We start from the raw sequence: 173,730 nt of genomic DNA on the forward strand, positions 1-173,730 counted from the left end.
TGTCGAGGAAGGGCGCTTGCGTTTGGTAAGAAACTGGCCTGAAGCCCCCGTCCATCGAGCGTCGGCAGCTATCAAAAAAGTAGTGGAGCAGCAGGACGGATCGGGCTGGCCGCGCGTCGAGATCGTGATGAATTACGCGGGTGCGGGCGCAGGGGGGGTTCAGGCCCTGGTGGCCGGCGGGGTGCAGGGCCTGGTGGTGGCGGCGACCGGCAACGGCACGTTGCACCATGAACTCGAGGCGGCCCTGCTGGAAGCGCAGGCGGCCGGCGTGCGCGTGATTCGCGCCACGCGTTGTCTGGAGGGCCGGGTGTTGCCCAGGCACGGCGACGCCATCGCGGATTCGCAGGGCCTGAGCCCGGTGAAGGCGCGGGTGGAGCTGATGCTTCAATTGATGGCCGGGCCCGGCTGACGCGATGTTTGCAGCCCTGAAATCTCACCTGTGGGCCTACCCGGCGCTGGAGATGGTGCATATCAGCGGAATTGCGCTGCTGCTCGGCAACCTGGTGCTGCTGGAATTGCGCGTGTTCGGGTGGGGCGCGGCCTTGCCTGTCCGTGATCTGGCACGCCTGAGCCTGGGCCTTGCCCTGAGCGGCTTCGCCATCGCTGCGGCGTCGGGGCTGCTGATGTTTGCGTCCCAGCCGGACGAACTGCTGGCCAACCGGGCCTTTACCCTGAAGATGCTGCTGTTATTCACCGCGGGGTGTAATGCAGCCTGGTTCCACGGGCGCGGATCGCTCGACAAACTCGATGTCTGGGCGCGCGTGCAGATGGTGGTGTCCACCCTGATCTGGTTGGCCGTGCTGGCATGTGGCCGCTGGATCGCCTATCGTTAAGCAAACCATTCCTCAAGGAGTTGTCAGATGAAACGTCGTGACGTGATCGGGGCCGTATGTGCCATCTCCAGCGTCGGACTGATGCCTTTTGCGCGGGCGCACCACGGCTGGAGCGGTTTTGACCAGGACAGGCCGATCTACCTCGAAGGCAGGGTGATCAAGTCCCTCTGGCAGAACCCGCATGTCGAACTGGAAATTGAAGTGCCGGCCACGCTGAAGCTGCCGGCCGACCTGGCCCAGCGCGCGCTGCCGGCGCAGAGCGCCCCGGTCGACGGCAAGGCCTTGCTGGCCAGGGCCGTCGTGCCCACGCGCAAGGACAGGCGCTGGGAGATCGAGCTCGCGCCCCTGACACGCGTGCAGGCCTGGAAAGTCGCCGAGATCAAGCCCGGCACGCAGATCTCGGTGTTGGGCTTCACCTTTGCCGGCGAGAAGGGGGATGCGGTGTTGCGCGCCGAATACCTGTTTGTCGACGGCAAGGCCTATGGGCTGAGGTCCGGTCCGGCCTGAGTGACGGTGAGCGGCTCAGCGGTGCCCGGTGGCGCCCAGCAAAAAGGCCGTCTGTGGACGGCCTTTTTAACGTGCGGTGAAGCGCTCAGTTCGACAGCGCTTCAAACGCCCTGGCCGTGATCTCGTCCACCCCGCCCATGCCGCTGATTGCGCGGTATTTGGGCGCGGCGTCGGGTGCTGCCTTGGCCCAGTTCGAGTAGTAGTCCACCAGCGGACGGGTTTGCGCGCTGTAGACCTCGAGGCGCTTGCGCACGGTTTCTTCCTTGTCGTCCTCGCGCTGGATCAACGGTTCGCCGGTCACGTCGTCCTTGCCGTCCACCTTGGGCGGGTTGAACTTGACGTGGTAGGTGCGGCCCGAGGCCGGGTGCGAACGGCGTCCGCTCATGCGTTCGATGATGGCCTCAAACGGCACGTCGATTTCCAGCACATAGTCCAGCTTGACGCCGGCGGATTTCATCGCGTCGGCCTGGGGAATGGTGCGCGGGAAGCCGTCGAACAGAAAACCCTGGGCGCAGTCCGACTGGGCGATACGCTCCTTGACCAGGTTGATGATCAGGTCGTCGCTGACCAGCGCGCCGGCGTCCATGATCTTTTTGGCCTCGATGCCCAGCGGTGTGCCGGCCTTGACCGCGGCACGCAACATGTCGCCGGTGGAAATCTGGGGGATGCCGTATTTCTGGCAGATGAAGGTCGCTTGCGTTCCCTTGCCAGCGCCTGGCGCGCCCAACAAAATCAGTCTCATGGATGTCCTTGGATTTTTATGAATTCGGCAGCGGGCAGGTGGCCTGATGCCGGCCCCGGCCTCACATTATTTTGAGTGGGAGGATAGCATGCGTCCCCCTGCGCGCAGCTTACACAAACAGCCTTCGCACACGCTCCAGGTCCTCCGGGGTGTCGACGCCGGGCCCGGGCGCCTGCGCGGTGACGTGGACGGCAATGCGGTGGCCGTGCCACAGCGCGCGCAGCTGCTCGAGCTGCTCGAGCCGCTCCAGCGGCGCCTGCGGCAAGCTTGGGAACTGCCGCAGGAAACCGACGCGGTAGCCATAGATGCCGACGTGACGCAGGGGCGAGGGCAGACCCTGGGCCGCAGGGCCGGCCTGCCACCAGGCCTGTCCGCCAAAATCGCGCGCGGCCGGGATCGCAGCGCGGCTGAAGTACAGCGCCGTGTCGCGCGCATCGAGCACCACCTTGACGACATTTGGGTTCAATAGCTCTTCGAGGCTGGCGATGGCATGGGCGGCTGTGCTCATGGCGCAGTCGCTGCGGTTGTCGAGCAACTTCGCGACGGCGTCGATCAGCGCCGGGTCAATCAGCGGCTCGTCGCCCTGGACATTGACCACACATTCGCCGTCGGCCAGGCCGAGCAGGTCGCAGGCCTCGGCCAGCCGGTCGCTTCCGCTCGGATGGTCGGGACGGGTCAGCACGGCGGTCACGCCAAAGTCGGCGCAGGCCGCCACGATGTGCTGGCTGTCGGCCGCCACCACCACGCGGGCGGCGCTACTCTGGACGGCGCGCTGCGCAACCCGGACCACCATGGGCACGCCGGCGATGTCGGCCAGCGGTTTGTCGGGCAGGCGGGTGGACGCGAGGCGGGCCGGGATGAGGACGGTGAAACTCATGCGCGACAGGTCACAGCCCGAGTTCCTCGTCTGTGAGGGTGCGCGCCTCGCTCTCTAGCATCACCGGCAGGCCGTCGCGGATGGGGTAGGCCAAACGTGCGCTGCGCGAGATCAGCTCCTGTTTTTCACGGTCGTAGTCGAGCGGGCCCTTGGTCACGGGGCAGACCAGCAATTCAAGCAGTTTGGTGTCCATGGGAGGATGGTAATGGAGAAAGCAGGGGGGACAGCAAGGCATCGAGCGCTGTGAAAAAGGCCGGTTCGGGTGAAAACTCCAGCGGCACGGCCAGCACATCCGCTTGCCGGGGAAACAGCTTGACCGCGTCTTTCTCTGTACAAATCACGGTGTAGCCCTTGTCCTGCGGGCGCGGGTAGCTATCAAAAGCGTAGTGATCGGGAAGTGCCCGGGTTTCGGCCAGCACCAGGCCGCGAGCCCGCAGCATGGCAAAAAAGGCCTCGGGTTTGGCGATGCCGGCCAGTGCCAGCAGCGGCTGACTGGCCAGGGCCTCCAGTGCCACGCGGCTGCCGTCGGCGCGCAGCGCGTGGTCGGCCAGGCGCCGCGTCGAGCCAAAACCCGGGACACCCGAAAAACCTCGCACGGCGACCTCTGCGCCGGTGTGCAGCACCAGGTCGATACCGCGTCCGCCGGCGCGCACGCCGCGGCGCAGGCGGTCCGGCCAAGGTTCGCGCAAGGGGCCGGCCGGCAGCAGCCAGCCGTTGCCGACGCCGCGTTCGTCGAACACCGCAATCTCCACATCGCGCTGCAGCGCGTAATGCTGCAGGCCGTCGTCGCAGACGATCAGCTGAGTCTGGGGATGTGCAACGAGCAGCGCACGCGCGGCTTCGGTGCGCCGGGATGCTACAAAAATAGGAGCGCCTGTCGCCCGCCGGACAAAGGCTGGCTCATCGCCGGACGCCTCGATGGGGGTGTCCGGCAACACCTCCAGACACTGCGTGCTGCTGCGCCCGTAGCCGCGTGAGACCACCCCGACCGACAGGCCGCGGGCCTGCAGGTGCCGTACCAGGGCAATCACGGCCGGGGTCTTGCCGGCGCCGCCGACCACCACGTTGCCCACCACCACCACCGGCACCGGCAGGTTTTCAGATTTGAAGTAGCCGGCCCGGAAGGCCAGCCGGCGCAACTCGACGAGCAGTCCGTAGAGCCGGGACAGCGGCCAGAGCAGGCAGGCCAGCGGGCCGCGCCGCAGCCAGGCCTGCTGCAGCCGGGACGCCACGTCTACCGGGCGCCGGCCTGCGCCGCGCTCTGGGTGGCAAAGGTGATCTGGCTCAGGCCGCTGCGCCGGGCCGCTTCCATCACGGTGATGACAGACTGGTGGGTGGCGCTGGCATCGGCGCTGATGATGATCACGCTGTCCTTGCCGGCCTTGGCCGCCGCGGAGATGGCGGCACTGAGCGCCTCGATGCTGCGGCCGGGAACCGGCACCTTGCTGACCATGTAGCGGCCGTCGCTGCTGACCGCGACGATCACTTCCTTGGGGTAGTCGCGCTGCTGGTCGGCGTCGGCCACCGGCAACTTGATCTGCAGCTCGGTGAACTTGCTGTAGGTGGTCGACAGCATGAGGAAGATCAGCACGACCAGCAGCACGTCGATGAACGGGATCAGGTTGATCTCGGGTTCATCGCGTGATGAGCGGCGGAAATTCATGCTTCGCCTCCGCGGGGCCAGGCGTGGGAACTCATGATTTGCGCAGCGTGTTCAGGTGGCGCACAAAACGCTCGGAGGCAATCTCCATGGTGAGCAGGTAACCGTCCACCCGGGCGCGGAAATAACGCCAGAAAATCAGCGAGGGAATCGCCACAATGAGTCCGAAGGCGGTGTTGTACAGCGCAATCGAGATGCCCTGTGCGAGTTGCGCGGGGTTGCCGCCGGCGGCATTGGCCACGCCGCCGCTGCCGGCCTGCGAGCCGAAAATCTCGATCATGCCGATCACCGTGCCGAGCAGGCCCAGCAGCGGCGCCGCCGAGGCGATGGTGGCCAGCGCCGCCAGGTAACGCTCCAGGGTGTGGGCGGCGCGCCGGCCCGCGCCTTCGAGCGTGGAGCGCAGATCGTCCTCGCTGATGCGCGGGTTGGTGTTGAGTGCGCGAAAACCGCTGGCCAGCACCTGCCCGAGCAGCGAGTTCTGCTCGAGGTGCGACACCACGTCGGGGGCGGGAACGGTGCTGCGGGAGACAGTGATGGCCTCGTCCAGCAGCCGGGGCGGGGCGATTTTTCCGGTTTTGAGGCTGACAAAACGCTCGATGACCAGGGCCAGGGCCAGTATGGAGCAGGCAACCAGGGGCCAGATGGGCCAGCCTGCGGCTTGTATGATCGAAAACAAGTAAACGTCTCCCGGCAAATAGTTGCTGTGGATTATGGCCCAGCCGGGCTCGCGACCCGCATGCGGCGCTGTCACCTCGCCGCCTTTGCGAAAGTTGAAGGCTGTAGGACCTAACCCACAGATCTTGTGGATAACTTTGTTAGCAAGTAGTCAGCGGGGACCCGCCAAGCCGCGCCAATTGGGCTCTGTGACAGAACGATGAAAAAATAAGCAGAATATAGTTCTTATAAATCAATGAGTTACACGAATTTATCAAGGCCTCCCCGGCAAACCACGGGTTTGACCCCGCTCTCATGCGGCTCTGTGGAGTATTACCCCAGTCTTGTCGAGGGGTTTGGCCATGTTTGAGTCTGCGGGGCTGCCCGAGAGAGCTTCGCCAGGGGTGCGGGTCTGGCCCGTGGGTTCCCTGCTGCGTGCGATTGCCGACAGCCTGGAGGCACGTTTCAACCCGGTGGCCGTGCAGGGGGAGGTCAGCGGGTTTTCGCGGGCCGCCAGTGGTCACTGCTACTTTTCCCTGAAGGACGAGCAGGGCCAGATCCGCTGCGCCATGTTCCGGCGGGCTGCCGGTCTGCTTGATTTTTCGCCCCGCGACGGCCAGCTGGTCGAAGTGCGTGGCCGGCTCGGCGTCTACGAGCCGCGCGGCGAGCTGCAGATGGTGGTCGAGTCCATGCGGCAAGCCGGGCAGGGCAACCTGTTCGAACAATTCCTTTTGCTCAAGGCCAGGCTGGAGGCCGAGGGCCTGTTCGATGCCGGCCGCAAGCGACCCTTGCCGCTGTTGCCGCGTGCCATCGGCGTGGTGACCTCACTTGGGGCGGCGGCTCTGCATGACGTGGTGACGGCCTTGCAGCGCCGCGCGCCGCACATTCCGGTGGTGATTTACCCGGCCAGCGTGCAGGGCGCCCAGGCGCCTGAGGAGTTGCGCCAGGCCCTGCGCAAGGCCAGCGAGCGCGCGGAGGTGGACGTGCTGCTGCTGGTGCGCGGCGGCGGGGCCATGGAAGACCTGTGGGCCTTCAACGACGAGCAACTGGCGCGGCTGATCGTGGCGTCGCCGGTGCCCGTGGTGTGCGGCGTCGGCCACGAGACCGATTTCACAATTGCCGATTTTTGTGCCGACCTGCGCGCGCCCACCCCGACTGCGGCGGCCGAAATGTGCGCCCAGCCGCAAAGCGTCTGGCTCGGTGCGCTGGACCTGATGCAGGGTCGCATGCAGGACGGCGTGGAACGGCAGCTGCAGGCCCAGAACCAGCGGCTCGACTGGGCCGCGTCGCGGGTCAGCCGGCCGTCCCATCTGGTGACGCGCCAGCAGGCCCGGCTGGCCGGCCAGACGCAGCGCCTGCGGCATGCGTTGCAGTCGGGGGTGCAGCGGGAAAACAGCCGTCTCCAGAGACTGGCGCTGGCTTTTCCGCAGGCCATCGCTGGCGCGCTGGCGCAGCAGCAACGGCAGCTGGAGCGTGCGCAACTGCGGCTGGAGCCGCTCGACCCCAAGCTCGTGCTGCAGCGCGGTTATGCCTGGCTGGCCGACCTGCAGGGGCAGGCGGTCACCAGCGCCCGCGCCACCCACCCGGGCCAGGCGTTGCGCGCTACCCTTGCCGACGGCGAGGTCGATTTGACTGTTTCTGCGCCGCGGCTGATTTAGTTTTTACAATGGCCGTCGACACCGGCTTTATCAACAACACCTCACGAGGAAAAAAACATGGAACACAAACTCCCCCCACTCCCATACGCCATCGATGCGCTGGCCCCTCACTACAGCCAGGAGACGTTTGAGTACCACCATGGCAAGCACCACAACGCCTATGTGGTCAACCTCAACAACCTGCAAAAAGGCACCGAGTTCGAGGCGATGACGCTCGAAGAGATCATCAAAAAATCCAGCGGCGGCGTGTACAACAACGCAGCCCAGATCTGGAACCACACCTTTTTCTGGGACTGCATGAAGCCTGCCGGCGGCGGCGAGCCCGGTGGCGCACTGGCCGCGGCCATCAATGCCAAGTTCGGTTCCTACGCGGCTTTCAAGGAAGCCTTCGTGAAGTCGGCCGTCGGCAACTTCGGTTCGGGCTGGACCTGGCTCGTGAAAAAGGCCGATGGCTCGGTTGACATCGTCAACACCGGCCCGGCCGGCACACCGCTGACCACCGCCGACAAGGCGCTGCTGACGGTGGACGTGTGGGAACACGCCTATTACATCGACTACCGCAACCAGCGTCCAAAATTTGTCGAGACGTTCCTCGACAAGCTGGTGAACTGGGACTTCGCCGCCAAGAACTTCGCCTGACATCCGTTCGGCAGGTCGCTGTGTTCCTCGGGATACGGGCTTTGCTTACGCCAAGCTGGTTTTGAACCAGGCAGGCCTGCAGGAACCATCCGGCTGGAATAAAAAAGGGCTCGAAGATTTAATCTTCGAGCCCTTTTTTCATGGCCGTCCACGAGTCTTGCGCTCCAGGAGCTGGCGGCCAGCCTTCGCCGGACATGCGCAGTAGGCCGCGGACAGTCCTCCCGCCTGGCGACTTTTTTTAAGGCGAGTGGAAAAAAAGTTGGTTCAAATGCCTCTAATTCCGCATTGTGATATTGCGTTGCATAAAATGCAGCTTGGGTCAGATTCCTCTAAGGAACGTCAGACAACATCCAATCGTGACCTCCGGGCTGTGCCGCAGCCGGTGGCGTTCCCATAACAATTTCTGGAGATAAGCGATGAGCACCGAGCAACCCACCATCATCTACACCCTGACCGACGAAGCCCCGCTGCTCGCGACCAGCGCCTTCCTGCCCATCGTGCGGACCTTCACGGCGCCGGTTGGCATCAAGGTGACGACCAGCGACATCTCGGTGGCTGGCCGGATTCTGGGGCAATTTCCGGAATACCTGACCGAAGAACAACGGGTTGCGGACAACCTGTCAGAGCTGGGCAGGCTCACGTTCAGACCCGAAGCCAACATCATCAAGCTGCCGAACATCAGCGCGTCGGTGGCTCAGCTCAAGGACGCGATCAAGGAGTTGCAGGGCAAGGGCTACAAGATCCCGGACTACCCGGAAGCCCCCAAAACCGACGAGGACAGGGACATCCGCGCGCGCTACAACAAGTGCACCGGCAGCGCCGTGAACCCGGTGCTGCGCGAAGGCAACTCGGACCGCCGCGCACCCAAGGCCGTTAAGGAATACGCGCGCAAGAACCCGCACAGCATGGCCGACTGGAGCCAGGCCTCGCGCTCGCACGTCTCGCACATGCACGCCGGCGACTTCTACCACGGCGAAAAATCGATCACACTGGACCGCGCGCGCGAAGTCAAGATGGAGCTGATCGCCAAAAGCGGCAAGACCATCGTGCTCAAGCCCAAGGTCGCGCTGCTGGACCGCGAGATCATCGACTCAATGTTCATGAGCAAGAAGGCGCTGGTGGAGTTCTACGAGAAGGAGATCGAGGACGCGCACAAGACCGGCGTGATGTTCTCCCTGCACGTGAAGGCGACCATGATGAAGGTGTCGCATCCCATCGTGTTCGGCCACTGCGTGAAAATCTTCTACAAGGAAGCGTTCGAAAAACACGCCAAACTGTTTGAGGAGCTGGGCGTCAACGTCAACAACGGCATGGTCGACCTGTACAACAAGATCGGTACGCTGCCGCAGAGCAAGCAGGACGAGATCAAGCGCGACCTGCACGCCTGCCACGAAGGCCGCCCCGAGCTGGCCATGGTTGATTCGGCCAAGGGCATCACCAACTTCCATTCTCCCAACGACATCATCGTGGACGCTTCCATGCCCGCGGCCATCCGCAACGGCGGCAAGATGTGGGGTGCCGACGGCCGACTGAAGGATGTCAAGGCCGTGATGCCCGAATCGACCTTCGCTCGCATCTACCAGGAGATCATCAACTTCTGCAAGTGGCACGGTGCCTTCGATCCCAAGACCATGGGCACGGTGCCCAACGTCGGACTGATGGCCCAGCAGGCCGAGGAATACGGCTCGCACGACAAGACCTTCGAGATCGCCGAAGACGGCGTGGCGAACATCACCGACCTGGCCACCGGCGAGGTGCTGCTCAGCCAGAATGTGGAAGCCGGCGACATCTGGCGCATGTGCCAGGTCAAGGACGCCGCGATCCGTGACTGGGTCAAGCTGGCTGTGACCCGCGCGCGCAACTCCGGCATGCCGGTGGTGTTCTGGCTCGATTCCTACCGCCCGCACGAAGCGCAGATGATCACCAAGGTCAAGATGTACCTGCACGAGCACGACACGGCGGGTCTGGACATTCAGATCATGAGCCAGGTGCGTGCCATGCGCTACACGCTGGAGCGCGTTGTGCGCGGCCTGGACACCATCAGCGCCACCGGAAACATCCTGCGTGACTACCTGACCGACCTGTTCCCCATCATGGAACTCGGCACCAGCGCCAAGATGCTGTCCATCGTGCCCCTGATGGCCGGCGGCGGCATGTATGAAACCGGCGCCGGCGGCTCCGCACCCAAGCATGTTCAGCAACTGGTTGAGGAAAACCACCTGCGCTGGGACTCACTGGGCGAATTCCTGGCCTTGGCGGTATCGCTGGAAGACCTCGGTATCAAGACCGGCAATGCCCAGGCGAAGATTCTGGCCAAAACGCTGGATGCCGCCACTGGCAAGCTTCTCGACAACAACAAAAATCCGTCGCCGAAGACCGGTCAGCTGGACAACCGCGGCAGCCAGTTCTACCTGGCGATGTACTGGGCGCAGGAACTGGCCGCACAGACCGAAGACGCGGCCCTGGCTGCACGGTTCGCGCCGCTGGCCAAGGAGCTGACGACCAACGAGCAGGCCATCGTCGCCGAACTGCAGTCCGTGCAAGGAAAAGCGGTGGATATTGGCGGCTACTACCAGCCCGACCTGGCCAAGCTCGATGCCGTGATGCGGCCGAGCAAGACACTGAACGCGGCCCTGGCGTCTTTCCAGGCGTAACCCAGCCCAGCGCACAAAAAAGCCGACGTGACGTCGGCTTTTTTCATGGTGCCGCCAATGGCGCGGCGGCTGCCTGCTCAGCGGGGTGGCGCGAACACCGGTCCCGCCAGCTTGCTGCCGGCCTTGATGCCTTTTTTGGCAAACCAGCCGACGTTCATTTCCAGCACGTAACGCACCGGTTTTTCCGAGCAGTGCGAGTCTGTCGTCTGCGGTTTCATGTCAGCGAGGTTCACGATGGTGCCGTCGTCGGCGACAAAGGCGGCGGTCAGCGGCAGCAGGGTGTTTTTCATCCAGAAACACTGCTGGGCCGGCTGCTCGAACACAAACAGCATGCCTTCGGTTTGCGGCATCTCCTGGCGAAACATCAGCCCGATTTGCCGCTGTTCGGGCGTCAGCGCGAGTTGCGCGTCGATCTGGTGCATTCCCGCCGACAGTTTGACCCGAGGCAGGGTGGTTTGCGGCGTTCCCTGCGCCAGCGCGCAGCCGGTGGTCAATACCAGGCAGGAAAGTGCGAGCTTCAGGCCGCGCAGGGACGGTTTCGGGAGATCGGACAGGAAGGGCATAGGGTTTACCGTAAAGAGGTCAGACGGTCAGCATAAACGACCGCCATGAAAAATGCCCGCAAAGCGGGCATTTCAGGCGAGCGTCAGGAATTACTTCTTGGCGGCGGCAGCTTTGTCTTCTTTTGCCTTTTTGGCGGCAGCAGCCTTGTCTTCCTTGGCTTTCTTGGCAGCAGCGGCTTTGTCTTCCTTGGCCTTTTTGGCGGCAGCAGCTTTGTCTTCCTTGGCTTTCTTGGCAGCGGCGGCTTTTTCAGCTTTGGCAGCCTTGGCGGCAGCAGCTTTTTCGGCTTTGGCGGCCTTGGCATCTACCTTGGCAGCAGGTGCGGCTGGCGTTGCAGCAGTCGCTGGTGTCGCTGGTGCAGCAGCCGTTGCAGGCGTTGCGGGGGTGGCAGGGGTTGCGGCCATCGGAGCGCCAGCGTGGGAAGCGGCAAAAACGCCAGCAGCAAACAGGCCGGAAATCAGGGCAGCAAGAATCTTGTTCATTTGGAGTTTTCCTAAATAAGTTTTTGAACCAGGTCCCCCGAAAAAACTCGTGGACCTGTCTGTAACGAGGCCCGTTTACAAACGGTTGACACCCAGGCCCATAAATCTGTTGTGGGAAGTTTTGGGGCTAAAATTTGCGGGTAACCACCTAAACAGCGCCCGGCAGTCATTCACTGCGATGTCAAGCGCGCACCGGAGACCTATTCACATGTACCAGCACATCAAGGTGCCCGCCCAAGGGCAGAAAATCACCGTCAATGCCGACAATTCATTGAATGTCCCGGACGAGCCGATCATTCCGTTCATTGAAGGTGACGGCACGGGTGCGGACATCACGCCGGTCATGCTCAAGGTGGTCGATGCGGCCGTGGCCAAGGCCTATGGCGGCAAGAAAAAAATCCACTGGATGGAAGTCTATGCCGGTGAAAAGTCCACCAAAATCTACGGTCCCGACGTCTGGCTGCCGGAAGAAACCCTGGCTGCGGTCAAGGACTACGTGGTCTCCATCAAGGGCCCGCTGACCACGCCGGTCGGTGGCGGCATCCGCTCGCTCAACGTTGCACTGCGCCAGGAACTGGACCTTTATGTCTGCCTGCGCCCCATCCAGTACTTCAAGGGCGTGCCCTCGCCGGTGAAAGAGCCGCACAAGACCAACATGGTGATCTTCCGCGAGAACTCGGAAGACATTTACGCCGGCATCGAGTTCGAAGCCGAGTCCGACAAGGCCAAAAAACTCATCAAGTTCCTGCAGGACGAGATGGGCGTGAAGAAGATCCGCTTCCCCAACACCTCGGGCATCGGCATCAAGCCTGTGTCCCGGGAGGGCACCGAGCGCCTGGTGCGCAAGGCCCTGCAGTACACCATCGACAACGACAAACCCAGCCTGACGATTGTCCACAAGGGCAATATCATGAAGTTCACCGAAGGGGGCTTCCGCGACTGGGCCTACGCTTTGGCGGCCCGGGAGTTTGGCGCCGAGCTGATCGACGGCGGCCCGTGGATGAAGTTCAAGAACCCGAAAACCGGCAAGGAAATCACCGTCAAGGACTCGATAGCCGACGCCTTCCTGCAGCAGATCCTGCTGCGGCCGGCCGAATACTCGGTCATCGCCACGCTGAACCTGAACGGCGACTATGTCTCCGACGCGCTTGCCGCCCAGGTCGGCGGCATCGGCATTGCCCCTGGCGCCAACCTCAGCGACACCATCGCGATGTTCGAGGCCACCCACGGGACGGCACCGAAATACGCTGGCAAGGACTATGTGAACCCCGGTTCCGAAATCCTCTCGGCCGAAATGATGCTGCGTCACATGGGCTGGACAGAGGCCGCCGACTTGATCATCAGTTCGATGGAAAAGTCGATCGAGTCGAAGAAAGTCACCTACGACTTCGCCCGCCTGATGGATGGCGCAACCCAGGTCAGCTGCTCCGGCTTCGGCCAGGTCATGATCGACCACATGTAGCAAAGCAGGCTGCCGGGCAGACCTTCGTGCCAGCCAGACGCTGCGCGGGCGGGAAACCAGGCAGAATCTGCTGCAAAGCCGTCGCGGCGCAGGTCGGGCGGCTTTTTTCATGGGCTTTTGAACCGCGAGGTCAAAAGTCAATTGCGCGCTTGATTGTCGCGTTCCCGCCACCAATTTCCCTGTCAGGCGCACTGGACAATTCCGGTCGCTAGAATGATTTCCATGGCCAGCAAACCACCCAAAACTCCCCTACCACCCAAGGCACCGGTCTTCAAGCCCGAGGATGCCAACGGCGGGGATTCGGTCGTGCTCGAGCGGCGCCCGCAAAAGACCGAGCCGCCGCAGATGTACCAGGTCGTGCTGCTCAACGACGACTACACCCCGATGGAGTTTGTCGTCGTGGTGATCCAGGAATTCTTCAACAAGGACCGGGAAACGGCCACGCAGATCATGCTGAAGATCCACCTGGACGGCAAAGGCGTGTGTGGCGTGTTTTCCAAGGATGTTGCATCGACCAAGGTCGACCAGGTCACGGAAGCGGCGCGAAAGAACGGCCATCCGCTGCAGTGTGTGTGCGAGCCCATTGAATAATGGAAAAAACAGCCCATATCGGCTTGAAGAGTTACACAATGATCCCATCAGATATCCCAGCAGCAAGCCGAAAGGAAAAGCAATGATTGCCCAGGAACTAGAAGTCAGCTTGCACATGGCCTTTGTCGAGGCCCGCCAGCAGCGCCACGAGTTCATCACCGTGGAGCACCTGCTGCTTGCCTTGCTCGACAACCCCAGCGCCGCCGAGGTGCTGCGCGCATGCTCCGCCAACATCGATGACCTGCGCAAGTCGCTGGCCAATTTCATCAAGGACAACACGCCGCAGGTCGCCGGCAGCGACGACGTGGACACGCAGCCCACGCTGGGTTTCCAGCGTGTGATCCAGCGCGCCATCATGCATGTGCAGTCCACCGGCAACGGCAAGAAGGAAGTCACCGGCGCCAACGTGCTGGTCGCCATCTTCGGCGAGAAAGACTCGCATGCCGTGTATTACCTGCACCAGCAGGGCGTGACACGCCTGGACGTGGTGAACTTCATCGCGCACGGCATCAAGAAAAGCGACCCGCCCGAGCCTACCAAGGCCGGCGAGAGTGCTGCCGAGAACGAAGAGGGTGGCGAGAAGAATGAAAAGGCGTCGCCACTGGAGCAGTACACCCAGAACCTGAACCAGCTCGCCAAGGAAGGCAAGATCGATCCGCTGATCGGCCGCCACTACGAGGTCGAGCGCGTGATCCAGATCCTGTGCCGCCGCCGCAAGAACAACCCGCTGCTGGTCGGTGAAGCCGGCGTGGGCAAGACCGCGATTGCCGAGGGCCTGGCCTGGCGCATCACGCAGAAAGACGTGCCCGAGATCCTGGCCGAGGCGCAGGTCTACTCACTCGACATGGGCGCCTTGCTGGCCGGCACCAAGTACCGCGGCGACTTCGAGCAGCGCCTCAAGGGCGTGCTGAAAGCGCTGAAGGACAAGCCCAACGGCATCCTGTTCATCGACGAGATCCATACCCTGATCGGGGCCGGTGCGGCCTCGGGTGGCACGCTGGACGCGTCCAACCTGCTCAAACCCGCGCTCAGCTCGGGCCAGCTGAAATGCATTGGCGCGACGACGTTCACCGAGTACCGCGGCATCTTCGAGAAAGATGCGGCCCTGTCGCGCCGCTTCCAGAAGGTCGACGTGGTCGAGCCGACGGTGCAGGAAACAGTGGACATTCTCAAAGGGCTGAAGTCGCGTTTTGAAGAGCACCACAGCGTCAAGTACGCCGTGGCCGCCCTGCAGGCCGCCGCTGAACTGAGCGCCAAGTACATCAACGACCGTCATCTGCCCGACAAGGCGATTGACGTGATCGACGAAGCCGGCGCCGCCCAGCGCATCCTGCCGCCGTCCAAGCGCAAGAAAATCATCACCAAGGCCGAGGTCGAGGAGATCGTGGCCAAGATCGCGCGCATTCCGCCCGCCAACGTGTCCAACGACGACCGCGGCAAGCTCAAGACGCTGGAACGCGACCTCAAGAGCGTGGTGTTCGGCCAGGACAAGGCGCTGGATGTGCTCGCGTCCGCCGTCAAGATGGCTCGTTCTGGCCTGGGCAAGGACGACAAGCCGATCGGTTCCTTCCTGTTCTCCGGCCCCACCGGCGTCGGCAAGACCGAAGCGGCCAAGCAGCTGGCCTACATCATGGGCATTGAGCTGATCCGCTTCGACATGTCCGAGTACATGGAGCGCCATGCCGTGAGCCGGCTGATTGGCGCGCCTCCGGGCTATGTCGGTTTTGACCAGGGCGGCCTGCTGACCGAAGCCGTGACCAAGAAGCCGCATTGCGTGCTGCTGCTCGACGAGATCGAAAAGGCGCACCCGGACATCTTCAACGTGTTGCTGCAGGTCATGGACCACGGCACGCTGACGGACAACAACGGGCGCAAGGCCGATTTCCGCAACGTGATCATCGTCATGACGACCAATGCCGGTGCCGAGACGATGAACAAGGCGACGATCGGTTTCACGAACCCGCGCGAAGCGGGCGACGAGATGGCCGACATCAAGCGCCTGTTCACGCCCGAGTTCCGCAACCGCCTGGACGCGGTCGTGAGCTTCAAGGCACTCGACGAAACCGTCATCCTGCGCGTGGTCGACAAGTTCCTGCTGCAGCTCGAAACGCAACTGGCCGAGAAGAAGGTCGACGTGACCTTCACCGACACGCTGCGCAAGTACCTGGCCAAGAAGGGCTTCGATCCGCTGATGGGCGCACGGCCGATGCAGCGCCTGATCCAGGACACGATCCGTCGTGCGCTGGCTGACGAACTGCTGTTCGGCCGCCTGGTCGACGGCGGCCGCCTGACGGTGGACATGAAAGTCACGACCGACGAAAAAGGCGTGGAAAACGGCGAGGTGGTGCTCGACATCCAGCCGCTGCCCAAGAAGGAAGGCAAAGCCAAACCCGAGCCGGAAGAGGCCACCGCCGACTGAGGCAGTAGCGGGCGACCCGCAAATAAAGGCCGGTGGTGCATACCCCCGGCCTTTTTTCATTTGCTCCTGAAAGAGTAGCTGCTGGCGCCCGTGGTTGTTGGGCTGGTGGCCTGTTTCATGACTGAAAACGGGCCGCTCCCGGCACGCGGCGGCAACGCTCCCGGTCGAGCGTCTATTTGACCAGCAGCACCGGCACCGGCGACTGGTGGATCACCCGCTGGGCCACCGAGCCCAGCAGCACGCTGCCAACGGCGCCCATGCCGCGGGTGCCCATGGCAATCTGGTCCACCTTCAGCTCCCTGGCGACGCGCACGATCTCGTTGGCAATCACCCCGTGGGCACGGGCCGGCTTGGCCAGCTTGAGGCCCTGTGCCCGGGCGCGTTCCGCGGCTTTGGCGAGAATCGCGGTTTGCTGGTTCTTCTGATCTTCTTCAATTTTCGCGATGGTTTCCAGGGTGTAGCCGCCATACAGCAGGGGCTCCGGGCTGACGCAAAGCAGCGTGGCCTCCACATCGAGTGATGACCGGACCATGGCGCCGACGGCGTCCATCGCCCGGTCGGCGTGCTCGGAACCATCTACCGCGATCAGGATTTTCAGCATGACCTCCCCCTTTTCTTGTCAAGACAAAGCGCGTTGTTGCTCATTCCAGTTTTTTAATCGGGCAGCTGCAAGGCGTCATCGACCCGTTTTTTCAGTTCGGGGCCCTGGTAACGCGTCAGGTCGCTGGCCACCGATCGCTGCACCACCTTCTGGGTGGCAGTGCTCAAGGCGGGCCGCAGTTCACCGAGCATGGGGCTGGAGGCAATCAGCACCAGCCCGGTGCAGCGTTTGGCGGCCACCGCCTCGTTGAGGTAATCGGCGAGCTGGCGTGCAAAGCTGTCCCGCTCCTTGGCCTGTGCGGGTGTCTGCGGCTCGAACTGCGTACCGGCATGTCCGGTGCGCCCGTGGCCCTTGCCGGCCGCGCCTGTGAGCGCGCCGCCGGCCTGGGCCTCGCCACCGAGGTGGGCCTGCGGATGCACGAAGTCGATCAGTTCGGTGAGGGCATGGCTGGCGGCGTCGCGCTGAAAGCAGCGCGCCCGTTCGGCATTGGCGACCAGAACCCAGGTTGTGTCCATGATGTTTCCTTTGGAAACGCCGGCCGCCGACCCTGCGTTGCGCAGGTTGGCTGGCCGGCACTTGATGGGAACGCCTGCAAATGGTAGGACCGGCCGGCCGTGGCCCGCTTGATGTATCGCAAAGGTTCACGGTGGCGCGCTGGCACCGGGCAAGCGCCTGGCGCTTCGAAAATGGCCCCGGCGCCACTGAAGGGCAAAAACGCCGAAAAGGCCGGTAGCATCGCGCTACCGGCCCTTTTTCCGTGGCCGCATGAGCCGCTCCTGAAATAATAGCTGCTGGCGCCTGTCCTTAAAGGGCTGGAAGCACTTTTGACCCATAACCTTGGCCCTGACCGGCTCCGACCGATGGCGACGCACACCTTTCTCTGGCACGACTACGAAACCTTCGGCCTGAACACACGCCGTGACCGGCCGGCGCAGTTTGCCGGCATCCGCACCGACGCCGAGCTCAACGAGATCGGCGAGCCGCTGATGATTTACTGCCAGCCGGCGCGCGACTACCTGCCCGACCCGTCCTCCTGCCTGATCACCGGCATCACGCCGCAACTGTGCCTGGAACGCGGCCTGCCGGAGCATGAATTTGCCTCCCGCATCGAGGCGGTGCTGGCCGAACCCGGCACCATAGGCGTGGGCTACAACACCATCCGCTTCGACGACGAGGTCACGCGCCACCTGTTCTGGCGCAACCTGATCGACCCCTACGCGCGCGAGTGGCAAAACGGCTGCGGCCGCTGGGACCTGCTCGACGTGGTGCGCATGGCCTACGCGCTGCGCCCGGAAGGCATCGAGTGGCCGATGAAACCCGATGAGCGCCGTCCGGACGATGCTGGCGCGCTGCGTCCCAGCTTCAAACTCGAAGACTTGGCACGCGCCAACGGCCTGATGCATGAAGCGGCGCACGACGCGCTGTCGGACGTGCGCGCCACGATTGCGCTGGCCCGCGTGATCCGCACCGCCCACCCCAAGCTGTTCGACTTCTGCCTGGGACTGCACAAGAAAGACCGCGTGGCCGCCGAGCTGGGCCTGCCCACCAGCCCGCAGACCGCCCAGCCTTTTCTGCATGTATCGGGCATGTTCCCGCCGGAGCGCGGTTGCCTGGCCGTCATGTGGCCGCTGGCCATGCACCCCTCGAACAAAAACGAGCTGCTGGCCTGGGACCTGGCGCAAGACCCCGGCGAGCTGCCGCTGCTCGACGTGGCCACCCTGCGCCAGCGCCTGTTCAGCAAAAGCGCCGACCTGCCCGAAGGCGTGCTGCGCCTGCCGATCAAGTCGGTGCACCTGAACAAGTCGCCCATGGTCGTGCGCAAGCTCGCCACGCTGAGCCCGGAGATGGCGGCCCGCTGGGGCGTCGATATCGAGGCCGCGCTGCGCCACGCCGAAAAAGCCGCCGGCCTGCCCGACATGAGCGCGATCTGGCCCGAGGTTTTTGCGCGCCCCAAAGAGGCAGGCATGCCCGACGTGGACGAAGACCTGTATGGCGGCTTCATCAACAACGACGACCGGCGCCGCCTGAACCAGCTGCGCGCCTTGCCGCCGGCCGAACTCGCGCACAGCCGCACCGGCTTTGACGACGACCGGCTCGAGGAGCTGGTGTTTCGCTACCGCGCGCGCAATTTTCCCGAAACACTCTCGCCGGAAGATGCTGAGCGCTGGGAGGCGCACCGCGCCGCGCGGCTACTCGAAGGCGAGGGCGGTGCGCGCAATGTGGATGCGTTTCTGGCCCAGATTGATGTGCTGTCGGAAACGGCGGACGAACGCGGGGAAACCGTGCTGGGCGCGCTGTACGAGTATGTGGAGATGGTGGCGCCGGAGGTGTGAGCTCGGCCAGCATCGCCCTGAATCGCTATTCATTTCATAGCTGATGGCGCGCGTCAGGCAAGGGTGGAAGGCCAGTTTGGGATCGCAACCGGCTGAAAAGCCTGGCGGCGGTGGGCGATCTGCCTGTGTTGTCTTTGTTGATGGTTTGGTTTACCGTGTCGCCGCACGGCGTATTCGACGCGCCGCCGCAAGCGTGGCATGCTCGGGGGCAACGTAACGACGACGGGCACCTCATGACCCTCCTTCCATGCCATCGCCTCCTGCTCACGTTCATTGCGGTGTCTATCGCGCTGTGGCTACCGGAAGGTGCTTGGGCCGCGAGCGCGCCGTACCCAGGCGATTCCTGGGACGAACCTTCTCCAGCATCAACCGGCTGGTCGGCCGACAAGCTTCAGGCCGCTGACGAGGTCGCGCGCTCAATCGGCACGGACGCCTACCTGGTCGCGCACCGCGGCGTTGTTGTGCACAAGTTCGGGGAGGTCACCAAGCCGATGAATCTTGCGTCTGTACGCAAGAGCGTCCTCAGTGTGCTGTACGGCATCGAGGTGGACCGAAGCAGGATTGACCTCAACAAGACCGTGGCGGAACTGGGTATCGACGACAGGGACGGGTTGTCGGAAGCCGAGAAGACGGCTACCGTGCGCGAGCTGCTGGAGGCCAGGTCGGGCATCTACCACCCTGCGGCGTACGAGACTGCTGGCGCGAAGAAAGACCGACCGTTCCGGGGCAGTCACAAGCCGGGCACCCACTGGTACTACAACAATTGGGACTTCAACGCCCTCGGGACCATTTTTGCGAAGTTCACGGGGAGCGACGTCTTCGCCTCGTTGGACAAAGAGCTTGCCCGGCCACTCGGCTTCCAAGACTTCAGCCTTTCGCGGGACACGGAGTACGTCAGCGAGCTGGCATCGACTCATCCGGCCTATGTGATGCGTCTGTCTGCTCGCGACCTGGCCAGAGTCGGACTGTTGATGGCGCGTGGCGGCCGCTGGCAGGACCGCCAGATTGTCTCGGCGCGGTGGCTCGCCGAAAGCACAACCTCGTACTCTGATGTGTCGCCGGGACTTGGCTATGGCTATCTGTGGTGGGTTGGCCAGGACAACCGGGCATTCGGACAACGGTTCCCAGGAGCGGTCTTTTCCGCACGAGGAAACTTTGGGCAGTTCGTACTGGTAGACCCGAGCCGGGACCTGGTCATCGTGCACCGTGTCGATATGGACAGACTCTTCAAGCGCCAGGTCACCGTGGCTCGTTTTGGGGACTTGCTGGCGAAGATTCTGGCGGCTACCCCAAGCGGGTTCTAGCGTTCGTGCGCTTAGAAGTCCGCCCCGCTGGATGTCAGCTTCAGGGGCTCAATGTCCGCGTTCGGTTCGAGGGACTTCACAAGGTTGACGATAGCCTTATGAAGCGGCGTCTCAGGCGCGAAAAAGTCGCCGCGGCTTGCTCCGGGCGGCTGTTACGAATTTTGGGTCACCAGCGTAGCAGGACTCCATTGATTGGAAGAAGCGCCGTCAGCGCCCCGTCCCGCCAATGCGGCCTGTCAGTTGGCCGTGATCTTGCGTTCACGCACAATCGCGCCCCACTTGGCGTCTTCCTTTTTCATGAAGGTCGTGAGCTCGGCGCGGGTGGTGGGCTGCGGCGTGAGGCCGTGCTTGTTGAGCGCCTCCTTGACGCCGGGGTCGTTGAGCACCTTCACGATCTCGGTGTTCCAGCGATCCAGCAGGGCGGCCGGTGTCTTCGACGATGCGACGAAGGCGTACCAGTTCAGCGCCTCGAAGCCGGGGTAACCCGCTTCGGCCACGGTCGGAATGTTGGGCATGTAGGCGGGCCGGACCAAACCGGTGGTCGCCAGCGGAATGAGCTTGCCGGCTTCCACGTGCGGCAAAGCGGTAGGTGGCGCTGAAAAGTAGGATGCAATCCGCTCGCCCAGCAAGTCCTGCAGGGCAGGGGCGCCGCCCTTGTAGGGCACATGCACCATCTCGATGCCGGCGCGCTGGTTGAACAGCTCACCGGCCAGATGGGATGCAGAACCCGCGCCGGTGGAAGCAAAGTCCACGCTGCCTGGTTTTTTCTTCGACAGTGCCACAAACTCGGCCAGATTTTTGACACCCAGGGCTTTGTGCACGACCAGCACATTGGGGAAGTTGACGCCGCCGGACACCGCAGCCAGATCCTTGAACGGGTCGTAGTTCACCTTCATCACGTGCGGGGCAATGGTGAGCGGGCCAATGGAGCCAAACAGCAACACGGAACCATCGGCAGGCCCGGCGGCCACCTGCTGGTGCGCGATGTTGCCGCCGGCACCACCCCGGTTATCAACGACCACGGTCTGGCCGATGTTTTCACCCAGCTTTTTGGCGATCAGGCGCGCAGCCGCATCGGCGGCTCCGCCTGCTGCAAAACCAACCACCAGGGTGACTGGTTTTTTCGGCGGAAAATCTTGAGCGTGGCCCTGGCTGGCCAGCAGCAAGGGGAGGACGGCCAGCGCCACAGCGCGGCGCAAACGGGGTGTGTTCATCGTGGTTTCCTTGGTGGCTAATGAGTGACTTAGTCGGCGCCCAGGCCAACCGGATTGGGTTTCCGCTTTTCAATCGCATGACGGAGCAGCGACGCGGTGCGGAAAATGCCGTGCGCAAATTTGCCGTAAGGCAGCGTCGCAAACAGGGCCATCACGGCCCCCAAGTGCAGACACAGCAGCACGGCCAGCGCCGGGGTGCCGCGTCCCAGCCAGAGGGCCAGACCGCTCAAACTGGTGAGAAACAGCAGGGCAATGAAGCCCAGGTCCATCGGTTTTTGCGCCAGGTCGCCGTGCAGGGGGTGGCGCTTGCGGTTCAGGCGCCACAGGCCGGCCGTGCCGATCATCAGGCTGATGCCGCCGACCACACCCAGAAGTTTGGGCAGGCTGGGCAACTCGTAGGGCGCGACCCAGCCAAAGACATAGTGGTAAAGCGTGGCCACGCTGGTGGCCGCAAAACACAGCATGAAGCCATAAAACGTCAGGTGGTGGCAGCGCCGGCGCGACAGCGAGTAGGCATCGTCTTCGTTGTTGCAGCCTTCACCGTGTCCGCCGCCGAGGTACTTGAGCCGCAACACCGCATCCGCGGCTTCGGCCGCCGCCGGGGCGCTCAGCGGCGCGCCGCTGGTGGCCGGTGTGACGTCTTGCCAGAAACGCCGCACGCCCATCGCCAGGGCAAATGCAGAAAAAAGGAAAACCGGCGCGAACAGGCTCACCAGCAGGTTATGGGGAAACAGCTTGTAGAAATTGCCGCCAAGCCCGGTATTCCAGAGGCTGCCTTTCATCGCGACGGCCAGGATCAGGAACAGCGCCAGGCCCGCAGCCAGCGCCACCGACAGGGTGAGGCCGTTGCGCTGGTAAAGCCTGCCCAGCGCCGGTGGCCAGGCATAGTCGACATAGGTCTGGCCGCGCACTTCGGCCATGGCCTTGGGCACATTGACCGCAAACTCATGCGGCGGCGCATATTGGCAGGCGTGCAGGCAGGCGCCGCAGTTGTGGCACAGGTTGGCCAGGAAGTGGATGTCGGCCTTGCCGAATTCCAGCCGGCGCGTCATGGCCGGGAACACGGCGCAAAAGCCCTCGCAGTAACGGCAGGAGTTGCAGATCTGCATCTGCCGGCCGACCTCGGCCTCTTTGGCGCTGAGGATGGGAATCACGCGTGAGCCGCCAGCCAGTGACACCGCTTCACGGGTCAGGGATTCAAGTTGTTGCATGGTGGTCCGTTGTCGCTGTTGCTGCCGCCATGGCAGCGCGTGTTCCTGCGATACGGCCGAAAGCCGTGCCGATGCTCATGCCGACGCCTGCGGTGTAGCCCTGGCCGAGCACATTGCCAGCCATCATTTCTCCGGCGACGAACAGGTTGGGGCTGGGCCGTCCGCCAAAACGCACCGCCGCCGTCTCGTCCACCTTGAGCCCGAGGTAGGTGAAGGTGATGCCCGGCTTGACGGGATAACCGTAGAACGGCGCCGTGTCGATGGGGCGTGCCCAGTGGGTTTTGGCAGGCGTCAAGCCTTCGGTGTGGCAATCGTCGAGTGCGGTGTGGTCAAAGCGGCCGACGCGGCAGGCTGCGTTGTAGTCGGCGATGGTCTGTACGAAGGTCTCCACATCCAGCCCCAGCTTTTGCGCGAGTTCCGGCAGCGTGTCCGCAGTGGTCCCGGTGAACACCGGCGGCATGAAGCGACCCACGGCCTTCTGGTCGATGATGGAGTAGCCAATCTGTCCCGGTTGCTGCGCCACCAGCCGTCCCCAGATGGCGTAGCGCTTGGGCCAGAAGTCCTCGCCCTCGTCGTAAAAACGTTTGGCCTCGCGGTTCACCACCACACCCAGCGAGACGCAGTCGATGCGTGTGCAGATGCCGCCGTCGTAAAGCGGGGCACGCGCGTCGATGGCGACCATGTGCCCTTGCGACGGGTCACCGATGGTGTCGGCGCCGGCGGCAATCATGTGTTTGAGCAACACGCCCTGGTTGAAGCGGGTGCCGCGGATCAGGAAGTTGTCCGCCGGCCACTCGCCGCGCTCGTTCTGGCCCCAGGCTTCGCGCAGCCATTCGCGGTTCGACTCGAAGCCGCCGGCGGCCAGCACACAACTCTTCGCTGCTATGCGTTCGCCTTGTTCAGTCGTCGCGGCGACAAAGCGGTCGCCCTCCATTTCCACCGACACCACGGGGGTCTCATAGCGGATGTGCACGCCCAGCTTCTCGGCGCTGCGGAAATAGGCATTGACCAGGGCCTTGCCGCCACCCATGAAAAACGCGTTGGTGCGCGCGACATGCAGCGCGCCCGACAGCGGCGGCTGGAAATGCACGCCGTGGCTGCGCATCCAGTCGCGGCAATTCGACGAGGCGCGAATCACCAGGCGTGCCAGGTGTTCATCGATGCGGCCGCCGGTGACCTTGAGCAGGTCCTGCCAGTATTCCTCTTCCGGGTAGGCCTCGACCAGCACGTCTTGCGGGGCGTCGTGCATGCAGCGCAGATTGCGGGTGTGGCTGGAGTTACCGCCGCGCCAGTCGCGCGGTGCGGCTTCCAGCAGCAGCACGCTGGCGCCAGCCTCGCGCGCCATCAGCGCGGCGCACAGCGCGGCATTTCCGCCGCCGACGACCAGGACATCGATCACATTGTTCTCCTTGGGGGGAGCTGCGACTTTAGCCAGTCCGGCCTTCAGGCGGAAGGCCTGTTTGATCAACAGGTGTTCAGTGATCGAGAAGACTTGCGCCGGCCCAAAGTCCGCCCTGCACCAGCTTGCGCACGGTGTCGGTCATCACCACGCGGGTGGCAAGTGCGGCCGGTGACAGCTCGTCATCGGACAGGCTGACCAGCAGGTTGCGGCGCCCCACGTGGGCATCGGTGATCTGGCTGTGCTGCAAGTCATCGCCGGCATGCCGCGCCATCGCCGCACCGGGCTGGATGGTGGCGCCGTGACCCGCGCGCACCGCGTCCATCAGCAAAGCCAGCCCGTCGATCTCGGCCACCACGAGGGGCTCCACGCTTGTGCGCGCGAACGCGGCGGTCAGCGTGGCCCTCAAACCGTGGTCGGCACTCGGAAGGATCAGCGGCACGCCCGCGAGCTGGGCAAGGCGCACCTTGGCGCCCACCGGCCGCTGGGGGAGCGCTGGCGATGCGATCACGAACAGCTTTTCCTCGAGCAGGGGCGCGACGCTCCAGCGGCGCAGGGTGTTGGTCTGGAATAAAACAGCAAGGTCCAGCTGGCGTGCCTGCAGCATGGTCGCCAGGTGGCCTGACAGCGACTCCACCAGGTGCAAACGGACATCCGGGTAGGACTGGCGCATGGCCTGCAACAGCGGCACCCCCAGGACAGACGCGGTGGTCGGTGCCAGGCCGACACTGACATGGCCCGACAGCCGCGCCTGCTGCGCGGCCAGAACCGCCGCATCGGCATGGCGCAGGGTCAGTTGTGCCTGATGGAGAAAGGCCACGCCGGCGGCGGTGGGCGCAACGCCGGTTGAAAGGCGTTGCAGCAGGCGGGTGGACAACTCGCTCTCCAGCCGGCTGATCTGCTGGCTCAGGGCCGAGGTGCCGACGCCGAGCTCAACCGCCGCACGTCCCATGCTGCGCAGTTCGCAAATCCTCACAAAGTAACGAAGCTGGCGCAGTTCCATCTCTTCAATTCGTATGGTGAACGCGGTTCGATACGCGTCTGAGGATTGTAGGTGTCGCTAGGGAGGGCTTGTGGCCGCCGGCGGGCTTGCACTCCTCATACGCAGGACAGCTGGTCATGATGAAGGTTGAGCATCAACGGCCTGCAGCCCAGACGGGGCGGTCGCAGCAAGCTATGAATTTGATAGTCATGACCGTTTCAGGCCGCGGGCTGCCAGGACGGCTGTTTGTCCATCACGCCGGCATACAGCGCGCTGCCTTCAAAGGCCGCCAGCCAGCCCTGCAGGCGCGCCCACGGTTGCGCGGCGAACCAGTCGGCATCGGTGTGGGCAAACTGGCGCACAAAAGGCAGGATGGCCATGTCGGCCAGGCTGGCCTGGGTGCCCAGCAGCCAGCCGTCGGTGAGCCTTGCGTCGAGCTGCGCCAGCCACTGCGCCGCTTGCGTGCGATGCGCCAGCGCAAAGCCGGCAACATCGGCGCCGGCTTCGTCGGCATATCGGTTCGGGTACTTGTAGCGGTCCAGGTGGCGCTTGAAGTCGCCATCATTTCTGGCGATCAGGGCCTCCATCTCGTCGCTCGAAGCGCCCGGCGGCGCCAGCCACTTCCCCGGGTCGTGGCGGCCCAGCGCCCAGCGCCCAGCGCATGATGTCCAGGCTTTGCTCAATCACTTGTCCGTTCGGCAGCACCAGCACCGGCACCGTGCCCTTGGGGGAAGCGGCCAGCATGTCGGCGGGTTTGTTTCTCAGAACCACTTCGCGCAGATCGTACGGCTGGGCGCTCACAGCCAGCGCCAGCCGTGCACGCATGGCATAGGGGCAACGCCGGAACGAATAAAGGATGGGCAGGGCGCCCATCAGGCGCCTTCGCTGTCCCCGGCGGGCGATGATGACGGTGACGAAGACGGCAGTTTTGCGCCTATGTGCGGCTGGCGCCGGCGGTTGGCGTAGTCGACCTGGCGCTGGCGCTCGATGAAGCCGCGCTTCTGCTCTTCGGTTTTCTTGTCTTGGCAGGCCGGGCAGCTGACGCCGGGCACATACAGCGGCGAGGCCATGTCGGCTTCGCTGATCGGGTCGCGGCAGGCGCGGCACAGGCCGTAGTGGCCGGTGGCCAGGCCGTGCACCACCGAGACGCGTTCGTCGAAAACAAAACATTCGCCTTGCCACAGGCTCTCGGCTTCAGGCACGATCTCCAGGTACTTGAGGATGCCGCCTTCGAGGTGGTAGACCTCGTCAAACCCCTGGGTGCGCATGAAGGCGGTGGATTTTTCACAGCGTATGCCACCGGTGCAGAACATCGCCACCTTGGGCTTCTTGCCGTCCTTGGCGACCAGCAGCCCGCCCGGCGCGGACTGCGCCTCCACCCAGGCGGGCAGTTCCGAAAAGCTCCGGGTTTTGGGATTGAGCGCGCGCTCGAAGGTGCCGATTCCGAACTCGTAGTCGTTGCGCGTGTCCACCACCACCACCTCGGGGTCGGCGATCAGGGCATTCCAGTCCTGCGGCTTCACGTACTCGCCGGCCATCTCGTTCGGGTTGATGCCGGGCACACCGAGGGTGACGATTTCGCGCTTCAGGCGCACCTTCATGCGGTAAAACGGCAATTTTTGCGCCCAGGACTCCTTGTGCGGCAGGTCGGCCAGGCGCGGATCGGCGCGCAAATACGCCAGCACCGCGCGTACGCCGCCTTCGGGCCCGGCAATCGTGCCGTTGATGCCTTCGCGGGCCAGCAGCAGCGTGCCGCGCACGTCCTGAGCCTCGCAAAAGGCCTGTAGCGGCGGCTGCAGGTCGGCGTAGTCGGGAAGATCGACAAATTTATAGAGGGCGGCGGTCAGGAAATCAGGCATGGCAGGGCAGAGATGGGGGCAAACAGAAGGGGGGCAAGCCGTCGAACCCTCCATCGTAACGGCTGGCCTCTTTGCAGGACTGACGCGCATCAAGCGTTCCTCCTACCCGGCAAAGGAAAAAAGGCGCGCGGACGGTTTTGTTGCAATGCAGCAAAATGCTGGTGTACTTACCAATTCACCCAAGGAAGGACCGATGATGCAGCCCCTTCCCCCTGTCGCCCGGGCACGATGGCCAAAAGCCTGAGCAGCCTCTGGCTCAAAAGCATGCGCCGCATGGGCAAGGTCCAGCAGGCGCAGGGCCGCAGGCTGTTCCTCAGCCTGGTGCCCAAGGCTGTTGCCAGCCCAGTGCGCCGCGCCAAACCCGTCAAGCTGCCCAAGCCCAAGGCGGTGAAAGCCCTGCGCAAACCCGCCGCACCGCCGGCGCGCGCCGTGTCAGGCCTGCCCGGAACCTGGCAAAAGGCGTATTTTTCCTTGCCGGCCGGCGGCCAGCTGGCGCCCGCGCGGCGCATGGCGTACTGGCTTTATTTGCCGGCCGCGGCCAGCGCGGCGCCGCGACCGCTGGTGGTCATGCTGCACGGCTGCCAGCAGACCGCCACCGACTTTGCCATTGCCACGCGCATGAACCAGCTCGCTGAACGCAAGGGTTTTGCCGTGCTTTACCCGCACCAGTCGGCCTCGGCCGACGCGCACCGCTGCTGGCACTGGTACCAGCGTGCCACCCAGGAGGGGCAGGGTGACGTCCGGTTGATTGCCGAAATGATGGCCCATGTGCAGGCCAAACACGCGCTGGACCCGACGCGCACCTACGTGGCGGGCCTGTCGGCGGGCGCCGGCCTGGCCAACATCCTGGCCCTGCGTTACCCCGACCGGGTGGCCGCCGTGGGCCTGCACTCGGCGCCGGTGTTCGGCACGACCGACTCGCCCATGAGCGCCTACCGCGCCATGCAGCACGGCGCCGGCGCAGCCCACAGCGAGGCGGCGCGTTCCTTCACCGCGGCCCTGCCGGACTTTCCGGGCATGCCGGCGATCCTCATCCACGGCGCGCGTGATGCCGTGGTGCGCCGCATCAACAGGACGCAGCTGACCGAGCAGTTCAAGATCGTCAATGCCACCGCCATCACCCGCCCGGAACCGGTGCTGCGCCGCTACCCGGCGCGTGCCACCGGGCGCCATCCGCGCCATGCCTACGAAAGCGCCACGTATTACGCCGGGAGAAAGCCGCAGCTGGTGAGCTGCGAGATCGAACACCTGGGCCACGCCTGGAGCGGCGGCGACGCGAGCGTGGATTTCAGCGCGCCGGAAGGCCCTGACGCCACGCTGATGATGTGGACCTTTTTTGCACACCACCGCCGAACGGCAGCGGGCTGAGTCCCTGATCACATGCCAAAAGTTCCTCCAGCCCAACAGGTGCGGGCGCAAGCAGCTATTGATTTGGTAGCGAACTAGGGTCGTGGCGCTTGATCAAAGCGTGTGCGCAGGGCCTCCACGCGGGCACGGTTCACGCCGAAGTCCTTGCGCCCGAGCCGGCTCGCGGAGCGCACCTGGATCACGCCAGCCCCTTCGTCGAGCGAGAACTCCACATCGTCGGTGAACTTCAGCCAGCGGGTGCGGCACTGCGCGTACAGGTAAGCCGGTTCGCGCTTTACCAGCACGCAGCCGGGGGTGGTTTCCAGCAAGGCAGCCAGTCGCCCCACGGCGGCTTTGCCGTCACCGGTGTAGGACAGGGGGGCAATGCTGGCCTCAAGGCGCTGCGGGTGGTTGGCATGGCCGCCGGCCTGGCTGGACACGCTGTTAGGTGTGGGGGACGGCGGCTTGAGACGGTCATCGCGCACGCCCAGATCTTGCGGCGGCTTCCCCGCGAAAAACCCCAGCTGCCCGGCCACCAGCAGCAGCGCGGCCACGGCCAGCAACACGCCCGCAAGCCATCCTGCTATTTTCATGACCTCATCTTTTTTTGTGGGACGCTTGCGCCGCTGCCCGTGATGACCTGCCAGTGGCGCGGCTCCACCGGCGTGATGGACAGGCGGTTGCCCTTTTTGAGCACCAACAGCTCGGCCAACTCGGGTCGGGCGCGCAACGCGGGCAGGGTGATGGTGGGGATTTTCTGGAGCACCTGCACGTCCACCAGCAGCCAGCGCGGTGCGTCGGGTGCGGACTTGGCGTCGTAGTACGGCGAGGCCGGGTCGAACTGCGTCGGGTCGGGGTAGGCGGTGGAGGCTACCCGCGCAATGCCGACAATGCCCGGCTCAGCGCAGCTGGAGTGGTAGAACAACACACCGTCGCAGACCCGCATGGCGTCACGCATGAAATTGCGCGCCTGGTAATTGCGCACGCCCACCCAGGGCACCGTGGCTTTCGGGGCCGCCAGTGCGTCGTCCACCGAGCACTCTCCGGGTTCGGATTTCATCAGCCAGTAGTTCATGGGTTCAGGAATTCATTGGTGTTTCAGAGGCCGGTTTTGGCAATCTGCAGCAGCGCCGGAACCAGCAGCCCGACCCCCGTCAGCAGCAGCAGCGCACAGACCAGTTTGAGCACCGTGGGCCGCGACCAGCCGGGCGGGTGCCGCTCCAGCCACCAGCTTAGCGCGAACACCAGCGGTGCGGCAAGCAGGCACAGCTTGAGCGCGTTGGCGCTGAATTGCCCGGTGCCCAGCACCATCGTCAGCCGCATCAGCGAACTGGCCGCCAGCGTGGCCACCAGCGTGTCGCGCACCGTCCGCAGCGGCATCGGCTGGCGGTACAGGTGGTAGACCAACGGCGGCCCGCCGGTCGAAAAAAGGCCGGTCAGCAGGCCCGAAACCACGCCCCAGGTGCGAAACGAGGCGGCGGACGACCGTTCACGCAGGGCCGCAGCCTGCAGCAGCACCACGATGGCGCAGGCAACCACCGTCAGGCCCAGCAGCACACGCAGAACCAGCGTGACGTTGGCGCTGAGCCAGCCGACCAGCAGCACGCCCGCCAGAATGCCCACGGCACTGCCCATTGCGGTGTCGCGGAAGGCGGGCACATCGAGCGTGCGGCCCGAGCGGCGCAAGGCGACCAGGGCGTTGGCCAGCGCCAGCACGGTGGCCACGTTGGCCAGGTCCGCCAGCGGGGCGAGCTCCAGCAGGCCGGCCAGGCCCAGCAGGATCAGCGCGAACGCGAAACCGCTGAGGTTCTGGGCGCAGGTCGCCAGGGCCACACACAGCAGGAAAAGCGCGATCTGCCACGCCGTCATTGCCCCGCACGCTGCGGGTGGCTCACCCGCCCCTTCGAACATTCAATACTCATGCGGGCAGGATAACCTGCCGGCAGTGCGCGGGCAGGGCATAGGGTCAGCAGGAACGGGCAGGCGGCGGCTGCACCAGCACACTTGCCGAAGTCTTTCTAGAATGCGGCTCCCCATCAAAAACTCACTCATGACAAACAACGCCCACCCTTCCCAGACTCCTTTCAAAGTTGCCGTCATGGGCGCAGGCGCCGTCGGCTGCTACTACGGCGGCATGCTGGCGCGCGCCGGCCACGAGGTGGTGCTGATCGCCCGGCCGCAACACGTCGAAGCCATCACACGTGACGGCCTGCACATGGAAACCCGGAACTTTGACGAGCATGTGCGCCTGGCCGCCAGCAGCGAGCCCGGCGCGGTGCAGGGCGCGAAGCTGGTGCTGTTCTGCGTCAAGTCCACCGACACCGAAGCCACCGGCGCCCTGATACGGCCGCATCTGGCGCCCGACGCCCTGGTGCTGTGCCTGCAAAACGGCGTGGACAACGCCGACCGGTTGCGCAGCGTGCTGCCGCAACACACGGTGGCCGCCGCCGTCGTTTACGTGGCCACCGAAATGGCCGGCCCCGGCCACGTCAGACACCACGGCCGCGGCGAGCTGGTGATCGAACCGTCCCCCGCCAGCGATGCCGTGGCGCAAGCCCTGATCGCCGCCGGTGTGCCGACCGAAGTGTCGGACAACGTGCGCGGCGCCTTGTGGGCCAAGCTGATCCTCAACTGCGCCTACAACGCCGTCTCGGCCATCACCCAGCTGCCTTATGGCCAGACGGTGGCCGGCGAGGGCGTACCTGACCTGATGCGCGATGTCGTCGCCGAATGCCTGGCCGTGGCGCAGGCCGAAGGCGTGCAGGTGGCGGGTGACGTGTATGCGGCGGTGGACAAGCTCGCCGCCAGCATGCCCAGCCAGTTGTCGTCCACTGCACAAGACCTGGCACGCGGCAAGCCCACCGAAATCGATTACCTCAACGGGCTGATCGTCAGGCGCGGCGCCGCGCTGGGCGTGGCCACGCCGGCGAACCGGGTGTTGTGGGCGCTGGTGAAGTTGATGGAAGGAAAGAAGCCTGCTTCCAGCCTGCCGCGCGGCGCATGACGCTGCCTGGCCTCCGGGCTGAGAGGTCCTGGCCAACTGCGCCTCCGGCACTTATGTCCGTGGAGGGAGGGAAAGAGGCTGGCCCCGGGATGGGGTTCAGGCCAGCACACCAACCGACCGCAGAAACACCTGCAGCGCAGCAAAATCCAGGGGCTTTGTCAGATGGGCGTCGAAGCCCGCGGCCGTCGCCCTGCTTTTATCCTCGGCGGTGCCGTATCCGGTCAGTGCGGCCGCGGTCATGCCGTCGCCGCCCGGCATGGCGCGCAGGGCTGCCAGCAGCTCGTAGCCATTCATGTCCGGCATGCCGATGTCCAGCACGATGACCTGGGGCAGCGCCATGCGCGCAGACGCCAGTGCCGTGGGGCCGTCATAGGCCACCGTGACCTGGCAATTCATCAGCCGCAGGATTTCCGCCATGCTGTTGGCCGCGTCGCGGTTGTCGTCGACGATCAGGAACAGCGGTCCGGGTGGGACGCCCGGTGTGTCGTCCGTCCCGCTGCCCGATGTTCCGGCGTGGGGCAGGAAGAAGCTGAAAGTGCTGCCCAGCCCGCAGCCCGGGCTGTCAGCACTCAGCACCCCACCATGCATTTCAACCAGCGAACGTGCCAACGTCAGGCCGATGCCCAGCCCGCTTTCCCTGGCCGATGTCTGCGCATCACCTTGGGAGAACAATTCGAAAATCTGGTGAATCGCCGCGGGCGACAGGCCGGCGCCGTTGTCCCGTACCGAGGTGTGGAGCTGCGTGCCGTCCTGCCAGACCTTCAGCTCGATCAGGCCTCCCTCGGGCGTGTATTTGGCCGCATTCGTGAGCAGGTTTTGCAGCACCTGCGCCAGCCGGGTGGCGTCACCCTGGACCCACAGGCCGTTGTCGGACATGTCTATGCTGAGCTGGTGGCGGCGGGCATCCATCAGTGGTCGGACCGCCTCCACCGAACGCGACACGACCTGGGCATAAGACACCTGCTCGGCCCTGAAGCGGATCTTGCCGGTGGTCAGGCGTCCCACGTCGAGCAAGTCGTCGACCAGCCGCGTCATGTGGGACAGCTGCCTGTCTATCATGTCGCGGCTGCTGCGCACCATCGGGCTGGGGGAGGGCTCCAGCTGCAGGATGGTGACGGCGTTGCGTATGGGCGCCAGCGGGTTGCGCAGTTCGTGCGCCAGCATGGCGAGGAATTCGCTCATGCGCTTGCCTGAGCTTTCCAGCTCGTGCAGGCGTCGTCGTTCCGTCATGTCACGCGTGACCTTGGCAAAACCCCGCAACTGCCGGGATGCGTCATACACCGGCGAGATCACCACGTTGGCCCAGAACACCGAACCGTCGCGCCGCACGCGCCAGCCTTCTCCTTCGGCCCGGCCGACTGCAAGCGCGGTTTCAAGCTGTGTGGCGGGCAGGCCGGTGGCCAGGTCTTCCGGACGGTAGAGCATGCCGAAATACCGGCCCATGACGTCCTCGGCGCTGAAGCCCTTGATGAGTTGGGCGCCACTGTTCCAGCTCTGGATGATGCCCTCGGGGCTGAGCATGAAAATCGCGTAGTCGCGCACGCCTTCAATCAGCAGCCTGAAGCGCTGCTCGCTTTCACGCACGGCCTCCTCGTGCAGCCGGCGCTCGGTCAGGTCGCGCGTCACTTTGCCAAAGCCGGTCAGCGTGCCGTTCTCGTCGCGCAGCGCGGTGATGACCACGCTGGCCCAGAAACGCGTGCCGTCCTTGCGCAGCCGCCAGCCTTCGTCTTCAAAGCGGCCGTCCAGGGCCGCGCGTCGCAATTCTTCGCTTGGCCACTTCGCCGCAACCGCTTCAGGCGGATAAAAGAGCGAAAAGTGCCGGCCTATGATTTCCTCCGGCCGGTACTGCTTCATGCGCTGGGCGCCGCTGTTCCAGGACTCCACGATGCCGTCGGGATCGAGCATGAAGATGCCATAGTCCTGAACGGCATCCACGAGAAGGCGGAAGCGGTCTGCGCTAGCGTGTTTGGTCAGGGCGGGCATCTTGGCGGACATGACGAATGGTATCGAGCTGGCAACGGCGTGAGGGCGGTTTTGGCGCCAATTACGCAAGTTGCAACCTTGTCCTACAGCCACTCGGGCCGTCCGCGGCGGTGTCAAGCGCGGGGCTCTTCCGGCAGGCCCGCCAGGCGGACAACCGGGTGTTGTGGGCGTGGGTGAAGTTGATGGAACGCCAACAAGCTCAGGAGTCTGGGCGAGCGCTTCGCCTACAAGAAGAGCCGACTCCTGGCCGTTCGCCATCGCACAGACCAGTGCGCATCAACACGGTACGCTGACAGGGCGAACCCACCCAGCTGCCACCTCGGCAAACTGCGGACGGGCGCATCACCTGGTTCTGCATTGCCCACACCTTCCCCCCCAAAAAAAAAGCCGCCGCGGGCTTCTTCCCCGCCAGGCGCAGCTCCCAAGGCTGTGCTTGCCAGTTCGAGCGAAATAAAACTCAATCGTCTGCTCGCCGCCTTGCCCGACGCGCAGCTCAAGGCCTGGCTGCCGCATCTTGAACTGTTCGAGATGCCACTTGGCGAGGTGCTGTATGAATCCGGAAAAGTCGAGCACCACGTTTATTTTCCGACTCGTCCATCGTGTCGCTGCTGTATGTCATGAAAAATGGCGACTCGGCCGAAATTGCGGTGGTCGGCAATGAGGGCATTGTCGGCATCTCTCTTTTCATGGGGGGCAACTCCACGCCAAGCCGTGCCGTGGTGCAAAGCGGCGGCAAAGGTTATCGCCTCAAGGCAAAGTTCATGAAGGACGAGTTCGACAAGGCCGGGCCGGTCACACATCTGCTGCTGCGTTACACCCAGGCGCTGATCACGCAGATGTCGCAAACGGCCGTCTGCAACCGCCACCACTCGCTGGACGAACAGCTGTGCCGGTGGTTGTTGCTGAGCCTGGACCGCCTGCCTGGCAATGAACTGGTAATGACCCAGGAATTGATTGCCAACATGCTGGGCGTGCGGCGGGTCGGCGTCACGGAAGCGGCGCTCAAGGTGCAGGAGGCCGGTCTGATCAGCTACGCGCGCGGCCGCATCAAGGTGCTGGACCGCAAGGGCCTGGAAAAGCGTTCCTGCGAGTGTTACCAGGTCGTGAAGGACGAATACGACCGTTTGCTGCCGATGGAGATGGCTGGCTAGCATCCAGCGGCTGGCCGCCACGCGGTTCGCCAGCGCCATTTGCCCTGGCTTGGGGGCGGCCCCGGCTGCCCGCTGATCCGGCCGGCGTGGCGTAATACCTATTTATTCATTTTCTTTCGAATAAGTCCGCTACCGGACCGACCACCGTTCCAGAAACTTCTATAAACGAGCCAAGGCAATGGCGTACCGAGCCTCGGTCGCATTAGCGCCTTACCGTCGCTGCAGCTTTATGCAGCAAATCCCGCAGGTGCCCGCATGAAGCGAACAGCCTCCTTGCCGATCAGACAGGTGCGACACCTAGCGCACAAGGCCCTCAAGGCACTCGGGTTCGTCAACTTCGGGCTGCTGTTTCAGGTGCCTCAGCCTGCGTCCGCCACGCTCGCCCCATCGACCGAGTTGCCGGCGCAAGGGACCGCCCGGGAAGCTGATTCCGTCCAGGATTCTCTGTGCCGGCTGCAGATTCCGTGCGGGGACTGGGACCTTCTTTTCAGGTCGGTCCAGTTGCGGCTCACCACAGCCGCGCAGGAGCGCCCCGCGTCCGATCTGTCGTCCCAGAGCGGCGAGGCTGCCGCTCATTTTCACGCGGTCGTCCTTGACTGCGTGTCTGACATGGATCAATTGCGCACGGCGTTGACGCTGGAACACCGGTAGCAGCGGCAGACCCGGGGCCTCCCGGTCTGGTGGCGGGGGACAAGCATGGCTAAGATGATCCCATCCAAGGAGCGATCATGCGTTGGCCCCCTCAGCAAGTGCAAAGCCCGGACAAGAGCCAGCATCCAGGCACACCGCCCGACACGCCCGCGAACCCGCCGCGCAGCGCCTGGCTGTTCCTGCTCGCCGTGCTGGTGGCGAACTACCTGCTGGCGCGGCTGATTTTCCCGGGTGGGGACATCCCGGTCACCGTGCCTTATACCGAGTTCCGTCAGCAGGTCGCCAAGGGCAATGTGGCGGCTATCTACAGCCGGGGTGTCAGCATCGAAGGCCGCTTCGTGGCGCCCATCACCTGGCCGCCGACGGCCGAAGGAGCGGCGAGCCCGACCGGCCCGGTAGCGGCCAAGCCGCGTTCGGTGACGCACTTCGACACCACGCTGCCGGCGTTTGTCGATCCGGGGCTGGAAAACTTCCTGATTGAGCACAAGGTCGAAATCAGCGCGATCCCGCTGCAGACCGGCGACGGCCTGTCCACCCTGATCTACGGCTTCGGGCCGGCCCTGCTGATCATCGGCTTTTACGTCTGGATGTTTCGGCGCGCCGCCAGGGGCGGCGGGCTGATGGGCGGCGGCCTGTTCGGCCTCGGCAGCAGCAAGGCGCGGCGTTACGACCAGGACAGCGCGAACAAGGTCACCTTCGCTGACGTGGCAGGCATCGACGAAGCCGAAAACGAGCTGGTCGAGGTGGTCGATTTCCTGAAGTCGCCGGCCAAATACACCCGCCTGGGCGGCAGCGCGCCCAAGGGTGTATTGCTGATAGGCGCGCCCGGCACCGGCAAGACGCTGCTGGCCCGGGCGGTGGCCGGGGAGGCCGGCGTGCCCTTCTTCTCGATGAGCGGTTCCGAGTTCGTCGAGATGATCGTGGGTGTCGGCGCCGCGCGCGTGCGCGACCTGTTCAAACAGGCACGCGAGAACGCACCGGCTATCATCTTCATCGACGAGATCGACTCGATCGGCCGGGCCCGCGGCCAGATTGCGATCGGCGGCGCGAGCGAGCAGGAACAGACGCTCAACCAGGTGCTGGCCGAGATGGACGGCTTCTCGGGCCAGGAAGGCGTCATCGTGCTGGCGGCCACCAACCAGCCCGACGTGCTGGACCGCGCGCTGCTGCGGCCCGGGCGTTTCGACCGGCGTGTCGTCGTGAATCTGCCGGACAAGGTCGGCCGTGAAGCCATCCTCAAGGTGCACACGCGCAAGGTGCCGCTGGCGGCCGATGTGGACCTGGCCGATGTCGCGGCCTCCACGCCGGGGCTGGCCGGCGCCGACCTGAAGAACCTGGTCAACGAGGCGGCGTTGCTGGCGGCGCGGCGCGGGCAGGACAGCGTGATGCAGAAAGACATCCTCGACGCGCTGGAGAAAATCGTGCTCGGCCCCGAGCGCCCGCTGCTGCTGAGCGCCGACGACCGCCAGCGCATTGCCTACCATGAGAGCGGGCACGCCATTCTGGGCCTGGTCGTGCCCGGCGCCGATCCGGTGCAGCGCGTCAGCATCGTGCCACGCGGCCAGGCGCTGGGCGTGACCTACCAGCGACCGCAGACCGACCGCTACAACTACCCCGAGGCCTACATGCGCGCACGCATCGTCGGCATGCTGGGCGGGCGTGCCGCCGAAGAGCTGGTCTACGGCACGCGCACCACCGGCGCCGAAAGCGATATCGAACAGGTGAGCCAGATCGCGCGCAACATGGTCACGCGCTGGGGCATGAGCGACGAGCTCGGCATGGTGCAGCTGGCGCCACGCGAGAACCGCTACCTGGGCATCAGCGGCAGCTTCGGCGCCGACAAACCCTTCAGCGAAGCGACGGCACAGCGCATTGACAGCGAGGTGCAGCGCATCATCAGCGAGTGTCAGGCCGAGGCCAGGCGCCTGCTGGCCCTGCACCGCCCGCAACTCGACGCGCTGGTCGCGGCCCTGCTGGCGCACGAGACCCTGGGTCAGGAAGAAATCCTCAAAGTGACCGGTCTGCCGCCGGCCCCTGAACTGGAGAACCGGCCGCTGCCGCCAGTGGCGCCGTCTTCATGAGGCGCACATGGCCGGCCGGGGGTGTAAGTGGGAACGGCTGCAGGCGTCGCGGGCGCTCATGGCGGGTGGCACCGGTGCCGCACGCCCCGGTCACCCCGCACCACCAGCGCTACATAAATCATAGCTGATTGCGCAACAGAGACGGGGGCTGCAGGCCTTTTTTACTTCAATGCGGCGCCGGCCCCCTGGTTGCGCCGCCAGGCGCTCAGCTGTCGGCCCGGATGCCCCGCAGCATGATGATGCCGCCCAGGGAGCGCGTGTCGCTGCGCATGCGGGTGCGCAGGCCTTCCGCAGTGGACGGCGCGGGTTGCCAGCCCACCGTGATCAGCCGCTGGCGCGTCTCGCCGGTTTTGAGAACCTCGATCACCGCGGCGCCGAGTTTGTCGCGCACGGCGGGCGGCAGCGACGCCGGGCCGGCCAGCGCGGTGAACAACTCCATGTCGGCACCCATGATGCCGGCCTCGCGCAGCGTCGGCAGTTCCGGGGCCAGCATGCTGCGCTGTTCGGACGTGACGCCGATCGCCTTCATCTTGCCGGCGCGAACCTGCTGCATGGCCAGGCCGGGCGGCAGCAAGGCGGCCTGCAGATGCCCGCCCAGCATGGCCGTGATGAGTTGCGGGTTGCCGGGGTAGGGCACATGCATCACGCCCAGGCCACCGCTGCGGCTCTTGATCAACTCCATGCCCAGGTGCCCGGGCGTGCCTGTGCCGGGCGAGCCGTAACTGGCCTTGTCGCCCTGGTTGCGCAGCCAGGTCAGCCACTCCTGCGCGTTGTTGCCCTGGGCGAAGTTGCTGACCACCAGCACCAGCGGCGTGGTGCCGATCAGGGCGACCGGCGCCAGATCGACGGCCGGGTCGTAGGCAATCATGGGGTTGAGCAGACGCGCGATGGTCAGCTGGCTGTTGTTCATGACCCCGAAGGTGTGCTGGTCGGTGGACTTGGCGACCTGATCCGCGGCAATCGTGCCCGACGCGCCGGACTTGTTCTCCACGATCACCGGCTGGCCCAGCGACTTCGACAGCGGCTCGGCAATCGCCCGGGCCGACAGGTCCTGCACCGAGCCCGGCGGAAAGCCGATCAGCAGGCGGATGGGCTTGATCGGCCAGTCGGCCACCGGCGGCGCGGGACGCGCCGCCAGCGCCGCTGTTTTGACGGCGGGCGCCGGTGTGGCCTTGGCCGCCGGAACAGGCGTGGGCGCCGCCTTGCCGGTGGGGGTCTGGCTGAAGGCGCCGGGGCCAGCCAGCGTCAGAATAAGCGCTGGCAGGAGGCGCCAGGAAGGATGGAATTGCATCATGTGAAGGCTCCGTCAAGTTGAAGAACTCGAGGCCATTGTTTTGAGCCGAAGGAAAAGCGGTCAATCCTGTCAGAGCTGACAGTGGAGCCCGGCCGTGCATTGCCCAAAGGTGTGCAGCGCAAGGTGAGTTTCCAGAGTTTTTAATAGGAATGAATTAGCCAAGGCGGGCGGCAAGCGGCCGGGCGCCTGCGATATTTGACAGGAAGCCATTCGGCTTACATCGCGCAAAACCGCCTGACGGTCAATAAACGTAGCTGAACGGCAAAAAATAGCTATCAATATGATAGCTGCTTGCGCTCGACTGCTATGGGATTGAAGCCTGTTTCCCTTGCGGTTATGCGGAAAACCCCTTCAGGACGCGCCGGGGACGATTTCCTGATTGGAGATAACATGGGACTTCGAGTACCGTCCTGACATCTTCTCTTGGCTGTGCATTTCGTGATTTCCTGTTTTTGGAATGTATGGCCTCCAGTACCCTCGAAGGTTTCAAGAAGCGTTCATTTTTTCTGCTGGCTTTACCCTGTTCAATGCTTCCCTGGGGTCATCAGGCATGGGCCCAGCAGTGCAATGGCGGCGCCACGGTGACCGGGGCGCTGACCATCAGCGCCAACTGCTCCGGCGGCGGCATCAAGCCACTGAACCTGGACACCGGCGCGAATGTGACGGTCAACACCGGGGTCACGGTGAGCAACAATGCTGGGAGTGGCCGAAACGGCGACCCGATCTCGGTGTTGTCGTCCGCCACCGCATCCACGCTGACCAACCGCGGCACGATTTACACCGCAGAGCAAATCGCGGTCAACGTAAACGGAAGACTGACCACCCTGGTAAACAGCGGCACGATTTCCTCGGGCTTCCGGCGCGGTCTGGTGATTTTCAGTGCTGCCAGCACGCTGGGCACGCTGACCAATACCGGTTCCATCATCGGGCCGTTTTCGGGCATTACCAACAGTGGCACCCTGCAGACGTTCAACAACCTGCAGGGCGCCGGCAACGTCAACGGTGCCGTCACCTATACCGGCTTGGTGCCCACCAACTACAACATCATCATCAACAGTCCGGCCACCTATGGAAAGTTCACCAACAAGGACGGTGTGACGGGCGCCATGATCTTCGGTATCTACGGCACGTCGACCGTGGCGATCGGGTCCTACACCGGCGTGCTGAACAACTTCACGGCGGCCAACCTGACCGGCGCAACCTCGGGCTCGTTCAGCGGCCTCAACTGGGTGCTGAGCCTGGCCTCGGGCAGCACCACCGTCTGGGACCTGATTTTTTCAGCGGGCAGCGTCAATATGGCGGCTGGCAGTTCCTACACGCTGGCCAATGTCGGGGTGTCGATCAACCCGGTCTTCGACGGCGGCACGCTGGTGCTGCCTGCCAATGCCAACTCGGCCCAGGCTTTCACCTTCAACGCCGGCGGCGCCACCATCACCTCGCCAGCCGGCAGCACGGCGCGGCTGTCCGGCGTGCTCTCGGGCGCTGGCGGCCTGACGGTCAACGGCAGCGGCCTGTTGGCGCTGTCGGGCATCAACACCTATGCTGGCGGCACCACCGTCAGCTCGGGCACCTTGTCGGTCAGTGGTGTTTCGCCATTGGGCACGGGTTCGGTGTTTGTGGCAGCGGGCGGCACGCTGATGGGCACCGGCAGCCTGCGTGGCCCGCTGACCGTGGCCGGCACGCTCAAGCCCGGGCATTCGCCGGGCCGCCTGGCGGTCAACGGCACCGTCACCATGAACAGCGGCAGCACCTTCCGCCAGGACATTGCCGGCACCTTACAGGCCAGCGCCAACAGTCCGGCGGGCGCCACGGGTTATTACTCGCTGCTGGCCATCAGCGGCGGGCAGTTCGTGATCCAGCCGAACGCGACGCTTTCGCCGCGCCTGCTGGACCTGTTCACGCCCGGTGAGCCCGGCTTCGGCAGCACACCCTACACCCCGGCGCTGGGCGACAGCTTTCGCATGGTCAGCGCCGACGGCGGCATTGCCGGCCGGTTTAGCACGCTGACGCAGCCGGCCGGGCTGGCGGCGGGCACGCGCTTTGCCCAGTTCTACAACTTGGGTGGCAGCAACAGCCTGGACCTGGCCGTCATCCCAACGTCCTACGCCGGCGCTCTGGCCGCGCAAAACGTCAATGCCCGCTCGGCCGCCGGGGCCCTCGACCGCGTGATGGCAGCCAACGACGCCGGCACCGCCACGGCGGCGCAGGACCTGCTGCTGTATTCGGCCGCCACGCGTGGCGCGACCGGCCTGCCGGCTTTCACGCGCGGCCTGGCCGGCGAGGTTTATGGCGCCACGCTGACGGCTGCGCCGGAGGCCGGCCGGCGCATGCAGCAGGCGGTGCTGTCGCACCTGAACGACGCCAGCCCTGCGGCCAATCAATTCGCGGCGCTGGCGCCCCGTGATGGCCGTGGCAGCCTGCTCGCAAGCGCTGACGGGCGTGCCGTTCCCGGCCTGCAACTGTCCGCGCCTGCCGATGCTGCCGTGCGGCAAGGCGCGCGCGACGACGCGGCGTGGGGCGAGCTGGCCTACCAGCACGGCCGCCGCTCCGGCGACCAGAACGCCAGTGCCTTCAGCAGCGACCTTTACCAGCTGGTGCTGGGGGTCGATGCGTTTGCCGGCGAAGGCAGGAAGGCCGGCGTCGGTCTGGCGCTGTCGAACACCGACGTCGGCGCGGCGCAGGGGCAGGCCGAGTTGCGGCAGGGCGCGCTGTTTGCCTATGCCCGCGTGCCGGCGGCGTCATGGGTGGTGGACGTTCTGGCCAGTTGGGGCGTGCAGTCCACCGTGCATTCGCGCAGCGACGTCACGGGCCTGAGCGCCGGCCTGGGCGGCAAGACCAGCGGTCGCGATGCGCTGCTCAGCGCCGGCGTGAGCCGCCCCATGGAGTGGCAGGGCCATCGCATAGCTCCGTACGCGCGCCTGACCTGGCAGCAGCAGCACCGGTCCGCTGTTACCGAGGGCAGTTCCGCGGCAGCACTGCGTGTGGACAGCTTTGACGCGCAGGGCCTGCGCGGCGTGCTGGGCCTGAGCCTGGCGTCCACGGCCAACCACCCGCTGCGGGACAGCCGCACCTACCGCTTCGATGCCGGTGTGGGCGTGGATTCGCAGAGCCTGCTCAACCCTGCGCTCACTGCCTCGCTGGCGGGCATGCCCATCGGCATCCGGGCGCCGCAAGCCGGCAGAGGCTTTGTGCAGCTCGGGTTGTATGGTACCCAGCGCCTGAGCGCACAGGCCTTCGGCTATCTCGGCGTCAGCACCGAGGCGCGGCGCGGCTCGCTGCTGGGAAGTGCGCAGGCCGGCGTGCGGGTCGCGTTCTGACGCGGCTGCTCGAGGTGCCGCAGGCAGCATCGCTCAGCGGTGCTTGCCGGCTTCCCAGCCCACGCCGCCAATCGCGCGCTCGGCCACTTCCACGGCCAGCGGCTCCAGCGCCGTCGCCATGGTGTCGTTCCAGCGGTTCAGGTAACCGAACAGGGCGATGGCCGCCACGATCTCGACGATCTGCTCGTCGTTGTAGTGCTTCTTCAGTTCGTCAAAGTCGGCGCTGGAAGCTTCGTTGGGCACCTTGCCGGCCTTGAGCGCCAGGCTGATGGCGGCGCGTTCGGCCGGGCTGAAGAGCGCGCTATTTTCGAAATCCCACAGCGCGGCGATCTTGGCGTCCGAGGCCTTGTAGATGCTCGACAGGTTGGTCATGTGCGACTGGCAGTACAGGCAGCCTGCCGCATAACTGCTGGCCAGGCTGACCAGCATCTTGGTTTCTTCCGGCACCGTGCCTTCGTACAGCACTGCCTGGTTCAGCGCCATGAAGGCGCGCACGATGTTGGGCCGCCGCACCATGGTCATGATGCTGTTGGGTGTGAAGCCACGCGTCTTCTTGTAATGCTCGAAGCGCTCGCGGATGTCGTCTTCCTGGATGTCGGCGAGGGGAACAGGGCTCAGGTGGGGCATGCGGGGTCCTTATGGGCGGGGTGTGAACGTGGGGCCAGTTTATAGGCCAGGCCCTGCGCCCCGGTCAGGACGGGCGTTGCTTCATCCACGCGGACATGGTGTCCAGCAGCTCCTCGCGCACCTGGCCGTCGTTGCGGCCCGAACGCACCAGCACATGGAAGGCGTGGTCGGCGCCTTCGACGACATGCAGGCTTGCGCGTGTTCCCAGGCTTGCCGTGGTCTCTCGCATCAGGTCCATCTCAGCCAGCGCATCGCGCGTGCCCTGCAGAAACAGCATGGGCAACTTGACGCCGGCCAGGTGCGCGGCGCGGTCGGTCGAAGGCTTGCCGGCCGGATGCAGCGGAAAACCCACCAGCACGATGCCGCGTACACCTGGCAGCGACTCGGCCGCCTGCGCCTGGGTGGTCATGCGCCCGCCATAGGACTTGCCGCCGGCAAACAGTGGCAGCCCGGGCCACTGCCGCACGGCCTCCGCAACCGCGGCGCGGATCGCCGCCTGCGCCACGGCGGGCGGGTCCGGTCGTTTCGAGCCTTGTTCCATGAACGGAAAGTTGAAGCGCAAGGTGGCGATGCCGCGCTCCGCCAAGCCCTGCGCGATCGCCGTCATGAAGCCATGGTCCATGGCCGCGCCGGCGCCGTGGGCAAACACGTAACCGGCCTCAGCCCTGGCCGGTGCCTGCAACAGCCCGGAGGTGGTGGCGCCGGAGGGCAGGGTGATGGTCAGGGAGGCGGGGCGGGTGGGCATGAATACAAGCCGGGCTGGCCGGGGGTGCGCCCGGGGAGGCGATGCCCCATTAGACCAGCGCGCCGGTGCTCAACCGGCGCTGCGTTTTGGCACCGGCTCGGCGATGCCGGGCGGCAGGCGCTTGAGCAGCCAGCGGATCGCCAGCGGGACCAGCACCAGATCGTCCATCACGCCCACAAAAGGCAGCACATCGGGGATCAGATCGATCGGCGAAAACAGGTACAACGCGATCAGCGCGGTGCCCCACTTCAGCCAGCCGGGCGCGTGCGGGTGGCGCAAGGCCGTCCACAGCCGCCGCGCATCGCCGCGCAGCAGGACCCACAGCAGGGTCAGGCGTTTGAACATGGAATCTCCTCGGTGAACGTGCTGGCCCGGCGGGCCGCTTGGACCCACATGGCGCTGTTGGCCCCGGCTGCAAGGGCTTTCACAGGGTTTTACATTCGCCCGCTCGAGTTTGACGGCCTCAGGCGCGCTCAAAGTCGATGAAGCTTTTTTCGGCATCCACCGCCACCAGCCTGACACGTGCCGTGTCGCCCACGTCCAGCCCTTCAAAACCCCGCACCACCCGGCCCTCAAGCAAGGGGCTGCTGATGCGCACAAACGTGCCCTTGGCCGCTGCGCCCGTCACGAGGGCGTCGAACACGTCACCGATACGCCCGTGCAGCAACCAGGCGCCGGCGGCCTTGAGCACCTGGCGCTCGACCTTGCTGGCGTTGTCTTCCTGCAGCGTGCAGTGGTTGGCAATCTCCGTCAGTTGCCCGGCGGAGTAGGGCGGTGGCTCGCCGGCCAGCGCCGCCTTCAGCAGCCGCTGTGTCACCAGGTCGGGAAAGCGGCGGTTCGGTGCGGTCGAATGGGCGTAGTCGTTGATGGCGAGCCCGAAGTGGCCCTGTCCATTGCCTTCTGCGCTCGCTGCATCCCCGGCAACCGCCGGTGCCGCCACATACTCGCCCGAGCCCAGCATCTTCACCACTGCCAGCGACAGGTCGGCAAAGCCGCCAGGGTCGGCCGCGCGCCGCGCACTCAGGAAGCGATCCAGCGCCAAGGCATCGGGCATAGCAGGCAAGGCCACACCGTGGCTGGCGGCCAGGACCACGATGCGGTCCCAGCGGCGCGGTGCCTGCAAGAACCGGCGAATCGACGGGAAGCCCTGGTCCACCAGAAAACGCGCCGTCGCGCCATTGGTGGCAATCATCAGGTCGGCGATCAGGTCCTTGGCACGGTTTTTCTCGTCAGGCTGCAGGTCGACCAACTGGCCGTCTTTGAAAACCGGCCTCGCGGAGATGGTGTTGACGTTGAGCGCACCGCGCGACTGGCGCCATTGCCGCAGCTTGCCGGCGAGCACGTCATGCAGGCGCACCTGTTCTTCCAGGCCAGGCACGCTGGCCATCTGCGCTGGCGGCGATGCCGCGCCGTCCAGCCAGGCCGAAACAGCGTCGTAGGTGAGCTTCGCGTGGTTAAACACCAAAGCGCGGTAGATGTCCGAGCCGGACACCGTGCCGTCTGCGGCCAACTGCATGTCCACCACCACGGCCAGCCGCTCCTGGCTTTCGTGCAGTGAGGTCAGGTCGGTGGACAGCACCTCGGGCAGCATGGGGAAAATGCCCGCCGCGGTGTACACCGAGGTCGTGTTGGCACCCGCATGGCCATCGACCGCGCCGCCGGGCCGCACCAGACAATCGACATCAGCCACCGCCACCAACAGGCGCGCGGCGCCATTCGCCAGCGGCTCGGCCACGCTGAGCTGGTCCAGGTCACGCGTGTCGTTGTTGTCGATCGAGAACCAGGTCAGGTGTCGAAGGTCGCGGATGTCCCCGTGACGTTCGGGACCGGCATGGCGCGCGGCTTCGGCTTCCTGCAAGGCCTGCGGTGAAAAGACGGGCAACAGGCCGCGGGAACGCATGGCTTCGACGGCGATTTGGTGGAGATGGGTGGGGTCCATGGGGATTGGTTTTGTGAGCTTGGCTCACTGTACCTGCTGGTGAGGTCCAGCTTCCCGGACCTGACTGTTGGTCGGGGTTAGCTGGATAGTAGGCTTGTCGTTGTTAGCAGGCTGGAAGCACAGTGTTGGCACGTTCAACTGGTTCTTGCCAACGGTGATGGGATTCGCAATGTGGCTCTGTCTGTTTATTATTTAACATAATATACATCGTAGAACATTAAAGAGACCGGTCAACTCAGCAAAAAACGCCGCCAAGCCGCGCCAGGTTTGAACATCGCCTGAACCAGCCTGCAGTGTCCAGCCGCTCTTCAGCGCTGGCCCAGCTTCACCATTTGCCGGTGGCTTGCCGCTTGCGCACAGCTGCTGCAATGAGATCGATGGATTCAGTACGGCTGACGCGTCGTGCGAAGTCGATGGCGGTCAGGCCTTGCTGGTTTTTCAGCAAGGGATCGGCGCCGGCGTCCAGCAGCAGCTGAACCGCCGGTCCTGTGCCGTATTGCGCCGCCATCATCAGCGGTGTGGTGCCGTTGGGTGATTCGGCATCGATGTAGGCGTGGTTTTCCAGCAGCAGGTTCATGATGGCCAGGTGCCCCTTGCTGGCGGCGTAATGCAGCGGTGTCCAGCCGGTCTTGTTAACGTCTGCATCCCGCTTGATCAGGGCGGCCACCATGTCCAGTTGGCCCTTGATCGCGGCCAGCATCAGCGGGCTTTCGCCATTGGCATTGAGCGCGTTGACGTTGGTTTTGGGCCAGTCCAGCAGGGCCTGGGTGGCTTTCGGCGATGGCTCCTGGATTGCCAGGGACAGGCCGGGCTGGCCTTTGGGGTCGACGGTGTTGGCATCAAAACCGCGGGTCAGCAACTGCCGGATGGCGCCCGGGTTGTCCTGCTTGATGGCCGCGAAAAAGTCTTCATACGAGCCGGCGTTGACTGAAATAAATCCAGTCATGACAAATAGATAGACGGCTTTTTTAAAGTGATTTATGAGGTGCATATTCATGCCGTGACGTCTGAAAAAAGCCGTTCGAAATTGCGGCTGGTGGCCTCGGCGATGGCTTCCACCGGCATCTGCCGGATCTCGGCAATCTGCCTGGCCACGTAAGGAACGTAGGACGGGTTGTTGGTTTTGCCGCGGTAAGGCATGGGCGCCAGGTAGGGGCTATCGGTTTCGATCAGCGTCCGGTCCAGCGGCACAAAGCGGGCCACTTCGCGCAGATCGGCGGCATTCTTGAAGGTCAGGATGCCGGAAAACGAGATGTAAAACCCGAGGTCCAGCGCGGCGCGGGCCACTTCGGCGGTTTCGGTGAAGCAGTGGAACACCCCGCCGGCCCGCCCTGCTCCGTCGGCGGTTTCGCCCTCCTCTTTCAGGATGGCCAGCGTGTCGTTTGATGCGCTGCGGGTGTGGATCACCAGCGGTTTTTGGGTCTGCCGCGCGGCGCGGATGTGGGTGCGAAAGCGTTCGCGCTGCCAGTGCATGTCGGCCATGCTGCGTTCGCCGAGGCGGTAGTAGTCCAGCCCGGTTTCGCCGATCGCCACCACCTTGGGCAAGGCCGCGCGTCGCACCAGGTCGTCCAGGCTGGGTTCGGTCACGCCCTCGTTGTCGGGGTGGACGCCGACGCTGCACCAGAAGTTGTCATAGCTGGTGGCTAGGGTGTGAACGGTCTCGAACTCTTCGAGCGTGGTGCAGATGCACAGCGCGCGGTCCACCTGGGCTTGCGCCATGGCTTCGCGTATCTGCGGCAACTGGGCCTGGAGCTCGGGAAAACTCAGGTGGCAATGGGAATCGGTGAACATCGGCAGGGTTGTATTAGGTGTCGAAAGTGGCTGAAGTCCATACCAGACGGTCGCAGGCAGCTATCAAAAGTGAAGCGGCCCGGAACAGGCTGGGAAGGGCCTAGAGCCCTAGATCGTCTGGGTCGGACGGTCGGAGGCCAGGTGGGCGCCGAGGATTTCCTCGATCTTGATCTTCAGCAGGCGGGACTTTTCGTCGTTGGGAAAACGCACGCCGACACCCTGGGTCCGGTTGCCGGAGGCCCGCGCCGGGGTGACCCATGCCACCTTGCCGGCCACCGGATAGCGCTGCGTGTCGTCGGGCAAGGTCAGCAGCACATACACGTCGTCGCCCAGCTTGTAGTCGCGCGCCGAGGGGATGAAAACGCCCCCTTCAGTGAACAGCGGAATATAGGCGGCATAGAGCGCGGCTTTTTCGCGGATGGCCAACTGGATGACGCTGGGCCGGGCGGCGCCGGCACTGGTGGCGGTGGCACCGGCAGCACCGGGAGAACCAGCAGGAGGCGTTGTACTCATGCGCCTAGTTTATCGGGTTGACCGCCGGGCTGTCAGCAAGAAGCCGCGCTTATTTTGAATTGAGCGCCAGCTGCGCGCGGCTGACCAGCGCTTCCAGCATCAGGCCCGGGTTGTAGGGGTGCTCCACGGTACGCGCCGTGGCCGCCAGCTCCTTGGCCCAGGCGCCCAGCGCGGCAAAGCCGGGGCCAACACCTGAACCAGCCGCGCCAGCCGCACCGGGTTTGCCGACGGACTGCACCGGCAAGTCGGCGTGGCGAAAAAACCGCGGTTCGGCGCCGGCCCGGGTGGCCAGCATGTCGTGGCAGAGCTTTTGCAGCGCGTCGACGGCCTGAGCCGGCCCGAAATCGCTCAATGCCCCGACCTCGCCCCGGGCCATGGCTTTGGGCAGGGCCTGCCAGTGCTGGGCAATCGCGCTGCTCGGTCCAGCCTGCGCGCGTTGCAGTGCGTCGGCGGGCCGGCCGCCGGCGGCAGCCAACAGGGTGTGCAGGTCGGCGGCGGCGGGCGACTTGCCGGCCTTGCCTTCCGGCCCGGCACGCTCGGCCAGCCAGGCCAGGGCCTGGTCAAAATCCGGCCAGTGCATGGTGTGGCCCTGGCAGCGGCTGCGGATGGTCGGCAGCAACTGGTGCGCGGCCTCGGTCGCGAGGATGAACTGCACGGCGCCGGGCGGTTCTTCCAGCGTCTTGAGCAGGGTGTTGGCGGTGATCGCGTTCATGCGTTCGGCCGGGTAGACCAGCACCACCTTGGTACTGCCGCGCGAACGGGTGAACTGGGTGAAGCTCACCGCCTCGCGTGCCGCATCGACCTTGATTTCCTTGCTGGGCTTGCGTTTCTTGCTGTCCAGGTCGTCCTGGGTTTTTTCGTCCAGCGGCCAGCCGAGGGCCAAGGAAAGGGTTTCGGGCATCAGCATGCAGAGGTCGGCATGGGTGTGGACGTCGACCGCATGGCAGCTGCCGCACACGCCGCAGGCGCCCTGCTCTGTGGCCTGCTCACACAGCCAGGCCCGCGCCAGGGCCAGCGCCAGGTCGAACTGGCCCAGGCCGGAGGGGCCGCTGAGCAGCCAGGCATGGCCGCGCTGGGCCAGCAGGGTTTGCAGCTGGGTCTGCAGCCAGGGGGCCAGAGGCGGGCTGGCTGCGACAGAATCGCTCATCAGAGCCAGCCTTTGCCGATAAACACCTGATGCACCGACTGCCACACGGCCTCGCGTGTCTGGGCGGCGTCGATGCGGGCAAAACGCCCGGGGTCGAGGGCCATGCGGTCGGCATAACCCTGGGCCACACGGCGGAAAAACTCCACCGGCTGGGCTTCGAACCTGTCCGGCACGCGGGCGCCGGTCAGGCGCTGCGCGGCTTCTTCGGGCGGCAGATCGAACCAGACCGTCAGGTCGGGCTGGACAATCGGCACAGCCTCTTGCCTGGGACCGAGTTCAAGAATAAAACCATGCCCCAGCCCCCGTGCATCCTGCGCCCACAGCTCCAGTTTTGATAGCACATCGAGGTCGAAGCCGCGCCCGCCACCCTGGTAGGCAAAGGTCGCGTCAGTGAAGCGGTCGCACAGCACCACGTCGCCGCGCAACAGCGCCGGGACGATCACGGTGGTCAGGTGGTCGCGCCGGGCCGCAAAAATCAGCAGGGCTTCGGTCAGCGCGTCCATGGGATCGTTGAGGATCAGGGCGCGCAGCTTCTCGGCCAGCGGCGTGCCGCCCGGTTCACGGCTCAGGGTCACGGCCCTGCCCTGCGCCTTGAAGGCGTCGGCCAGCGCGCTGATGTGCGTGGATTTGCCCGCGCCGTCTATGCCTTCGAAGCTGATGAAAAGACCAGGAGCGGCATTCACAGGGGCACCTCTTTTTCAGCAGGGGCCGCGGAACCGGCTTTGTCGGGCCGCAGGCGCAGCGCCGCCTCGGGGGGCAGCGACGACACGTCAGTGCGGAGCGTGGGGGCCATATTTACTGACCGCGCTGGTATTTGTTGACGGCGCGGTTGTGCTCGTCGAGGCTGCTGCTGAAGTGGCTGGTGCCGTCGCCACGCGCGACAAAATACAGGGCCTTGGTTTGGGCCGGCTGCACCGCGGCCAGCAGGGCGGCCTTGCCAGGCATGGCAATCGGTGTGGGCGGCAGGCCGGTGCGGGTGTAGGTGTTGTACGGTGTGTCGGCCTGCAGGTCGCGCTTGCGCAGGTTGCCGTCGAACTGTTCGCCCAGCCCGTAAATCACCGTCGGGTCGGTCTGCAGCATCATGCCGATGCGCAGGCGGTTGCTGAACACCCCGCCGATTTCCGGCCGGTCCGAAGGTTTGCCGGTTTCCTTTTCAACAATGCTGGCCAGGATCAGGGCTTCATCGGGCGTTTTCAGGGGCGTGTCCGCGCTGCGCAGCGCCCAGGCCGCTTCGAGGCGTTTGTCCATCGCGCGGGCCGCGCGTTTGAGGACCGCCAGGTCGCTGGAGCCCTTGGCATAGGTGTAGGTGTCGGGGAAAAACCGGCCTTCGGGATGCACGCCGGGCTTGCCCAACTGCGCCATGATGGCTTGAGCGTCCAGCCCCTGGGTGTCGGGTTTGAGGGCTTCGGCTTTTTGCAGGGCGGCGCGTACCTGGCGAAAGTTCCAGCCCTCGACAAAGGTCACGCTCTTGAGGCTTTCCTCGCCGCGGACCAGCATGCTCAGCAGCGTGCGTGGCGTGGTGCCCGGCGTGATTTCGTAACTGCCAGCCTTGATCTGGCGCGCCTGGCCCGATAGGCGAAACCAGGCATACAGCAACACCGGCTGCACGTCGACGCCACTGGCGGCCACGACGCCGGCCACGCGCTGGGCGGGGGTGCCGGGCTCGATCTCCAGGTCCAGCACCAGGCTGCCGGGCTGCGGCTTCAGGGTCAGGGGTTCGTGCAGCCACCAGCCGACGGCACCAAACACCACCAGACCGGCGACAAACGCCAGCACGAGCAAACTCATCAAGAAACGACGCACAACCCTGTTACCTTCCGGAAAACGATGGGTCTATGATAATTCAGCCCATGTTGACCCTTCCTTCAGATTCCCCTCCTGCTTCGCTGCCATTGACCACCTTGCCGTCCGGCGTTGCCGAACTGACGCACCTGGGCGTGATCCGTGTCGCCGGTGAAGAGGCCGCCAAATTCCTCCAGGGCCAGCTGACGCAGGACGTGGCGCTGCTGGGGCTTGCCGAGGCGCGCCTGGCCGCGTTCTGCAACGCCAAGGGCCGCATGCAGGCCAGCTTCATTGTGTTCAAACGCAGCGAGGGCGAGATCCTGCTGGTCTGCAGCCGCGACATCCTGCTTGCCACCCTCAAGCGCCTGTCCATGTTTGTGCTGCGTGCCAAGGCCAAGCTCTCTGGTGCCACGGCGGAGTACACCCTCTGCGGACTGGCTGGTGATGCTATCGAAACCATAGCTGGCAGCCTGCATCCTGCCTGGACCAAGCTCGATTTTGATGCTGCAAACCTGGTGTTCCTGTATCCCGGCGCCGGCCAGCCGCGCGCCCTGTGGTGCGCCCCGGCCGGCACGCCGGCGCCTGCGGGCGCGGCGCTGCCACTGGCGCACTGGCACTGGCTCGACGTGCAGTCGGGCATCGCCATGATCACGCAGCCGATTTTCGAAGCCTTGGTGCCGCAGATGCTCAACTACGAGTCGGTCGGCGGCGTGAGTTTCAAGAAAGGCTGTTACCCCGGCCAGGAAATCGTGGCGCGCAGCCAGTTTCGCGGCACGCTCAAGCGCCGCGCCTACGTGGCGCACACCGACGGCACGCCGCAGGTGGGCCAGGAGGTGTTTCATGCTGCAGACGCGGAACAACCTTGCGGCCTGGTCGCGGCCTGTGCGCCGCACCCGGCGGCAGGTTTTGATGTGATCGTGTCGCTGCAGACTGCTGCCGCGGCCGATGCCGAAGGCGGGCGGCTGACTTTAGGCAGTGCGGCCGGGTCAGCGCTGGTTTTGCTGCCTTTGCCTTACCCGCTGCTGGAAGATATCTAGTGCGCAACGCGCGGCCGCTCCAGGCAAAACCAGCCGCTCCCCTTCCTCTTCATCAGCCGGGGCCGCGGAACCGGCTTTGCCGGGCCGCAGGCGCAGTGCCCCCTCGGGGGGCAGCGCAGTACGCGAAGCGACAAGCGTGGGGGCCTGAGGCGTGTGCCTGATCGCCTTTGCCATTAGTGCCTCGCCGCGCTGGCCCCTGGTGATCGCTGCCAATCGCGATGAATTCCTGAACCGGCCCACGGCGCCACTGGCGCGCTGGACCACCGATGCGGGCAAGGAAGTGATCTCCGGGCGCGACCTGCGCGCAGGCGGCACCTGGCTGGGCCTGAGCCCCGGCGGGCGGATGGCAATGCTGACCAATGTGCGCGAGCCGCATCCGGTCGCCGGTGAACGATCCCGCGGTGAGCTGGTCATGCGCTGGCTCGAAGGCGAAATGGATGCCGGCCAGTTCATGGCGCAGACCGACTGCGCGGCGTATGGCGCCTTCAACCTGGTGCTCGGTGATTTTCAATCCTCCACTTGGCACTGGCTCACCAACCAGTCCGACCCCGATGGCAGGCCGGTTGAGGGCTGGCAGGCGTGCGCGCTCAAGCCCGGTGTGTACGGTCTGTCCAACGGCGCGCTGGACACACCCTGGCCCAAGACCCGCGCACTGAAAAAAGCGCTGTGCCAGGCGCTCGATTCAGACCGTCAGGAGGACCTGCAGGCCGGACTCTGGTCCGCCCTGCAGGACCGGCAGCGCCCCGGCGACGGGCAGTTGCCGCGCACGGGGGTGCCGCTGGCCCTGGAGCGTGCGCTGTCGAGTGTGTTTGTCGAATTTCCCGAGCATGCTTATGGCACGCGCAGCAGCACGCTGCTGGTGGTAAGCCGCAGCGGCAGCAACGATGACTGCCACCGCCATGACGTGCTGATTCAGGAACAGACCCACCTGCGGCCCGATGGTCCGGTCGATGCTCCCGCGCAGTCGGCCGTCCGCCTGCGATGGAGCGCAGCGGCTTAAAGCCGTGTCAGGTAAGCGGCCGGAATTTTCTGACGGGCCGCTTCTTTGTCTGCCTCGGGGCTGGCCGCCAGCGCAGCGCGGTAGGCTTCCAGCGCCAGCGCGTCGTTCTTTTTGTGTTCGGCGTAGATCCGTCCCAGCTCCAGCAACGCCTCCACCCTTCCCTCCGGCCAGCTTTGGTTGCGCAGAGTCAATCCTTCAAGGGCGAGATCGTAGTCCTGCGTGCGCAGGCCCAGGCTCACCGCGGCATTGACGAGGTTGTAGTCGTAGAAGCCCTCGTCCAAGTAGCGACGCGCCAGCTTCGCGGCTTCCGGTTCGCGGCCTGCCCGGGCCAGCACCAGCAACTCCAGCCCACGTACGGCGGGTGACTCTGGTTGCAGTTTCTTGCAACGCTCCAGAAACTCCAGCGCCTTGGCGTGTTGGCCCAGCTGGGAATAACCGCGCACGAGATTGGACAACATCGCCACCACATACGGCCTGGACTCGACTACCGACTCCCAGATCCAGATCGCGTTGTCCCAGTCCCCCCAGCGCGCAAGATGGTCCGCAACCATGGGGGTGATCTTGCGGTAATGCGGGTTGATCCTGGTGCCCTCATCCATCAAAACCAGCATCTCGTTTTTGCTCTTGTTCCATCGCGGGTTCGTGGGATCACCGGACTGCGAGATCATGAGAGCCCGCTTGACAGCGGTGATGATCTTGTATTCGCTCGCGGCTGCCTGCTGGCTGATATAGCCGGCAAGCATCAGGCAAAAAATACTGGCGAAAAAACCTGCCCGGGAAAATGCTGGCCGCCAGGGCAGTTGGCTGCTCCAGTGCCATCGGGACGCATCACGCCGCGAATCGGAAGCGGCAAGCAGGGCCAGGCCGGTGGCAAAAATGGCACCCGTCGACGCCAGCCGCCATGGGAAACCGGCGTTGCTGACCAGCAGTAGCGCCAGCAAACTGGTGAGCAAAATGGCGCGAACCCCCGCCTCGGCGGGGTCCCCGGATTTCCTGTCCTGAAAGGTATGCCAGGCCGAGAGCAGCAAGTAGCCGAACAAGCCCATCAGGGCGATCCAGCCGACCAGACCGTATTCGGCGATCAGTTGAAGGCTTTCGTTGTGGGCGTAGTAGTCGGTTTCCAGCGGCGAGTCTGCGGTCTGGTAAAGGGGGGAGTCGACCTCCCACGCCCCCGCGCCGACTCCGCTGAAAGGCCGGTCAGCAATCATGCGTGCCGTGGCTTTCCACATGATCAGCCGCACTGAAACTGAGCCGTCGGCAAATTCTGCCTTGTCGGTGAGTTCCCTGACCACCGAGGCGCTGCGGTACACGCCGCGCTCCAGCGCGTTGCTCCCGCGCTGCTCACCTGCAATGCTCGGGTTGCCGGTGTCGATCAGGCCGAGGCCGAACACAGTGCCGAGCAGAACCATGAGTGCCATCGCACGCGAGACGGGGGACCAATGCCAGAAATTGAACTGCCGACGGTAGATGAACCCAATCGCTGGCAAGACCATGAATAGCATGAACCAAAAGGTAATGAGCGCCGACCGGGTGCCGGTCATCAGCAGGGCGACCACGATGAAGCCTGTGCTGAAGGCCATCAGGACAATCTGCGCCAGACGCTGCGACTGGGCCAGAAGATAGACCGAAAACGGGATGGCGCATACCGCCATTTCCGCGAAAAAATTACGGTTGGCAAAGGTCGAGGCGGGGTTGGGGCCTTGCGGAAAATAGCTGAAATTCACCCAGAACTGCAATGCTGTCCAAAGCGAGGCCATGACGGCTCCCCAGTGGATACCCCGGGCCAGCAGGGGCAGCGCAGCCGGTGAAAAAGTGTTCAACCCGAGCCAGAGCAGCAGGCTGAAAACAAACCAGCGTATCGCCTCCACCCCGGCCAGATAGGTATGGGACCAAGCCATGCTGCCGAGGGCATAAGCCATCAGGATCAATGGAAACCACATCAGGACATGCCAGCGCAAAGGCTGATGGCGCTTGCGCTGATGCCAGAAAAAGAGCAGCGCTGCGGCCAGGGTCATCAGTGAGACCACCATCGATTTCAGGGTGTCCTGCACCATTTCCTGAAAAGGAACGCCGATGGCCGGCACCAGAAACAGCATGGCCGCCAACACCGCGACTACCGCGCTGCTCCGAACGTCGCTGGCTGCCGGGAAAGTGGGCGCCTGTTCGTACGGCAACGGTGGGTCCACGGAAAGCAGCACATCGGCCCCTACGCTGAGGCCGGCCGTTTTGCCGGGGGAAGCTCTCTTTTTCTTGGCCATGGAACGTCAGTCTCGTGCGTGGGGTGCGAAGTGGAAAGTGCCTTGCCCACTTGGTATTGTCACCGGGCCACGCGTAGGCCTCAGAGTTGACGAAACATCTCGATGTGTGGGATATCCACCTCATCAAACGGCTCGCCGCGCAGAGTGAAACCCAGCCGGCTGTAAAAACCCTCGGCGCTGCGCTGGGCGTGCAGCACGACCTCGGTGTCGCCGCGTTGCCGGGCCTGGGCCATCAGGGCGTGCAGCAGGTCGCGTCCCAGGCGGGTGCCCCGGAGCACCCGGCTCACGGCCATGCGCCCGATCTTTCCGGTGCCGGGGGCGTGCTGCAGCAGCCGGCCCGTGGCCACCGGCTGGCCCAGGCCGTTGTAGGCCACGGCATGCACCGCGCTGTGGTCGGCCTCGTCCCACTCCATCTCCATCGGAATGCCCTGCTCTTCGATGAACACTTCGGAGCGGATGGCGCCCGCATGGGCGCCGAGTTCTGCCCAGGAGCCGAGCTTGAGCGAAACCATGGGCTCGCCGGCTTCGTAGGCGGTCAACATGCGCCGCAGCTCGTCGGGCACCGGCCGGGAGGTTTGCGTGACCGGGTCGGCAAACACATAGATCAGCTCGCTGGTGATCAGCAATTGCTCACCGCGGAAAATGGCGCCGGTGAACACCATGGATGAGGTGCCGATGCGCGAGCATTTCATGGCGACGTCGAGCTGGTCGTCGCAACGCGCCGAGGCGTGGAATTCGATGGTGGCTTTCTTGACATACAACTCGCCGCCCAGCTGCTGCATGGCCTGTTCATACGGCAGGGCCAGCGCACGCCAGTAGTCGGTGACCGCGGTGTCGAAGTACATCAGGTAGTGCGCGTTGAAGACAATTTTCTGCATGTCCACTTCGGCCCAGCGCACGCGCAGGCGGTGAAAAAAACGGAAATCCTGTCGTTTCATGGGTCAGTCTCTTTCAAAAAATGCACGGTGCAAGGCAGCGGCTGCGTCGGCATGGGCTTGCCGCGCCTCGGGAATAATGCGGCCCATCTTGATGAACTCGTGGGTGACGCCGCGGTAAATTTCCAGATCCACCGCCACGCCGGCCGCTCTCAGCTTGTCGGCGTACATCACGCCTTCGTCGACCAGCGGGTCGCATTCTGCCAGCCCCACCCAGGCCGGCGCCACATCGTCCACGTCAGGGGTGTTCAGGGGCGCAAAACGCCAGTCGTCACGGTCGGCCGGGCCGCGCACATATCTGCTGAAAAACCAGTTGATCTCGCGCTCCTCGAGCACAAAACCGCGCGCAAACTGGCGGTGTGAGGGCGTGTCCTGGTGCGCTGAACAGCCGGGGTAAAACAGCAGTTGCAGGGCCAGTGGCAGGCCGGCATCGCGGGCCAGCACCGCGCACACCGCGGCCAGGGTGCCGCCGGCGCTGTCGCCGCCCACCGCCATTCGCTTGCCGTCCAGTCCGAGCGTGTCAGCATGAGTTGCCAGCCACCGCAGCGCATCCTCAGCGTCATGGGCAGCCGTCGGAAACTTGTGCTCGGGGGCGAGCCGGTAGTCCACCGACACCACCGCGCAGCCGGCCAGCAGGCTGAGCTGGCGGCACAGGATGTCATGCGTTGTGATGCTGCCTATGGTGAACCCGCCGCCGTGGAAATACAGCAGCACCGGCAACACCTCGGCCGAAGGCGCGTACAGCCGGGCCGGCAAGGCATGACCGTCGCGTGCCGGAAGGTGAAAGTCTTCTACGCGGGCCAGCGCGGGTTTGGGAATTTCCAGCACGCCGGCGCCGGCTTCGTAAGCCGCGCGAGCCTGGGTGGCCGTCAGCGTGTGAAACGCCGGGTGCCCTGCCCGCCCCATGCGGCTGATCACGTCGCGCATGGCGGGCGTCAGCAGGGCGTGCGCAGCCTGTCCCCGCATTTACCGGGAGGCCGGAAACATCGGCCGGCCGCCCGCTATCGCCAAAGTGACCATCATCCGGGTATGCATGCAAGTCAAGAGAGTCTCCAGCCGGTAAAGTAGGGTGTTCAGGTTGGGCAGGAATACGACAACCGCCCCGCATCGTACAACGCCGAAAGACAGCAAACCATGGCCTTCATTTACTACGTCACCCAGATCCAGTTCGACTACGGCTCGGTCAAGCTCCTCAAGCAGGAATGTGAACGTGTGGGCATCAGCAAGCCGCTGGTCATCACCGACGCCGGGGTCAAGGCGGCAGGTGTCCTGCAAAAAGCGCTCGACGCCCTGCCCGGCATGACCGTGGCGGTGTTCGACCAGACGCCCTCGAACCCGACCGAGGCCGCCGTGCGCGCCGCAGTCGCCATGTACAAGGCCCAGGGCTGCGACGGCCTGATCGCCGTCGGCGGCGGCTCGGCGATCGACTGTGCCAAGGGCGTGGCGATTGCCGCCACCCACGAAGGCCCGCTCAAGACCTACGCCACCATCGAGGGCGGCTCGCTCAAGATCACCGACCGCGCGGTGCCGCTGATTGCCGTGCCCACCACCAGCGGCACCGGCAGCGAGGTGGCGCGCGGCGCCATCATCATCCTCGACGACCACCGCAAGGTCGGCTTCCACTCCTGGCACATCGTTCCCAAAGCGGCGATCTGCGACCCCGAACTGACGCTGGGCCTGCCTGCCAAACTGACGGCGGCCACCGGCATGGACGCGATTGCGCACTGCATGGAAACCTTCATGGCACCCGCCTTCAACCCGCCGGCCGACGGCATCGGCCTGGACGGCCTGCAGCGCGGCTGGGCCCACATCGAACGCGCCACGAAAGACGGCAGCGACCGTGAAGCCCGGCTCAACATGATGAGCGCGTCCATGCAGGGCGCGATGGCCTTCCAGAAAGGCCTGGGCTGCGTGCACAGCCTGAGCCACAGCTTGGGCGGCGTCGATCCGCGCCTGCACCACGGCACGCTGAACGCGATGTTTCTGCCGGCCGTCGTGCGTTTCAACGCGAGCGCCGAGTCGATTCAAAAGGAAAACCGCCTGAACCGCATGGCGCAGGCCATGGGCTTGGCCTCAGGCAGCGACATCCCGGAGGCGATCAAGGACATGAACGCCCGCCTGGGGCTGCCCAAGGGCCTGGCCGAGATGGGTGTGCAGCGCGATCAGTTCGACCAGATCATCGTGGGCGCGATGGCCGACCACTGCCACAAGACGAATCCGCGGATTGCGACGGCCGGGGAGTATGCGCAGATGCTGTCGGATTCACTGTGACCGGAGCCTGGCCCCGCTGCAGACCGGGCCGGCTCAGAAGTTCTTGACGGTTTTCTTGCGCAGCGATTCCGGCAGGCTCAGGCTCGTCGGGTCCCAGCCTTCAATGTCAAGGACCCGGGTCAGGCATTGCTCCATGACTTCATGCGATTGCGCGGCAGCAGCGGCAATGGCCTCATGCACCAGCCGGTCGTTGGCCGTGTCGTTGGCACAGCTCATCTGGTAGTCGTACAACTCGCGCAATTCAAACAGGGCGCGGCAGACCTGGGCCGGACACGCGCACTGGTAAACCAGGGACTGGTCAATCACTTTGCTGAGTTGCGCGGCGCTGTATGTTTCTTGCATGATTCAGGTTCCAGTTGCAGTTGCGGTGATTTCGCGGGCCGGGTTCAGAGCGACACAATCGACACCGGCGTCAAAGCCGCGAATGGACACGCGTCCGATCGACCGGGTGACCGGGTGACTGAAGCGGGCCGCGGCGTAGGCTTGTTGGGTGGTGATGACCTCGCGTGCGCTGGCCATGCTGCAAAGGCGGGCGGCCAGATGCACGCTGGCTCCGATCACGTCGTATTGCTGCTTCTGCCCTGCCCGGCTGGAGTCGCCCACCAGGCCGGCCAGAACCAGGCCGCCGGCCACGCCGATCCCATAGGGAAAAATCTGCTGGCAGCTGTTGCTCGCCAGCTCCACGGCGCAACGCAGCGCCAGATACGATTTCCCCATTCCACGGAAAACGGCCAGCACGCCATCACCGGTGAATTTGATGACCGACCCCTCATAGTCGCGCACCAGCCTGGCCTGAATGCTCAGGGTCTGATTGAGCTGCCTGAAGAACTCGCGCGGCGGCAGCTGGGTGATCATTTCGGAGGAGCGGCGAATGTCGGTAAAGACCACCGTGCCTTCAAAAAGCTCGACCTCGCCGGCGTGATGGCGGTTCATCGCCGACAGTGCATCCTCGGGCAACAGGTTTTCCAGCCGCGCAGCCTTGACTTCCATCGCGAGGCTGGCCCGCTTGCCCTGGGCCACATCGTCCAGCGCGGCCTGGAAACGCAGGTTCAAAAACGGCTTTTCCAGGATGGCGTCCAGCGCACCGGTTTCCCGGTTCCAGCTGCGCAGCCGCTTGATGGCCGGCCCTGCCGAAGCCATGGCCAGGATGGCCGTGTGCGGTGCGATCCGCCTGATCAGGGCGCAGCTTTCCAGACTTTCAGGAAGATCGAAGTGGTAGTTGAAGATCACCAGATCCGGCCTGGTGCTGGCGACAGCCTGGGCCAAGCCGGAAACATCGGCGAAGTGCTCCACCTGGGTGAAGCCCTGCGCCTGGATGTTGGCCACCAACAGGGCGGCCGTGACCGGATCGTGGTCCATCACCAGCAAATGCATGTTTTTTTCGCTCGCCATGGGCCTTGGGTGGACTGGATTCGCTTGCTGGGCGCGGGAGGACTTTTCCTGACCGCACCTGACTGGAACGACCTTAGCACAGGGTTCAAAGCCGTGTTGTCCGGTCGGTTCCGGCTGCGCGCTGGTTCCCGAGCGCAGCCTTCACTCACAGCTTGTGCAACTGTCCCATGTCCGGCTTCGCCAGCCATTGCTGCAACTCGTCCACCAGTTGCGTGCTGGCGGTGACGGCGGTGCGCCAGGCTTTCATGCGGCCGGCCAGATCGGTTCCGTAGCGCAAGAAGTCGTTGCGGTCGGGCAGCTTGCCGTTGGGCAGGGTCTGGACCCAGGCCGGGTCGGGTGCCAGCAGCAGCATGTTGTCGAGGAAGTGCGTCGCGCCGTGGCGCCATTTCAGGCCCTTGTCGAGCCAACCGGGCACCACGGCTTTCTGAAAGTGCGGGTACAGCACCAGACCCGGAAGTTTCGAGTCATTTTGGCCTCCAGCCCCGGTCCCGTCTGCGCCAGCAGCTATCAAATCAGAAGCATAGTTGAGGTGCAGGTGGTAGTCGGTGATGCCGCCATCCCAGTAGGCGCCGGGCGGCGCGCCGGGAATGTTGTGCACGGCCTGGAGCATGAAGGGAATCGAGCAGCTGGCCTGCAGCGCCGGGTTGAAGTTGGCCTCGGTCAGTGCCAGCTGGCGCGTGCGGTAGTCGCTGGTGGCAAAGGGCAAAGGCGCGCCCTGGCTGGAAAAAACCACCCGCTCCAGCCAGGCGCCCATGGCCTTGCGGCGCACGGTGTTGGTGAGGAATGCACCCAGATAGCCCAGCGGCGTGCCCAGGCGGTGTTCCCGCCCCAGCAGGTGGCGTCCGCGCGAGGTGACGATGTGCAGGCGGTAACGCGGGTGCTGCAGCACCTGCAACACGCGGCCGCCGTAAAAGTCCTTCAGGCTCTGGCCGAACTGCTCGCTGACCTGCTGTGCGCTGGGCCGTTTCTGGCCGGGCAACACCTCGAAATGCTGGCGAATGTAGTCGTCTTCCAGGCGCTGGAAAGCCGCCACCGGCTCGTCCAGGCAGGCCGTCGCCATGCGCCAGGCACCTATCGAGGCGCCGACCAGGTGCACCGGCTGGCTGCTGCCCGCCAGCCAGTCGCCGAAGATGAAACGGTCCAGCGGCCCCAGCACCAGGCCCTTGGGCCCGCCCGCCGCACCCGGCACCACACGCACGTCCTGCGGACGCAGGCCGTGTTGCTCGATGTGGCGGTGGGCCTGGGGGCCGGCGTAAAGGCGGAGGGCTTGCATGGAGGGAATCGCGGTTGCTATAGTTCTGGTAGCTGCTTGCGACCGTGCTGATTGGGCTGCAAGCCTATTTGATATCAAACCCGGCGCCCTGGAGCCTGCTCCGGGACAAACGCTATTTCTTGAGTCCGGCCAGCTTGCTGAAGGCCGATTCCATCGCCGTCGATGCAGCCGGCTGCGGCGCCCTGCCCTGCCCGCCACCATAGTTGCCACTTCGGTTCTGCCCCTGGCCCGGCCGCGCGCCTTCAAAGCGGTTGTCGCGCGGGGCGTCACGGCGCGCCGGGGCCGCGTCCAGCTTCATGGTCAGGGCGATGCGTTTGCGCGCCACGTCCACCTCGGTCACGCGCACCTTCACGATGTCGCCGGTCTTGACCACCTCGCGTGCGTCGGTCACGAACTTGTTGGAGAGCTGGCTCACATGCACCAGGCCGTCCTGGTGCACACCGATGTCGATGAAGGCGCCGAAGGCGGCCACGTTGCTGACCGTGCCCTCCAGCGTCATGCCTTCTTTCAGGTCCTTGATGTCTTCCACGCCGTCGTTGAAACGCGCCACCTTGAAGTCGGGGCGCGGGTCGCGGCCCGGTTTTTCGAGTTCGGCAAGGATGTCCTTGACGGTGATGACGCCGAACTGCTCATTGGCAAACAGCTCTGGCTTGAGCGTCTTGAGCATTTCGGCGCGGCCCATGAGTTCGGCCACCGGCTTGCCGGTGTGCGCCATGATTTTTTCAACCACCGGATAGGTTTCGGGGTGCACACCGGTCATGTCCAGCGGGTTGCTGCTGGCGCGCAGGCGCAAGAAACCGGCGCTTTGCTCAAAAGTCTTGGCGCCCAGGCCGGTGACCTTGAGCAAGTCGGCCCGGCTGGCAAACGCACCGTTGGCGTCGCGCCAGCGCACCACGGACTTGGCCACGGTCTGGGACAGGCCCGAGACACGCGCCAGCAGCGGCACACTCGCGGTGTTCAGGTCCACGCCCACGCTGTTCACGCAGTCTTCGACGACCGTGTCCAGGCTGCGCATCAGGTCGCTCTGGTTCACGTCGTGCTGGTACTGGCCGACGCCGATGGACTTGGGGTCGATCTTCACGAGCTCGGCCAGCGGGTCCTGCAGGCGGCGCGCAATGCTGGCGGCACCGCGCAGGCTCACGTCCACATCGGGCATCTCCTGGCTGGCGAATTCACTGGCCGAATACACCGAGGCGCCGGCTTCGCTGACCACGACTTTTTCGATGACCTGTTCAACCTTGGCCAAACCCTTGATCAGGTCAGCGGCGAGCTTGTCGGTTTCGCGGCTTGCCGTGCCGTTGCCAATGGCGATCAGGTTGACGCCGTGTTTCTCGCAGAGTTTGGCCAAGGTGTGCAGCGAGCCTTCCCAGTCCTTGCGCGGCTCGTGCGGAAAAACCGTGGCGGTTTCGACCAGCTTGCCGGTGGCGTCCACCACAGCGACCTTGACGCCGGTGCGTATGCCGGGGTCCAGGCCCATGACCACGCGTGGGCCGGCCGGTGCGGCCAGCAGCAGGTCGCGCAGGTTGTCCGCGAAGACCTTGATCGCAACTTTTTCGGCTTCCTCGCGCAGGCGGCTGAACAGGTCGCGCTCGATCGACAGGCTGAGCTTGACGCGCCAGGTCCACGCCACGCACTTGCGCAGCAGGTCGTCGGCCGCCCTGCCCTTGTGGCTCCAGCCCAGGTGCACGGCAATTTTCCCTTCGGCGATGCTGGGTTTGCCGGGTTCGGGGATTTCGGGCAGCAGCAGCTTGGCGTCCAGGATTTCCAGACCGCGGCCACGAAACACCGCCAGCGCGCGGTGCGAGGGCACGCGGCCGATCGGCTCGTCGTAGTCGAAGTAGTCGCGGAACTTGCTGTTGTCAACGTTGTTTTCATCCTTGCCGGTAACCAGCTTGGACGAGAGCAGGCCTTCGCTCCAGAGCCACTGGCGCAGCGACTGCAGCAGCGCGGCGTCTTCGGCCCAGCGTTCGGACAGGATGTCGCGCACGCCGTCGAGCACGGCCTGCACGGTGGTGAAGTCGTCGCCGTTTTCGTTTTTTTCGGCTTTCACGAAAGCCGCCGCCTCGTCCGCCGGTATGAGCGCCGGATCGGCAAACAGCTTGTCGGCCAGCGGCTCGATGCCGGCCTCGCGCGCGATCTGGCCCTTGGTACGGCGTTTCTGCTTGAAGGGCAGGTACAGGTCTTCGAGCTCCTGCTTGGTCGGTGCCGCGGCAATCGCGGCGGCCAGTTCGGGCGTCAGCTTGCCCTGCTCTTCAATGCTTTTGAGCACGGACTCGCGCCGCTCCTGCAGCTCGCGCAGGTAACCGAGACGAAACTCGAGTTCGCGCAACTGGATGTCGTCGAGACCGCCGGTGACTTCCTTGCGGTAACGCGCGATGAAGGGCACGGTGGCGCCGCCGTCGAGCAGTTCGACGGCGATCCTGACCTGGTGTTCCTGAACCTTGATTTCCGCCGCGATCTGGCGAATGATTTTTTGCATGAAGAGGGGGGATTCGTCGTTGGCTGTGAATGGGGAAAACCGGATTGGCGCCGGGCCTCAAACCACGGCGCCAAGGGTCGGCATTGTCCCACAGCGCTTCTAGACGTCAGCAGGCCCCACCGGTACGGCGCAGAGCTCGGGATCCAGTGGCAAGGTCAGCTGCACGCGGGTGCCGCTGCCGAACTTGCTCGAGATCGTCAGTTCACCGCCCATCAGCCGGGCGCGCTGGCGCATGTTCTCCAGGCCCTTGCCGATCGCCTCCGATGCCATGTTGTGCGCGATACCCATGCCGTTGTCCCGCACCTCGAACTCCATGCAGCCCATGTCCGCCGCGTAGCGGCAGGACACCACAACCCGGGAGGCTTGCGCGTGGCGCATCACATTGGACAGGCACTCCTGCGCGATGCGAAGCACCTGCCGTGCCTCATCGCCGTGGACGGTCTCCAGGGCGCTGCACATCTCGACGTCCCAGACCATCTGGATGCCCAGTTTGTCGAGCGGTCGCTGCACCCTGTAGCGCAGGGAGCCCAGTGCTTCGACGATGTTCTGGTCCTCAGACTCGATGCCGTCCACCGTCAGCTTGATGTCCAGCAGGCATTGTTCGAGCGCCAGGCCCAGGGCCTGCTGTTCGGGTGCACGGTGGTCCAGCGACGACAGGATGCTGACAATCTGGGAGGCAACACCATCATGCAGGTCCCGCGCAATGCGGTGGCGCTCATGGAGAACGGCGGAAGCGGTCTCCCCTGCCTCGTGACGGCTCCCGGCCCAGGGCGCGTCGGCCGCGCCCAGAAGTCTCAGACGTCCGCGTCGCGTCACCAACTGCCAGACCACCAGCAGGAGCAGTACATAAAAGTGCCTGAAAAGGATGGTGCCGTCTTCGGTGGTGCCTGCCAGCGTCACCTGCTGGATGCACATGCCCAGGCCCAGCAGGCTGCCCGCCAGCGCCAGCCAGCCCGGGGCGCTGCGCGGCAGATAAACGCAGGCCGCCATGGCGATGGTCAGCAGCATGGCCGACAGCAGGTTCATCACCATCCAGGGGACGGGGACCTCTGCGCCGTTGGCATCGCCGTTGTAGTACATCGCCGTCGCGCCCGTCAGTGCCTGCACGCCGAGAATCCAGTAAATCCCGGAGCTGGCCATGCGCACGTTGGTGAGCAGGAAACAGGCTGCACTGAGGACCAGGAACTGGGTCCCCAGGTGCGCAACATACGCCGCATTCAGCCCCCCGGCCTTGAAACCCAGCCCGATGCTGACCAGAAAGTGGGTCAGCCACAGCAGCAGTGCCAGCCGCAAGGCCCCGGCGAGAGCGGCGCTGGAAAAACCACGCTGCAAGGGGCCGGAGTCTGAGGGTTCGGGCCGGGCCGGCGACGCGGCCCGGCGCACACGCCTGGCAGGCGGAGGGGCCAGACCATCGGGGAATGCGCGTATGGACATGATGGGCCCCTAAAACAGGCCGCGATGCGCCGCGTAACTGACCGCCTGGGCCCGGCTGCGCACATGCAGCTTGCGGTAGATGTTTTTGATGTGGGAGTTGACCGTCTGGCAACTGACCGCAAGCCGCGCGCCAATTTCGTTGCTGGTGTAGCCCGCAGCCACCATTTTCAGCACTTCCTTCTCGCGATCGGACAGCCTCTTGTTGCTGGCTCCGTTGGAGGACTGCCCGGGGTCCTGGCCATTTTGCAGCTTGTGCAGCAGCCGCCGTGCGAGGTGGGGCGTGATGGAGGCGCCGCCATTGGCCACCTGCAGCACGGCTTCGGGAAAGTTGCCGAACCAGGAGTTCTTGACGAAGTAGCCTGTGGCACCCATGGTGAAGGCGCGCAAGGCGTGATCCTCGTCTTCCAGGGTGGAGATCACCACCGCCTCGGCCATCGGTCTGACGGTCTTCATGTGGTCGATCAGGTCGAACCCGGTGCCGTCGCCGAGATTTAGGTCCACCAGCATCACGTCGAACTCGAGCTGGGAAATCAGGCGCCGGCCCTCGCGCATGCTGCTGGCCTCTCCCACCACGTCGGTGCGCAGGTCACCCAGCAACTCCTGCGAGATCACCTTGCGGATGTGAGGATCGTCATCGATCAGCAGCACCCGCACCGGTTGCCCGGGCTGGCCGTTGAGGAAGTTGGGCCACAGGGAGGGAGGACCCTCGTGTGCTGCCTGCAGGCCTGGTTGAAGTCCACGAATATCGCGGGGCGGGGGCTGCAGCGCAGCCGTGGTCTGAATGATGTTTTGCATAGCTTCCCTGTACTGTTTTTTACCTACTCTTCGACGAAACCGGTGCAAGTGTGGAGAGAGGAAACCTGTTGCGGTATGACCCGCATCAAACAAATCCCGGATGGTGCCGGTGGCATTGACCCGTGGCTTCCCTGAAAAACCTTGCTCTTGTCTGTGTATCCACTCCCAAAATTCTGCTGAAAACCCTCTCGGATTCGTTACATCAAGTCACGGGGTGCACGAGGTAGAAACATGGAGCATCCGTGATTTTTTTGACACAACGAAGTAATTAGGTCCCAAATAGGTGAGCCCTTTGATGTTTATTTCTGCGTGTTTCCTTGGATACAACTTGTTACTAACTATTTCGTTTTGCCCAAGCATCTCACAAATTGATAGCGTTGTCTCCTTATTGGGCCAGCATCACCGCCCGGACTGCTGACCAGGGGTGGGGCTTTCTCTCCCCTGATTGAAGTACTTACGACTGGTTATTGGCGTAACCCTGCGCCGTACCCAAACTCCACCTCGACAACGCCAAAAGACCTGCCGATTCCTACGGAAAAAGCTGTTCTCCACCGCGAAGTCAACGTGGCTGGCCACCGGATTCCCTGGTGACCAGAAGGTCTTAAGTCACTTTTTAAGGAAACTGTCATGAAAAAACTTGTACTCCTCGCTTTGTCCGCTGTTGCTACCGCCGCGATGGCTACCGGCCCGACACCTGCCAGCGAAATCACGATCAGGGGCAACTCGGCCCAGATCGCGGTGCTGTCGAGCTCCGGCGTCGAAAACACCGCCTCCGGTGAAGATGCCGTGGCCCAGCAAAACCTGGCCAGCAATGCCGGTGATGTGACGATCAGCGGCAACTCGCTGCAGATCGTTGGTGCACGCAACAGCTATGTTGGCAATACCGCGAACGCCAACACGGTGGCCCAGCAGAACCTGTCATCCAACATCGGCGACGTCACTGTCAGCGGCAACTCGCTGCAGGCCACGCTGATGGATAACAGCTATGTGCTCAACAGCGCCTATGGCCGCGATGCAACAGCGGTGCAGAACATTGCCTCGAACAATGCCTGCTTCGCCTGCACCACAACCGGCTCCGGTCACGGCGGCGGCCACCACGGCCACTGAGAGCGCCGTCCCAGGGCCTCTTTCGTTGCCGGATCCGCTGTCAGCCTCGGCTGATGCAACGGGTTCTGCGGCTTGAGGCCCTGGCGGGGCGTGCCGGCTCAGGCGGTGTCTGATCCGGCACTTTCCTTCCCTTTAACGTCAGGAGAGTCCGTCATGAAAACGTCATCGCAGGTAGTGGGCGCAGCCACCATGGCCGCCCTGTTTCTGATGGGGTCCGCGTGGGCACAGAATGCGCCCGGCGAGGACCCGGTCATTCTGACCAAACGCATCGCGGTGCAGATGGCCCCGATCGGCGGCGCGCGTCCCAGCTCGCCGATGGAGTCCATGACCAGCCTGCCGGCATGGATGAAGGCCAAGGTCGCGCGTTACGAGGCCAAGGCCAATTCCGATCAGACCAACGGCATCTCGACCGACGCGGACGCGGTCCGCTCGGCCAGTTCTGACGGGTTCAAGAAAACCTGCATCCAGGAAGTTGGCAGCACGACGACGGCGAGTTCTGCGACCGGTGCCCGGCAGAACGGTTTTTCCAGCAACCAGCAGATCGTGGTGCTCAAGGGCGATCTCGTGAACATCTGCAATTAGCCGTGGCCTTTGCCGCGGGGCAGACCAGGCGTGTCTTCAGGCCGTCATCTCAAAAAATTTCCATACCCGTCGTCGTGAGGAGAACAACATGAAACCATCCATCCGGCTTGAGCCTGTCAGGTCCCGCTTCAGTTCACTGGCCGCTGTGCTGAGCCTTGCAGGGGCCGTCCTGCTGGCGGGCTGCGCCACGCCGGCCGACCCGCGCGACGATGCAAAATTCCAGTCCTATGCCAGCGCAACCAACCGGCCCGTGGTGCGGCCGGTGCGATCGGTCTCGAGTTTTTCAGACTCGCTGATGTGCATGGACTATCTGTTCCGCGAGGCGGAGATCTCCACCACGCTGATCACCAGCAAGCAGATTCCCGACTTTTCGACCCGGGTACCGGTGGCCACGAAAGACATGATCATCACGGCGCTCTCGCAGATGTCCCGGCTCAGCAATGCCTTCCGTTACGTGGACTATGAGGTCGACATTGCCCGCCAGGACACGGTGCAGAACCTGACCACCATCCTGCTCAACAACAACCAGATCCAGCTGCAACGCCCTGCCCTGTATTTCTCCGGTGCCATCGCGTTTGTTGATCAGAACGTGATCAACAACCGCTTCGAGGTGGGTACCGCCGCGTCGCGGCTGGACACCGGTTACAGCAAGACCCGCAACGCCACCATCATCGGGCTGGAGTTGCACATCGGCGACTTCCGCTCGCGTACCCTGATCCCCGGACTCGACTCCGCCAATGAAGTCATCATCGCTTCCGGCGGGCAGGGCCTGGACCTGGCCGGCCGGATCGGCAGCTACGGCGTGCAGTTCAATGTGGGCCGGGACTATGCACAGGGCGCCGGCGCGGCCATCCGCACGCTGGTGGAGCTCGCCACCATTGAACTGGTCGGCAAATGGGCGCGTGTGCCTTACTGGCAGTGCCTGACCCTGGAGCAGACCCACCCCGATTTCCAGCGGCAGCTACGCGACTGGTACGACCAGGGTTCGCCGCTGCTGCACAACAAGCTGGTGCAGCGCTCGCTCATCAGCCATGGCTATCTGGGAAACAACGGGACGCAGCTCGATGAGAACAGCCCGGAGTTCCGCGCGGCACTGGGGCGCTTCCAGGCCGATGCCGGCATGGTGGTGTCCGGACGGGTGGATTTCCCCACTTACGAGCGCGCCCTGCGCCATTTCGTCTCGCTGGGCAAGGACGGCAGACTCGTGCAGATCGGCTGGTCCTCCACCAGCGAGGCGCCGACGGCCAACGCGGCAGACTACCAGCGCCCGGGTGGCACGAGCCCCTACGGCCCGGCCGCCTATGGCAGCGCGGCTCCCCCGCGAAGAATCAGCCTGCAGATCGAAAACGTCCTGGTGGGGCGTTCCGCCTTCGAGGTGGGCGAACAGATCTTCCTGTCGGCGAGCCTGTCACGCGCGTCTTACATGTATTGCTTCCTGCATGAGGCGGGCGGCAAGGTGATGCGCCTGTTGCCCAACGCCACGAATCCGAATGCCTTGATAAGCGCCAACCAGGCGATCCGCATCCCGGACTGGATGAGCCCCACGCCCGGCTTCATCATGGATTCAACCAGCGCGGGCACCGAGCGCGCGGGCTGTTTTGCGACAGATACCGACGTGGCCGGAAAACTGCCGCAGTACCTGCAGACTCCGGCGTTGGTGCCGATGCGGCAGACGACCAGCCTCGATGACATCAACAAGGCGTTCGCCACCACCCTGGGAGCCGATGGCTACACCTTTGCCGGTGTCCAGTGGCAGGTCGGGCCCAAGCGCGCCGCTGCGCCGGCAGCCGCCGCCGCGCCGCCTGCAGCCGCGCGTTAGTCTGGTGCAGGAAGCCGGCCATGCTGCGGTTCATCTCGCTTGTTTTCTTCTGCTGTCTGTGGCTGGGGGCGGTTCAGGCTGCCGGCAGCATCCCGCAGGAGCCGGCTTTCGACGGATCGCCGCCGCCTTCGGAACCGCTGCGCGCGGCGGACCCGTCGCCCGAGACGCTCAGCGCCACCCAATTGCCGCCTGCACCGCTGCAGGCCAGGGAGCAGCCGTCTGCGCTGGAGGCGGAGGTTTCGCGTTTGCGCTCACAGGCCCTGTCGGTGAACCCGCAACCAGGCCGCGTCGCGCGGGAGCAGGCCCGCGCCGCCTGGCTGCTCGGGCTGCTGTATCTGCACGGCATCGGCGTGCCGGCCAGCCCGAGCGAGGCTGCCGGGTGGTTTGAGCGCGCGCGTGCGCTGGGTGAGCCGCTGGCCGTCGCGGGCCTGGCCTGGTGTGAGATCGACGGCTGCCGCACGGCACCCAACCCCGCGGCGGCGCAGCGCTGGATCTCGCTGCTGCGCCGGGTGGATCTGCCGCGCGCCCAGTACCTTCAGTGGCTGGTTGACGAGCGGCTGTCTCCTCTGCAACTGGCCACCCCGGGCTTGCGCGGCGAACCCGCCCCGGCGACGCCCGCGCCGGACCGGCAACTGCTGCTGAGCGCGGCGCGGGGCGGCAACGTGCATGCCCGGATAGAACTGGGCTTCGAAAGCATCAGCGCCAACCGCCCGGAGGAAGCGCTGGATCATTTTCGCGCCGCCGCGCCCAGGTCGGAAGCGGCTTCTGCCAACGCGGCACTGCTGTCGGAACGCCTGCGCGTCACGCCGCCCGCCCGCAGTTCCGCCTCTGGCGCAGACACTTTTGCCCGGGCGCAGCGCAACCACCGCGGCGAAGGCCAGCCGGCCAATTTCGTGGAGGCCATCCGCCTTTACCGCCTGGCGCAAAGCCAGGGCAGCGAGCCGGCCAAAAGGATGCTGGAGCTGATCTTTTCCCGGCCCGGCCCCGACGGGCAGGTCGATATCGCCTGGATGCAGCAACTGGCCTATATGAATCTGTCCGGCGGCGCCCCCGCGGTGGACAGCACCACGGTTCGCCGCGCGCTGCGCCGGGAGCCTACACCGCTGTTTGACATGCTGCCCACCTCCCTGCGCAAGTAGGAAAGGAGGCAGGCGTGCACATGCATGCCGGGAACGCGCAAAGTCCGCTACCATCCTGAGCACTTGCCCCCGCAGGGGGCATCCACGGGAATGTCATGGCGGTTGAACAAGGCAGTGAGCTGGTCAAGGTGGTGGTGTTGCTGGCTGCCGGCGTGCTGGCCGTGCCGCTGTTCAAACGGCTGGGTCTGGGCTCGGTGCTCGGTTATCTGGCGGCCGGCCTGGCCATCGGGCCCTTCGGCCTGGGCCTGTTTCGCGAGGCCGGGACCATCCTGCACCTGGCCGAACTCGGCGTGGTGATGTTCCTGTTTGTCATCGGGCTGGAGATGCAGCCGACCCGGCTCTGGACGCTGCGGCGCCAGATCTTCGGCCTGGGCCTGGCGCAGGTGGTGGTTTGCGGCGCCCTGCTCACGGCACTGGGCATGGTCGCCGGGCTGAAGCCGGTGGTGGCGTTCATCGCGGCCATGGGTTTTGTGCTGTCGTCCACCGCCATCGTCATGCAGCTGCTCGAAGAACGCGGCGACACCTCCACACCACGCGGCCAGCGCATGGTGTCCATCCTGCTGCTGGAAGACCTCGCCATCGTCCCCTTGCTGGCGATCGTGGCTTTTCTGGCGCCGGCCGCGAACGACGGCACGGGCGTGTCGCGCTGGGTCAGTATTGGTGTGGCGCTGGCGGCCATCATTGGCCTGGTGGCGGTGAGCCGCTGGCTGCTCAACCCGCTGTTTCGCGTGCTGGCCAAGGCCAGGGCACGCGAGGTGATGACCGCGGCCGCCCTGCTGGTGGTGCTGGGCGCGGCCCTGGCGATGCAGTGGGGCGGCCTGTCGATGGCGCTCGGTGCGTTTGCCGCGGGTGTGATGCTGTCGGAGTCGACTTTCCGCCACCAGCTGGAAGCCGACATCGAACCCTTCCGCGGCATACTGCTCGGCCTGTTTTTCATGGGCGTGGGCATGTCGCTGGACCTCACGCTGGTGCTGGCCGACTGGCCGCTGATTCTTGGCGGCGTGCTGGCCTATATGGCGTTCAAGGGCATGGGCATTTACGCCGTCGCCCGCCTCACCCGGTCCAGCCATGGCGACGCCCTGCAACGCACCGCCATGATGGCCCAGGGCGGTGAATTTGCCTTTGTGCTGTATTCGGCGGCGGCCGCGGCCGGCATCGTGGAGGCCAGTGTCAACGCCGTGCTGACGGCCGCCATCATCATCTCGATGGCGCTGACGCCGCTGGCCGTATTGGCGCTGCGCTGGGTCATGCCGGACAAGCCCGCACAGGACATGAACGGTGTGGACGTCGCCCAGGACCTGCGGGGCAGCGTGCTCATCATCGGTTTCGGCCGTTTCGGGCAGATTGCCAGCCAGTCGCTGCTGGCGCGCGGCATCGACATTGCCATCATCGAAAGCGACACCGACATGATCCGTGCGGCGGCGCAGTTCGGTTTCAAGGTGTATTACGGCGACGGCACGCGGCTGGACGTGCTGCACGCCAGCGGCGCTGGCCATGCTCGCGCCATCCTGGTCTGTGTTGACAAGAAAGAGGCGACCAACCGCATCGTGGAGCTGGCCAAGCATGAGTTCCCCCTGACCCCGGTGCTGGCGCGCGCCTACGACCGCCAGCACGCGATCGAGTTGATCCGCCTGGGCGTGGATTACCAGCTGCGCGAAACGCTGGAGTCGGCCCTGGCCTTCAGCAGTGCGGCGCTACGGCAGCTGGGTGTGCAGGAGTCCGAGGTCGCCGAGGTGGCCGAAGACATACGCCGCCGCGATGCCGAGCGCCTGCAGTTGCAGCTGTGCGGCGACATCAGCAGCGGCATCGACCTGATGCATGGCGGTCGCTGGACACCGGCGCCGCTGACCCGGCCCAGGCAATCCGGCAAGGCGCTCAACGAGCAAGCCGCCGAGGCGCTGGAGCCGGCCGGTGCGGGCGCTCCGGGCGGGGTGAAACCGGCTGGACATACTGCGCAGCCCGACTGAGTACAAGCTGCCCGGCGCGTGCGGACAGGCTTTTTTCCTACAGACAAGCCTGTCAGCGGCCACCATGATCAGGACTTCAATTCCTGGAGCCCGACCATGCGTATCCGAACCATTGTGTTAATCGTCGCCATTGTGCTGATGGCCGGTTTTGCCGCGCTCAATCTCGACGAGTTCAGCCGGCCCTCCGTGCTGAGCCTGGGCTTCACCACCGTGCAGGCGCCGCTGGGCCTGGTCATGCTGGTGCTGCTGGCCGCCGTGCTGCTGGTGTTCCTGGCCACCACGCTGTACATCCAGAGCACCCACCTGCTGGAAATGCGCAATGCCACCCGGGCGCTGACCGCCCAGCGCGAGCTGGCCGACAAGGCCGAAGCTTCGCGTTTCACGGAATTGCGCCAATACCTCGAGGCCCAGGCCGTCGCAGCCCAGCAGCGCGAGGCTGCCCACGGAACGGTGCTGGCGGAACGGCTGGCCCAGACCCAGCAGGTGCTGATCGGCAAAATCGAGCAGTCCGGCAACACGCTGGCCGCCTATATCGGCGAACTGGAAGACCGGCTCGAAACCCGCGACAGCGGGCTGCGTCCGGCACGTGCGGACACACCGCCCCTGCTCTGACCCTGCGGGCCGGTCCGGCCTGAGGGCGTTCCGGCGCTTGCAAGAACCCGGTCGGCCGCACGACCAACGCGGGTCGCCTTTTGCACAAGGAACCCCGCCATGGCTCTCGCAGCACTCTTTTTGCTCCTAAATTCACAGCTACTAGCGCTTGATTGATGTGGACTAGAGCCACATTTGGCTGAAAAACCGGTGCATGACGGGTTCCGGCAACTTGTCACCCCCGTGCCGCACACCTTCCAACGATCCGCAACCCTGCAGGGCTCGGGATCGGTTGTCGCAGCGCCGGATTCAAGGATGTTTCGCCAGGTCCTGTGCCTTGATGGATTCGGCCTCCGCCATCAGCCAACGCACGAAATCCTGGGCGTCGGGGTTGCTGGCGGCGCGCGGCGACATATTGACAAAGTAGCCCATGCGCGAGGCCACGCCACTGAAGGGCGCAACCAACCGTCCGTCACGCAGCAGCTCGGCCAGCAGCGGCAGGCGGCCGATCGCCACGCCCTGCCCCGCCACGGCGGCCGCCACCACATCGGAATACTGCGAAAAGCGCAACGTGTTTTTCATGCGGACCTCGGGCAGCCCCATGACCTTGAACCAGGGCTCCCAGTCGATGGTGAGCGGCTGGCCTTGCGGCATGTCGGTAGCCAGAAGGGTGTGGCCGGCCAGGTCGGCCGGTTTTTTCAGAGGCAGCGCACGATTTTTCAGCAACTGCGGCGCACAGACGGGCAGCACCGTTTCCTCGAACAGCGTGCTGCCCACGCCATGGCTGGTCAGGCTCAGGCGCACCGACACATCAATGCCGCTGCGTTCGAGGTCCAGCAGCTCCAGCGTGGCGGAAATACGTACGTCCACCCCGGGATGACTGGCCGTGAAACGGGTCAGCCGCGGAATCAGCCACAGCGAGGCAAAACCCGGCGTGGTGGTGATGGCCACCTGCCGCGCCGGCGTGGTGGCGCGCACGCTGGCGGTGGCATCGCGCAGCCGCTCCAGGCAGTCGCTGACAGCGCGCTGCATGAGCTTGCCGGCATCGGTCAGCGCCAATGCGCGGTGGCGCCGCTCGAACAGTGCGGTGCCCAGGTCGGCTTCGATCTGCTGGATCTGCCGGCTGACGGCCGATTGGGTGAGAAACAGTTCGGCGGCGGCGCGCGTGAAACTCAGCGTGCGCGCGGCGGCCTCGAAGCTGTGCAGGAGCTCCAGGCGCGGTAGTTCGCTGCGGCGAAAGCCTTGGGCAAGGGCCACCGGGGAAGCAGGTTTCACATTCTTGGGATGCATGCCAAGGATTCCAAATGAGCGTTTGAACACTCTGGGGACGGCCAGTATATTCATTTCCTCAACGAATGTGAACCTGTGAAAGGAGTGCCATGATGACCGACTCAAGCCCCCTGGACCTGACCCTTGCCCACCAGGCGATGTTCAGCGTGTCCGATGCCGCCGGCGTACAGATCACCTGCCACGAAGGCAGTTTGTGGGTCACGCTCGATGACGATCCGCGCGATATCGTGGTGGACGCCGGCGGCAGCTTCCTGACGACGGAGCACCGCCGCGCCCTGATCTACGCGATGAAGCCATCGTCGCTGAGCCTGGTGATGGCCGCTGCTGCCGCCACGCCACGCCGCGCCGGGCGCACGCCGGCAGCGGCCGACGTTAAGGTGACGTTTGCACTGCAGCCAGCCTGAACCCCGCCGGCGGAACAGGCGTCCGCCAACCGGGCGAAACACGACCACGCCTCGCCCTTCCGACGGCCGCTGCGCCGCGTTCGCCGTCCCGTCCATGCTGCTGACCTGACCGGCCGCCAGCCGCCGGCCCGGTGATGCACCGGTCGATCCGGACAGTACCCGGACGCCCGGTCGGCGGGCCCAGCGCCCGCCCATTCCGATACTTCACCTCACTGTTTTTATACGACCGGTTACCGGCTTTACACCTCGCGATGGAGGTGCCGGCCGGCCCTGCGCCGATCGAAAAAATGACGCCTTCCCCAAGCTGCGCCTGATGAATTCGGGCTGTCGCATGCCGCCAATCCCGCGTCAAGTGTGCGGCGGGGATACCTCATAGAAGGGATTGGCAGACCAGCCGCAGGCGATGAAACTGACACCCGATAACGCAGACCATGAAGCCCTGTTTCAAGGACAACTTCATTGCCACGCGGTGTCGAGCAGACGGTTGATGCTGGATTCATCCGACAGCGAAGGGGGAAAAAAAACATGTCTCAGTATCCAGAGAGATGGGCTTGCGCTGGCGTGCTGGCGTTGGGTCAATTTGTCTTTGCCGCGCAGGTGTTTGCCGGGGACGGCTTCCTCGTCATCACCCGGGATGTGCCCTATCAGTCCGCAGCCGGGCCGCGCCATACCGGGCAGGTGAGCGGCGTTCACACCGCGCCGGTTGTCCCGATGCTGGGTGCCGGATCAGCGGTCCGCGCCGGCGCAGTCACCGAGTTGACGGATCAGGAGTCGGCCGCGATCGCGGGTCGCGTGCAGGGCCACATGGGCAGCGTCTCGGCCACCGTGCAGACGGCGACGGCGCACTCGGGACTGGCGTCGGGGAGAGTCACGGGTGCCGGCGGTGATGCCTTCGCGCCAGCAGGCGGGATGGGGTCGCTGGTGGGCGGCTTCGGCATGCAGGCAGGAAGCACTGTCGGCCGCGCCACCGGTGCACTGGGTCAGGCCCTGACCGGCGTGCTCGCCCCCGCCGGAAACCGGTAGGGAGACGGCCATGATGCAGATTCAACGCAAGTCATACACGGTTCTGGCGCTGGCCTGGCTGGCCTCGCTGCCCTGCTGGAGCCAGATCGCGGGACCGGAGTTGCCGGGCTATGTCACACGCAGCGTGATCGACGGCAATGCGCTGAGCAATGTTCGCGGGCGATTCGCGGTGAACATGGCCGCAGGAGATTCAAACGCCCAGACGAATGCGGGCGCCATGGCCATTGGCCTGGACGGCGGCACTGCCGCGGCCCTGGTCGGTGTGCACCAGGCGACAGGATGGATTCGCGCTACCGCGCCGGATCTGTCCATCGCAGTGATCGGGGGCCGTGCCTTTGCGAACAGCTCGGGTGCAGTCTCCGTGAACCAGACCAGCGGCGTGGGGAACACCCAGGCCAACGGCATGGCGGTTGCAGTGGGCTTTGATGTGGAAGCAGCTTCAGAGAGCGTGCTCGCTGCAACTGCTTCCGGTGTTGGGCTGGGTGGTCCGGCCAGGGGCGCAAACATGAAGGCGGTGTCGATTTCCGACTCCGCCTTTCGCGGCTCGCGCGGCCTGGTCCAGATCAACCAGTCTGCGGGGTCGGGCAACAGCACGGCCAACAACTTCGCCTTCCAGCTTCAACTGGGGACGAAACCTTAAGACAGTCCTTAACTTTTTGGAGATCATTCCATGAAAACACGCAAAATGAAGTCCGCTCCCCTGGCTCTTGCGGTGGCCGCATTGTTCGCCGCTCCGCTGGCCTTTTCACAGGAGGGCACCCAGGACAGCAAGACCACCTCGGCAACCAGTGTCAGTACCGACACCAGTTCCACGGTGAACAGCACCAACGTCAACATTGTCAAAGACCTGCGTTACCGGCAGGACGTCAACGTCGGCGGCAATGTGCAGGTCACCGGAGCCATCGCGGTCGACTCGAGTTCCGCAGCCGTGGTGGACGACAAGCAGATCAACTACCTCAACGAGGTCGCCAACGACGAAGTCACGAACTCGTCGGTGGTCAACGGCAATTCGCTGATGAACGCAGCCGGCAACATCGGCCTGAACGTCACGGCCGGGGACAACAACCAGCAGGCGAATTCTGCCGCGCTGGCCGCATCCGATGCCAGCTTCCTGTTCGGTTCGTCCGACGCTGAAATATTTGCCCGCCAGGATGTCCAGGCCAACCGGGCCATCAATTTCGGCAACACCAACACGGCCACACTGGCCGGCAGTGCATTGCAGAATGCGACCGGCAACATCGGGGTCAACATCTCCGCCGGCAACAGCAACCAGCAGAAAAACGACCTGGCGGCGTCTGTCGCGGTCGCACGCATGGCCACGGCGACGGTGGCGGTCAAGCAGATGAACGACCACAATGTCACGTCCAACACGCCCAAGCAGCGGGAAGTTGTGACCATGGTCCCGGTGGACCTGGCCTTCCAGTCCCGGGGCATCTATGCCGGCATCTCCGACCAGAAGGGTAACCAGTACCCCGACACCTGGACCGGTACCAGCCACCCGGGCGGCACCCAGACCGGGCACTTCGACCTCGACACCAACACGCAGGGCGGGCTGGATCGCCAGGCTTCGTCCGGCCTGAACGCCAATGGCACACCCAATGGCGACTCCAGCGCCGGCGGCTCCCTGAGCTTCAATGAACAGGGCGACATTGCCTTGAGCGGCTCGATCACCGGCATGATCCCTGTCGTGACCCGTGTCAGCATTGCCACGACCAACACGTCTTCGCTGGGCGGCAACGCCTTGATGGGCGCGGCAGGCAACATCGGCGTGAACATCGCATCGGGCACCAACAACCAGCAATACAACGGTATGGCGGTATCGGCGACCCAGGCTGGTGGCGCCAACGGTGGTGGCGGCGGCGAGGCACTGCGCCGCTGAAGTTTCGTTGATGGATTGACCTTCGGCCGCCCTCCCCCGGCGGCCGAAGGCTTTCAGCTGGACAAGGATGAACCGCCATGACCCTCGCTAACCACAGATGGATCCCGCCCGCCGCGTGGCTGGTGGGGCATGCGCTGGCCAGCCTGCCGATGGCAGGCCATGCCGGCCCGATGGGCGTCGGCGGCGTGATCCCCGGTGCGGGCGCGATCAACAAGAACATCCTGAGCATGCGGGAAATGCGCTATGTGGACATGGTTCCGCAGAAAACCGACTTCAGCTGCGGCGCGGCAGCACTTGCCACCATCCTCAATTACGCCTATGGGCAGAAGCTGACGGAAGACGAAGTCATCCAGGGACTGCTGCAGGTCAGTGATCCCGCCGTCGTCAGGGAGAAAGGATTTTCCCTGCTCGACCTGAAAAATTATGTGCAGGCCAGAGGCATGCGCGGACGTGGCTACAACATGTCGCCGGAGATGCTGGACCGAGTCAAGGTCCCGACCATCGTGCTGCTCGATATCCGGGGATACAAACATTTTGTGGTGCTCAAGAAGACGACACCGGACAAGGTCTATCTTGCCGACCCGGCGCTGGGCAACCGGGTCGTTGCCAGGCGGGAGTTTGAGAGCGGCTGGAACCGCGTGGTGTTCGCCGTGATCGGCCAGGGCTTTGAGCGTGACACCGTGCTGCTGCGACCCAAAGAGCCGCTGACCGCGCGCAGCACCGTCGACACCTGGCGGCCGCTGACGGATGCCCAGTTGCTGGAGTTCGGGTTCTCCAGCGCAGAGCTTTTCTGAGGCGTGCGCGATGGATCCGCAGCGCCCGATGAATCACCAGATGCGCAAGCTGATGGTCTTCAGTTGACGGACAGCAAGCTGTCCAGAAGTTTGAGGGGAGATGTGATGACGAGAACCATTTACGCATTGGCGCTTGCCGCGGCGCAACAGGAAAAACCGTGGCACTGCAAGCCACCGCACCCTGCGGGCGGCAGCAGGTCCTGGCAACAGCGTGCGCTGGTTGCAGCGCTGGCAGGCACCCTGGCCACCCTGCCATTGGCACGCGCCGCGCTGCCACCCGACCTGAATGTGTTTGACCACGCGTCCGAGATTCCGGACGGTGAGCTCGGACACATGCGCGGCAAATTCGTGGCGGCCGGTCAGGTCATGTATTTCGGCGTCGAAATGGTGACGCGTTGGCTGGCGTCCTCGGGACAGGCCATCACTGCGTCCGGGATGTTGCAGATCAGTCTGGCCGGCAACACGCCGCAGGTCAGCTTTGTGCCGACCATCACCGTCGAGCAAAAGGCCGCCATGGGGAGTACGGCCAGTCAGGGCGCTGCGGTGGCCACCGGCGGCGGCGGGCTGCAGGACGTCACCGGGGTGGTGCAGAACATCCAGGTGGCGGGCGCTTCGAACGGAGTCACCAACACGATAGGCATCAACGTCCAGAACGCGTCGGCGCCACCGGCGCTGCAGTCCCCGTCCCAGGGGGCGCTCTCGGCATCCACCACCACGGCCAGCGGCAGCGTGGCCTCCGTCGGCCTCGGCGGCAATGGCATGAGTGTCGCCGTCGCCGTGCCGGACCAGGGCCGGGCGTTGCAACAGATTCGCCAGGTCGGCATGGGTGGGGGGCAGGTGTTGCAGTCGGTGCAACTGGGCGGCGACGTCAACCAGATTCAGAACAGGATCAACCTCAATGTCCAGATGAATTCCGCGTCCGGTCCGGCCACCCCGGCGGGCAACCAGTTGCTGGGGATGAAGCTCATGCCGCAAGGCGGTACTTTTTAAGTCGTCCGGACGGGCCCGCTGGGCCCGTCCGTCACGTTTCAGGGTCGCACGGGGCGCAAAAAAGGGGAGCGCCGCTCCGTGGAAGCCAGCGAATCTGGTCAATCGAAAAACTGATGAGGGAGATCTTATGCGACGTTTTTTTCAGCTGCGGCCCCTGGTGTTGATGATGGCAGCCGGCCTCCCCCTGGCTTGCCTGGCAGACACCGATGACGAGGTGGCCGACCTGCGCCGGCAGATCCAGGAGTTGACCCAGCGCGTTGACACGCAGCAATCGTCCCTGCGGGTGCTGGCCGCGCGCCTGCAGCAGCTTGAGGCGGCAGGCCCGGGCCAGGCACGCATGGTGAGAACCACCGATGCCGCCCAGCCCGATGGAGCCGCAGGCCGGGAGCCTGTTTCCGCAGAAGGTAGCGGTGGAGAGAAGGTGGTCAGGGAAGCACCGCCTTCGCGCAGTGCCGAGGCGGTGTACCGCGAACAGAGCGCCATGTTCGACCGCAAGTTCACGCTGGAAACCGGCGTGAGTTATTCCCACTCGAACCGGCGTGACCTTTTCCTCAATGGTTTTCTGGCGCTCGATGCAATCTTTCTCGGGCAGATCAATCTGGACCGCATCAAGGCTGACACCCTGACCTTTGACCTGACGGGGCGTTATGCGCCCACGGACCGGCTCCAGTTCGATCTCAACGTGCCCTACCTGTACCGCTATTCCGCCTTTTCCTCGGTTGGTGCGGGGTTCAGCACCTCGGCTGTGGCCGAGAGAAATGTCTCGAACGGCGATGTGGGTGACGTCAGTGCGGGCGTGTTCTACCGCCTGATCCAGGAAAGCGCGGACACCCCCGACACCGTGCTCAACTTCCGCGTCAAGGCGCCGACCGGCACCAGTCCCTATGGCATCAAGTTCGAGGATTCGCCGGACTCGGGCGGTAACCTGAAGATTCCCGCGAAGTTGCCCACCGGCAACGGCGTGTGGGCCGCATCGGCTGGATTGAGCTTCATCAAGACGGTGGATCCGGCCATCCTGTTCGCCAACCTGGGCTACACGCACCACTTTGACCGCAGCTTCAACGACATCAGTTCGGACCCCAACACGCGAACGCCGGGCAGCGTCAGGCTGGGCGACCAGTTTTCGCTGGGTGCGGGTTTTGCCTTTGCCCTCAATGAACGCATGAGCCTGAGCACCTCGTACTCGCACCGCTTTGCCAGAAAAGCGAAAATCCGCCAGGAGGGCCAAGGCTGGCAAACCGTCAATGGCAGCGACTCGAGTGCCGGCGTGCTCAATTTCGGCGTGACCTATGCCTTGTCGGACCGGCGCTCCATGGTGTTCAACCTCGGCATCGGCGTCACCGCCGACGCGCCGGACATCACCATCGGGGTCAAGTTCCCCTTCAGCTTCTGAGCGTGCCCAGGCGCCGTGCCTAGGCTTCGCGAAGGGCTTTTTTCAGCTGCTCGCCGATTTCCGGCTTGTGCGCAAACGGGTTGGTCGGGTTGCGCGCCTGCAGGATGTCCTCGAGCCGCGTCTGCACCGAGCCAATCGCCTTGGGGTGGCTGTAGATATAGAACTGGTTGGCGGCGATCGCGTCAAACACCTTTTGCGCTACGTCGGCCGCCGTGACCTTGCCGGAACCCACGGCCTTGTCGCTCATGGCCTGGCCGATCAGCTGGCTTTTGGTCGGCTTGGCGGCCGGCAGCTCATCGGGCCGGTTGCGCTGGCTCTGGCTGATGCCGGTGGGCACGAAGAAGGGGCACAGCACCGAGGCGCTGATCTGGTCGGTCACCAGGGCCAGGTCCTGGTACAGGGTTTCGCTGAGGCTGACCACCGCATGTTTGCTGACGTTGTAAATGCCCATGTTGGGCGCATTGAGCAGCCCGGCCATGCTCGCCGTGTTGACGATGTGGCCCTGCCAGGCCGGGTCTTTTTTGGCAGCTTCGAGCATCATGGGCGTGAACACACGCACGCCGTGCGCCACCCCCATGAGGTTGACGCCGATGACCCATTCCCAGTCCTTCAGCGTGTTCTCCCAGATCAGTCCCCCTGCCCCGACACCGGCGTTGTTGAAGACAAAATGCGGTGCACCGAAACGTGCCAGCACGGCAGCGCCCAGTGCTTCGACCTCGGCGGCTTTGGACACGTCGAGTCGAACGGCCAGCACCTGCGCGCCGGTGGACGTCATTTCAGCCGCGGCCTTGTCGAGCGCGTCCTGCTGCACATCGGCGAGCACGAGGTTCATGCCGAGCCGTGCGCCTATGCGTGCGCACTCGAGGCCGAAGCCTGAACCGGCGCCGGTCAACACGGCTGTTTTTCCTTGGAAATCACTGATCATGGGGAGCTCCTGAATATCAAACCGGGGGCAGCATCTCGACGTGCGGAATGCCGTCTTCGATGTAGGGCTCGCCTGCTGTGGCGAACCCGTGCTGCACATAAAATTTTTCAAGCCGCGCCTGCGCGCCTATGCGCAGGGGCTGCGCACCCCACTGCGCAACCACGCAGGCGATGGCCTGGCGCATGAGTTCATGGCCCAGGCCGGTTCCGCGCACGCTCTCGCGGGTGATGACGCGCCCTATGCTGGCTTCGGCAAACTTCACGCCGGCCGGGAAGCAACGCGCATAAGCCACGAGCTGGCCATCGGATACCCCAAGTACATGCACGGCCGCGTGGTCGGCGCCGTCCATGTCCTGATAGATGCCGGCTTGCTCCATCACGAAAACTTCCGTGCGAAGCTGCAGGACCACATAAAGCTCGGCGGTGGTCAGCGCCGCAAACGGGACGGCCCGCCAGGTGATCCCGCTCATGCCTGGGCGACAGCCTTCATGGCATAACCGATGCGCGGGAAGTGCACATGCAGCGTGCCGGCGCGTTCGTCGCTGCGGCTCAGCGTGTAGTGCGTGCGTGTCGCGGCGATCAGCTCACCTTCGGTGGGCTCGGGGCCGAAACTTTCAGCCGTGATGCTGACGCGGCTGCCCAGCGGGATGCCGTGTTCGTCCTGGAAGGTGCTGTCCGTCAACAGGCCGTGGCCGACCGGCATCGGGTCGGCAGCGGCCGCGGCGGCGATGGCCTGGGCCGCATCGAATTTTTCCATGCTGCCGTGGCCGATGGCGGCCATGCGGTCCATCCACTCGAGTACGGCCGGCGTGAGCTGCAGGATGTCGGCCACCACGGGCGTGCGCACCCGGGTGAACCACAGCGGGTGGTAGGCTGCAAAGTCGGCGATGCAGGGCACCTGGCCGAGCAGGAAAGGCTGCTCGTCGAGCATGTCCGACAGGCGCCGCAAATACGACTTGTAGGCCGCGGCTGCATCGGCCGGACGCAGCCGCGTCATGTTGAAGCTCATGGCCTTGCGGTCTTCGCCGAAAGCCCTGGCGGCTTCGGGGGGCGCGCCGGCAAACATGTGCGCCGCGCCTTTGGGGCCCAGGTTGTGCGCCATGGCCGCCCAGAACAGCGTGCTGTCGGCCCACTGCGCCAGTGTGCGCGCCAGGCCCTTGCCCGGCTCGGGGTAAAGGGAGGGCTCGGGCTGCAGATGCTCGAGCACATCCGCGATCAGCGCGCTGTCGCAATAAATGTCGGCACCGACCTGCAGGAAGGGCGTCTTGCGGTAGCCGCCGGTCAGCGCCAGCACGTCGGGCTTGGGCATGATGCTGGGGATGACCACCGACTTCCAGGCCAGCTGCTTGTAGCCAAGGATCAGGCGGACCTTCTCGGAAAACGGCGAGGTCGGGTAGTGGTGAAGAATCAGGTCGGCCATGGTGGTTCTTTCAGAAGGTTCAGCGCATCAGCGCGGCATGGCGCGGGTGATCAGGGCGTCGAAGTCCACGTCGGCGCCCAGGGTACCGAAGGCCTGGCCCCAGTCGCCGCCCAGCCGTGAGTCGCAGAAAGCCTCGAACACGGCGGCGGGGGCGCTCTGGTAGAGCAACGCGGCCTGCACGGCCAGCGCCACGTCCTGCGCCAGTCGGCGCGCTTCCATTTCGTTGGCCATCTCCTCGACGCGGGTCGGCAGGGCCGCGGCCAAGCGGTCCAGCGCCGAGTGCGCGCCTTGGGCCGGTGACAGCTCGTGCGCCAGCGCGGCGGCGGCATCGGCCTTGCGCAAGGCGCGCAGCAGGTCCAGCGCCATGATGTTGCCGGCACCTTCCCAGATCGAGTTGAGCGGCATCTCGCGGTAGATACGGGCCATGATGCCCTCGCCGCCCTCCTCCACATAACCATTGCCGCCCAGGCATTCCATGGCTTCCTGCGCAAAGTGGCTGCCGCGTTTGCAGATCCAGAACTTGGCCACCGGCGTGAGCAGGCGCGCCATCGCCTGCTCGTGCGGGTCGGCACTGTTGTCAAAGGCCCGGGCCAGCCGGATGGCCAGCGCGGTGGCGGCTTCGGACTCGAGCGCCAGGTCGGCCAGCACATTGCGCATCAGCGGCTGGGTTATCAGCGGCCTGCCGAAGGCCTCGCGCTGGGCGCAATGGTTGAGCGCAATGCTCAGCGCCTGGCGCATCAGGCCGCTGGTGCCGAGTGCGCAGTCCAGCCGCGTCATGGTGCCCATCTCGAGGATCTGCGGCACGCCGCGGCCTTCCTCGCCGACCAGCCAGGCGGTGGCGCTGTCGAACTCGACTTCGGAGCTCGCATTGGCCTTGTTGCCGAGTTTGTCTTTCAGGCGCTGGATGTGGATCGCGTTGAGGCTCTTGTCGGGAAGAACGCGCGGAATGAAGAAACAGCTCAGGCCCGCGGGCGCCTGGGCCAACACCAGGAAGGCGTCGCACATGGGCGCCGAGAAGAACCACTTGTGGCCGGTCAGGCGAAAGCGCTGGCCCCAACCGTCGCTGCCATCGGGAACCGCCTGCGTCGTGTTGGCGCGCACGTCGGAGCCGCCCTGCTTCTCGGTCATGCCCATGCCCATGGTCACACCGGTTTTTTCCGAGAACAGCTTGAGCGCCGGATCGTAGGCGCGGCTGGTGAGCCGGGGCGCCCAGTCGGCGTGGATGGCGGCGTTGTCGCGCAGCGCCGGTGTGACCGCGTAGGTCATGGAGATCGGGCAGAGGATGGAGGGTTCGAGCTCGGTGAACAGCATGAAACCGGCAGCCCTGCGCACGTGGGGCGATGCGCCTTCTCCGTTCCAGGGCGTGCCGTGCAGTCCGGCTCGGGTGGCGGCATCCATGAGCACGTGGTAACTGGGGTGAAACTCCACCTGGTCCACCCGCCGGCCGAAGCGGTCATGGCTGTGCAACTGCGGCGTGTGGATGTTGGCCAGGCGCGCATGGGTCTGCATGGTGGCACTGCCCAGACTGGCTCCCAGCGCACTGAGTTCCGCCGTGGCCAGCTGCGGCGCATTGAACTTCAGCGCGTCGCGCAGGCCCTGGTTGGTGTCGAACAGGTTGTAGTCGACCAGCGGCGCGGGCTGGTTGAAGACTTCATGAGTCGCGTTCATGGCATCCCTTTCAGCGGCGGAAAAACTGCCGTGTCAGACGAGTTTGACCAGTTGTTTGCCAAAGTTTTTGCCTTTAAGCAAACCCAGGAAAGCTTCCGGGGCAGCGGCGATGCCTTGGGCGATGGTTTCGCGCGGCTTGAGCTTGCCGGTGGCGACCAGGGTGCCAAGTTCTTTCAAGGCCTCGGGCCAGACTTCCATGTGCTCGCTGACGATGAAACCCTGGATTTTCAGGCGATTGGTCAAAATCAGCTGCGGATACGTCATGGGCAGCGGCTGGCCGTCATACCCGGCAATCATGCCGCACAGCGCGATGCGGCCGAAGGCGTTCATGCGCGTCAGCACGGCGTCCAGAATCATGCCGCCGACATTCTCGAAGTAGCCGTCGATGCCGTTGGGGCAGGCTTCCTTGAGCGCTTTCGACAGCGATGCCGCGTCCTTGTACTGCTTGTAGTCGATGCAGGCATCAAAGCCGAGTTCTTCGACGGCGTATTTGCATTTTTCGGCGCCGCCGGCAATGCCGACCACGCGGCAGCCGCGCGCCTTGGCCAGGGCACCAAAAGCGCTGCCCACGGCGCCGGTGGCGGCGCTGACCACCACCGTTTCGCCGGCTTTGGGTTCAATGATTTTCACCAGACCGTACCAGGCGGTGACACCCGGCATGCCGACAGCACCCAGGTAATGCGACAGCGGCACATGGGTGGTGTCCACCTTGCGCAGCGCGCCGGGCTGGGTCGCATCGACCACGCTGTACTCCTGCCAGCCGCCCATGCCGACCACCTTGTCGCCGACGGCGAACTTCGGGTTTTTCGATTCGACCACCTCGCCGGCCGTGCCGCCGCCCATGACCTGGCCCAGCGCCTGTGGCTGGGCATAACTCTTGGCGTCGTTCATGCGGCCGCGCATGTAGGGGTCCAGGCTCAGGTAGTGGTGGCGTACCAGCACCTGGCCGTCCGCCAGCGCGGGCGTGTCGCTGCTGACGAGCTTGAAGTTGCTGGCGACGGCTTCGCCGGTGGGACGGTTGTCGAGAAGAATTTGCTGGTTCTTGGGCATGGGGTGTCTCCTGGGGGAATGTGGTTTGCTATTGATTTGAGAGCTGCTAGCGCACGTGGAGTAAGGGCTTAAGCACGATTTGTCTTATAAAAATACGTCCTGCCCGCTAGTCGGTCGAAATGACGGCCTGGAGCGTGTTCACCCCTTTGGCGCCCACGGCCAGGCGCTTGACGTACTTGAAGGTGCCGGTGGCATGCGAGCAGATGCGGCCCTGGTCGTCGTACACCGAGCCTTCGGTGAAGGCCATGGTGGCGGTGCGGTGGATCAGCCGGCCCTTCGCCGTCAGCTTGCTGCCGTCACCGGGCGCCGGGCGCATGAAGCTGGTTTTCATCTCGATGGTGACCACGCCCATGTCCGGCTGCACGCTGCGCGCCGCGGTCGCCATGACCACGTCCTGCAGCGTCATCAGTGCGCCGCCGTGCGTGACATGAAACGAGTTCAGGTGCTCGGCCCGGGGCGTGTAGTCGATCTGCGAGGCCCCGCCTTCGAACAGCACCAGCTCGAAACCGAGGTGGTTGACAAAGGGAATCTCGACGCCAAAGCTCATAACTCGATCAACCACCTGTTACTGAAGACACGCCGCCGTCCACGGCCATCCACTGCGCGGTGATGTGTTTGCCGGCGTCCGACGCATACAGCACGCACAGGCCCTTGAGGTCTTCGTCGTCGCCCAGGCGCTGCAGCGGCGCGTGGGCGGCCAGTTTTTCCTCGCCCAGGACCTTGAGCGTGCCCATGGTCATCTTGCTCGGGAAAAAGCCCGGGCAGATGGCGTTGACGGTGATGTTGTACTTGCCCCACTCGCAGCCCAGCGCGCGCGTGAAGTTGATCACCGCGCCCTTGGAGGTGTTGTAGGCCACGGTGGTCATCTCGGGCGGGTTGCCGCCCAGGCCGGCGATGGAGGCGATATTGATGATGCGGCCGGAACGGCGCGCGATCATGCTGTGTTTGGCGATGTGCTGGCTCAGGATGAAGTAGCCGCGGATGTTCAGGTTCATGACCTTGTCCCAGGCATCGACCGGGTGGTCTTCTGCCGGCGCGCCCCAGGCTGCGCCCGCGTTGTTGACGAGGATGTCCACATGGCCGAAGCGTTTGATGGTTTCATCCGCCAGCGCGCGGATGTCCGCTTCCTTCGAGCAATCGGCAGCGATCCAGTCGACGTCGATGCCGGCGGCCTTGAGTTCGGCGGCGGACTCCTGCAGGTCTTCAGCCTTGCGCGAGCTCAGCATGATTTTGGCGCCGGCTTCGCCCAGCGCCTGCGCCAGCTGCAGGCCCAGGCCGCGGGAGCCGCCGGTGACGAGGGCGGTCTTGCCGGTGAGGTCGAACAGCTGCTGGATGGTACGGGTCATGAGGGGCTCCTTGTTGTTGGGGGGAAGATGGGGACGAGTGTCGCGCAAAGCGCGCCTGCCGGCTGTCGCAGGGCGGACCGGTCAGTCGCCGCTGGTGAGACGGGAACGCACGTAGATCAGCACAAAACCAATGGCCGCCAGGATGCCGCCAGCGACCACCATAGACCAGCCGAGGGCGGCATCCATGCGCTGCGCCGACAGGCCCAGCACCAGCGTGAGCAGCCCGCCGTAGATCAGGATCCAGATCAGCTGCTGCAACCGGGCAATCGACTTGCTCGACGTGGTGCTCCCTGACTCCTTGAAAAAACCCATCAGAACGCCTCCTCCGGCAAGTCGGCGCAGGTCAGGTCGCGGGTTGCGACCACCTGCAGCCAAGCGTCGATTTTAGGCAATTCATAGTGATAAAAGTAGCGGACGGCGCCCAATTTACCGGCGGTAACCGCTATGAATTTTGTAGCATCGGCCTGCAGCGCGGCCAGCGCCACGTCCAGCCAGATCCAGGCCAGCACGGTATGGCCGAAGCCCTGCATGTAGGGCACGGCATTGGCCAGCGCATCCTGCGGGTTGCCGGTGGCCCATGCGGCCTGGGTCGTCGCCCCGACCTGCTGCAGCGCCTGGCCCAGCGCCTTGGCATAGGCCGCGAGTTCCGGCACCTGGGCGGCGCGCTTGATCGTGGCGTTGATACGCGCGGCCAGCAGCTGCAGGCCTTTGCCGCCTTCCATCAGCACCTTGCGGCCCAGCAGGTCAGTGGCCTGGATGCCGTGCGTGCCCTCGTGGATCATGTTCAGGCGGTTGTCGCGCCAGTACTGCTCGACCGGGAAGTCGCGGGTGTAGCCGTAGCCGCCGTGGATCTGGATCGCCAGCGAGTTGGCCTCCAGGCACCATTCGCTGGGCCAGCTCTTGGCGATCGGCGTCAGCACCTCCAGCAGCAGGCGGGCGTCGTCGGCCGCCTGCGCTTCGGCGGTGTGCTGCTCGTCCACCAGGCGTGCGCAGTACAGCTCCAGCGCCAGCGCACCTTCGCAGTAGGCTTTTTGCGCCAGCAGCATGCGCTTGACGTCGGCGTGTTCGATGATGCGCACCTGCGGTTGCGCCGAATCCTTGCCCGCCGGTCCGACCGGCCTGCCCTGCGGCCGGTTCTTCGCGTAGTCCAGCGAGGCGTAATACCCGGCCATGCCCAGCATGACGGCCGCCGTGCCGACGCCGATGCGGGCCTCGTTCATCATGTGGAACATGCAGCGCAGGCCCTCGTGCGGCTTGCCGACCAGATAGCCTACGGCGCCTGCTTTCCCGCCCACCGGGTATTTGCCCTCGCCGAAGTTGAGCAGCGTGTTGGTGGTGCCGCGCCAGCCCAGCTTGTGGTTCAGCCCGGCCAGCGCCACATCGTTGCGCTCGCCGGTCAGCTGGCCATCGGTGCCCACCATTTTCTTGGGCACGATGAACAGCGAGATGCCGCGCGTACCGGGAATCAGCTTGCCGTCCGGCCCGGGGATCTTGGCGAGTACCAGGTGGATGATGTTGTCGGTCAGCTCATGTTCGCCCGACGAGATCCACATCTTGTTGCCGGTGAGGCGGTAACGTGGGCCCAGCGGCTCGGCTTCGAAGTCGGCGCCGTCCGGCACGGCGCGTGTCGTGATGTCGCTCAGCGACGAACCGGCCTGCGGCTCGGACAGGCACATGGTGCCGGAGAAGCGCCCGGAAAACTCGTTGCGCGCAAACACCTCTTTCTGCGCTTCGGTGCCGTGCACCAGCAGCAGGTTGGCATTGCCCTTGGTCAGCAGGCTGGAGCCTATGCTGACCGAGGCCATGGCAAAAAAGCAGTTGGCCGCGGCCTCGATGGTGTAAGGCAGCTGCATGCCGCCTTCGTCATAGTCCTGCGCGGCGCTGAGCATCCCGGAGCCGGCGTAAGCCTTATGCGCGTCGTGTGTGGCCTGAGGCAGGATGACTTTTTCGCCGTCGAAGTGTGGCTCCTGGGTATCGACCAGCCGGTTGAAAGGCGCAAATTTTTCCCGCGCAATGCGTTCACAGGTGTCGAACACTGCGTCGAAGGTTTCGCGTGAATGGTCGGCAAAACGCTCGCGCTTGTTGAGGGACTCGGCCTGCAGCCAGTCATAAAGTAGAAAATCCAGAGTGGGTCGTAAATTCATTGCGCTATCTTTCCGTGCATATGAATGGGTGAGGAACTGTCAATCTTCTGGCAAGGCGATTCTTCGAGGAGGATGGCGCCTAGACATGAGAATAGAAAAAATTCCAACTAAGACTGCAATCAATCCAAATATCGACATGCCGATCGCGCCATAAAGATGCTGCGCTAGGGACATTGTTTTGGATACCACGACACCGCCGTAGTACGCGTTCCAGTACTCGGTCCCGATGAATAAACAAAATGAGCCGGCTGCGACAAAGCCAATGCCCTCCAACAAGTCTTTTGTAGGTGTGCGAAAAGACCGTTGAGTAGCACGTTCGATTCCTATCTTTCCCTCGTAAAGAATCCCTCGCCGTTGGCCGAGCAAGGTGCCGTCGAGACGAACCTTTCCTGCTCTCGACCTATGGAGAATATCGATAATCGCTCCGTCTCCAGGATTTAAATAATCCAACTCAACGGCGATTCCTTCGTCACTTGTAACGAGCCTGACGCCATTAATTGGATTCGTAGCAGTGAGAACATCGAATCCCACTACGTCAACCATCGATTCTGGCCGTATAAGCAATCCACCGCCCACCGGAAATGAATCAGCCTTGACCGCAGCAGTGCCAGAATTCCAAAGCACTAGCCTTGTGCTCAAAAGGTCGGAAGTTTGCTGTCCATCAATGCTTATTGAAACTCTGTCCTGTAAGGATTGAGGAACTCCGGCTATGAGAGTTCGAGTTGAAACTTGATAGCTGATTCGTGGATCGCGTTTAGCGCGTTGATAGAAAAAAACGCCGATGGCTCCACCGGCGATGATTCCAAACCAACCTTGATTGAGAACGCCAACTAGATCCATTGAGCGTCCTACTGAGCTTTGCTTACAGAACTTCGAACACGCCGGCCGCACCCATACCGCCACCGATGCACATGGTCACGCAGACCAGCTTGGCACCGCGGCGCTTGCCTTCGATCAGGGCATGGCCGGTCAGGCGCTGGCCGCTGACGCCGTAGGGGTGGCCCACCGCAATCGCACCGCCATTGACGTTGAGCTTGTCCATGGGAATGCCCAGCTTGTCGCGGCAGTAAATGACCTGCACGGCAAAGGCCTCGTTGAGTTCCCACAGGTCGATGTCACTGACCTTCAGGCCCAGGCGAGCCAGCACCTTGGGAATGGCGTACACGGGGCCGATGCCCATTTCGTCAGGCTCGCAGCCGGCGACCGCAAAGCCGAGGAAGCGGCCCAGCGGGGCCAGGCCTTTTTTCTCGGCCACTTTTTCATCCATCACGACGACAGCGCCGCCGCCATCGGAAAACTGGCTGGCATTGCCCGCCGAAATCACGCCGCCGGGAATGGCTGGCTTGATGCCGCTGATGCCTTCCTTGGTCGTGCCTTCGCGGATGCCTTCGTCCTTGCTGACCGTCACCTGTTTGGTGGTCAGACCCATCACGGCGTCGGCCACACCCATGGTGACGGTGATCGGTTCAATCTCGGCGTCGAACAGGCCGGCAGCCAGGGCGGCCGAGGCTTTTTGCTGGCTGGCGGCGCCGTATTCGTCCATCTGCTCGCGCGTGATGCCGTAACGCTTGGCGACCTGCTCAGCCGTCTGCAGCATGTTCCAGTAGATCTCGGGCTTGTGCTTGACCAGCCACGGGTCGGCCAGCATGTGGGTGTTCATTTCCTGCTGCACGCAGGAAATGCTTTCAACGCCACCGGCGACATAGATGTCGGCTTCACCGGCAATGATGCGCTGCGCGGCCAGGGCAATGGTCTGCAGGCCGGACGAGCAGAAACGGTTGACGGTCATGCCCGACACGGTGATGGGGCAGCCAGCGCGCAGCGCGATCTGGCGCGCAATGTTGGCGCCGGTCGCGCCTTCGGGGTTGGCGCAGCCCATGATCACGTCCTCGACCTCGCCAGCCTCGATGCCGGCGCGCTTGATCGCGTGTTCAACCGCGTGGCCGCCCAGGGTGGCGCCGTGGGTCATGTTGAAAGAGCCCTTCCAGCTTTTGGCCAGGGGGGTGCGGGCGGTGGAAACGATTACAGCTGATGTCATGTGAATCTCCGGGAATTAATTGAACGTCTTGCCTTCGGCAGCCAGCTTGGCGAGCAGCGGTGCCGGTTGCCAGAATTTGGCGTCATCCAGCGGATTCTGTGCAAAACGCTTCATGCTCTGCACCACGTTGAACAGGCCCACCTGATCGGCGTAATTCATGGGGCCGCCGCGGTAGATCGGGAAACCGTAACCCATGAGGTAGACCATGTCGATGTCGCTGGCTTTGGACGCGATGCCCTCTTCCAGGATGTGGGCTGCCTCGTTGACCAGCGCGTACACCAGGCGCTGCACGATTTCCTCGTCGGAGATCTTGCGCGGCGTGATGCCCAGCGAGGCGCGGTGGTCTTCAATCATCTTCACCACTTCGGCGTTCGGAATCGCGTCGCGCTTGCCGGGCACATAGTCGTACCAGCCGGCGCCGGTCTTCTGGCCGAAACGGCCCTTCTCGCACAGCAGGTCAGCAGTCTTGCTGTATTTCATGTCCGGCTTTTCCTGGTAGCGGCGCTTGCGGATGGCCCAGCCGATGTCGTTGCCGGCCAGGTCGCCCATGCGGAACGGGCCCATGGCCATGCCGAATTTTTCCATCGCCTTGTCGACCTGCGCCGGCGTGCAGCCTTCGTCGAGCAGGAAGCCGCCCTGGCGGCCGTACTGCTCGATCATGCGGTTGCCGATGAAGCCGTCGCAGACGCCGGACACCACGGCGGTTTTCTTGATCTTCTTGCTGACGGCCATCACCGTGGCCAGCACGTCCTTCGCGGTTTTTTCACCGCGCACGACTTCAAGCAGCTTCATCACGTTGGCCGGGCTGAAGAAATGCATGCCGACCACGTCCTGCGGACGTTTCGTGAACGACGCGATCTTGTTGAGGTCCAGCGTCGAGGTGTTGGAGGCCAGGATGGCGCCGGGCTTCATCACGCGGTCGAGTTCCTTGAAAACTTTTTCCTTGACGCCCATTTCCTCGAACACAGCCTCGATCACGAGGTCGGCGTCTTTCAGCTCGTCGTAGCTCAGGGTGGTGCTCAGCAGGCTCATGCGCTGCTCGTACTTGTCCTGCTTGAGCTTGCCCTTCTTGACCTGGGCTTCGTAGTTCTTGCGGATGGTGGCCAGGCCCTTGTCCAGCGCTTCCTGCTTCATCTCCAGCATCTTGACGGGGATGCCGGCGTTCAGGAAGTTCATGGCAATGCCGCCGCCCATGGTGCCCGCGCCGATCACGGCGACGGACTTGATTTCACGCTTCGGCGTGTCTTCCGGCACGTCCGGAATCTTGGAGGCGGCGCGCTCGGCCGCGAAGATATGGCGCAGCGCCTTGCATTCCGGGGTCCACATCAGGTTGATGAAGATCTCGCGCTCAAACAGCATGCCTTCGTCGAATTTTTTCTTGGTGGCGGCTTCCACGGCGTCCACGCACTTGACGGGGGCCGGAAAGTTTTTGGCCATGCCCTTGACCATGTTGCGTGCAAACTGGAAGTAGGCATCGCCATTCGGGTGTTTGCAAGGCAGGTTGCGCACCAGCGGCAAGGGGCGCGTGTCGGCCACGGCCTGGGCAAAGGCCAGCGCTTCCTGGGCCAGTGATTCTGCGGACGCGGCCATCTTGTCGAACAGCTTCTGACCGGGGATCTGGGCCAGCAGTTCGCTCTTGACCGGCTCGCCGCTGACGATCATGTTCAGGGCCGGCTCGACACCGAGAGCACGCGGCAACCGCTGCGTGCCACCGGCCCCGGGGATAAGGCCGAGCTTGACTTCGGGCAGGGCCACGCTGGTGCCGGGCGCGGCGATGCGGTAGTGGCATCCCAGCGCGAGCTCCAGCCCGCCGCCCATGCACACGGAGTGCACTGCAGCCACCACGGGTTTGGACGAGTTCTCGATTGCCAGAATGACGCTCAGCAGGTTGGGCTCGGCCAGTGCCTTGGGCGTGCCGAATTCCTTGATGTCGGCGCCACCGGAAAAGGCCTTGCCTGCACCGGTCAGCACAATGGATTTGACGGCTGCATCTGCATTGGCTTTTTGCAGGCTGTCGGTGATGCCGACCCGGGTGGCATAACCCAGGCCGTTGACCGGGGGGTTGTCGAGGGTGATCACCGCGACACTGCCGTGGACTTCGTATTTGGCTGTCATTTGCTTTTCCTTTGTTGCGTGTTACCCGGCCATCGGCGGGATCAGGTGGTGATTCTTAAACGGCTGGGCGTCCAAAAATAGTACGACCGTTCTATTTGCCATTGTAGAAGGCTGGCGGGGCACTGCAAGCCTGACCGGCGCCGCCCTTGTCCCTGCCGTGACAAAGTCTGCCTCAGACTTCCAGCCACTCCTTGCGGGTGTAGGCGTCGGCGCGCAGGCTTTCCGGCGTGCCCTCAAACACGATGCTGCCATGGCCCATGACCAGCGCCCGGTCAGAAATTGCCATGGCAATTGTCAGTTTTTGCTCGATCAGCAGCACCGAGATGCCCTTGGCCTTCAGGGTCTGCAGGTACTGGCCCACCAGTTCGACGATTTTGGGCGCCAGGCCCTCGGTCGGCTCATCGATGATGATCAGGTCCGGGTCGCCCATCAGCGCGCGGCACAGCGTGAGCATCTGCTGCTCGCCACCGGACAACACACCGGCTTCGGTGTGCTGCCTTTCCCGCAGGCGTGGAAACATCTGGTACATGTCTTCAAACGACCAGCGGCTGCCTTTGCCCTTGCCCTTTTGCCCCAGCATCAGGTTCTGGTGCACGGTGAGCGTCGGAAAGATATCGCGATTTTCCGGCACATAGCCGATGCCCAGGTGGGCGATCTCGTAGGCCTTCTGCCCGGTGATACGCCGGCCTTTCCAGTGGATGTCGCCTTCGCATTCCACCAGGCCCATGATGGCCTTGGCCGTGGTCGACCGACCCGAACCGTTACGGCCCAGCAGGGCCACGATTTCGCCGGGCTGGACCTCAAAGTGGACACCGTGCAGCACATGGCTCTTGCCGTAATAGGCGTGGAGGTTTTCGATCTTGAGCATGGTCAGTGTCCTCCCGCCTGGGAATCGGCCACGGCAGAGCCGAGGTAGGCCTCCTGCACGCGTGGATTGGCGCGTACCGCTTCGGGCACGTCAAAGGCCAGTACTTCGCCATAGACCACCACCGCGATCTTGTCGGCCAGCCCGAACACCACCCCCATGTCGTGCTCCACTGTGAGCAGGGTCTTGCCCGTCGTGACCTCCTTGATCAGGCTGATGAAGCGGCTGGTTTCGCTGCGGCTCATGCCGGCGGTCGGTTCGTCGAGCAGGATGACGTTGGCGCCGCCGGCAATGGTGATGCCGATCTCCAGCGCACGCTGCTCGGCGTAAGTCAGGTTGATGGCCAGCACGTCGCGCTTTTTGTCGAGCTTGATCATCTGCATGAGTTCGTCAGCGCGCTCGTTCGCATCATCGAGATCGGCCAGGAACTTCAGGAAGGTGTACTTGTAGCCCAGGCTCCACAGCACGCCGCAGCGCAGGTTCTCGAAGACGCTGAGCTTGGGGAAGATGTTGGTGATCTGGAAGCTGCGCGACAGGCCGGCCCGGTTGATCTCGAACGGCTTCTTGCCGTCAATGCGCTGGCCGTTGAGCAGGACCTCGCCACTGGTGGGCGCAAAGCGCCCGCTGATCAGGTTGAACAGCGTGGATTTGCCGGCGCCGTTGGGGCCAATGATGCCGACCCGCTCGCCGGCGGTCACCGCAAGATTGACACCGCGGATGATTTCGGTCTTGCCGAAACTCTTGCGCAGGTCTTTGAGCTCTAAAGCGTAGCCCGACATCACATGGCCTCCCTGCGCTTGATTTCTTTTTCAATGTATTCTTGGATCTCGCCCCACTCATGCAGGAACTGCCGGCGCGTGACCTCGAACAGGCCGAGTCCGGTCAGCATGACAAGTGCCGCGCCGAACCAGCTGTTGAGACTCTTGGCGTCCAGCGACACGCCCAGAAACTCCAGCTTGGAGCCCAGCGTGGTGTTGAGCTGCAGGTGGTACACCATTTCGATCATGGCGCCGGCGCCCAGCAGCAGGACCAGCGCGGTGACCGCCAGCGCCAGGTAGCTGACCCACAGCTGCCTGAGCTTGCCATACAGCGCCACGCGCAGGTTCATCATGATCAGGCTGGCAATGCCGCCGGGAGCGTACATGACCATGAACAGGAAAATCAGGCCCAGGTAAAGCAGCCAGGCCTTGGTGAACTCGGACAGCAGCACAAAGGCCAGCACCATCAGGATGGCCCCAATGATGGGCCCGAAGAAGAAGGTGGCGCCGCCCAGGAAGGTGAACAGCAGGTAGGCCCCCGAGCGGGCGGCTCCGACCACTTCCGCGGTGACGATCTCGAAATTGAGCGCTGCCAGCCCGCCCGAGATGCCGGCAAAAAAGCCGGCAATGATGAAGGCGATGTAGCGGACCTTCTGGGTGTCGTAGCCCACAAACTCCACGCGTTCCGGGTTGTCGCGCACGGCATTGAGCATGCGGCCCAACGGCGTGCGGGTGAAGGCGAACATCAGGCCCACGGCCACGAAGGTATAGATGGCGATCAGGTAATACACCTGGATCTGCGGACCGAAGGTGATGCCCATCCTGGCACTGCCGGTCACCCGGTTGCCTGACACGCCACCCTCCCCGCCAAAAAATTCCGGAATCATCAGCGACAGCGCAAAGACGAGTTCGCCCAGACCCAGCGTGATCATGGCAAAGGTCGTGCCGGACTTGCGGGTGGTGACGTAACCGAACAGCACCGCAAAACCCACGCCGGCCAGTCCGCCAACCATGGGCACCAGCGACACCGGCAACGGCAGGGAGCCGTTGCCGACGCTGTTGAGCGCATGGATGGCCAGGAAGGAGCCCAGGCCGGTGTACACCGCATGGCCGAAACTCAGCATGCCGCCCTGCCCCAGCAGCATGTTGTAGGACAGGCAGGCAATGATGGCTATGCCCATCTGGGACAGCACGGTCATGGCCAGCCCGCTGCCAAACATCAGCGGCGCGACGGCCAGAACCAGGGCGAACAGCCCCCAGGTGAGCCAGCGCCCGATGTTGATAGGCGCAAATTGATAGTGGTTTTTCATGAATCAGCCCTCCCGCTTGCCCAGCAGGCCGCGGGGCCTGAAGATCAGGATGAGCACCAGGAACAGATAAGGAAGAATGGGCGCCACCTGCGACAGCGTGAGCTTGATGTAGGAGTTGTTGGCCATGCCCGCACTGAGCGGCAAGCCGATCTGTTGCGCCAGGGTCGCCAGCGAATAGTCGAAAGCCACGGCGAAGGTCTGGATGACGCCTATCAGCAGGGACGCCACGAACGCTCCCGAGAGCGAGCCCATGCCGCCGACCACGACCACCACGAAGATGACGGAGCCCACGGTGGCAGCCATGGCCGGCTCCGTAAGAAAGGTGCTGCCACCGATCACGCCCGCCAGCCCCGCCAGGGCGGAGCCCGCGCCGAACACCATCATGAACACGCGGGGAACGTTGTGGCCCAGGGACTCCACCGCCTCCGGGTGGGTCAGCGCGGCCTGGATCACCATGCCGATGCGGGTGCGCGTCAGCAGAAGCCAGACGGAAGCCAGCATCACCAGGGCGACCAGCATCATGAAGCCCCGGGTCGCGGGAAACGGCGAGCAGACAATGCGCACGGCGGCATCAGCCGCGCTGCACAACTCCGCAGGCGCAGTACCCCAGACCATGCTCAGGCCCTTGATGGAGTCGTTGATCAGGGTGAAGACAGGACCTTGAAGCGCTGCGGGCGGATGAAACTCGACGGCAATGCGCCCCCAGATCAGCTGCACCAGCTCGACAATCACATAAGACAGGCCGAAGGTGATCAGCAACTCGGGGACATGTCCGAATTTGTGCACCTTGCGCAGAAACTGGCGCTCAAACAGCGCGCCCAGCGCGCCAACGACCAGAGGCGCGGCGACCAGTGCCGGCCAGAAGCCGACGAACTGGGCCACGGTGTAGCCCACATAGGCGCCCAGCATGTAAAAGCTGGCGTGCGCAAAATTCAGGACGCCCATCATGCTGAAAATCAGCGTGAGCCCGGAACTGAGCATGAACAGCAAAAGCCCGTAGCTCAGCCCGTTCAGCATCGAGATGATGAAAAACTCCATTCCTGTCGACCTTCCTCATCGGTAAAAATAAAAGAGCCCGATACGGCAGACCCGCTCGGGCTCCTGGTTCAGGATGACTCGCTTACGGACGTTTCATCTGGCAGCTGGTCGGCGTGCTCGAGACATAGTTGGGGTATTCCTTCAGCGGAGCCAGCGTCATGCCGGTCTTCTCGGGGCTGTAGGGGTGCTTGGCATCGGCCTTCTGCCAGACCGACATGTACAGCGGTTGCTGCAGCTGGTGGTCGGTCTTGCGCATTTCGACTTCCCCGTTGAAGCTCTTGACCTTCAGGCCTTCCATCGCGGCGGCCACCTTCACCGGATCGGTGGATTTGGCCTTGGCCATGGCAGCACCGAGCATCTCGAAGATGCGGATGGTCGAACCGGTGTAGAAGTCGTCGTTGTACTTGGCGTTGAACTCCTTCATCCACTTGTCCATCTGCCCACCCATGTTGTAGTGGTTGTAGGCGATCTGGTAGACGCGACCGGCACCATTGGTGCCCAGCGCGGTCGGGGTGCCCGTGACGCCGGCATAGTAGGTGAAGAACTTGCCGGTGTAGCCGTTTTCATTGGCGGCCTTGATCAGCAGCGACAGATCGGAACCCCAGTTGCCGGTGATCACGGTGTCGGCGCCCGAGGCCTTGATCTTGGCGATGTACGGTGCGAAGTCGCGCGTCTGTGCCAGCGGATGCAGGTCTTCGCCCACGATCTGGATATCAGGACGCTTGCGCGCCAGGGATTCCTTGGCGTATTTGGCGACCTGGTGGCCGTGGGAGTAATTCTGGTTCAGCAGGTAGACTTTTTTGATGTCCTTCTGGTCCACCATGAAGCTGGACATCGCTTCCATTTTCATCGACGTGTCGGCATCAAACCGGAAGTGCCAGTAGCTGCACTTGCTGTTGGTCAGATCCGGGTCCACCGCGGAGTCGTTGAGGTACAGCACTTCCTTGCCGGGATTGCGCTCATTGTGTTTGGTGATGGCATCCGACAGGGCCACCGCCACCGAAGAACCATTGCCCTGAATGATGTAGCGCGCGCCCTGGTCGATGGCTGCTTTCAGCGCGTTCAGGCTTTCCGCGGGGCTGAGTTTGTTGTCGATGGGGGTGACTTCAAACTTCACGCCAGCCGGGTTGCCCGCGCCGCTGAACTTCTCGGCAAAAAACTGGTAGCCCTTGATCTGGCTGACACCCACCGGTCCCAGCAAGCCGGTCAGAGGGTCAATGCGGACCATCTTGACGGTTTCGCCTTTCTGGGCGAAGGACACACCGGCAGCCATCATCATGGCCGTCGCTGCAACAATTTTCATGGTCAATTTCATCAAATGTCTCCTTGTTAACTGATAAGAGCAGAGTACAAGTTTTTGTGCGCTGCAGCGTAGGGGATTGCCCGTAAAAACCGGCCTGGCTATCGCGCAGGTGACAAAGTACCGTGGCAGAAAAAGCCGGCCATTCCGCAGCGCGGAATGCACCGCGCTGCCAGGCCTCTTGCCGGCCACGCCAACCTTGGCATCACAGACCGGGCAAGGTGTAGTCCTTGAGCTGCTCGCGCAGGCGTGTCTTGAGCATTTTTCCGGTCGCGCCCAGGGGAATCGCATCCACAAACACGACGTCGTCGGGAATCTGCCACTTGGCCGTCTTGCCTTCGTAGAAACTGAGCAACTCCTCGCGGGTGACTTCGGCGCCGGGCTTTTTCACCACGGCGATGATGGGACGCTCGTCCCACTTGGGATGCCGCACGCCAATACACGCTGCCATGGCCACGGCAGGATGCGCCACGGCGATGTTTTCGATGTCGATGGAGCTGATCCACTCGCCGCCGGACTTGATCACGTCCTTGCTGCGGTCGGTGATCTGCATGTAGCCATCGGGGTCGATGGTGGCCACGTCGCCGGTCGGGAACCAGCCGTCCACCAGCGGGTTGCCGCCCTCGCCCTTGAAGTACTCGGCAATGATCCACGGGCCCTTCACATGCAGGTCGCCGAAGGCCTTGCCGTCCCAGGCGAGCTCCTTGCCTTCGGGGTCGACAATTTTCATGTCCACGCCGTAGATGGCCCGTCCCTGCTTGAGCCGGATCTTCATCTGCTCGTCTTTCGACATGCTCAGATGCTTGTTTTTCAGCGTACACAGCGTGCCCAGCGGCGACATCTCGGTCATGCCCCAGGCGTGCAGCACCTCGACGCCGTAGTCTTCCTGGAAGGCGTGGATCATCGCGGGAGGACAGGCCGAGCCGCCAATGACGGTGCGCTTGAGCGTCGAGAATTTGAGCCCAGCAGGCTTCATGTGGCCCAGCATCATCTGCCAGACGGTGGGCACGCCGGCGGCGTAGGACACCTTCTCGGCTTCGATCAGTTCATAAATCGACTTGCCGTCCAGTGCCGGGCCGGGAAACACCAGCTTGGCGCCAGTCAGCGCAGCCGAGTACGGGATGCCCCAGGCGTTGACGTGGAACATGGGCACCACAGGCAGGATGGAATCGCGTGCGCTCAGGCACATCACGTCGGGCAGCGCGGCAGCGTAGGCATGCAGGATGGTCGAGCGGTGGCTGTACAGCGCGGCTTTCGGGTTGCCCGTGGTGCCGCTGGTGTAACACATGCTCGAGGCCGAGTTCTCGTCAAAGCTGGGCCACTTGTAATCGGCCGAATGCGGTGCAATCCAGGCTTCGTAACTGCTCAGGTTGGGAATGCCGCTGTCCGTGGGCAGCTTGTCCGCATCACACAGCGCGATGTAATGTTTGATGGTCGTGCATTTCGCATGAAAGGCCTGCACCAGCGGGAGGAAGGACATGTCAAAACACAGCACCTGGTCCTCGGCGTGGTTGGCAATCCAGGCGACCAGGTCGGGGTGCAGGCGCGGGTTCAGCGTGTGCAGCACGCGGCCGGAACCGCTGACGCCGAAATACAGCTCGAGGTGGCGGTAGCCGTTCCAGGCCAGCGTGGCGACCCGGTCACTGAACTGCAGCTTGAGCGCGTCCAGTGCGCTGGCCACCTGGCGCGAGCGGCGTGCCACGTCCCGGTAGGTGTAGCGGTGGATGTCGCCTTCCACACGGCGCGAAACAATCTCTGCATCGCCGTGGTGGCGCTCCGCAAAATCGATCAGCGATGAAATCAGCAGTGGCTGGTTTTGCATCAAACCCAACATGGTCTTGTTTCCTTTCTTGTCCGGTAAAAATTCTGTGCCGGTCGGCAGCCTGGTCTCCGCATGCATGGTAACGCCGGTGACGCGGGTTCTGACCCGGACACGGCCTCAATCAGCGCCTTGGCGACAGCGCAGGGACGGTGTCTTTGTTTTTCTTGACGTGCATCACGATCGACCGATACCTGGACCGGGCCCGCAACCCGAATTTCCAGTCCGCACTGTGCACCGCCGCGTACGGCGCAGGCAAGAGATGTCGTTGCTCCGACAGTTTCTAGGTACAAACCCCATGGCACTCCCCGTGGCGCTCGGACATTCCGTACCGGCCATGTCCTGCCACCGCGGCTGCGCAGACAATCGATCCCATGTCACTCGAAGAAGCCGTTTTCCCGCACCACCGATTTCTGCGCAGCCAGCCGTGGTTTGCCGCCCTGCCCGCCGACACCCAGACCCGACTGCTGGAGCGCACCCTCACGCTGTCGGGCCGCAAGGGCGAGGTGATGCTGGCGGCGGGTTCGCCGGTCAAGGGCTGGTATGCCGTGCTGTCGGGGCTGGTCAAGCTGCAAAGCACCTCCTGTACCGGTCGGGTGTCGGCTTTTCTCGGGGTGCCGGACGGCGAATGGTTTGGCGAAGGCTCGGTCCTGAAGACCGAGCCGCGCCGTTATGACGTGATTGCCCTGCGCGACACCCTGCTGCTGTGCCTGCCGCGCGCCCAGTTCGATGAATTGCTGGCCCACAGCCTGCCCTTCAACCACTTTCTGGTGGCGCACCTAAACCGGCGCCTGGGCCAGGCCATGACCATCATCGAGGCGGAGCGCCTGCGCTCCCCCGAGCAGCGTGTGGCCCTGTACCTGACCCGGGTGTTCTGGCAGGGCCGGCGCCGGCTGGTGCTGTCGCAGGAAGAACTCGGCCACCTGGCCGGGCTGTCGCGGCAGACGGTCAACCGCGCCCTCAAGACGCTGGAGCAGGAAGGCTTGGTGTCGCTGGAGTTTGGCCGTGTCGCCATGCTCGACGAACAGGCCCTGGCGGCGTATGCCTCTCGTCCGCAGGCCGAAAAGGACAAGCCCGCCGGGTAAAGCTGTTCCGGCTTGTTTAACCCCACCGGCACCGGGCTGCTTGTGCCATAGGACAATGACCGCATGAACTCTGTCATTGGCGAGCCGCTTGCTGCGATCCCCGGCCTGAAATGGGCCAACCGCTTTGCCCGGCTGGGTACGGATTTTTACACCGACCGCCTTCCCAGCCCCCTGCCCACACCTTATTGGGTCAGCCGCAACCAGGCCCTGGCGCGCGAGTTGGGACTGGACGAGGCCTGGTTTGAATCGCAGGAAGCGCTGGCGCTGTTCACCGGCAACCAGGTGGCCCCAGGCTCGCGGCCGCTGGCCAGCGTCTACAGCGGCCACCAGTTCGGCCAGTGGGCCGGCCAGCTCGGTGACGGCCGGGCCATCCTGCTGGGCGAGATTGCCACCCCGGGCGGACCGCAGGAGGTGCAGCTCAAGGGCGCCGGCATGACGCCTTACTCCCGCATGGGCGACGGCCGCGCCGTGCTGCGCAGCTCGATCCGCGAATACCTCTGCTCCGAGGCCATGCATGGGCTGGGCATCCCGACCACGCGTGCCCTGTGTGTCACTGGCTCCGACGCCCGGGTCCGCCGCGAAGAGATTGAAACCGCTGCCGTGGTGACGCGCACCTCGCCGAGTTTCATCCGCTTCGGGCACTTCGAGCATTTCAGCTACAGCGACCAGCACGAACAGCTCAAGGTGCTGGCCGATTTCGTGATCGACCACTTTTACCCGGCCTGCCGCGAGGGTGCCCAGCCCTATGCCGCCCTGCTGCAGGCCGTCAGCGAACGCACGGCCCACCTGATGGCCGCCTGGCAGGCCACCGGCTTTTGCCACGGCGTGATGAACACCGACAACATGAGCATCCTGGGCCTGACCATCGACTACGGTCCTTTCCAGTTTCTCGATGCGTTCGACCCGGGCCACGTCTGCAACCACTCGGACACCCAGGGCCGCTACGCCTACAACAAGCAGCCCAACATCGCCTACTGGAACCTGTTCTGCCTGGGCCAGGCACTGCTGCCGCTGATCGAGGCGCAGGACCAGGCGCTGGCCGCGCTGGAGTCCTACAAGACCGTTTTCCCCGAGGCGCTCGAGGCGCGCATGCGCGCCAAGCTGGGCCTGCCGGATGCCCGCCCGGAAGACAAGGCCTTGATCGAAGCCACCTTCAAGCTACTGGCCGCGGACAAGGTGGACTACACCATTTTCTGGCGCCGCCTGTGCCATTTCGGCACGCCGGCGGGGCGCGAAGCGGTGCGCGACCTGTTTCTGGACCGCGCCGCTTACGATGCGTGGGCGCTACAGTATTCGGAGCGCCTGGCGCACGCCGATATTGGGCTGGTGGCCGATTTGATGCTGAAGAACAATCCCAAGTACGTGTTGCGCAACCATCTGGGCGAACAGGCGATCCAGGCCGCGAAACTAAAAGATTTTTCCGGGGTCGACACCTTGCTGACCCTGCTGCAGGCCCCATTTGAAGAACATCCCGGCCACGACAGCCATGCCGGTTTTCCGCCCGACTGGGCGGCTTCCATCGAAATCAGCTGCAGTTCGTAAGCACCATCAAGAAGTCATTTCCAAAGGTAACCCCATGCCCCCGAAAATCCAGAAAACCGATGCCGAGTGGAAAGCCCTGCTCGCCGAGAAGGGTGCCGAGCCCGGTGCTTTCGAGGTGACCCGCCACGCAGCCACCGAACGCGCCTTCACCGGCAAATACGACAAGACCTTTGAGCCGGGCACCTACCGCTGCATTTGCTGCGATGCCGAACTGTTTGACGCCTCGACCAAGTTTGACGCGGGCTGCGGCTGGCCCAGCTTTTCGCAGGAAGTCAAGGAAGGCGCGATCGAAGAACATGTGGACCGCGCCTACGGCATGACACGCACCGAAACCGTCTGCGCCAACTGCGGCGCCCACCTGGGCCATGTGTTCCCCGACGGCCCCACACCCACCGGCCTGCGCTACTGCATGAACTCCGCATCGCTGGATTTCAAAAAGAAGTGAGGCCCCCACGCTTGTCACTTCGTGTACTGCGCTGCCCCCCGGGGGGGCGCTGCGCCTGCGGCCCGGCAAAGCCGGTTCCGCGGCCCCTTCTTGAACCTTGGGCACCATTGCCCGCTCCGATCGCTCATTTTTGCCCGCGATAATCTGCCCATGAAAATTCTGTTCGATTTCCTGCCCATTGTTCTTTTCTTCGGCATGTTCAAGTACGCCGAGGCCAACACCGCCTGGTCGGCCCAAACAGCGACCGACTGGCTCGGCTTCATGGTCTCCGGTGGCGTGGTAGGCATCGCCGAGGCGCCGGTGCTGCTGGCCACCGTGGTGGTGATCCTGGCCACCCTGGCGCAGATCCTCTGGCTGGTGGCGCGCGGCCGCAAGATCGACACCATGCTCTGGGTCAGCCTGGGGCTGGTGACCATGCTGGGCGGTGCCACGATTTATTTCCACAGCGAAAGCTTCATCAAGTGGAAACCCACTGTGCTCTACTGGGTCATGGGTGGCGCGCTGCTGGTCGGGCAGCTGGTGTTCGGCAAAAACGGCATCCAGAAGCTGATGGGCGCGCAGATGGACCTGCCCGACGCCATCTGGCGCAAGGTCAACTACAGCTGGATCGCGTTTTTCGCGGTCATGGGGGTGCTCAATCTGTGGGTGGCGTTCAATTTCCCGACGGCCACCTGGGTCAACTTCAAGCTGTTCGGCGGCCTGGGCCTGATGCTGGTTTTTGTGCTGGCGCAGGCGGTTTTCCTGAACAAACACATCAAGACCGAGCCATGATGTCCTCCACCCCGTCTACCCCCTCCACCCCGTCTACCCCCTCCACCGCCCTGCCCGTCCACGCGGCCCGCATCGAGGAACAACTGCGCAACAGCCTGAGCCCCAGTCTGCTGGAAGTGATCGACGAAAGCGCGGCGCATGCCGGCCACGCGGGCGCGAATGCCCAGGGTTTCGGCAGCCACTTTCGTGTGCGCATTGCGAGCCCGGCGTTTGCCGGGAAAACCCGCGTGGCCTGCCACCGGCTTGTGTATGATGCACTGCAAAATTTCATTGATCAGGGCCTGCACGCGCTGGCCATTGAAATCCTTCCAACCCCCTGATTTTCGGCCCACGCCCACAGCGGCGCCGTTCTTCCCTCAACGACTACCCAAGGAACCCCATGAAAAAGCAAGTCTTACTGGCAAGCGCCCTCACCGGCCTGATGGCGCTGGGCGCATCGGGTGCCTTTGCCCAGAACATTGCCATCGTCAACGGCAAGGCCGTGCCCAAGACCCGCGTTGACGCGCTGGCGCAGCAGCTGGCGCGTTCCGGCCGTCCTGTCACCCCCGAAATGCAGGGCCAGATCAAGGAAGAAGTCATCGCCCGCGAAGTGTTCATGCAGGAAGCCGAGAAACGCGGCCTGTCAGGCAGCGACGACTTCAAGACGCAGATGGAACTGGCCCGCCAGGCCATCCTGATCCGCGAGCTGTTCGCCGATTTCCAGAAGAAAAACCCGGTGACCGATGCCGAACTGAAGGGCGAGTACGACAAGTTTGTTGCAGCCAACGGCGGCAAGGAATACAAGGCGCGCCACATCCTGGTGGAAAAGGAAGACGAGGCCAAGGCCATCATCGCCAGCCTGAAAAAAGGCGGCAAATTTGAAGACATCGCCAAGAAGTCCTCCAAAGACGCCGGCTCTGGCGCCAACGGCGGCGACCTGGACTGGGCCAACCCGAGCAGCTACGTGCCCGAGTTCGCCGAAGCCATGACCAAGATGAACAAGGGCCAGCTGACGGACGTGCCGGTGAAAACCCAATTCGGCTACCACGTCATCCGCGTGGACGACATCCGCACCGCCCAGTTGCCACCGTTTGAAGAACTCAAGCCGCAGATCGCGCAGCAAATGCAGCAGCAAAAGCTGGCCGCCTTCCAGCAAGGCCTGCGCGACAAGGCCAAGGTCGAGTGATCATGAGCACCTGAGGGCAGGCGCAGGCGGCCTGTGGTCTCTGCAAAAAAAAGCGGCTCTCGAGCCGCTTTTTTTCATGTCTGCTCCCGGTGTCAGACCGCGGGCGGGTCGGTTTCCCTTTCTGCATGCCGGGGGCCGGCCACTGCGGCGATGAAGGCCTCGATCGCGCCGGAAACGTCGCCACCCTTGGTCATCAACAGGCCGGGGTCGGCCTTGCCACCCGGCAAGGTGGCGGGCAGGCCGGCCTTGTCGATCAGGGCGCGCGAGGCGCCCAACACCAGCAGGGTCTTGCCATGGCGGTACTGGTCCCGGATGAACTCCATGGTGTGTCCGTCCCTGGCCAGCGCCGCCACGGCCTGCTCGCCGTCAGGCAGCACCAGGGCGTCAAACAGGAAGCCGGGTTCGTTTTCCAGCGAAGCGTCCGCCTCCAGGGTGTCGCCTTCCAGGGTGGTCACCGGTCCAATACGTGGCGCCACCAGGCGCGGCACGGCGCCTTGCGCAAACAGCGCCGCCTGCACCTGTGCGATAGCCTTGCCGGCCACGCCGGGCGCCACCAGCACCGCGACCTTGCGGCCCTGGATGGAGCCGTCACCGGGCCTGGCCAGCAGGGACAGCGTCGGCGACACCGTGACCTCGGGCTTGACCGGCTTCGCGAGTGCCCGCGGCAGCGCCGCCGGCATCGGGTCCATGCCCAGGCCCTCGGCCACCTCACGGGCCAGCGCCTCCGAGGCATTGCGCAGCGAGCCCACCATGCGTTCGCGGATGGCGGGCACGGTGACCTTGCTCAGCTCGAAGCGGAAAGCGGCCGCAATGTGCGCCTGCTCGACAGGCGTCTGGCTTTCGTAAAACAACGTGGCCTGGGTGTAATGGTCGGCAAACTTCTCGGGCTTGCCACGCACCTTGGCCTGCTCCTCATTGGCCTGCAGTCGCGCGGCCACCGACACAAACCCTTGTGCCGCGCCGGCCTGGAAGGGGCAACCCCCGGCCAGCGAGTTGGGCTCATAGGAGACCCGGCCGCGGTGGATGGCCTGGCGGTGCATGCCATCGCGCTGGTTGTTGTGCACCTGGGCGATCGGCGCGTTGATCGGGATCTCATGGAAGTTGGGCCCACCCAGCCGCGAGATCTGGGTGTCCACGTAGGAATGGATGCGTCCGGCCAGCAAGGGGTCGTTCGAAAAATCGATTCCCGGCACCACATGCGCGGTGCAGAAAGCGACCTGCTCGGTTTCCGCAAAAAAGTTGTCGGGGTTGCGGTTGAGCACCATGCGGCCAACCTTCTGCACGGGTACCAGTTCTTCCGGAATGAGCTTGGTGGCATCGAGGATGTCGAAGCTGAATTCCTCCGCCTGCGCTTCGGTGAAAATCTGCACGCCCAGTTCCCATTCGGGATAGGCGCCCCCCTCGATGCGCTCCCACAGGTCGCGGCGGTGAAAGTCGGGATCGGCCCCGGAGATTTTCACGGCTTCGTCCCAGACCAGGGAATGCGTGCCGTATTTCGGCTCCCAGTGGAACTTGACGAACACCGACTCGCCCGCCTCGTTGACAAAGCGGTAGCTGTGCACGCCGAAGCCCTGCATGGTGGCGTAGCTGCGCGGAATGGCGCGGTCGGACATCACCCACATCAGCATGTGGGTGGACTCGGGCATCAGCGAGACGAAGTCCCAGAAGGTGTCATGCGCACTGCCAGCCTGCGGCATGGCGTTGTGCGGCTCGGGCTTGACGGCGTGCACCAGGTCGGGAAACTTCATCGCGTCCTGGATGAAAAACACCGGCATGTTGTTGCCGACCAGGTCCCAGTTGCCTTCGTCGGTGTAGAACTTGACGGCAAAACCGCGCACGTCACGCGCCGTGTCCTTGGAGCCACGCTCACCGGCCACCGTCGAAAAACGCACGAACACCGGGGTGATCTTGCCGGCTTCCTTGAACGGCGCGGCCTTGGTGAAACGCGTCAGCGGTTCATAAGCTTCGAAAAAACCGTGCGCGGCCGAACCGCGCGCATGCACGATGCGCTCGGGAATGCGTTCATGATCGAAGTGGGTGAGTTTTTCCCGCAGTACAAAGTCTTCCAGCAGGGCCGGGCCACGCAGGCCGGCCTTGAGGGAGTTCTGGTTGTCGGCGATGGCCACCCCTTGGTTGGTGGTGAGGACGCGACCGGCCGAATCGACCCGCACGCGGTCCAGCGGTTCGATGGTGGCATTGAGGCCTTCGGGCGCGACGCTGCCGGTTTTTTCGGAACCGTTGTCCTCGGTCAAGGTGCTGCCACCGGGCAGCCTCGATTCGGGTTTCACCGTGGCTCCGCGCTGCGGGGCGATGGCGTTGGCAAAGCCATGTTCGGCCGCTTTGGTCGGGTTGTGCGGCATGGCTGCCACCAGGGCCTCCACCTGGGCCATTTTTTCGGCGGGCAGGTCGGCACCGGGGTCGGACGGCAGGTGCGCGGGACCACTGTCGGTATTGCGTGCAGCGGCCGGGGCGGCTGACTTGCGTTGGTTGGCCGGCGGGTTGTTTTTGGGCATGATGTAAAGGGAGTGGGTCGAGGCAAAATCGCCACCCATCACCCTAAAATTGCGGCCGGTTGTGCTGTGTAGGACGCGATCCTGAGCACAGGACGGAAAACCGGATCGCGACGTCCTGGTGAAACCCGGCAGCGCACGGGGCTTCCCGGTTGACGAACGCCGCGGCGGTCACGTCAAATAGGTGGCATACCAACCAACAAGGATTTGCCATGGAAATTCACACCGTTCGTGCCGCGCTGCTGCGCGGCCTGCTGTCACTGCTGTCACTGCTGGCGCTGTGCAGCACTGCGGCCTTCGCGCAAAACGGCAAGACGGAAGTGCTCTGGCTCGGTCAGGCAGCCACACGCATCACCACCCCCACGGGCAAGGTCATCATGATCGACCCCTGGCTCACCTCCAACCCCAAGACGCCGGCGAATTTCAGGGCGCTGGAAGCGCTGGGCAAGGTGGACCTGATCCTGGTCACCCATGCCCACTTCGACCACTTTGCCGATGCGCCGGCGCTGGCCAAAATGCACAATGCGCCGATGTACGGCCCTGCCGGCATGAACCAGACGGTGTCCGCGCTGGGCATTCTGCCCACCGAGCTGGCACCACGTTTCGGCAAGGGCGGCACCATCATGCCGTTTGGCCCGAATGGCGTGAAAATCACCGCGGTGCGCGCCGAACACTCGTCCGAGCTGGCTTACAAGAACCCGGCCACGGGCAAGGACGAGGTGCATGTCGGCGGCGAGCCGGTGGGCTTCATCCTCGAGATGGAAAATGGCTTCAAGATCTGGCACATGGGGGATACCGGCGTGTTCGGCGACATGCGCCTGATCGGCGACATGTACCGGCCCGACCTGGTGCTGATTCCGATCGGCGGCCACTTCGTCATGCATCCGGCTGACGCCGCCATGGCGGTGCGCGACATGATCAAGCCGAAGTTCGCGTTGCCCATCCACTATGGCACCACTCCGGTGCTGCGCGGCACGCCGGCAGAATTCGAGGCGGCGCTGGGCAAGGCGCCCGGCACGCCGCGGATGCTGGCGGGCGAGCCTGGCCAGAAGTTCGACTTCTGAGGGCCGCCCTGGCCAGCGGCGCCTGTCGTCGAGACAACGCCCACCAGCCGGTGCTGACTGCGGCGACCGGCCCGCTTTCGAGCTAGTTTGTTTATCAGGCAGGTACGGCCGGCGCTGGCGCCTCCCAGGCGAAGCTGCCGCGGTAGGCATGCCAGCTCGCATGGCCCAGCCAGGGGCCGACCACCAGCAGGCCCAGCGCCCACGGCAGCAGCATGGCCCCGAGGACCAGCAGCACGATCAGTGCCCCCCAGACCAGCATGGGCCCGGTGCGCCCCGCCACCACCTGGATGCTGGCAATGCCGGCGGTGATGGCATCGGTGTCACGGTCCAGGATCATCGGGATGGACACCACGCAGGTGGAAAACACCAGGCCGGCGAAAACGCCACCCACCACGGTGTATACCGCGATGAACTGCCAGTTCTGGGGATTGAACACCGCCTTCAGCACGCCAGCAGTGCTCGGCATGCCGGTGTTGAAAAACACGGCAAAAACAACCAGCGAGGCCCGGCCCCACAGCAGCTCCAGCAGCATCACCACCAGCACCAGCATGCCCATGCTGCTCAGATGTTTATCCCAGCAGGTCAGCGAGGCGCCCAGGCTTTGCGGCAGCCCCTGCTCGCGCCGCCGGCTGGCCTCGTACAGCCCCATGGCCAAGAAGGGGCCGACCAGAAAGCAGCCCGACACAAACGACATGGTGTACTGCGGCAGGTTGCGGAACACCGCGCCCAGCACCACGGCCATGAGCCAGAAACAGATGCCATAAAAAAGGGCAATGCCGCGCGCCGCCATCAGGTCCTGCCAGCCGGCCCGCAGCCAGCGCACGGGGTCGCCCAGGCGCAGCGGCTGCAACACGCGAACCTGCGGTACTGGCGGCGTGGCAAGGGCCGCGCTGGAGGACTCGGGGGGATGGGCAGAGGCGTTCATGCGGCATTGAACCGCGCGCAACGCCCCGGCGCATCAGGACCAACCCGGGGCAAGCCCCGTGCGGTCAGTCTGCTTGCTACATTTTAAATAGCAATCGGCGCATATCCAGAAAGGGCTGGACGCCTATTTCACCCATTTTCTGGCGTTGTACCAGAGCTGCATCCAGGCGCTGGGCGCGCTGATGTCCTGGTCTGTCCAGCTCAGCTGCACATTGCGGAACACGCGTTCGGGGTGCGGCATCATCGCGGTGAAGCGGCCGTCGGCGGTGGTCACAGCGGTCAGGCCGCCGGCGCTGCCATTCGGGTTGGCCGGGTAGGCCTCGGTCGGCCGTCCGTGGTTGTCGGTGAAACGCATGGCGGCAATCACCTGGCCCGCATCGCCGCGGTGCGCAAAGTTGGCATAACCCTCGCCGTGCGCCACGGCGATCGGCAGGCGGCTGCCGGTCATGCCTTGCAGGAACAAGCTCGGCGAATTCAGCACCTCGACCAGACTCAGGCGGGCTTCAAAACGCTCGCTGCGGTTGGTGGTGAAACGCGGCCAGGCCTCGGCGCCGGGGATGATGTCGGCCAGCTCGGCAAACATCTGGCAGCCGTTGCAGACGCCCAAACCAAAGGTGTCGGGGCGCCCGAAAAACGCCTGGAACTGGTCGGACAAGGCCGGGTTGAAGGTGATGGAACGGGCCCAGCCGATGCCGGCGCCCAGGGTGTCGCCGTAGCTGAAACCGCCGCAGGCCACCACGCCGGTGAAGTCGGCCAGTTGCGCGCGGCCGCTCTGCAGGTCGGTCATGTGCACGTCGAAAGCTTCGAAACCGGCTTGGGTGAAGGCATAGGCCATCTCGACATGGGAGTTGACGCCCTGCTCGCGCAGCACCGCGACGCGAGGCCGTGACAGATTCAGCGCCGGCGCCTGCGGCAGCTTCGCGGGGTCGAAGGTCAGGTGCACGTGCAGGCCGGGGTCCAGCGGATCGCCGGCCGCCGCGTGTTCGGCATCGGCACAGGCCGGGTTGTCGCGCTGCTGGTTGATCTTCCAGCTCACCGCGTCCCAGACTTGGTGCAGGTCCTGCAGTTTGGCGCTGAAGACCGCCTTGGTATCGCGCCAGACCTGGATCTCGCCCTTGCCCACTTCGAGTGAGGCATGTTGCGGCCGGGTCTTGCCGATGAAGTGGCTGAATTTCGACAGGCCGTGTTCGCGCAGGGTCTGCATCACCGCATTGCGCGCTTCGGTCCGCACCTGGATCACGACGCCCAGCTCTTCATTGAACAGCGCCTTGAGCGTGAGCTCCTCGCGGCGCGCGCTCACCTGCGACGCCCAGTTCTTGCTGTCGCCGGTGTCCATGCGGCTGTCGGAAATGCCGTCGCCTTCGAGCAGCAGCATGTCGATGTTGAGCGAGACACCCACCTGGCCGGCAAAAGCCATCTCGCAGACGGTGGCCAGCAGGCCGCCGTCGCTGCGGTCGTGGTAGGCCAGCAGCTGGCCCTGGGCACGCAAGGCATTGATGGCGTGGACCAGGTTCACCAGGTCCTGCGGGTCGTCGAGGTCCGGCACGGCGCCGTCTTCGAGTTCCAGCGTCTGCGCCAGGATGGAGCCGCCCATGCGGGACTGGCCCTTGCCCAGGTCGATCAGGATCAGCGTGCTGTCCGCTTCCTTCGCGTCGAGCTGCGGCGTCAGCGTGCCGCGCACGTCGGGCAGCGTCGCAAACGCGCTGACGATCAGCGAGACCGGCGAGGTGACCTTTTTGCTGCCCTCGCCTTCGCTCCAGACCGTACGCATGGACAGCGAATCCTTGCCGACCGGAATCGACACGCCCAGCGCCGGGCACAGTTCCATGCCGACCGCCTTGACGGTTTCATACAGCGCCGCGTCCTGGCCCGGTTCACCGCAAGCGGCCATCCAGTTCGCAGAAAGCTTCACACGCGGCAGCTCGATCGGCGCGGCCAGCAGGTTGGTGATGGCCTCGGCGACCGCCATGCGACCCGAAGCCGCCGCATTCACGACGGCCAGCGGCGTGCGTTCGCCCATGCTCATGGCTTCGCCGGCAAAACCCTGGTAATCGGCCAGGGTCACGGCACAGTCGGCCACCGGCACCTGCCAGGGGCCGACCATCTGGTCCCGGTGTGTCAGGCCGCCCACGCTGCGGTCACCGATGGTGATCAGGAAACGTTTGGAGGCCACGGTCGGGTGGCTTAGCACGGCGATCACGCTTTGCTGCAGGTCGACGCCGGTCAGGGCCAGGGGTTTGATCTCATGGCGAACCGAGGTCACATCGCGGTGCATCTTGGGCGGCTTGCCCAGCAGCACATTCATGGGCATGTCGACTGGGGTTGCTGCATCCTTGTCGGAGAGCACCAGTTGTTTCTCTTCCGTCGCGACACCAATCACCGCAAACGGGCAACGCTCGCGCTCGCAAAACGCCTGGAACTGCGGCAGCGATTCCGGCGCAATCGCCATCACATAACGTTCCTGGCTTTCGTTGCTCCAGATCTCCTTGGGCGACAGGCCGCTTTCTTCCAGCGGCACGGCGCGCAAATCGAAACGTGCACCGCGGCCGGCGTCGTTGACAAGTTCGGGGAAGGCGTTGGACAAGCCGCCGGCCCCCACGTCGTGGATGGCCAGAATCGGGTTGGCGCTGCCGAGCTGGGCGCACTGGTTGATGACTTCCTGGGCGCGGCGTTCGATTTCCGGGTTGCCGCGCTGCACCGAGTCGAAGTCGAGTTGCGCCGCATTGGCGCCCGAGGCCATGGAGCTGGCCGCGCTGCCGCCCATGCCGATGCGCATGCCGGGGCCACCGAGCTGGATCAGCAAGGTGCCAGCCGGGAACAGAATTTTCTTCGTGAGGCCGGCGTCAATCGTGCCGACGCCGCCGGCGATCATGATGGGCTTGTGGTAACCCCAGCGCTGGCCGCCTACGGTTTGTTCGTATTCGCGGAAATAACCGGCCAGGTTGGGCCGGCCGAACTCGTTGTTGAAAGCCGCGCCGCCCAGCGGGCCTTCGGTCATGATCTGCAGCGGGCTGGCGATGTGCTCGGGCTTGCCGAAATCCCCGTCAAACAGCCGCGACACGGTGAAACCGGTCAGGCCGGCCTTGGGTCTGGAGCCTCGCCCGGTCGCGCCTTCGTCGCGGATTTCGCCACCGGCGCCGGTCGAGGCGCCGGGAAAGGGCGAAATCGCCGTCGGGTGGTTGTGCGTTTCCACCTTCATCAGCACATGGGTCAAAACGTCGTTCGTGGCGCTATAACTTTGGTAGCTGGTGGCGTCCGTCCCTGCTGGGCCATAGGCCGATTTGGCATAAAAGCGCTGGACCGGCAGGCCTTCCATGACGGAAGCGTTGTCCGAATAGGCGACCACCGTGTGTTGCGGGTTGAGCTTTTCGGTGTTGCGGATCATGCCGAACAGGCTTTTGTCCTGGGCCACGCCGTCAATCGTGAAGTCCGCGTTGAATATCTTGTGGCGGCAATGTTCGCTGTTGGCCTGGGCGAACATCATCAGTTCCACGTCGGTCGGGTTGCGTTGCAGCTGGGTGAAGGCAGCCACCAGGTAGTCAATTTCGTCGGCTGCCAGCGCCAGGCCGAACTCGCGGTTGGCGGCTTCCAGCGCGGCCTGGCCGCCGGCCAGCACGTCAATGGTCTGCAGCGGCGCGCCCTGCAGCTCGGTGAACAGGCCGGCGGCCTGCGCCCGGTCGGTCATCACGCTTTCCGTCATGCGGTCGTGCAGCAAGGCGGCGACCTGGTCGCGCTGGGCGTCATTCAGGGCCGTCTTGCTGAAGAAACCCGACTTGAGGGTCAGCCGGTATTCGGTGATACGTTCGATACGCTTGATGGCCAGCCCGCAGTTGTGGGCAATGTCGGTGGCCTTGGAGGCCCAAGGCGAGACCGTGCCGAACCGCGGCGAGACGATGAACAGCAGGCCGTCCGCATCGGCCGGCGCCGCCGGTTCGCCGTAGCTGAGCAGTGCGGCCAGGCGGGCCTTGAGTTCCTCGTCCGCCGGGCTGTCGGCGGCCACCAGGTGCACGAAGCGGGCGCTGATGCCCGCAATCTTGCCCTCGATGGCTTGCAGGCGCGGCAGGAGTTGCTGGACGCGAAAGTCGCTCAGGGCGTTGATCCCCTGGGGTTCGCCCTCGAAAGTCGTCAGATGCAGGGTCACGGTGGCGGTGGCCTTGTAGTGGGAGGTGGGCAGCTCACAAGCTGTTTTGGGGTTTGACACCGCCTGGAGGCGCAGAAGGCTGGAGGAGTCGCATTAGCCCCCAATTTTATCAGTGAGTGGGTAGTGGGCTGCGGTCGGTCAGGCCCGCCAAAGCCCCGGCCAGGAACGCTGCCATGCAGGGCCGGTGTGGCAGTGGGATAATCGCCGCATGAGTATTACGTACAAAGACGCAGCAGGCATCGAGGGCATGCGGGTCGCCTGCAAACTGGCCTCCGAGGTGCTGGACTACCTCACACCCTTCGTCAAGGCCGGGGTCACCACCCGGGAAATCGACAAACTCGCCAACGACTACATGGTCAACGTGCAGGGCACCGTGTCGGCCACGCTGGGTTACCAGCCGCCCGGTTACCCGCCCTACCCGGCCTCGCTGTGCACCTCGCTGAACCACGTGGTCTGCCACGGCATTCCCAATGACAAGCCCCTGAAAAAGGGCGACATCATGAACATCGATGTCACCGTCATCACCAAGGACGGCTGGTTCGGCGACAACAGCCGCATGTACATGATCGGCGACGTCTCCATTGCGGCCCGGCGCCTGTGCCATGTCACCTACGAAGCCATGTGGCACGGCATCATGCGCGTCAAACCCGGTGCCCGGCTGGGCGACATCGGGCATGCGATCCAGACCTTCGCCGAAAAACAGGGTTTCAGCATCGTGCGCGAGTTCTGCGGTCACGGCATCGGCAAGCGTTTCCACGAAGATCCGCAGGTGCTGCATTACGGCCGGCCCGGCACACTCGAGGAGCTCAAGCCCGGCATGACCTTCACGATCGAGCCCATGATCAACGCCGGGAAACGCGACATCAAGGACGGCCCGGAAAAAGACGGCTGGACCATCGTGACGCGGGACCACTCGCTGTCGGCGCAGTGGGAGCACACGATTCTGGTGACCGAAACCGGTTATGAAGTGCTGACGCTGTCGGCCGGCAGTCCGGCCATCCCGGACTTTGTGCCACAGCCGGCGCCACAGGTCGCCACGGCGAAGGCCGAGACCCCCTCGACCGCCGACTCGGCCGCCTGAGCCGGCTGCGCCCCGCGCCCTCCCGCGCCCCCAGCGCCTGCTGCCCATGCTTACCGCGCTGCCTCCCGTTTCGTCGCCCACCGCCGAACCGGCCCGTTTGCGCGAGCAGTACCGGGCCGGCAAAAATGCGCTGCTGACCTCGCTGGCCGGCAGCGGCGCCTCCACCCGCGGCATCCGCAGCCTGCTGCGCAAGCTCGCCCGTCACACCGACGACACCTTGCGCCAGCTCTGGCAACGTGCCGGATTCCCGGCTGACTTCTGCCTCGTGGCGGTCGGCGGATTTGGCCGGGGTGAGCTGTTTCCGCATTCCGACGTCGACGTCCTGCTGCTGCTGCCCGACGACGCCCGGGTGGACAGCGATGCGGCGCTGAAGACCCGGATCGAGCACTTCATCGGCAGTTGTTGGGACACGGGCCTGGAGATCGGCTCCAGCGTGCGCACGGTCGGTGACTGTGTCGAGGAAGCCGCCAAGGACGTGACGGTGCAGACCTCGCTGCTCGAAGCGCGCCTGCTGGCGGGCTCCAGAAGCATGTTTGCCGACCTGCTGACGCAACTCGAGGGCGTGCTGGACCCGCAGGCCTTTTTCGTGGCCAAGACGCTGGAGCAGCGCCAGCGCCACAACAAGTTTGAAGACACACCCTACTCCCTGGAGCCAAACTGCAAGGAGTCGCCGGGCGGCCTGCGCGACCTGCAGGTCATCCTCTGGGTGGCGCGCGCAGCGGGGCTGGGCAAATCCTGGGACGACCTGGCGCGCAATGGGCTGGCCACGGCCTTCGAGGTGCGCCAGATCAAGGCCAATGAGGCCCTGCTGAGCCTGATACGTGCCCGCCTGCACCTGCTGGCCGGCCGGCGCGAGGACCGCCTGGTGTTCGACCTGCAGACCGTGGTGGCCGAGTCCTTCGGTTATGCGACGGTGCCCCACAAAGACACCGGACGCGTGGTCTCGCGCGCCAGCGAAGCGCTGATGAAGCGCTTTTACTGGACCGCCAAGGCGGTGACCCAGCTCAACCAGATCCTGCTGCTCAACATCGAGGAGCGGCTGCACCCCAGCGGGCAGGCACCGCAGCCGATCAACGAGCGCTTCCTGAACAAGGCCGGCATGATCGAGGTGGCCAGCGACGACCTGTACCTGGCCAACCCGCACGCCATCCTCGAGACCTTTCTGGTGTACCAGACCACGGTGGGCGTCAAGGGCCTGTCGGCCCGCACCCTGCGTGCGCTGTACAACGCACGCGGCGTGATGGACGCCAGGTTCAGGCGCGACCCGGTCAACCGCGACACCTTCCGCCGCATCCTGCAGCAGCCCACCGGCATCACCCACGCGATGCGCCTGATGAACCAGACCTCGGTGCTGGGACGCTACCTCTGGGTCTTCCGCCAGATCGTCGGCCAGATGCAGCACGACCTGTTCCACGTCTACACGGTGGACCAGCACATCCTGATGGTGCTGCGCAATGTGCGGCGCTTTTTCATGGCCGAACACGCGCATGAATACCCGGCGTGTTCGCAACTGGCCGCAGGCTGGGACAAGCCCTGGATCCTGTATGTCGCGGCTCTGTTCCACGACATTGCCAAGGGCCGTGGCGGCGACCATTCCGAGCTCGGCTGCAAGGACGTGCGGGTGTTCTGCCGGCAACACGGCATTGCCGCCGAAGACGCGAAGCTGATCGAGTTCCTGGTCGGCGAACACCTGACCATGAGCCGCATTGCCCAGAAGGAAGACCTGAGCGATCCGCAGGTGATTGCCGGTTTTGCCAAACGCGTCGGCAACGAGCGCTACCTGACCGCGCTTTACCTGCTCACGGTCGCCGACATCCGCGGCACCAGCCCCAAGGTGTGGAATGCCTGGAAAGGCAAGCTGCTCGAAGACCTGTACCGCTACACGCTGCGCGTGCTCGGCGGGCGGGCGCCCGATGCGGACGCCGAGGTCGAGGCCCGCAAACGCGAGGCCCTGACCATTCTGGCGCTGCATGCCGAACCCTTCGAGGCGCACAAGGCCCTGTGGGACTCGCTGGACGTCAGCTACTTCATGCGCCACGAAGCCGGCGACATTGCCTGGCACGCGCGCCACCTGTCGCGCCACGTGGGCACGGCCAAATGTATCGTGCGGGCGCGCCGCTCGGCCGCTGGTGAAGGCCTGCAGGTGCTGGTGTACACGCCTGACGCGCCCGACCTGTTTGCCCGCATCTGCGGCTATTTCGAGGAAGCCGGTTTCAGCATTCTGGACGCCAAGATCCACACGGCCAAGCCCGCCAAAGGTTCCCCAGGCTATGCGCTGGACACCTTCCAGGTGGTCAGCCCGACCCTGGCCGACCACTACCGCGAACTCGTGGCCATGGTCGAAGCCGATCTGGACCGGGCCATCGAAGAAAACGGCCCGCTGCCGCCGCCGGGCAAGGGCCGGGTGTCGCGCCGCGTCAAGAGTTTCCCGGTCACGCCGCGCGTGGACCTGCGGCCCGACGAAAAAGCCCAGCGCTGGCTGCTCAGCGTCTCGGCCAGCGATCGCGTCGGCCTGCTGTATTCGATCGCCCGCGTGCTGGCCCGCCACCGCATCAACCTGCAGCTGGCCAAGGTCACCACCCTGGGTGAACGGGTGGAAGACACCTTCCTGATCGACGGGCCGGAGTTGCAGCACAACAAGGCGCAGATCGCCATCGAGACCGAACTGCTCGAAGCCCTGGCAGCCTGAAGGCTAAAGCCTGGAGCGCGGTGGGGCCGCAGCAGCCCCCGCTCTTTCCCGCCCCACATGTAATGGATGGAAGGAGATGTTCGGGCTCGCCTCTGAAAATATTATTTATCTATATAAATCAAATGCTTATATTAGTTTATTAAAGTTACACCTGAGAATTTCCTGAACTGTCCTTGGTGGCCGTTGACGGTACACAATGGGTTCTTTCCGGCCTGTGAAGGCGGCCTTGTCCAGGCCCTGCCGCCTGGCGATCGCTTTCTCGCCGGCCCCATTCCCACCCAAGGAGTTCCCCTTGCCACACAAGATTCAGATCCTCCTGGCCCGTGAAAAGCTCTGGCGTTGCTCGGGCACCTGCGCCAGCGACGGCCGACCACTCGCCCACCAGGTATTTTTCGAACCGGACAACTGGCTGGTGCCCGAGACCTACGGGCAACTGCTGGACGCCCATGCGGCCTACCTCGTCGCCCACCCTGATCTGGCTGCCGTGGTCTCCGGCCACAGTTGCGGCACCGGTAGCCACCGCTTTTTCTGGCTCATGGGTGACCGCCGGGCCCTGGCCGTCCGGGCAGCGCTCATCAAGGCCGGCGCGGCGCCTGACCAGTTGCTGGTGCAAAGCCGGGGGGCCGCCAGACCCCTGATTGAACTGGCGGGTGAGGATGTCGCCCGCTACCGCCGCCGCGTGACGATCGACTATGTGCAACCCGGCGCCGCCACCCCATCGCCGGTACCGGCCGAAGGGTCGGTCCGCTGGTGGCGCTCGGTGCTGGGGGCCGGCCACGGTGTGCCCTTGCCGGCAGACCTGCCAGCGCCCCGCGTTGGCTGAGGGCTGGTCCGGCGGTTAATCGTCCGTGGCGTCCAGCCCGGGGAACAGCACTTCGGTGTAGCCGAACTGGGTGAAGTCCCGGATGCGCATCGGGTACAACACACCCATCAGGTGGTCACACTCGTGCTGCACCACCCGTGCGTGAAAGCCGTCCACCGTGCGCTCGATCGGATCGCCGTAAGGATCGAAGCCGGTGTAGCGGATGCTTGAGAAGCGCGGCACCATGCCACGCAGGCCGGGTACCGAGAGACAACCCTCCCAGCCGTTTTCCTCGTCGTCCGACAGGGGTGTGATGACCGGGTTCAGCAGCACCGTGCGCGGCACCAGGGGCGCATCGGGGTAACGCGGGTTCACCGCGTCCGTGCCGAAAATCACCAGTTGCAGGTCCACGCCGATCTGCGGCGCGGCCAGGCCGGCACCGTTGACGGCACGCATGGTCTCGAACATGTCAGCCACCAACAGGTGCAGCTCACCGGTGTCGAAGCCGGTCACGGGCTGGGCTACCCGCAGCAGGCGCGGGTCGCCCATTTTGAGAATGTCGCGTACGGTCATGGAAATCCTGTGTGCTCTGTCGTCAAACCGTCGAGCATACCGAAACAGGATGAAGTCGGGACGCTCATGCCGCCTGCGGCACGGCAAAATGGGGCATGTCCGAGCCCTCCTTCCGCCCGCCTGAGCTTCCTGCCAAGCCTCTCGCCCCGCTTCCCCTGGTGACGCGCTGGGCGCTGCTGGTTCTGGCCCTGCTGAGCCTGGCCCTGGGCGTGATCGGCATCTTTGTGCCGGTGATGCCGACCGTTCCCTTCATCCTGTTGTCGGCCTGGGCCGCGACGCGCAGTTCGCCGCGACTGCTGGCCTGGCTGGAAAGCCACACCGCCTTCGGGCCCATGCTGGTTGAGTGGCGCCGCGGCGGCGTGGTGCGCCGGCGTGCCAAATGGATGGCCACGGCGGCCATGGGGGCCAGCGCCGCTTTCATGCTGGTGGTGGTACCAAAACGCTGGGTGGCCTTGCTCGCCATCGGCTGCATGGTCGCCGTGCTGGCCTGGCTATGGCGCCGGCCGGAACACCTCAGCGACGAAGCTGCGCCGCCGGAAACTTGAAGGCGTCAGTCCGCGGGAGCGGCCAGCATGGCCAGCAGGGCTGCTTCGTCGATGATGGCCACACCCAGCGCCTGGGCCTTGGTCAGCTTGCTGCCGGCTTCCGTGCCGGCGACCACGAAGTCGGTTTTTTTGCTGACCGACCCGGCCACCTTGCCGCCTGCGGCCTCGACCCGGTCCTTGGCCTCGTCGCGGCTCAGCGTCGGCAGGGTGCCGGTGATCACAAACGTCTTGCCCGACAGCGGTTGCGGCGCACGTACCGCCGGCTCCCCCTCCGGCCAGGTGACGCCGCAGGCGCGCAACTGTTCGACCACCTCGCGGTTGTGCGGCTGGTCGAAGAAGGTGCGTATGCTCTGGGCGACGATGGGGCCGACATCGCTGACCTCGAGCAGTTGCTCCTCGGTCGCGTCCATGACCGCGTCGAGGCTGCCGAAATGGCGCGCCAGTTCCTTGGCCGTGGCCTCCCCGACATGCCGGATGCCCAGGCCGAACAGGAAACGCGGCAAGGTCGTCTGCTTGGACTTTTCAAGGGCCTCGAGCAGGTTGTTGGCCGATTTGTCGGCCATGCGCTCCAGGCCGGCCAGCGCCGTCAGGCCCAGGCGGTAGAGGTCCGGCAGGGTGCGGACCACACCGGCGTCGACCAGTTGCTCGACGAGTTTGTCGCCCAGACCCTCGATCTCGACCGCGCGCCGGTGCGCGTAATGCAGGATGGCTTCCTTGCGCTGGGCCGCGCAGAAGAGTCCGCCGGTGCATCGGTAGTCGGCCTCGCCCTCTTCGCGCACGGCGTCCGAGCCGCACACCGGGCAGGTGCGTGGCATGGTGAACTGCGGCGCGTGCTGTGTCCGTTTGTCCAGCAGCACGCTGACCACCTCGGGGATCACGTCGCCGGCGCGGCGCACGATCACCGTGTCGCCGATACGCACGTCCTTGCGCCTGGCCTCGTCCTCGTTGTGCAGCGTGGCGTTGGTCACGGTCACGCCGCCGACGAACACCGGCGCCAGCTTGGCCACCGGCGTGAGTTTGCCGGTGCGGCCCACCTGCACGTCTATCGCCAGCACGGTGGTCATCTGCTCCTGGGCAGGGTACTTGTGCGCCACCGCCCAGCGCGGCTCGCGCGTGACAAAACCGAGCTTTTTCTGCAAGGCCAGGCTGTTGACCTTGTAGACCACGCCGTCGATGTCATAGGGCAGCTGGTCGCGCTCGCGCCCCATCTTCTCGTGAAATGCTATCAATTCAGAAGCGCCTTGCGCAGTCTGCGTCTGGGCTGCGACCGGAAAACCCCATGATTTGAGGGTCAGCAGCAGCTGGAAGTGGGTCTCAAAATCCGGCCCGCCCTCCTGCGGCGGCGTGACTTCGCCGACGCCGTAGGCAAAAAAGCTCAGCGGGCGCTGCGCGGCAATCGCCGGGTCCAGCTGGCGCACCGCACCGGCGGCCGCATTGCGCGGGTTCACAAAGGTTTTTTCGCCCTTCGCACCCTTGGCGATTTTTTCGCGCTGCCGCTCGTTGAGCGACTCGAAATGGTCGCGGCGCATGTAGACCTCGCCGCGTACTTCCAGCACCGGCGGGGCATCCTTCGGCAAACGCAACGGGATTTGCCGTATCGTGCGGATGTTCTGCGTCACGTCCTCGCCGGTTTCGCCGTCGCCGCGTGTCGCCGCCTGCACCAGCACGCCCTGCTCGTAGCGCAGGTTGATCGCCAGGCCGTCGAACTTGAGTTCGGCCACATATTCCACCGGCGGATCGCCCTCGCCCAGGCCCAGCTCCTTGCGCACGCGGACATCGAAATTTCGTGCCCCCGTCGCCTCGGTGTCGGTTTCGGTGCGGATGCTCAGCATGGGCACGGCATGGCGCACGCTGGCGAACTGGTCCAGCGGCTTGCCACCCACCCGCCGGGTCGGCGAATCCGGGCTGGCCAGTTCGGGGTGCTGTGCTTCCAGCGCCTGCAGTTCCCGGAACAGCCGGTCGTATTCAGCGTCGGGAATGGTTGGCTCGTCGAGCACGTAGTAGCGGTGCGCGTGTTCGTCGAGCTGGGCGCGCAGGGCAGCGGCGCGTTCGGCGGGCGAAGGCTTCTTCCGCGGCTCAGGCGGCGCAAACATGTCGGGGGTGACCATGGGAGGAAAACTCAGGAGAACAGGCGCCGGCCCAGCGCCGAGCCGGCCGGCATGTCGCGGCCTTCCAGCGTGTCGTAGAGCTGCTCGAGGTCGGCGTGGATGATTTCCATGGCCTCGGGCCGGATCGGCTGGCCCTGGTCGTCGATGATCACGCCGTCCATGCTGGTGGCCAGCGCGATCGCGGCCTCGCACATGCGCACAAACGGCTGCTCGGAACGCAGCACCTGCGGCACGTCCAGCGACAGCGTGAGTTCGCGCAGGGCGGTCTGCTCCGGGTCCTCGGCCATGGCCGCCTGCGTGTCGAAGGCCAGCCCGAGGATGGGCGCATGGCCGGACTCGCTGGCCGGCAGCACCATGCGGCCGGGAATGGAGCCGGTGACAAAACCGAGCTTGGCGGCGCTCTGGTGCACATAGCCGGGGCTCCAGGCGGTGTTTTTTGCGCGCAGCGTGAAGCTCAGCTGCGCATCATGGGCGCTGGCAAAGTTGTCCAGTTCGCGGGCCCGGGCGACCTCGTCGAGCATGTCGGGAAACTCGGGCTGGCCGTCAATCGCATCGGCAAAGGCCTGCGCCTTGATGACAAATTCCGAAAACTCGATCTGGTTCAGCGCGCCGGTGCGGTTGGCCAGCTGCACGCCGGCCTGGAAGGCGCTGTAGCGCTGGCCCGCAAACGGGGTTTCCCAGGCGCCGGTCGCGGCATTCAGGCCTTCCACCGCAAACGGCTTGCTGCCGGCACGGCGCGTGGCGGGCATGGCTGCCAGCGCGGCCTCGCCCGACACCGGCACGTCCACCAGAATCGGCGCAATGACGTCGATCAGTGCATCGAGCCCGGGTTTTTTCTCGGGCACGGTCATGGCGGTCAGCGCGTCGAGGCCGGAGTCGCGGTCAAAACCGGGCTCCCGGCGCTCCGGCGCGGTGTCAAAGGAAGGCTCGCCGACCGGCTCCACCGGCGCGGTCGCCGGGTCGGGCGTGGCGCGCCGCGGCAGGTTCTTGCGGGCGGACCAGGTGCTGTGCGCCACCACGATGGCAAGAATCAAACCGCCAAGAATGGCCAAACTGATCTGGAGTGTGCTCATCTTTATTTACGCTGCTTCAGCGAAACCAAGCGCTGCTTCCATGTCGACGGCGACGATGCGCGAAACGCCCTGCTCCTGCATGGTCACGCCGATCAGCTGTTCGGCCATTTCCATGGCGATCTTGTTGTGGCTGATGAACAGGAACTGGGTTTCCTTGCTCATGCTGGCCACCAGCTTGGCGTAACGCTCGGTGTTGGCGTCGTCCAGCGGCGCGTCGACCTCGTCGAGCAGGCAGAACGGTGCCGGGTTGAGCTGGAAAATCGCGAACACCAGCGCAATCGCGGTCAGGGCTTTTTCGCCGCCCGACAGCAGGTGGATGGTCTGGTTTTTCTTGCCGGGTGGTTGGGCCAGCACCTGCACGCCGGCGTCGAGGATTTCCTCGCCGGTCATCATCAGTTTGGCGTTGCCGCCGCCGAACAGGCGCGGGAACATCTCGCCGAAATGCCGGTTCACCGTCTCGAAGGTGCTCGACAGCAGGTCGCGCGTTTCGGCGTCGATCTTCTTGATCGCGTCTTCCAGCGTGGTCATGGCCTCGTTCAGGTCGGCCGACTGCGCGTCGAGAAACTGCTTGCGTTCGCGGGCGCTGGCCAGCTCGTCGAGCGCGGCCAGGTTCACCGCGCCCAGGGACTGGATCTCGCGGTTGCTGCGGTCGATCTCGCCCTGCAGGCCGGTCAGGCGCACATTGCCGGTCTGGATGGATTCTTCAACGGCAGCCAGGTCGGCCTGCGCGTCTGCCAGCAGTTGGGCGTACTGCTCGAAGCCCAGGCGTGCGGCCTGCTCCTTGAGCTGGAACTCGGTGATGCGCTGGCGCAGCGGCTCGAGTTCGCGTTCGAGCTGCAGCCGCCGCTCGTCGCTGGCGCGCAGCTTGGTGGTCAGGTCGTCGTACTGGCTGCGTTTGGCGCCGAGGTCGGCCTCGCGCTCCAGCTTGACGTTGAGCGCGTCCTGCAGGCCGGCCTGGGCCGCAGCGTCCGTCAGGCGCGAAAGCTCTTCTTTGGCGCGCTCTTCCTCGCCGGCGATCGACGCGGCCTGCTGCGCAGCAATATCGATGGAGCGCGTCAGTTCATCGCGGCGCGAGGCCAGGCTGCGCAGCGCAAATTGCGCTTCCTGCGACTGGCGCTCCAGCGCGCGCTGCTGCTCGCGTGATTCGTTGAGTTTGCGTTCGGCCTCGATGACGCGGTCGTCGAGCTGGGCGTGGCGCTCCTGGCTGTCGGCCAGCTGCATGTCCAGCTCTTCAAAACGCCCTTCGGCCGTCACCCTGCGCTCCTGCAGGTCGTTCATCTGCGCGTCGATTTCAGCGAGGTCACCGGCGATCTGCTCGCTGCGCGCGCGCGTCTGTTCGGCCAGCTGGGTCAGGCGCAGCACCTCGACCTGCAGCTCGTGCGTGCGGCTCTGGCCTTCGGCGGCCTCGCGGCGTGCGGTGGCCAGGCGCTGGGCCGCATCGGCATACGCCGCTTCGGCGCGAATCAGGGCACTGCGTGCCTCGTCGCTGATCAGGGCCTGGGCGCGCAGCTGTTTTTCGAGGTTTTCGATTTCCTGGGCCCGGGCCAGCAGGCCGGCCTGCTCGGAATCCTGGGCGTAAAAACTCACGCTGTGCAGGGTGACCGCGTGGCCACTTTTCACGTAAATGACTTCCCCGGCCTGCAGCTTCTGGCGCGCCGCCAGGGCTTCGTCGACGCTGGCGGCGGTCAGGCAGCCGTGCAGCCAGTCGCCCAACAGCGCCGTCTGGCCGGCATCGCCCAGACGCAGCAGATCGGCCAGGGGTTTCAGGCCACTTGGAGACGCGCTGGCCGGTGTGGCGGCCGTTGGCGGCGAATAAAACGAGAGTTTGGCCGGCGGTGTGTCGCGGCCGTCGGTGCCGGCAAAACCGCGCACCATGTCCAGGCGCGAGACTTCGAGCGCGCCGAGCCGCTCACGCAGCGCGGCTTCGAGCGCGTTTTCCCAGCCCTGCTCGATGTGGATGCGGCTCCAGAGACCCTGCAGTCCATCGAGGCCATGTTTGGCCAGCCAAGGCTTGAGTTTGCCGTCGGTCTTGACCTTTTCCTGCAGCGCCTTGAGTGCTTCCATGCGCGCCGACAGGTCGGCCTGTTTCGCCGACTCGGTGTTGACGGCCTGCTGCTTGGCGCGGCGGTCTTCGTCGAGCTGGGGCACGCTGTCGGTCAGCTCGTGCAGCCTGGCTTCGGCTTCGTCCTGCGCTTCCTTGGCCGCGGCGAACTGGGTGTTCAAGTTGACGAGGCGCGCCTCGTCGGGCGCATTGAGGGCGTTTTTGTCGGCCGTCAAGCGTTCGTGGCGCAGGCCCAGGGTGCGCGACTGTTCCTCGATGTTGCGCTGGTCGGCGGCCAGCACCTGGATCTGCTGCTGCACCTGGCCGACGCTGCTGCGCTGCTCATTGGCTTTGGATTGTGCGGCGCGCAGTGCTTCTTCCAGCGCGGGCAACTGGCCGGCCTGGTCTTCACTCTGCGCGGCCAGCAGCTCGGCCTGCTCTTCGGCCTGGATGGCGCGCTCGGTCAGGGTTTCGGTTTCCAGCGCGGCCTCTTCCTTGCGCGCGGCCCACTGGCTGGTCTGTTCCTTCAGTTGCGCCAGGCGCTGCTCGACGCGTTGCCGGCCTTCGACCACAAAACGGATTTCGGCCTCGAGCCGGCCGACTTCGGCGCTGGCTTCGTAGAGCTTGCCCTGGGCCTGGTTGACCTGGTCGCCGGCGGCGTAATGCGCCTGGCGGATGGTTTCCAGGTCGGCTTCGATATGGCGCAGGTCGGCGATGCGGCTTTCGAGGTCATTGACCGACTTGGCGGCATCGGCTTTCACCTTGGCTTGGTCGGCCTCGCTTTCGGCGCGTTTGAGGAACCAGAGCTGGTGCTGCTTGAGCGTGGCGTCGGCGTGCAAGGTGTTGTAGCGCAGCGCGACCTCGGCCTGTTTCTCGAGCTTTTCGAGATTGGCATTAAGCTCGCGCAGGATGTCCTCGACGCGGGTCAGGTTCTCGCGCGTGTCGCTCAGGCGGTTGGCGGTTTCGCGCCGGCGCTCCTTGTACTTGGAGACGCCGGCCGCTTCCTCGAGGAACAGGCGCAGCTCTTCGGGTTTGGATTCGATGATGCGGCTGATCGTGCCCTGGCCGATGATGGCGTAGGCGCGCGGGCCCAGGCCGGTGCCGAGGAACACGTCCTGCACGTCGCGCCGGCGCACCGGCTGGTTGTTCAGGTAGTAGCTGGAGGTGCCATCGCGCGTGAGCACGCGCTTGACGGCAATTTCGGCGAACTGGCCCCACTGGCCGCCGGCACGGTGGTCGGCGTTGTCGAACACCAGCTCGACGCTGGAGCGGCTGGCCGGCTTGCGCAGGTTGGTGCCGTTGAAGATCACGTCCTGCATGGATTCGCCGCGCAGCTCGCTGGCCTTGCTTTCGCCGAGCACCCAGCGCACGGCATCCATGATGTTGGACTTGCCGCAGCCGTTGGGGCCGACCACACCGATCAGCTGGCCCGGCAGCACGAAATTGGTCGGCTCCGCGAACGATTTGAAGCCGGATAACTTGATTGAATTGAGACGCACGGCGGACCCTGTTTTTATTCCTGGCGCTGGAAGACCCTTGAAGCTAAGCTGTTGATTTGTATGGCACTTTTCTGGAATGCCCGGCTTGCTTCAGGCAATGCACAGGCCGCAATGTTACCCGAGCCCGACGCCCGGACCGCTGTAAAAAATGGTGACCGGCGCCGCGCAGGCCATGGTGGCGGTGGTGGCGCGCCCTTCCGTGGCCGGTTCATCCCCGAATTCATGCATCAAAATGGCCTCCAGCCCTTGTCTGTCTTGCGCAAGCAGCTATATTTTTCGTAGCAAAGCAGCTTTGGAGGCTGGCCGGCCGCCGCCCGCGCGGTGTTCACACGGGATAATCCGGGCGATGAATCCATTGTTGAAACGCCTGCAGCCCTACCCCTTCGAGCGGCTGCGCCAGCTCCACGCCGACGTCACGCCCAACCCGGCCTACCGACCCATCAGCCTGGGCATTGGCGAACCCCGGCATGCGACGCCGGAACTAATCAAGACCGCCCTGAGCGCCAGCCTGGCTGGCCTGGCCAGCTACCCGGCCACCGCCGGCGAACCCAAGCTGCGGCAGGCCATGGCCGACTGGCTGCAGCGCCGTTACGGCCTGGCGCTGGACCCGGCCACGCAGATCCTGCCGGTCAACGGCTCGCGCGAGGCGCTGTTCGCGCTGGCGCAGACCGTGATTGACCCCACGCTGACCGGCGCGACCGTGGTCAGCCCGAACCCGTTCTATCAAATCTACGAAGGTGCGGCCCTGCTGGCCGGCGCCGACACCTGGTTCGCGCCCAGCGACCCGGCGCGCAACTTCGCAGTGGACTGGGCAGCCGTGCCGCAGGAGGTCTGGGCCAAAACGCAGCTGCTGTTTGTCTGCTCGCCCGGCAACCCGACCGGCGCGGTTATGGGGCTGGACGAGTGGAAGCTGCTGTTTGAACTGAGCGACAAACACGGTTTTGTGATCGCCTCGGACGAGTGTTACAGCGAGATCTATTTCCGCGACGAACCGCCGCTGGGCTCGCTGCAGGCCGCGGCGCAGCTGGGCCGGCCCGACTTCAAAAACATCATCGCGCTGACCAGCCTGTCCAAACGCAGCAATGTGCCGGGCCTGCGCAGCGGTTTTGTCGCCGGTGACGCGGCGCTGATCAAGCCCTTTCTGCTCTACCGCACCTACCATGGCAGCGCCATGAGCCCGATCGTGCAGGCGGCCAGCATCGCCGCCTGGAACGACGAGAAACATGTGGTGGAGAACCGCGCGCAGTACCGCGAGAAGTTTGCCAAGGTCACCCCCTTGCTGGCCAGCGTCATGGACGTGGCCCTGCCCGACGCCGGGTTTTACCTGTGGGCGCAGATTCCGGCACGTTTTGACAACAACGACCCTGCGTTTTCGCGCGAGCTGCTCGCTCTTTACAATGTGGTGGTGTTGCCCGGCAGTTACCTTGCCCGCGAAGCCCGGGGCCACAACCCCGGTACCGGGCGCATCCGCATGGCGCTGGTGGCTGAAACCGCTGAATGTGTGGAAGCTGCCGAAAGAATCGTTCAATTTATCCAATCCACCTGATCTGAAAAAAATGAATCAAGACCAACTCCAAAGCATCATCAACGCCGCCTGGGAAGACCGCGCCAACCTTTCGCCGCAGGCTGCGTCCAAGGAGATCCAGGATGCGGTCGAGCACACGATTTCCGAACTCAACGGCGGCCGCCTGCGCGTCGCCACGCGCCAGGGTGTGGGCCAGTGGACCACGCACCAGTGGATCAAGAAAGCCGTGCTGCTGAGCTTTCGCCTGAAAGACAACGTGCTGATGCGCGCCGGCGACTTGGGCTTTTATGACAAGGTGCCGACCAAGTTCTCACACCTGAGCGAGCAGGAAATGAAGGAAAGCGGCGTGCGTGTGGTGCCGCCCGCCGTGGCCCGCCGCGGCAGCTACATCGCCAAGGGCGCGATCCTGATGCCCAGCTACGTGAACATCGGCGCCTATGTGGACGAAGGCACCATGGTGGACGCCTGGGCCACCGTCGGCAGTTGCGCGCAGGTCGGCAAAAACGTGCACCTGTCCGGCGGGGTCGGTCTGGGCGGCGTGCTCGAACCCCTGCAGGCCAACCCGACCATCATCGAGGACAACTGCTTCATCGGCGCACGCTCCGAGGTGGTGGAAGGCGTGATCGTCGAGGAAAACTCGGTGATTTCCATGGGTGTGTACATCGGCCAGAGCACCCCGATTTACGACCGCGAGGCGGATACCGTGACCTATGGCCGCATTCCGGCCGGTTCCGTCGTGGTGTCGGGCAACCTGCCCAAGGCCGGCGGCAAATACAGCCTGTACTGCGCCGTGATCGTCAAGAAGGTAGACGCCAAGACCCGCGCGACCACCAGCCTGAACGATCTCCTTCGTGATTGATCGCCTCCCTGACTGACTGATTGATCGGAACCGACGATGACTGCGCAGACCATGAGCACGATGGAACGTATCCTGCGTTTGATGGCCGACAAAAAGGCCTCCGACGTCTATCTGTCGGCCCATTCGCCGGCCCTCATCAAGATCAATGGCGAGGCGATTCCGATCAACAGCCAGATCCTGCCGCCCGAAGCGCCTCGCAACCTGCTGGCCGAGCTGCTGCCGCCCGAGCGCATCGAGGAGCTGGAAGAACTCGGCGAGCTCAACATGGGTTTCCCGCTGGCCGGTGTCGGCAATTTCCGCATCAGCGGTTTCAGGCAGCGCAGCACCTATGCCGCCGTGATCCGCTACGTGCCCGGTGAAATTCCGCCGCTCGAGAGCCTCAACGTGCCGCCCATCCTGGCGGACCTGATCCTGGAAAAGCGCGGGCTGCTGCTGATGGTGGGCTCCACCGGCGCCGGCAAAAGCACCACGCTGGCGTCCATGATGGACCACCGCAACGCGACCCAGTCCGGTCACATCCTGACGATCGAGGACCCGGTCGAGTTTTTGTTCACCAACAAGAAGTCGGTGGTCAACCAGCGCGAGGTCGGCAGCGACACGCAGTCGCTGCAGGTGGCGCTGAAAAACGCGCTGCGCCAGGCGCCCGACGTGATCCTGATCGGCGAGATCCGCGACCGCGAAACCATGTCGGCCGCGATTGCCTATGCGCAGTCCGGGCACCTGTGCCTGGCCACCATGCACGCCAACAACAGCTACCAGGCGCTCAACCGCATCCTGAGTTTTTACCCGGTCGAGGTGCGCAACACCATGCTCGGCGACCTCGGCGCGGCGATGAAGGCCATCGTCTCGCAGCGCCTGCTGCGCACGCAGGCGGGCGGCCGCACGCCGGCGGTGGAGGTCATGCTCAACACCAAGCTGATCTCGGAACTGATCGAGAAAGGCGACTTCTCCGGCGTCAAGGAGGCGATGGAAAAATCCATGGCCGAAGGCTCGCAGACCTTCGAGCAGGACATCGCCAAGCTGATCGTCAACGGCACCGTCACGCGCAAGGAAGGCCTGTTGCATGCCGACTCGCCGACCAACCTGATGTGGCGCCTGGAAAACGACTTTGCCATGGCCGCCAAGGCTGCAGAAGAGCCCGAAGAAGATCCGGATGACGAAGCCTCCTTCACCGAAATCACGCTCGACGTACGCCCGGACTCGGGCTCCAACTCGAAGTACGGCACCACCGGCTTCACCCCCCTGTAAATACCGCCCTGCACCGATTCATGTCCGCTACCCTCCGCCTTGCAGAACAACTGATCGCCTGCCCGTCCGTCACGCCTGACGACGCGGGTTGCCAGGCCCTCCTGGCCACACGTCTGCAGCCGCTGGGTTTTGACTGCGAAACCATCGTCAGCGGGCCGGAGCACTTCCGCGTCACCAACCTGTGGGCAACCTTCAAGGGTTTCAGGCCTGTAGCTCAGACGGGGCGGTCGCAGGCAGCTCCTGATTCGATAGCGCCGAAAACCCTGGTCTTTGCCGGTCACACCGATGTGGTGCCGACCGGCCCACTGGACCAGTGGACCAGCCCGCCGTTCACCCCCAGCCACCGCGACGGTGTGTTGTACGGGCGCGGCGCCGCCGACATGAAAAGCTCGATCGCAGCGATGGTGGTCGCCGTCGAGGAGTTCCTGACGGCCAACCCGCAACCGAATCTGTCCATCGCCTTTTTGATCACCAGCGACGAGGAAGGCCCGTCGGTGGACGGCACCGCCGTGGTGGTCCAGCAGTTGAAGGCCCGCGGCGAGGTGCTGGACTACTGCATCGTCGGCGAGCCGACCTCGGTGGACCAGCTCGGCGACATGATCAAGAACGGCCGCCGCGGCACGCTGAGCGGCAAGCTCACGGTCAAGGGCGTGCAAGGCCATATCGCCTACCCGCACCTGGCCAAAAACCCGATTCACGCCTTTGCGCCCGCGCTGGCCGAGCTGGTCGCCACCGAGTGGGATGCCGGCAATGCGTTTTTTCCAGCCACCAGCTGGCAGGTCTCGAATGTGCACGGTGGCACCGGCGCGTCCAACATCATCCCGGGCGAGCTGGTGGTGGACTTCAACTTCCGCTTTTCCACCGAATCGACCGCCGACACCCTGAAAACGCGGCTGGAAGCCATCCTGCAGCAACACAAACTCGACTACACGCTGGCCTGGACCCTGGGCGGCCAGCCCTTTCTGACCACGCCGGGCGAGCTGGTGCAGGCCGTCAGCGAGTCCATCCGTGCCGAGACCGGGCTGCAGACCGAGTTGTCAACCACCGGTGGCACCAGCGACGGGCGGTTTATCGCCAGCATCTGTCCGCAACTGATCGAGTTCGGCCCGATCAACGCCTCCATCCACAAGATTGACGAACATGTGCTGGTGAGTTCGCTGGACCCACTGAAAAACATCTACAAGGGCGTGATGGAGCGCCTGGCCGCCTTATGAGCCCGGACAGCCAACCCACGGTGCTCTCGCTGGTCGAGCATTGGGCGGACAGGCTGGAGGCTGCCGGCCTGAGCCAGGCCGACGGTTTTGGCCAGGGCACCCTCACCGCTTTCGACGAAGCCGCCTGGCTGGTGCTGTGGCGCCTTGGCTTGCCGCTGGACGAGCTCGATGAAGTGGAAAATCAGCCGGTAACCCCCGCCGATGCTGCGCAGGTAGCTCTTCTTTTGGAAGCACGCATCAGCACACGCCAACCCGCCGCCTACCTGACGAAGGAAGCCTGGCTGCAGGGTGTGCCCTTTTACGTCGATGAACGCGTGATCATTCCACGCTCCCTGATTGCCGAGCTCCTCGCCGATGGCGACATCGACCCCTGGCTGAGCGTTGACACGCGGCGCGTGCTGGACCTGTGCACCGGCAACGGCAGCCTGGCCGTGCTGGCGGCCCTGTGTTACCCGGACGTGTTGGTGGACGCGGCCGACATCAGCCCGGACGCCCTGGCGGTGGCCCGCATCAATGTGGACCGGCATCAGCTGCAGGACCGCATCACCCTGATCGAGTCCGACGGGCTCGCCGCCTGCCCCGGCCCCTACGACCTGATTCTGTGCAACCCGCCCTATGTGAATGCCGCCAGCATGGCCGCCCTGCCGGCCGAATTCAGGGCCGAGCCAGCCCTGGCGCTGGCCGGCGGCGAGGACGGCATGGACTTCATTCGAAGCCTTTTTCTAAACGCGGCCGGCCATATGAGCGAAAATGGTGTTTTGGTGCTGGAAATCGGCAACGAGCGCGAGAATTTTGAACGCGCCTTCCCGCACCTGGAACCGCTCTGGTTTGAAACCAGCGCCGGCCCCGACCAGGTTCTGCTCCTCACGCGCCAACAGCTGGCTTGAGACTTGCGTCTCGGGTCGTCATTGGGGCGCAGCGCGCCGACTGGCTATTTTTCTTGTGTCTGCTTGGTTTAAATGATTACCCTTAAAAACGTGGTGCTGCGTCGCGGCGCCAAAGTGATTCTCGACAGCGCGTCTGTCACCCTCAACCCCGGCGAAAAAGTCGGCCTGGTGGGGCGCAATGGCGCCGGCAAGTCCTCGCTGTTTGCCATGCTCAACGGCACGCTGCACGAAGACGGCGGTGAGTTCTACATCCCCGCCCAGTGGCGCATGGCACAGGTCGCCCAGGACATGCCCGAGACCGAACAAAGCGCCACCAGCTACGTCATCGAAGGCGACGTGGTGCTGCAGGCCGCGCAGGCCGAGGTCGATGCCGCCGAAGCCAGCGGCGACGGCGACCGCATGGCGCATGCCTACATGGAGCTCTACGACTCGGGCGCGCACGACGCGCCGGCGAGAGCCCAGGCGCTGATCCTCGGCCTGGGCTTCAAGCTCAGCGAGCTCGACAACCCGGTCAACAGTTTTTCCGGCGGCTGGCGCATGCGCCTGCAGCTGGCGCGCGCGCTGATGTGCCCGTCCGACCTGCTGCTGCTCGACGAACCGACCAATCACCTGGACCTGGATGCGCTGGTCTGGCTGGAAGCCTGGCTCAAGCGTTACCAGGGCACCATGCTGGTCATCAGCCATGACCGCGAGTTCCTCGATGCCGTGACCGATGTCACCGTGCACATTGAAGGCGCCAAGCTGACCCGCTACGGCGGCAACTACAGCAAGTTTGAAGACCTGCGCGCCGAGCAGATGGCGCTGCAGCAGGGTGCGTTCAACAAGCAGCAGGACAAGATTGCCCACCTGCAGAAATTCATTGCCCGTTTCAAGGCCAAGGCCAGCAAGGCCAAGCAGGCGCAAAGCCGGGTCAAGGCGCTGGACCGCATGGAGAAAATCGCACCGCTGCTGGCCGAAGCCGACTTCACCTTCGAGTTCAAGGAGCCGGCGAACCTGCCCAACCCCATGCTCTCGATGCAGCACGTCGACTTCGGCTACCCGCCGCCGGTCGATGCGCCCGCAGGCACACCACCCACCGTCATCGTGCAGAACGTCAGCAAGTCGGTGCTGGCCGGCCAGCGCATCGGCATCCTGGGTGCCAACGGCCAGGGCAAGTCCACCGTGGTCAAGACCATCGCGCGTGCACTGGCCCCCCTCAGTGGTGAGATGACTGAAGGCAAGGGCCTGAACATCGGTTACTTCGCGCAGCAGGAACTCGACGTGCTGCGCCCGGCCGACAACCCGCTGGAACACATGATCCGGCTCGTCAAGGAAGTCACCGCCGCCGGCAAAATAGGCGGCCAGCAGACCCGCGAGCAGGACTTGCGCAGCTTTCTGGGCAACTTCAATTTCGGCGGCGACATGGTCAAGCAGGCCGTCGGCAGCATGAGCGGTGGCGAAAAAGCGCGTCTCGTTCTGTGCATGATCGTCTGGCAGCGCCCCAACCTGCTGCTGCTCGATGAGCCGACCAACCACCTGGACCTGGCCACCCGTGAAGCCTTGTCGATGGCCCTCAACGAGTTTGAAGGCACGGTCATGCTGGTCAGCCACGATCGCGCCTTGTTGCGCGCGGTGTGCGACGAGTTCTGGATGGTCTCGCGTGGCGGCGTCGCGCCGTTCGACGGCGACCTCGACGACTACCAGCGTTACCTGCTCGACGAAGCCAAGCGCCAGCGAGAAGAAGCCAAAAAGTCCACCAGCACCACCGCCCCGGCTGCAGTTGCTACCAAAACAGTAGCTGTGAGCGCAGCAGTGACGCCGACTGACGCCACTTTTGATGCCAAGAAACCGGCCAGCAAGAAGGACGACGCGCAGCGCCGACAACAGCAATCGGACACGACCAAACCCTTGCGCAAGGAACTGGAAAAAATCGACGCCCGCATGCAGTCGCTGAACGCGGAGCGCGACAGCCTGCAGGCTTCGCTGGCGACCACCACCGCGCCGGCGGAGCTGGCGCAGTCCGGCAAGCGCCTGAAGGTCATAGCCAGCGAACTGGGCACGCTGGAAGAGCGCTGGCTGGAACTCACCGAGCAGATCGAAACCTCACTGGCCTGAATGGACGTCAAGCGGGCATTGAGCCGGCGTTAAGCGGAGGGGTTGGGCTTGCGGCTCTAACCCCGACGGGCATTTCGCGCTAAAGTGCATTCATGCCTACCGCCCTCCAGATGGCTTCCGACGACGCGGCCCTTGCGGCCGCGGTGATTCGCAGCCGCAAGCTTCTCAACAAACGCGCCATGGTCGCCGCCGCGGCCAGCGCCGTGCCGGTGCCCGGCCTCGACTGGGCGGTCGATGCCGCCATGCTGTCGAAGCTGATTCCTGAAATCAACCGGGAGTTTGGCCTCACGCCGCAGCAACTCGACCGGCTCGATCCCACAAAGCGCGAGCAGGTCCAGAAAGCGGTCACCCTGGTCGGCTCGGTCCTGATCGGCAAGCTCATCTCCAGAGACCTGATCCTCAAGGCCGCCACCAAAATCGGCATGCGCCTGACCACCAAACAACTCGCCAAATACGTGCCCTTCGCGGGCCAGATCGTTGCGGCCACCGTCGGTTATGCAGCGATCCGGTACCTTGGCGAGGAGCACATGAAGGACTGCATCCGGGTGGCGCAGCAGGCCCAGCTGGAAGTGCCACTGCTGGGTTACACCGCCTGAGAAGACCGCGGCACTGCGGCGCCGACAGGGATCAGGGAAGGGCCTGAAGCCGGGAGAAAAATACATTCATGAGGCTGGCGAAGGCCTCATTGGGAACGGTTTCCTTGCGGTGCGCATCGAGCTCGGCGATGTGCACCAGTTCCATCGGAAGCGCCTGCAACGCAGCCATGGACACACCCTCGAACAATCGCCCGGCAGCGGTTGTGATGTACACAATCCGGCAATTGCGGTGCCGGTGGTCGGCCATGACCTGCACATATTTTTCGAGCACGCCACGTTCGGGACCCTCGAGGACCTGTGCAAACACGCCACCGCCGAAAACGAGGATTCCGGTGAGGCCGAGCGTTGGATTGTTTTTTTCCGCACTCTTGAGGATGGCGGTGATGGCCTCTTCGTCGAGGCCTTCTGCAGCGTCACTGATGTAAAGAAGTCTGAGGATGGGGGTGTTCATGCGTTGAGCATGCCATCCATCGCATCGTGAATGAGGCGACTTCTGAAGCATGTACCTTTCAGCGCTGATTTTGCATTGAATTGCGCTCGGCCGTGCCCGTTGATCCGCCCTGCGGCGAAAGCATGCCCATGAAACCGCCACTTTCGTACCCAAAGAAAAAGCGCCTGACTTTGCAGTCAGGCGCTTTAAAAATTTGGTGGGGCCTGCGGGGGTCGAACCCACGACAAACGGATTAAAAGTCCGCTGCTCTACCAACTGAGCTAAGGCCCCAAGGATTTCTCCCTGGTCTGTACTGCACGTGATGCAGAACAGCCTCAAATTATAGCGTCATTTTTTGGCTCTTTAAAAAACTACTCAGCAATTTTGTTGAGCACCCAACCTGCAGCGCACAAACCGAAGGCCGATGTCACGCTGACCACCGATCCATACCCATGGCAATTGAGGCTGCCGTCGCTCGATGCGTCGTCCTCGATGTCACAGGCATCCAGTGCAACGTCAACCCCAGTGGCCGGGGCAGCGGGCTGCATCACTGCCTCGCGGCTGAACACGCAGGCCACGCCGATTTTTCCCTTGCGCGCTGCGCCCTGCTCCTTGCGCAGGCGGTAACGCAGTTGCGCGAGCAGCGGGTCATGCGTGACCAGCGACAGGTCTTCAATATCGACCTTGTGCGCGTGGCGCTTGCCGCCAGCCGCACCGACGCTGATGAAGTTGACCTTGTGGCGCATCGCCCAGGCGGCCATGGCGGTTTTGGCGCGAACCTGGTCGCAGGCATCGATGACCGACACCTGGCCGTGACCGTATGCCTCCAGCCCGGCAATCGCCGGCCAGTTGGCGGCATCGACAAACTCTTCGATGCAATGCACCGCACAACCGGGATGGATGTGCGTGATGCGTTCGCGCATCGCCTGGACCTTGGCCTGCCCCAGCGTGGTGTCGAGCGCGTGGATCTGGCGGTTGATGTTGGACTCGGCGATATGGTCCAGGTCAATCAGGGTCAAGCTCGCCACGCCACTGCGTGCCAGGGCTTCGGCGGCCCAGGAACCCACGCCGCCCAGGCCCACCACCACCACATGGGCCGCACGAATTTTTTTTGCGGCTGCCACACCATACAGGCGTGCCAGTCCGCCGAAGCGCCGCTCCAGGTCGGCAGGGACCATCAAGCGCTGCGCTCCAGCCGCCAGATCTGGTATTTCAGACCGGCCACACAGCCGGCCAGGATGGCCGCCACCGCGACGATGCTGGTGGCGCTCAGGGTGGAGAGGCCCGACAACCCCTGGCCTATCGTGCAGCCCATGGCCGTCACGCCGCCCACCCCCATGAGCACGGCCCCCACCAGGTGGTTGCCCGTGTCTTCGGCATCGCGAAAACCTTCCCAGCGAAAACTGCGAGACAACAGCGAATACAAAGCCGAACCGACAACCACGCCAAACACCGACACGATGCCTATGGTCAGCAGTTTGCTTTTGTCGCTGAAAAACATGAGCCAGTCGACCGTGTAGGCCACCGGCGAGACAAAACTCAGCGCTTCGATGCGGCCGGAGTTGGTTGCCAGAAAGGTTTCTTCCAGGGTCTCGGGATGCTCGGCAACATAAGCGAGATGGCCGCTGACCCACCACATGCCGACAATCACCGCACCGATGCCAAAGCCGGCCAGCAGATTGTCAAAACGGCGGAATCCGGAACCCGCCAGCGCCCAGACAATCAACCCGCCACCCAGCACCAGCGCAAGCACCAGTCCGGCGAGGGCGGGCGAGACACCGGCAACACTCGCAGCCCAGGTGGGCAAGGCGGCGTTGGCCGAGAAATCGACGGCAACGCGGTCCACCGTGGCGACGCGCACCACGGCCGTGATGCCCTTGAGGGTGGCAAATGCGGCCACTGCCATGACCAAAAACACCACCAGCGACTTGAGGTTGCCGCCGCCCATGCGGACCAGTGTCTTGCTGCCGCAGCCCGATGCCAGCACCATGCCAAAACCGAACAGCAGGCCGCCGACCAGCGCGGACAGCCAGATGAAGCGGTTCGAGGCATACAGCGTTTTGCCCGGATCAATCAGCCCGCCGGCCGCCATCGCATAAAAGCCGATCATGGCCACGCCGACGGCCAGGCCCCACATGCGCATGCGCGTCCAGTCGCCCATGTTGACGATGTCGCTGACCGCGCCCATCGTGCAGAAGTGGGTACGCTGGGCAATGGCACCAAAAAGCGCCGCCAGAATGAAGGCCGCCCAGAGAACCTGGGCGGTGAGTGTGTTGAGCTGGGAGATATCCATCGCCCGATTTTAGGGGCTGCGCACGAAGTGCGCTGCCCCGTCGCCCATGCGGGCTACTTGAGCCTGGCCAGGCGTTCCTTGGCGACCGAAGCGGCTTCCGACTGCGGGTAGGCCTTGATCAGGTCTGCCAGCGTCTTTTGCGCCCCCTTGACGTCCTTGAGCTCGACCTGGCAGTTGGCCACGGCCAGCACGGCTTCGGGGGCGCGCACATGTTCCGGGTCGGCGGCGACCAGCGCGCGGAAATTGACCAGGGCATCGCGGTAGTTGCGCAGCGCGTACTGGGCGTTGCCGAGCCAGAACAGCGCCGGTGCTTTGTAGCCGCTTTGGGGATAACGCTTGAGGAAATTGGTGAAGGCGATCTGGGCCGGTGCGAACTCGCCCTTGCGCAGCACCGCCAGCGCAGCGTCGAACTCCTGCTTTTCAGCAGGGTCCGCCACGAACTCACGGCCGTCAACGCTGACCTTGGACGGTTCGAACCGGCTGAGCCGGTCGTTCACGCCCTGCGACAAATCCTTTTGCATTCGCTGGACTTCGGCGAGTTCGCGGCCGAACTGCTCGTCCTGCCCGCGCATCCTGGCCAATTCGCCGCGCAACTGGTCGATCTGGCCGGACAATTCGAGCAGGCTGCGACGCAGCTGCGCGGTTTCATCACCGGACTTGCGCAGTTCGGTCGTTGTGGCATCGAGCCGCTGGCGCAATTCAAGAATCGCCTTGCGGGCTTCATCATCCTCGAACAGCGCCGCATGGGCGTTGAACGCCATGGCGCAGGCCAGCGCGCACGCCACGGCTCCCAGCGAAGTCCGGAAGTTCTTCAAGGTCATGGCTTCGGCTTAACGGTAGTTGAATTCAGCGCGACGATTTTTGGAGTACGACTCTTCATCCGTGCCCACAGCGGCAGGTTTTTCCTCGCCGAAGCTCACAGCCTCGATCTGCGCATCGGTGGCGCCCAGCAGACCCAGCGCGCGGCGCACGGCCTCGGCACGTTTCTGGCCCAGCGCCAGGTTGTACTCGCGGCCGCCGCGCTCATCGGTATTGCCTTCAATCACCAGCTTGCGTGCCTTGTTGGCGCTGAGAAAACGCGCATGGGCTTCCACCGTCGCCTGAAATTCCGGCTTGATGACAAAGCTGTCGTAATCGAAATAGATCACGCGGGCTGCACCGGGCGGGCCGGCGAGCGAAGGATCGGTGGCACCGATCTGGACCGGCGCGACATCGCGGCCGCTGACGCCGGCTGCATCGCCGGTTCCCGGTGCCGTTGCGGCAGGGGTCCGATTTTCGACGGGCACTTCATTGAGTTTGACGCCGGAACTGCAGCCGACCAGTGCGGCGGTCAGGGTGATGATGGAGGCGAGTGAGATCAGGATGCGTTTCATGTGTGGATACTTTCCGTAAAAACAAAGGGGGTTGGCAGAAGACGGGCTGGTTACCTCTGGAAAGGTCCCCAGTCCGGCTCACGTATGTCTCCGGCGGCGCCGGTCAGGCGGGCCTTGATCTTGCCGTCCAGCGTGGTGGTCAGCAGGGCTTCCCTGCCCTGTTGCTGGGTGGCATACACGATCAGCCGGCTGTTAGGCGCAAAACTCGGGCTTTCATCGGCGCTGGTGTCGGTGATCGAGATGGCGGTTCCCTTGCCGAGGTCCATCAGGTGCAGCTTGAAGGCGCCACCTATGCGTGAAATATAGGCGAGCCAGCGACCATCCGGACTCACGGCCGGTGATATGTTGTAACTCCCGGTAAAGGTGACACGTTCGACATTGCCGCCACCGGCGCCCATGCGGTAGATCTGCGGCGAGCCGCCGCGGTCGCTCACGAAGTAGACGTATTTGCCGTCTGGCGAAAACGCCGGCTCGGTGTCGATGCTGGCCGATTGGGTCAGCCTGCGCGCCTCGCCGCCTGTTGCCGGGATGGCATACAGCTGCGAGCCGCCATCGCGGCTCAGCGTCGCAACCAGCTGGTTGCCGTTCGGTGCCCATGCGGGCGCGCTGTTGGAGCCGCGAAAGTTCGCCAGCAGGCGGCGTTTTCCCGAGGCCACATCGTGGGCATAAATCACCGGCTTGCGCGACTCGAACGACACGTAAGCCAGTTGTGCGCCGGTGGGCGACCATGCCGGGGAAATGATCGGCTCGGGGCTGGTTAGCGCCGACTGGGCGCCTTCGCCGTCGGAGTCAGCGACCCACAGGTTGTAGCGCGGGCCAACCTTGGTCACATAGGCGATGCGGGTGGAGAAAACACCTTTCTCGCCGGTCAGTTTTTCATAGACAAAGTCGGCAATGCGGTGGGCTGACAGGCGCAGGTCGCCTTGCGGGATCACATAGCTTTGCCCGCCCAGGTCCTGTCCGCGCACCACGTCCCACAGGCGGCAGCGTACGTCGAAGCGGCCATCGGCCAGACGCGTCACGCTGCCGGTGAGCAGCGAATCGGCAGCGCGTTGGCGCCACACCGACAGGTCGGGGCGGGAATTTTCGTCAAGGTTCTGGCCGGCGGTATCGACTGCGCGGAACTGGCCGCTGCGCTCCAGGTCGGCCTGCACGATGGCGGCAATTTTCTGCGGCGACTGCGCATCGCCCCGAAAACCGGCAATGGCGATCGGGAGCTGGGTCAGGCCAACGCCCGACACCTCGACCCGGAACTGGGCCCAGGCAGGTTGTACTGCCAGGACGCCCAGGCTGCCGGTCAGGCCTGCGATGAAGCTGCGACGGCCTGCAGACAGGGATTGGGTAGAAGAAGGGTCAGATTTTTTGGTGTGCATTTTTCTGGTTCAAACAATACAGGGTGAAGTACTTGCCGAAGGCGGCCTGGGCCTGCATGGCACACACGGCAAAACCCATGCTGCCGTCGAGGATGCCGAGGCGAAAGAAATAGCTTTTGACGAAAGCGACCATGCCCGATATTACCGCCCTCGGCATGGAGCTGGACTTGCCGCGCGCATGCGCCTGCGTGGCCCAGGCCAGGCTGTATTGCTCGAGCTTGCGCCAGTAGTGCGCGGGGGTCGGGTAGCTGTAATGCAGCAGCTTGCCGTTCAGCCGTGCCACCGCGCCGGAGCTCAGAATCACGCGCTCATGCACCAAGTCGTCGCTGAAGCGGGCCTGTCCGCGCCGGAAAAGGCGCAGCACCGGGTCCGGCGTCCAGCCGCAGTGGTGAATCCACTGACCGCAGAACTGGGTGAGGCGGGGAATTTCAAAGGCGTCAGCACCACGATGCAGGACCGCCTGCTGGATCTCGGCGGCCAGCTCGGGCGTCACACGCTCGTCCGCATCGAGGGATAGCACCCATTCCTGAGTGGCCAGACCGAGGGCGAGGTTTTTTTGCGGTCCAAAGCCGGGCCAGGCTGTGGTTTCCGTGACTTCCGCTCCGAAGGCTTTTGCAATGGCGCGCGTGGTGTCGGTACTGGCGTTGTCAACCACAACCCACTGGTCAGCGAAACGGACGGACTCCAGGCATGCCTGCAAATTGGCCTCTTCGTTTTTCGTGATGATGATGACGGACAGGGTCATGGGAGCTCGGGTGTTGGTGAATGTCGCAAGCCAGCCGCCCTCATTTAACGCTCCGCAAACAAGCGGTTGATTGTGGGCGCTGCCAGCGGCGGTCTTTGTAGGAATTGGCCGTCAATTGTTCCACGATAATGCAGGCTTGCTCACTTCACGGCCTGACGCGGCGCCCATGCCCAATATCGCAGCCCTTCACCGCACCGTCACTCCTGACCCGTTAACACCGACCCGTGGGATGTCTGCGACTGGCTGCGACATGCGCCAGGCCGTGGTTGCCCCGGCCGGAGCCGGCGACGAGGCCCCGCTTTGACGACCGGCCCCGAGCAGACCGCCGCTGCTGGCGCCACGGGGGCAGTGTCACCGGCCCCCATCGGCCAGCGCCTGCGCCGAATCTGGCCTTATTTCAGCCAGTCCCCCAGCGCCTGGGCCATCGCCGTGGGCGCCACCGTGGTAGCTTCCGCCACCGAGCCGCTGGTGCCCGCCCTTCTGCAGCCCCTGCTCGACAAGGGTTTTCGCAAGGGGGGCATCGATATCTGGATGGTTCCCGTGTCGCTGCTGCTGCTGTTCGGCGTGCGCGGCTTCGCCGGTTTTCTCGCGCAGATTGCCCTGGCCAAGGTCACCAACATCGGCTTGCTGGAATTGCGCAAGGCCATGTTCAGGAAGCTGATGACCGCGCGCCTGGACCTTTTTTCGAACCAGTCCGCCAGCACCCTGGCCAACACGGTGGTTTATGAGGTGCAAAACGGCTCGTCCATGCTGGTCAACTCGGTGATGGGCCTGACCCGGGACACCCTGACCCTGCTGGCGCTATCCAGTTACCTGCTTTACCTAAACTGGCGGCTGACCCTGATTGTCACGCTGCTGATTCCGGCCATTGCGTGGGTCATGCGTGTGCTCTCCAGCCGCCTGTACCGGCTGACCAAGGCCAGCCAGGCGGCCACTGATTCGCTGGCCTATGTGGTGGAAGAAAACGTGCTGGCGCACCGCGATGTCCGCCTGCATGCAGCGCAGGAGAGTCAGGCCACGCGTTTTGCGCAGCTCAGCGAGGCCTTGCGGCGCCTCTCCATGAAATCCGTGGTGGCCTCCGCGGCCATGACCCCGGCGACGCAGATGCTGGCAGCGGCCGCGCTTTCGGCGGTCATTTCCGTCGCCCTGCTGCAAAGCTCCACCGACACCACCTCGGTCGGCTCGTTCGTAGCCTTTGTGACCGCCATGCTGATGCTGGTTGCACCGATCAAGCACCTGTCGGAAGTCGCCAGCCCGATCACACGCGGCCTGGCGGCGCTGGAACGCGGGCTGGACCTGATGGAGAAAACGCCCGATGAACCGGGTGGCGATTTTTCGAAACCGAGGGCGGAGGGAAAAATCAGTTTCATCAATGCGCGTGTGGCCTACAGCGACGATGGCGCGCCCGCGGTGGATGCGCTGAATCTGACCATCTCCCCCGGTGAAACCGTGGCCCTCGTCGGTGCTTCAGGCGCGGGCAAGACCACGCTGGTCAATTTGTTGCCGCGTTTTGTCGAGCCGACCTCCGGACGCATCGAGCTCGACGGCCACGACCTGCGTGAATGGCAGATCGACGCGCTGCGCGGCCAGTTCGCGCTGGTCAGCCAGCACGTGGTGATGCTCAACGACACCGTGGCCACGAATGTGGCGCTGGGCATGGCGGTGGACAGGGACAAGGTGCTGGCCTGCCTGAAGGCGGCCAACCTCGAGCGTTTTGTGGACGAGCTGCCCCGGGGCATGGACACGCTGGTGGGCCACAACGCCACGCAGCTGTCGGGCGGCCAGCGCCAGCGCCTGGCGATTGCCCGCGCCCTGTACAAGGATGCGCCGGTGCTGATCCTGGACGAAGCAACTTCCGCCCTGGACACCGAGTCCGAACGTGCGGTGCAGGAAGCGCTGCAACGGTTGATGCGCAACCGCACCACGCTGGTCATTGCGCACCGCCTCTCCACGGTCCAGCACGCCAGCCGCATCGTCGTGATGGATGCCGGCCGCATCATCGAAAGCGGCACACACGCCGAACTCATTGAACGCGACGGCCCCTATTCGCGCCTTTACAAGCTCGGGCTGTACGACGCCGATCTATCGCAAAGTCCCCCCGTGGCGCAACTTTCATGACAATTTCCATCAGTGGTTTTACCTTCATCCGCAACGGCGTCGAGCTGGGCTTCCCGTTTGAAGCCTCGATCCGTTCCCTGCTTCCACTGGTCGACGAATTCGTCGTGGCCGTGGGCCGTGGCAATGACGAGACGCTGGCGCGCGTGCTGGCGATTGGCGACCCGAAAATCCGCGTGATCGAAACCCTCTGGAACGAACGCATGGCCGACCGGGGCTTTGTCTACGCACAGCAGAAAATGATCGCCCAGTATTCCTGCACCGGCGACTGGGCCTTCTACCTCGAGGGTGACGAGGTGGTTCACGAGGAAGACCTGGCCGCGATCCGCGCCAGCGTCGAGAAGCACCATGGCAACCCGGCGGTGGAAGCGCTGGTCTTCGACTACCACCACTTCTACGGCTCGGCGCAGTGGGTCTCGGTCAGCCCCGGCTGGTACCGCCGCGAGTGCCGGCTGATCAGGAACACCATCCGCTCCTACGCGCCCGACGGCCAGTACTGGCTGGTGACCACCGAGCACAAGCGCCCGCGTAATCCGCAGGCGGCGCTGGCCAACGCCCACATCTACCATTACGGCTGGATTCGCCGCAACGAGGACATGCAGAAAAAGCTCGACCAGGTCAGCAAGTACTGGGCCGACTCCACGACCATGCAGATCAAGTACAGCCAGTTCGATGCGCGCGCACTGGAGGCTTTCAGGGGAACCCACCCGAAAGCCGTGCAGGCATGGCTGCTCACGGGCGCCGAGCAGGACCTGCAGATCGACCCGACTTACCAGCCTACCCGCAAGGAAAACAAATACCACCTGATGCGCAGAATCGAGCTGCTCACCGGCCTCGACTTCAGCCGCAAACACTTCAAGCTGGTGGCCTGAAGGCCTGAACGCAGCTTGTCAGCGCTGCGCCGCGGCCAGCGTTGCGAAATACACCGCTTCCTGCTGGCGCGCAATCGCCGGCCACTGGTAACGGCTCGCAAAGGCCCTCGCTTGGCTGCCCAACTGCTGCCGCAAGGCCTCGTCGCCAAGCACCTGCTGGAGGGTGTCGGCCAGTTTCGCGGCATCCTGCGGATCGTCCAGCAGCAGCGCATCATCGCCATGGCTGAGCAGGCTGGCGATGCCGCAATAGGCGGCACTGCTGACCACCACCGGCAGGCCGTGCGCCATGGCCTCCAGGACCACCATGGCAAACGTGTCCTCCAGCGTCGGATGCACCAGGCAGTCCGCCGCGCGGTACGCGGGCGCCACGTCCTGCAGCGAGCCGAGGAAAAATACGCGCCCTGCCACGCCCTCCGCTTGCGCCTGGCGTTCAAAGACCGGTATTTGCCCCGGGTTGCCCACCACCGCCAGCACCACGTCCGCCGGCAGGTGACGCAGCACCCGCAGCAGCGTCCCCAGGCCCTTCTTGAGGTAGTCATTTCCCACAAGCAGCAGGCAGCGTCCCCCGGGCGGCAGGCCCAGCTGCAAGCGGGCAGCCCCTTGTTCCGCGGCACTGGTGGGTGCTGTGGGCAACACCACCCCCGGCGTGATGACGGTGGTGACCGCCGCCGTGCCCGGGTAGGTCGCGGCCAGGGTGTCCCCCAGGCTGGCCGACGTCACCACCACACAGCGCCCGCCCCGGGCCGCGACACGCAGGCGCTCCAGCCCCAGGTAGGTCAACAGGCGCGGGCTGCTCCAGACCTTGGCCCAGGCCAACACGCGCCGCCAGCCGGTCCGGCCATGAAACAGGTTGTATTTCACCGGCAACACATGCACGGTCTGCACCTGGCCCTGCCAGGTGTTTTCATGGGAATGAACAATGTCAAAACCCCGGCGCGTGGCCCACCAGGTGGCGGTGGCGTACCAGAGCTGGTTCAGCCAGCGCGGCTTGCGCAGCGGCATGGAAACGGGGTGGTAAGTCACGTCCGGCGCGTGGTGCCTGATTTGCTGCGCAAACACATGGATTTCGTGGCGCTGCGCGAGCTGTTCCACCAGCGCGATGGAATAACGCTCTGCCCCACCCCCGGCCGGGTCAAAAACGCGGTTCAGCACCGCAATACGCAGCCTGCGCTGGGCCTCAGGCTGGACGGGCGAGTCGCTCACGTGCGGTCCCGGTCTTCGTAGGCCGTCGCAACCTTGAGCCAGAACACCGGCAGGCTGGTGGAACGCACGACGGGTACCCGCGGCAACTCCATCAGGTCGTTCCCCGCAGAACTGCGGCCGCGCTGTGTCGTGGTCACGGTCTGGAACCCGGCCTGGCGAGCCATGGCCACATGCTGCGGCGCGTATTCGCCAAAGGGGTAGCAGAAATGCCGCACGGGGGTGGCCAGCAGCCCTTCGAGCGCCGCCCTGTCCCCGGTCATTTCAGCGCGCGCGGTGTTGTCGTCGCTTTGCAGCAGACGCGCGTGGTTTTGCGTGTGTGATCCAACCTCCTGGCCACCGGCCACCCACAGGCGCAACTCGTCCGCTGTCATCAGCGGCACCTGCGCCATGCCTATGCCCTGGTCCCACTCGTTGGTCTTGCCCAGCAGCCCGCTGACGGCATAACAGGTGGATGAAAACCCCTGGCGCTGCAGCACCGGCAGCGCGTGGGTCAGGTTGTTGCGGTACCCATCGTCAAAGGTGATGCCCACCACCTTGCCGGTTTTTTCGCCGCGCAGATAAGGCAGCAGCGCGCTCATCGACAGCCCCTGATAGCCCAGCAGCTTCAGCAGGGCCATCTGGCGCGAAAAGGAGGCCGGCGAGACGTAGAGGCTGCGGAAAGGCGCACCTTTCGGCGGCGCTTCGCTGATCTGGTGGTAGACCAGAATCGGTATCGGGCGCTGGGGGCTGGCGGGCGTGGCTGGCATGCAGGACGGGGGCGATGCTTCAGAGCAGGACGATATCGTACTGTTCCTGCGCCATGGCGGCTTCGGACTGCAGCGAAATCGGCTTGCCGATGAAATCACTCAGGCCGGCCAGGTGCTGGCTTTCCTCGTCGAGAAACAGCTCGATGACCTTGGGCGAGGCAATCACCCTGAACTCCCGGGGATTGAACTGGCGGGCCTCGCGCAGGATCTCCCGCAGGATGTCGTAGCCGACGCTGCGCGCCGTCTTGACCACGCCCTTGCCCTGGCAGGCGCTGCACGGCTCGCACAGCTGGTGCGCCAGCGACTCGCGCGTGCGCTTGCGGGTCATCTCCAGCAGGCCCAGCGCCGAAAAACCGTTGACACTGGTCTTGATGCGGTCGCGTGCGAGCTGCTTCTGGAACTCTGCCAGCACGGCGTCGCGGTGGCTGTCGCGCAGCATGTCGATGAAATCGACGATCACGATGCCCCCCAGGTTGCGCAGGCGCAGCTGCCGCGCAATCGCCTGCGAGGCTTCCAGGTTGGTCTTGAAAATGGTGTCGTCAAAATTGCGCGCACCGACAAAACCGCCGGTGTTGACGTCCACCGTGGTCAGCGCCTCGGTCTGGTCGATGATCAGGTAGCCGCCCGACTTCAGGTCCACCCGCCGGCCCAGCGCCTTGGCAATTTCCTCGTCGATGTTGAAGAGGTCGAAAATCGGGCGCTCGCCGCTGTGCAGTTGCAACCGCTGCAGGGTTGCCGGCATGAACTCCGTGGCGAACAGCTTGAGTTGGTCGAACTGTTCGCGTGAGTCGATGCGTATGCTCTGCGTGGTTTCCACCACCATGTCGCGCAGCACGCGCTGCAGCAGGTTCAGGTCCTGGTGCAGCACCGAGGTCGGCGGCAAACGCAGCGCGGCGTCCTTGATGCGGGCCCAGGTCTTGCGCAGGTAGGCGATGTCCTCGCCGAGCTCCGCATCGGTGGCATCTTCGCCATTGGTGCGCAGGATGAAACCGCCGCCCATGTCGCCGGTCAGGGCCTGCAGACGCTGGCGCAAGTCCTCGCGCTGTGCGGCGGGGATTTTTTGCGACACGCCGATGTGGTTGTCCTGCGGCAAAAACACCAGCAGCCGGCCGGCAATGCTGACCTGCGCGGTCAGCCTCGCGCCCTTGGTGCCGATCGGGTCCTTGAGCACCTGCACCATCAGCGACTGGCCGACAAACAGCTGTTTTTCAATCGGCTGCAGCGCTGCCGCGGACGTCGCCGCGTTGTCGGCATCGGCATGCCGGCTGGTGATGCTGCTCATCAAATCCGCCACATGCAAAAACGCGGCGCGTTCCAGGCCGATGTCGATGAAGGCCGACTGCATGCCCGGCAGCACCCGGACCACCTTGCCGAGGTAGACATTGCCGACCAGGCCACGCTCCAGCGTGCGCTCGACATGCAGCTCCTGAACCGCCCCGTACTCGACCACGGCCACACGGGTTTCCTGGGGCGACCAGTTGATCAGGATGTCTTGTTGCATGGTGTCTTCTTGTGGGGCGCTTTTTTATATTTTCAGGCCTGCGGCTTGCAGCAGCAGCGCGGTTTCATGCAGCGGCAGGCCCATGATGCCGGAATAACTGCCGCTCATGTGCGAGATGTACATCGCCACCCTGCCCTGGATGGCATAGGCGCCGGCCTTGCCCAGCGGTTCGCCGGTGGCGACGTAGGCACGGATCTGGGCGCGGCTCATGGGCGCAAAGGTCACCCGCGACACGCTCAGTGCCTGAACCCGCTTGCGGCCATGCTGCACCGCCACGGCCGTCAACACCCGGTGGGTTCGTCCGGCCAGTTCGGCCAGCATGCTTTCGGCATGGGCGGCATCGTCAGGTTTGCCATAGATGCGGCGCCCCATGGCCACCGTGGTGTCGGAACACAAAATCGGTGCCGGCGGCAAACCGCGTTGCTTCAGGCGGGCCACGGCGGCGTCGAGCTTGAGCTGCGTGACGCGCTGGACATAAGCAGTCGGCGCCTCGCCGGCCCGCACCACTTCGAGCGCTTCGCTGTCTTCGCCGGCGCCGGGCAGCAGCAATTCGCAGGACACGCCCAGCTGCTCCAGCAACTGTCTGCGGCGCGGGCTTTGAGACGCAAGGTAAATGAAGTCGTTCATGTTTGAAGTCCTGAGGCAAGCCACATCCCCGATTCAGCCCAGCAGGGGCCGCGGATCTGGCTTTGCCAGTCCGCAGGCGCAGCGGCCCCCTCGGGGGGCAGCGCAGTACGCGAAGCGACAAGCGTGGGGGCCACTCATTCCCTGTGGTACGGATGGTTGACCGTGATGCTCCAGGCGCGGTAGAGCTGCTCGATCAGCAACACACGCACCATGGCGTGCGGCAGGGTCAGGTCCGACAGGCGCAGGCGCTCGTGGGCGGCCTGCTTGAACGCGGGGTCCAGCCCGTCCGGGCCGCCGATGACGATGGCCACGTCATCGCCGCCCAGTTGCCAGCCCGTCAGCCTGGCCGACAGCGCCACCGTGGTCACGGCGGTGCCGCGCTCGTCCAGCGCGACGATGCGGGTTCCCTTGGGAATCACGGCTTCAATGCGCTGACGTTCGGCCGCCAGCAGGTTTTCGAGGGTCTTCGAGGCGCGCGGCTCGGTCTTGACAGCCTTGAGTTCGACCTTGAGTTCAGGCGGAAAACGCTTGGCGTAGTCGTCGTAGGCGGTTTGCGCCCAATCAGGCACTTTCTGCCCAACGGCGACAATCGTCAGCCTCATTTGCTCCGGGTCGTGGTTTTCTTCGCAGCGGGTTTCCTGGCAGCCGTCTTGGCTGCTGCTTTTGCAACCGTTTTCTTCGCCGCGACTTTTTTGGCGACAGGAATCTTGACGATCGGTGTTTTCGCAGGCGCCTTTTTCACCGCCGCTTTGACAGCCGTTTTGGCAGCCGCCTTGACGGGTTTGGCCGCTGGCTCCGCAGCCGGTGCGGCGGCATTGCGCTTGGCGGTCCAGTCGGTCATCTTGCCGACGCGGCCCACGTAAGTGCCGTCATCGGTCCGGGCAACCACTTTTCGGGCGGCGGGTTTGGCAGCGGCCTTGCCCGACGATTTCGCACCAGCGCGCGACCTGGCCGGCTTGGGCGCTTCCTCGACTTCAGGCTTGGACGCCTTGACCAGCGGTGCAGGCGCGCCCAGCTTGAGCTTGACGGGTTTGTCGCCCCACAACTCTTCGAGGTGGTAGTACTGGCGGATCGTCGGCTGCATGATGTGCGCCACGGCGGCACCGCAATCCACAATGATCCACTCGCCGTTTTCCTCACCCTCGATGCGCGGCTTGGCAAAACCGGCGTCACGCACGGCATCACGGACGCTGGCGGCCAGTGCCTTGGTCTGCCGGTTGGAGCTGCCCGAGGCGATGATCACGCGCTCGAACAGCGAGGTGATGTGCTCCGTGTCGAACACCTGGATGTCTGCCGCCTTCACATCTTCCAGCCCATCGATGATGGCTCGCTGCAGTTTCTGGACGTCTTTTTTCGCAGCGGTGCTGGCGGTGTTGGCAGGGGTGGAAGTCATGCAGTGGTTTGCTTCAATGAGTGAGTGGACGGGAATTACGGGGAAATGTAGAGATGATGGCGCTCAATATAACGCGCAACCGGCTCCGGAACCAAGTGGGTCCAGCCCTGCGGGCTGGCGCTGCCTGAACTGATTTGCCGCCGGATGTCGGTGGCACTGACGGGCATCAGGGGCATTTTGAGGGTCAAAACCGCGTGCCTGGCCTGATTTTCAGGGTCAAAACCGGCACCAGTGCTTGTCGAACCGGCGCGGTTTGCTATACAAATTATAGCTATTTCCAGAATCGCCTGCCAGCGGTGCCATGTCTTCAGGGCGGCGAACTGGTCGTTACCAATGACCAGGTAGAGCTGGGCACCGGGGTTTTCGGCCTGCAGGGCCTCCAGCGTGTCGATGGTGAAGCTGGGGCCGGTACGCCGGATTTCCCGGTCGTCGACCACCACCCGGTCCAGCCCGGCAAACGCCAGCCGGGCCATGGCCAGCCGGTGTTCGGGCGCGCTGAGCGTTCGGGTCTTGTGCCAGGCCTGCCCGGTCGGAATGATGTGCAGGGCATCCAGCGCCAGCTGCGCCGTGGCAGCCTCTGCCAACGCCACATGAGCCCGATGCGGCGGATCAAACGCGCCGCCAAAAATGCCGATACGTTTTGCGCCCGTTGACGGCTCAGCACTCAAAGCCAGTCCCGCCTGACCAGAAACTCGGTGGTCAGCCGCGCCTCGGCCGAGCCGGCCTCGACGGGACGCTGGTAGGACCAGGCGGCCAGCGGCGGCATCGACATCAGGATGGACTCGGTGCGCCCGCCCGACTGCAGCCCAAAGTGGGTGCCCCGGTCCCAGACCAGGTTGAACTCCACATAACGGCCGCGGCGGTACAGCTGGAAATCGCGCTCGCGCTCGCCGTAAGCCATGTCCTTGCGGCGCTCGACGATGGGCAGGTAGGCGGCCAGGAAGGCATCGCCGACCGAACGCATCATCGCCAGGCTGCCCTCGAAGCCCAGTTCCTGGAAATCGTCAAAAAACACGCCGCCTATGCCGCGCTGCTCCTCGCGGTGTTTCAGGTAGAAATACTCGTCGCACCAGGTCTTGAAGCGCGGGTACTTGTCCTCTCCAAACGGGCCCAGGGCGTCCTTGCAGGTCTGGTGAAAATGCACCGCATCCTCGTCAAACCCGTAATACGGCGTCAAATCCATGCCGCCACCGAACCAGTAAGCCGTCGGGCCGGACGCCGGCGTCGCCGCGATCATGCGCACATTCATGTGCACGGTGGGCACATAGGGGTTGCGCGGGTGAAACACCAGCGACACCCCCATGGCCTCGAAGGGCGCGCCGGACAGCTCGGGCCGGTGCTGCGTGGCCGAAGGCGGCAGCCTGGGGCCGCGCACATGCGAGAACCCGCAGCCGGCGCGCTCAAACACCCTGCCCTGCTCCAGAATCCGGGTGATGCCGTTGCCCTGCAGCGTCTCGCCGGGCTCCTTGTGCCAGTGATCGGCCACAAAGGGCTGGCCGTCAAGTGCGGCGACGGTGCTGATGATGCGCTCCTGCAACTCCAGCAAGTAGCTGCGGACGTGGGAAGAATCGGTCATGGTGGTCATTTCACGATGGTATCGGCCTGGGGCAGGCCTGAATTGATCAAACGCACGGGGGCCGCGGCGCCGGCCCGGAAGCCGCGGAAGTCCTGCAGGGACCTGGCCATGCGCTCCAGGTCGCGGTCTTCATCGCCGGTCAGCCGCACAAAATCGCGAAAGACCAGGCGTTTGCGCGAATAGTCGAGCCCGGCCAGGCCCACCGGCACATCGGCTTCCAGCGCCAGCCGGTAAAAACCGCTGCGCCAGCCGGCGGTGAGCCGACGTGTTCCTTCCGGCGACAGGGCCAGCCAGAAGTACTGCCCGTCGGCCTTTTTCTGTTTCATCATCGCCGTCATCTGCCCGACCACGCCCCGGGGCGACGAGCGACTGACGGGCACGCCGCCCAGCCAGCGCAGCCACAACCCGAACAGCGGAATGCGAAACAGCGTGTCCTTGCCCCAGAACTGCACCGGAAGGCCGACTGCCCACTTCAGCAACACGGCGATGGGGAAGTCCCAGTTCGAGGTGTGCGGGTAGACCAGAATCACGCCTTGCAGCGTCGGCAGGCCTGCAAAATCAATGCGCCAGCCGAGCGCCCGAACCACCGCCCGGGCCGGCCCGCTCCCCTGGAACTGCACGGGATGCGGCGGCTGGAAATCCATGCCCATCAGGACTTGATGGCCCGGAATCCGATGTCCCTGCGGTACTGCGCGCCGTCGAAATGAATCGCCTGTGCGACTTCGTAGGCCCGGTGCTGGGCCTCACGCACGGAGCTGGCCAGCGCCGTGACACACAACACGCGGCCGCCGGAGGTCACCACGCCGGCCTTGATGCCACCGGCAGCCGTGGCGGTGCCGGCATGGAACACCACCACGTCTTCCGGCGCCTCGGACGGATGCACCACCGGCAGGCCGGTGATCAGGTCGCCCTTGCGCGGCTGTAGCGGGTAGCCGTGCGCAGCCATGACCACGCCGAGCGCCACACGGCGGTCCCACTCCAGCTCCACCTCGTCGAGCTTGCCCGAGGTGGCGGCCATCATGACATCGAACAGGTCGGACTTGAGCCGCATCATGATGGGCTGGGTCTCAGGGTCGCCCATGCGGCAGTTGAACTCCAGCGTCTTGACCTTGCCGTCGGCGGAAATCATCAGGCCGGCATACAGGAAGCCGGTGAAGGGAATGCCGTCTTTTTCCATGCCCTTGATGGTCGGCAGGATGATCTCGCGCATGGCGCGGGCATGCACCGTAGGCGTGACCACCGGTGCCGGCGAATACGCTCCCATGCCGCCGGTGTTGGGGCCCTGGTCGGCGTCCAGCAGGCGTTTGTGGTCCTGGCTGGTGGCCATGGCGGCCACGTTTTTACCGTCGCACATCACGATGAAGCTGGCTTCCTCACCCTGCAGGAACTCCTCGATCACGACACGCGCACCACCGGCGTTGTGCGTGACGCCCAGCGGGTTGAAGCTCGGGTCGGGGGCCAGCATGAACTCGATGGCTTCATGCGCCTCATGCAGACTCATGGCCACCACCACGCCTTTGCCGGCGGCCAGGCCATCGGCCTTGACCACAATCGGCGCGCCCTTTTCGTCCACATAGGCATGGGCCGCGGTGGCGTCGGTGAAGGTTTCGTACTCGGCCGTCGGAATGCCGTGGCGCTTCATGAAGGCCTTGGAAAAGGCTTTCGAGCTTTCCAGCTGCGCGGCGGCTTTGGTCGGGCCGAATACCCGCAGGCCGTGTGCGCGGAACTCGTCGACGATGCCGGCGGCCAGCGGCTGCTCCGGGCCGACCACCGTCAGCGCTATCTTTTCTGTAGCTGCCCACTCCCGCAGCGCCTGGATATCCGTGATATTGATGTTCTCAAGACGCGGGTCCAGCGCGGTGCCGCCGTTGCCCGGCGCGACGTAGACCGCCTGCACCTTGGGGGACTGCGCCAGCTTCCAGGCCAGCGCGTGTTCACGGCCACCGCCGCCGACCACTAGAACTTTCATGCGGAAACTTTCATGGTTGGGTATTTATTCTGAAATCGCGGCGTTGTGGAAGACGTCCTGCGTGTCGTCCAGGTCTTCCAGCACGTCCAGCAGCTTCTGCATCTTCTGGCCCTCGGCACCCGTGAGCTCGATGGTGTTGTCGGCGCGCATGGTCACTTCGGCCACTTCGGGCATCAGGCCGGCTGCTTCGAGCGCGTTCTTGACGGCTTCGAACGCCGTGTAGGGCGTCAGCACCTCGATGGCGCCGTCCTCGTCGGTGATCACGTCGTCGGCGCCGGCTTCCAGCGCCACCTCCATGATCTTGTCTTCGTCGCTGCCCGGGGCAAAAATCAGCTGGCCGCAGTGCTTGAACTGGAAAGCCACCGAACCCTCGGTGCCCATGTGGCCGCCGTATTTGGAAAAGGCGTGGCGCACCTCGGCCACGGTACGTACCTTGTTGTCGGTCAGGCAGTCCACGATGATGGCCGCGCCGCCTATGCCGTAACCCTCATACCGGACTTCCTCGTAATGCACGCCTTCCAGGCTGCCGGTTGCCTTGGCAATGCCGTATTTGACGTTTTCGTTGGGCATGTTGGCCGCCTTGGCCTTTTCCACCGCCAAGCGCAAGCGCGGGTTGGTGCTCAGATCGCCGCCGCCCATGCGGGCCGCGACCATGATCTCGCGCATGACACGGGTCCAGACACGCTGGCGTTTCTCGTCCTGGCGACCCTTGCGGTGCTGAATATTCGCCCATTTACTGTGACCAGCCACGGAAATCCTTTGGAATTGATTTAATCTACAAAGCACATTTTACTTTTCACCCGAGGACACCCCATGGCCGAGCCCTTTTTGATTGCCAGGAATGCATCCACCCACTGTGAGCTGCTTCCCGGGCTGGCCAACCGCCATGGCTTGATCACCGGCGCCACCGGCACCGGCAAGACGGTGACGCTGCAGGCCCTGGCCGAAAATTTCTCCAAAATCGGCGTGCCGGTCTTCATGGCAGACGTCAAGGGCGACTTGGCCGGCATCAGCCAGGCCGGCACCATGGGCGAAAAAATGGCGGCCGTGCTCAAGGAGCGCGGCATCGACAAGCCCGTGCCCCTGGCTTGCCCCACCACCTTGTGGGATGTGTTCGGCGAACAGGGCCACCCGGTGCGCGCCACCGTGTCCGACATGGGGCCGTTGCTGCTGGGCCGCATGCTGGGCCTGAACGAGACTCAGGCCGGCGTGATCAACCTCGTCTTCAAGATCGCCGACGACGCCGGCATGCTGCTGCTGAACCTGAAAGACCTGCGCGCCATGCTGCAGCACGTGGGCGACAACGCCAGCAAGTTCACCACCGAGTACGGCAACATCAGCGCCGCCAGCGTGGGCGCCATCCAGCGCGGCCTGATGCAGATCGAGACCCAGGGCGGCGACAAGTTCTTCGGCGAGCCCATGCTCAACATCAGCGACTTCATGCAGATCGTTGACGGCCAGGGCGTGGTCAACATCCTGGCGGCCGACAAACTCATGAACTCCCCGCGCCTGTACGCAACCTTTCTGCTTTGGATGCTGTCCGAGCTGTTCGAGCAGTTGCCCGAGATCGGCGACCCCGACAAACCCAAGCTGGTGTTTTTCTTCGACGAGGCGCATCTGCTGTTCGACGAAGCGCCCAAGGCGCTGATCGACCGCATCGAGCTGGTCGTGCGCCTGGTGCGCTCCAAGGGCGTCGGCGTCTACTTCGTCACGCAGAACCCGCTGGACATTCCTGACTCGGTGCTGGCCCAGCTGGGAAACCGGGTGCAACACGCGCTACGCGCCTACACCCCGCGCGACCAGAAAGCCGTCAAGGCCACGGCGCAGACCATGCGGCAAAAGCCCGGCCTGGACATTGAAACCGCCATCACCGAACTGGCCGTGGGCGAGGCCCTGGTGAGTTTTCTCGACAGCAAGGGCCGTCCCAGCGTCACCGAGCGCGCCTATGTGCTGCCGCCGGGCAGCCAGATCGGCCCGATCACGCCGCAGCAGCGCCAGGCCCTGATGCAGAGCTCGCTGGTGGCAGGCGTGTATGAAAAAGCCATCGACAGCGAATCAGCCTACGAAATGTTGAAGGCCCGCACCGAAACCGCGCTGGCTGAAACCGCCAAGGCTGCCGAAGCCTCCGGTGGCTTGATGGGCGGCATCAGCGACGTGCTGTTCGGCTCCAAGGGTCCGCGTGGCGGCGCGCGCGACGGACTGGTACAGCAGGTGCTCAAGTCGGAAGCCCGCAACCTGGCGCGCCAGGTGCTGCGCGGCGCGCTGGGCAGCATCCTGGGCAGCAAGAAGCGCTGAACTCTTTATTTCCAACCCAACCGACAACAGAAAAGCAAACGGATAGATATTTATGAGCAAGGTTCACCTGATCGACCACCCGCTGGTGCAGCACAAGCTGACCCTGATGCGCCGCAAGGACGCTTCCACCAACACCTTTCGCACCCTGCTCAACGAGCTCAGCAGCCTGATGGCCTATGAAGTCACCCGCGACATGCCGGTGCAGGAGGTCGAAATCGAGACGCCGCTGGAAACCACCACCGGCACCATGATCGACGGCAAGAAGCTGGTGTTTGTGTCCATCCTGCGTGCCGGCAACGGCATCCTGGAGGGCATGCTCAACGTGGTGCCTGGCGCCCGCGTCGGCCACGTCGGGCTGTACCGCGACCCGAAAACCCTGGAGCCGGTCGAGTACTACTTCAAGATGCCGCAGGAAATGGAAGAGCGCGACATCGTGATCGTCGATCCCATGCTGGCCACTGGCAACTCGGCCATTGCCGCCGTGACCCGGCTCAAGAAACTCAAACCCAAGTCCATCAAGTTCGTCTGCCTGCTGACCTGCCCCGAGGGTATTGCGGCCATGCAGAAGGCCCACCCCGACGTTGACATCTACACCGCGGCCATCGACCGCCAGCTTGACGAGCATGGCTACATCCTGCCCGGCCTGGGTGATGCGGGCGACCGCATTTTCGGCACCAAGTAAACGTTTGGCCCGCCAGCTGTTTGCCCGCGTGTTGTTCGCGGCGTTGTGTGCCGGCGTGGCCGTTGGCGCCGCCGCCGCTCCGTTCACCCCTGCGCAGGACAGCGCCGTTGTCGAGCGCCTGCCGGCACGCGCCAGCGACCCCGAACTGCGCCGCGTCGAGTCCCTGCGCAGGCAACTGGCCGCCCATCCGGATGACGCCCGGCTGAGGGTAGAAATCGCCCGTCGCTATTTCGAAATGGCCATGGCGCAGGGCGACCCGCGCTACATCGGCTACGCATCGGCCACCATCGCGCCGCTTACTGCCAGCGGCCAGAACAGCGCCGGCTACTGGCTGGTGCGCGGCCAGCTCGAGCAGTACAGCCACAGCTTCGGGCCGGCCCTGACCAGCCTGGAGCGCGCGGCCTTGGCGGACGACAAGGCGGTGGAGCCGCTGGCCTGGCGTGCCGCGATTTTCATGGTGCAGGCACGTCATGCCGAGGCGCTGGCCGAATGCGCCAGGCTGACGCCCCTGAGCCTGCCGCTCTTCGGCGCGGGCTGCACCGCCTACGTGCGGGCCGCCACCGGGCAACTGGCTGCAGCCCATGAGCAATTGGCGGCGGCCGCAGCCGCTAGCACCGGTGCCCCACCGGAGCTGCTGTTGTGGACCAATACCCGGCTTGCCGAGATGGCCGTGCGGCTGCAGCGGTTTGACAAGGCCGAGGACTATTTCAAACGGGCGCTGGCGCTGGGCATCATCGACCAGTTCCTGCTGGCGGCCTGGAGCGACTTTCTGCTCGAACGCGGACGGCCGGCCGAGGTGCTGACGCTGCTGGCAGGCTGGGAACGCTCCGATGTGTTGCTGCTGCGGCTGGCACTGGCCGGTCAGGCGCTGAAAGACCCGCGCGCCGCTGGCTGGGCCACGCAATTGCGCGACCGGTTTGACGCCGCCGCGCAGCGCGGCGACCGCCTGCATGAACAGGAAGCCGCGCGCTTCGAGCTGGACATCGAAGGCCAGCCGCGCAAGGCGCTGGCCTTTGCCAGCCTGAATTACCAGGTGCAAAAAGAGCCGCGCGACGCCGAAATCCTGATGCGCGCGGCACTGGCGGCCAAGGACGCAAAGGCCGCCCAGCCCGCGCTCGACTGGCTGCGGACCAGCCGCTACGAAGACGCCCGCCTGTCCGAGCTGGCCAGCCAGCTCGCTGCACAGGGAGCGACCCGATGATGCGCGTGCTGCGCACCGGCCTGGCTGGACTGTCCCTGCTGCTGGCCGCCACCGGCGCCCTCGCCCACAAACCCAGCGACAGTTACCTGACCCTGCGCGGCACGGGGGGCAGCAGCGACATCGCGGTGCGCTGGGATGTGGCCCTGCGCGACCTGGACTACGTGCTGCAGCTGGACCGCGACAACAACGGCGAGCTGACCTGGGGCGAGGTGCGCCAGCGGGAAGCCGAGATCACGCGCCTGGCCACCAGCCACCTGGCCCTCTCGGTCGCGGGCCAGGCCTGCGCCTGGGACACCACGGCGCCGCTGCAACTGGACCAGCACAGCGACGGCACTTATGCGGTGTTGAGCCTCGCTGCACATTGCCCGAGCCTGGACGCCGGGCTGAGGGCCCGCTATTCCCTGTTCTTTGACGTTGATCCCTCGCACCGCGGCCTGGTGCAGTGGATTGCGCCGGGCGGCACCGCCGCACAGGCGCTGATCTTCGGCACCGAGTCGGCCGAACAGCCGCTGGCCCTGCAGCCCGCGGGCGCCTGGGACACGCTGCGCCAGTACCTGGTCGACGGCGTCTGGCACATCTGGATCGGCTACGACCACATCCTGTTCCTGCTGTCGCTGTTGCTGCCGGCGGTGCTGGTGCGCCAGGATGGCCGGTGGGTCGGCGCGCCCCGCTTCGGCGGCGCAAGCAGGGAGGTCCTCAAGGTGGTCACCGCCTTCACGCTGGCCCATTCGATCACCTTGAGCCTGGCCGCGCTGGAAATCATCAGCCTGCCCTCGCGCCTGGTCGAGTCCGCCATTGCCGCATCGGTCGTGTTTGCAGCCCTGAACAACCTGCGCGGCACCATCGAGTCGAAACGCTGGGTCATGGCTTTTGTCTTCGGGCTGATCCACGGCTTCGGCTTCGCCTCCGTGCTGGCTGACCTGGGTTTGCCGCAGGGCGCGCTGGTGCTGGCGCTGGTGGGCTTCAATGCGGGGGTGGAACTCGGGCAGCTGGCCATCGTCGCCGTGTTCCTGCCGCTGGCGTTTGCGCTGCGCGGCACGCCGTTCTACCGCATGGGTGTGCTCAAGGCTGGCTCGGTGCTGGTGGCCATGCTGGCCGCCTGGTGGCTGGTGCAAAGGTTGTTCGACCTGTAGCGGCACTGCATGGCAGGCAAGGCCTGTGCCGCACCTCCACCACCCCGCCCTCCTTGCGGACAGCAGCCATGCCGCCTGGTCCGCTGATTATTATTTGGACGGCGCAGCGTCCTTATCGGCTTTCTTGCGGGCAGCTTCCGTGGCTTTGTCAGCGGCCTCTTTGGTCGCGCGTGCTGCGTCGCGGCTGGCTTCTTCGGCTTTGTGCAGGGCGTCCCGGGCGGCCTGGACGGCCTTGAGCGCGTCTTCCTTGCTGGCGCGGCCCACTTGCCGGGCGGCCTCTTCCGCTTTTTGCACAGCTTCCCGGGTGACCTCTGCAGCCGTCTTGGCCTTGCTTTCGGCGCTGCGGGCCAGTTCCTTGCCCTCAGCGCTGGCTTTTTCCACCGCCACCGTGGCCAGCTGTTCCGCCTTTCGGGCGGCGACCTCGGCTTGTTGAGCCGCGCGGCGCGTGGCATCGGCGGCGCGCTTGCTTGCGTTGCTCAGCGCGGTTTCGGCCTTTTCCAGCGCGGTCTTGGCACTGGAGGCCGCCTTGCGCCCCGCCTCGGCGGCCTCCTGGGCAGCCTTTCTGGCCGTGGCGTTGGCGCGCTCCAGCGCGCTGTCGCTGGCCGCAAAACCTGCAGACCCTGCCACGGCCAGTGTGATGAGGATCAGGAAGCGTTTGAAGTTCATGACGGTCACTCCAGGATGGGTTGAAGTGAAGCAGCATCGCACCCCGCAGCCACACCCGCCTTGATGCAGCGCAAGCGATGCCTGCGGGCCGCCCGGCGAGCCCGGACGGCCCTGCTTCGACGGCGCAAAAATCGGCCGTTTCGGCCTCTTGACTTGATCCATCTCAACGCTGGCCAACCCGGCCTTTCCTACAGTGACATGAAAGGGCGCGACCTCTGTGTCAAGCCTGTCAACGACGCAGAGAAAACCATGGCAGGCAGCAGAACCATCACGAAGAACCTTACCGCCGCGGCCGACATGGCCGTCCTGAAACACCTTGCCGGAAAGGCCTGACATGCGGGTTGCACTGGTCACCGGCGGCACCGCCGGCATTGGGGCCGCCACGGCCGAAGCCCTGCTCGCTGCGGGCTACCGCGTGGCGGTCAATTACGGAAGCAACCAGTCTGCCGCCGCGGCCTTCACGGCCCGTAACGGCATCGCGGCTTTTGCCTGGAACGTGGCCGACGCTGATGCCTGCATGGCGGGTGTCGCGCAAGTCGAGGCCGCCTTGGGTCCTATCGAGGTTCTCGTCAACAACGCCGGCATCACGCGCGACGCGATGCTGCACAAGATGAGTGTTCAGCAATGGCGCGAGGTGATCGACGTCAACCTGGGCAGCTGCTTCAACATGTGCCGAGCGGTGATCGAAGGCATGCGCGAACGCCGCTTTGGCCGGGTGATCAACATGAGTTCGGTCAACGGACTCTCGGGCCAGGCCGGCCAGACCAACTATGCCGCGAGCAAGGCCGGGCTGATCGGCTTCACCAAGTCGCTGGCGCTCGAAGGCGCCTCCCGCAACATCACGGCCAATGTCATCGCACCGGGTTACACCGACACCGCCATGGTCAGCGCGGTGCGGCCCGAGGTGATGGAGCAGATCCTCAAAACCGTGCCGGTCGGCCGTCTGGCCACTCCGGCGGAGATCGCCCGCGCCGTTGTTTTCCTCGCTGCGGACGACGCCGGCTTCATCACTGGTATCACGATGTCGATCAATGGCGGCAAATACCTGGACTGAGCAAAATTACCGCTGGTTGCATTTTTCGACGCCCGGACAGGGTTTTGTCCTGATGGGCCTCTTTAACTTTCTCCTTGGCGCCCAAACCATGTAGGACAGAAGAGCAAGCCGCCAAACACCGGCTTTCGGGAAGGCAAACTGTCACGATGACCCAAGCAAGCAGAAAATCCATCTCCCAACAAGCGGCCGCCGGCCTGATGGCCGCCACGGTCTGTGTCGGAAGCGCCCTGGCTGCGCCGAACGACTCGGGCGCGGCGGCGTTGCAGCCCAAGTACACCGCCCTCGCCCCCCAGCTGGCGCGCAACGAGTTTCAAAGGCCGCTGGTCATTGAATCGACCGAAGCCAGCAATGCCGTGAGCGGCAACGCCTACGCGGTCATCAACTATCCGTTTTCAGCGGTCACCACGGCTTTCAAAAGCCCCGACAACTGGTGCGATGTATTGATGCTGCACCTCAACACCAAGTTCTGCCGCACCACGGGCAGCAACGGCAGCCCCACGGGACTGGAAGTCAGCATCGGCAAAAAGGGCCCGCAGGAAGTCAAGGACGCCTACACCCTGGCCTTTGACTTCAAGCTGGCCAGCGCCACGCCGGACTACATGGCGGTGCAGCTCAACGCCGACAAAGGCCCGTTGGGCACCAACAACTACCGCATCAACCTGCGGGTGGTCCCGCTGGCCGCCGGCAAGACCTTCATGCACCTGCAATATTCCTACGGCTACGGCATGGCCGGACGCATGGCCATGCAGGGTTACCTGTCCACGGTCGGCAGCGGCAAAACCGGGTTCACGCTGGTGGACAGCCCCGCCGGTGGCGAAAAAACCTATGTGGATGGCATGCGCGGTGCGGTCGAGCGCAACACCATGCGCTACTACCTGGCGATTGACGCCTACATGGCATCGCTGTCGGCGCCACCCGCCGAACAGCTTGAGAAACGCCTGCAGCAATGGTTTGACGCCACCGAACGTTATCCGCGGCAGTTGCATGAAATCGAGCGCACGGCCTACCTGACCATGAAGCGTAGCGAACACCGGCGCCAGCAGGCGGCGGAGTAAGTCCCTGCCGGGCGCCATTCAGCGCAACAAACCAGGACTTGGCTTTGCCACAGCGGCGGCTGATGCAGAGGCAAAGCGACAGCCAGTGGGGTGGCATGCAAGCGCAGCGCGCCCCCCTTCTCTCTGCTTTTTACTTGCGCAACAACTGGCGCGCAGCGGCCATCTCGCGGTCGTAAACCGCCTTGGCCTCGCGCCGGCAGGCGGTGCGTTCAGCGGCAGCCATCTTTGCGCATTCCTCGAGATAGAGCTTGTAGCCCCCTCCGGCTTCATTGATGGCGGTACGGTATTTCTGCTGCGGCGTGCTGTCGGCGACGGCGCCGCGCTCAAGCAGCCGTTCTTCCATCGCCGCAGGCTGGGCCAGCACGGCGGAGCCGCCGACAAGCAGCAGGGCTGAAACAACGAAAGTGGAGAGTTTGCGGGTCATGGTGGCATCCTTGAATCTGGTGTTGGCGACGGTGGCAGGGCTGGCGTTTATTTCCGGCCCGAACTGTTGGGCGTGTGCTGGTGATCCAGCGGCGGTTTGTCCGGCATGTTGGTCGATTCAATGCGCGCCTTCACGCTGGCCGGGCTGTTGGCCGCTTTTTCGGCCAGGGCCTGCTGGCTGCCATTGGCCGGCTGGGGCCCCTTGGGCGTGTTTTGCGCCGGCTTGTGGCCGGACAGGGCGGGATGATGGTTCATGGCTGCTCTCCTGTGTTGCCCGCTGGGGGTGTTGACGTTCCTGACCACGCTACTACGGGATGAAGCGCGAGCCCGTCAGCGTCAAGGTACCCTGGCTGTAGGACAGCGGGACCGTTGTGCAGACTTTGAAGGGATCAGGAAAAACCATGCCGCCTTACCCGCAGGGTCCAGGCGAGGCGCTGGTGAATATTCAGGGGCGGGCCGTCATTTGCCCGCGAATTTCACCACCCGGAAATTTGGCGGTGTGGATATTGGCATACCACTTGCCCGCCATCAGGTCGGCCACCTGGGCCGGGGTCAGCGTGGCCTGGCCGGTCATCGGACTGGTAATGGGCCCGGTGAAAGGCAGGGCCACCCCGGCGTTGGCGCCCACCGGGGCCGGGCCGTGAAAGTGGCCTGCAGTCGCAGGGCCGCTCAAGCCTTCGTAGCTCAGTTGCCAGCGCAACAGGTTGGTGTCCTTGTTCAACACCGCGTCCACCTGGCCGCTGGCGTTGGAGGCCACCGCCGGCACCTCGTTGGCGCCGCGCAGTTGCGTCGTGAATGCCAGCAGATTGGACTGCGACGGCATCATGCTGCAACCGGACACCAGAACCACCGCGGCGGCGGCGGCCGTCAGGGTACAGCGAAACGCGTGGCGACGGGAAATCATCATGGTTGTCTCCAATGGGGAAGAAGGAAATTTCAATCTTAGGCCTGCACGGCAGGGGGCGCTGTAGGACGCCGGCTTGACCCAAGGCGGCAGCCCGGTGGTCTCCCTTTCCCATTCATCTTCCCAGATCGATGGACGAAAGTGTCCTGCAGCCCAACAGGTGCGAGCGCTGACAGCTATTTTTTTCATAGCAAACCACGCATGTCCACCGCACGTCCACCGACCGCGGCGGGCCTGCGCCGTCGTCCTACGGCAGCAACGGACGGCTGCCGACACCCTCCCCCGGTGCCTCCGAATTAAGGTCACAGACCGGGTAACCCACGTACTGGAGAGTTCACCATGCCAAACAGACATCCACACCTAGCGGGCAAGCCCCGCATCGGCAGGGCCGCCCCTCTCGACCCTATGCACGCCGGGTGCAGCCAGCGGGGGCGATAGGCATGGCCTCGCGCGCCTTGTGGAAAGGAGCCATCAGCTTTGGCCTGGTGCACATCCCGGTGTCACTGCATTCAGCGACCACCGACAACGGAGTCGATTTCGACTGGCTGGACAAACGCAGCATGGACCCGGTGGGTTACAAACGCATCAACAAGAAGACCGGCAAGGAAATCACCAAGGAAAACATCGTCCGTGGCGTGCAGTACGAGGACGGCCAGTACGTGGTGCTGAGCGACGAGGAAATCGCGGCAGCGTTTCCCCGGACCACCCAGACCATCGAAATCGAGAGTTTTGTCGCCAACACCGACATCCCTTTTGTCTACCTCGAACGTCCCTACTACATCGCACCCATCAACAAGGGAAAAAAGGTTTACGCGCTGCTGCGCGACACCCTGCTCAAGACCGGCCGGGTCGGCATTGCCCGCGTGGTGATCCAGACCAAGCAGCATCTGGCCGTGCTGGTGCCGTCCGGTCCCGGCCTGATTCTCAACCTGCTGCGCTGGGGCACTGAAATCCGCAACTGGGACGAACTCGACCTGCCCCCCGAAGGCGCCAAGGCGGCCGGCCTGTCCGAGAAGGAGCTGGCCATGGCCCGGCAGCTGGTCGACGACATGACCGATAGCTGGAAGCCGGAGCAGTTCAAGGATTCGTTCACCGACGCCATCCTGGCCCTGGTCCAGCAGAAGGTGAAACAAGGCAAGGTCGAAACCGTCGAGCAGCCGGAAGCGGCGGATGAATCCTCCGGCAGCGGCGGCGCCAAGATCATCGACCTGACCGAGCTGCTGCAGCGCAGCCTGCGCCACCAAGGCGGTGCGGCCAAGGCCGCCGCGGAAAAACCAGCGACGAAAGCCGCCAGCAAAGCGCCGGCGCGCAAGCCGGCCGCCAAAACCACGGCTGCCAGCCGGCGCCGCGCCGCCTGAAGCTGAAGCCGGGCCCCCACCGCACCCATGGCTGCCGACGATCCGCTCCAGGCTTACCGCGCCAAGCGCGACTTCAAAAACACGCCGGAACCGGCCGCCGGTGGAAAACGCTCCCGGGCCCTCAGCTTCGTGGTGCAGAAACATGACGCGAGCCACCTGCATTACGACTTTCGCCTGGAGCTCGAAGGCACGCTGAAAAGCTGGGCGGTCCCCAAAGGGCCCAGCCTGGACCCCGGCGTCAAACGCATGGCGGTGCAGGTGGAAGACCATCCGATCTCCTACGCCAGCTTCGAGGGCACCATTCCCGCCAACCAATACGGCGCCGGCAATGTCATCGTCTGGGACCGCGGCACCTGGCGGCCTGTGGGCGACCCGGTGGCGGGGCTTCAGAACGGCAAACTGAAATTCGAGCTGCAGGGCGAAAAACTCAAGGGTCACTGGTCGCTGGTGCGCATGCATGGCAAAGGCGCAGAGCGCCAGCCGCCCTGGCTGCTGATCAAGGACAAGGACGACGCGGCCCGGCCTGCCGCCGACTACGACGTGCTGCAGGCCCTGCCCGACAGCGTGATCACCGACAGCCCGCTGACGCCGCGCCAAAGAACGGCAGCCAAAAAAACTGCCGCCAAAGCCACATCCACCGGCAGCGCTCCCACCAGCAAAAAGAGCGCAGCGAAACCCCGATTGCCGCCGGGTGCGCTCAAGGACGACCTGCCGCCAACGCTGTCCCCCGAGCTGGCGACGCTGGTCACGCGGTTGCCAACCGACAGCCAGGACTGGCTGTACGAAATCAAGTTCGACGGCTACCGGCTGCTGACACGCGTGGAGGGCTCGTCGATTCGCTGCTTCACACGCAACGGGCACGACTGGACAGCCAAGCTGCCGGCGCTGGTGCAGGTGCTGTCGCGGCTGGGCCTGCGTTCCGGCTGGCTGGACGGTGAAATCGTGGTGCATGACAGCGAGGGCCTGCCTGACTTCGGCGCGCTGCAAAACGCGTTTGACAGTGGCAGCACGGCGCAGATCGTGTACTACGTTTTCGACCTGCCGTTTTATGACGGCTACGACCTGCGACCGCTGCCGCTGGTGGAGCGGCGCAAGCTCCTGCGCACGCTGGTGCAGGCCGCGCCGCCGGGTCTGGTCCGTTTCAGCGAAACCCTGGAGGCCGGCACGCAGGACCTGCTGGCTGCCGCACGGAGCCTGGGGCTGGAGGGTGTGATCGGCAAACGTGCATCGTCACCCTATGTGTCGCGCCGCTCGCCGAGCTGGATCAAGCTCAAGACGCGACTGCACCAGGAGTTCGTGATTGGCGGCTACACCGAACCCAAGGGCTCGCGCGCCGGCCTGGGCGCCCTGCTGCTGGGGGTCTATGACAACGAAGGCGCCCTGCGTTATGCGGGCAACGTGGGCACCGGGTTTGATGACACCACCCTTAAAAACCTGCAAGGCCAACTGGCCGCGCTGGCAACACCCCGCCCGGCTTTTGCCGGCCTGCCCGCTTCGGTGAAAGGCCACTGGGTTCAACCGGTGCTGCTGGCCGAGGTCAGTTTTGCGCAATGGACCCACACCGGACGCATCCGCCACGCGGTGTTCAAGGGCCTGCGCACCGACAAGGACGCGCGCAAGGTCACCCGCGAATCGGCGCAGACCCTTCAGGACCTCCTGCCAGCGACAAAAAAATCCGCAGCCGCGCCGCGCACCCCGGCCGCCGGCAAACGCAGCGCCAGCCGCCCCGCCCCCGCTCCAGACACCGGCACGCTGCGCGTCACACATCCCGAACGCGTGGTGGATCCGGACACCGGCCTGACCAAACTCGACCTGGTGCACTACTACGCGCTGGTGGCGCCGCTGATCCTGCCGCACCTCCGGGCCCGGCCGGTGGCACTCGTGCGGGCGCCGGACGGCGTGAAGGGCGAGCTGTTTTTCCAGAAACACGCCGAGGCGACGGCCATCCCCGGCCTCAAGCTGCTGGACCCGGCGCTGGACCCCGGCCATGCGCCCTTGCTGGAAATCAGCAAGGCCGAAGTGCTGCTGGCCGCCTCCCAGCTCAATGTCATGGAGTTCCACACCTGGAACGCCACCACGCGTTCCATCAGCAAACCCGACCGCATGAGTTTCGACCTGGACCCGGGGGAAGGCGTGTCGTGGACGCAGATCCGCGAGGCCGCGCAACTGGTCCAGGCGCTGCTGAAGGAACTCGGCCTGCCGGCGTTTCTCAAGACCAGCGGCGGCAAGGGCCTGCATCTGGTGGTGCCGTTGAAACCTGCTTTCGGCTGGGACACGGTGAAAGATTTCTCGCAGGCCATCGTGCAGCATCTGTCCGCGGTGATCCCCCAGCGCTTTGTGGCCAAAAGCGGGCCGCGCAACCGGGTTGGAAAAATTTTCCCCGACTACCTGCGCAACGGTTTCGGCGCCACCACGGTGTGTGCCTGGTCCCTGCGGGCGCGGCCCGGGCTGGGCGTGTCGGTGCCGGTGGGCTGGGACGAGCTGGACGATCTGAGCGGCGCGGCACACTGGACGGCTGCCAACATCGCCGGGCGTATCGCCACCGGCAACTCGCCCTGGGACGGCTACGAGCAGGCCCGCTGCACCCTGCCCGCTGCCATGAAGGCGCTCGGTTTCAAGGCGGAAAACCCGGTTGCTGCAGCAAAGCCGCCGCGGACCCGGCCAGCAGCCAAGCCCGGCAAAGGCAAAGGCTGAGGCTGAGGCTGAGGCTGAGGCTGGGACTGGGGCTGGGCTGGGGCCGCAGTGTAGGACCCGTCTTGACACGGGCACGCGCGCCTTCCTGACAGACGCCCGGGCTGCCGCCGGCTTCGCCCGCGGCCGGTATCGGCGTATCTTCGTCCCACGTACCAGCTCCCTGTAGCCGTGCGCCCTGCATGGCCGGCGGTTGGGACCCTTGATGATTCTTTCGGGAACACACCATGAAGCATTTTTTGACGGCACTGCCTGTACTTTTTGCACTGACCCTGCTCACCGGTTGTCCGCAGTCGAAGGTGCCCGACAAACCCTCGCTGGTACCCGAGCCGAAAGCGGCCCTGAACACCATGAACAACCACCCGGGTTACTCCTTTGAAATCTGAAACTTCTCCTGCTCCCTGCCTTTCCTGGCGCAAACCCGTAGCCGGTCTGGCGCTGGCGTGCCTGGCCGCCCTGCTGTCCGCATGTGTGGCGCCGACGTCCCAGCTGGAGTCGCCGCCGCAAACCGTGCTGCTCGATGGTGACGCCTACCGGGTCGAGCAGATCACGGCCAGCACCTGGTCGGCGCAGGCGCCGCGCCATCTGCCGGACGGTCCCCAGAAAACGGCCAGCCTGGTCCGGGCGGTTGAAAAGGCCTCGAACTGCAAGGTGACCGACAGCAGCTACGGCACCGGTGGCGCCGCGCTCAACGCCCAGGTGGACTGTGGCAGCAGGCTGAAGAACTAGACGAATCACGCTGCGGCCTATATACAGTCAGCGCAAACTGCTATTGAATCAATAGCAGTCTAGGCCCCGCACAAAGCCTTACACCTTCGCATCTGCGGCAGACGCAACTTTACGCGTCGTGCGGTACGGCGCTGCAGGCGCCCCGTCACACTCGCATCAACCACCCAAGGAGATCTTCATGATCATCACCGCCCCGTTCAAAAAAATCATGCTGGCCCTGTTGCTGGCCGGCGCTGCTGCAGCACCTGCCATCGCGCAGGTCAGCATCAATATCAACCTGGCACCACCCCAGCCGCAGTACGAGGCCGTCCCCACGCTTGCGCCCGCGCAGGTCTGGGCGCCGGGCTACTGGGCCTGGAATGGCGATCGCCATGTCTGGGTGCGCGGCCACGCCATCCAGAAGCGCGACGGCTACCGCTGGGCGCCGGACCGCTGGGAGAAACGAGGCGAAGGTTATTACCGTCAGCCGGGCACCTGGGTGCGTGATGCCAACTATGTATATGTCAAGGATAAAAAAGACAAAAAGGACAAGTACGACAAACATGACAAGCACGACAAGCACGATGACAAACGGCATGGCAACGGGCATGGCAAAGGCCACGGCGATCGTCACTGACAACTGACCCGGCTCTCACGGGCCAAAAAAAAGCTGGCACAGGTGCCAGCTTTTTTTATGGGTGAAACAAAACGTCCGTTCAAGAGGCCGTCTTCAGCGCATCACGCAGGGCCTTGACCTGGTCGTGGTTGCGCTGCACGCCCTGGGCTTGGCGCTCCACCAGCGTCCTGATCGCCGGAGGAAGATTCTCCTTGAGGGCATTGCGGTAGCGGGCTTTTGCCGCGTCTTCACCGCGCTCGCATTCGTCCAGCATGGCCAGGTCGGTATACCCGCTGAGCGTGCCGCGCACCGACACCCAACCGCGATGCATGGCACCGCTGGCCGTGCCGCCTTCTTCGGGCTCGCCGCCCAGCTGGCGGATCTGTGCGGACAGCTCGGCAGCGGCACCGCGGCATTCGTCGGCATGGCGCAACAGCAGGGTTTTGATGTCCTGCGCCTTCACGTGTTCGGCGCATTCGGTGAAGCCGTACTCACCGTCGCGGCAGGACTCCAGCAACTCGTTGAGCGTGTCGATCACGTCGTCGTTGTCGGCAATTTCGCCGGCCAGGGTGCGCGGCGAGAGTTGCTCGTCCACCCGCGCCCAGGCGGCGCGGCTAGCCGCTTCGGCTTCGGGCCAGCTCAGGGTCGAGCGCTCCTTGCGGCTGTCCCAATGGACGGCCAGGTCGCTTTGCGCATCGTCAAACGTGCCGATGTAGTTGCTGCGTCCGTACAGGCCGAGGCGGTAAGCCGGTGCGTAGTCGTCGTAGCTGCGGTTCGCATCGTAATAAGGCTCGCGGGTGTACTGCTCGCGCCAGTAGGCTTCTTCCGCCGTGGGGTTGATGGCTTCGGCCACAGCCTTGCCGCCCAGCCCGCCGGCAACCGCGCCAACCACCGCACCGGCCGCGGCGCCCAGCGGTCCGCCCAAAGCACCGGCGGCGGCTCCGGCAGCTGCGCCGCCCAGGGCCGCACCCACACCGGTACCGACCGGGTGGGCACCCGGGGCGTCGGTGATGGGGTCCAGATTCAGGTTCTTGTCGTGTTCGTCAAGTGACATGGTGAAGCTCCTTCAAGGGTAATGGGATGGGTCAGGTTAAGGACTGGACAGCCTCTCCGGCGATACCGGGTGACTTGCTGCTGATGCAGTTTTTCCAGCTCGGGAGGCCATCGTGGTACGCGCTCCGGGGGCTCGCGGTCAGGCGAGGACAACCCGGCCTGTAGGAGAGGACGCCGTACAGGATGCTCTGCAGTAAATGCCGGCCGCCTGCGCCCTCACCAGGTTCAGTCAGACACCAGGCTCAGCCGTCCAGCTCGGGATAACGCCGGAAAATGCCTTCTTCGTTGAAGGGGATGCGCCGCTCGCTGGCGAGGTAGGCGGCCACGCGCCGGTGCTGTGCCACCCGCACGTGCAGACCGGCCACCAGCGGGGCGTTCTGCAGGGCGCGCCCGGTGGCCAGCGGAAAGGCGTACAGCAGCCCTGCCACCAGCTGGAACAGCGACAGATCGGCGTAACTCAGGCGTGCGCCCACCAGACAGGTGTGCCCCTTGGGGTTGCGCGCCAGCACGCTGTTGAACCAGTCCAGAAATTTCGGGATGCGCTCTTCACGAAAGGCCCTGGCTCGCCGCAAGGCCTCTTTTTTCTGGTCTTCGTAATACAGGCCGGTGGCAATCGGGTGGTGGGTGTCATGGGCTTCCATCACCACGTCGGCAATGGTCAGCTGTAGCTGGTGCGTCCACAGGCGCTGCAACTCGTTTTTGGCCACCAGGCCCAGGCGCGGGCCGAGGTAGAGCAGGATGGCCGCGGTCTGACCGATGACGGCCTTGCCGTCCACCAGGAAGGGCGGCGCAAACGGCGGGTGCACGACCTTCGGGCTGTCGAGGTAATGCATCATGGCCGCGACGCCCTGCCCCCGGCTGGCGGGACCACGCGCCACATCCACATAGTCGGCGCCGGCCGCCTCCAGCGCCAACCGGACAAACTCGCCGCGGCCCTGGATGGTAGGCCAGTAGTGCAACTCATAAGGCATGGACTTCTCCTTGCGCCACCCGAAAATTTACAAGAAACAGGCCTGCAGCCCTTTATTCACGGGCACAAGCAGCTATTTAATTCATAGCAACCGAAGCTCTCTTCGACACGGCAGCCAGTCGCCAGAGCGAGGTGACCTCGGCCGCCCTGGCCGCATGCAGGGCATCGCTGGCATCGGCCGCTTTCGGATGTTGGGGCTTCACGTCCACCCGCGACAGGACCTGCAGCCCCGCCGCGGCGATCCAGTCCAGCAGTTCGCTGCGCGAGCGCAGACCCAGGTGTTCGGCCAGATCCGACAGGATCAGCCAGCCCTCCCCGCCCGGCGTCAGATGCGCGGCCAGCCCCTGCAGGAAACCGCGCAACATGCGGCTCTCGGGGTCATACACCGCATGTTCGACCGGCGAGCTCGGACGCGCCGGCACCCAGGGCGGGTTGCAGACAATCAACGGCGCGCGGCCTTCGGGAAACAGGTTGGCTTCCTGCAGCGTGACGTGCCGGGCCAGGGCCAGCCGTTCAAGGTTTTCGCGGGCGCAGACCAGCGCGCGCGGGTCCTGGTCGGTCGCGATCACCTGCTGCACACCGCGGCGCGCAAGGATCGCTGCCAGCACGCCGGTGCCGGTCCCGATGTCAAACGCCAGGCTGCTGGCGAGGACGGCCGGCGGCAAGGCGGTCTCGGCCACCAGGGCCAGGTACTCGCCGCGCACCGGTGCAAACACGCCGTAGTGCGGATGAATGCGTGCGCCGCCCAGCGCGGCGATCTCCACACCTTTCTTGCGCCATTCGTGCGCACCGATCAGGCCCAGCAGCTCGCGCAGCGCGCTCACATAGTTGCCCTGCGCCGCGTCGCCAGCACCATACGCCTCGCTGCAGGCCTGCGTCACATCCGGTGCCCGCCGCAGGCTGATGTGATGCGCCCCATCGAATTCGAGCACCAACATGGCCAGCGTGCGCGCGCGCTGCGACTGGGCCTGGCGGTGCTGGTTGAAGGCATCGAGCGGCGAACCCGCGGCCACGTCCGCCCTGGCCTTGGCTTTCTTGATTTTTTTGGGCTTGTCGATGCGTCGGGCCAGGGCCTGCAGCAACTGCCGCGCATTCTGGAAATCCCCGCGCCACAGAATGGCCGTCCCCTCGCTGGCCAGGCGAAACGCCGCGTCCGCGGTCAGGGTGTCATCGGCCACCTGCACCCGTTTGGGTGGCGACGCCCCGCTTTCGGAACGCCAGCGGGCCGAGCGGGCCTGACCATCCTCGACCCAGTGGATGCGGGCCGGCTCGCTCATGGCGTGCATGCCAGGGCTTTCGATGCAGGAACGGAGGTGGGGGCATTTGCCCGGGCAGGCAAAAGCGGAGTGTAAAAAGGCATCGGACAAACCCGGACGGTGAACAGAGCGCCATTATCCCGTGCCGTGCAGCCACCAGGTTCCTAGCGGCTGTCCTTGCCGTCGCCGGCGGTCAGCGGTGCGAGGTCGGACGAGTAGGTGCGGTCGCCGATGGTCATTTCACTGCTGTTTTGCCAGGCGGACTCAAAAGCCGCGAGCTCCTGCGCCGTTGCCCGTTCATAGCGGCGCAGATTCGAGGCCCGCATCGCCTCGGCGCTGATGTTGTCCGGGTTGGCCTTGGCTTCGGCGCGCTGGGGATCGAAGCCCTTGAGTTCCTCGTTGACCCGCCAGTACACCGCGGGCACGCCCAGGCCATAACGGGCCAGCGCATTTTTCCCGATGATGGCACCGAGAGCGGCCAGGGACTTCTGCTGCCCCTGCTCGCTCTCCATGAAATCAGTGGACAGGTCCACCATCACGACAAAGCTGTGACCACGCTTGTCGGCGCGTACGACCTTGAACCGGTAGCTTGCGCTCAGGATGCCCCGGCTTTCCATGGTGGCCTTGACCGAATCGAAAAGCATCTCGCGGCGAAACGCCATGCGTTCGTCGAGATTCATTTTGACGGGACCGGTCTCCGGTCCCGAACCGCCTTCCTTCTGGCCCTGCGAGGAAGAAAACAAGTTTTGGAAGAACGACATGGCGTGCTGACTGTTGAATGACGTATGCCTACCCTGTTGTCAATGTAGTTTTGGTGCTGTCATGGGGGCTTTCTGGGAGAAGCCAGCTTGACAACATAGCCATCGTATGCTTTTAGTTACAGCCTGTCATCTTCTGATACAGGTAAATCTGATGGCAGGAGGCTGTGACAAATGTCAGAAACAGATCCCAAGGCATCAGACCTTGCTGGTTCAGTAAAACTTTTGGATCAAGCTCGCGGCTCACAGCCGTCGGTGTTCTCCGACACGCCCAAAAGCCTGCGCCCGATAGGCGCGACGCGCCTCATTGCGGATACTTTCTCATCAACTTCTGGAGGAAGCTATGTCTTTTGCGCTTTATATGGTCGGTTTTGCAATTTTTATGGGTGGCTTGGTCTGGGGGGCGTTCGAGGCCGGCATTCCCCACGTCTACATCGGTATCGGCGCGCTCGTGATTCTGGGCATAGGCATCTTCAGTGCCGTTGGTCGCACCCGCAGCAAGGATCCCTCATAAAGAAAAAAGCATGCATGGGACCGCGCTGGCAGGTTGGCAATCCTTTCGCCACCCCTCCCAGGCGCCCAGCGTGCCTGCGCTGAAGTCGAGGAGATCGTCATCGAGCGCCGCGGCAACTAAGCAGCTGTAAGCGCTGAAAAGGGGTTCCGGGACAAATCCCGGAACCCCTTTTTTATGCCCCGGCGGCGCCGTCAGGACGGCTTGGCCCCCAGGCCCATGGCCCGGGTGATCACTTCCTTCATGATCTCGTTGGTGCCGCCGTAGATGCGCTGCACGCGTGCGTCGGCATAGGCGCGGGTGATCGGGTACTCCCACATGTAGCCGTAGCCTCCGAACAGCTGCACACACTCGTCCATCACCTTGCACTGCAGGTCCGAGCACCAGTACTTGGCCATGCTGGCCGTCGCGGTGTCGAGTTTGTCCACGGCGAGCAGTTCGGTGCACTTGTCGACAAACACGCGTGCCACCTGCACTTCGGTCTGCAGCTCGGCCAGGGTGTAGCGGGTGTTCTGGTAGCTGGCCACCGGCTGGCCGAAGACCTTGCGCTCCTTCACATAGTCGACCGTCCAGCCGATCGCGGCCTGCGCCGCAGCAACCGCACCGATCGCGATCTGCAGCCGCTCCCAGGGCAGCTGTTCCATCAGGCAGATGAAGCCACGGTTTTCCTGGACCGCGCCACCCAGCAGGTTTTCTGCGGGAACACGCACATTGTCAAAAAACAACTCCGAGGTGTCCTGCGCCTTCAGGCCCAGCTTTTTCAGGCGTTTGCCCACCGCAAAACCGGGCATGCCGCGTTCGACCAGCAGCAGGCTGGTGCCCTTGGCGCCGGCCGCCGGGTTGGTCTTGGCCACGACGATCACCAGGTCGGCATGCCAACCGTTGGTGATGAAGGTCTTGCTGCCATTGAGCAGGTAGCTGCCGTCGGCCTGCTGGATCGCCGTGGCCTTGACGCCCTGCAAATCGGAGCCAGCCGCCGGCTCGCTCATGGCGATGGCCCCCACCATCTCGCCGCTGGCGAGTTTGGGCAGGTACTTTTTCTTCTGCGCCTCGGTGCCGTAGTGCAGGAGGTAAGGCGCCACGATCTCGCTGTGCAGGCCGTAACCGATGCCGGAGAAGCCCGCGGTGCTGAGCTCTTCCATCTGGACCACGGAATACAGCTTGTCGGCACCTGCGCCGCCGTATTCCTCCGGCATGGTCATGCACAGGAAGCCGTTCTCCCCGGCCTTGTTCCAGACGGCGCGGTCCACATAACCCTGCTCTTCCCACTGCGCGTGGAAAGGGGCAATTTCCTTGTCCATGAAGCGGCGAAAGCTGTCGCGAAAGGCCTCGTGGTCACTGCTGAAAAGTGTGCGTTCGATCATCGGGTCACCTGTTGGAGGAAATAAAAGGCAGCGGGATGCTGATTTATGCAAAGCGTTTGCTTGGTGAAATGAATATACTCGTTCCTGCGGCTTTTCGGCGCAGGAACCGGCACCTTCCCTTGCCGGCACTGCCCTCCCCCCATCCAGCAGGAGCACCCCATGACCGAAGCATTCATCTACGACGCCATCCGCACACCGCGCGGCAAAGGCAAAAAGGACGGCAGCCTGTACGAGGTCAAGCCGGTCAACCTGCTGGCCGGCGTGCTGACCGAGCTGCAGCGCCGCAACGGCTTCGACACGGCGCAAGTCGATGACGTGGTGATGGGTGTGGTGTCGCCGATTGGCGAGCAGGGCTCCGTTATTGCCAAGGTCGCCGCGTTAAAAGCCGGCTGGGACTTCCGCGCCTCGGGCGTGCAGATCAACCGTTTTTGCGCCTCCGGCCTGGAAGCCGTGAACATGGCCGCGCAAAAAGTGCGTTCGGGCTGGGAAGACCTGGTGGTGGCCGGCGGCGTCGAGAGCATGAGCCGCGTGCCCATTGGTTCGGACGGCGGCGCCTGGGCGCAGGACCCGGAAACCAACAGCGCCACCGCCTTTGTGCCGCAAGGCATAGGCGCCGACCTGATTGCCACGATCGAAGGTTTCAGCCGCGCCGATGTCGACGCTTTTGCACTGGA

General features: G+C 64.5%; 158 protein-coding genes, 1 tRNA gene and 2 pseudogenes (1 of these 161 cut by a window edge). 68 read left to right on the forward strand and 93 right to left on the reverse strand.

Translation table 11 applies throughout. The annotated features are described in order from the left end of the window. The 3 genes in view from AAG813_RS01990 to AAG813_RS02000 are tightly spaced (at most 27 nt apart) and all read left to right on the forward strand, a layout consistent with a single transcriptional unit that may run on beyond the window. A protein-coding gene (locus AAG813_RS01990) for an asparaginase (RefSeq protein WP_341911290.1) crosses the window boundary here: on the forward strand, positions 1-409 show its 3' end. 551 nt of this gene lie to the left of the window's left edge; only the last 409 of its 960 coding nucleotides appear in the window; its start codon lies beyond the left edge, outside the window; it ends in the stop codon at positions 407-409. A gap of 4 nt (positions 410-413) precedes the next feature. Then, the gene (locus AAG813_RS01995; RefSeq protein ID WP_341911292.1) at positions 414-833 is read left to right on the forward strand and encodes a hypothetical protein; all 420 of its coding nucleotides are present in this window, start codon (positions 414-416) and stop codon (positions 831-833) included. Between the two features lie 27 nt (positions 834-860). Further along, positions 861-1,340, forward strand: coding sequence for a DUF6152 family protein (locus AAG813_RS02000; protein ID WP_341911294.1), 480 nt, complete (start codon positions 861-863; stop codon positions 1,338-1,340). 85 nt (positions 1,341-1,425) lie between these two features. Here AAG813_RS02000 and adk read toward each other — a convergent pair whose 3' ends face one another. From adk to AAG813_RS02030, 6 genes are all read right to left on the reverse strand, one after another. Next, positions 1,426-2,082, reverse strand: coding sequence for an adenylate kinase (gene adk / locus AAG813_RS02005; RefSeq protein ID WP_341911296.1), 657 nt, complete (start codon positions 2,080-2,082; stop codon positions 1,426-1,428). A 109-nt stretch (positions 2,083-2,191) separates the two neighbouring features. Then, entirely contained in the window at positions 2,192-2,968 is a 777-nt protein-coding gene (gene kdsB / locus AAG813_RS02010) for a 3-deoxy-manno-octulosonate cytidylyltransferase (protein WP_341911607.1), read from the reverse strand. A 1-nt stretch (position 2,969) separates the two neighbouring features. Continuing rightward, entirely contained in the window at positions 2,970-3,152 is a 183-nt protein-coding gene (locus AAG813_RS02015) for a Trm112 family protein (protein ID WP_096662311.1), read from the reverse strand. Further along, positions 3,133-4,191 carry a tetraacyldisaccharide 4'-kinase gene (gene lpxK, locus AAG813_RS02020; protein ID WP_341911299.1) on the reverse strand — a complete coding sequence of 353 codons (1,059 nt, stop codon included), beginning with the start codon at positions 4,189-4,191 and terminating at the stop codon, positions 3,133-3,135. Before lpxK ends, AAG813_RS02015 begins: the two co-directional genes overlap by 20 nt. Positions 4,192-4,193: 2 nt before the next feature. Then, complete coding sequence (locus AAG813_RS02025; RefSeq protein WP_341911300.1) at positions 4,194-4,622, reverse strand: biopolymer transporter ExbD; 429 nt, start codon at positions 4,620-4,622, stop codon at positions 4,194-4,196. A 31-nt stretch (positions 4,623-4,653) separates the two neighbouring features. Further along, complete coding sequence (locus tag AAG813_RS02030; RefSeq protein ID WP_341911302.1) at positions 4,654-5,295, reverse strand: MotA/TolQ/ExbB proton channel family protein; 642 nt, start codon at positions 5,293-5,295, stop codon at positions 4,654-4,656. 340 nt (positions 5,296-5,635) lie between these two features. On the opposite strand from AAG813_RS02030, the gene xseA reads away from it, so the two are divergent. From xseA to AAG813_RS02045, 3 genes are all read left to right on the forward strand, one after another. Next, complete coding sequence (gene xseA / locus AAG813_RS02035) at positions 5,636-6,931, forward strand: exodeoxyribonuclease VII large subunit (RefSeq protein ID WP_341911304.1); 1,296 nt, start codon at positions 5,636-5,638, stop codon at positions 6,929-6,931. A 57-nt stretch (positions 6,932-6,988) separates the two neighbouring features. Further along, positions 6,989-7,570 (forward strand): Fe-Mn family superoxide dismutase, encoded by a 582-nt coding sequence (locus AAG813_RS02040; RefSeq protein WP_300533252.1) that lies wholly within the window; start codon positions 6,989-6,991, stop codon positions 7,568-7,570. 416 nt (positions 7,571-7,986) lie between these two features. Continuing rightward, on the forward strand, positions 7,987-10,224 hold the full coding sequence (locus tag AAG813_RS02045) for an NADP-dependent isocitrate dehydrogenase (protein ID WP_341911307.1): 2,238 nt from the start codon (positions 7,987-7,989) through the stop codon (positions 10,222-10,224). 77 nt (positions 10,225-10,301) lie between these two features. On the opposite strand, the gene AAG813_RS02050 is transcribed toward AAG813_RS02045, so the two are convergent. Further along, complete coding sequence (locus AAG813_RS02050; RefSeq protein ID WP_341911309.1) at positions 10,302-10,787, reverse strand: DUF192 domain-containing protein; 486 nt, start codon at positions 10,785-10,787, stop codon at positions 10,302-10,304. Positions 10,788-10,832: 45 nt separating this feature from the next. Between AAG813_RS02050 and AAG813_RS02055 the strand changes: the two genes are divergently transcribed. The 4 genes from AAG813_RS02055 (at position 10,833) to clpA (ending at position 15,739) form a co-directional block, all read left to right on the forward strand. Further along, positions 10,833-11,282, forward strand: coding sequence for a hypothetical protein (locus AAG813_RS02055; RefSeq protein ID WP_341911311.1), 450 nt, complete (start codon positions 10,833-10,835; stop codon positions 11,280-11,282). 187 nt (positions 11,283-11,469) lie between these two features. Continuing rightward, complete coding sequence (gene icd, locus AAG813_RS02060) at positions 11,470-12,729, forward strand: NADP-dependent isocitrate dehydrogenase (RefSeq protein WP_341911609.1); 1,260 nt, start codon at positions 11,470-11,472, stop codon at positions 12,727-12,729. A 222-nt stretch (positions 12,730-12,951) separates the two neighbouring features. After that, entirely contained in the window at positions 12,952-13,320 is a 369-nt protein-coding gene (gene clpS, locus AAG813_RS02065; protein WP_341911313.1) for an ATP-dependent Clp protease adapter ClpS, read from the forward strand. Between the two features lie 82 nt (positions 13,321-13,402). Next, positions 13,403-15,739 (forward strand): ATP-dependent Clp protease ATP-binding subunit ClpA, encoded by a 2,337-nt coding sequence (gene clpA / locus AAG813_RS02070; RefSeq protein ID WP_300561104.1) that lies wholly within the window; start codon positions 13,403-13,405, stop codon positions 15,737-15,739. 172 nt (positions 15,740-15,911) lie between these two features. Here the strand turns inward: clpA and AAG813_RS02075 are convergent, their stop codons facing one another. Both AAG813_RS02075 and AAG813_RS02080 read right to left on the reverse strand, forming a co-directional pair. Continuing rightward, complete coding sequence (locus AAG813_RS02075; RefSeq protein WP_341911317.1) at positions 15,912-16,340, reverse strand: universal stress protein; 429 nt, start codon at positions 16,338-16,340, stop codon at positions 15,912-15,914. A 53-nt stretch (positions 16,341-16,393) separates the two neighbouring features. After that, positions 16,394-16,855 carry a host attachment protein gene (locus AAG813_RS02080; protein WP_341911319.1) on the reverse strand — a complete coding sequence of 154 codons (462 nt, stop codon included), beginning with the start codon at positions 16,853-16,855 and terminating at the stop codon, positions 16,394-16,396. A 345-nt stretch (positions 16,856-17,200) separates the two neighbouring features. On the opposite strand from AAG813_RS02080, the gene sbcB reads away from it, so the two are divergent. Then, a complete protein-coding gene (gene sbcB, locus AAG813_RS02085) occupies positions 17,201-18,673 on the forward strand; it encodes an exodeoxyribonuclease I (protein ID WP_341911321.1) in 1,473 nt (490 codons plus the stop codon). Between the two features lie 110 nt (positions 18,674-18,783). Next, a complete protein-coding gene (locus AAG813_RS02090) occupies positions 18,784-19,977 on the forward strand; it encodes a serine hydrolase (protein ID WP_341911323.1) in 1,194 nt (397 codons plus the stop codon). Positions 19,978-20,213: 236 nt separating this feature from the next. On the opposite strand, the gene AAG813_RS02095 is transcribed toward AAG813_RS02090, so the two are convergent. From AAG813_RS02095 to AAG813_RS02120, 6 genes and pseudogenes are all read right to left on the reverse strand, one after another. Beyond that, complete coding sequence (locus AAG813_RS02095) at positions 20,214-21,191, reverse strand: tripartite tricarboxylate transporter substrate binding protein (protein ID WP_341911325.1); 978 nt, start codon at positions 21,189-21,191, stop codon at positions 20,214-20,216. 29 nt (positions 21,192-21,220) lie between these two features. Then, positions 21,221-22,402 (reverse strand): tricarballylate utilization 4Fe-4S protein TcuB, encoded by a 1,182-nt coding sequence (gene tcuB / locus AAG813_RS02100; protein WP_341911327.1) that lies wholly within the window; start codon positions 22,400-22,402, stop codon positions 21,221-21,223. Continuing rightward, positions 22,389-23,801: an FAD-dependent tricarballylate dehydrogenase TcuA gene (tcuA, locus tag AAG813_RS02105; RefSeq protein WP_341911611.1), complete on the reverse strand. Its 1,413-nt coding sequence runs from the start codon at positions 23,799-23,801 to the stop codon at positions 22,389-22,391. Before tcuA ends, tcuB begins: the two co-directional genes overlap by 14 nt. Before the next feature lie 76 nt (positions 23,802-23,877). Then, positions 23,878-24,804, reverse strand: a complete 927-nt coding sequence (locus AAG813_RS02110; protein ID WP_341911329.1) for a LysR family transcriptional regulator — start codon at positions 24,802-24,804, stop codon at positions 23,878-23,880. 197 nt (positions 24,805-25,001) lie between these two features. Then, positions 25,002-25,656 (reverse strand): annotated as a pseudogene (locus tag AAG813_RS02115) (glutathione S-transferase). Beyond that, positions 25,656-26,642, reverse strand: a complete 987-nt coding sequence (locus AAG813_RS02120; protein WP_341911331.1) for a rhodanese-related sulfurtransferase — start codon at positions 26,640-26,642, stop codon at positions 25,656-25,658. Before AAG813_RS02120 ends, AAG813_RS02115 begins: the two are co-directional and overlap by 1 nt. Before the next feature lie 228 nt (positions 26,643-26,870). Here AAG813_RS02120 and AAG813_RS02125 point away from each other — a divergent pair, with 228 nt between their 5' ends. Further along, entirely contained in the window at positions 26,871-28,010 is a 1,140-nt protein-coding gene (locus tag AAG813_RS02125; RefSeq protein WP_341911333.1) for a PHB depolymerase family esterase, read from the forward strand. 74 nt (positions 28,011-28,084) lie between these two features. On the opposite strand, the gene AAG813_RS02130 is transcribed toward AAG813_RS02125, so the two are convergent. Genes AAG813_RS02130 through AAG813_RS02140 form a run of 3 tightly spaced genes read right to left on the reverse strand, consistent with a single transcriptional unit; the run spans position 28,085 to position 29,858 of the window. Beyond that, a complete protein-coding gene (locus tag AAG813_RS02130; protein WP_341911335.1) occupies positions 28,085-28,582 on the reverse strand; it encodes a DUF1499 domain-containing protein in 498 nt (165 codons plus the stop codon). Next, positions 28,579-29,064, reverse strand: coding sequence for an EVE domain-containing protein (locus AAG813_RS02135; protein WP_341911338.1), 486 nt, complete (start codon positions 29,062-29,064; stop codon positions 28,579-28,581). The genes AAG813_RS02130 and AAG813_RS02135 overlap by 4 nt, the downstream gene beginning before the upstream one ends. A 23-nt stretch (positions 29,065-29,087) precedes the next feature. Further along, the gene (locus AAG813_RS02140) at positions 29,088-29,858 is read right to left on the reverse strand and encodes a TSUP family transporter (RefSeq protein WP_341911340.1); all 771 of its coding nucleotides are present in this window, start codon (positions 29,856-29,858) and stop codon (positions 29,088-29,090) included. Positions 29,859-30,087: 229 nt separating this feature from the next. Here AAG813_RS02140 and AAG813_RS02145 point away from each other — a divergent pair, with 229 nt between their 5' ends. Continuing rightward, the gene (locus tag AAG813_RS02145; RefSeq protein ID WP_341911342.1) at positions 30,088-30,993 is read left to right on the forward strand and encodes a 2-dehydropantoate 2-reductase; all 906 of its coding nucleotides are present in this window, start codon (positions 30,088-30,090) and stop codon (positions 30,991-30,993) included. A 96-nt stretch (positions 30,994-31,089) separates the two neighbouring features. On the opposite strand, the gene AAG813_RS02150 is transcribed toward AAG813_RS02145, so the two are convergent. Beyond that, positions 31,090-32,988, reverse strand: a complete 1,899-nt coding sequence (locus tag AAG813_RS02150) for a PAS domain S-box protein (protein WP_341911344.1) — start codon at positions 32,986-32,988, stop codon at positions 31,090-31,092. A gap of 465 nt (positions 32,989-33,453) precedes the next feature. Here AAG813_RS02150 and AAG813_RS02155 point away from each other — a divergent pair. The 3 genes and pseudogenes from AAG813_RS02155 to ftsH all read left to right on the forward strand — a co-directional run bounded on the left by AAG813_RS02155 (position 33,454) and on the right by ftsH (position 36,859). Next, a pseudogene (locus AAG813_RS02155) lies at positions 33,454-34,127 on the forward strand (Crp/Fnr family transcriptional regulator). Positions 34,128-34,382: 255 nt separating this feature from the next. Beyond that, a complete protein-coding gene (locus AAG813_RS02160; RefSeq protein WP_341911346.1) occupies positions 34,383-34,778 on the forward strand; it encodes a hypothetical protein in 396 nt (131 codons plus the stop codon). A gap of 77 nt (positions 34,779-34,855) precedes the next feature. Next, positions 34,856-36,859, forward strand: a complete 2,004-nt coding sequence (ftsH, locus tag AAG813_RS02165) for an ATP-dependent zinc metalloprotease FtsH (RefSeq protein ID WP_341911349.1) — start codon at positions 34,856-34,858, stop codon at positions 36,857-36,859. 205 nt (positions 36,860-37,064) lie between these two features. Here the strand turns inward: ftsH and AAG813_RS02170 are convergent, their stop codons facing one another. Beyond that, a complete protein-coding gene (locus tag AAG813_RS02170) occupies positions 37,065-38,153 on the reverse strand; it encodes a tripartite tricarboxylate transporter substrate binding protein (protein WP_341911351.1) in 1,089 nt (362 codons plus the stop codon). Positions 38,154-38,680: 527 nt separating this feature from the next. On the opposite strand from AAG813_RS02170, the gene AAG813_RS02175 reads away from it, so the two are divergent. Continuing rightward, positions 38,681-41,470, forward strand: coding sequence for an autotransporter domain-containing protein (locus AAG813_RS02175; protein WP_341911353.1), 2,790 nt, complete (start codon positions 38,681-38,683; stop codon positions 41,468-41,470). A 33-nt stretch (positions 41,471-41,503) separates the two neighbouring features. On the opposite strand, the gene AAG813_RS02180 is transcribed toward AAG813_RS02175, so the two are convergent. The 10 genes from AAG813_RS02180 to mltG all read right to left on the reverse strand — a co-directional run bounded on the left by AAG813_RS02180 (position 41,504) and on the right by mltG (position 50,035). After that, positions 41,504-42,097 (reverse strand): carboxymuconolactone decarboxylase family protein, encoded by a 594-nt coding sequence (locus AAG813_RS02180; protein WP_341911355.1) that lies wholly within the window; start codon positions 42,095-42,097, stop codon positions 41,504-41,506. Between the two features lie 64 nt (positions 42,098-42,161). Beyond that, positions 42,162-42,842: an alpha/beta family hydrolase gene (locus tag AAG813_RS02185; protein ID WP_341911357.1), complete on the reverse strand. Its 681-nt coding sequence runs from the start codon at positions 42,840-42,842 to the stop codon at positions 42,162-42,164. 69 nt (positions 42,843-42,911) lie between these two features. Continuing rightward, positions 42,912-43,187, reverse strand: a complete 276-nt coding sequence (locus AAG813_RS02190; RefSeq protein ID WP_341911360.1) for a YkvA family protein — start codon at positions 43,185-43,187, stop codon at positions 42,912-42,914. Between the two features lie 118 nt (positions 43,188-43,305). Beyond that, complete coding sequence (locus AAG813_RS02195; protein WP_341911361.1) at positions 43,306-44,781, reverse strand: RNB domain-containing ribonuclease; 1,476 nt, start codon at positions 44,779-44,781, stop codon at positions 43,306-43,308. Between the two features lie 325 nt (positions 44,782-45,106). Then, complete coding sequence (locus tag AAG813_RS02200; protein ID WP_341911364.1) at positions 45,107-45,727, reverse strand: ankyrin repeat domain-containing protein; 621 nt, start codon at positions 45,725-45,727, stop codon at positions 45,107-45,109. A 47-nt stretch (positions 45,728-45,774) separates the two neighbouring features. Beyond that, entirely contained in the window at positions 45,775-46,572 is a 798-nt protein-coding gene (locus AAG813_RS02205; protein ID WP_341911366.1) for a TatD family hydrolase, read from the reverse strand. Positions 46,573-46,680: 108 nt separating this feature from the next. Next, positions 46,681-47,085, reverse strand: coding sequence for a PilZ domain-containing protein (locus tag AAG813_RS02210; protein ID WP_341911368.1), 405 nt, complete (start codon positions 47,083-47,085; stop codon positions 46,681-46,683). Between the two features lie 49 nt (positions 47,086-47,134). Further along, complete coding sequence (locus AAG813_RS02215) at positions 47,135-48,232, reverse strand: DNA polymerase III subunit delta' (RefSeq protein ID WP_341911370.1); 1,098 nt, start codon at positions 48,230-48,232, stop codon at positions 47,135-47,137. After that, complete coding sequence (gene tmk, locus AAG813_RS02220) at positions 48,232-48,915, reverse strand: dTMP kinase (RefSeq protein WP_341911372.1); 684 nt, start codon at positions 48,913-48,915, stop codon at positions 48,232-48,234. The genes AAG813_RS02215 and tmk overlap by 1 nt, the downstream gene beginning before the upstream one ends. A 112-nt stretch (positions 48,916-49,027) precedes the next feature. Further along, positions 49,028-50,035, reverse strand: a complete 1,008-nt coding sequence (mltG, locus tag AAG813_RS02225; RefSeq protein ID WP_341911374.1) for an endolytic transglycosylase MltG — start codon at positions 50,033-50,035, stop codon at positions 49,028-49,030. A 47-nt stretch (positions 50,036-50,082) separates the two neighbouring features. On the opposite strand from mltG, the gene AAG813_RS02230 reads away from it, so the two are divergent. Both AAG813_RS02230 and AAG813_RS02235 read left to right on the forward strand, forming a co-directional pair. Next, positions 50,083-51,051, forward strand: a complete 969-nt coding sequence (locus AAG813_RS02230) for a folate-binding protein (RefSeq protein ID WP_341911376.1) — start codon at positions 50,083-50,085, stop codon at positions 51,049-51,051. Between the two features lie 151 nt (positions 51,052-51,202). Further along, positions 51,203-52,051 carry an NRDE family protein gene (locus AAG813_RS02235; RefSeq protein ID WP_341911378.1) on the forward strand — a complete coding sequence of 283 codons (849 nt, stop codon included), beginning with the start codon at positions 51,203-51,205 and terminating at the stop codon, positions 52,049-52,051. Here AAG813_RS02235 and AAG813_RS02240 read toward each other — a convergent pair. The 3 genes from AAG813_RS02240 to AAG813_RS02250 all read right to left on the reverse strand — a co-directional run bounded on the left by AAG813_RS02240 (position 52,048) and on the right by AAG813_RS02250 (position 56,210). Further along, a complete protein-coding gene (locus AAG813_RS02240) occupies positions 52,048-54,309 on the reverse strand; it encodes an O-antigen ligase family protein (RefSeq protein ID WP_341911380.1) in 2,262 nt (753 codons plus the stop codon). The two genes, AAG813_RS02235 and AAG813_RS02240, sit on opposite strands and share 4 nt — an antisense overlap. An 80-nt stretch (positions 54,310-54,389) precedes the next feature. After that, a complete protein-coding gene (locus tag AAG813_RS02245; protein ID WP_341911382.1) occupies positions 54,390-55,247 on the reverse strand; it encodes a YbgC/FadM family acyl-CoA thioesterase in 858 nt (285 codons plus the stop codon). 3 nt (positions 55,248-55,250) lie between these two features. Next, the gene (locus AAG813_RS02250; protein ID WP_341911384.1) at positions 55,251-56,210 is read right to left on the reverse strand and encodes an alpha/beta hydrolase; all 960 of its coding nucleotides are present in this window, start codon (positions 56,208-56,210) and stop codon (positions 55,251-55,253) included. Positions 56,211-56,378: 168 nt separating this feature from the next. On the opposite strand from AAG813_RS02250, the gene AAG813_RS02255 reads away from it, so the two are divergent. Beyond that, positions 56,379-57,515, forward strand: a complete 1,137-nt coding sequence (locus AAG813_RS02255) for an iron-containing alcohol dehydrogenase (protein WP_341911386.1) — start codon at positions 56,379-56,381, stop codon at positions 57,513-57,515. Positions 57,516-57,548: 33 nt separating this feature from the next. On the opposite strand, the gene AAG813_RS02260 is transcribed toward AAG813_RS02255, so the two are convergent. From AAG813_RS02260 to AAG813_RS02285, 6 genes are all read right to left on the reverse strand, one after another. Continuing rightward, positions 57,549-57,857, reverse strand: coding sequence for a hypothetical protein (locus AAG813_RS02260; protein WP_341911388.1), 309 nt, complete (start codon positions 57,855-57,857; stop codon positions 57,549-57,551). A 3-nt stretch (positions 57,858-57,860) separates the two neighbouring features. Beyond that, complete coding sequence (locus AAG813_RS02265) at positions 57,861-58,907, reverse strand: adenylate/guanylate cyclase domain-containing response regulator (RefSeq protein ID WP_341911391.1); 1,047 nt, start codon at positions 58,905-58,907, stop codon at positions 57,861-57,863. A gap of 145 nt (positions 58,908-59,052) precedes the next feature. Beyond that, entirely contained in the window at positions 59,053-60,180 is a 1,128-nt protein-coding gene (locus AAG813_RS02270; protein WP_341911394.1) for a patatin-like phospholipase family protein, read from the reverse strand. Positions 60,181-60,292: 112 nt separating this feature from the next. Beyond that, complete coding sequence (locus AAG813_RS02275) at positions 60,293-62,659, reverse strand: Tex family protein (protein WP_341911396.1); 2,367 nt, start codon at positions 62,657-62,659, stop codon at positions 60,293-60,295. A gap of 99 nt (positions 62,660-62,758) precedes the next feature. Continuing rightward, positions 62,759-64,093, reverse strand: coding sequence for an ATP-binding protein (locus AAG813_RS02280; protein WP_341911399.1), 1,335 nt, complete (start codon positions 64,091-64,093; stop codon positions 62,759-62,761). Positions 64,094-64,102: 9 nt separating this feature from the next. Continuing rightward, positions 64,103-64,888 (reverse strand): response regulator transcription factor, encoded by a 786-nt coding sequence (locus AAG813_RS02285; protein ID WP_341911401.1) that lies wholly within the window; start codon positions 64,886-64,888, stop codon positions 64,103-64,105. A gap of 627 nt (positions 64,889-65,515) precedes the next feature. Here AAG813_RS02285 and AAG813_RS02290 point away from each other — a divergent pair. From AAG813_RS02290 to AAG813_RS02315, 6 genes are all read left to right on the forward strand, one after another. After that, positions 65,516-65,995, forward strand: a complete 480-nt coding sequence (locus AAG813_RS02290) for a hypothetical protein (protein WP_341911403.1) — start codon at positions 65,516-65,518, stop codon at positions 65,993-65,995. A gap of 153 nt (positions 65,996-66,148) precedes the next feature. After that, the gene (locus AAG813_RS02295) at positions 66,149-66,577 is read left to right on the forward strand and encodes a hypothetical protein (RefSeq protein ID WP_341911405.1); all 429 of its coding nucleotides are present in this window, start codon (positions 66,149-66,151) and stop codon (positions 66,575-66,577) included. A gap of 88 nt (positions 66,578-66,665) precedes the next feature. Next, complete coding sequence (locus AAG813_RS02300; RefSeq protein WP_341911407.1) at positions 66,666-68,396, forward strand: DUF4384 domain-containing protein; 1,731 nt, start codon at positions 66,666-66,668, stop codon at positions 68,394-68,396. A gap of 20 nt (positions 68,397-68,416) precedes the next feature. Next, positions 68,417-69,535 carry a hypothetical protein gene (locus tag AAG813_RS02305; protein ID WP_341911409.1) on the forward strand — a complete coding sequence of 373 codons (1,119 nt, stop codon included), beginning with the start codon at positions 68,417-68,419 and terminating at the stop codon, positions 69,533-69,535. Between the two features lie 95 nt (positions 69,536-69,630). After that, positions 69,631-71,502: a monovalent cation:proton antiporter-2 (CPA2) family protein gene (locus AAG813_RS02310; RefSeq protein ID WP_341911411.1), complete on the forward strand. Its 1,872-nt coding sequence runs from the start codon at positions 69,631-69,633 to the stop codon at positions 71,500-71,502. 96 nt (positions 71,503-71,598) lie between these two features. After that, positions 71,599-72,114 carry a hypothetical protein gene (locus AAG813_RS02315; RefSeq protein WP_341911413.1) on the forward strand — a complete coding sequence of 172 codons (516 nt, stop codon included), beginning with the start codon at positions 71,599-71,601 and terminating at the stop codon, positions 72,112-72,114. 288 nt (positions 72,115-72,402) lie between these two features. Here AAG813_RS02315 and AAG813_RS02320 read toward each other — a convergent pair whose 3' ends face one another. Continuing rightward, positions 72,403-73,383 (reverse strand): LysR substrate-binding domain-containing protein, encoded by a 981-nt coding sequence (locus AAG813_RS02320; protein WP_341911415.1) that lies wholly within the window; start codon positions 73,381-73,383, stop codon positions 72,403-72,405. Positions 73,384-73,475: 92 nt separating this feature from the next. Here AAG813_RS02320 and AAG813_RS02325 point away from each other — a divergent pair, with 92 nt between their 5' ends. The 7 genes from AAG813_RS02325 (at position 73,476) to AAG813_RS02355 (ending at position 79,866) form a co-directional block, all read left to right on the forward strand. After that, the gene (locus AAG813_RS02325; protein WP_341911417.1) at positions 73,476-73,787 is read left to right on the forward strand and encodes a DUF2917 domain-containing protein; all 312 of its coding nucleotides are present in this window, start codon (positions 73,476-73,478) and stop codon (positions 73,785-73,787) included. 525 nt (positions 73,788-74,312) lie between these two features. Then, a complete protein-coding gene (locus AAG813_RS02330; protein ID WP_341911419.1) occupies positions 74,313-74,810 on the forward strand; it encodes a hypothetical protein in 498 nt (165 codons plus the stop codon). Positions 74,811-74,820: 10 nt separating this feature from the next. After that, positions 74,821-75,450, forward strand: a complete 630-nt coding sequence (locus AAG813_RS02335) for a hypothetical protein (RefSeq protein WP_341911421.1) — start codon at positions 74,821-74,823, stop codon at positions 75,448-75,450. Positions 75,451-75,480: 30 nt separating this feature from the next. After that, the gene (locus AAG813_RS02340; protein WP_341911423.1) at positions 75,481-76,689 is read left to right on the forward strand and encodes a hypothetical protein; all 1,209 of its coding nucleotides are present in this window, start codon (positions 75,481-75,483) and stop codon (positions 76,687-76,689) included. A 77-nt stretch (positions 76,690-76,766) separates the two neighbouring features. Beyond that, entirely contained in the window at positions 76,767-77,483 is a 717-nt protein-coding gene (locus AAG813_RS02345; protein ID WP_341911425.1) for a C39 family peptidase, read from the forward strand. A 105-nt stretch (positions 77,484-77,588) separates the two neighbouring features. Then, positions 77,589-78,473 carry a hypothetical protein gene (locus AAG813_RS02350; RefSeq protein ID WP_341911427.1) on the forward strand — a complete coding sequence of 295 codons (885 nt, stop codon included), beginning with the start codon at positions 77,589-77,591 and terminating at the stop codon, positions 78,471-78,473. Between the two features lie 127 nt (positions 78,474-78,600). After that, positions 78,601-79,866 carry a transporter gene (locus AAG813_RS02355; RefSeq protein WP_341911429.1) on the forward strand — a complete coding sequence of 422 codons (1,266 nt, stop codon included), beginning with the start codon at positions 78,601-78,603 and terminating at the stop codon, positions 79,864-79,866. Between the two features lie 19 nt (positions 79,867-79,885). On the opposite strand, the gene AAG813_RS02360 is transcribed toward AAG813_RS02355, so the two are convergent. The 18 genes from AAG813_RS02360 to AAG813_RS02445 all read right to left on the reverse strand — a co-directional run bounded on the left by AAG813_RS02360 (position 79,886) and on the right by AAG813_RS02445 (position 99,676). Continuing rightward, a complete protein-coding gene (locus tag AAG813_RS02360; protein WP_341911431.1) occupies positions 79,886-80,791 on the reverse strand; it encodes an SDR family oxidoreductase in 906 nt (301 codons plus the stop codon). Between the two features lie 16 nt (positions 80,792-80,807). After that, positions 80,808-81,260 (reverse strand): GNAT family N-acetyltransferase, encoded by a 453-nt coding sequence (locus AAG813_RS02365; protein WP_341911433.1) that lies wholly within the window; start codon positions 81,258-81,260, stop codon positions 80,808-80,810. Further along, positions 81,257-82,210 (reverse strand): glutathione S-transferase family protein, encoded by a 954-nt coding sequence (locus tag AAG813_RS02370; protein WP_341911436.1) that lies wholly within the window; start codon positions 82,208-82,210, stop codon positions 81,257-81,259. Before AAG813_RS02370 ends, AAG813_RS02365 begins: the two co-directional genes overlap by 4 nt. Before the next feature lie 27 nt (positions 82,211-82,237). Next, a complete protein-coding gene (locus AAG813_RS02375) occupies positions 82,238-83,878 on the reverse strand; it encodes an isovaleryl-CoA dehydrogenase (protein WP_341911438.1) in 1,641 nt (546 codons plus the stop codon). Positions 83,879-83,911: 33 nt separating this feature from the next. Continuing rightward, positions 83,912-84,928, reverse strand: a complete 1,017-nt coding sequence (locus AAG813_RS02380; protein ID WP_341911440.1) for an NADP-dependent oxidoreductase — start codon at positions 84,926-84,928, stop codon at positions 83,912-83,914. Between the two features lie 106 nt (positions 84,929-85,034). Beyond that, positions 85,035-85,475 carry a PaaI family thioesterase gene (locus AAG813_RS02385; RefSeq protein WP_341911442.1) on the reverse strand — a complete coding sequence of 147 codons (441 nt, stop codon included), beginning with the start codon at positions 85,473-85,475 and terminating at the stop codon, positions 85,035-85,037. Between the two features lie 7 nt (positions 85,476-85,482). Then, complete coding sequence (locus AAG813_RS02390; RefSeq protein WP_341911444.1) at positions 85,483-86,274, reverse strand: SDR family oxidoreductase; 792 nt, start codon at positions 86,272-86,274, stop codon at positions 85,483-85,485. 81 nt (positions 86,275-86,355) lie between these two features. After that, positions 86,356-86,586 carry a hypothetical protein gene (locus tag AAG813_RS02395; protein ID WP_341911446.1) on the reverse strand — a complete coding sequence of 77 codons (231 nt, stop codon included), beginning with the start codon at positions 86,584-86,586 and terminating at the stop codon, positions 86,356-86,358. Beyond that, entirely contained in the window at positions 86,586-88,418 is a 1,833-nt protein-coding gene (locus AAG813_RS02400; protein WP_341911448.1) for an acyl-CoA dehydrogenase, read from the reverse strand. The genes AAG813_RS02395 and AAG813_RS02400 overlap by 1 nt, the downstream gene beginning before the upstream one ends. Before the next feature lie 39 nt (positions 88,419-88,457). After that, a complete protein-coding gene (locus tag AAG813_RS02405; protein WP_341911450.1) occupies positions 88,458-89,258 on the reverse strand; it encodes a hypothetical protein in 801 nt (266 codons plus the stop codon). A gap of 22 nt (positions 89,259-89,280) precedes the next feature. Beyond that, the gene (locus AAG813_RS02410) at positions 89,281-90,456 is read right to left on the reverse strand and encodes an acetyl-CoA C-acyltransferase (protein ID WP_341911452.1); all 1,176 of its coding nucleotides are present in this window, start codon (positions 90,454-90,456) and stop codon (positions 89,281-89,283) included. Positions 90,457-90,471: 15 nt separating this feature from the next. Next, positions 90,472-92,571 (reverse strand): 3-hydroxyacyl-CoA dehydrogenase NAD-binding domain-containing protein, encoded by a 2,100-nt coding sequence (locus tag AAG813_RS02415; protein WP_341911454.1) that lies wholly within the window; start codon positions 92,569-92,571, stop codon positions 90,472-90,474. Between the two features lie 172 nt (positions 92,572-92,743). Then, positions 92,744-93,439, reverse strand: coding sequence for an ABC transporter ATP-binding protein (locus AAG813_RS02420; protein WP_341911456.1), 696 nt, complete (start codon positions 93,437-93,439; stop codon positions 92,744-92,746). 2 nt (positions 93,440-93,441) lie between these two features. Beyond that, on the reverse strand, positions 93,442-94,215 hold the full coding sequence (locus tag AAG813_RS02425; protein WP_341911458.1) for an ABC transporter ATP-binding protein: 774 nt from the start codon (positions 94,213-94,215) through the stop codon (positions 93,442-93,444). Further along, positions 94,215-95,504, reverse strand: a complete 1,290-nt coding sequence (locus AAG813_RS02430) for a branched-chain amino acid ABC transporter permease (RefSeq protein WP_341911460.1) — start codon at positions 95,502-95,504, stop codon at positions 94,215-94,217. The genes AAG813_RS02425 and AAG813_RS02430 overlap by 1 nt, the downstream gene beginning before the upstream one ends. Before the next feature lie 3 nt (positions 95,505-95,507). Next, entirely contained in the window at positions 95,508-96,542 is a 1,035-nt protein-coding gene (locus tag AAG813_RS02435; protein ID WP_341911463.1) for a branched-chain amino acid ABC transporter permease, read from the reverse strand. An 82-nt stretch (positions 96,543-96,624) separates the two neighbouring features. Further along, entirely contained in the window at positions 96,625-97,857 is a 1,233-nt protein-coding gene (locus AAG813_RS02440; RefSeq protein WP_341911465.1) for a branched-chain amino acid ABC transporter substrate-binding protein, read from the reverse strand. 190 nt (positions 97,858-98,047) lie between these two features. Beyond that, positions 98,048-99,676, reverse strand: coding sequence for a 3-(methylthio)propionyl-CoA ligase (locus AAG813_RS02445; RefSeq protein ID WP_341911467.1), 1,629 nt, complete (start codon positions 99,674-99,676; stop codon positions 98,048-98,050). Positions 99,677-100,035: 359 nt separating this feature from the next. On the opposite strand from AAG813_RS02445, the gene AAG813_RS02450 reads away from it, so the two are divergent. The 6 genes from AAG813_RS02450 (at position 100,036) to AAG813_RS02475 (ending at position 104,669) form a co-directional block, all read left to right on the forward strand. Then, positions 100,036-100,746 carry a Crp/Fnr family transcriptional regulator gene (locus AAG813_RS02450; protein ID WP_341911469.1) on the forward strand — a complete coding sequence of 237 codons (711 nt, stop codon included), beginning with the start codon at positions 100,036-100,038 and terminating at the stop codon, positions 100,744-100,746. A gap of 63 nt (positions 100,747-100,809) precedes the next feature. Next, positions 100,810-102,288: a YdiU family protein gene (locus tag AAG813_RS02455; protein ID WP_341911471.1), complete on the forward strand. Its 1,479-nt coding sequence runs from the start codon at positions 100,810-100,812 to the stop codon at positions 102,286-102,288. 34 nt (positions 102,289-102,322) lie between these two features. Then, a complete protein-coding gene (msrB, locus tag AAG813_RS02460; RefSeq protein WP_341911474.1) occupies positions 102,323-102,733 on the forward strand; it encodes a peptide-methionine (R)-S-oxide reductase MsrB in 411 nt (136 codons plus the stop codon). Between the two features lie 150 nt (positions 102,734-102,883). Then, positions 102,884-103,504, forward strand: a complete 621-nt coding sequence (locus AAG813_RS02465) for a septation protein A (protein WP_341911475.1) — start codon at positions 102,884-102,886, stop codon at positions 103,502-103,504. Continuing rightward, entirely contained in the window at positions 103,501-103,824 is a 324-nt protein-coding gene (locus tag AAG813_RS02470; protein ID WP_341911477.1) for a BolA family protein, read from the forward strand. Before AAG813_RS02465 ends, AAG813_RS02470 begins: the two co-directional genes overlap by 4 nt. A 59-nt stretch (positions 103,825-103,883) precedes the next feature. Continuing rightward, positions 103,884-104,669, forward strand: coding sequence for a peptidylprolyl isomerase (locus AAG813_RS02475; RefSeq protein ID WP_341911479.1), 786 nt, complete (start codon positions 103,884-103,886; stop codon positions 104,667-104,669). Positions 104,670-104,761: 92 nt separating this feature from the next. Here the strand turns inward: AAG813_RS02475 and AAG813_RS02480 are convergent, their stop codons facing one another. Next, positions 104,762-107,182 (reverse strand): catalase, encoded by a 2,421-nt coding sequence (locus tag AAG813_RS02480; protein ID WP_341911481.1) that lies wholly within the window; start codon positions 107,180-107,182, stop codon positions 104,762-104,764. A gap of 209 nt (positions 107,183-107,391) precedes the next feature. Between AAG813_RS02480 and AAG813_RS02485 the strand changes: the two genes are divergently transcribed. Next, entirely contained in the window at positions 107,392-108,243 is an 852-nt protein-coding gene (locus tag AAG813_RS02485; protein ID WP_341911483.1) for a metal-dependent hydrolase, read from the forward strand. Between the two features lie 94 nt (positions 108,244-108,337). Here the strand turns inward: AAG813_RS02485 and AAG813_RS02490 are convergent, their stop codons facing one another. Beyond that, the gene (locus AAG813_RS02490) at positions 108,338-109,168 is read right to left on the reverse strand and encodes a DUF2189 domain-containing protein (protein WP_341911485.1); all 831 of its coding nucleotides are present in this window, start codon (positions 109,166-109,168) and stop codon (positions 108,338-108,340) included. 123 nt (positions 109,169-109,291) lie between these two features. Further along, on the reverse strand, positions 109,292-113,308 hold the full coding sequence (gene purL / locus AAG813_RS02495; protein ID WP_341911613.1) for a phosphoribosylformylglycinamidine synthase: 4,017 nt from the start codon (positions 113,306-113,308) through the stop codon (positions 109,292-109,294). A 184-nt stretch (positions 113,309-113,492) separates the two neighbouring features. On the opposite strand from purL, the gene map reads away from it, so the two are divergent. The 3 genes from map (at position 113,493) to AAG813_RS02510 (ending at position 117,901) form a co-directional block, all read left to right on the forward strand. Continuing rightward, positions 113,493-114,389, forward strand: a complete 897-nt coding sequence (map, locus tag AAG813_RS02500; RefSeq protein ID WP_341911487.1) for a type I methionyl aminopeptidase — start codon at positions 113,493-113,495, stop codon at positions 114,387-114,389. Positions 114,390-114,435: 46 nt separating this feature from the next. Beyond that, complete coding sequence (locus tag AAG813_RS02505) at positions 114,436-117,078, forward strand: [protein-PII] uridylyltransferase (protein WP_341911489.1); 2,643 nt, start codon at positions 114,436-114,438, stop codon at positions 117,076-117,078. A 292-nt stretch (positions 117,079-117,370) separates the two neighbouring features. Continuing rightward, positions 117,371-117,901 carry an OmpA family protein gene (locus AAG813_RS02510; RefSeq protein ID WP_341911491.1) on the forward strand — a complete coding sequence of 177 codons (531 nt, stop codon included), beginning with the start codon at positions 117,371-117,373 and terminating at the stop codon, positions 117,899-117,901. A gap of 15 nt (positions 117,902-117,916) precedes the next feature. On the opposite strand, the gene def is transcribed toward AAG813_RS02510, so the two are convergent. After that, complete coding sequence (gene def, locus AAG813_RS02515; RefSeq protein WP_341911493.1) at positions 117,917-118,453, reverse strand: peptide deformylase; 537 nt, start codon at positions 118,451-118,453, stop codon at positions 117,917-117,919. Between the two features lie 95 nt (positions 118,454-118,548). Between def and AAG813_RS02520 the strand changes: the two genes are divergently transcribed. Continuing rightward, positions 118,549-118,998 carry a YbaN family protein gene (locus AAG813_RS02520; protein ID WP_341911496.1) on the forward strand — a complete coding sequence of 150 codons (450 nt, stop codon included), beginning with the start codon at positions 118,549-118,551 and terminating at the stop codon, positions 118,996-118,998. A 5-nt stretch (positions 118,999-119,003) separates the two neighbouring features. On the opposite strand, the gene ligA is transcribed toward AAG813_RS02520, so the two are convergent. From ligA to smc, 3 genes are read right to left on the reverse strand one after another with little or no spacing between them, the layout of a single operon-like run. Next, the gene (ligA, locus tag AAG813_RS02525) at positions 119,004-121,106 is read right to left on the reverse strand and encodes an NAD-dependent DNA ligase LigA (RefSeq protein WP_341911498.1); all 2,103 of its coding nucleotides are present in this window, start codon (positions 121,104-121,106) and stop codon (positions 119,004-119,006) included. Positions 121,107-121,117: 11 nt separating this feature from the next. Beyond that, a complete protein-coding gene (locus tag AAG813_RS02530; protein ID WP_341911500.1) occupies positions 121,118-122,179 on the reverse strand; it encodes a cell division protein ZipA C-terminal FtsZ-binding domain-containing protein in 1,062 nt (353 codons plus the stop codon). Positions 122,180-122,185: 6 nt separating this feature from the next. Next, positions 122,186-125,719, reverse strand: a complete 3,534-nt coding sequence (gene smc / locus AAG813_RS02535; protein WP_341911501.1) for a chromosome segregation protein SMC — start codon at positions 125,717-125,719, stop codon at positions 122,186-122,188. Positions 125,720-126,065: 346 nt separating this feature from the next. Here smc and dapC point away from each other — a divergent pair, with 346 nt between their 5' ends. The 7 genes from dapC to AAG813_RS02570 all read left to right on the forward strand — a co-directional run bounded on the left by dapC (position 126,066) and on the right by AAG813_RS02570 (position 134,142). Next, positions 126,066-127,265 carry a succinyldiaminopimelate transaminase gene (gene dapC / locus AAG813_RS02540; protein WP_341911503.1) on the forward strand — a complete coding sequence of 400 codons (1,200 nt, stop codon included), beginning with the start codon at positions 126,066-126,068 and terminating at the stop codon, positions 127,263-127,265. Between the two features lie 10 nt (positions 127,266-127,275). Continuing rightward, complete coding sequence (dapD, locus tag AAG813_RS02545; protein WP_096662426.1) at positions 127,276-128,103, forward strand: 2,3,4,5-tetrahydropyridine-2,6-dicarboxylate N-succinyltransferase; 828 nt, start codon at positions 127,276-127,278, stop codon at positions 128,101-128,103. 51 nt (positions 128,104-128,154) lie between these two features. Continuing rightward, entirely contained in the window at positions 128,155-129,351 is a 1,197-nt protein-coding gene (locus AAG813_RS02550) for a PilT/PilU family type 4a pilus ATPase (protein WP_341911616.1), read from the forward strand. Positions 129,352-129,371: 20 nt separating this feature from the next. Next, complete coding sequence (gene dapE, locus AAG813_RS02555) at positions 129,372-130,565, forward strand: succinyl-diaminopimelate desuccinylase (RefSeq protein ID WP_341911506.1); 1,194 nt, start codon at positions 129,372-129,374, stop codon at positions 130,563-130,565. After that, complete coding sequence (gene prmB / locus AAG813_RS02560; protein WP_341911508.1) at positions 130,562-131,452, forward strand: 50S ribosomal protein L3 N(5)-glutamine methyltransferase; 891 nt, start codon at positions 130,562-130,564, stop codon at positions 131,450-131,452. The genes dapE and prmB overlap by 4 nt, the downstream gene beginning before the upstream one ends. Before the next feature lie 72 nt (positions 131,453-131,524). Next, a complete protein-coding gene (locus AAG813_RS02565) occupies positions 131,525-133,546 on the forward strand; it encodes an ATP-binding cassette domain-containing protein (protein WP_341911510.1) in 2,022 nt (673 codons plus the stop codon). 92 nt (positions 133,547-133,638) lie between these two features. Continuing rightward, positions 133,639-134,142: a hypothetical protein gene (locus tag AAG813_RS02570; RefSeq protein WP_341911511.1), complete on the forward strand. Its 504-nt coding sequence runs from the start codon at positions 133,639-133,641 to the stop codon at positions 134,140-134,142. 31 nt (positions 134,143-134,173) lie between these two features. Here the strand turns inward: AAG813_RS02570 and AAG813_RS02575 are convergent, their stop codons facing one another. The 8 genes from AAG813_RS02575 to AAG813_RS02610 all read right to left on the reverse strand — a co-directional run bounded on the left by AAG813_RS02575 (position 134,174) and on the right by AAG813_RS02610 (position 140,356). Further along, positions 134,174-134,593 carry a BLUF domain-containing protein gene (locus AAG813_RS02575; protein WP_341911513.1) on the reverse strand — a complete coding sequence of 140 codons (420 nt, stop codon included), beginning with the start codon at positions 134,591-134,593 and terminating at the stop codon, positions 134,174-134,176. A gap of 194 nt (positions 134,594-134,787) precedes the next feature. Beyond that, positions 134,788-134,863: transfer RNA gene (locus AAG813_RS02580), tRNA-Lys, on the reverse strand. An 80-nt stretch (positions 134,864-134,943) separates the two neighbouring features. Then, positions 134,944-135,750 (reverse strand): tRNA threonylcarbamoyladenosine dehydratase, encoded by an 807-nt coding sequence (locus AAG813_RS02585; RefSeq protein ID WP_341911515.1) that lies wholly within the window; start codon positions 135,748-135,750, stop codon positions 134,944-134,946. Next, the gene (locus tag AAG813_RS02590; protein WP_341911517.1) at positions 135,750-136,865 is read right to left on the reverse strand and encodes a YeeE/YedE family protein; all 1,116 of its coding nucleotides are present in this window, start codon (positions 136,863-136,865) and stop codon (positions 135,750-135,752) included. Before AAG813_RS02590 ends, AAG813_RS02585 begins: the two co-directional genes overlap by 1 nt. A 53-nt stretch (positions 136,866-136,918) precedes the next feature. Continuing rightward, complete coding sequence (ybgF, locus tag AAG813_RS02595; RefSeq protein ID WP_341911519.1) at positions 136,919-137,686, reverse strand: tol-pal system protein YbgF; 768 nt, start codon at positions 137,684-137,686, stop codon at positions 136,919-136,921. 9 nt (positions 137,687-137,695) lie between these two features. Further along, positions 137,696-138,238: a peptidoglycan-associated lipoprotein Pal gene (gene pal, locus AAG813_RS02600; protein WP_341911522.1), complete on the reverse strand. Its 543-nt coding sequence runs from the start codon at positions 138,236-138,238 to the stop codon at positions 137,696-137,698. Between the two features lie 50 nt (positions 138,239-138,288). Continuing rightward, positions 138,289-139,611, reverse strand: coding sequence for a Tol-Pal system beta propeller repeat protein TolB (gene tolB / locus AAG813_RS02605; protein ID WP_341911524.1), 1,323 nt, complete (start codon positions 139,609-139,611; stop codon positions 138,289-138,291). Further along, entirely contained in the window at positions 139,592-140,356 is a 765-nt protein-coding gene (locus AAG813_RS02610) for a glycosyltransferase family 2 protein (RefSeq protein ID WP_341911527.1), read from the reverse strand. The genes tolB and AAG813_RS02610 overlap by 20 nt, the downstream gene beginning before the upstream one ends. 363 nt (positions 140,357-140,719) lie before the next feature. Between AAG813_RS02610 and msbA the strand changes: the two genes are divergently transcribed. Both msbA and AAG813_RS02620 read left to right on the forward strand, forming a co-directional pair. Continuing rightward, entirely contained in the window at positions 140,720-142,474 is a 1,755-nt protein-coding gene (msbA, locus tag AAG813_RS02615; protein WP_341911618.1) for a lipid A export permease/ATP-binding protein MsbA, read from the forward strand. Then, positions 142,471-143,343 carry a glycosyltransferase gene (locus AAG813_RS02620; RefSeq protein ID WP_341911529.1) on the forward strand — a complete coding sequence of 291 codons (873 nt, stop codon included), beginning with the start codon at positions 142,471-142,473 and terminating at the stop codon, positions 143,341-143,343. Before msbA ends, AAG813_RS02620 begins: the two co-directional genes overlap by 4 nt. An 18-nt stretch (positions 143,344-143,361) precedes the next feature. Here the strand turns inward: AAG813_RS02620 and AAG813_RS02625 are convergent, their stop codons facing one another. The 11 genes from AAG813_RS02625 to AAG813_RS02675 all read right to left on the reverse strand — a co-directional run bounded on the left by AAG813_RS02625 (position 143,362) and on the right by AAG813_RS02675 (position 153,108). Then, a complete protein-coding gene (locus AAG813_RS02625) occupies positions 143,362-144,546 on the reverse strand; it encodes a glycosyltransferase family 4 protein (RefSeq protein ID WP_341911531.1) in 1,185 nt (394 codons plus the stop codon). Beyond that, positions 144,543-145,292, reverse strand: a complete 750-nt coding sequence (locus AAG813_RS02630) for a polysaccharide deacetylase family protein (RefSeq protein WP_341911533.1) — start codon at positions 145,290-145,292, stop codon at positions 144,543-144,545. Before AAG813_RS02630 ends, AAG813_RS02625 begins: the two co-directional genes overlap by 4 nt. Before the next feature lie 19 nt (positions 145,293-145,311). After that, positions 145,312-146,793 (reverse strand): ribonuclease G, encoded by a 1,482-nt coding sequence (gene rng / locus AAG813_RS02635; RefSeq protein WP_341911536.1) that lies wholly within the window; start codon positions 146,791-146,793, stop codon positions 145,312-145,314. Between the two features lie 24 nt (positions 146,794-146,817). Beyond that, the gene (locus AAG813_RS02640; protein WP_341911538.1) at positions 146,818-147,420 is read right to left on the reverse strand and encodes a Maf family protein; all 603 of its coding nucleotides are present in this window, start codon (positions 147,418-147,420) and stop codon (positions 146,818-146,820) included. A 134-nt stretch (positions 147,421-147,554) separates the two neighbouring features. Continuing rightward, positions 147,555-148,022, reverse strand: a complete 468-nt coding sequence (gene rlmH / locus AAG813_RS02645; protein WP_341911539.1) for a 23S rRNA (pseudouridine(1915)-N(3))-methyltransferase RlmH — start codon at positions 148,020-148,022, stop codon at positions 147,555-147,557. Next, positions 148,019-148,813 carry a ribosome silencing factor gene (gene rsfS, locus AAG813_RS02650; RefSeq protein ID WP_341911541.1) on the reverse strand — a complete coding sequence of 265 codons (795 nt, stop codon included), beginning with the start codon at positions 148,811-148,813 and terminating at the stop codon, positions 148,019-148,021. The genes rlmH and rsfS overlap by 4 nt, the downstream gene beginning before the upstream one ends. Before the next feature lie 35 nt (positions 148,814-148,848). Continuing rightward, positions 148,849-149,481, reverse strand: coding sequence for a nicotinate (nicotinamide) nucleotide adenylyltransferase (gene nadD / locus AAG813_RS02655; RefSeq protein ID WP_341911543.1), 633 nt, complete (start codon positions 149,479-149,481; stop codon positions 148,849-148,851). Further along, positions 149,478-150,389 carry an oxygen-dependent coproporphyrinogen oxidase gene (hemF, locus tag AAG813_RS02660; RefSeq protein WP_341911545.1) on the reverse strand — a complete coding sequence of 304 codons (912 nt, stop codon included), beginning with the start codon at positions 150,387-150,389 and terminating at the stop codon, positions 149,478-149,480. Before hemF ends, nadD begins: the two co-directional genes overlap by 4 nt. Before the next feature lie 5 nt (positions 150,390-150,394). After that, the gene (locus AAG813_RS02665; protein WP_341911548.1) at positions 150,395-151,033 is read right to left on the reverse strand and encodes a 1-acyl-sn-glycerol-3-phosphate acyltransferase; all 639 of its coding nucleotides are present in this window, start codon (positions 151,031-151,033) and stop codon (positions 150,395-150,397) included. A 5-nt stretch (positions 151,034-151,038) separates the two neighbouring features. Then, positions 151,039-152,358, reverse strand: a complete 1,320-nt coding sequence (gene purD / locus AAG813_RS02670) for a phosphoribosylamine--glycine ligase (protein ID WP_341911550.1) — start codon at positions 152,356-152,358, stop codon at positions 151,039-151,041. Positions 152,359-152,382: 24 nt separating this feature from the next. Next, a complete protein-coding gene (locus AAG813_RS02675; RefSeq protein WP_341911552.1) occupies positions 152,383-153,108 on the reverse strand; it encodes a YebC/PmpR family DNA-binding transcriptional regulator in 726 nt (241 codons plus the stop codon). 63 nt (positions 153,109-153,171) lie between these two features. Here AAG813_RS02675 and AAG813_RS02680 point away from each other — a divergent pair, with 63 nt between their 5' ends. Genes AAG813_RS02680 through AAG813_RS02695 form a run of 4 tightly spaced genes read left to right on the forward strand, consistent with a single transcriptional unit; the run spans position 153,172 to position 157,669 of the window. Next, entirely contained in the window at positions 153,172-154,653 is a 1,482-nt protein-coding gene (locus AAG813_RS02680; protein ID WP_341911554.1) for a helicase HerA-like C-terminal domain-containing protein, read from the forward strand. Between the two features lie 52 nt (positions 154,654-154,705). Next, on the forward strand, positions 154,706-155,335 hold the full coding sequence (gene upp, locus AAG813_RS02685; protein WP_341911556.1) for a uracil phosphoribosyltransferase: 630 nt from the start codon (positions 154,706-154,708) through the stop codon (positions 155,333-155,335). Positions 155,336-155,339: 4 nt separating this feature from the next. Next, positions 155,340-156,536, forward strand: coding sequence for a hypothetical protein (locus tag AAG813_RS02690; RefSeq protein ID WP_341911558.1), 1,197 nt, complete (start codon positions 155,340-155,342; stop codon positions 156,534-156,536). Continuing rightward, positions 156,533-157,669: a HupE/UreJ family protein gene (locus AAG813_RS02695; protein ID WP_341911560.1), complete on the forward strand. Its 1,137-nt coding sequence runs from the start codon at positions 156,533-156,535 to the stop codon at positions 157,667-157,669. The genes AAG813_RS02690 and AAG813_RS02695 overlap by 4 nt, the downstream gene beginning before the upstream one ends. Before the next feature lie 90 nt (positions 157,670-157,759). Here AAG813_RS02695 and AAG813_RS02700 read toward each other — a convergent pair whose 3' ends face one another. Continuing rightward, positions 157,760-158,335 (reverse strand): hypothetical protein, encoded by a 576-nt coding sequence (locus AAG813_RS02700; RefSeq protein WP_341911562.1) that lies wholly within the window; start codon positions 158,333-158,335, stop codon positions 157,760-157,762. Positions 158,336-158,488: 153 nt separating this feature from the next. On the opposite strand from AAG813_RS02700, the gene AAG813_RS02705 reads away from it, so the two are divergent. From AAG813_RS02705 to AAG813_RS02715, 3 genes are all read left to right on the forward strand, one after another. Then, positions 158,489-158,668: a hypothetical protein gene (locus AAG813_RS02705; protein ID WP_341911565.1), complete on the forward strand. Its 180-nt coding sequence runs from the start codon at positions 158,489-158,491 to the stop codon at positions 158,666-158,668. 1 nt (position 158,669) lies between these two features. Further along, a complete protein-coding gene (phbB, locus tag AAG813_RS02710; RefSeq protein WP_341911567.1) occupies positions 158,670-159,389 on the forward strand; it encodes an acetoacetyl-CoA reductase in 720 nt (239 codons plus the stop codon). A 146-nt stretch (positions 159,390-159,535) separates the two neighbouring features. Continuing rightward, positions 159,536-160,444, forward strand: coding sequence for a hypothetical protein (locus AAG813_RS02715; protein ID WP_341911569.1), 909 nt, complete (start codon positions 159,536-159,538; stop codon positions 160,442-160,444). Positions 160,445-160,574: 130 nt separating this feature from the next. Here AAG813_RS02715 and AAG813_RS02720 read toward each other — a convergent pair whose 3' ends face one another. From AAG813_RS02720 to AAG813_RS02730, 3 genes are all read right to left on the reverse strand, one after another. Next, on the reverse strand, positions 160,575-160,868 hold the full coding sequence (locus tag AAG813_RS02720; protein ID WP_341911570.1) for a hypothetical protein: 294 nt from the start codon (positions 160,866-160,868) through the stop codon (positions 160,575-160,577). Positions 160,869-160,915: 47 nt separating this feature from the next. Next, positions 160,916-161,122, reverse strand: a complete 207-nt coding sequence (locus tag AAG813_RS02725; protein ID WP_341911573.1) for a hypothetical protein — start codon at positions 161,120-161,122, stop codon at positions 160,916-160,918. A 190-nt stretch (positions 161,123-161,312) separates the two neighbouring features. Continuing rightward, on the reverse strand, positions 161,313-161,771 hold the full coding sequence (locus AAG813_RS02730; protein WP_341911620.1) for a CHRD domain-containing protein: 459 nt from the start codon (positions 161,769-161,771) through the stop codon (positions 161,313-161,315). Between the two features lie 440 nt (positions 161,772-162,211). Between AAG813_RS02730 and AAG813_RS02735 the strand changes: the two genes are divergently transcribed. The 5 genes from AAG813_RS02735 (at position 162,212) to AAG813_RS02755 (ending at position 167,165) form a co-directional block, all read left to right on the forward strand. Further along, positions 162,212-163,129 carry a Ku protein gene (locus AAG813_RS02735; protein ID WP_341911575.1) on the forward strand — a complete coding sequence of 306 codons (918 nt, stop codon included), beginning with the start codon at positions 162,212-162,214 and terminating at the stop codon, positions 163,127-163,129. Positions 163,130-163,156: 27 nt separating this feature from the next. Next, positions 163,157-165,823, forward strand: coding sequence for a DNA ligase D (gene ligD / locus AAG813_RS02740; protein WP_341911576.1), 2,667 nt, complete (start codon positions 163,157-163,159; stop codon positions 165,821-165,823). A 224-nt stretch (positions 165,824-166,047) separates the two neighbouring features. Next, positions 166,048-166,206: a hypothetical protein gene (locus AAG813_RS02745; protein ID WP_341911579.1), complete on the forward strand. Its 159-nt coding sequence runs from the start codon at positions 166,048-166,050 to the stop codon at positions 166,204-166,206. Further along, positions 166,196-166,549, forward strand: a complete 354-nt coding sequence (locus AAG813_RS02750; protein ID WP_341911581.1) for a hypothetical protein — start codon at positions 166,196-166,198, stop codon at positions 166,547-166,549. Before AAG813_RS02745 ends, AAG813_RS02750 begins: the two co-directional genes overlap by 11 nt. A gap of 178 nt (positions 166,550-166,727) precedes the next feature. Further along, positions 166,728-167,165, forward strand: a complete 438-nt coding sequence (locus AAG813_RS02755) for a hypothetical protein (protein ID WP_341911583.1) — start codon at positions 166,728-166,730, stop codon at positions 167,163-167,165. 79 nt (positions 167,166-167,244) lie between these two features. On the opposite strand, the gene AAG813_RS02760 is transcribed toward AAG813_RS02755, so the two are convergent. From AAG813_RS02760 to AAG813_RS02775, 4 genes are all read right to left on the reverse strand, one after another. Further along, complete coding sequence (locus AAG813_RS02760) at positions 167,245-168,198, reverse strand: PA2169 family four-helix-bundle protein (RefSeq protein WP_341911585.1); 954 nt, start codon at positions 168,196-168,198, stop codon at positions 167,245-167,247. Positions 168,199-168,439: 241 nt separating this feature from the next. Further along, a complete protein-coding gene (locus tag AAG813_RS02765) occupies positions 168,440-169,168 on the reverse strand; it encodes a glutathione S-transferase (protein ID WP_341911587.1) in 729 nt (242 codons plus the stop codon). 76 nt (positions 169,169-169,244) lie between these two features. Then, positions 169,245-170,444: a class I SAM-dependent methyltransferase gene (locus AAG813_RS02770; protein ID WP_341911589.1), complete on the reverse strand. Its 1,200-nt coding sequence runs from the start codon at positions 170,442-170,444 to the stop codon at positions 169,245-169,247. 143 nt (positions 170,445-170,587) lie between these two features. Then, a complete protein-coding gene (locus AAG813_RS02775; protein ID WP_341911591.1) occupies positions 170,588-171,184 on the reverse strand; it encodes a hypothetical protein in 597 nt (198 codons plus the stop codon). A 340-nt stretch (positions 171,185-171,524) separates the two neighbouring features. On the opposite strand from AAG813_RS02775, the gene AAG813_RS02780 reads away from it, so the two are divergent. Next, positions 171,525-171,695 carry a hypothetical protein gene (locus AAG813_RS02780; protein WP_300540037.1) on the forward strand — a complete coding sequence of 57 codons (171 nt, stop codon included), beginning with the start codon at positions 171,525-171,527 and terminating at the stop codon, positions 171,693-171,695. 191 nt (positions 171,696-171,886) lie between these two features. Here the strand turns inward: AAG813_RS02780 and AAG813_RS02785 are convergent, their stop codons facing one another. Beyond that, positions 171,887-173,056 carry an acyl-CoA dehydrogenase family protein gene (locus AAG813_RS02785; RefSeq protein ID WP_341911595.1) on the reverse strand — a complete coding sequence of 390 codons (1,170 nt, stop codon included), beginning with the start codon at positions 173,054-173,056 and terminating at the stop codon, positions 171,887-171,889. Positions 173,057-173,215: 159 nt separating this feature from the next. Between AAG813_RS02785 and AAG813_RS02790 the strand changes: the two genes are divergently transcribed. Continuing rightward, positions 173,216-173,730: beta-ketoacyl synthase N-terminal-like domain-containing protein (locus tag AAG813_RS02790; RefSeq protein ID WP_341911597.1), on the forward strand; the 515-nt coding region annotated here is incomplete at its 3' end.

This window comes from Polaromonas sp. YR568, from assembly GCF_943371715.1.
Taxonomy (GTDB): Bacteria; Pseudomonadota; Gammaproteobacteria; order Burkholderiales; family Burkholderiaceae_C; genus Polaromonas.

What these genes read in the sequence shown, in the direction of transcription:
- AAG813_RS01995 (WP_341911292.1), top strand. Translation starts at nt 414, where the DNA reads ATGTTTGCAGCCCTGAAATCTCACCTGTGGGCCTACCCGGCGCTGGAG.
- AAG813_RS02000 (WP_341911294.1), top strand. Translation starts at nt 861, where the DNA reads ATGAAACGTCGTGACGTGATCGGGGCCGTATGTGCCATCTCCAGCGTC.
- adk (WP_341911296.1), bottom strand. Translation starts at nt 2,082, where the DNA reads ATGAGACTGATTTTGTTGGGCGCGCCAGGCGCTGGCAAGGGAACGCAA.
- AAG813_RS02015 (WP_096662311.1), bottom strand. Translation starts at nt 3,152, where the DNA reads ATGGACACCAAACTGCTTGAATTGCTGGTCTGCCCCGTGACCAAGGGC.
- AAG813_RS02025 (WP_341911300.1), bottom strand. Translation starts at nt 4,622, where the DNA reads ATGAATTTCCGCCGCTCATCACGCGATGAACCCGAGATCAACCTGATC.
- xseA (WP_341911304.1), top strand. Translation starts at nt 5,636, where the DNA reads ATGTTTGAGTCTGCGGGGCTGCCCGAGAGAGCTTCGCCAGGGGTGCGG.
- AAG813_RS02040 (WP_300533252.1), top strand. Translation starts at nt 6,989, where the DNA reads ATGGAACACAAACTCCCCCCACTCCCATACGCCATCGATGCGCTGGCC.
- AAG813_RS02045 (WP_341911307.1), top strand. Translation starts at nt 7,987, where the DNA reads ATGAGCACCGAGCAACCCACCATCATCTACACCCTGACCGACGAAGCC.
- AAG813_RS02050 (WP_341911309.1), bottom strand. Translation starts at nt 10,787, where the DNA reads ATGCCCTTCCTGTCCGATCTCCCGAAACCGTCCCTGCGCGGCCTGAAG.
- AAG813_RS02055 (WP_341911311.1), top strand. Translation starts at nt 10,833, where the DNA reads ATGAAAAATGCCCGCAAAGCGGGCATTTCAGGCGAGCGTCAGGAATTA.
- clpS (WP_341911313.1), top strand. Translation starts at nt 12,952, where the DNA reads ATGGCCAGCAAACCACCCAAAACTCCCCTACCACCCAAGGCACCGGTC.
- clpA (WP_300561104.1), top strand. Translation starts at nt 13,403, where the DNA reads ATGATTGCCCAGGAACTAGAAGTCAGCTTGCACATGGCCTTTGTCGAG.
- AAG813_RS02075 (WP_341911317.1), bottom strand. Translation starts at nt 16,340, where the DNA reads ATGCTGAAAATCCTGATCGCGGTAGATGGTTCCGAGCACGCCGACCGG.
- AAG813_RS02080 (WP_341911319.1), bottom strand. Translation starts at nt 16,855, where the DNA reads ATGGACACAACCTGGGTTCTGGTCGCCAATGCCGAACGGGCGCGCTGC.
- sbcB (WP_341911321.1), top strand. Translation starts at nt 17,201, where the DNA reads ATGGCGACGCACACCTTTCTCTGGCACGACTACGAAACCTTCGGCCTG.
- AAG813_RS02095 (WP_341911325.1), bottom strand. Translation starts at nt 21,191, where the DNA reads ATGAACACACCCCGTTTGCGCCGCGCTGTGGCGCTGGCCGTCCTCCCC.
- tcuB (WP_341911327.1), bottom strand. Translation starts at nt 22,402, where the DNA reads ATGCAACAACTTGAATCCCTGACCCGTGAAGCGGTGTCACTGGCTGGC.
- AAG813_RS02110 (WP_341911329.1), bottom strand. Translation starts at nt 24,804, where the DNA reads ATGGAACTGCGCCAGCTTCGTTACTTTGTGAGGATTTGCGAACTGCGC.
- AAG813_RS02120 (WP_341911331.1), bottom strand. Translation starts at nt 26,642, where the DNA reads ATGCCTGATTTCCTGACCGCCGCCCTCTATAAATTTGTCGATCTTCCC.
- AAG813_RS02125 (WP_341911333.1), top strand. Translation starts at nt 26,871, where the DNA reads ATGGCCAAAAGCCTGAGCAGCCTCTGGCTCAAAAGCATGCGCCGCATG.
- AAG813_RS02130 (WP_341911335.1), bottom strand. Translation starts at nt 28,582, where the DNA reads ATGAAAATAGCAGGATGGCTTGCGGGCGTGTTGCTGGCCGTGGCCGCG.
- AAG813_RS02135 (WP_341911338.1), bottom strand. Translation starts at nt 29,064, where the DNA reads ATGAACTACTGGCTGATGAAATCCGAACCCGGAGAGTGCTCGGTGGAC.
- AAG813_RS02140 (WP_341911340.1), bottom strand. Translation starts at nt 29,858, where the DNA reads ATGACGGCGTGGCAGATCGCGCTTTTCCTGCTGTGTGTGGCCCTGGCG.
- AAG813_RS02145 (WP_341911342.1), top strand. Translation starts at nt 30,088, where the DNA reads ATGGGCGCAGGCGCCGTCGGCTGCTACTACGGCGGCATGCTGGCGCGC.
- AAG813_RS02150 (WP_341911344.1), bottom strand. Translation starts at nt 32,988, where the DNA reads ATGTCCGCCAAGATGCCCGCCCTGACCAAACACGCTAGCGCAGACCGC.
- AAG813_RS02160 (WP_341911346.1), top strand. Translation starts at nt 34,383, where the DNA reads ATGAAGCGAACAGCCTCCTTGCCGATCAGACAGGTGCGACACCTAGCG.
- ftsH (WP_341911349.1), top strand. Translation starts at nt 34,856, where the DNA reads ATGCGTTGGCCCCCTCAGCAAGTGCAAAGCCCGGACAAGAGCCAGCAT.
- AAG813_RS02170 (WP_341911351.1), bottom strand. Translation starts at nt 38,153, where the DNA reads ATGATGCAATTCCATCCTTCCTGGCGCCTCCTGCCAGCGCTTATTCTG.
- AAG813_RS02175 (WP_341911353.1), top strand. Translation starts at nt 38,681, where the DNA reads ATGCTTCCCTGGGGTCATCAGGCATGGGCCCAGCAGTGCAATGGCGGC.
- AAG813_RS02180 (WP_341911355.1), bottom strand. Translation starts at nt 42,097, where the DNA reads ATGCCCCACCTGAGCCCTGTTCCCCTCGCCGACATCCAGGAAGACGAC.
- AAG813_RS02185 (WP_341911357.1), bottom strand. Translation starts at nt 42,842, where the DNA reads ATGCCCACCCGCCCCGCCTCCCTGACCATCACCCTGCCCTCCGGCGCC.
- AAG813_RS02190 (WP_341911360.1), bottom strand. Translation starts at nt 43,187, where the DNA reads ATGTTCAAACGCCTGACCCTGCTGTGGGTCCTGCTGCGCGGCGATGCG.
- AAG813_RS02195 (WP_341911361.1), bottom strand. Translation starts at nt 44,781, where the DNA reads ATGGACCCCACCCATCTCCACCAAATCGCCGTCGAAGCCATGCGTTCC.
- AAG813_RS02200 (WP_341911364.1), bottom strand. Translation starts at nt 45,727, where the DNA reads ATGACTGGATTTATTTCAGTCAACGCCGGCTCGTATGAAGACTTTTTC.
- AAG813_RS02205 (WP_341911366.1), bottom strand. Translation starts at nt 46,572, where the DNA reads ATGTTCACCGATTCCCATTGCCACCTGAGTTTTCCCGAGCTCCAGGCC.
- AAG813_RS02210 (WP_341911368.1), bottom strand. Translation starts at nt 47,085, where the DNA reads ATGAGTACAACGCCTCCTGCTGGTTCTCCCGGTGCTGCCGGTGCCACC.
- AAG813_RS02215 (WP_341911370.1), bottom strand. Translation starts at nt 48,232, where the DNA reads ATGAGCGATTCTGTCGCAGCCAGCCCGCCTCTGGCCCCCTGGCTGCAG.
- AAG813_RS02230 (WP_341911376.1), top strand. Translation starts at nt 50,083, where the DNA reads ATGTTGACCCTTCCTTCAGATTCCCCTCCTGCTTCGCTGCCATTGACC.
- AAG813_RS02240 (WP_341911380.1), bottom strand. Translation starts at nt 54,309, where the DNA reads ATGGCCAAGAAAAAGAGAGCTTCCCCCGGCAAAACGGCCGGCCTCAGC.
- AAG813_RS02245 (WP_341911382.1), bottom strand. Translation starts at nt 55,247, where the DNA reads ATGAAACGACAGGATTTCCGTTTTTTTCACCGCCTGCGCGTGCGCTGG.
- AAG813_RS02250 (WP_341911384.1), bottom strand. Translation starts at nt 56,210, where the DNA reads ATGCGGGGACAGGCTGCGCACGCCCTGCTGACGCCCGCCATGCGCGAC.
- AAG813_RS02255 (WP_341911386.1), top strand. Translation starts at nt 56,379, where the DNA reads ATGGCCTTCATTTACTACGTCACCCAGATCCAGTTCGACTACGGCTCG.
- AAG813_RS02260 (WP_341911388.1), bottom strand. Translation starts at nt 57,857, where the DNA reads ATGCAAGAAACATACAGCGCCGCGCAACTCAGCAAAGTGATTGACCAG.
- AAG813_RS02265 (WP_341911391.1), bottom strand. Translation starts at nt 58,907, where the DNA reads ATGGCGAGCGAAAAAAACATGCATTTGCTGGTGATGGACCACGATCCG.
- AAG813_RS02270 (WP_341911394.1), bottom strand. Translation starts at nt 60,180, where the DNA reads ATGCAAGCCCTCCGCCTTTACGCCGGCCCCCAGGCCCACCGCCACATC.
- AAG813_RS02275 (WP_341911396.1), bottom strand. Translation starts at nt 62,659, where the DNA reads ATGCAAAAAATCATTCGCCAGATCGCGGCGGAAATCAAGGTTCAGGAA.
- AAG813_RS02280 (WP_341911399.1), bottom strand. Translation starts at nt 64,093, where the DNA reads ATGTCCATACGCGCATTCCCCGATGGTCTGGCCCCTCCGCCTGCCAGG.
- AAG813_RS02285 (WP_341911401.1), bottom strand. Translation starts at nt 64,888, where the DNA reads ATGCAAAACATCATTCAGACCACGGCTGCGCTGCAGCCCCCGCCCCGC.
- AAG813_RS02290 (WP_341911403.1), top strand. Translation starts at nt 65,516, where the DNA reads ATGAAAAAACTTGTACTCCTCGCTTTGTCCGCTGTTGCTACCGCCGCG.
- AAG813_RS02295 (WP_341911405.1), top strand. Translation starts at nt 66,149, where the DNA reads ATGAAAACGTCATCGCAGGTAGTGGGCGCAGCCACCATGGCCGCCCTG.
- AAG813_RS02300 (WP_341911407.1), top strand. Translation starts at nt 66,666, where the DNA reads ATGAAACCATCCATCCGGCTTGAGCCTGTCAGGTCCCGCTTCAGTTCA.
- AAG813_RS02305 (WP_341911409.1), top strand. Translation starts at nt 68,417, where the DNA reads ATGCTGCGGTTCATCTCGCTTGTTTTCTTCTGCTGTCTGTGGCTGGGG.
- AAG813_RS02310 (WP_341911411.1), top strand. Translation starts at nt 69,631, where the DNA reads ATGGCGGTTGAACAAGGCAGTGAGCTGGTCAAGGTGGTGGTGTTGCTG.
- AAG813_RS02315 (WP_341911413.1), top strand. Translation starts at nt 71,599, where the DNA reads ATGCGTATCCGAACCATTGTGTTAATCGTCGCCATTGTGCTGATGGCC.
- AAG813_RS02320 (WP_341911415.1), bottom strand. Translation starts at nt 73,383, where the DNA reads ATGCATCCCAAGAATGTGAAACCTGCTTCCCCGGTGGCCCTTGCCCAA.
- AAG813_RS02325 (WP_341911417.1), top strand. Translation starts at nt 73,476, where the DNA reads ATGACCGACTCAAGCCCCCTGGACCTGACCCTTGCCCACCAGGCGATG.
- AAG813_RS02330 (WP_341911419.1), top strand. Translation starts at nt 74,313, where the DNA reads ATGTCTCAGTATCCAGAGAGATGGGCTTGCGCTGGCGTGCTGGCGTTG.
- AAG813_RS02335 (WP_341911421.1), top strand. Translation starts at nt 74,821, where the DNA reads ATGATGCAGATTCAACGCAAGTCATACACGGTTCTGGCGCTGGCCTGG.
- AAG813_RS02340 (WP_341911423.1), top strand. Translation starts at nt 75,481, where the DNA reads ATGAAAACACGCAAAATGAAGTCCGCTCCCCTGGCTCTTGCGGTGGCC.
- AAG813_RS02345 (WP_341911425.1), top strand. Translation starts at nt 76,767, where the DNA reads ATGACCCTCGCTAACCACAGATGGATCCCGCCCGCCGCGTGGCTGGTG.
- AAG813_RS02350 (WP_341911427.1), top strand. Translation starts at nt 77,589, where the DNA reads ATGACGAGAACCATTTACGCATTGGCGCTTGCCGCGGCGCAACAGGAA.
- AAG813_RS02355 (WP_341911429.1), top strand. Translation starts at nt 78,601, where the DNA reads ATGCGACGTTTTTTTCAGCTGCGGCCCCTGGTGTTGATGATGGCAGCC.
- AAG813_RS02360 (WP_341911431.1), bottom strand. Translation starts at nt 80,791, where the DNA reads ATGATCAGTGATTTCCAAGGAAAAACAGCCGTGTTGACCGGCGCCGGT.
- AAG813_RS02365 (WP_341911433.1), bottom strand. Translation starts at nt 81,260, where the DNA reads ATGAGCGGGATCACCTGGCGGGCCGTCCCGTTTGCGGCGCTGACCACC.
- AAG813_RS02370 (WP_341911436.1), bottom strand. Translation starts at nt 82,210, where the DNA reads ATGGCCGACCTGATTCTTCACCACTACCCGACCTCGCCGTTTTCCGAG.
- AAG813_RS02375 (WP_341911438.1), bottom strand. Translation starts at nt 83,878, where the DNA reads ATGAACGCGACTCATGAAGTCTTCAACCAGCCCGCGCCGCTGGTCGAC.
- AAG813_RS02380 (WP_341911440.1), bottom strand. Translation starts at nt 84,928, where the DNA reads ATGCCCAAGAACCAGCAAATTCTTCTCGACAACCGTCCCACCGGCGAA.
- AAG813_RS02385 (WP_341911442.1), bottom strand. Translation starts at nt 85,475, where the DNA reads ATGAGCTTTGGCGTCGAGATTCCCTTTGTCAACCACCTCGGTTTCGAG.
- AAG813_RS02390 (WP_341911444.1), bottom strand. Translation starts at nt 86,274, where the DNA reads ATGACCCGTACCATCCAGCAGCTGTTCGACCTCACCGGCAAGACCGCC.
- AAG813_RS02395 (WP_341911446.1), bottom strand. Translation starts at nt 86,586, where the DNA reads ATGGGTTTTTTCAAGGAGTCAGGGAGCACCACGTCGAGCAAGTCGATT.
- AAG813_RS02400 (WP_341911448.1), bottom strand. Translation starts at nt 88,418, where the DNA reads ATGAATTTACGACCCACTCTGGATTTTCTACTTTATGACTGGCTGCAG.
- AAG813_RS02405 (WP_341911450.1), bottom strand. Translation starts at nt 89,258, where the DNA reads ATGGATCTAGTTGGCGTTCTCAATCAAGGTTGGTTTGGAATCATCGCC.
- AAG813_RS02410 (WP_341911452.1), bottom strand. Translation starts at nt 90,456, where the DNA reads ATGACATCAGCTGTAATCGTTTCCACCGCCCGCACCCCCCTGGCCAAA.
- AAG813_RS02415 (WP_341911454.1), bottom strand. Translation starts at nt 92,571, where the DNA reads ATGACAGCCAAATACGAAGTCCACGGCAGTGTCGCGGTGATCACCCTC.
- AAG813_RS02420 (WP_341911456.1), bottom strand. Translation starts at nt 93,439, where the DNA reads ATGCTCAAGATCGAAAACCTCCACGCCTATTACGGCAAGAGCCATGTG.
- AAG813_RS02425 (WP_341911458.1), bottom strand. Translation starts at nt 94,215, where the DNA reads ATGTCGGGCTACGCTTTAGAGCTCAAAGACCTGCGCAAGAGTTTCGGC.
- AAG813_RS02430 (WP_341911460.1), bottom strand. Translation starts at nt 95,504, where the DNA reads ATGAAAAACCACTATCAATTTGCGCCTATCAACATCGGGCGCTGGCTC.
- AAG813_RS02435 (WP_341911463.1), bottom strand. Translation starts at nt 96,542, where the DNA reads ATGGAGTTTTTCATCATCTCGATGCTGAACGGGCTGAGCTACGGGCTT.
- AAG813_RS02440 (WP_341911465.1), bottom strand. Translation starts at nt 97,857, where the DNA reads ATGAAATTGACCATGAAAATTGTTGCAGCGACGGCCATGATGATGGCT.
- AAG813_RS02445 (WP_341911467.1), bottom strand. Translation starts at nt 99,676, where the DNA reads ATGTTGGGTTTGATGCAAAACCAGCCACTGCTGATTTCATCGCTGATC.
- AAG813_RS02450 (WP_341911469.1), top strand. Translation starts at nt 100,036, where the DNA reads ATGTCACTCGAAGAAGCCGTTTTCCCGCACCACCGATTTCTGCGCAGC.
- AAG813_RS02455 (WP_341911471.1), top strand. Translation starts at nt 100,810, where the DNA reads ATGAACTCTGTCATTGGCGAGCCGCTTGCTGCGATCCCCGGCCTGAAA.
- msrB (WP_341911474.1), top strand. Translation starts at nt 102,323, where the DNA reads ATGCCCCCGAAAATCCAGAAAACCGATGCCGAGTGGAAAGCCCTGCTC.
- AAG813_RS02465 (WP_341911475.1), top strand. Translation starts at nt 102,884, where the DNA reads ATGAAAATTCTGTTCGATTTCCTGCCCATTGTTCTTTTCTTCGGCATG.
- AAG813_RS02470 (WP_341911477.1), top strand. Translation starts at nt 103,501, where the DNA reads ATGATGTCCTCCACCCCGTCTACCCCCTCCACCCCGTCTACCCCCTCC.
- AAG813_RS02475 (WP_341911479.1), top strand. Translation starts at nt 103,884, where the DNA reads ATGAAAAAGCAAGTCTTACTGGCAAGCGCCCTCACCGGCCTGATGGCG.
- AAG813_RS02480 (WP_341911481.1), bottom strand. Translation starts at nt 107,182, where the DNA reads ATGCCCAAAAACAACCCGCCGGCCAACCAACGCAAGTCAGCCGCCCCG.
- AAG813_RS02485 (WP_341911483.1), top strand. Translation starts at nt 107,392, where the DNA reads ATGGAAATTCACACCGTTCGTGCCGCGCTGCTGCGCGGCCTGCTGTCA.
- AAG813_RS02490 (WP_341911485.1), bottom strand. Translation starts at nt 109,168, where the DNA reads ATGAACGCCTCTGCCCATCCCCCCGAGTCCTCCAGCGCGGCCCTTGCC.
- AAG813_RS02505 (WP_341911489.1), top strand. Translation starts at nt 114,436, where the DNA reads ATGCTTACCGCGCTGCCTCCCGTTTCGTCGCCCACCGCCGAACCGGCC.
- def (WP_341911493.1), bottom strand. Translation starts at nt 118,453, where the DNA reads ATGACCGTACGCGACATTCTCAAAATGGGCGACCCGCGCCTGCTGCGG.
- AAG813_RS02520 (WP_341911496.1), top strand. Translation starts at nt 118,549, where the DNA reads ATGTCCGAGCCCTCCTTCCGCCCGCCTGAGCTTCCTGCCAAGCCTCTC.
- ligA (WP_341911498.1), bottom strand. Translation starts at nt 121,106, where the DNA reads ATGGTCACCCCCGACATGTTTGCGCCGCCTGAGCCGCGGAAGAAGCCT.
- AAG813_RS02530 (WP_341911500.1), bottom strand. Translation starts at nt 122,179, where the DNA reads ATGAGCACACTCCAGATCAGTTTGGCCATTCTTGGCGGTTTGATTCTT.
- dapC (WP_341911503.1), top strand. Translation starts at nt 126,066, where the DNA reads ATGAATCCATTGTTGAAACGCCTGCAGCCCTACCCCTTCGAGCGGCTG.
- dapD (WP_096662426.1), top strand. Translation starts at nt 127,276, where the DNA reads ATGAATCAAGACCAACTCCAAAGCATCATCAACGCCGCCTGGGAAGAC.
- AAG813_RS02550 (WP_341911616.1), top strand. Translation starts at nt 128,155, where the DNA reads ATGAGCACGATGGAACGTATCCTGCGTTTGATGGCCGACAAAAAGGCC.
- dapE (WP_341911506.1), top strand. Translation starts at nt 129,372, where the DNA reads ATGTCCGCTACCCTCCGCCTTGCAGAACAACTGATCGCCTGCCCGTCC.
- prmB (WP_341911508.1), top strand. Translation starts at nt 130,562, where the DNA reads ATGAGCCCGGACAGCCAACCCACGGTGCTCTCGCTGGTCGAGCATTGG.
- AAG813_RS02565 (WP_341911510.1), top strand. Translation starts at nt 131,525, where the DNA reads ATGATTACCCTTAAAAACGTGGTGCTGCGTCGCGGCGCCAAAGTGATT.
- AAG813_RS02570 (WP_341911511.1), top strand. Translation starts at nt 133,639, where the DNA reads ATGCCTACCGCCCTCCAGATGGCTTCCGACGACGCGGCCCTTGCGGCC.
- AAG813_RS02575 (WP_341911513.1), bottom strand. Translation starts at nt 134,593, where the DNA reads ATGAACACCCCCATCCTCAGACTTCTTTACATCAGTGACGCTGCAGAA.
- AAG813_RS02585 (WP_341911515.1), bottom strand. Translation starts at nt 135,750, where the DNA reads ATGGTCCCTGCCGACCTGGAGCGGCGCTTCGGCGGACTGGCACGCCTG.
- AAG813_RS02590 (WP_341911517.1), bottom strand. Translation starts at nt 136,865, where the DNA reads ATGGATATCTCCCAGCTCAACACACTCACCGCCCAGGTTCTCTGGGCG.
- ybgF (WP_341911519.1), bottom strand. Translation starts at nt 137,686, where the DNA reads ATGACCTTGAAGAACTTCCGGACTTCGCTGGGAGCCGTGGCGTGCGCG.
- pal (WP_341911522.1), bottom strand. Translation starts at nt 138,238, where the DNA reads ATGAAACGCATCCTGATCTCACTCGCCTCCATCATCACCCTGACCGCC.
- tolB (WP_341911524.1), bottom strand. Translation starts at nt 139,611, where the DNA reads ATGCACACCAAAAAATCTGACCCTTCTTCTACCCAATCCCTGTCTGCA.
- AAG813_RS02610 (WP_341911527.1), bottom strand. Translation starts at nt 140,356, where the DNA reads ATGACCCTGTCCGTCATCATCATCACGAAAAACGAAGAGGCCAATTTG.
- AAG813_RS02620 (WP_341911529.1), top strand. Translation starts at nt 142,471, where the DNA reads ATGACAATTTCCATCAGTGGTTTTACCTTCATCCGCAACGGCGTCGAG.
- AAG813_RS02630 (WP_341911533.1), bottom strand. Translation starts at nt 145,292, where the DNA reads ATGCCAGCCACGCCCGCCAGCCCCCAGCGCCCGATACCGATTCTGGTC.
- rng (WP_341911536.1), bottom strand. Translation starts at nt 146,793, where the DNA reads ATGCAACAAGACATCCTGATCAACTGGTCGCCCCAGGAAACCCGTGTG.
- AAG813_RS02640 (WP_341911538.1), bottom strand. Translation starts at nt 147,420, where the DNA reads ATGAACGACTTCATTTACCTTGCGTCTCAAAGCCCGCGCCGCAGACAG.
- rlmH (WP_341911539.1), bottom strand. Translation starts at nt 148,022, where the DNA reads ATGAGGCTGACGATTGTCGCCGTTGGGCAGAAAGTGCCTGATTGGGCG.
- rsfS (WP_341911541.1), bottom strand. Translation starts at nt 148,813, where the DNA reads ATGACTTCCACCCCTGCCAACACCGCCAGCACCGCTGCGAAAAAAGAC.
- hemF (WP_341911545.1), bottom strand. Translation starts at nt 150,389, where the DNA reads ATGACCGATTCTTCCCACGTCCGCAGCTACTTGCTGGAGTTGCAGGAG.
- AAG813_RS02665 (WP_341911548.1), bottom strand. Translation starts at nt 151,033, where the DNA reads ATGGATTTCCAGCCGCCGCATCCCGTGCAGTTCCAGGGGAGCGGGCCG.
- purD (WP_341911550.1), bottom strand. Translation starts at nt 152,358, where the DNA reads ATGAAAGTTCTAGTGGTCGGCGGCGGTGGCCGTGAACACGCGCTGGCC.
- AAG813_RS02680 (WP_341911554.1), top strand. Translation starts at nt 153,172, where the DNA reads ATGGCCGAGCCCTTTTTGATTGCCAGGAATGCATCCACCCACTGTGAG.
- upp (WP_341911556.1), top strand. Translation starts at nt 154,706, where the DNA reads ATGAGCAAGGTTCACCTGATCGACCACCCGCTGGTGCAGCACAAGCTG.
- AAG813_RS02695 (WP_341911560.1), top strand. Translation starts at nt 156,533, where the DNA reads ATGATGCGCGTGCTGCGCACCGGCCTGGCTGGACTGTCCCTGCTGCTG.
- AAG813_RS02700 (WP_341911562.1), bottom strand. Translation starts at nt 158,335, where the DNA reads ATGAACTTCAAACGCTTCCTGATCCTCATCACACTGGCCGTGGCAGGG.
- phbB (WP_341911567.1), top strand. Translation starts at nt 158,670, where the DNA reads ATGCGGGTTGCACTGGTCACCGGCGGCACCGCCGGCATTGGGGCCGCC.
- AAG813_RS02715 (WP_341911569.1), top strand. Translation starts at nt 159,536, where the DNA reads ATGACCCAAGCAAGCAGAAAATCCATCTCCCAACAAGCGGCCGCCGGC.
- AAG813_RS02720 (WP_341911570.1), bottom strand. Translation starts at nt 160,868, where the DNA reads ATGACCCGCAAACTCTCCACTTTCGTTGTTTCAGCCCTGCTGCTTGTC.
- AAG813_RS02725 (WP_341911573.1), bottom strand. Translation starts at nt 161,122, where the DNA reads ATGAACCATCATCCCGCCCTGTCCGGCCACAAGCCGGCGCAAAACACG.
- AAG813_RS02730 (WP_341911620.1), bottom strand. Translation starts at nt 161,771, where the DNA reads ATGATTTCCCGTCGCCACGCGTTTCGCTGTACCCTGACGGCCGCCGCC.
- AAG813_RS02735 (WP_341911575.1), top strand. Translation starts at nt 162,212, where the DNA reads ATGGCCTCGCGCGCCTTGTGGAAAGGAGCCATCAGCTTTGGCCTGGTG.
- ligD (WP_341911576.1), top strand. Translation starts at nt 163,157, where the DNA reads ATGGCTGCCGACGATCCGCTCCAGGCTTACCGCGCCAAGCGCGACTTC.
- AAG813_RS02745 (WP_341911579.1), top strand. Translation starts at nt 166,048, where the DNA reads ATGAAGCATTTTTTGACGGCACTGCCTGTACTTTTTGCACTGACCCTG.
- AAG813_RS02755 (WP_341911583.1), top strand. Translation starts at nt 166,728, where the DNA reads ATGATCATCACCGCCCCGTTCAAAAAAATCATGCTGGCCCTGTTGCTG.
- AAG813_RS02760 (WP_341911585.1), bottom strand. Translation starts at nt 168,198, where the DNA reads ATGTCACTTGACGAACACGACAAGAACCTGAATCTGGACCCCATCACC.
- AAG813_RS02765 (WP_341911587.1), bottom strand. Translation starts at nt 169,168, where the DNA reads ATGCCTTATGAGTTGCACTACTGGCCTACCATCCAGGGCCGCGGCGAG.
- AAG813_RS02770 (WP_341911589.1), bottom strand. Translation starts at nt 170,444, where the DNA reads ATGAGCGAGCCGGCCCGCATCCACTGGGTCGAGGATGGTCAGGCCCGC.
- AAG813_RS02775 (WP_341911591.1), bottom strand. Translation starts at nt 171,184, where the DNA reads ATGTCGTTCTTCCAAAACTTGTTTTCTTCCTCGCAGGGCCAGAAGGAA.
- AAG813_RS02780 (WP_300540037.1), top strand. Translation starts at nt 171,525, where the DNA reads ATGTCTTTTGCGCTTTATATGGTCGGTTTTGCAATTTTTATGGGTGGC.
- AAG813_RS02785 (WP_341911595.1), bottom strand. Translation starts at nt 173,056, where the DNA reads ATGATCGAACGCACACTTTTCAGCAGTGACCACGAGGCCTTTCGCGAC.